Source organism: Pseudomonas sp. CFII64 (genome assembly GCF_000416235.1).
In the GTDB taxonomy this organism is placed as follows: domain Bacteria; phylum Pseudomonadota; class Gammaproteobacteria; order Pseudomonadales; family Pseudomonadaceae; genus Aquipseudomonas.
Map to the genome: position 1 here is coordinate 169,918 of NZ_ATLO01000010.1, position 227,473 is coordinate 397,390.

General features: G+C 60.0%; 200 protein-coding genes and 5 pseudogenes (2 of these 205 running past the window's edge). 114 read left to right on the forward strand and 91 right to left on the reverse strand.

Annotation, left to right across the window (positions count from 1 at the left end; all coding sequences use genetic code 11):
- From CFII64_RS30465 to CFII64_RS05780, 16 genes and pseudogenes are all read left to right on the forward strand, one after another.
- Positions 1-578 (forward strand): annotated as a pseudogene (locus CFII64_RS30465) (cache domain-containing protein) (its annotated part extends 454 nt beyond the left edge of the window); the annotation flags it as partial.
- A gap of 93 nt (positions 579-671) precedes the next feature.
- Positions 672-1,436, forward strand: a complete 765-nt coding sequence (locus CFII64_RS30470; protein ID WP_371106423.1) for a methyl-accepting chemotaxis protein — start codon at positions 672-674, stop codon at positions 1,434-1,436.
- A 270-nt stretch (positions 1,437-1,706) separates the two neighbouring features.
- Positions 1,707-2,540 carry a phosphonate ABC transporter ATP-binding protein gene (gene phnC / locus CFII64_RS05710; protein ID WP_020289824.1) on the forward strand — a complete coding sequence of 278 codons (834 nt, stop codon included), beginning with the start codon at positions 1,707-1,709 and terminating at the stop codon, positions 2,538-2,540.
- 75 nt (positions 2,541-2,615) lie between these two features.
- A complete protein-coding gene (gene phnD / locus CFII64_RS05715) occupies positions 2,616-3,620 on the forward strand; it encodes a phosphonate ABC transporter substrate-binding protein (RefSeq protein ID WP_020289825.1) in 1,005 nt (334 codons plus the stop codon).
- A 52-nt stretch (positions 3,621-3,672) separates the two neighbouring features.
- Entirely contained in the window at positions 3,673-4,467 is a 795-nt protein-coding gene (phnE, locus tag CFII64_RS05720; protein WP_020289826.1) for a phosphonate ABC transporter, permease protein PhnE, read from the forward strand.
- A 36-nt stretch (positions 4,468-4,503) separates the two neighbouring features.
- Positions 4,504-5,208 carry a phosphonate metabolism transcriptional regulator PhnF gene (gene phnF / locus CFII64_RS05725; protein ID WP_044901181.1) on the forward strand — a complete coding sequence of 235 codons (705 nt, stop codon included), beginning with the start codon at positions 4,504-4,506 and terminating at the stop codon, positions 5,206-5,208.
- Positions 5,209-5,222: 14 nt separating this feature from the next.
- Positions 5,223-5,678 (forward strand): phosphonate C-P lyase system protein PhnG, encoded by a 456-nt coding sequence (phnG, locus tag CFII64_RS05730; RefSeq protein ID WP_020289828.1) that lies wholly within the window; start codon positions 5,223-5,225, stop codon positions 5,676-5,678.
- A complete protein-coding gene (phnH, locus tag CFII64_RS05735; RefSeq protein ID WP_020289829.1) occupies positions 5,678-6,274 on the forward strand; it encodes a phosphonate C-P lyase system protein PhnH in 597 nt (198 codons plus the stop codon). Before phnG ends, phnH begins: the two co-directional genes overlap by 1 nt.
- Entirely contained in the window at positions 6,274-7,350 is a 1,077-nt protein-coding gene (locus tag CFII64_RS05740) for a carbon-phosphorus lyase complex subunit PhnI (protein WP_020289830.1), read from the forward strand. Before phnH ends, CFII64_RS05740 begins: the two co-directional genes overlap by 1 nt.
- Complete coding sequence (locus tag CFII64_RS05745) at positions 7,347-8,231, forward strand: alpha-D-ribose 1-methylphosphonate 5-phosphate C-P-lyase PhnJ (protein ID WP_020289831.1); 885 nt, start codon at positions 7,347-7,349, stop codon at positions 8,229-8,231. The genes CFII64_RS05740 and CFII64_RS05745 overlap by 4 nt, the downstream gene beginning before the upstream one ends.
- Positions 8,228-9,046, forward strand: a complete 819-nt coding sequence (gene phnK, locus CFII64_RS05750) for a phosphonate C-P lyase system protein PhnK (RefSeq protein ID WP_020289832.1) — start codon at positions 8,228-8,230, stop codon at positions 9,044-9,046. Before CFII64_RS05745 ends, phnK begins: the two co-directional genes overlap by 4 nt.
- A 22-nt stretch (positions 9,047-9,068) precedes the next feature.
- A complete protein-coding gene (gene phnL, locus CFII64_RS05755; RefSeq protein ID WP_044901210.1) occupies positions 9,069-9,785 on the forward strand; it encodes a phosphonate C-P lyase system protein PhnL in 717 nt (238 codons plus the stop codon).
- Positions 9,779-10,924, forward strand: a complete 1,146-nt coding sequence (locus CFII64_RS05760; protein WP_020289834.1) for an alpha-D-ribose 1-methylphosphonate 5-triphosphate diphosphatase — start codon at positions 9,779-9,781, stop codon at positions 10,922-10,924. Before phnL ends, CFII64_RS05760 begins: the two co-directional genes overlap by 7 nt.
- Positions 10,924-11,490: a phosphonate metabolism protein/1,5-bisphosphokinase (PRPP-forming) PhnN gene (phnN, locus tag CFII64_RS05765; protein WP_020289835.1), complete on the forward strand. Its 567-nt coding sequence runs from the start codon at positions 10,924-10,926 to the stop codon at positions 11,488-11,490. The genes CFII64_RS05760 and phnN overlap by 1 nt, the downstream gene beginning before the upstream one ends.
- On the forward strand, positions 11,481-12,230 hold the full coding sequence (gene phnP / locus CFII64_RS05770) for a phosphonate metabolism protein PhnP (protein WP_020289836.1): 750 nt from the start codon (positions 11,481-11,483) through the stop codon (positions 12,228-12,230). The genes phnN and phnP overlap by 10 nt, the downstream gene beginning before the upstream one ends.
- Before the next feature lie 884 nt (positions 12,231-13,114).
- On the forward strand, positions 13,115-13,936 hold the full coding sequence (locus tag CFII64_RS05780; protein WP_020289837.1) for an alpha/beta fold hydrolase: 822 nt from the start codon (positions 13,115-13,117) through the stop codon (positions 13,934-13,936).
- 141 nt (positions 13,937-14,077) lie between these two features.
- Here the strand turns inward: CFII64_RS05780 and CFII64_RS05785 are convergent, their stop codons facing one another.
- From CFII64_RS05785 to CFII64_RS05795, 3 genes are read right to left on the reverse strand one after another with little or no spacing between them, the layout of a single operon-like run.
- A complete protein-coding gene (locus CFII64_RS05785) occupies positions 14,078-15,532 on the reverse strand; it encodes an efflux transporter outer membrane subunit (protein WP_020289838.1) in 1,455 nt (484 codons plus the stop codon).
- 12 nt (positions 15,533-15,544) lie between these two features.
- The gene (locus CFII64_RS05790; RefSeq protein ID WP_020289839.1) at positions 15,545-17,137 is read right to left on the reverse strand and encodes a DHA2 family efflux MFS transporter permease subunit; all 1,593 of its coding nucleotides are present in this window, start codon (positions 17,135-17,137) and stop codon (positions 15,545-15,547) included.
- Positions 17,134-18,285: an HlyD family secretion protein gene (locus CFII64_RS05795; protein ID WP_020289840.1), complete on the reverse strand. Its 1,152-nt coding sequence runs from the start codon at positions 18,283-18,285 to the stop codon at positions 17,134-17,136. The genes CFII64_RS05790 and CFII64_RS05795 overlap by 4 nt, the downstream gene beginning before the upstream one ends.
- A gap of 230 nt (positions 18,286-18,515) precedes the next feature.
- On the opposite strand from CFII64_RS05795, the gene CFII64_RS05800 reads away from it, so the two are divergent.
- Positions 18,516-18,845, forward strand: coding sequence for a thioredoxin family protein (locus CFII64_RS05800; RefSeq protein WP_020289841.1), 330 nt, complete (start codon positions 18,516-18,518; stop codon positions 18,843-18,845).
- 86 nt (positions 18,846-18,931) lie between these two features.
- Here the strand turns inward: CFII64_RS05800 and CFII64_RS05805 are convergent, their stop codons facing one another.
- The 6 genes from CFII64_RS05805 to CFII64_RS05830 form a co-directional block, all read right to left on the reverse strand.
- The gene (locus CFII64_RS05805; RefSeq protein ID WP_020289842.1) at positions 18,932-19,597 is read right to left on the reverse strand and encodes a response regulator transcription factor; all 666 of its coding nucleotides are present in this window, start codon (positions 19,595-19,597) and stop codon (positions 18,932-18,934) included.
- A 31-nt stretch (positions 19,598-19,628) separates the two neighbouring features.
- Complete coding sequence (locus CFII64_RS05810; RefSeq protein ID WP_020289843.1) at positions 19,629-20,189, reverse strand: PQQ-dependent catabolism-associated CXXCW motif protein; 561 nt, start codon at positions 20,187-20,189, stop codon at positions 19,629-19,631.
- Positions 20,190-20,329: 140 nt separating this feature from the next.
- A complete protein-coding gene (locus tag CFII64_RS05815) occupies positions 20,330-21,121 on the reverse strand; it encodes an ABC transporter permease (protein ID WP_020289844.1) in 792 nt (263 codons plus the stop codon).
- Positions 21,118-21,861 carry an ABC transporter ATP-binding protein gene (locus CFII64_RS05820; RefSeq protein ID WP_020289845.1) on the reverse strand — a complete coding sequence of 248 codons (744 nt, stop codon included), beginning with the start codon at positions 21,859-21,861 and terminating at the stop codon, positions 21,118-21,120. The genes CFII64_RS05815 and CFII64_RS05820 overlap by 4 nt, the downstream gene beginning before the upstream one ends.
- Positions 21,858-22,832: a YVTN family beta-propeller repeat protein gene (locus CFII64_RS05825; RefSeq protein ID WP_020289846.1), complete on the reverse strand. Its 975-nt coding sequence runs from the start codon at positions 22,830-22,832 to the stop codon at positions 21,858-21,860. The genes CFII64_RS05820 and CFII64_RS05825 overlap by 4 nt, the downstream gene beginning before the upstream one ends.
- Before the next feature lie 36 nt (positions 22,833-22,868).
- Entirely contained in the window at positions 22,869-24,053 is a 1,185-nt protein-coding gene (locus tag CFII64_RS05830) for an ABC transporter substrate-binding protein (RefSeq protein ID WP_020289847.1), read from the reverse strand.
- Positions 24,054-24,203: 150 nt separating this feature from the next.
- On the opposite strand from CFII64_RS05830, the gene CFII64_RS05835 reads away from it, so the two are divergent.
- Positions 24,204-25,463, forward strand: a complete 1,260-nt coding sequence (locus CFII64_RS05835) for a histidine kinase (RefSeq protein WP_020289848.1) — start codon at positions 24,204-24,206, stop codon at positions 25,461-25,463.
- On the forward strand, positions 25,464-26,105 hold the full coding sequence (locus CFII64_RS05840; protein ID WP_020289849.1) for a response regulator transcription factor: 642 nt from the start codon (positions 25,464-25,466) through the stop codon (positions 26,103-26,105).
- A 132-nt stretch (positions 26,106-26,237) separates the two neighbouring features.
- Here the strand turns inward: CFII64_RS05840 and CFII64_RS05845 are convergent, their stop codons facing one another.
- The gene (locus tag CFII64_RS05845) at positions 26,238-26,882 is read right to left on the reverse strand and encodes a pentapeptide repeat-containing protein (protein WP_020289850.1); all 645 of its coding nucleotides are present in this window, start codon (positions 26,880-26,882) and stop codon (positions 26,238-26,240) included.
- A 121-nt stretch (positions 26,883-27,003) separates the two neighbouring features.
- Positions 27,004-28,869: a quinoprotein ethanol dehydrogenase gene (gene exaA, locus CFII64_RS05850; protein WP_044901183.1), complete on the reverse strand. Its 1,866-nt coding sequence runs from the start codon at positions 28,867-28,869 to the stop codon at positions 27,004-27,006.
- Positions 28,870-29,108: 239 nt separating this feature from the next.
- On the opposite strand from exaA, the gene pedF reads away from it, so the two are divergent.
- The 8 genes from pedF to CFII64_RS05885 all read left to right on the forward strand — a co-directional run bounded on the left by pedF (position 29,109) and on the right by CFII64_RS05885 (position 37,885).
- A complete protein-coding gene (gene pedF, locus CFII64_RS05855) occupies positions 29,109-29,546 on the forward strand; it encodes a cytochrome c-550 PedF (protein ID WP_156883149.1) in 438 nt (145 codons plus the stop codon).
- A 4-nt stretch (positions 29,547-29,550) separates the two neighbouring features.
- Positions 29,551-30,441, forward strand: coding sequence for an ABC transporter substrate-binding protein (locus CFII64_RS05860; RefSeq protein ID WP_020289853.1), 891 nt, complete (start codon positions 29,551-29,553; stop codon positions 30,439-30,441).
- 195 nt (positions 30,442-30,636) lie between these two features.
- The gene (locus tag CFII64_RS05865) at positions 30,637-31,398 is read left to right on the forward strand and encodes a quinoprotein dehydrogenase-associated SoxYZ-like carrier (RefSeq protein ID WP_020289854.1); all 762 of its coding nucleotides are present in this window, start codon (positions 30,637-30,639) and stop codon (positions 31,396-31,398) included.
- Position 31,399: 1 nt separating this feature from the next.
- Positions 31,400-32,353 carry a quinoprotein relay system zinc metallohydrolase 1 gene (locus tag CFII64_RS05870; RefSeq protein ID WP_020289855.1) on the forward strand — a complete coding sequence of 318 codons (954 nt, stop codon included), beginning with the start codon at positions 31,400-31,402 and terminating at the stop codon, positions 32,351-32,353.
- Positions 32,354-32,507: 154 nt separating this feature from the next.
- Positions 32,508-34,283: a PQQ-dependent methanol/ethanol family dehydrogenase gene (locus tag CFII64_RS05875; protein WP_020289856.1), complete on the forward strand. Its 1,776-nt coding sequence runs from the start codon at positions 32,508-32,510 to the stop codon at positions 34,281-34,283.
- A 569-nt stretch (positions 34,284-34,852) separates the two neighbouring features.
- Positions 34,853-34,924, forward strand: coding sequence for a pyrroloquinoline quinone precursor peptide PqqA (gene pqqA / locus CFII64_RS29220; protein WP_020289857.1), 72 nt, complete (start codon positions 34,853-34,855; stop codon positions 34,922-34,924).
- A 146-nt stretch (positions 34,925-35,070) separates the two neighbouring features.
- On the forward strand, positions 35,071-36,234 hold the full coding sequence (gene ercA / locus CFII64_RS05880) for an alcohol dehydrogenase-like regulatory protein ErcA (protein WP_020289858.1): 1,164 nt from the start codon (positions 35,071-35,073) through the stop codon (positions 36,232-36,234).
- Positions 36,218-37,885, forward strand: a complete 1,668-nt coding sequence (locus tag CFII64_RS05885) for a NahK/ErcS family hybrid sensor histidine kinase/response regulator (RefSeq protein ID WP_020289859.1) — start codon at positions 36,218-36,220, stop codon at positions 37,883-37,885. The genes ercA and CFII64_RS05885 overlap by 17 nt, the downstream gene beginning before the upstream one ends.
- Positions 37,886-37,897: 12 nt before the next feature.
- Here the strand turns inward: CFII64_RS05885 and moaA are convergent, their stop codons facing one another.
- From moaA to CFII64_RS05940, 11 genes are all read right to left on the reverse strand, one after another.
- A complete protein-coding gene (gene moaA, locus CFII64_RS05890) occupies positions 37,898-38,896 on the reverse strand; it encodes a GTP 3',8-cyclase MoaA (protein WP_020289860.1) in 999 nt (332 codons plus the stop codon).
- 199 nt (positions 38,897-39,095) lie between these two features.
- On the reverse strand, positions 39,096-40,127 hold the full coding sequence (locus tag CFII64_RS05895; RefSeq protein ID WP_020289861.1) for a sensor histidine kinase: 1,032 nt from the start codon (positions 40,125-40,127) through the stop codon (positions 39,096-39,098).
- Positions 40,124-40,555: a response regulator gene (locus CFII64_RS05900; RefSeq protein ID WP_020289862.1), complete on the reverse strand. Its 432-nt coding sequence runs from the start codon at positions 40,553-40,555 to the stop codon at positions 40,124-40,126. The genes CFII64_RS05895 and CFII64_RS05900 overlap by 4 nt, the downstream gene beginning before the upstream one ends.
- A 190-nt stretch (positions 40,556-40,745) precedes the next feature.
- Positions 40,746-42,095 (reverse strand): sodium:proton antiporter, encoded by a 1,350-nt coding sequence (locus CFII64_RS05905; RefSeq protein ID WP_044901184.1) that lies wholly within the window; start codon positions 42,093-42,095, stop codon positions 40,746-40,748.
- A gap of 165 nt (positions 42,096-42,260) precedes the next feature.
- A complete protein-coding gene (locus tag CFII64_RS05910) occupies positions 42,261-43,313 on the reverse strand; it encodes an ABC transporter substrate-binding protein (RefSeq protein ID WP_020289864.1) in 1,053 nt (350 codons plus the stop codon).
- Positions 43,310-44,491, reverse strand: a complete 1,182-nt coding sequence (locus CFII64_RS05915; protein WP_020289865.1) for an FAD-binding oxidoreductase — start codon at positions 44,489-44,491, stop codon at positions 43,310-43,312. Before CFII64_RS05915 ends, CFII64_RS05910 begins: the two co-directional genes overlap by 4 nt.
- A complete protein-coding gene (locus CFII64_RS05920) occupies positions 44,488-45,855 on the reverse strand; it encodes an NAD(P)/FAD-dependent oxidoreductase (protein WP_020289866.1) in 1,368 nt (455 codons plus the stop codon). The genes CFII64_RS05915 and CFII64_RS05920 overlap by 4 nt, the downstream gene beginning before the upstream one ends.
- A complete protein-coding gene (locus CFII64_RS05925; protein ID WP_020289867.1) occupies positions 45,852-46,142 on the reverse strand; it encodes a (2Fe-2S)-binding protein in 291 nt (96 codons plus the stop codon). Before CFII64_RS05925 ends, CFII64_RS05920 begins: the two co-directional genes overlap by 4 nt.
- A 24-nt stretch (positions 46,143-46,166) precedes the next feature.
- Complete coding sequence (locus CFII64_RS05930; protein ID WP_020289868.1) at positions 46,167-46,961, reverse strand: ABC transporter permease; 795 nt, start codon at positions 46,959-46,961, stop codon at positions 46,167-46,169.
- Between the two features lie 3 nt (positions 46,962-46,964).
- On the reverse strand, positions 46,965-47,837 hold the full coding sequence (locus tag CFII64_RS05935) for an ABC transporter permease (protein WP_020289869.1): 873 nt from the start codon (positions 47,835-47,837) through the stop codon (positions 46,965-46,967).
- Positions 47,834-48,862 carry an ABC transporter ATP-binding protein gene (locus CFII64_RS05940; RefSeq protein WP_020289870.1) on the reverse strand — a complete coding sequence of 343 codons (1,029 nt, stop codon included), beginning with the start codon at positions 48,860-48,862 and terminating at the stop codon, positions 47,834-47,836. Before CFII64_RS05940 ends, CFII64_RS05935 begins: the two co-directional genes overlap by 4 nt.
- A 248-nt stretch (positions 48,863-49,110) precedes the next feature.
- Here CFII64_RS05940 and CFII64_RS05945 point away from each other — a divergent pair, with 248 nt between their 5' ends.
- Together CFII64_RS05945 and CFII64_RS05950 are read left to right on the forward strand one after the other, a co-directional pair.
- A complete protein-coding gene (locus tag CFII64_RS05945) occupies positions 49,111-49,947 on the forward strand; it encodes an IclR family transcriptional regulator (RefSeq protein ID WP_020289871.1) in 837 nt (278 codons plus the stop codon).
- A gap of 352 nt (positions 49,948-50,299) precedes the next feature.
- Entirely contained in the window at positions 50,300-51,919 is a 1,620-nt protein-coding gene (locus CFII64_RS05950; protein WP_020289873.1) for a methyl-accepting chemotaxis protein, read from the forward strand.
- 24 nt (positions 51,920-51,943) lie between these two features.
- Here CFII64_RS05950 and CFII64_RS05955 read toward each other — a convergent pair whose 3' ends face one another.
- Complete coding sequence (locus CFII64_RS05955) at positions 51,944-52,999, reverse strand: AraC family transcriptional regulator (RefSeq protein ID WP_020289874.1); 1,056 nt, start codon at positions 52,997-52,999, stop codon at positions 51,944-51,946.
- Between the two features lie 459 nt (positions 53,000-53,458).
- Between CFII64_RS05955 and eat the strand changes: the two genes are divergently transcribed.
- From eat to CFII64_RS05975, 4 genes are all read left to right on the forward strand, one after another.
- Entirely contained in the window at positions 53,459-54,814 is a 1,356-nt protein-coding gene (gene eat / locus CFII64_RS05960; protein WP_020289875.1) for an ethanolamine permease, read from the forward strand.
- 13 nt (positions 54,815-54,827) lie between these two features.
- Complete coding sequence (locus CFII64_RS05965; RefSeq protein WP_020289876.1) at positions 54,828-56,219, forward strand: ethanolamine ammonia-lyase subunit EutB; 1,392 nt, start codon at positions 54,828-54,830, stop codon at positions 56,217-56,219.
- A gap of 9 nt (positions 56,220-56,228) precedes the next feature.
- Complete coding sequence (gene eutC, locus CFII64_RS05970) at positions 56,229-57,044, forward strand: ethanolamine ammonia-lyase subunit EutC (RefSeq protein WP_020289877.1); 816 nt, start codon at positions 56,229-56,231, stop codon at positions 57,042-57,044.
- Between the two features lie 220 nt (positions 57,045-57,264).
- Positions 57,265-58,887 (forward strand): sensor domain-containing diguanylate cyclase, encoded by a 1,623-nt coding sequence (locus tag CFII64_RS05975; protein ID WP_020289878.1) that lies wholly within the window; start codon positions 57,265-57,267, stop codon positions 58,885-58,887.
- An 11-nt stretch (positions 58,888-58,898) separates the two neighbouring features.
- On the opposite strand, the gene CFII64_RS05980 is transcribed toward CFII64_RS05975, so the two are convergent.
- The 3 genes from CFII64_RS05980 to CFII64_RS05990 form a co-directional block, all read right to left on the reverse strand.
- Positions 58,899-60,521: a methyl-accepting chemotaxis protein gene (locus CFII64_RS05980; RefSeq protein WP_020289879.1), complete on the reverse strand. Its 1,623-nt coding sequence runs from the start codon at positions 60,519-60,521 to the stop codon at positions 58,899-58,901.
- Positions 60,522-60,799: 278 nt separating this feature from the next.
- Positions 60,800-61,756, reverse strand: coding sequence for a class I SAM-dependent methyltransferase (locus CFII64_RS05985; protein WP_020289880.1), 957 nt, complete (start codon positions 61,754-61,756; stop codon positions 60,800-60,802).
- 61 nt (positions 61,757-61,817) lie between these two features.
- Entirely contained in the window at positions 61,818-62,747 is a 930-nt protein-coding gene (locus CFII64_RS05990; RefSeq protein WP_020289881.1) for an AEC family transporter, read from the reverse strand.
- Between the two features lie 619 nt (positions 62,748-63,366).
- Between CFII64_RS05990 and selD the strand changes: the two genes are divergently transcribed.
- Positions 63,367-64,401 carry a selenide, water dikinase SelD gene (gene selD / locus CFII64_RS05995; RefSeq protein WP_020289882.1) on the forward strand — a complete coding sequence of 345 codons (1,035 nt, stop codon included), beginning with the start codon at positions 63,367-63,369 and terminating at the stop codon, positions 64,399-64,401.
- A complete protein-coding gene (gene mnmH, locus CFII64_RS06000; RefSeq protein WP_020289883.1) occupies positions 64,401-65,507 on the forward strand; it encodes a tRNA 2-selenouridine(34) synthase MnmH in 1,107 nt (368 codons plus the stop codon). Before selD ends, mnmH begins: the two co-directional genes overlap by 1 nt.
- Positions 65,508-65,525: 18 nt before the next feature.
- Here the strand turns inward: mnmH and CFII64_RS06005 are convergent, their stop codons facing one another.
- Together CFII64_RS06005 and pstS are read right to left on the reverse strand one after the other, a co-directional pair.
- Positions 65,526-66,581: a permease gene (locus tag CFII64_RS06005; protein ID WP_020289884.1), complete on the reverse strand. Its 1,056-nt coding sequence runs from the start codon at positions 66,579-66,581 to the stop codon at positions 65,526-65,528.
- 101 nt (positions 66,582-66,682) lie between these two features.
- Positions 66,683-67,753 carry a phosphate ABC transporter substrate-binding protein PstS gene (gene pstS, locus CFII64_RS06010; protein WP_020289885.1) on the reverse strand — a complete coding sequence of 357 codons (1,071 nt, stop codon included), beginning with the start codon at positions 67,751-67,753 and terminating at the stop codon, positions 66,683-66,685.
- A 284-nt stretch (positions 67,754-68,037) separates the two neighbouring features.
- Here pstS and CFII64_RS06015 point away from each other — a divergent pair, with 284 nt between their 5' ends.
- Positions 68,038-69,915 (forward strand): pyruvate kinase, encoded by a 1,878-nt coding sequence (locus tag CFII64_RS06015; RefSeq protein ID WP_156883150.1) that lies wholly within the window; start codon positions 68,038-68,040, stop codon positions 69,913-69,915.
- A complete protein-coding gene (locus CFII64_RS30015; protein ID WP_020289887.1) occupies positions 69,912-70,070 on the forward strand; it encodes a hypothetical protein in 159 nt (52 codons plus the stop codon). Before CFII64_RS06015 ends, CFII64_RS30015 begins: the two co-directional genes overlap by 4 nt.
- A gap of 7 nt (positions 70,071-70,077) precedes the next feature.
- Here the strand turns inward: CFII64_RS30015 and CFII64_RS06020 are convergent, their stop codons facing one another.
- The 4 genes from CFII64_RS06020 to CFII64_RS06035 all read right to left on the reverse strand — a co-directional run bounded on the left by CFII64_RS06020 (position 70,078) and on the right by CFII64_RS06035 (position 72,624).
- Positions 70,078-70,782 (reverse strand): YoaK family protein, encoded by a 705-nt coding sequence (locus CFII64_RS06020; protein WP_020289888.1) that lies wholly within the window; start codon positions 70,780-70,782, stop codon positions 70,078-70,080.
- A gap of 65 nt (positions 70,783-70,847) precedes the next feature.
- Entirely contained in the window at positions 70,848-71,075 is a 228-nt protein-coding gene (locus tag CFII64_RS06025) for a hypothetical protein (RefSeq protein WP_020289889.1), read from the reverse strand.
- A 106-nt stretch (positions 71,076-71,181) separates the two neighbouring features.
- On the reverse strand, positions 71,182-71,523 hold the full coding sequence (locus CFII64_RS06030; RefSeq protein WP_020289890.1) for an FKBP-type peptidyl-prolyl cis-trans isomerase: 342 nt from the start codon (positions 71,521-71,523) through the stop codon (positions 71,182-71,184).
- An 84-nt stretch (positions 71,524-71,607) separates the two neighbouring features.
- Positions 71,608-72,624, reverse strand: coding sequence for a zinc-dependent alcohol dehydrogenase family protein (locus CFII64_RS06035; protein WP_020289891.1), 1,017 nt, complete (start codon positions 72,622-72,624; stop codon positions 71,608-71,610).
- A gap of 148 nt (positions 72,625-72,772) precedes the next feature.
- On the opposite strand from CFII64_RS06035, the gene CFII64_RS06040 reads away from it, so the two are divergent.
- On the forward strand, positions 72,773-73,537 hold the full coding sequence (locus CFII64_RS06040; RefSeq protein ID WP_020289892.1) for an SDR family oxidoreductase: 765 nt from the start codon (positions 72,773-72,775) through the stop codon (positions 73,535-73,537).
- 9 nt (positions 73,538-73,546) lie between these two features.
- Here CFII64_RS06040 and CFII64_RS06045 read toward each other — a convergent pair whose 3' ends face one another.
- Positions 73,547-73,831, reverse strand: coding sequence for a hypothetical protein (locus CFII64_RS06045; RefSeq protein WP_020289893.1), 285 nt, complete (start codon positions 73,829-73,831; stop codon positions 73,547-73,549).
- Between the two features lie 442 nt (positions 73,832-74,273).
- Entirely contained in the window at positions 74,274-75,380 is a 1,107-nt protein-coding gene (locus CFII64_RS06050) for a Gfo/Idh/MocA family protein (RefSeq protein ID WP_020289894.1), read from the reverse strand.
- Positions 75,381-75,607: 227 nt separating this feature from the next.
- Between CFII64_RS06050 and CFII64_RS06055 the strand changes: the two genes are divergently transcribed.
- Positions 75,608-76,387 carry an acetoin reductase gene (locus CFII64_RS06055; RefSeq protein ID WP_020289895.1) on the forward strand — a complete coding sequence of 260 codons (780 nt, stop codon included), beginning with the start codon at positions 75,608-75,610 and terminating at the stop codon, positions 76,385-76,387.
- Here the strand turns inward: CFII64_RS06055 and CFII64_RS06060 are convergent.
- Positions 76,384-78,300, reverse strand: coding sequence for a sigma-54-dependent Fis family transcriptional regulator (locus tag CFII64_RS06060; RefSeq protein ID WP_020289896.1), 1,917 nt, complete (start codon positions 78,298-78,300; stop codon positions 76,384-76,386). The genes CFII64_RS06055 and CFII64_RS06060 overlap by 4 nt on opposite strands.
- A gap of 305 nt (positions 78,301-78,605) precedes the next feature.
- On the opposite strand from CFII64_RS06060, the gene CFII64_RS06065 reads away from it, so the two are divergent.
- The 5 genes from CFII64_RS06065 to CFII64_RS06085 all read left to right on the forward strand — a co-directional run bounded on the left by CFII64_RS06065 (position 78,606) and on the right by CFII64_RS06085 (position 84,119).
- The gene (locus CFII64_RS06065; protein WP_020289897.1) at positions 78,606-79,583 is read left to right on the forward strand and encodes a thiamine pyrophosphate-dependent dehydrogenase E1 component subunit alpha; all 978 of its coding nucleotides are present in this window, start codon (positions 78,606-78,608) and stop codon (positions 79,581-79,583) included.
- Positions 79,584-79,639: 56 nt separating this feature from the next.
- Positions 79,640-80,659: an alpha-ketoacid dehydrogenase subunit beta gene (locus tag CFII64_RS06070; RefSeq protein ID WP_020289898.1), complete on the forward strand. Its 1,020-nt coding sequence runs from the start codon at positions 79,640-79,642 to the stop codon at positions 80,657-80,659.
- Positions 80,656-81,762: an acetoin dehydrogenase dihydrolipoyllysine-residue acetyltransferase subunit gene (locus CFII64_RS06075; protein ID WP_020289899.1), complete on the forward strand. Its 1,107-nt coding sequence runs from the start codon at positions 80,656-80,658 to the stop codon at positions 81,760-81,762. The genes CFII64_RS06070 and CFII64_RS06075 overlap by 4 nt, the downstream gene beginning before the upstream one ends.
- A gap of 380 nt (positions 81,763-82,142) precedes the next feature.
- The gene (locus tag CFII64_RS06080) at positions 82,143-83,693 is read left to right on the forward strand and encodes a TerC family protein (protein WP_020289900.1); all 1,551 of its coding nucleotides are present in this window, start codon (positions 82,143-82,145) and stop codon (positions 83,691-83,693) included.
- A 180-nt stretch (positions 83,694-83,873) separates the two neighbouring features.
- The gene (locus CFII64_RS06085; RefSeq protein ID WP_020289901.1) at positions 83,874-84,119 is read left to right on the forward strand and encodes a hypothetical protein; all 246 of its coding nucleotides are present in this window, start codon (positions 83,874-83,876) and stop codon (positions 84,117-84,119) included.
- 78 nt (positions 84,120-84,197) lie between these two features.
- Here CFII64_RS06085 and CFII64_RS06090 read toward each other — a convergent pair whose 3' ends face one another.
- From CFII64_RS06090 to CFII64_RS06140, 11 genes and pseudogenes are all read right to left on the reverse strand, one after another.
- A complete protein-coding gene (locus CFII64_RS06090) occupies positions 84,198-85,346 on the reverse strand; it encodes a MalY/PatB family protein (protein ID WP_020289902.1) in 1,149 nt (382 codons plus the stop codon).
- A gap of 186 nt (positions 85,347-85,532) precedes the next feature.
- Positions 85,533-85,973, reverse strand: a complete 441-nt coding sequence (locus CFII64_RS06095) for a CBS domain-containing protein (RefSeq protein ID WP_020289903.1) — start codon at positions 85,971-85,973, stop codon at positions 85,533-85,535.
- Positions 85,974-86,123: 150 nt separating this feature from the next.
- A complete protein-coding gene (locus tag CFII64_RS06100) occupies positions 86,124-87,200 on the reverse strand; it encodes a chemotaxis response regulator protein-glutamate methylesterase (protein ID WP_044901185.1) in 1,077 nt (358 codons plus the stop codon).
- Positions 87,166-87,690: a chemoreceptor glutamine deamidase CheD gene (locus CFII64_RS06105; protein WP_020289905.1), complete on the reverse strand. Its 525-nt coding sequence runs from the start codon at positions 87,688-87,690 to the stop codon at positions 87,166-87,168. Before CFII64_RS06105 ends, CFII64_RS06100 begins: the two co-directional genes overlap by 35 nt.
- Positions 87,687-88,493, reverse strand: coding sequence for a protein-glutamate O-methyltransferase CheR (locus CFII64_RS06110; RefSeq protein WP_020289906.1), 807 nt, complete (start codon positions 88,491-88,493; stop codon positions 87,687-87,689). The genes CFII64_RS06105 and CFII64_RS06110 overlap by 4 nt, the downstream gene beginning before the upstream one ends.
- A 28-nt stretch (positions 88,494-88,521) precedes the next feature.
- The gene (locus CFII64_RS06115; RefSeq protein WP_020289907.1) at positions 88,522-89,061 is read right to left on the reverse strand and encodes a chemotaxis protein CheW; all 540 of its coding nucleotides are present in this window, start codon (positions 89,059-89,061) and stop codon (positions 88,522-88,524) included.
- Positions 89,062-89,099: 38 nt separating this feature from the next.
- Positions 89,100-90,758 carry a methyl-accepting chemotaxis protein gene (locus CFII64_RS06120; RefSeq protein ID WP_020289908.1) on the reverse strand — a complete coding sequence of 553 codons (1,659 nt, stop codon included), beginning with the start codon at positions 90,756-90,758 and terminating at the stop codon, positions 89,100-89,102.
- A gap of 30 nt (positions 90,759-90,788) precedes the next feature.
- Positions 90,789-92,909, reverse strand: a complete 2,121-nt coding sequence (locus tag CFII64_RS06125) for a chemotaxis protein CheA (protein WP_020289909.1) — start codon at positions 92,907-92,909, stop codon at positions 90,789-90,791.
- 57 nt (positions 92,910-92,966) lie between these two features.
- Positions 92,967-93,257 (reverse strand): lipid asymmetry maintenance protein MlaB, encoded by a 291-nt coding sequence (locus CFII64_RS06130; protein ID WP_020289910.1) that lies wholly within the window; start codon positions 93,255-93,257, stop codon positions 92,967-92,969.
- Positions 93,258-93,271: 14 nt separating this feature from the next.
- Positions 93,272-93,640, reverse strand: a complete 369-nt coding sequence (locus tag CFII64_RS06135; protein ID WP_020289911.1) for a response regulator — start codon at positions 93,638-93,640, stop codon at positions 93,272-93,274.
- 10 nt (positions 93,641-93,650) lie between these two features.
- Positions 93,651-94,595, reverse strand: a pseudogene (locus tag CFII64_RS06140) (methyl-accepting chemotaxis protein); the annotation flags it as partial.
- Positions 94,596-95,201: 606 nt separating this feature from the next.
- Between CFII64_RS06140 and CFII64_RS06145 the strand changes: the two are divergent.
- The gene (locus tag CFII64_RS06145; protein WP_020289913.1) at positions 95,202-96,197 is read left to right on the forward strand and encodes an aldo/keto reductase; all 996 of its coding nucleotides are present in this window, start codon (positions 95,202-95,204) and stop codon (positions 96,195-96,197) included.
- On the opposite strand, the gene CFII64_RS06150 is transcribed toward CFII64_RS06145, so the two are convergent.
- Positions 96,194-97,144 (reverse strand): LysR family transcriptional regulator, encoded by a 951-nt coding sequence (locus tag CFII64_RS06150; RefSeq protein ID WP_052026579.1) that lies wholly within the window; start codon positions 97,142-97,144, stop codon positions 96,194-96,196. The two genes, CFII64_RS06145 and CFII64_RS06150, sit on opposite strands and share 4 nt — an antisense overlap.
- 98 nt (positions 97,145-97,242) lie before the next feature.
- Between CFII64_RS06150 and CFII64_RS06155 the strand changes: the two genes are divergently transcribed.
- Positions 97,243-98,418 carry an aspartate aminotransferase family protein gene (locus CFII64_RS06155; RefSeq protein ID WP_020289915.1) on the forward strand — a complete coding sequence of 392 codons (1,176 nt, stop codon included), beginning with the start codon at positions 97,243-97,245 and terminating at the stop codon, positions 98,416-98,418.
- Between the two features lie 28 nt (positions 98,419-98,446).
- On the opposite strand, the gene ppnN is transcribed toward CFII64_RS06155, so the two are convergent.
- The 3 genes and pseudogenes from ppnN to CFII64_RS06170 form a co-directional block, all read right to left on the reverse strand.
- Positions 98,447-99,820 carry a nucleotide 5'-monophosphate nucleosidase PpnN gene (gene ppnN, locus CFII64_RS06160; RefSeq protein WP_020289916.1) on the reverse strand — a complete coding sequence of 458 codons (1,374 nt, stop codon included), beginning with the start codon at positions 99,818-99,820 and terminating at the stop codon, positions 98,447-98,449.
- Between the two features lie 309 nt (positions 99,821-100,129).
- A complete protein-coding gene (locus CFII64_RS06165; protein ID WP_020289917.1) occupies positions 100,130-102,088 on the reverse strand; it encodes a DNA topoisomerase III in 1,959 nt (652 codons plus the stop codon).
- Positions 102,089-102,213: 125 nt separating this feature from the next.
- Positions 102,214-102,474 (reverse strand): annotated as a pseudogene (locus tag CFII64_RS06170) (metalloregulator ArsR/SmtB family transcription factor); the annotation flags it as partial.
- 3 nt (positions 102,475-102,477) lie between these two features.
- On the opposite strand from CFII64_RS06170, the pseudogene CFII64_RS29715 reads away from it, so the two are divergent.
- The 5 genes and pseudogenes from CFII64_RS29715 to CFII64_RS06190 form a co-directional block, all read left to right on the forward strand.
- A pseudogene (locus CFII64_RS29715) lies at positions 102,478-102,765 on the forward strand (ArsB/NhaD family transporter); the annotation flags it as partial.
- Positions 102,751-103,173 (forward strand): arsenate reductase (glutaredoxin), encoded by a 423-nt coding sequence (gene arsC / locus CFII64_RS29720; RefSeq protein ID WP_020289919.1) that lies wholly within the window; start codon positions 102,751-102,753, stop codon positions 103,171-103,173. The pseudogene CFII64_RS29715 and the gene arsC, both read left to right, overlap by 15 nt.
- Before the next feature lie 101 nt (positions 103,174-103,274).
- The gene (locus CFII64_RS06180; protein ID WP_020289920.1) at positions 103,275-103,814 is read left to right on the forward strand and encodes a DUF4174 domain-containing protein; all 540 of its coding nucleotides are present in this window, start codon (positions 103,275-103,277) and stop codon (positions 103,812-103,814) included.
- 126 nt (positions 103,815-103,940) lie between these two features.
- The gene (locus CFII64_RS06185) at positions 103,941-104,891 is read left to right on the forward strand and encodes a GlxA family transcriptional regulator (protein ID WP_020289921.1); all 951 of its coding nucleotides are present in this window, start codon (positions 103,941-103,943) and stop codon (positions 104,889-104,891) included.
- Between the two features lie 242 nt (positions 104,892-105,133).
- Positions 105,134-105,529 (forward strand): helix-turn-helix domain-containing protein, encoded by a 396-nt coding sequence (locus CFII64_RS06190; protein ID WP_020289922.1) that lies wholly within the window; start codon positions 105,134-105,136, stop codon positions 105,527-105,529.
- On the opposite strand, the gene CFII64_RS06195 is transcribed toward CFII64_RS06190, so the two are convergent.
- Entirely contained in the window at positions 105,530-105,997 is a 468-nt protein-coding gene (locus tag CFII64_RS06195) for a RidA family protein (RefSeq protein ID WP_020289923.1), read from the reverse strand.
- 125 nt (positions 105,998-106,122) lie between these two features.
- On the reverse strand, positions 106,123-107,169 hold the full coding sequence (locus CFII64_RS06200; protein WP_020289924.1) for a class I SAM-dependent methyltransferase: 1,047 nt from the start codon (positions 107,167-107,169) through the stop codon (positions 106,123-106,125).
- Positions 107,170-107,491: 322 nt separating this feature from the next.
- Here CFII64_RS06200 and CFII64_RS06205 point away from each other — a divergent pair, with 322 nt between their 5' ends.
- Positions 107,492-109,855: a DNA polymerase II gene (locus CFII64_RS06205; protein ID WP_044901219.1), complete on the forward strand. Its 2,364-nt coding sequence runs from the start codon at positions 107,492-107,494 to the stop codon at positions 109,853-109,855.
- Positions 109,856-109,923: 68 nt separating this feature from the next.
- On the opposite strand, the gene CFII64_RS06210 is transcribed toward CFII64_RS06205, so the two are convergent.
- Positions 109,924-110,196: a DUF2790 domain-containing protein gene (locus tag CFII64_RS06210; RefSeq protein WP_020289926.1), complete on the reverse strand. Its 273-nt coding sequence runs from the start codon at positions 110,194-110,196 to the stop codon at positions 109,924-109,926.
- 252 nt (positions 110,197-110,448) lie between these two features.
- On the reverse strand, positions 110,449-111,294 hold the full coding sequence (locus CFII64_RS06215; protein ID WP_020289927.1) for an NAD-dependent protein deacetylase: 846 nt from the start codon (positions 111,292-111,294) through the stop codon (positions 110,449-110,451).
- Between the two features lie 199 nt (positions 111,295-111,493).
- On the opposite strand from CFII64_RS06215, the gene CFII64_RS06220 reads away from it, so the two are divergent.
- Positions 111,494-112,336: a PhzF family phenazine biosynthesis protein gene (locus CFII64_RS06220; RefSeq protein WP_020289928.1), complete on the forward strand. Its 843-nt coding sequence runs from the start codon at positions 111,494-111,496 to the stop codon at positions 112,334-112,336.
- A 27-nt stretch (positions 112,337-112,363) separates the two neighbouring features.
- Here the strand turns inward: CFII64_RS06220 and CFII64_RS06225 are convergent, their stop codons facing one another.
- The 3 genes from CFII64_RS06225 to CFII64_RS06235 form a co-directional block, all read right to left on the reverse strand.
- Positions 112,364-112,696, reverse strand: a complete 333-nt coding sequence (locus CFII64_RS06225; RefSeq protein ID WP_020289929.1) for a helix-turn-helix domain-containing protein — start codon at positions 112,694-112,696, stop codon at positions 112,364-112,366.
- A 431-nt stretch (positions 112,697-113,127) separates the two neighbouring features.
- Positions 113,128-114,033: a TIGR03915 family putative DNA repair protein gene (locus CFII64_RS06230; RefSeq protein WP_020289930.1), complete on the reverse strand. Its 906-nt coding sequence runs from the start codon at positions 114,031-114,033 to the stop codon at positions 113,128-113,130.
- Complete coding sequence (locus CFII64_RS06235) at positions 114,030-115,250, reverse strand: putative DNA modification/repair radical SAM protein (protein ID WP_020289931.1); 1,221 nt, start codon at positions 115,248-115,250, stop codon at positions 114,030-114,032. Before CFII64_RS06235 ends, CFII64_RS06230 begins: the two co-directional genes overlap by 4 nt.
- A 196-nt stretch (positions 115,251-115,446) precedes the next feature.
- Between CFII64_RS06235 and CFII64_RS06240 the strand changes: the two genes are divergently transcribed.
- The 3 genes from CFII64_RS06240 to CFII64_RS06250 all read left to right on the forward strand — a co-directional run bounded on the left by CFII64_RS06240 (position 115,447) and on the right by CFII64_RS06250 (position 119,012).
- Positions 115,447-116,364, forward strand: coding sequence for a LysR family transcriptional regulator (locus CFII64_RS06240; protein ID WP_020289932.1), 918 nt, complete (start codon positions 115,447-115,449; stop codon positions 116,362-116,364).
- A gap of 243 nt (positions 116,365-116,607) precedes the next feature.
- Positions 116,608-117,924, forward strand: coding sequence for an MFS transporter (locus tag CFII64_RS06245; RefSeq protein WP_020289933.1), 1,317 nt, complete (start codon positions 116,608-116,610; stop codon positions 117,922-117,924).
- Between the two features lie 83 nt (positions 117,925-118,007).
- Entirely contained in the window at positions 118,008-119,012 is a 1,005-nt protein-coding gene (locus CFII64_RS06250; protein WP_020289934.1) for a succinylglutamate desuccinylase/aspartoacylase family protein, read from the forward strand.
- Positions 119,013-119,030: 18 nt separating this feature from the next.
- Here CFII64_RS06250 and CFII64_RS06255 read toward each other — a convergent pair whose 3' ends face one another.
- Positions 119,031-119,900, reverse strand: coding sequence for a LysR substrate-binding domain-containing protein (locus tag CFII64_RS06255; protein ID WP_020289935.1), 870 nt, complete (start codon positions 119,898-119,900; stop codon positions 119,031-119,033).
- A 247-nt stretch (positions 119,901-120,147) separates the two neighbouring features.
- On the opposite strand from CFII64_RS06255, the gene CFII64_RS06260 reads away from it, so the two are divergent.
- The 14 genes from CFII64_RS06260 to CFII64_RS06320 all read left to right on the forward strand — a co-directional run bounded on the left by CFII64_RS06260 (position 120,148) and on the right by CFII64_RS06320 (position 133,827).
- Positions 120,148-120,981, forward strand: coding sequence for a transporter substrate-binding domain-containing protein (locus CFII64_RS06260; protein ID WP_020289936.1), 834 nt, complete (start codon positions 120,148-120,150; stop codon positions 120,979-120,981).
- 98 nt (positions 120,982-121,079) lie between these two features.
- Entirely contained in the window at positions 121,080-121,919 is an 840-nt protein-coding gene (locus tag CFII64_RS06265) for a transporter substrate-binding domain-containing protein (RefSeq protein WP_020289937.1), read from the forward strand.
- Positions 121,916-123,352: an FAD-binding oxidoreductase gene (locus tag CFII64_RS06270; RefSeq protein ID WP_020289938.1), complete on the forward strand. Its 1,437-nt coding sequence runs from the start codon at positions 121,916-121,918 to the stop codon at positions 123,350-123,352. Before CFII64_RS06265 ends, CFII64_RS06270 begins: the two co-directional genes overlap by 4 nt.
- The gene (locus CFII64_RS06275; protein WP_020289939.1) at positions 123,349-124,566 is read left to right on the forward strand and encodes an aminotransferase class I/II-fold pyridoxal phosphate-dependent enzyme; all 1,218 of its coding nucleotides are present in this window, start codon (positions 123,349-123,351) and stop codon (positions 124,564-124,566) included. Before CFII64_RS06270 ends, CFII64_RS06275 begins: the two co-directional genes overlap by 4 nt.
- On the forward strand, positions 124,563-125,297 hold the full coding sequence (locus CFII64_RS06280) for an amino acid ABC transporter permease (RefSeq protein ID WP_020289940.1): 735 nt from the start codon (positions 124,563-124,565) through the stop codon (positions 125,295-125,297). The genes CFII64_RS06275 and CFII64_RS06280 overlap by 4 nt, the downstream gene beginning before the upstream one ends.
- The gene (locus CFII64_RS06285) at positions 125,287-126,075 is read left to right on the forward strand and encodes an amino acid ABC transporter permease (protein ID WP_020289941.1); all 789 of its coding nucleotides are present in this window, start codon (positions 125,287-125,289) and stop codon (positions 126,073-126,075) included. The genes CFII64_RS06280 and CFII64_RS06285 overlap by 11 nt, the downstream gene beginning before the upstream one ends.
- The gene (locus tag CFII64_RS06290) at positions 126,062-126,898 is read left to right on the forward strand and encodes an amino acid ABC transporter ATP-binding protein (protein ID WP_020289942.1); all 837 of its coding nucleotides are present in this window, start codon (positions 126,062-126,064) and stop codon (positions 126,896-126,898) included. Before CFII64_RS06285 ends, CFII64_RS06290 begins: the two co-directional genes overlap by 14 nt.
- An 85-nt stretch (positions 126,899-126,983) precedes the next feature.
- Positions 126,984-127,580: a hypothetical protein gene (locus tag CFII64_RS06295; protein ID WP_020289943.1), complete on the forward strand. Its 597-nt coding sequence runs from the start codon at positions 126,984-126,986 to the stop codon at positions 127,578-127,580.
- Complete coding sequence (locus tag CFII64_RS06300; RefSeq protein WP_020289944.1) at positions 127,577-128,233, forward strand: glutathione S-transferase N-terminal domain-containing protein; 657 nt, start codon at positions 127,577-127,579, stop codon at positions 128,231-128,233. Before CFII64_RS06295 ends, CFII64_RS06300 begins: the two co-directional genes overlap by 4 nt.
- Positions 128,234-128,311: 78 nt before the next feature.
- The gene (gene metC / locus CFII64_RS06305) at positions 128,312-131,077 is read left to right on the forward strand and encodes a cystathionine beta-lyase (protein WP_020289945.1); all 2,766 of its coding nucleotides are present in this window, start codon (positions 128,312-128,314) and stop codon (positions 131,075-131,077) included.
- An 81-nt stretch (positions 131,078-131,158) separates the two neighbouring features.
- Positions 131,159-131,290, forward strand: a complete 132-nt coding sequence (locus tag CFII64_RS30210) for a hypothetical protein (RefSeq protein WP_256208031.1) — start codon at positions 131,159-131,161, stop codon at positions 131,288-131,290.
- Positions 131,287-132,051, forward strand: coding sequence for a metal ABC transporter ATP-binding protein (locus CFII64_RS06310; protein WP_020289947.1), 765 nt, complete (start codon positions 131,287-131,289; stop codon positions 132,049-132,051). The genes CFII64_RS30210 and CFII64_RS06310 overlap by 4 nt, the downstream gene beginning before the upstream one ends.
- A complete protein-coding gene (locus tag CFII64_RS06315) occupies positions 132,048-132,917 on the forward strand; it encodes a metal ABC transporter permease (protein WP_020289948.1) in 870 nt (289 codons plus the stop codon). The genes CFII64_RS06310 and CFII64_RS06315 overlap by 4 nt, the downstream gene beginning before the upstream one ends.
- 16 nt (positions 132,918-132,933) lie before the next feature.
- Complete coding sequence (locus CFII64_RS06320; RefSeq protein ID WP_020289949.1) at positions 132,934-133,827, forward strand: metal ABC transporter substrate-binding protein; 894 nt, start codon at positions 132,934-132,936, stop codon at positions 133,825-133,827.
- 211 nt (positions 133,828-134,038) lie between these two features.
- On the opposite strand, the gene CFII64_RS06325 is transcribed toward CFII64_RS06320, so the two are convergent.
- Complete coding sequence (locus CFII64_RS06325) at positions 134,039-135,187, reverse strand: aldose epimerase family protein (protein ID WP_020289950.1); 1,149 nt, start codon at positions 135,185-135,187, stop codon at positions 134,039-134,041.
- 304 nt (positions 135,188-135,491) lie between these two features.
- On the opposite strand from CFII64_RS06325, the gene CFII64_RS06330 reads away from it, so the two are divergent.
- The 8 genes from CFII64_RS06330 to CFII64_RS06365 all read left to right on the forward strand — a co-directional run bounded on the left by CFII64_RS06330 (position 135,492) and on the right by CFII64_RS06365 (position 145,194).
- Positions 135,492-136,208, forward strand: a complete 717-nt coding sequence (locus tag CFII64_RS06330; protein ID WP_020289951.1) for a FadR/GntR family transcriptional regulator — start codon at positions 135,492-135,494, stop codon at positions 136,206-136,208.
- A 44-nt stretch (positions 136,209-136,252) separates the two neighbouring features.
- The gene (locus tag CFII64_RS06335) at positions 136,253-137,131 is read left to right on the forward strand and encodes an SMP-30/gluconolactonase/LRE family protein (protein ID WP_020289952.1); all 879 of its coding nucleotides are present in this window, start codon (positions 136,253-136,255) and stop codon (positions 137,129-137,131) included.
- A gap of 152 nt (positions 137,132-137,283) precedes the next feature.
- Entirely contained in the window at positions 137,284-138,288 is a 1,005-nt protein-coding gene (locus CFII64_RS06340; protein ID WP_020289953.1) for a substrate-binding domain-containing protein, read from the forward strand.
- 88 nt (positions 138,289-138,376) lie between these two features.
- A complete protein-coding gene (gene araG / locus CFII64_RS06345) occupies positions 138,377-139,903 on the forward strand; it encodes an L-arabinose ABC transporter ATP-binding protein AraG (protein WP_020289954.1) in 1,527 nt (508 codons plus the stop codon).
- Positions 139,904-139,943: 40 nt separating this feature from the next.
- Positions 139,944-140,909: an L-arabinose ABC transporter permease AraH gene (gene araH / locus CFII64_RS06350; protein ID WP_020289955.1), complete on the forward strand. Its 966-nt coding sequence runs from the start codon at positions 139,944-139,946 to the stop codon at positions 140,907-140,909.
- A 326-nt stretch (positions 140,910-141,235) separates the two neighbouring features.
- A complete protein-coding gene (locus CFII64_RS06355) occupies positions 141,236-141,751 on the forward strand; it encodes a sigma-70 family RNA polymerase sigma factor (RefSeq protein WP_044901221.1) in 516 nt (171 codons plus the stop codon).
- Positions 141,748-142,692: a FecR domain-containing protein gene (locus CFII64_RS06360; RefSeq protein ID WP_020289957.1), complete on the forward strand. Its 945-nt coding sequence runs from the start codon at positions 141,748-141,750 to the stop codon at positions 142,690-142,692. The genes CFII64_RS06355 and CFII64_RS06360 overlap by 4 nt, the downstream gene beginning before the upstream one ends.
- 66 nt (positions 142,693-142,758) lie before the next feature.
- Positions 142,759-145,194, forward strand: coding sequence for a TonB-dependent receptor (locus CFII64_RS06365; protein WP_020289958.1), 2,436 nt, complete (start codon positions 142,759-142,761; stop codon positions 145,192-145,194).
- A gap of 6 nt (positions 145,195-145,200) precedes the next feature.
- On the opposite strand, the gene CFII64_RS06370 is transcribed toward CFII64_RS06365, so the two are convergent.
- Positions 145,201-146,217, reverse strand: coding sequence for a LacI family DNA-binding transcriptional regulator (locus CFII64_RS06370; protein ID WP_020289959.1), 1,017 nt, complete (start codon positions 146,215-146,217; stop codon positions 145,201-145,203).
- A 325-nt stretch (positions 146,218-146,542) separates the two neighbouring features.
- On the opposite strand from CFII64_RS06370, the gene CFII64_RS06375 reads away from it, so the two are divergent.
- The 7 genes from CFII64_RS06375 to CFII64_RS06405 all read left to right on the forward strand — a co-directional run bounded on the left by CFII64_RS06375 (position 146,543) and on the right by CFII64_RS06405 (position 154,750).
- Complete coding sequence (locus CFII64_RS06375; protein WP_020289960.1) at positions 146,543-148,216, forward strand: ABC transporter substrate-binding protein; 1,674 nt, start codon at positions 146,543-146,545, stop codon at positions 148,214-148,216.
- A 125-nt stretch (positions 148,217-148,341) separates the two neighbouring features.
- Positions 148,342-149,295 carry an ABC transporter permease gene (locus CFII64_RS06380; protein WP_020289961.1) on the forward strand — a complete coding sequence of 318 codons (954 nt, stop codon included), beginning with the start codon at positions 148,342-148,344 and terminating at the stop codon, positions 149,293-149,295.
- A gap of 2 nt (positions 149,296-149,297) precedes the next feature.
- Positions 149,298-150,191, forward strand: coding sequence for an ABC transporter permease (locus tag CFII64_RS06385; RefSeq protein WP_020289962.1), 894 nt, complete (start codon positions 149,298-149,300; stop codon positions 150,189-150,191).
- 2 nt (positions 150,192-150,193) lie between these two features.
- Entirely contained in the window at positions 150,194-151,237 is a 1,044-nt protein-coding gene (locus CFII64_RS06390) for an ABC transporter ATP-binding protein (protein ID WP_020289963.1), read from the forward strand.
- Positions 151,234-152,241, forward strand: coding sequence for an ABC transporter ATP-binding protein (locus CFII64_RS06395; RefSeq protein WP_020289964.1), 1,008 nt, complete (start codon positions 151,234-151,236; stop codon positions 152,239-152,241). The genes CFII64_RS06390 and CFII64_RS06395 overlap by 4 nt, the downstream gene beginning before the upstream one ends.
- Positions 152,238-153,407 (forward strand): amidase, encoded by a 1,170-nt coding sequence (locus tag CFII64_RS06400; protein WP_020289965.1) that lies wholly within the window; start codon positions 152,238-152,240, stop codon positions 153,405-153,407. The genes CFII64_RS06395 and CFII64_RS06400 overlap by 4 nt, the downstream gene beginning before the upstream one ends.
- An 80-nt stretch (positions 153,408-153,487) precedes the next feature.
- A complete protein-coding gene (locus CFII64_RS06405; RefSeq protein WP_020289966.1) occupies positions 153,488-154,750 on the forward strand; it encodes a Zn-dependent hydrolase in 1,263 nt (420 codons plus the stop codon).
- A 152-nt stretch (positions 154,751-154,902) separates the two neighbouring features.
- Here CFII64_RS06405 and CFII64_RS06410 read toward each other — a convergent pair whose 3' ends face one another.
- The 6 genes from CFII64_RS06410 to CFII64_RS06435 all read right to left on the reverse strand — a co-directional run bounded on the left by CFII64_RS06410 (position 154,903) and on the right by CFII64_RS06435 (position 160,172).
- On the reverse strand, positions 154,903-155,715 hold the full coding sequence (locus tag CFII64_RS06410; RefSeq protein ID WP_020289967.1) for a class I SAM-dependent methyltransferase: 813 nt from the start codon (positions 155,713-155,715) through the stop codon (positions 154,903-154,905).
- A gap of 215 nt (positions 155,716-155,930) precedes the next feature.
- Positions 155,931-156,407: a helix-turn-helix domain-containing protein gene (locus CFII64_RS06415; protein ID WP_020289968.1), complete on the reverse strand. Its 477-nt coding sequence runs from the start codon at positions 156,405-156,407 to the stop codon at positions 155,931-155,933.
- A gap of 250 nt (positions 156,408-156,657) precedes the next feature.
- Entirely contained in the window at positions 156,658-157,269 is a 612-nt protein-coding gene (locus CFII64_RS06420; protein WP_020289969.1) for a membrane integrity-associated transporter subunit PqiC, read from the reverse strand.
- Entirely contained in the window at positions 157,266-158,948 is a 1,683-nt protein-coding gene (locus tag CFII64_RS06425; RefSeq protein WP_020289970.1) for an intermembrane transport protein PqiB, read from the reverse strand. The genes CFII64_RS06420 and CFII64_RS06425 overlap by 4 nt, the downstream gene beginning before the upstream one ends.
- Positions 158,941-159,555: a paraquat-inducible protein A gene (locus CFII64_RS06430; protein WP_020289971.1), complete on the reverse strand. Its 615-nt coding sequence runs from the start codon at positions 159,553-159,555 to the stop codon at positions 158,941-158,943. The genes CFII64_RS06425 and CFII64_RS06430 overlap by 8 nt, the downstream gene beginning before the upstream one ends.
- Positions 159,552-160,172 (reverse strand): paraquat-inducible protein A, encoded by a 621-nt coding sequence (locus tag CFII64_RS06435; RefSeq protein WP_020289972.1) that lies wholly within the window; start codon positions 160,170-160,172, stop codon positions 159,552-159,554. Before CFII64_RS06435 ends, CFII64_RS06430 begins: the two co-directional genes overlap by 4 nt.
- 379 nt (positions 160,173-160,551) lie before the next feature.
- On the opposite strand from CFII64_RS06435, the pseudogene CFII64_RS06440 reads away from it, so the two are divergent.
- A pseudogene (locus CFII64_RS06440) lies at positions 160,552-162,716 on the forward strand (PQQ-dependent dehydrogenase, methanol/ethanol family).
- 170 nt (positions 162,717-162,886) lie between these two features.
- Positions 162,887-164,329, forward strand: coding sequence for an aldehyde dehydrogenase (gene aldA / locus CFII64_RS06445; RefSeq protein ID WP_020289973.1), 1,443 nt, complete (start codon positions 162,887-162,889; stop codon positions 164,327-164,329).
- Between the two features lie 128 nt (positions 164,330-164,457).
- Here the strand turns inward: aldA and CFII64_RS06450 are convergent, their stop codons facing one another.
- Positions 164,458-166,413: a sigma-54-dependent Fis family transcriptional regulator gene (locus tag CFII64_RS06450; protein ID WP_020289975.1), complete on the reverse strand. Its 1,956-nt coding sequence runs from the start codon at positions 166,411-166,413 to the stop codon at positions 164,458-164,460.
- A 414-nt stretch (positions 166,414-166,827) separates the two neighbouring features.
- Here CFII64_RS06450 and pqqA (CFII64_RS29230) point away from each other — a divergent pair, with 414 nt between their 5' ends.
- Positions 166,828-166,899 (forward strand): pyrroloquinoline quinone precursor peptide PqqA, encoded by a 72-nt coding sequence (pqqA, locus tag CFII64_RS29230; RefSeq protein ID WP_010209364.1) that lies wholly within the window; start codon positions 166,828-166,830, stop codon positions 166,897-166,899.
- Positions 166,900-166,971: 72 nt separating this feature from the next.
- Here the strand turns inward: pqqA (CFII64_RS29230) and CFII64_RS06455 are convergent, their stop codons facing one another.
- Entirely contained in the window at positions 166,972-167,841 is an 870-nt protein-coding gene (locus CFII64_RS06455) for a LysR family transcriptional regulator (RefSeq protein WP_020289976.1), read from the reverse strand.
- Between the two features lie 118 nt (positions 167,842-167,959).
- Between CFII64_RS06455 and CFII64_RS06460 the strand changes: the two genes are divergently transcribed.
- Positions 167,960-169,132 carry a mandelate racemase/muconate lactonizing enzyme family protein gene (locus CFII64_RS06460; protein ID WP_020289977.1) on the forward strand — a complete coding sequence of 391 codons (1,173 nt, stop codon included), beginning with the start codon at positions 167,960-167,962 and terminating at the stop codon, positions 169,130-169,132.
- 203 nt (positions 169,133-169,335) lie between these two features.
- Positions 169,336-170,673 carry a C4-dicarboxylate transporter DctA gene (gene dctA, locus CFII64_RS06465; RefSeq protein ID WP_020289978.1) on the forward strand — a complete coding sequence of 446 codons (1,338 nt, stop codon included), beginning with the start codon at positions 169,336-169,338 and terminating at the stop codon, positions 170,671-170,673.
- Between the two features lie 16 nt (positions 170,674-170,689).
- On the opposite strand, the gene CFII64_RS06470 is transcribed toward dctA, so the two are convergent.
- Positions 170,690-170,989 carry a protealysin inhibitor emfourin gene (locus CFII64_RS06470; RefSeq protein ID WP_020289979.1) on the reverse strand — a complete coding sequence of 100 codons (300 nt, stop codon included), beginning with the start codon at positions 170,987-170,989 and terminating at the stop codon, positions 170,690-170,692.
- Between the two features lie 43 nt (positions 170,990-171,032).
- Positions 171,033-172,100 carry a M4 family metallopeptidase gene (locus CFII64_RS06475; RefSeq protein ID WP_044901186.1) on the reverse strand — a complete coding sequence of 356 codons (1,068 nt, stop codon included), beginning with the start codon at positions 172,098-172,100 and terminating at the stop codon, positions 171,033-171,035.
- A gap of 151 nt (positions 172,101-172,251) precedes the next feature.
- Here CFII64_RS06475 and CFII64_RS06480 point away from each other — a divergent pair, with 151 nt between their 5' ends.
- The 3 genes from CFII64_RS06480 to CFII64_RS06490 all read left to right on the forward strand — a co-directional run bounded on the left by CFII64_RS06480 (position 172,252) and on the right by CFII64_RS06490 (position 173,539).
- Positions 172,252-172,491 carry a hypothetical protein gene (locus CFII64_RS06480; RefSeq protein ID WP_020289981.1) on the forward strand — a complete coding sequence of 80 codons (240 nt, stop codon included), beginning with the start codon at positions 172,252-172,254 and terminating at the stop codon, positions 172,489-172,491.
- 86 nt (positions 172,492-172,577) lie between these two features.
- The gene (locus CFII64_RS06485) at positions 172,578-172,931 is read left to right on the forward strand and encodes a hypothetical protein (protein WP_020289982.1); all 354 of its coding nucleotides are present in this window, start codon (positions 172,578-172,580) and stop codon (positions 172,929-172,931) included.
- A 110-nt stretch (positions 172,932-173,041) separates the two neighbouring features.
- Entirely contained in the window at positions 173,042-173,539 is a 498-nt protein-coding gene (locus tag CFII64_RS06490; RefSeq protein WP_020289983.1) for a hypothetical protein, read from the forward strand.
- Between the two features lie 134 nt (positions 173,540-173,673).
- Here the strand turns inward: CFII64_RS06490 and CFII64_RS06495 are convergent, their stop codons facing one another.
- Complete coding sequence (locus CFII64_RS06495; protein WP_020289984.1) at positions 173,674-173,994, reverse strand: YqjD family protein; 321 nt, start codon at positions 173,992-173,994, stop codon at positions 173,674-173,676.
- Positions 173,995-174,159: 165 nt separating this feature from the next.
- On the opposite strand from CFII64_RS06495, the gene CFII64_RS06500 reads away from it, so the two are divergent.
- The gene (locus CFII64_RS06500; protein ID WP_020289985.1) at positions 174,160-174,414 is read left to right on the forward strand and encodes a hypothetical protein; all 255 of its coding nucleotides are present in this window, start codon (positions 174,160-174,162) and stop codon (positions 174,412-174,414) included.
- Between the two features lie 27 nt (positions 174,415-174,441).
- Here CFII64_RS06500 and CFII64_RS06505 read toward each other — a convergent pair whose 3' ends face one another.
- Positions 174,442-174,921, reverse strand: coding sequence for an LEA type 2 family protein (locus tag CFII64_RS06505; protein WP_020289986.1), 480 nt, complete (start codon positions 174,919-174,921; stop codon positions 174,442-174,444).
- 167 nt (positions 174,922-175,088) lie between these two features.
- Here CFII64_RS06505 and CFII64_RS06510 point away from each other — a divergent pair, with 167 nt between their 5' ends.
- From CFII64_RS06510 to CFII64_RS06525, 4 genes are all read left to right on the forward strand, one after another.
- Complete coding sequence (locus tag CFII64_RS06510) at positions 175,089-176,138, forward strand: AraC family transcriptional regulator (protein WP_044901223.1); 1,050 nt, start codon at positions 175,089-175,091, stop codon at positions 176,136-176,138.
- Positions 176,139-176,219: 81 nt separating this feature from the next.
- Positions 176,220-176,987, forward strand: coding sequence for an SDR family NAD(P)-dependent oxidoreductase (locus CFII64_RS06515; protein ID WP_020289988.1), 768 nt, complete (start codon positions 176,220-176,222; stop codon positions 176,985-176,987).
- A gap of 24 nt (positions 176,988-177,011) precedes the next feature.
- Entirely contained in the window at positions 177,012-178,217 is a 1,206-nt protein-coding gene (locus CFII64_RS06520; protein WP_020289989.1) for an acetyl-CoA C-acyltransferase, read from the forward strand.
- Positions 178,218-178,299: 82 nt separating this feature from the next.
- The gene (locus CFII64_RS06525; RefSeq protein WP_020289990.1) at positions 178,300-179,073 is read left to right on the forward strand and encodes an enoyl-CoA hydratase; all 774 of its coding nucleotides are present in this window, start codon (positions 178,300-178,302) and stop codon (positions 179,071-179,073) included.
- An 18-nt stretch (positions 179,074-179,091) separates the two neighbouring features.
- Here the strand turns inward: CFII64_RS06525 and tssI are convergent, their stop codons facing one another.
- Positions 179,092-181,137: a type VI secretion system tip protein TssI/VgrG gene (gene tssI / locus CFII64_RS06530; RefSeq protein ID WP_020289991.1), complete on the reverse strand. Its 2,046-nt coding sequence runs from the start codon at positions 181,135-181,137 to the stop codon at positions 179,092-179,094.
- A gap of 346 nt (positions 181,138-181,483) precedes the next feature.
- Between tssI and CFII64_RS06535 the strand changes: the two genes are divergently transcribed.
- Positions 181,484-182,188 (forward strand): YebC/PmpR family DNA-binding transcriptional regulator, encoded by a 705-nt coding sequence (locus CFII64_RS06535; protein ID WP_020289992.1) that lies wholly within the window; start codon positions 181,484-181,486, stop codon positions 182,186-182,188.
- Positions 182,189-182,308: 120 nt separating this feature from the next.
- On the opposite strand, the gene CFII64_RS06540 is transcribed toward CFII64_RS06535, so the two are convergent.
- Both CFII64_RS06540 and CFII64_RS06545 read right to left on the reverse strand, forming a co-directional pair.
- The gene (locus CFII64_RS06540) at positions 182,309-183,598 is read right to left on the reverse strand and encodes a leucine-rich repeat-containing protein kinase family protein (RefSeq protein ID WP_020289993.1); all 1,290 of its coding nucleotides are present in this window, start codon (positions 183,596-183,598) and stop codon (positions 182,309-182,311) included.
- Between the two features lie 2 nt (positions 183,599-183,600).
- Positions 183,601-184,176 (reverse strand): TetR/AcrR family transcriptional regulator, encoded by a 576-nt coding sequence (locus CFII64_RS06545; RefSeq protein ID WP_020289994.1) that lies wholly within the window; start codon positions 184,174-184,176, stop codon positions 183,601-183,603.
- 105 nt (positions 184,177-184,281) lie between these two features.
- Between CFII64_RS06545 and CFII64_RS06550 the strand changes: the two genes are divergently transcribed.
- Positions 184,282-185,490 carry an MFS transporter gene (locus CFII64_RS06550; protein ID WP_020289995.1) on the forward strand — a complete coding sequence of 403 codons (1,209 nt, stop codon included), beginning with the start codon at positions 184,282-184,284 and terminating at the stop codon, positions 185,488-185,490.
- A 7-nt stretch (positions 185,491-185,497) separates the two neighbouring features.
- On the opposite strand, the gene CFII64_RS06555 is transcribed toward CFII64_RS06550, so the two are convergent.
- Together CFII64_RS06555 and CFII64_RS06560 are read right to left on the reverse strand one after the other, a co-directional pair.
- A complete protein-coding gene (locus CFII64_RS06555) occupies positions 185,498-186,256 on the reverse strand; it encodes an anti-sigma factor (RefSeq protein WP_020289996.1) in 759 nt (252 codons plus the stop codon).
- Positions 186,253-186,765, reverse strand: coding sequence for an RNA polymerase sigma factor (locus tag CFII64_RS06560; RefSeq protein WP_020289997.1), 513 nt, complete (start codon positions 186,763-186,765; stop codon positions 186,253-186,255). Before CFII64_RS06560 ends, CFII64_RS06555 begins: the two co-directional genes overlap by 4 nt.
- Before the next feature lie 175 nt (positions 186,766-186,940).
- On the opposite strand from CFII64_RS06560, the gene CFII64_RS06565 reads away from it, so the two are divergent.
- Both CFII64_RS06565 and CFII64_RS06570 read left to right on the forward strand, forming a co-directional pair.
- A complete protein-coding gene (locus tag CFII64_RS06565; protein ID WP_020289998.1) occupies positions 186,941-188,038 on the forward strand; it encodes a catalase family peroxidase in 1,098 nt (365 codons plus the stop codon).
- Complete coding sequence (locus CFII64_RS06570; protein WP_020289999.1) at positions 188,035-188,580, forward strand: cytochrome b; 546 nt, start codon at positions 188,035-188,037, stop codon at positions 188,578-188,580. The genes CFII64_RS06565 and CFII64_RS06570 overlap by 4 nt, the downstream gene beginning before the upstream one ends.
- Before the next feature lie 38 nt (positions 188,581-188,618).
- On the opposite strand, the gene CFII64_RS06575 is transcribed toward CFII64_RS06570, so the two are convergent.
- From CFII64_RS06575 to CFII64_RS06585, 3 genes are all read right to left on the reverse strand, one after another.
- Complete coding sequence (locus CFII64_RS06575; protein ID WP_020290000.1) at positions 188,619-189,758, reverse strand: M14-type cytosolic carboxypeptidase; 1,140 nt, start codon at positions 189,756-189,758, stop codon at positions 188,619-188,621.
- Between the two features lie 99 nt (positions 189,759-189,857).
- On the reverse strand, positions 189,858-190,403 hold the full coding sequence (locus CFII64_RS06580; RefSeq protein ID WP_020290001.1) for a DUF4880 domain-containing protein: 546 nt from the start codon (positions 190,401-190,403) through the stop codon (positions 189,858-189,860).
- A 394-nt stretch (positions 190,404-190,797) separates the two neighbouring features.
- Entirely contained in the window at positions 190,798-191,265 is a 468-nt protein-coding gene (locus CFII64_RS06585) for an Lrp/AsnC family transcriptional regulator (protein ID WP_020290002.1), read from the reverse strand.
- A 176-nt stretch (positions 191,266-191,441) separates the two neighbouring features.
- Here CFII64_RS06585 and CFII64_RS06590 point away from each other — a divergent pair, with 176 nt between their 5' ends.
- Entirely contained in the window at positions 191,442-194,927 is a 3,486-nt protein-coding gene (locus tag CFII64_RS06590) for an indolepyruvate ferredoxin oxidoreductase family protein (RefSeq protein ID WP_020290003.1), read from the forward strand.
- A gap of 84 nt (positions 194,928-195,011) precedes the next feature.
- On the opposite strand, the gene CFII64_RS06595 is transcribed toward CFII64_RS06590, so the two are convergent.
- The 8 genes from CFII64_RS06595 to CFII64_RS06625 form a co-directional block, all read right to left on the reverse strand.
- Positions 195,012-196,973, reverse strand: coding sequence for an acetyl/propionyl/methylcrotonyl-CoA carboxylase subunit alpha (locus tag CFII64_RS06595; protein WP_020290004.1), 1,962 nt, complete (start codon positions 196,971-196,973; stop codon positions 195,012-195,014).
- On the reverse strand, positions 196,970-197,794 hold the full coding sequence (locus tag CFII64_RS06600) for a gamma-carboxygeranoyl-CoA hydratase (protein ID WP_020290005.1): 825 nt from the start codon (positions 197,792-197,794) through the stop codon (positions 196,970-196,972). Before CFII64_RS06600 ends, CFII64_RS06595 begins: the two co-directional genes overlap by 4 nt.
- A gap of 25 nt (positions 197,795-197,819) precedes the next feature.
- Positions 197,820-199,427, reverse strand: coding sequence for a carboxyl transferase domain-containing protein (locus CFII64_RS06605; protein WP_020290006.1), 1,608 nt, complete (start codon positions 199,425-199,427; stop codon positions 197,820-197,822).
- 75 nt (positions 199,428-199,502) lie between these two features.
- On the reverse strand, positions 199,503-200,666 hold the full coding sequence (locus CFII64_RS06610) for an isovaleryl-CoA dehydrogenase (protein ID WP_020290007.1): 1,164 nt from the start codon (positions 200,664-200,666) through the stop codon (positions 199,503-199,505).
- A gap of 198 nt (positions 200,667-200,864) precedes the next feature.
- The gene (locus CFII64_RS29725; RefSeq protein ID WP_156883151.1) at positions 200,865-201,176 is read right to left on the reverse strand and encodes a hypothetical protein; all 312 of its coding nucleotides are present in this window, start codon (positions 201,174-201,176) and stop codon (positions 200,865-200,867) included.
- A 198-nt stretch (positions 201,177-201,374) separates the two neighbouring features.
- Positions 201,375-202,274, reverse strand: coding sequence for a hydroxymethylglutaryl-CoA lyase (locus CFII64_RS06615; RefSeq protein WP_020290008.1), 900 nt, complete (start codon positions 202,272-202,274; stop codon positions 201,375-201,377).
- A 29-nt stretch (positions 202,275-202,303) separates the two neighbouring features.
- Positions 202,304-202,705, reverse strand: coding sequence for a MerR family DNA-binding transcriptional regulator (locus CFII64_RS06620; RefSeq protein ID WP_020290009.1), 402 nt, complete (start codon positions 202,703-202,705; stop codon positions 202,304-202,306).
- A 129-nt stretch (positions 202,706-202,834) separates the two neighbouring features.
- On the reverse strand, positions 202,835-203,785 hold the full coding sequence (locus CFII64_RS06625) for a LysR family transcriptional regulator (RefSeq protein WP_020290010.1): 951 nt from the start codon (positions 203,783-203,785) through the stop codon (positions 202,835-202,837).
- A gap of 169 nt (positions 203,786-203,954) precedes the next feature.
- On the opposite strand from CFII64_RS06625, the gene CFII64_RS06630 reads away from it, so the two are divergent.
- The gene (locus CFII64_RS06630; protein ID WP_020290011.1) at positions 203,955-205,187 is read left to right on the forward strand and encodes an acyl-CoA dehydrogenase; all 1,233 of its coding nucleotides are present in this window, start codon (positions 203,955-203,957) and stop codon (positions 205,185-205,187) included.
- A gap of 88 nt (positions 205,188-205,275) precedes the next feature.
- Here CFII64_RS06630 and CFII64_RS06635 read toward each other — a convergent pair whose 3' ends face one another.
- Both CFII64_RS06635 and xthA read right to left on the reverse strand, forming a co-directional pair.
- Entirely contained in the window at positions 205,276-206,643 is a 1,368-nt protein-coding gene (locus CFII64_RS06635; protein WP_020290012.1) for a substrate-binding domain-containing protein, read from the reverse strand.
- Between the two features lie 142 nt (positions 206,644-206,785).
- Complete coding sequence (gene xthA, locus CFII64_RS06640) at positions 206,786-207,598, reverse strand: exodeoxyribonuclease III (protein WP_020290013.1); 813 nt, start codon at positions 207,596-207,598, stop codon at positions 206,786-206,788.
- A gap of 226 nt (positions 207,599-207,824) precedes the next feature.
- Here xthA and CFII64_RS06645 point away from each other — a divergent pair, with 226 nt between their 5' ends.
- The 3 genes from CFII64_RS06645 to CFII64_RS06655 all read left to right on the forward strand — a co-directional run bounded on the left by CFII64_RS06645 (position 207,825) and on the right by CFII64_RS06655 (position 213,962).
- Positions 207,825-208,475, forward strand: coding sequence for an N-acetyltransferase (locus CFII64_RS06645; protein WP_020290014.1), 651 nt, complete (start codon positions 207,825-207,827; stop codon positions 208,473-208,475).
- Between the two features lie 67 nt (positions 208,476-208,542).
- Positions 208,543-210,276, forward strand: a complete 1,734-nt coding sequence (locus tag CFII64_RS06650) for an autotransporter assembly complex family protein (RefSeq protein ID WP_020290015.1) — start codon at positions 208,543-208,545, stop codon at positions 210,274-210,276.
- A gap of 2 nt (positions 210,277-210,278) precedes the next feature.
- On the forward strand, positions 210,279-213,962 hold the full coding sequence (locus tag CFII64_RS06655) for a translocation/assembly module TamB domain-containing protein (RefSeq protein ID WP_020290016.1): 3,684 nt from the start codon (positions 210,279-210,281) through the stop codon (positions 213,960-213,962).
- A 105-nt stretch (positions 213,963-214,067) separates the two neighbouring features.
- On the opposite strand, the gene CFII64_RS06660 is transcribed toward CFII64_RS06655, so the two are convergent.
- Positions 214,068-215,063, reverse strand: coding sequence for an aldo/keto reductase (locus tag CFII64_RS06660; protein ID WP_020290017.1), 996 nt, complete (start codon positions 215,061-215,063; stop codon positions 214,068-214,070).
- A 132-nt stretch (positions 215,064-215,195) separates the two neighbouring features.
- Here CFII64_RS06660 and CFII64_RS06665 point away from each other — a divergent pair, with 132 nt between their 5' ends.
- The 7 genes from CFII64_RS06665 to CFII64_RS06695 form a co-directional block, all read left to right on the forward strand.
- Positions 215,196-216,113 (forward strand): LysR family transcriptional regulator, encoded by a 918-nt coding sequence (locus CFII64_RS06665; protein ID WP_020290018.1) that lies wholly within the window; start codon positions 215,196-215,198, stop codon positions 216,111-216,113.
- A 90-nt stretch (positions 216,114-216,203) separates the two neighbouring features.
- On the forward strand, positions 216,204-216,704 hold the full coding sequence (tpx, locus tag CFII64_RS06670; protein ID WP_020290019.1) for a thiol peroxidase: 501 nt from the start codon (positions 216,204-216,206) through the stop codon (positions 216,702-216,704).
- Between the two features lie 173 nt (positions 216,705-216,877).
- Complete coding sequence (locus CFII64_RS06675) at positions 216,878-218,185, forward strand: MdtA/MuxA family multidrug efflux RND transporter periplasmic adaptor subunit (RefSeq protein WP_020290020.1); 1,308 nt, start codon at positions 216,878-216,880, stop codon at positions 218,183-218,185.
- The gene (locus CFII64_RS06680) at positions 218,182-221,277 is read left to right on the forward strand and encodes an MdtB/MuxB family multidrug efflux RND transporter permease subunit (RefSeq protein WP_020290021.1); all 3,096 of its coding nucleotides are present in this window, start codon (positions 218,182-218,184) and stop codon (positions 221,275-221,277) included. Before CFII64_RS06675 ends, CFII64_RS06680 begins: the two co-directional genes overlap by 4 nt.
- 94 nt (positions 221,278-221,371) lie before the next feature.
- Positions 221,372-224,479: an efflux RND transporter permease subunit gene (locus tag CFII64_RS06685; RefSeq protein WP_020290022.1), complete on the forward strand. Its 3,108-nt coding sequence runs from the start codon at positions 221,372-221,374 to the stop codon at positions 224,477-224,479.
- A complete protein-coding gene (locus CFII64_RS06690; RefSeq protein ID WP_020290023.1) occupies positions 224,476-225,957 on the forward strand; it encodes an efflux transporter outer membrane subunit in 1,482 nt (493 codons plus the stop codon). Before CFII64_RS06685 ends, CFII64_RS06690 begins: the two co-directional genes overlap by 4 nt.
- Before the next feature lie 219 nt (positions 225,958-226,176).
- Positions 226,177-227,473: the 5' portion of a bifunctional diguanylate cyclase/phosphodiesterase gene (locus tag CFII64_RS06695; protein ID WP_020290024.1), read on the forward strand. Its footprint extends 803 nt past the window's final position; 1,297 of the gene's 2,100 nt are visible here — the first part of the coding sequence; the start codon lies at positions 226,177-226,179; its stop codon lies beyond the right edge, outside the window.

A 227,473-nucleotide genomic window follows, 5' to 3' on the forward strand; every position in this document is an offset into this window, starting at 1 on the left:
TGGTGGTGACGTTGGCCACGCCGGTTAAATACCAGAATCAGTTCATTGGCGTCGCCGGTGCGGATATATCCCTGGACAGCATCAGTAAAACCATCAACTCGCTGAATTTTGGCGGTCATGGTTATGCGTTCATTGTCAGCGGCGAAGGCAAGATCCTGATTCACCCGGACAGCAAACTGATCCTTAAAAACATCAGCGAGGCTTACCCGGACGACGCTCCGGCAATCACGGCTGGCGTGCGGGAAATTCAATCTTCGGGTAAAGCCGAAATCATGTCGCTGACCAAAGTTGAGGGCGTTTCGTCAGCCAACTGGTATGTGGCGCTGGTTCTGGACCAGGATGCGGCCTATGCGATGCTCGGTGAGTTCCGCACCTCGGCCATCACCGCGATGGTGATTTCCGTAGTGATCATTATCCTGCTGCTCGGTCTGCTGATCCGCGTCCTGATGCAGCCGCTGCACCAGATGGGCCGCGCCATGCGCGATATCGCTGACGGCGACGGCGACCTGACCAAGCGTCTGGCAATTACGTCCCAGGATGAATTCGGTGCCCTGGCGCAGTCGTTCAACCACTTTGTTGAACGTATCCACGGCTCGATCCGTGAAGTGGCGTCCACTGCCGGTCAGCTGGGCGAAGTCGCGTTGCGCGTGGTCCGGGCTTCGAACTCGTCCATGACCAACTCCGATCAGCAGGCCAACCGCACCGAAAGCGTGGCGGCGGCGATCAACCAGTTGGGCGCAGCGGCGCAGGAAATTGCCCAGAATGCCGCGCGCACTTCCCAGCACTCGGCGGATGCCAGTGAACTGGCAGGCGATGGCCAGAAAGTGGTGCAGCAGACGATCACGGCGATGAATGAGCTGTCGTCGAAAATCAGCGAATCCTGCGCCAACATCGAAAGCCTGAACGGCAAGACGGTGAACATCGGGCAAATTCTGGAAGTGATCACCAGCATTTCCCAGCAGACCAACTTGCTGGCACTCAACGCCGCTATCGAAGCTGCGCGGGCCGGAGAGGCCGGGCGCGGCTTTGCGGTGGTCGCCGATGAAGTTCGTAACCTGGCGCACCGCACGCAAGATTCTGCGCAGCAAGTGCGGACCATGATCGAAGAGCTGCAAGTCGGCGCGCGCGAAGCAGTGGTCACCATGACCGAAAGCCAGCGTCAGAGCGAAAGCAGCGTCACCGTTGCCAACCAGGCGGGCGAACGCTTGAGCAGCGTGACCCGCCGCATCGACGAAATCAACGGCATGAACCAGTCCGTTGCGGCGGCTACCGAAGAGCAGACTGCGGTAGTGGAGTCCATCAACGTCGACATTACCCAGATCAATACCCTCAACCAGGAAGGCGTCGACAACCTCAAGCTCACGCTGGATGCCTGCGGCCACCTGGAAGAACAGGCGGCGCGTCTGCAGCATTTGGTGGGGACGTTCCGGATTTGATTCGAAGCTTTATCTGAAACGGACGCTGCAGGAGCCGAGCGTGCTCGCGACAGGATCTGTCATTCGAACCATTGATCGACTGATTTGATGCTATCGCGAGCAAGCCCGGCTCCCATACATTTATGTCAGTGCGCCAGCCTTTCCGTGCTCAACCTTTCACCAAACGGTTACCCAACCGTCATGTTCGGTTCATCCCGCTGAAATACCCCGGATCTACTGTTTGTTGCACCCAAGCGGCCATTCCGGCTGCGCAACCAGACAGAGAAGCCTATGTCCGCAGCCATCCATGTCGAACGTCTGAACAAGACTTTTGCGCGCAAGCCCGCTTTGGTTGACCTTGCGTTGTCTATACAACCCGGTGAAATGGTGGCCTTGATCGGCGCCTCCGGCTCGGGTAAATCCACGCTGTTGCGTCATCTGGCGGGCCTGGCCTGCTGCGATCGCAGCAACGGCGGCCGGGTCGAGGTGCTGGGCCGTGAAGTGCAGTCCAGCGGACGCCTCAATGGCAAAGTGCGCCATCTGCGCTCGGACATCGGCTACATCTTCCAGCAGTTCAATTTGGTCAATCGCCTCAGCGTGCTGGACAACGTGCTCATCGGTTGCCTGGGGCGCATGCCCGGCTGGCGCGGCAACTTCGGCTTGTTCAATGCCGCAGAAAAACAGCGGGCCATGGAATCCCTGGACCGCGTTGGCCTGGCCGACCTCGCTGCACAACGGGCCTCGACCCTGTCCGGCGGCCAGCAGCAGCGTGTAGCGATTGCCCGGGCGTTGACCCAGCGCGCCGAAGTCATCCTCGCCGATGAACCCATCGCCTCACTCGATCCGGAATCGGCGCGCAAGGTCATGGAAATCCTCGCCGACATCAATCGCACTGACCGCAAGACCGTGGTCGTCACCCTGCATCAGGTGGATTACGCCGTGCGTTATTGCCCGCGGGCCGTGGCGCTCAAGGGCGGTCGCATTCATTACGACGGCCTTGCCCATGGCCTCAGCAGCCAGTTCCTCAATGACCTATATGGCGCGGATGTGGACACCAGCCTGATGATTTCCGAGGAAGGTCGACGCACCGCGCAGCCACCCAAACTGGCGCTCGCCCGCGTTTGAGCGGCGACACCTGACTCACGAATACCGCAATAAAACCAACAGCCAATCCATGAACACCACTTCAGGAGTGCTTCCATGTTGAACCGTATTGGTCGCGTCGTCGTGTCTGCTGCCTTGCTGGGCAGTTGCTTGCTGGGCACCGCCCATGCCGACGAGAAAGTCATCAACTTCGGCATCATGTCTACCGAATCGTCGCAGAACCTCAAGAGCATCTGGCAGCCGTTTCTGGATGATATGGGCAAAAAAACCGGTCTGAAGGTCAACGCGACCTTTGCTTCGGACTATGCCGGCCTGATTCAGGGCATGCGCTTTAACAAGGTGGATGTGGCGTGGCTGGGCAACAAGGCGGCGATGGAAGCGGTGGACCGTTCCAACGGTGAAATCTTCGCCCAGACCGCAGCCGCCAATGGCGCGGCGGGTTACTGGAGCGTGATCATTGCCCGCAAGGACAGTCCGATCAATTCGGTCGAGGACATGCTCAAAAACGCCAAGACCCTGACCTTCGGCAATGGTGATCCAAACTCCACCTCCGGCTATCTGGTCCCGGGCTACTACGTGTTTGCCAAGAACAATGTCGATGCTGCCACGGCGTTCAAACGCACGCTCAACTCCAGCCATGAAGTAAACGCCCTCAGCGTCGCCAAGGGGCAACTGGATGTCGCCACCTTCAATACCGAGAGCTGGGATCGTCTGGAAGTCACCCAGCCGGACATGGCCGCCAAGCTCAAGGTGATCTGGAAATCGCCATTGATCCCGGCCGACCCGATGGTCTGGAGCAAGGCGCTGTCGGATGAGAACAAAGCCAGGATCCGCGAATTTTTCGCTGACTATGGCAACACCGACGAAGAAAAAGCCGTGCTCAAAGGTATGCAGCTAGGCAAGTTCCTCAAATCCAGCGATGACCAATTGTTGCCAATCCGTCAGCTGGATCTGTTCAAGCAGCGCACCGAAGTGGTGGCCAGCACCACGCTGGATGCCGACGAAAAAGCCAAGCGCCTGAAAGACATCGACGCCGGCCTGACCAAGCTGCAAGACCGCATCACCGAGCTTGAGAAGAAAAACACGGCCACTGCCGGTTGATTGACCGGGCGCGGTGTTGTGCCGCGCCCGTTGCTGCCACCGAGAGCTATTTATGACGAGCACTACGCACGCTGCATATGTCCAGGCCGTGGGCAAGCGCACCTGGCCGCAATACCTGGGTTGGGGTCTGTTTCTGGCGATGTTGGCCTGGGCCTGGCATGGCGCCGAAATGAACCCGTTGGCGCTGTATCGCGACTCAGGAAACATGGCGACCTTCGCTGCCGACTTCTTCCCGCCGGACTTCCATGAATGGCGTTCATACCTCAAGGAAATGATCGTCACCGTGCAAATCGCGCTGTGGGGCACGGTGCTGGCGATTGTCTGCTCGGTGCCGCTGGGCATTTTGTGCGCCGACAACATCACCCCGTGGTGGATTCACCAGCCACTGCGTCGGGTCATGGATTCCTTTCGCTCCATCAATGAAATGGTCTTCGCCATGTTGTTCGTGGTGGCTGTCGGTCTTGGGCCTTTTGCTGGTGTCCTGGCGCTGTGGATCAGCACCACCGGCGTGCTCGCCAAGCTGTTCGCCGAAGCGGTGGAAGCCATCGATCCGGGACCGGTTGAAGGGGTGCGCGCCACTGGCGCCAGTGCCTTGCAGGAAGTGATCTACGGGGTGATCCCGCAAGTCATGCCGCTGTGGATTTCCTACGCGTTGTATCGCTTCGAATCCAACGTACGCTCGGCGACGGTGGTGGGCATGGTCGGCGCGGGCGGCATCGGCGTGATCCTCTGGGAAAACATCCGCGCCTTTCAGTTCACCCAGACCTGCGCGGTATTGCTGGTGATCATCGTCGTGGTAAGCGCCATCGACATCGTGTCCCAGCGCTTGCGCAAGCAGTTCATCTAGAAGGAGAGGGGGCGCTTTGCTGCGCTTTTTTTAACCATGGAAATGTCTAGACAAGCAGAACCGGTGTACCGCGAACTGGCTGACACCTTGCGCAACGAACTGGACGGTTATCGCGCCGGGGATTATCTGCCCGCCGAAATCCAGCTGGCCGCGCGCTTCGCCGTCAACCGCCACACCATCCGCCGGGCCATCGACGAACTGGTGCGCGAAGGCTGCGTGCTGCGCCGCCAGGGCAAAGGCACGCAGGTGCTGGAGCGCCGGTTGATTTATCCGGTGCAGGCCGACAGCGCCTACAGCCAGTCATTGTCAGCGCTGGGTCTGGGGGTTGAAGCAACGCTGCTGCATCGCAATGAGTGCCTGGCGACTGCTGAAGACGCTCAACATTTGGGCGTCGCCGAATACGCATCGCTGATCGAGCTGAGCACCTTGCGCCGCCTTGACGGTCAGCCGGTCAGCCTGATCCGGCATCGCTTCTGTGCCAGCCGCAGTGAAATGCTTGGGGCTTATCGAAGTGGCTCATTGCGGCAGTTCTTCGCTGCGCGCCAGTTGCCGTTGACGCGGATCCTGAGCCTGATCGGCTCACGTTTGCCCAGCCGTGAAGAAGCCGGACTGTTGATGATGCCCCGGCATTTACCGGTACTCACCGTGCTCACCGTTTCTCGGGACGATGCCGGCAATCCGGTGGAACTGTCCCGTTCCACCAGCCGCTCCGACCGCTTCCAGTATCAGGTCATTACGTGATGGAGACGCCAGACATGAACCCTGAAAAAGACTCCGCCATCGTCGCTCGCCAGCGCTGGATCGGGCTGCTTGCCCGCGCCAGTGGCGACGATTTGAACCGTCATGAATCGGCCTTGCGCGACGCCGAATACCAATTGATTCGCGCCCCGGAAATCGGCATGACCCTGGTGCGTGGGCGCATGGGCGGCACTGGCGCGCCGTTCAACGTCGGGGAAATGAGCGTGACCCGCTGCGTGGTACGCCTGGCGGATGGCCGCACCGGTTTCAGTTATCTGGCCGGGCGCGACAAGGCCCGCGCCGAACTGGCCGCCCTGGCCGACGCCCATCTGCAAGGCACACAACAGCAGCACTGGCTCGACGAACTGATCGAACCGCTGGCCCGCACTCAGGCCGCACGCCGCGCCGACCAAGACGCACAGACCGCCGCCAGCAAGGTGGAATTCTTTACCCTGGTCAGAGGAGAAGACTGATGAGCGCAACCCTTCTGCAACCGGCTTTCGCCGATCCTGTGCTCGACGCGCAACGCAGTTTTCGTGCGGCGCTCAAGGCGCTGGCCGGTCCCGGCGTGATTCATCCCTTGCAGGCGGCGCAACAGCCACCGGCCTTGCAAGGTCTGGCGGCGGCCAGTCATGCGCTGTGTCTGGCACTGCTGGATATCGACACGCCGTTATGGCTGGCGCCAGCCTTCGATACGCCGGTGATTCGCGCCAACCTGACTTTTCATTGCGGCTGCCCGATTGTCAGCGAGCGCCAGAACGCGCGCTTCGCTTTGCTCGATCACAGTCAGCTGCATGATCTGCACGGCTTCGACTTGGGCAACGACCGTTATCCTGATCAGTCCTGCACCTTGTTGATCCAGCTGCCGAGCCTGTCCGGCGGGCCGCTGCTGAGCTGGCGCGGGCCGGGTATCCAGACCGAAAACCGGGTCGCGCTGCCGGTCAGCGATTCGTTCTGGCAGGAGCGGGAAACCCACAACGATTTTCCCCGTGGCCTGGACGTGTTTTTCCTCGCGGGCAGTGACTTGCTCGGTTTGCCACGCAGCACTCGCGTGCAGGAGCGTGCCTGATGTACGTCGCGGTCAAGGGTGGCGAGCAGGCCATCGACAACGCTCACAAGCTGCTGGCGAAAAAACGCCGGGGCGACACTTCTATCACCGAACTCAGCGTCGAGCAGATCCGCCAGCAATTGCCGCTGGCCGTGGCGCGGGTCATGACTGAAGGCTCGCTGTATGACGAGCAACTGGCGGCGCTGGCGATCAAGCAAGCGGCGGGGGACATGATCGAAGCGATCTTCCTGCTGCGGGCCTATCGCACCACGCTGCCGCGCTTCTGCGCCAGTTTGCCCATCGACACGTCAAACATGCAGCTCAATCGTCGCCTGTCCGCGACGTTCAAGGACCTGCCGGGCGGGCAACTGCTCGGGCCGACTTTCGATTACACCCATCGCCTGCTGGATTTCAGCCTGCTGGCCGAAGGCGAGTTTGCCGGGCCGCAGGTGCAGGAGGGCGCGGCGCTTGACCCTTGCCCGCGCGTGTTGGGTCTGCTCGCCAAAGAAGGATTGATCAAGAACGAAGCGGATGACGGCGAAGCGGTCGCCGACATCACCCGCGAGCCGCTGGAATACCCGGCGACCCGCGCCCAGCGCTTGCAGGCGCTGGCCCGTGGCGACGAGGGCTTTCTGTTGGCGCTGAGTTATTCGACCCAGCGCGGTTACGGCCGCAATCACCCGTTCGCCGGGGAAATTCGTATCGGCGAAGTCGAGGTGTGGATCGAGCCCGAAGAACTGGGGTTCCCTATCTCGATTGGCACATTGGAAGTCACCGAATGCGAAATGATCAATCAGTTCGTAGGTTCAGGCACTGAACAGCCGCAGTTCACTCGCGGCTATGGCTTGGCGTTCGGTCACGCCGAGCGCAAGGCCATGGCCATGGCGCTGGTGGATCGCTCGCTGCGTGCCGAGGAGTTCAATGAAGAGATCCAGTCACCAGCGCAGCAGGAAGAATTTGTCCTGGCCCACTGCGACAACGTCGAGGCCGCCGGTTTTGTCTCCCACCTGAAACTGCCGCACTACGTGGATTTCCAGTCCGAACTGGAGCTGATCCGCAAGCTGCGCGCACCGGCGCGCAAGGAGCCGCAAGCATGAATGCCTACCAGACATCCCGACCGGCCCGGCCGGAGCGCGACCAAGCCTATAACTTCGCTTACCTCGACGAGCAGACCAAACGCATGATCCGTCGTGCCTTGCTCAAGGCCGTGGCGATTCCCGGCTATCAAGTGCCGTTCGGTGGCCGCGAGATGCCGTTGCCTTATGGCTGGGGCACCGGCGGCATGCAGTTGACGGCAGCGATTCTCGGCGCTGAAGACGTGCTCAAGGTTATCGATCAGGGCGCCGACGACACCACCAACGCAGTGTCGATCCGGCGCTTTTTCGGGCGCACGGCAGGCATCGCCACCACCGAGCGCACGCCGGAAGCGACCGTCATTCAGACCCGCCACCGCATTCCGGAAACCCCGTTGCATGCCGACCAGATTCTGGTCTATCAGGTGCCGATCCCTGAGCCGCTGCGCTTTATCGAACCTTCGGAAACCGAAACCCGAACCATGCATGCCCTCAATGATTACGGCGTGATGCACGTGAAACTTTACGAGGATATCGCCACCTTCGGCCATATCGCCACCAGCTACGCGTACCCGGTGATGGTCGATGAGCGTTACGTGATGGACCCGTCGCCGATCCCGAAATTCGATAATCCCAAGCTCGACATGAGTCCGGCCCTGATGTTGTTCGGTGCCGGTCGCGAGAAGCGCCTGTACGCGGTGCCGCCATACACCCGCGTGCAAAGCCTGGATTTCCAGGATCACCCGTTCCAGATCCAGAGCTGGGAGCACAACTGCGCGATATGCGGCAGCCATGATTCCTACCTCGACGAGCTGATCCTCGACGATGCCGGCACGCAAAGTTTTGTCTGTTCCGACACCGATTACTGCGCCCAGCGCGTATTGCAGCAGGAGACCGGCCAATGAACAGCGCCCAAGCCGCACCCCTCTTTCAGGCAAACCCTGACGCCGCATCGCCGCTGCTCAAGGTTCGCGGCCTGACCCGCCTGTATGGCCCGGAGAAGGGCTGCCAGGACATCAATTTCGAGTTGTATCCCGGTGAAGTGCTGGGCATTGTCGGCGAGTCCGGGTCCGGCAAGTCGACGTTGTTGTCGCTGCTCAGCGGCCGTTGTCCGCCGGATCGTGGCGGCATCGATTACCGGCGCAAGGACGGCCATGTGCTGGACCTGTACAGCGCCAGCGAGGCTGAACGTCGTACTTTGCTGCGCACCGAATGGGGCTTCGTCGAGCAGAATCCGCGTGACGGCCTGCGCATGGGCGTGTCGGCCGGGGCCAATATCGGCGAGCGGCTGATGGCCCAGGGCATGCGCAACTATCAGCAACTGCGCGGCGCCGGCATCGACTGGCTGACCCAAGTGGAAATCGACCCGCTGCGCATCGACGACTTGCCACGCACGTTCTCCGGCGGCATGCAGCAGCGCTTGCAGATCGCGCGCAATCTGGTCTCCAGCCCGCGTTTGATTTTCATGGATGAACCCACCGGCGGGCTCGATGTGTCGGTGCAGGCACGGCTGCTCGATCTGCTGCGTGGCCTGGTGCGGGAACTGGATCTGGCGGTGGTGATTGTCACCCACGACCTGGCGGTGGCGCGCCTGCTGGCGGATCGGCTGATCGTGATGCGTGGTTCGCGGATCGTCGAAACCGGCCTGACCGACCAGATTCTCGACGACCCGCAGCATCCATACTCGCAGCTGCTGGTGTCTTCGGTGCTGCAACCGTGAAGCGACTTTTGGGATGAGCCTGATGAATACCCTGATCGAGGTCCGCGACCTCTCGAAGACTTTCACCCTGCATCAACAAAACGGCGTGGTGCTCAACGTGCTGCGCGGCCTGAATTTTTCGGTGCGCGGCGGCGAATGCCTGGTCCTCAACGGGCATTCCGGCGCGGGCAAGAGCACCTTGTTGCGCACGCTGTACGGCAATTATCTTCCGGCAGGCGGTAGCATTCGCGTGCAGCATGAAGGACAACCGCTGGAACTGGTGGGCGCTGAACCCCGGCAAGTGCTGGCGGTGCGGCGGCAAACCCTGGGTTATGTCAGCCAGTTTCTGCGCGTCATTCCGAGGGTCTGCGCCCTGGATGTGGTGATGGAACCGGCGCTCGCTCGCGGCTGGAGCAAAGTCGAGGCCAAGGCCCGGGCCGAACTGCTGCTGACTCGCCTGAATATTCCCCAGCGCTTGTGGCAACTGGCACCGGGGACGTTCTCCGGCGGCGAGCAGCAACGGATCAATATCGCCCGGGGTTTCATGGTGCCCTGGCCAGTGATGCTGCTGGACGAACCCACGGCTTCGCTGGATGACACCAATGGCCAGGTAGTGCTGCAACTGATCAATGAAGCCAAGCAGGCCGGAGCCGCACTGATCGGTATCTTCCACGACCGTACCGCCCGCGAAGCGGTGGCTGACCGCCATTTGAACATGACCCCGCTGGAACTCACGGCTAAGGAGTTGCTGCAATGCTGACCGAACAGATTCTCACCAACGCTCAGGTAGTCGGCGCCGAACAGGTATTCCACGGCACGGTGGTGTTGCGCAACGGCCTGATTGCCGAAGTCAGCGAAGGGCGCAGCAGACTGCCCCAGGCGCAAGACCTGCAGGGCGACTATTTGCTGCCGGGCCTTGTTGAGCTGCATACCGATAACCTGGAAAAACACTTGTCGCCGCGCCCCGGCGTGGACTGGCCGTCGGCATCGGCGGTGCTCAGTCACGATGCGCAGATCATCTCGTCCGGCATCACCACCGTGTTTGACGCGCTGTCCATTGGCGACGTGAACCCCAAGGGCAAGCGCATGCAGCAACTGCCGGCCATGCTCGAAGCCATCGCGGCGGCCAATGCTGCCGGGCTGACCCGCGCCGAGCACCGTCTGCACCTGCGCTGCGAGGTCTGCCATCCGGACACCTTGAGCGTGTTCCGCGATCTGGTGGAGCAGCCGCTGGTCCAGCTGGTGTCGGTGATGGACCATTCGCCGGGCCAGCGTCAGTTTGCCCTGGAGTCCAAATACCGCGAGTACTACATGGGCAAATACCACCTGACCACGGCGCAGATGGATGAATTCATCGTCGAACAGGTCGCCAATTCCCGCAAATACAGCGACAGCTATCGGCGCGCCATCGTCGAGGATTGCCTGGCGCGGGGTTTGTCGGTGGCCAGTCACGACGACGCCACATTGGCCCATGTCGAGGAGTCGGCCAGTTACGGGATGACCATTGCCGAGTTTCCCACTACGCTGGAAGCGGCCGAGGGCTGTCGGCGGTTGGGCATGAGTGTGTTGATGGGCGCGCCGAATGTGGTACGCGGCGGTTCGCACTCGGGCAACGTCGCGGCGGCGGGTCTGGCCAAATCAGGGCTACTGGATATTCTCTCCAGCGACTACTATCCGGCCAGCCTGTTGCAGGCCGCGTTCGCGCTGGCCGACCAGGCGCAGAATTGCTCGCTGCCCCAGGCGGTGAGCATGGTCAGCAGAGCACCGGCGATTGCGGCGGGTCTGGCTGATCGTGGCGAAATTCGTATCGGTCTGCGCGCTGACCTGGTTCATGTCCGGACCCAGGGCGCGCTGCCGGTGATTCAACACGTATGGCGACAAGGCAAGAGGGTGTATTGATGGCAGGCAGGTTGATCTATCTCATCGGACCGTCCGGTTCGGGCAAAGACAGCCTGCTGGATGCGGCACGCGATGAGCTGGCACGGCGCGGCTGTCGAATCGTGCGCCGGGTCATCACCCGTTCGGCGGAAGCCGTCGGCGAGGCGGCGCAAGCGGTCAGTGTCGAGCAATTTACGGCAATGCAGGCGCAGGGCGAGTTCGCCTTGAGCTGGCAGGCCAATGGCTTGCATTACGGCATTCCCAAAGAGATCGACCAATGGCTGGCGCAAGGCTTTGATGTGCTGATCAACGGTTCCCGGGGCTATCTGCCTCAGGCGCGCCAGCGTTATCCCGATTTGCTCGCCGTGCTGCTGACCGTCAGCGAACAGGCTTTGCGTCAGCGTTTGCTGGCACGGGGCAGGGAGTCAGTGGCTGAAATCGACGCGCGCTTGCAGCGCAACGCCGAATTTGCTGGCGACGTGCAAGCCTCGGCTCCAGGGGTTTTCGTCCTCGATAACTCTGGAGCGCTGGCACACAGCGTCGAACAGTTGATCCAGCGCATCGCCCGCGAGCACGCATGCGCCTGACCTTGCTGGGCACCGGTGACGCCCGGCAAGTGCCGGTTTACGGCTGCCAATGCGCGGCCTGTGAGTTGGCACTGGTCGATCAGCGTTTTCGGCGGCTGCCGTGCAGCGCGCTGATCGAATGCGGCGATCAGCGCTGGTTGATCGACAGCGGCCTGACCGACCTCACCGAGCGATTCCCGCCGCGCAGCCTGAGCGGCATTCTGCAAACTCATTACCACGCCGATCATGCGCAGGGCCTACTGCACTTGCGCTGGGGCCAGGGTTTGGTCATTCCGGTACATGGCCCGGTCGACCCGGAAGGCTTGTCCGATCTGTACAAACATCCGGGCATTCTGGATTTCAGCCAGCCTTTCATTGAATTTGAAACCCGTCAGCTCGGTGCCTTGAGCGTGACAGCGTTACCTTTGGTTCATTCCAAACCAACGCTCGGTTACCTGTTGCAAGGGCAAGGGCGACGCGTTGCATACCTCACCGATACCGTCGGCTTGCCCGAAGCGACTTTCGCTTATCTGCAACGGGAACCACTTGATGCGTTGATCCTCGACTGCTCGATGCCGCCGCAACCGCAGGCCCCACGTAACCACAACGACCTGAACCTGGCGTTGGACATCATCAATCGCCTGCAACCCGCCAAGGCGGTGCTGACCCATGTCGGGCATACGCTGGATGGGTGGTTGATTGAGCATGAGAGTGAATTGCCGGAGGGCGTGGTTGTGGGGCGGGATGGGATGCAGGTCTGATCTATACAGGGTCAGATTGGGGGGATATCCGTTGCTGCGGTAATGGCTACTTAGGGTTCCGCCCTTACGGCGGGTCACTTTCGAAAAGCGCGAAAGTAACCAAAGCGCTCTTGCCCCACCACTCGGCACCTCGCTTTGGCTCGGTGTACCCGAACAAAGACCTTGAACCGTGGGCCGCCGCAAAGGACCATCCCTGGCCCAGTGCGGCTAACCCGGCGTCCTGCCGGGTTGCCCACGGCTCAAGGCCTTCATTCGGCCAGCGTGGTTTAACGGGGCGCCCAAGATCAAAAGCGAGGCGGCCTGAAAGCCGACCTGTTTTGCGAACTTACCGCGCGGTATGCGCTGGTTTTGCTAGCGATAGCCGGCAACGATGATTGTGTAGCTGACACTTACGCCTCGCGAATAAATTCGCTCCTACAGTTGAGATACGGTCCACACAGATTCAACGCCGCTTTGGCTTTGTTTTTGATCTTGATCTCAAGCGCCCCGTCAAATCACGCTGGCCGAAATCCGATGTTGATTTGGAGGGTAAACCGGCAGGACGCCGGTTTAGCCGCACTGGGCCAGGGATGGCCCTTTGCGGCGGCCCCCCAGATCAATGTCGGAGTTCGGGCATGCCGAGCCAAAGCGAGGCACCAAGTGGTGGGCAAGAGCCTTTTGCTTACTTTTGGGCTGTTCAAAAGTGAGGCGCCGTAAGGGCGCAACCAAAAGCCGCCGTTATCGAAGCAATGGATATGTACACATTTCCCTTGTGGGAGCGAGCCAGGCCGGCAACCACCCATCAAAAAACCGCACATATGTTCAATGTCCGCGCCGCATTCGCGTCTAGTCTCTTTCCTCACGTCCTGGCATCTCCCATCGCTTCATCACCTGAGGAATATCCAATGAGCCTGTTGAAAGTCAAAGATGGCACCGAGATTTTTTACAAGGATTGGGGCACCGGCCAGCCCATCGTGTTCTCTCACGGCTGGCCGCTGGATGCCGATGCGTGGGATGCGCAGATGGTTTTCCTCGGCGCGCAGGGGTATCGCGTGATTGCTCACGACCGTCGCGGTCATGGCCGTTCGGGTCAGTCGTGGGAAGGCAACGAGATGAACACCTACGCCGACGACCTGGCCGAGCTGTTCGAAGCGCTGGACCTGAAAGACGCGATCATGATCGGTCACTCCACCGGCGGCGGTGAAGTGGCGCGTTACCTCGGGCGTCACGGTACTTCCCGGGTTGCCAAAGCCGTGCTGATCGGCGCTGTGCCGCCGTTGATGCTCAAGACCGAGGCGAATCCGGAAGGCTTGCCGATTGATGTATTCGATGGCATTCGTGCTGGCACGCTCAACAACCGTTCGCAGTTCTTCAAGGACCTGGCCGTGCCGTTCTTCGGCTTCAACCGCGATGGCGCCAAAGTCGAGCAGGGCACCATCGACGCGTTCTGGTTCATGGGCATGCTCGGTTCGATCAAAGGCGAACTGGACTGCATCAAGGCTTTTTCGGAAACCGACTTCACCGAAGACCTGCAGAAAATCGATATTCCGACGCTGATTCTGCACGGTGACGATGACCAGATCGTACCCATCAAGGCCTCGGCAATGCGCAGCGCGGAATTGGTCAAGGGCTCGACCCTGAAAATCATCCCCGGCGCACCCCACGGCATGTGCACCACGTTGGCCGATGAGGTCAACCAGGCGTTGTTGGCGTTTATCAAAGGCTGAAGCATCGAATGGAAATCCGGTAGGAGGGGACTTGTCCCCGAATGCAATTGCCCATGCGACGAGAGAATCCGAACATTTGGCGTCGCCTGAGCTGACGTATTCGGGGACACGTCCCCTCCTACAGCTATTCATTTATTTGAGTCACGCTCCCACCGTGTGCACCACGGCGGCTGGCAGGCTGCGGCCAGCCGCCGCCGCGGCCCGGGCGTCGTTGGCGTGCAGTTGCGCCAATTGATCCCGCGAGGTCAGCAGCAGCCGATCTTCATCCAGCACTTCCACCAGACTGATCGCCCCACCTTTATAAGCGTCCTGTGCGGCATCGCGGGCGACTTTGTGGGCGGCAACTTCCTGTTCCACTTCCCGATGTTGGGACTCCAGTTCAGTCAGGGTCACAATGGCGTTTTCTACATCCTCGGTGGCGCGCAGCATTGACTGTCGGTAGTGCGCCAGGGCTTCGGCGTTGGCGCCCTTGGCCTGGGCGACTTCCGCATCTACCCGACCGAAATCGAACAGCCGCCAGTGCAGGCCGGCGATGGCCTGGGGTTGAAACGCTGAAGCGCCAATCAATGAGCCGCTGTGCAGACTTTCAAAACCCAGTAAACCGGCCAGCGAGACCTTCGGGTAATACTCGGCAATGGCCGCGCCGATGCGTGCGCTGGACGCAGCCAGGCGGCGTTCGGCTGCCATCACGTCGGGACGCCGGCGCAGCAGGCTGGCAGGGCCGTCGGTGTTGCTGATCGTCGGCACTTTGTAGTTTTGCGAGCTGGTCAGCAACTCTCTGGTGTAGGTGCCGGGTTGCGTGCCCATCAGCACATCGAGTCGGTTGAGCTGCAACGCCAGTTCCGTGCGCAATGGCGGCAAGGTAGCGCGGGCCTGCAAGACCAGCGCCTGAGCCTGGGCCTGTTCGCGATGGGTCGACAGGCCGCTGCCGAAACGATCATTGACCAGTGCCAGCAGCGCCGCTTCGGTCTGTACCTGATCCTCGGCCAAGGCAATGCGTTGCTGCGCGCCGCGCACCCGGAAGTAGGCATCGGCAGCCTCGGCCGCCACGGAAATCCGCACGCCGGTGTGATTGGCTTCGGCTGCCTGGGCTTCGGCGCTGGCGGCTTGTTCGCCACGCTTCAAGCCACCGGCCAGATCGACCTCCCAGCTGGCGCCAGCACCGATGGTTTCAATGGTCTGATTGCGTTCGTAGCCGGGAAAGGTGCTGCCGATCTTGCCCAGCGCGCTTTCCTGGGACTGGCGCTGACGCACCGCGCGGGCGTCGAGATTGCCCTCGGGCAGGCGCTCGGCCCCGGCTTCACGAGCAGCGGCCCGGGCCTGTTCGACCCGCGCCATGGAGGCCTGCAAGTCGAGATTCTGCTTCAGCACACGCTCGATGATCCGGTTCAGTTGCGGGTCGGCGAAACCGTTCCACCAAGTGTCCAACGCTGGCGCCGGCGTTTCGCCAATCCGCTGGTCGAGCAACGTTTGCTGGCTGAACTGGCCACCGATGATAGGCGCGGGCGTCTGGTAATCCGGGCCCACTGCGCAGCCGACCAACGCCACCATCAGCAGGCTCAAGGCGAAAGTGCGGGTGTTATTCAGGGTCTTCATGGCGTGGGTTTCTCAGTGAGCGTCGGCGGAAGGCGCAGCGGGCGGGACGACTTTGCGCATCAACGGGACCATGGCGGTGGCGATGATGAAACAGACCATGATCGCCAGAAACGCGTCGGCGTAGGTTTGGGTCTGGGCTTCACGCAATGTCAGCAACCACAGTTGATGCAGCGCGCCAGTCATGCCGTCGTTGCCGCTCTGGCTAAGGCTGGTCAGATTGCCACTCACCTGGTTCAGCCATTGGTTCATGGCTTCATTGCTGCTGTTCAGATGTTCGGCCATACGCGTGAAATGCAGATTGGTGCGGTCGTTGAGAATCGTCGCGCAGGCAGCAATGCCAATCGCGCCGCCCAGGTTGCGCATCAGGTTGAACAGACCCGAGGCTTGCTTGAGCCGCGCCATGGCCAGCCCGCCCAGGGTCAGGGTCACCGCCGGAGGCACGGCCAATTGTTGGGCGATGCCGCGCAAGGCCTGGGGCAGCATTAACTCCTTGCCGCCCCAGTCGTGGGTGATCGGCGAGAAGTCCCACATCGACACGGCGAACAGCGCCAGTCCAGCCATGAGAATCCAGCGCAGGTCGACCCGATTGGCGAGAAACGCATACAGCGGGATCGACAGCACCTGAAACACGCCGGTAGAAAACACCGCAAGGCCGATGTCCAGCGCGCTGTAGCCCCGGACCCGGCCGAGGAACAGCGGCGTCAGGTAAATCGTCGCGAACAGGCCGATGCCGGTAACGAACGAGAAGAAGCAACCCAAGGCGAAATTACGATCCTTCAACGCGCGCAAATCGACGATGGGGTTGGCCACCATCAGCGTGCGGCTGACGAACGCCAGCCCCGCGATGGCGGAAATCCACGCCGTGGCGACAATCGTGCTGTCGCTGAACCAGTTCCAGCGCGGTCCTTCTTCCAGGGTGTATTCCAGGCAGCCGAGGAACACCGCCATGAACAGCATGCTCGCGTAATCGGCGCCCTTGAGCAGGGACAGGTCCGGTTTATCGATTCGCACCAGCATCGGCACGGCAACCGCGACAAAAATGCCCGGCAGCAAGTTGATGTAAAACAGCCAGTGCCAGGACGAAACATCGGTGATCCAGCCGCCAATCACCGGGCCCAACGTCGGTGCCAGGGAGGCGATGGCGCCGATGGTCGAAGCAGCAATGACTTTCTGTTTGCCGGTGAAGAACATGAACGCCGAGGTGAATACCAATGGGATCATCGAGCCGCCGAGAAAACCTTGCAGGGCGCGAAAGGCGATCATGCTCTGGATATTCCACGCCAGACCGCACAGCAGGCTGGCGAGGGTGAAGCCTACCGCCGACGCGCAGAACAACCAGCGGGTCGACATCACCCGGGACAGCCAGCCGGACAGCGGGATGACGACGATTTCGGCAATCAGGTAACTGGTCTGCACCCACGCGGTTTCATCGGCGCCGGCCGACAACCCGCCGCCGATATCACGTAACGAAGCGGAGACAATCTGGATGTCCAGCAGGGCGATGAACATGCCCACGCACATGGTGGCGAAGGCGAAGACTTTTTGCGCGGTGGGCATCGATGCCGCGTCGAACGGCTGGGCAACGGCGGCAGCTGGCGTACTCATGGCGCACGGCTCACATTCGTCGCAGCAACCGGTGCGGATGGAGTCTGAACGCTAACGTTGGCGTTAGTGTCGACCTGCGCGGTCACCGAAAGACCCGGTCGCAGACTGCCCAGCGTGCTGTCGTTCTGATCCAGCAACACCCGAACCGGCACCCGCTGCACGATTTTAGTGAAGTTGCCGGTGGCGTTTTCCGGCGGCAACACGCTGAATTGTGCGCCGGTCGCCGGGGCCAGGCTGTCCAGATGCCCGTGAAACTCGCGACCCGGCAGCACGTCGGCGCGAATGGTCACCGGTTGGCCGGGCAGCATGTGCGCCAACTGGTCTTCCTTGAAGTTCGCGTCGACCCACAAGCCGCTGGCGGGCACCACGGAAAGCAGCTGGCTTCCGGCGGCGGCATAAGCACCGAGCCGTGCCCGCCGGTTGCCAATCACGCCATCCACGGGCGCACGTAATTCGGTGTAGCCGACGTTGAGCTGCGCCATCTCCCGCTCGGCCACGGCTTGCATCAGCGCGGCGCGGGCCTGCTGTTTCTGGCTGGCAATCACGTTGAGTTGGCGTTGCGTGGCGAGCAACGAAGCCTGGGCCCTGGCACCATTGGCCTGGGCGGTCTTGAACGTCGCATCGGCACGCTGGGCACTTTCTACCGAAACGGCGGAGCGGCTGACCAACTCTTTATAACGTGCATGATCGTCCCGCGAGCGCACGGTTTCGGCGTTGGCGGCATCGATACCGGCCTTGGCCTGGCCGATCACCGCGTGTTGCAGTTCTTCGGTGGCATCCAGATTGGCCAGCAGCGCCTGTTGGGCGGCGACAGCGCCTTCGGCTTTGTGCAGCGCGGCCTGGTAATCGCGGTCGTCGATCTTTACCAGCAAGTCACCGGCGTGGACGAACTGATTGTCGACCACTTTCAGCTCGCTGATATAGCCCGGCACCTTGGGGCTGATCACCGTGACGTCGCCACCGATATAAGCATCGTCCGTGGATTCGATGAAGCGACCGACCGTCCACCAATGCAGGCCAAACAGCACTGCGGCCACCAGCGCGGCGGCGATCACCAACAGCAGCAACAGGCGTTTGAGCAAAGGCGACTTGTTGCGCGATGGGGCAGCGGCGGTGGTTGTTATATCGGCCTGAAGTGAGCTGTTCATCAACGTTACCTGTGCAAGTCCGATGTGCATCGCAGCCTTGGCCAGCGATGGGGATTTATGGATTACGATCGTAATATTATGATCGTAATGTAAGTCCATATTTCCGATCGCGCAAGGATAAAAGTGCGTACAACAATCTGAACACGGCTACGGAACCCTCTGCCCATGGCGCCGTTCACATGTCACATTGACCACCGAAAGCCGAGCATTCCCACCTTCGGAGACAGTCCATGAGCAGCCAGCCATACGCCACCACCGCACCGACACGCGCCGAGGTAGACACCTTGCAGGGCGCGACGCTGATCGAGTTCGGCACCGATTGGTGCGGTTACTGCAAAGCTGCGCAGCCGCTGATCAGCGAGGTCATGCGCGATTACCCCAGCGTGCGGCATCTGAAAATCGAGGACGGCAGCGGGCGACCGCTGGGCCGCTCGTTTCGCGTCAAGTTATGGCCGACACTGATATTCATGCGTGACGGTGAGGAATTGAGCCGCCTGGTGCGGCCCACCCAAACCAGTGATATCGAAGAGGCGTGCGAAGGGATGGTGAGGCAGGGATGAACAGCGAGGTGACCGGGGCTTCCTCCCAAGGAAGCCATTGATCGCTACTCAAGGAGCATACGAAGTCGGTCGCCCGCTTTGTAAAATCAGCGTCGCAGGTACGCAGCGAAATCGATGTCGCCGGCACTGAGAATGGCTTGCACCCTGTTGTGGACGTTGAGCTTGCGCAGGATCGCTGACACGTGGGCCTTGACCGTGGTTTCGGCGATTTCCAGGGTGTAGGCGATCTGTTTGTTCGACTCGCCCTTGGTCATGCGTTCCAGCACCAGCAGTTGCTTGCGGGTCAAGGCTTGCAGCAGTTCGGGCGGGAAGCTTCGGTTTTCGCTGTTATGCCGGCGAGTGGCGGGTTTCTGACTGCGGATGATGTCCGAAGGCAGATAAACGTTGCCGTTGAGAATCTGCTCGATGGCTTGGGTCATTTGCAGTCGCGGCGACGATTTGGTGATGAAACCCACCGCGCCATAAGTGATGGCCTGCAGCACGATCTGTTTGTCCTGCTCGGCGGAAACGATCACCACCGGGATGGTCGGCGCTTCGTTGCGCAGGTTGATCAAGCCGTTGAGGCCGTGCATGCCGGGCATGTTCAGGTCCAGCAGGATGAGGTCCAGATCGTCATGCTGTTGGGTCAAGGCCAGGGCGCTTTCCAGGTCCTCGGTTTCCATCACTTCGCTGCCGGGAAAACCGTCAGTGATGACGTTGTGGATGGCCTCGCGAAACAGCGGGTGATCGTCGGCTATTAGAATTTTGTACATGCCATTCACCTTGTTTTTATAGGGTATCGAATCATTCTGATGGCGAGCGCAGCGGTGCAGGTTGCGCCCGGTTGACCGGCAGACCAGCGGCCTGCCAGGCGTCGAGACCGTCGCGATACCAATACAGATCACTGTAGCCCAACGCCGCTGCGCGCTTCACGGCGTTCCAGCTCAGCCAGCAATCGGCGCGGCAGTAAAACACCATCGGCATATCGTGGCGACCGGCGCTGGCGTGTTGCAGATGGCCGACAAAATACGCCTGCCATTGCTCTGTCAGTTCCCCGTCGCCGGTATTGGCCAGCCACAGGCTGCCGGGCAGATTGGCGTGAGGTTCGTCTTCGATGAAGCGACCTTGCAGCCATTGTCGGCGATACACATCGATCAGCAGCGGTTTTGCAGGTTGTTGCAGCAGCGCCTGAAGTTGCGGTGTATCGATAATCCGCGCGCCATCGACCTGAACAGGCGTCGGGCTGCGATACAACGCAATGCGGTAGCCATCGGTGGAAAACAATGGGGTTTCAGCCACGGCGAGGCCCGGCAGCGTTGTAGCAAGCACCATTGATAGCAGGGTTGAGCGCGAAACACGCAGCATGGCGGCTATTCCTTTCTTGTTATGACCTGCATTACAAGGCACAACCGCCGCTTTGGGAATGCGACGATAGAAAGCAAAACCGGTACGAAAGTAGTAGAGAGACAGCCTGAAGCGGCAAGCTTCAAGCTGCAAAGCGGGTATTAGCCTGGCTTGCGGACGGCGGCGTGTTGGGGGTTGAAGGTGACGACGGCCAGCAGGATGAAGATCAGCGTCAGGCCCAGGCAAACGGCGGCTGCCAGCGGGTTGAAACGCTCATAAAGGGCGAAGCGCACCAGCTCCACGGCATGGCTGAACGGGTTGATCGCGCACAGCCAGTAAAGCCATTGGCTGGCCTCCTGCATCTTCCACAGTGGATACAGCGCCGACGACAGGAAAAACATCGGGAAAATCACGAAATTCATTACCCCGGCGAAGTTTTCCAGTTGGCGGATCGCATTCGACAGCAGCAGCCCCAACGCGCTGAGCATCAAGGCCACCAACAACAAGGCTGGCAGCGCCGCCAGCAAACCCCAGGCGGGTGGTTGCACGCCGTAAACCCAGGCAATCGCCAGAAACGCATAGACCTGCAACAGCGAGATCAACGACGTGGCCAGCAATTTGCTGATCAGCAGGAACGTGCGCGGCAGCGGGCTGGTGAGTAACACGCGCATGCTGCCCATTTCCCGGTCGTAAACCATGGACAACGAGCCTTGCATACCGTTAAACAACAGAATCATGCAGGCCAGGCCCGGAATGATGTACACCTCGTAAGGGATGTAAGTGTCGTAGGGCTCGATGATGGCGATGCCCAACGCCGCGCGAAAACCCGCCGCAAACACCAGCAACCACAGCAATGGACGCACCAGCGCGCTGAGGAATCGTGTGCGTTGCAGAATGAAACGCAGCCATTCGCGCAGCACGATGCCGCTGAAACATTGCCAGTAAGCGTTCATCGGCCGGTGGCTCCAGCAGGGGAAGAAAGGGTCAGGCGGGCAAACGCGGTGTTCAGCTCGCCGCCATGTTCGGCGCTGACGGCTCCGGCGTTGCCCGAGGCGACCAGACGGCCTTGATGCAGGATCAGAAGGTCATCATCGGGCTGCACTTCGTCCAGCAAATGGGTGGTCCAAAGCACGCTGATGCCTTGTTCGCGACACAGGCTGCGCACGTGCTGGTTGAGGGCCAGGCGACTTGCCGGATCAAGGCCGACGCTGGCTTCGTCGAGCAGCAACAGGCGTGGCTCATGCAGCAGGGCCCGAGCGATTTCCACTCGCCGGCGATGCCCGCCATTGAGCTCGCGGACCCGTTCTGCCTTGCGCTCGGTCAACCCTTGGCGGGCCAGTTCCTCAGCAACCCGGACGATCGCCGAACGGCGCGGCATACCGTGCAGCGCGGCGTGATAACGCAGGTTCTGTTCGACGCTCAGGTCCAGGTCCAGCGTGCTTTGTTGAAACACCACGCCCAATTGCCGCAGCGCCGGACGTGGCGTCTGGCGCAGGGAACAGCCGCCCACACGAATTTCGCCGCGTTGCAGGTCATACAGCCGGGTCAGCAAAGCGATCAGGGTTGATTTACCCGCGCCGTTGGGGCCGAGCAATGCGCCAAAGCGGCCCGGCGCAAGGCTGAAGCTGATCTGGCGCAAGGCTTCCCGAGGACCGTAGGCGAAACTGAGATCGTCGACTTCCAGGGCATTCATGGGGTCACGACCACGCCCCAGGGATAACGGCCGACCTTGATCGACTTGGTAACCTTGAGGCTGGCGACGTCGATCACCGACACATCGCCACTGACGCCGTTGGTGGTCAGCAACTGGCTTTGATCCGGGGTAAACGCCATCTGCCAGACCCGCCGACCGACGAGCAGGTAATCGACGATTTCCAGGGTCTTGGCGTCGATCACCGCCACATGGTTGGCCGGGCCGAGGGCCACGAACGCATATTTGCCATTGGCGGCGATCTTGATGCCTACCGGCTGCACCTTGTCCGGGTGAACGCCTTTGATCTGGAAGGTCAGGGTCTTGATGATCTTGCGGGTGGCGACGTCGATCACGCTGACCGTGCCGCCGATTTCTGCCGATGCCCAGAGTTGCGAACCGTCCTGATTGAACTCGACAAAGCGCGGCCGCTGATCCACCAGCGTGTTGTCAGCCAGGGTCTGGGTGCTGGTGTCGATCCAGTGCAGCATGTTGGTGGTTTCGCTGGTATTGACCGCCCACTTGCCGTCGGGACTGACCGCCATGCCTTCGGGTTCGACGCCGACATCGATCTGCGCCAGGACCTTGGAGTTCTCCGTATCGATCACCGTCACCAGCGAGTCGTCTTCGTTGGAAACATACAGCCAGCGGTTGTTGGGATGCAGGGCGAACTGTTCCGGGTCTTTGCCGGAGGGCAGTTCCTTGATGATCTTGTGGGTGGCCACGTCCATGACTTGCACACGGTCCGAGTCGCTGGCGCAGATGTACAGCAGCTTGTTGTCATGGGACAGCAGCAAACCCCGAGGACGCATGCCCACGGCAATGGTTTGCGTGACTTTGAGGCTGTCCATGTCGATCAGGCTCAGGCTGTTGTCCTTCTCGTTGGACACCCAGGCGGTGGCCGCCAGGCATTGCCCCGCGAGGGTTGAAAGGACGGCGGCCATCAAGGCGGTGGCGATCAGGGTGCGGCGCATGGCGTGTTCCTTATTGTTGGTATTGTCGGCAAAACGTCAGTTAAAGGTGCAGCTCACTTCGGGCTGGTCATAGCCCAGGCTGTCGAGTTCGGTGACCGGGTGCAGAAAGCCATCCTGCGGCGAAGTGCTGACCAGGGCGCGGGGCTGGACGATGGGGATCGGCTGGCGCAATTGGCCATTCCAGGCGCGATAGCTGAGCTTGCGGCCCTTGAAACCGTCCAGTGGTAACTGGTCGCTCAATTCCAGGCGGCGGATGTCCAGTGGATCGACGCCACGCAGTTTGCTGACTGCGCTGGCGATGCTGCGCACGGCCATCCAGGCGGCGAAATCCCGGTCGTTCATCCAGCGTCCGGCCAGGGCTTCGAAGCGTTTCTGCAATTGCGCCGCGCCATAGGTTTCCACGGTCTTGTGCCAGCCGGTCGGCGTCAGGCCCTGCGTGCCCGCGACCGGGCGCGGGTACCAGGTCTGGTAGGGCACGTACTCGCCAAAGTCGCCGCGCTCGTCCGCCACCAGCACCACGTCGTATTCGGCGGTCTGGGTGAACAGCGGCATGTCGGCCTGGGCGCTGCGGCGCTGGTCGTTGTCAAAGCTCCAGTTTTTTTCGGCGACGATGGTGTGCCCGAAGCGCTTGGCAGCGCGGCGCACGGCCGCCGCATAGGCCTGGTCGTCGGGCGTCTGACCGACGATCAGCAGCCAGCGATTCCAGCGCCGTACGGCGAGAAATTGCGCCAGTGCATCGGTCAACATCGCCCGGCTGGGCAAGGTGTGCAGCACGTTGCTCAAACAGGCGCTGCTGCGCAGGCTGTCGTCGGCACTGCCGGCGTTGAACAGCAGGCTGTCCGGCAAAGCGGCGCTGAGCTGGCGCAGGGTATCCGCTGGCGCGTTGACCACAAACAGTCGCAAGCCTTGCTCGTGCAGCGCGCGGGCTTTTTCCAGCAACGCCTGCGAACTGTCGACGCTGGCGTTTTCCAGGCTGTAGCTGTGCTTGAGGAAACGCCCGGTGCTGTTGCTGTCGATGATCGCCAGTTCGGCGCCACGCGATCCTGCGTCCAGCGGTTCAGGAATGACATTGGATAACAGCGGGCCGGGGGCGGGCACGAAGGCCAGATAACCGACGCGCACTTGCAGGGTTTCATCGGCGGCCGGGCTTGGGCTTGTCCACAAGACCGCCGCCGCAAGGGCAAGCAGGCAGTGCAGGGCGGGTCGGGAAAGCTGGCGCATGAGGCACTCCGTTACGGGTAGCGCCAGCATAGGAACGCCGCGAGGGCGGGGAAATATGCAGAAAGTACCAGTCTGCCAGTACCAAGGTAGTAGCCGGACTGCGGTTGCCGGGATTTAGCATGCGGATATCAATAATAAGAAGGCAAGGTCATGTCCGCACTCTGGCGCATCAACCTTTGGGTGATCGGTTTCTTCTCGCTGGTCACGGCGGCCTGCTTGTGGCTGCTGTTGCATCAGGCCGTGGCCGATGTCGACCGCGAGCTGGTCGCCGCCCAGGCCGTGGTGCAATACCTGAGCGACACCGCCGAACAGCAGCCCGCCGCGCTCCAGCCGCATCTGAGCGAGCACCTGCGCCATGTGCGCGTCATCTGGCTGGCCGCCGACGAGGCTCCGCACGTGATCACCCAAAGCGGTGCGGATGCCTTGATCGCTCGCTGGCTGTTCCCCGCCGAGACCCACGCCGAGCGGGTTCTCAACGTCAGTGATGGTCGGCGGGTGCAGCTTGGTGTCGATCCCAGCGATGAAATCGATGAAGTCTGGGACTCATTGCAGCAATTGCTGTTGCTGTGTGGCCTGGCGCTGGTGGTGAGCCTGTCGGCGATTCGCTGGGCGGTGGGTCGCGGCATGCATGTGCTGGATAACCTGCTCAAAGCCTTGCAGCAGGTTTCCCGAGGCGAACTGCATGTGCGCCTGCCCTTGCAAGGCAATGCCGAGGCGCAACAACTGGCCGGGCATTTCAATCGCATGACCGCCACGCTGGAACATGCCGAAGCGGACAACAGACGTCTGACCCAGGCGCTGCTCGCGGTGCAGGATCAGGAGCGCACGCGACTTGCGCAGACCTTGCATGATGACCTTGGCCAATACCTTGCCGGGATTCGCGCCCAGGCCTGTCTGCTGCGCATGGTGGCCGATCAATCAGATGTGGTGCGCAATACCGCGTTGGGTCTTGAAGCCAATTGCGAGCAACTGCAGCTTGGCTTTCGCGCGTTGATCCGGGATTTGTACCCTGTGGTGCTGCAACACCTGCCACTGCCCGAGGCCATGACCTTGCTGGCGGAGCATTGGCGCGGCAATCACGGCGTTGAGTGCGTGCTGCTGGTCGATCCGCAGCTCCCCGAGTTGACTCCTGCGGCCAGAACGCATCTGTACCGGCTGCTGCAAGAAGCGCTGACCAATGTGGCGCGGCATGCCAACGCCAGTCAGGTGCGGGTCAGCCTGCGCCAGCTCAATGCCCGACTGGTCATGGAAATCCGCGACAACGGTTGCGGCGCGCAGGCACCGCAGCGGCCCGGTGTGGGCCTGTATTCCATGCGCGAGCGTGCCCGCTGCCTGCGCGGTGAGTTGCATATCGAAACACAACCGGGCGCCGGCTGGGCGCTGGCGCTGAACATGCCCCTGGAGGCTTGAATGCATATTCTGATTGTCGACGACCATGCGGTGGTGCGCCAGGGCTACGCCAGTCTGCTGCGGGCGATGTTGCCGCTGGTGCAGGTGCGCGAAGCCGCGACCGGCGAAGAAGCCCTGGCGAGTGTGCAGGAAGAAATTCCGCAACTGGTGATCATGGATTTCGGCCTGCCAGGCATCAGCGGTCTGGAAACCACCCGGCGCTTGCGACAACGTCTGCCGCAACTGCGGGTGTTGTTTTTCAGCATGCATGACGAACTGCCGCTGGTGCGTCAGGCACTGGATGCCGGAGCGTCGGGTTATCTCACTAAGAGCTCGGCCCCCGATGTGTTGCTCGAGGCGGTACGCCGGATCCTTGCCGGGCACGCTTACATCGAGCAGCCGCTGGCCACGCAACTGGCCTGCAATCCTCAGCGACAGGATTGCGCCGATCCGCGTCTGCAAAGCATGACCCAGCGGGAGCTGGAGATATTCCTGATGCTCGCCAAAGGCACGCCCTCGCGGGTGATTGCCGAACGCCTGTGCATCAGCGCCAAGACGGTTTCCAATTACCTGACGTTGCTCAAGAACAAGCTGCAGGTCAGCTCCCATGCGGAACTGGTGCATCTGGCGATTGATACCGGGGTGATGCGGGTGGTGATGTGAGGGATGTGTCTGGGCCGAGGCTGTGTTCGTAGGAGCGACTTTAGTCGCGAGGGCGTCAATTGCCCTCCCCGCTAAAGCCGGTCCTACAGCACGCCTCGCTCCTGCGGCTACCCCCAGTTGATTGCCGTCTCCTCAATCATCCCAACCCCCTGGACACGCCACGCAGCCTTGCATATTGCTGTCCTGGAAATTGGCATACGGATGCCGCGCGCCGGTGAGGTTGGCGTTGGCCAGGTTGCTTGCGCCGAACTTGGTTTCCTGAAGATTCGCGTCGCGCAGATCCGCGCCCTGCAAATCGGCCTTGTTGAGAAAGGTCATCTCCAGATCCGCAGCCTGCAAGTTGACGTTGTGCAGTTTCGCCCCGGACAAGCGGGCAAATTGCAGGTAGGCGGCGCTGAGGTTGGCGCCTTCGAATTGCGCGCCCTGGGCGAACAAGCCCCAGCCTTGCACCGCTTGCAGTTGCGCGCCGCCAAGGTCGGCCAGGCGCAGGTTGGTCTGTTGCAGGCTGGCGCGGGTCAGCGTGGCGTTCTGCAGGCGAGCTTTTTCCAGATTGGCCAGATCCAGACGGGCATGGCGCAGATTGGCATCGCGCAGGTCGGCGCCAGCCAGGTTCATCTTGCGCAAATCCTGATTGCTCAGGTCCGCGCCGCGCAGGTCGGCGTTCGGGCATTGGCTGGCCTCGGCGATGGTGCAACCGTTGATCACCAATGGCTCGCCGTCATCGGCAGCCAGGACGCAGGGCAGGGCGAACCACAGAATGAGGGGCAGGTAGTTCATGAGGGTTTTCCAGAGCAGGGTTAATCCGATTCGTTGGAGCGACACTTGCCCGCGAAGCGGCGTTGCTGACACACCGCCTCGCCAACACGTTGGCTCCTACACTGTCTGTACAGAAACCGGTTTATTTGGCCGCTGTCTTGCTATCCCAACTCGGAATCTTGAACACCCAGAACGATCCGCCTTGCGCCACTGGTTTGGTCAGTTCGGCCATGTCGCCGCCCCATAACGGCACCGCGCCGCCGTAACCCACCGTCACGCCAATGAACTGCTCGCCGTCCTGATCCCAGGTGATGGGAGGGGAAACAATGCCGCTGCCCGTCTGGAAGCTCCACAATTCTTCCCCGGTTTTAGCGTTAAAGGCCTTGAAAAAGCCATCGCCGGTCCCGGTGAACACCAGATTGCCTTTGGTCGCCAGCACGCCGGCCCAGAGCGGCAGACGTTCCTTGTGCTCCCAGACCACCTTGCCGCTGGTGGGATCCATGGCGCGCAGGGTGCCGACGTGGTCCTCGTACATGCGCTTGATGCGAAAGCCCATGCCCAGATAGGCCGAGCCCTTTTTGTAGTTCACTTCTTCGGTCCAGTAGTCTTCTTTCCACTGGTTGGCGGGAACGTAGAACAGGCCGGTGTCCTGACTGTAGGCCATGGGGTTCCAGTTCTTGCCACCGAGGAACGGCGGCGAAACCTCTACCGGTTTGCCCTTGGTTTCGCCGGGCAGTGGCTTGGCCGGACGCTTGCCTTCGTTTTCCACCGGGCGGCCGGTTTTCAGGTCGATATGGCTGGCCCAGCTGATGTTGTCGACGAACGGGAAGGCGTTCTGCAATTTGCCGTTGTTGCGGTCCACCACGTAGAAGAAACCGTTGCGGTCGGCGTGGCCGGTGGCTTTGACGGTCTTGCCGTCCTGACCCTTGTAATCGAACAGCACCAGTTCGTTGTTGCCGGAAAAATCCCAGGCGTCGTTCGGCGTATGTTGATAAAACCACTTCACCTCGCCGGTGCTCGGATCGACACCCACCTGACCTGAGGTGTAGAGGCTGTCGTAATCATGAGGATTGCCGTCCTTGGCGGTGCGCGCCCAAGTGTTCCATGGGCCGGGGTTGCCGGCGCCCACGATGAGGGTGTTGCTCTCGGGATCGAAGCTCGCACTCTGCCAGGGTGCGCCGCCGCCGTGGCTCCAGGCTTCGACCTTGCCGGTTTCGGTGGTCTTGTCATCTGGCCATGAGGGCGCCTTGATGTCGCCGGTAGGCGTGCTGTCCTTGCCGTTGAGGCGGCCCATGTGACCTTCGACAAAAGGCCGCATCCAGACTTCTTCCCCGGTATCCGGGTCTCGGGCGAACAGTCGGCCCACCACGCCGAATTCATCACCCGAACTGCCGTGAATCAACAGCACCTTGCCGCTGACCTTATCCTTGATCAGCGTTGGCGCGCCGGTCATGGTGTAGCCGCTGCTGTGATCGCCGAATTTCTTGTTCCAGACCACTTTGCCAGTGTTCTTGTCCAGGGCGATGACTCGCGCATCCAGGGTGCCGAAGAAGATCTTGTCGCCGTAAATCGCGGCGCCACGGTTGACCACGTCGCAGCAGGGGCGGATGTCGTCCGGCAGGCGGTGGTTGTAAGTCCACAGGCGCTTGCCGGTCTTGGCCTCCAGGGCGAATACCCGGGAATAGGAGCCGGTGACGTAAATCACCCCGTTGCTGACGATGGCCTGGGACTCCTGGCCGCGCTGCTTCTCATCGCCAAAGGAATACGACCAGGCCGGGGTGAGCTTGAAGACGTTTTTGTCGTTGACCTGCGCCAGCGGGCTCCAGCGTTGCGCGTTGGTGCCCATGCCGTATTGCAGAACGTTTTGCGTGGTGAGATGGTCCTCGGCGATGTCTTCCCAGCTGACCTTGCCCGCATCGGCGGCGCTGGCAAGGCCGGTAAGCGACAGGCCGCCCAGCAACAGGGCCAGTGGCGACAAAGCGGCAGGTGACGATCTTGTTATTGTCATGGGGCAGGTTCCATTGAAGGTTTGGACCTGCACAGGTTGGCGGCGCGAAGCGGCGCGCGATACGGAAAAACTCCCGCTGTTGCCGGGAAGAGTTCCCGAACCGCCCATGATTTGGGCCCGCCTCACAAGCTCTACTACCAAGGGAGGAGGGCGCGGCCACCAAAGCAGCATTCGATGCGGGTGACAGGGTTCTTAAGATGGCTGCGTGGCTTTTTGCGTGCAATCTTGAGGACATAACAATGATAAGAATCTCAACTACCGTGCTCACCGCAACCCTGCTCAGCCTGTTGGCTGCGAGCGGTCTGGCGCTGGCCCATGGCAACGTGGTCCCGCAAGCGGTGGCCACTGAAGGACTCGAACCATTGGGCGCTGAATGGCGTACCGAAAATCCCTACCGTGATTCCAAGGATCACGCCCGCGCGCTGGAAATCGGCTCGTCGGCCTATAACCAGAACTGTGCGGCCTGCCATGGCCTGGAAGCTAAATCGGGTGGTATCGCGCCCGACCTGCGTTTGCTGGACGTTGGCGTTGCCGGTGACGAGTGGTTTGTCGAGCGGGTGCGCAACGGCGCGGTACGCGACGGCCGTGTCTACATGCCGAAAATGGCCGATTACTTGAGCCAGGAAGCGCTCTGGGCAGTACGCACCTACCTGGACAGCGTTCACGTCGAGGAGTGACCGCATGCGTCTGCTCGCCCGGTTCTCAAGCGCGATGCTGTGCTGTTTTTTGATCCTGCTGGCGCCGCTCGCTAACGCGCAGGTGCGCAACTACGACACGATCATTGCTTCCGGAGTATTGAAAGTCGCGGTCTACCAGGACTTCGCGCCTTACAGCTTCAAGGTCGACGGTCAGCCGCGCGGCGTGGACATCGAACTGGCGGCGGCACTGGCCAAGGCCCTGGGGGTCAGCCTGGAATTGATGTGGGCGCCGCCCGGCGAAAAACTCGACGACGACTTACGGGACTTGATCTGGCGCGGCAGCCAGTTGCGCGACCAGCAGCTGGCCGACGTCATGATGCGGGTTCCCTATGACCGGGACTACGCCCAGCGCCGCAACGAGTTCGGTGAGCTGAACAACGATCATGTGGTGATGTTCGGGCCCTATCAGACCGAGCGCTGGCAGGTCGCCTATGACCACCGCCGGCTGGACGCGGTGCCCAGCGTCGCGGTGTTCGAAGCGCATCCCATCGGCGTAGAAGTCGACAGCGTGCCGTCGTTCTACCTGACGTCCATTTTCAACAGCCAGTTCGCCGCCAGGACCCATCACTATCCCAGCGTGCAGCAGGCGTTCGTTGCCATGAAGGGCGGCGAGGTGGACGCAGTCATGGCCATGCGTGGCGAAATCGACTGGCAATTGCATCAAGCCAATGACCCGCAACTGATCCTGGCGCAAAACGCCTACCCGAACATGGGCCGCCAGGTCTGGGAAATCGGCATGGCGGTCCACGAGAGCAATCGCCAGTTGTCCTACGCCCTGGAAGAACAGCTGGAAATCATGATCCGCGACGGCGAGGTACAAAAGATCTATGCCGCCTACGGCATGCGCTATGACGTGCCGGAGATGTATCAGTAGGTTGGGTTCTGTGGTCGGAATGCCTGGCTGTGTTGGAGCCAAGCTTTTGTGGGAGAGGACTTGTCCTCGATGGCCAGCCCCGACGCCGCTGATCCGCCTGGCCCGCATGCAGTGCTGATATGACTGCAATCGAGGACAAGTCCTCTCCCACAGGGGAATGAAGTGCGCCCCATCGTTGCCGGAAAGGGATATGTAATGTTGACCCGCATCGCTGCACTGTTGCTGTTGCTTGCGCCGACCTTGGCCCTCGCCGTCCCGCCCGACCCCGGCAAAGACCCGGTGGTCTCCGTCATGTGGGCGTTCTTCCAGCAAAAGCTGCTCAAGGACGCGCCTTACGTCTTCGACGACAACGTCATCCTGAGCGCCCCACCGTTTGCCGAAGACGCGCGACAGGTGCCCATCGAGATCGACGCGCGGGCGTATCAGGGCCAGGTGCTGCGCATCCTGGCCTGGGCCGAACTCAATCCATTGCCGCAGATCGTCGACTTCCAGCCTGGCGAACAGGTCATGCCGTGGCTGGCGATCCGCATTCGCATCGAACAAGCCACGCCGTTGCGCGCCGCCGTCTTGACCCGCGACGGTGTCTGGCATATCGGCTCGACGACGATTCTGGCAGCGGGCGGCGGTTGCACAGCGCCCAGCGTGGTGCGGACCCAGGCGGGCTGGGAAGAACACATCGGCGAAGTGCTGGGCGGGCGTTATCCGCGCCAGGACTTCAGCCGTCTGCGCCTGCAGATATCCCATCCCATGGATAACGGCATGGTCAGCGGCATCCCCGAGCTCTACCTCAATCACGCCGAACTGCGCAACGCCAGCGACCAGCTCATGGCAAGTCTGGAACTGTTTCCGGCGGTCAGCGAAAACCCGATGCTGGGCTTTGATGTGCGAGGTTCCGGCACCGCCCGCTTGGTGCTGCGCGACACCAGCGGCAATGAATTCAATGCGACGGTGCCCTGACATGTACAACACCCGAAGCTGGTCGAAACGCGCGGCAGTGCTGATCGGTTTACTGATCAGCTCACTCGCTCAAGCCGAGTTGGAATACAACCTCAAGCCCCGTCAGATTGCCGAAAATACCTACCTGCTCGAAGGCAGCACCGATAACTTTGCCAAGGCTAACGGCGGCAATATCGTCAATACCGCGTTCATCGTCACCCCAAGTGGCGTTGTGGTGATCGATACCGGCCCTTCACGGCGTTACGGCGAGGCGCTGCGCAAGGCGATTGCGGCAACCACCGACAAACCGGTGATCCAGGTGCTGCTGACCCACCATCATCCCGACCATGTGCTGGGCAATCAGGCGTTCGCGGATGTCCCCATCGGTGCGCTGGCCGAAACAACCGAACTGATGCGCCAGCATGGCGATGCGCTCGCGGAAAACATGTACCGCATGGTCGGTGACTGGATGCGCGGCACCGAAGTGCTGTTGCCCAATCAAGCGTTAAGCGCTGGCACCCTGAACCTGGGCGGGCATCCGCTGCGGCTGATCGCTCTTAAAGGTCACACCGGGGCAGACCTGGCGATCTTCGACGAGCTGACCGGCGTGCTGTTCGCCGGTGACATTGTGTTTTACCAAAGAGCCCTGACCACACCGAACACGCCTGGGCTGGACGTCTGGCTGGCGGACCTTGAGCAATTGCAGGCGCTGCCCTGGAATCAACTGGTGCCGGGGCATGGGCCGGTGGCCAGCGACGCTGTGCCGTTCATGCAGATGCGCGATTACCTCGGCTGGCTCGACAACCTGCTGCGCACGGCGGCCGCCAACGGCAGCGACATGGCTGAAGTGATTCGCAGCCCGATCCCGGAGCGTTTTGCGGCCATCAGCCTGACCCGTTACGAGCTGATTCGCAGCGTGAGTCATCTGTATCCGGGTTATGAGCAAGCGCAGATGACCCGCGTGGATGCCCGCTGAAACCGGCAGGGCACTACCAATGAACTAGAGATTTCGATACTGCGGCCAATTGTTCCGATGCGCCTGGCCTAGAAGAATCCGTGACAGGTCGGGAAATTTTCCCGAAGCATCCACAACAGTCATCCAGAACAACAAGAACGCAGAGGCAGCCGTCATGACCCAACCCGCACGTCGCCCATCTTTCGCCCTGAGCCTGCTCATGAGCGCCATGTTGCTGTCAGGCACAGTCCTGGCCGCGGTGACCGACGAAGAAATCCTTCAGGATCCGAAGAATCCCGAGCAGATCGTCACCAATGGCCTGGGCGTCCTGGGCCAGCGTTACAGCCCGCTGGATATTCTCAACACTGAAAACGTCAAGGATCTGCGGCCGGTGTGGGCGTTTTCCTTTGGCGGTGAAAAGCAGCGCGGCCAGCAGGCACAACCGTTGATCAAAGACGGCGTGATGTACCTGACCGGCTCGTATTCCCGGGTTTTTGCCGTGGATGCGCGGACCGGCAAGAAGCTCTGGCAATACGATGCGCGTCTGCCTGACGACATTCGCCCTTGCTGCGACGTGATCAATCGCGGGGTGGCGCTGTATGGCGATCTGGTCTACTTCGGCACGCTCGATGCCAAACTGGTCGCCCTCAACAAAGACACCGGCAAGGTGGTGTGGAGCAAACAGGTCGCCGATCACAAGGCCGGTTACTCCATCAGCGCCGCGCCAATGATCGTCAACGGCAAGCTGATTACCGGCGTAGCGGGTGGCGAGTTCGGGGTGGTGGGCAAGGTCGAGGCTTATGACCCGAAGAACGGCACGCTGCTGTGGTCGCGGCCCACCGTCGAAGGCAACATGGGTTACACCTACAAAGACGGCAAGGCTATCGAGAATGGTATTTCCGGCGGCGAAGCCAACAAGACCTGGCCGGGCGATCTCTGGAAAACCGGCGGTGCGGCGCCTTGGCTGGGCGGCTATTTCGACCCCAGCAACAATCAGATCCTGATCGGCACCGGCAACCCGTCGCCGTGGAACTCGCACATGCGGCCCGGCGACAACCTGTATTCGTCTTCGCGTCTGTCGCTGAATCCCGATGACGGCACCATCAAATGGCACTTCCAGAGCACACCCCACGACGGCTGGGATTATGACGGCGTCAACGAGCTGATCTCGTTCGATTACGAGCAGGACGGCAAAACCGTACAGGCCGCCGCCACTGCCGACCGCAACGGCTTCTTTTATGTGCTGAACCGCAAGGACGGCAAGTTCATTCGCGGTTTCCCGTTTGCCGACAAGATCACCTGGGCCAGCGGCCTGGACAAGGACGGTCGGCCGATCTACATCGACGCCAGTCGTCCGGGCGCTCCAGACGGCGAAGCCAAAGGCACCTCGTCATTCGTCGCTCCCGCATTCCTCGGCGCCAAAAACTGGATGCCGATGGCGTACAGCCCTGACACCGGCCTGTTCTACGTGCCGGGCAATGAATGGGGCATGGACATCTGGAACGAAGGCATCGCCTACAAGAAAGGCGCGGCCTTCCTGGGCGCGGGCTTCACCATCAAGCCGCTCAACGAAGATTACATCGGCGTGCTGCGCGCCATCGACCCGAAAACCGGCAAGGAAGTCTGGCGTCACAAGAACTACGCGCCGCTCTGGGGCGGGGTGATGACCACCAAGGGCAATCTGGTTTTCACCGGCACGCCTGAAGGTTTCCTGCAGGCATTCAATGCCAGAACGGGCGAGAAAGTCTGGGAATTCCAGACCGGCTCCGGCGTGCTCGGCTCGCCTGTGACCTGGGAAATGGACGGCGAGCAATACGTTTCGGTCCTGTCCGGCTGGGGCGGCGCGGTGCCGCTGTGGGGCGGCGAAGTGGCCAAGCGGGTCAAGGATTTCAATCAGGGCGGCATGCTCTGGACCTTCAAGCTGCCCAAGGCGTTGGTCGCCAAGCGCTGATGTCTGAAGCTGGAAGGTGGGAGATTCTATGTCGCAGGGAAACCCTGCAACCTTAAATTAAGTTGATATTCGCTCTGTTTTTGATCTTGATCTTGATCTTAAGCGCCCCGTCAAACCACGTCGGCCGAACTTCGATGTTGAGTTGCAGGGTAAACCGGCAGGACGCCGGTTTAGCCGCACTGGGCCAGGGATGGCCCTTTGCGGCGGCCCTGCAACTCAATGTCGGAGTTCGGGCATGCCGAGCCTGGGCGAGGGACTGAGTGGTGGGGCTAACCCGGCATCCATGCCGGGTTGCCCACTGCACAAAACCTGCGCTCGGCCTTCCGACGGGGCAGGTCAGGATCAAAAGCCAAAGCCAAAGCCAAAGCCAGAGCGGTTAACCTGTGTGCGAGCTTGCTCGCGAAGAACGACAACTCGGTGAATATGGTTCACCGAGATGCCTGACTCGCGGGCAAGCCTCCCTCCCGCAGAATCGGACGTTTTCAGGCCCAAAGTACTATTTCAACCGCGCATCACCCGTGCACTAATTGAACAACCGGACTTTCCCGGCACAACAAGAGGATTGACCCATGTGGAAAAAACCCGCGTTTACCGATCTGCGTATCGGCTTTGAAGTCACCATGTATTTCGCCAGTCGCTAAACCGCACTGTCCCGGCCTCGGTCCATCCCACGCGATGGCCGAGGCCTTTTGCTGTCTGGGTCCAGTCATAAAAAGGTCGTATTGCATTCAGTAACAAATACACTAGGCTGGCGTTCATCTTCTAATAACAACAAAAAAGGCTTTATATGAGCCAGAACCTCAGCCAGCTGCGCAAGTTCGTTTCTCCTGAAATCATTTTTGGTGCCGGCAGTCGTCACAGCGTCGGCAACTATGCGAAAACCTTCGGTGCGCGCAAGGTCCTGTTGGTCAGCGACCCCGGCGTGATTGCTGCCGGTTGGGTGGCCGATGTCCAGGCCTGTCTGCAAGCGCTGAATATCGACCACTTCCTGTACAGCGACGTGTCGCCCAATCCTCGGGTCGAAGAGGTCATGCGCGGTGCCGAGCTGTACCGCGAGCATCACTGCGATGTGATCGTCGCGGTGGGCGGTGGCAGCCCGATGGATTGCGGCAAAGGCATCGGCATCGTGGTGGCGCATGGGCGCAGCATCCTTGAATTCGAAGGCGTGGACACCATTCGGGTACCAAGCCCGCCGTTGATCCTGATTCCGACCACCGCCGGAACCTCCGCCGACGTTTCGCAGTTCGTGATCATCTCCAATCAGCAAGAGCGCATGAAATTTTCCATCGTCAGCAAGGCGGTGGTGCCGGACGTGTCGTTGATCGACCCGGAAACCACGCTGAGCATGGACCCGTTCCTGGCCGCCTGCACCGGCATCGACGCGCTGGTGCATGCCATCGAAGCCTTCGTTTCCACAGGTCATGGCCCGCTAACCGACCCGCATGCGCTGGAGGCCATGCGCCTGATCGACGGCAATCTGGTGCAAATGATTGCCAATCCCACCGACATCGCCCTGCGCGAAAAAATCATGCTCGGCAGCATGCAGGCCGGGCTGGCGTTTTCCAATGCGATCCTGGGCGCGGTGCATGCCATGTCGCACAGCCTCGGCGGCTTCCTCGATTTGCCTCACGGCTTGTGCAACGCAGTACTGGTCGAGCATGTGGTGGCTTTCAACTACAGCTCCGCGCCCGACCGCTTCAAGCTGATCGCCGAGACCTTGGGTATCGATTGCCGTGGGCTGACCCATAAAATGATTTCCCAGCGGCTGGTCGAACACCTGATCGCCCTCAAACATGCGGTCGGCTTCCACGAAACCCTGGGACGCCACGGCGTCAGAATGTCGGATATTCCATTCCTGTCGCAGCACGCTATGCATGACCCGTGCATTCTCACCAACCCGCGCGCGTCCAGTCAGCGCGACGTTGAGGTGGTGTATGGCGAAGCCCTCTGACGAGCGGCAAAATGCGCTGACGGCATTGCTCGGACTGGGCAACCATTCGACGCGCAAGAGCCATTACCCCGAGCTGACAGTGCGGCTCGAAGAGCTGGAAAAGGAGCGCAACCGCTACAAGTGGCTGTTTGAACACGCCGTGCACGGGATTTTCCAGGCCAGCCTGCAACAGGGTTTGCTGGCCGCCAACCCGGCATTGGCGCGCATGCTTGGCTACGACGATCCGCAGCAAGTGCTGTTTTCCCTGGCGGATCTGGCCGGTAGTTTGTTTATCGGCGGGCAGGCTGAAACGGACGCCATCGGTCATGTCCTGCAACGCGAAGGCAGCTTGCTGGGTTATGAAACCCGGCTGCGCCGCAAGGATGGCAGCTGGCTCGACGTGTTGATGAACCTGCTGCTCAAGCCTGACGAAGATGGCATTTTCGAAGGCTTCGTCACCGACATCACCGAGCGCAAGCTGGCGCAGCAGCGCCTGCAACAACTCAACGACGAACTGGAGCAGCGTGTTGCCGCGCGTACCGATGAGTTGCTGGTGGCTCGGGACGCCGCGCAAGCCGCCAATCGCAGCAAGGACAAATACCTGGCCGCCGCCAGTCATGACCTGCTGCAACCCCTGAACGCGGCACGCTTGCTGATCTCGACCTTGCGCGAGCGTGCCTTGCCGGATGCGGAGCACATTCTGGTGGAACGCACGCATCAAGCGCTGGAAGGTGCCGAAGATCTGCTCACCGATCTGCTGGACATCTCCAAGCTGGATCAAGCGGCAGTCAAACCGGACGTGGAGCTGTATCGGCTGGATGAACTGCTGGCGCCTTTGGCTTCGGAGTTTCAGTCGGTGGCGCAAGCCTCAGGTTTGAGCTTTCGCGCGCACATCGGCGATTTCGCGATGTACACCGATCTGCGCCTGCTGACCCGAATCCTGCGCAATTTCCTCAGCAACGCCTGCCGCTATACCGCATCGGGCGGAATTCTGCTCGGCGCCAGGCGGCGCGGCGACTATCTGCGACTGGAAGTCTGGGACACCGGGCGCGGGATTGCCGACGATCGGCTGGAGTCGATCTTCCTCGAATTCAATCAGCTGGATGTGGGCCGCGCCGCCGACCGCAAAGGGGTGGGCCTCGGGTTGGCGATTGTCGAGCGGATCGCAAAGATTCTCGGCTATCGGGTGCAGGTCAAATCCCGGCCGGGCGTGGGCTCGCGCTTCAGCATCGATGTGCCGCTGTCCGACGAAATACCGGTGCCGGTCAGTGTCGTGGTGCAGCAACAATCGGGGACGGGTAACCCGCTGCCGGGCCGGCGTTTGCTGGTGCTGGACAACGAATTGAGCATTCTGGAAAGCATGGCCGCGTTGCTTGGCCAATGGGGCTGCGAAGTACTGACCGCCAGCGATGAGGCCAGCGCCTATCGCGTGCTCGAAGGGCGGGCGCCGGAGGTGATTCTCGCGGATTTCAATCTTGATCACGGGGTGATCGGCTGCGAAGTGGTCAAAGGCTTGCGTGAGTACTTTGGGCAGGAAATACCCGCAGTCATGATTACCGCCGACAGGAGCGATCAATGCCGACGTTCATTGCAGAAGCTGGGTGCGCCATTGCTCAATAAACCGGTCAAGCCGGGCAAGTTGCGAGCCGTGTTGAGTCAATTGCTGGGTTGAATAAGGCGGCTGTCAGCCGCCGGTCATGTTCATGAAGCGCACGACCTGCACATCGTCATCAAGCGTGAAGTTGTGGCTCCAGGGCTTGAGCTGCATGGCATCGATGATGGCTTTTTCCAGTTTTTCCGGCTTGCCTGGATGCGCGCGCAGCACTGACTTCAGATCAGCCGAATGCTCGTTGCCCAGACAGAGTAACAGCCGACCTTCGACAGTCAGGCGCACCCGGTTGCAGGTGGCGCAGAAGTTATGGCTGTGTGGCGAGATGAAACCAACCCGAATATCCGGCGCCTCGGCCAGACGCCAGTAACGCGACGGGCCTTGGGTAGATTCGGTGGAATGAATCAGGGTGTAGCGCTCGGCGATCTTTTCCCGGACCTGATCGCTGGAGAAAAACGATTCAGCGCGGCTATGTTCGCTGATGACGCCCAGCGGCATTTCTTCAATGAACGTGATGTCCAGCTTGCGCTCGATGGCGAAAGCCACCAGATCGTTGATTTCGTGATCGTTACGGCCTTGCATGACCACGCAGTTGAGTTTGGTGTGAACGAAGCCGGCTGCATTGGCGGCATCGATGCCCGCAATGACCTTGCTCAAGTCGCCGGTACGGGTCAATTCGCGAAAACGTGCCGGGTCCAGGCTGTCGAGACTGATGTTCAAGCGGGACAGGCCGGCATCGAACAGCGGCTGGGCGAGTTTTTCCAGCTGTGAGCCGTTGGTGGTCATGCACAGTTCGCGCAAGCCGGGCAGGGCGGCGATGTTCGCGCACAAGCCGACGATGCCCGAGCGGACCAGCGGCTCGCCGCCGGTCAGGCGAATCTTGCGGGTGCCCAGCGCGACAAAGCGTTCCGCCACCTGAAGGATTTCTTCCAGGGACAGAATCTGTTGCCGGGGCAAAAACGTCATCTCTTCGGCCATGCAATACACACAACGGAAGTCGCAACGGTCTGTCACGGACATCCGTAGGTAATCCACCTTGCGTGCAAAGCTGTCTACGAGGATTCGGTCTGACATTTCACCTTCTCAATACTCAGTCTCGACACATAGTAATCCAGTCGGACAAAGACCGCGCGGCCTGTTGCATAACTGGAGTGGTGTGTCGAATTAATCAGCACGCTAACTGAGTCTAATTGCCGCAGTCCAATTGCTTGTTCCGATGGGGTCATTGATTGAGTCAATGAGGCAGGATTTGCGGGGGCAGTTCAGGCGACGCTCACGGCAGATTCTCCACCACAAACACCAGTTGCACCCGAGCGCCCCGGCCTTCCTCGGGCCTGAGGTTGTCGCGTACGATCCGGGCCTTGCAGCGTTGCGAAAGGGCGTCGATCAGATTCACGGCGCGTCGGCCTTTTGGTTCGGAGAATGCCGCCAGGATTTCTGCACTGAAGCCTTTGCCGTCGTCGATCACGCTGATCTGCGCAGTACGATCGTCCAGCAGAGAAAGATGCAGGTCAATCCGGCTGTCGGGTCCGCCCTGGCAATGCTCGACCGCGTTGCCCATCAGTTCGTTAAGCATCAGCCCCAGGTTGGAAGCCATTTGCAGGGAAACCTGCACCGATTGGGTCTCTGCGCAGAGGATCGATGGACCGCGACGTTGGCCATTAATAATGTTGCGCGCCAGTTTGGGTAGATAGTCAGCCAGATCGATGCGTCCGGTGTTGCTGCGATGCAATTCGTCCTGAACCGCGCCGACGCCGGTTATCCGGGTAATGGCGGTTTGCATCAGGGTCTTGGCTTCCTCGCCCTTGGCGCGCAATTTCGAGATCTGCAGCAGGCTGATGATCAACTGCAGATTGTTTTTGACCCGGTGATTGAGCTCGGACAGCAAGACCCGTTGCTGGGTTTCCATCTCCCGCTGATCGGTGATGTCGATACAACTGCCGAAATAACCGGCGAATTCGCCATTGCGGTAATACGGCGCGCCGTTATCCAGCAGCCAGCGATACTGTCCATCGGCGCGGCGCAGGCGGTAGGAAAGGGAATAGGCGTCGCGGGCATCGAAGGCATTCTGATAAATGGACATGCACTGTTCGAGGTCTTCGGGATGCACATCGTCGACCCAACCGTAACCGACCAGTTGTTCCTGGGTTTTGCCGGTAAATGACCTCCAGCGTTCGTTGAACCAGTCGCAGTGTTTGTCCGGCCGCGAGCGCCAGATCATCACCGGCGCATGGTCAGCCAGTTCCCGGAATTCAAGTTCACCCAGTTGTGCTGGATCGATGGGGACGTCATTGACCTGTGTCATCCGCTGGCCCTGCGTACAAAGCCGTTGCTGAAAATTTCCAGTGAGCCGGGCGGGTGCAGGGAACTCAGTGACTGGCCATCAAGAATGGCCTTGGCGATCAACGCGCACTGATTCAGGTCTTCGGGGGCATAGGGTTTACGCAGCAGGCCTATTGCCGCATCGCGGTGCGCCCGCGCTGAGCCGACCTGGCCGCTGACGAACAGCGAAGCGATTCCGTGCCTGGCCCAAAGACCGCGGGCCAGAGCAATACCTTCGTCGTGCCCGTTGAGGTTGATATCGACGAATGCAATGTCAGCCTGGTACTGCGCCGCCAACAGCAAGGCGTGCGGCGCGTCGTAGGCGGGCCCGATGACTTCATTTTCATCCGCCAGCGTTGCTGCCGCGAGCAAGGCCAGTATCGGATCGTCGTCTACCAGAAGAATACGCATTTCATTGATCTACTTTTTAACTATGCCAAGGCACGCTTTACTAAATGAACAAGGCGCAGCCCCCGCAACACCAGGGTGGCCGCATCTCAAAGCTGGCGTATCAATAACTTGGTCTGTGTTCCATCTTAATGGTTCATACATTTTCAAAAATACATCCGAATGGATAGATTAAATGATAGTCGTTATTCTGTCAGTCTCGACTGTTAACCGCCGAGCTGCGTTCATAGCGTTCAAGCAGTGGCTGGATGCTGATGCCATGCACCAGGATGCTCAGTGCGACGACCGATAGCGTCAGGCTGACGCTCAATTGGCCGATGTCTTCGGGCAGACCGTGGGACAGCGCGAAACACAGGTAGTACAGGCTGCCGATCCCGCGGATACCAAACCAGCCGACCAATGCTTTCTGCCGGCGATTGAGCAAGCGACGGCTGACCAGCAGCCAGACGGCAACGGGGCGGATGATACAAAAGAGTGCTAATCCAAGACCGACTGCACGCCAATCCCAATACTGGGCCAGAGAAGCCCCCAGCAAGGTAATCAGCAGCACTTCCATGGAGCGCTCGACAAGACTGCCAAATGCCAGCATGTCGCCCATCATCACCCCAGCGGCCAACTGGGTTTCGCTCAGGTCTTCCTCTTCGGCAACAGTGGATTTTTCCATGGCGCCGGTCATGTGGCCGATGACCGGTTGCGCCAGATGTTCGGAAGGCACTTCCGACTGGGTGATGCGGGCTTCGGCCTGACGTAATCCAAAGCCCGCGGCGAATACCGAAAGGAAGCCGAACGCGCCCACCGTGTCAGCAATCACATAGGAAATGGCAATCAACGCCAGCGCCAGAAAATCATTGGGCGACGTGGTGCTGTCGGCATTCTTGATGCGCAGATAAATCATCAAATGCCCAACGCCACGGCCAAGTCCGTAACCGATCAACAGGCCCGCCGGTACGGCCCAGACCAGATCCTTCACGGCCCAGTGCTGTAGCCACTCGACGTCGACTCCGCCATGGCTGATAAACAGCAGGGCAAAGATCACAAAGGGAAACGCCGTACCGTCGTTGAGACCGGCCTCGCCGGAAAGACCGAAGCGCACCCGGTCCTGATCCTGCGCATTGTTGACTTGCACCAGCCCGGCCAGCACCGGATCGGTAGGTGACAGCATCGCCCCCAACAACAATGACACGCCCCAGGACAGGTCCAAGAGATAGTGGGCGACCAGACTGGTGCCAGCAATTGTTGCCAGCATCACCGGCCCCGCCAGCCAGTAGGCCGAGTGCCAGGCTTTGCCGCTCAGAGGGAGCCGCAACTTGATCCCTGTGCTGAACAGGGAAAACAGCACGGCAGCTTCCGTCAGGCGTTCCATCCAGCCGGACGCCTGGCGAAAGTCCAGGTCAAGCATATCCAGGCCGACCGGGCCGATGGCAAAACCAAACGCCAGGCAGACCGCCGAGGTCGTGACAGGTAACCAGCGCAGGTAGGAGGAGGTGAGCGCCAACAGCATCAGCAGCGTGCCCAACACCGCCATACACACAATAAAACTCATCCGTCTCCGACTCTCGCAACATGGCCCCCGAGCGGGGGCGTTAACGTTGTGACTGTCGTGTGACTGGATAGTTGAAACAATTGCGTAGGACTGGCTTTAGCCGGGAGGGCGTTCTCCCGGCTAAAGCCAGTCCTACGGATCTTCTGTACAGGGATCGGTCAGTGACTACCGCTCCACACTACGATTCCAGCGTGCGTTCCACTCTGGGCGCAGTTGGTTGACCTGATCCCAGTCGATGGTCACGGCGGTTTCCAGGTACTTGTTCATTGCCGCGACCTGGCCGTGGGTTTTTTCGGTGGTCGGCGTTTTCGGGTTGGACGGGATCTGGTCGCCGAATTCCAGTGCCGGGGCCTGGGCTTGCGGGGTCAGCAGGTACGCCGCGAGTTTCTGCGCGAGCTCCGGCTGGTCATTTTTAGCGATGGTGCACTCCGCCACGTTGAGGACCACGCCGCCTTCCTTGGGCGGTGCGTATTCCACGGGCACGCCTTTGATCTTCAGGGCCGTCACTTGCGTCGGCGTCAACGGGAACAGCGCGGCTTCGCCGGTTTGCACCATCTCGGAAATCTTCGCCGAACTGGCGATGTATTCCAGCACGTTCGGGCCAATGGTCTTCGGCCAGGCCTTGAAGCCGGGTTCGACGTCGGTTTCACTGCCGCCCTGAATCCGGTTGAACATCAGGAAACCATGCAGGCCGAATGTCGATGACGCCAGCGACTGGAACACGACCTTTTCCTTGAAACGCTTGTCCGCCAGGTCCATCCAGGAAGTCGGCGCGGCCCAGCCGTTTTCCGCGAACATTTTGGTGTTGTACGCCAGACCGGTAACGCCGAGGCTGACTGCCGCCGCTTCTTCCTTGATCTTCGCCTTGGCGGGCAAATCGGCCAAGCCTGAGCTCGGTTGCAGCTTGTCGCACAGGCCCATGGAAATGGCGCGGTACATGATCCCGTCGTCGAGGAAGATCACGTGCATCTGCGGGTTGTCCTTGCTGGCCTGGACCTTGGCCAGAATGTCCGACGAGGTGCCGGGCACGATCACCACTTTGACGTTATTGGCTTTCTCGAAAGCAGGCAGCACCTGATCGGCGTAAAGGCGTTCCATGGTGCCGCCGTTCATGCCCAGATACAGCGTCGGCTCGGCGTGGGCCGGGGCCGAAGCCAGCAAGGCCGCGAGCGGCAGGCACGACAAGCCGGAGATTGCGAAACGTTTGACGTTCTTCATAGAAGCGACCTTCCTCTGTGCAATGGGATGACGTTAGTCGGGATGGGCTGTTTAGCAACTGAAACAGGTGGTTGAAATCGTTGAATGGAAAACGCGTCCAGGGCGATTGTGGACTGGCCGGTGCAGACGTGCTCGGCCAGCGCCTCGCCCGCCGCCGGACCGATTTGAAAGCCGGAACCGGCAAAGCCGAAACCGTGCAGCAACCCTGGCTGGGCAATGCTCGGGCCCAGCACCGGTTCGCGATCCGGCAAGTAACCCTCGGTGCCACTCCAGGTGCGGATGGCCTGCGCACCGGCCAGCGGTGGATAAAGCTCCGCAGCGTTGCGCAGAATCTCCAGCACGGCAGCCTGACCCGGTTTGGCGCGGGCGGGGTCCAGCGCAAAACCTTGTCCGCCGCCCAACACGCAATTGCCCCGGGCAACCTGGCGCGCGTAGATTCCGCCGCCTTCCACGCCGGTGCTGACATCCATGAACATCGGCAGCGGTTCAGTGACCAGCATCGCTGGATGACCGGCAACCATCGGCACCGGTTCGCCAAATTGCGCCGCCAGCGAACCGGCCCAGGCCCCGGCGCAGTTGAGCAGCCACGGCGCGCGCAACGTCAGGCCATTCGCGGTTTGCACGGTAAATACCTGGCCGCCATGGCTGACTTCGACGACCCTGGCCTGTTCGTGAATCTGCGCCCCGGCGCGCCTGGCGGCCCGGGCAAATGCCGGAGAGACCAGGCGCGGGTTGGCGTGGCCATCGTCAGCGCACAACGACGCGCCGACCGCCACATCGCCGGCCCAGGGGAAACGCGCGCGCAGTTGTTGGCGATCAAGCAATTGCAGCTCCAGACCAAACCCCCGGCTTGCTTCGGCATAGGCACGCAGAGCGTCCATGTCCGTGTCACTGCGGGCCAGTTTCAGGTGGCCGGAGCGTTGATATTCGCCGTCGATGCCGATCAGCTCGGGCAGCCCGCTCCAGATGGCGTGGGCGCGTTGCGACAACGGTAGTTGCGACAAGGGCCGACCTTGACGCCGCACGCCGCCGTAATTCACGCCGCTGGAATGCGAGCCGCAGAAATCCCGCTCCAGCAAAGCGACGCTTTTGCCTTTGCGCGCCAGGGCCAGCGCCGCCGAAGCGCCGACAATGCCGCCGCCGATAATCAGCACGTCGGTTTCGATGACGTTGCTCATTGCGAAGTCTCCACACCGAACGGCAAAGGTTTGATCGGCGCCTGCCCACGCAGACGCCCGATGCTGGCCAGTTCCCGGCCACTGCTGTGCGCGACGATTTCTGCTGCTGCCAAGCCACACATGCGGCCCTGACAGCGTCCCATGCCGACCCGGCACATGGCTTTGACGCGATTCATCTCCCAATGGCCGTCCGTTACCACTGCACGAATGTCCCCGGCGCTGACTTCTTCGCAGCGGCAGACAACGGTTTCGTCGAGGGTTTTCGCGGCCCAGTCGGTGGGGAAGGGGAACGCAGTTTCCAGGCCATGCCGGAAGCGTTCGATGCCGGCCAGCTTGCGTTGCAGCTCGGCGCTGCGTACGCCGTCAACGTTATGGCCGTTGTCGGCCAGCAAGGTCAGGGCCGCCAGTTCACCGGCCATTTCCGCGGCATCGGCCCCCATGATTCCGGCGCCATCACCGGCCAGATACACGCCTTTGACGCTGCTGCGCCCGGCATTGTCGCGGCTCGGCAGCCAGGCGCGATTCAATGGACTCCAGTGGAATTCGCAGCCCAGCAGATCGGCCAGTTGGGTTTCGCTGCGCAGCGCATGAGCGAAGGCTACGGCGTCGCATTCCAGATGTTTGGCCGCAGCGTTGCCTTGTTGCCACCGCACTGCACTGACGCGTTTTTCGCCTTCGATGTTTTGCAGTGTTGCGCCTTGATGCACCGGGATGCCGTGCGTGGTGAGCCATGCCCGATAATACAGGCCTTTGGCGAGGGTCAGCGGTTGGCCAAGCAATGCCGGAAGGGCGCGGCATTGAGCAGAAAACGGCGCGCTGTCGAGTACCGCAACCACCTTCGCTCCGGCTTTGGCGTACTGATAAGCCACCAGATACAACAGTGGCCCGCTGCCCGCGAAGACCACGCGCTCGCCAATCGCGCAGCCTTGATACTTCAAGGCAATCTGCGCCGCTCCCAGGCTGTACACGCCCGGCAGCGTCCAGCCTGGAACCGGCAGAATCCGGTCGGTGGCGCCGGTAGCGACGATCAGGTTTTGATAGTCGATTTGCCCGGCGTGCCGGTTCTGCAGCGTGTCGAGGCGGTTGTCCTCGGCGTTCCAGACCAGGGTTTGCGGACGGTAATCCACGGCCGCCGCCAACTGATCCATGGTCTGATGCACGGCGACGGCCTTGCTCGCCTCAAAGCCATACAGCGCTTTCGGTTTGCGCTTGAAATTCTCCGGCTGGCGCCGATAAATCTGTCCGCCGCCGCGCAGTCCTTCGTCCACCAGACAAGGCGTCACGCCATGGGCGAGCAAGGTTTGCGCCGCGCGAATCCCGGCCGGACCGGCACCGACGATGACTGCCGAATGTATCTGGCTCATGGCTGCCGTCCCGGTTCGCGAGTCACGTTCAGCCCGGCTTCGAGCAGCGTCGAGCAGGCGCGGACCCGGCGACCGTCGCCCAGTTGCACCCAGCAATCCTGACACGCGCCCATCAGGCAAAACCCGGCGCGAGGCTCGGCGCTGAAATCGCTGCCGCGCAGATGCTCGGCGCTGGTCAGCACGGCGGTGAGCAAGGTGTCGCCCAGCAATCCGCTGGCCGGTTGACCATCGAGGGTGAAGGCCAGGGCCGGCCGATCCTGCTCGGCCAGTCGTTTGAACAATGCCATAAGAGTTGCGCTCCTGACCGCCCGTTAGTGTTTGCCGACCAGTACCCGATCCAGGCCGTAAACCCGGTCGAGGAGGATCATGGTCGCAGCCGTCAACGCGATGACCAGCGCCGAAACGGCGGCCATCATCGGATCGATGGATTCAGTGGCGTACACGTACATGCGCACTGGCAACGTCTGGGTCGAAGGCGAGGTGACGAAGATCGACAGCGTGACTTCGTCAAAGCTGTTGATGAACGCCAGCAGCCAACCCCCGGCGACGCCCGGCAGAATCATCGGCAAGGTAATCTGCCGAAACAGCGTGAAACGGCTCGCACCCAACGATTCGGCCGCCTGCTCGGCGGCACGATCAATGCCGATTGCAGCAGCAATCACCAGCCGCAACACATACGGCGTGATGATTACCACATGCGCCAGCATCAGCCAGGCAAAGCTGCCATTGACACCCATCAGCGCAAACAGGCGCAGCATCGCGACGCCCAGTACCAGGTGCGGAATGATGATCGGCGACAGGAACAGGCCATTGAGAAAGTTACGCCCCGGAAACTGATAGCGGGTGATCGCCAGCGCGGCCGGCACTGCTATCAGCGTCGCCAGGGAAGCGGCAACGAAGGCCAGAATCAGGCTGTTATAGAACGAATCGATAAAGTCGGCGCGCTCGAACACCGCGCGAAACCAGCGCAGGGAGAAGCCCGAAGTCGGCAGACTCAAGGTGTTTTCCGGAGTGAACGCCACCAGACAGACCACCACCAGCGGGGCGAGCATGAACAGCACCACCAGGGCGTGAAGCGACAGGGCCAAAGAACCGTTTTTCGACATGGGTCATTCCCCCAGGGTTTTTTTATAGCGGCCTTCGACCATGCGGTTCCAGGACAGCATGACCAACAGGTTTACCAACAACAGCGCCACAGCGATGGTCGCGCCCATGGGCCAGTTCAATTCGGAGAGGTATTGGTCGTAGACCACGGTCGCGACCATCTTCAGGCGTCTGCCGCCCAGCAGGCCGGGAATCGCAAAGGAGCTGGCAGACAACCCGAACACAATCAGCGTGCCGGACAACACGCCGGGCATCACTTGCGGCAGCACCACCAGACGCATCACCTTGGCCTGCGATGCGCCAAGGGAAAGCGCCGCCTGTTCCGCTGCCGGATCAAGCTTCTGCAATGACGTCCAGATTGGAATGATCATGAACGGCAGCATCACGTGGACCAGCGCGATAATCACCGCGAAGGGTGTGTAGAGCATTTTGATCGGCCGACCGCCCAGGGCTTGAATGCCTTGGTTGATCAGGCCGTCGGCACCCAGCAGCAAACTCCAGCCGAAGGCGCGCACGACGACTGAAATCAACAGCGGCGTGAGGATCAGAATCAGGAAGATCGAACGCCAGGGCGCGCCCATCCGGCTCAGGATGTACGCCTCTGGAACGCCGATGATCACGCACAGCAGGGTCACCAGCGCGCTGATCCAGAAGGTGCGCAGGAAGATCTCGTAGAAGTACGAATCAGTGAGGACGCTGACGTAGTTGGCCAGCGTGTAGGAGCCGCTCTTGACGCCCACTTCATAGTCAAAAACGTTGAACGAGAGGATCAGGGTCAAGGCCAGCGGCAACAGCAGCAGGCCGACGAACAGCGCCAGTGCCGGCGCCGACAACAGATAACCCCGCCCGCCTTGGCGCATGGCGGTGAGCAGGCTCATGGGTGCACCTCGTCGGCGTCCAGCACGCGCAACAAACCCGCCTGCCAATCCATGCCGACCGCCGTGCCTTCTTCCATCGGGGCTTCGCCGTCATTGCGGCGTACCACAGTGAGTTCACCGATGGCGGTGTCGATGCGGTACAGCCATTGGCTGCCCAGGAAGTAGCGGGTGATGACCCGGCCTTGCAGGCGTCCGCTGCCCGCAGCCACCAGATCGATCTTTTCCGGGCGCAGGCTCAACGTCAGCGCGCCGTCACCGGCAACGTGACGCACTTGCGCGCAGCCATCGGCATCCAGATCGCCGGGCAGCATGTTGGCCTTGCCGACAAACCCGGAAATGAAGCGCGTGCGCGGGTGTTCGTAGAGTTTGTAAGGTTCGTCGATTTGCGTGATACGTCCGGCCTGCATCACCACCACGCGATCACTGATCGACAGGGCTTCGGCCTGATCATGGGTCACCATCAGCGTAGTGATGCCGACTTCGCGCTGAATGCGGCGAATCTCGAACTGCATTTCCTCGCGCAGATTGGCGTCCAGGTTCGACAGCGGCTCGTCCAGCAGCAATACCGGCGGCTCGATGACCAGCGCTCTGGCCAGCGCGACCCGTTGGCGTTGGCCACCGGACAACTCTCGAGGGTAACGCGCGGCATGTGGCGTCAGGCGCACCAGTTCCAGCACCGTCGCAACGCGGCGCTGAATGTCGGCGGCGGACACTTTGCGCATGCGCAGGCCGAAGGCGACGTTATCGGCAACGCTCATGTGCGGAAACAGCGCATAACTCTGAAACACCACGCCCAGGCCGCGGCTGCTGGGTTTGGCGTGGGTGATGTCGCGGCCGTCGAGAACGATACGTCCGTCGCTGACATCAACGAAGCCGGCAATCATTTGCAGCGTGGTGGTTTTGCCGCAGCCGGACGGGCCGAGCAAAGAGACGAATTCGCCTTTTTCCACCGCAAGGTGGGTGGCGACGACGGCGTCGATAGCGCCATAGCGCTTGGAAAGACCTTCGAGTTGCAGAAAAGCCATGGCTGCGTTCCACCTTGTTTATCACGCGCGCCGGGGCACGCTGTTGGTAAAAGGGCAGAAGCGAAATGAAGTCATCGGTTGCAGTGGACGTTGGTGCTCGATCTGGGTCGGCTACCAGGTTTTGTTCAAATCGCCCTGTGGACTGAGAGTAGGACGAAGACTAGGATGGGTGAAAGAGGCAATTTCACTGAATGACATCTTTTTTCAGGTTCATTCGTTTGACGAATTAAATATTGGAAAACACGTCAATGGATTCCACTGAGCGGAATGAAAATCCGAAAGATGTTGGTGTAGGCGCTGTCTCAAGGCTGTTCGCCGTGCTGCGTTGCCTGGGCGACTGCGCCGAAGGTGGCGAACGGGTTACGCAATTGGCCCAGCAAGTGGGCTTGTCGCAGCCCACCACCCATCGTTTGCTACGCAGCCTGATGGATGAAGGCATGGTCGAGCAGGATCAGCGCAGCAAGCGCTATCGGCTCAGCATCGAGTTTTTCGCACTGGCCGCCAAGGCGGGCAACACCGGCAACCTTCGCGATGTGGTGCGGCCCAGCCTGTTGCGGCTGTCGGCTTCTCTGGGGGATTCTTTGTTCCTGCTGGCGCGCAGTGGCTTTGATGCCATCTGCCTGGATCGCAGCGAAGGCCCGTATCCGATTCGCACCTTCACCGGTGACATCGGCGGCCGCGTCGCGTTGGGCGTGGGGCAGGGCAGCCTGGCGATCCTGGCTTATCTGCCAGAAGAAGAGCGCGACACGGTCATCCGTTACAACCTGCCGCGCCTCAAGGATTTCCATCTCTACGACGAAGTCTTCCTGCGCTCGGAAGTCGAAAATGTTCGCCGCCTGGGCTACGCCGCTCGCAACACCGGCGCGCTGCCGGGCATGGCCGGTCTGGCAGTGCCGATCTTCGACCGCGAAGGCCGCTCGGTGGCTGCCCTCAGCGTCGCCACCATCAGCGACCGCCTCGGCCCGGACCGTTTGCTGACCGTCGTCGAACTCCTCAAACGCGAAGCCGCCGTGATCAGCGCGCGAATCAACCCGTTTGACCCGTCGTTGCGCAGGCCGAGTCAGGTGTTTGGGCAGGGGGAATGAACAAGCCACGTGGTTAGACGCCGCGCTGTCATGCAGCAAATGCTAATCCCGTTGGAGCGAGGCTTGCCCGCGAATCAGACGCCTCGGTAGCCCAGATCCACCGCGTTATGCTCTTCGCGGGCGAGCCTCGCTCCAACAGTCACAGTACCGCTGGCACTCGAAAGCCGCGCACGCCTCTCTATTCGAATGGGTTTGAAATACCGACCAACGCCCCTCAAGAACCACGCAGCCGAGCCGATGTTCCGGGAGTAGGTTGCGTGACGAGGCGTGTGCTCGGAGCGGCAGAACATGGAAGTCGACATCATTGGGTTCATGCCAGGCATGGGTCCGTCTCCCTCCCGAGGTGCTTGTTATGTCCAAATCCCTGAGGCTGCAGATTCTCGGCTTGCTTGGTGGCAGCCTGATTCTGGTGCTGCTGATCGCGCTGGCCTGTTTTCATTTCCTTTCCAACAACGTGCAGTCCTATCGCGGCTTGCTTGAAGGGCCGCTGCGCGCTTCGCAGCTGGTCGATGAAGCCAATCTGCAATTCAAGATCCAGGTCCAGGAATGGAAGAATGTGCTGCTGCGCGGCAAGGCGTCGGTGGAACGCGATAAATACTGGGCGCAGTTCGAGGAGCAGGAGCGTCTGGTGCAGGCGGCTTTGAACACGCTAGCGGCGTTGCCGGGCACTGAACCCTCCGTGAATGCCCAGGTGCAGAAGCTGCGCGAAGAACATCAGATGCTCGGCGCTGCTTATCGCAAAGGTCGCGATGCATTTGTTGCCGCTGGAGCAGATCCGGTGGCGGGCGACCTTGCCGTCAAGGGCGTGGATCGTGCTGCCAGCGATCAGATGAGCCAGTTGGTTGAGCAGTTGCGCAAACAAAGCGGCGCACAGTCGCTGATAATCAGTAGCACTGCGGACCGCACCATTCTGCTCGGCGCGCTGGTCATGCTGGCTTCAGCGATTCTGGTGGGGTTGCTGACCTTGTGGATGGTCAATCGCAACCTGATCACGCCGATTCGCATGCTCATCGATTATGTGTCGCAGTTGAGCGAAGGCAAATTTGCTGCGCGGGTTGAGATCACCCGTCAGGACGAGCTCGGCCGTTTGGCGATTGCCGCCAACATCCTGCGTGATTTTCTCGCGGATACCTTCACCCGTCTCAAACGCAGCACTTCGGATCTTGATACGGCCGGCAGCGAATTGAATTCCATCGCCGCGTTGATGGCTCAAGGTACTCATGAGCAGTTTGAACGCACCGATCAGGTTTCCACCGCGATGACAGAAATGTCGGCCACGGCGCAGGAAGTCGCGCGTCACGCAGCACAAGCGGCACAAGCCGCCGACGAAGCCGATCATCATGCGCAGGAAGGCGGCAAGGTGATGAAGGCAACTATGGCGACCATCACCTCCATGCGCAACGAAATCGGCAATACCGCCAGCGTGATTCATCGTCTGGAAACCGACAGCGGGCGGATCGGCAAAGTCCTCGAAGTGATTCGCGGCATTGCTGAACAGACCAACTTGCTGGCGCTCAACGCGGCCATTGAAGCGGCGCGTGCTGGTGAGGCCGGGCGTGGCTTTGCAGTGGTCGCCGATGAGGTCAGAACGCTGGCGCAACGTACTGCGGCGTCGACGGCCGAGATCAATCAGATCATCAATTCCGTGCAGACCGGCGCCATCGACGCCGTGCAGGCGATTCAGGGCGGTCAGGCACGCAGCGAAGAAAGCGTCGAGCAAGTGACCAGCGCAGGTGCGACTCTGGAACGTATCACCACGGCCGTCGAAGCCATCCGTGACATGAACCGGCAGATCGCTACTGCCGCTGAGGAGCAAACATCAGTGGCCGAGGACATTTCCCGGAATCTGACGGAAATCACCGCCATCGCCAGCACCAATCAGGACAACGTCAAGCGCACTCAAGCCGCCAGCCATGATTTGCATGGCCTTTCGGTGGGTCTGAACGATGTGATTTCACGCTTGAGCGCTTGAGGTCGATGACTGGAACTGTCCGTCTCAGACATTCGCCGCGCTGCGCCACTGCCTCGGGCTTAAGCCGAACCAGCGTTTGAAGGCGCGGGAGAAGGCGCTGGTTTCCGAGTAGCCCAGCAGCGTGGCGAGTTGGGTGACGCTCATGTTCTGCTGCTGCAAATGGGTCATGGCCGATTGCTGGCGGATCTGATCCACCAGTTGGGTGAAATTGACGCCGTGCTCGCGCAACCGACGTTGCAGCGTCCAGTCGGACAGACTCAGAGTCTGTGCGATCTCTTCCAGCACGGGTTCGCCCAGATGCAGAACGACGCTGATGGCCTGTCGCGCCTGATCGAGCAAGTCCGGCTGATGGCCGCTTTCACCCAGTTGCCGAATGGCATCCTTGATGAGCATCAACAGGATCGGGTCGGCGCCGGGCATGGCCTTGGCAATGAGGTCGTGCTTGGGAATCAGCACTGAGTTGCAGGCCTGACCGAAACGGACCTGAGTCTGGAATGCTTCCCGGTGCTCGTGGCAATTCTCGGGCTGCGCATGTTCGAAAGCGACTTCCCTGGGTGCCCAGTCCGGCCCGAGCACGTGGCGCACCAGATTAGTAGCCATGCCCATGGTCAGCTCGGCATCCTGGCGGCGTTCATGAATGGCGCCATGGCGTACCTGATAATCGAAGCGGTAACACTCGCCCTGATCCACCAGCTGGATCAGCGTGCTGTGTTGATGGAACGGAAAAGCCTTGGCGAAGTTGATCAGGGCGTCTTCGAGGGTGGACGAGCACAGGCCGATGTAACCCAGCAGGCCGAGCGCCTGGGGATGGAATTGCTGGCCATAGCGCAGGCCGAAATTGTCACAAGCGGTTTGCCGCGCGGCTTCCTCCAGCACTTTGCAGTAGTTGGGCAGCGGCAGGCTCAAGGTCGGATGCAGCAGTTGTTCGGGATTGATTCCCGCATGGCCGAAGACGCGGTCAAGATCACCGCCATGTTGAACAATAAAGCTGTCCAGACCATTGGCGGCCGCCGACAGGACACCACAATTGCTGGCACTTTGCGCATTTAACGGTGCGGGTGAAAGCAGGGTCGGGGTCATGGTGATGAGGGGCCGTCATGGTGTGAATGAAAATAATTCAAGCAAATGTCATACCTTGTTACGGGTGGAGCGTGATGACCTTCGGCTTGTTGGAGCGAGGCTTGCCCGCGAAGCGCCGGTACATTCACTCCAATTTGCTGCCCGGACGTTTACTTTCGCGGGCAAGCCTCGCTCCAGCAGGGTCATTAAACGGCGTTGATCTGCTACTCAAACACTCACCCACATCGCAGGCCAAACGCCAGCTTGGGAAGCGAAGTGGCACTGAAAACCCCGGAATCCGTGACCCGATTTAAGGCGCCAGGGCCTTTTCGTGCGCTGGCTTGAGGCACTGCCCGCAAAGTGCCGGAAAACTTGACCGCAGAGGACAAATCTCGTTCTCCCCGGTCAAGCCTTGGCTTTGTCGGAGTGACTATTCTCGTCAACAGACAATACCGTCGCTGGCTTCCGGGGTTTACGACCATGACTGCTTCGCAACTCAAACCAACATTGGGCACCCTGCATTTGTGGGGGCTGGCCGTCGGCCTGGTGATTTCCGGCGAATACTTCGGCTGGAGTTACGGCTGGGGCAGCGCGGGGACTCTGGGTTTTCTGGTCACCACGCTGATGGTCGCGGTGATGTACACCTGCTTCATTTTCAGTTTTACCGAACTGACCACCGCTATCCCCAACGCAGGCGGCCCGTTCGCTTATAGCCTGCGGGCATTCGGCGTCACCGGCGGGACGATTGCGGGATTGGCCACGCTGATCGAATTCGTGTTCGCGCCGCCGGCCATCGCCATGGCCATCGGCGCTTACCTGAATGTGCAGTACCCGTCGCTGGACCCGAAGTGGGCGGCCATCGGCGCGTATTTCGTATTCATGACCCTGAATATCCTGGGTGTGAGCATTGCCGCGACCTTTGAACTGGTCGTCACTGTGCTGGCCGTCGCCGAACTGCTGGTGTTCATGGGCGTGGTCGCACCGGCCTTCAGCTTCAGTAACTTCGCCCTTGGCGGCTGGGCCGGTTCCGATACCTTCAGTCTGCCAGCGATCAGCGGCATGTTTGCAGCGATCCCGTTTGCCATCTGGTTCTTCCTCGCCATCGAAGGTGCGGCCATGGCTGCCGAAGAAGCGAAAGATCCGAAAAAGACCATTCCACGTGCCTACGTCGCAGGGATTCTGACCCTGGTGACACTGGCCATTGGTGTGATGATCTTCGCGGGTGGTGTCGGCGACTGGCGCACGCTGGCAAACATCAACGATCCGCTGCCGCAGGCGATGAAAGCGGTCGTCGGCAATAACTCCAACTGGATGCACATGCTGGTCTGGATCGGTCTGTTCGGTCTGGTCGCGAGTTTTCACGGGATCATTCTGGGCTACTCACGGCAGTTCTTCGCCCTGGCGCGTGCGGGTTTCCTGCCATCCGGGCTGGCTAAACTGTCACGTTTCCAGACGCCGCATCGGGCCATTCTTGCCGGTGGCGTGGTGGGCATCGCCGCGATCCTCAGCGACGGTCTGGTCAATCTGCAAGGCATGAGCCTGACTGCGGCGATGATCACCATGTCGGTGTTCGGTGCCATCGTGATGTACATTGTCAGCATGCTGAGCCTGTTCAAACTGCGTCGCAGCGAGCCAGATCTGGAGCGTAGCTTCCGTGCCCCCGGTTACCCCGTGGTCCCGGCCATTGCCCTGATTCTGGCGGTGGTGTGCCTGGTGGCGATGATCTGGTTCAACTTGATGATCGGCTGCATCTTCCTCGGCTTGATGCTGGTCGGTGCGGTGTTCTGCAAAGTGGTGCGTGGTCGTGGCGCAGTCCCGGCTCTGGCCAGTCAATAAAGGAAGGATGTGCATGAGCTTCTCCCACAGCATTGGCGCGATGATCTGGCGCTTTGACAGCCTGCGGGAGTTGCTGGCCAAGGCCAGTCCCGCGCGCTCCGGGGACTTTCTTGCCGAAATTGCCGCCGCCAGCGACGCTGAGCGAGCGGCAGCGCAGATGGCGCTGGCGGACGTCCCGCTCAAGCGGTTCCTCAGCGAGGCGCTGATCCCCTACGAGCAGGATGAAGTGACCCGGCTGATCATGGACAGTCATGATTCGTCGGCCTTCTTGCCGGTCAGCCATTTGACCGTCGGCAGCTTTCGCGACTGGTTGCTGGGCGACGACGCCACGGAAACCAGCCTCAGGGCGTTGGCGCCGGGGTTGACGCCGGAAATGGTCGCCGCCGTGTCGAAGATCATGCGTGTCCAGGATCTGGTGCTGGTGGCGCAGAAAATCCGCGTGGTCACGCGCTTTCGCAACACAGTGGGGCTGCGAGGGCGGATGTCGACGCGTCTGCAACCCAATCACCCGACCGACGACCCCGCCGGCATTGCCGCCAGTGTTCTCGATGGCCTGCTGTACGGCAACGGCGATGCCATGATCGGCATCAATCCGGCAACCGACAGCGTCAGCGCCATCAGCGAGCTGTTGAAGATGCTTGATGGCGTGATTCGTCACTATGAAATTCCCACCCAATCCTGCGTGCTGACCCACGTCACGTCGTCCATCGCGGCGATTGAAAAGGGCGTGCCACTGGATCTGGTGTTCCAGTCGATTGCCGGCACCGAGGCGGCGAACAGCAGTTTTGGTATCAGCCTGGAGATTTTGCGGGAAGGCCACGAAGCCGGTTTGAGCCTGAACCGGGGCACGCGGGGCAATGACCTGATGTATTTCGAGACCGGGCAGGGCAGCGCGCTGTCGGCCAATGCCCATCATGGCGTCGACCAACAGACCTGCGAGACCCGCGCCTACGCGGTGGCCCGGCACTTCAATCCGTTTCTGGTCAACACCGTGGTCGGCTTTATCGGTCCTGAATACCTGTACAACGGCAAGCAGATCATCCGTGCCGGGCTGGAAGACCACTTTTGCGGCAAGCTGCTGGGCGTGCCCATGGGTTGCGATATTTGCTACACCAACCATGCCGAAGCCGATCAGGACGACATGGACGTGTTGCTGACGTTGCTGGGCGTTGCCGGCATCAACTTCATCATGGGCATTCCGGGCTCTGACGACATTATGCTCAATTACCAGACCACTTCGTTTCACGACGCGCTCTATGCCCGTAAAACCATCGGCTTGCGGCCTGCGCCGGAGTTCGAAGAGTGGCTGGTCCGCATGAACATCCTGCGTCAGGATGACGGCGGTGTGCGACTCGGGCAGGGTATCCCGCCGCTCTTCAGCCAGGCACTGGCAAAACTCAATTGAGGGCTGACCATGAGCGATGACCCGAAAACTCCTGCCCAGGCCGATGCCTGGAGCCAGTTGCGTTCGCTGACTTCAGCGCGCATCGCCTTGGGGCACGCGGGCACCAGCCTGCCCACTGCCGCACAGCTGGATTTCCAGTTCGCCCATGCTCAGGCGCGCGACGCGGTGCACCTGGCATTCGATCACGCGGCATTGACTGAAACGTTGCAGGCGCGCGGCCGGGAAGTGCTGACGTTGCACAGCTCTGCGGCTGATCGTAATCAGTACCTGCAACGGCCTGATCTGGGTCGCCGGTTGTCTGCTGATTCGGCCGGGCAACTGCGCGCTTATGCCCAGGACCAGGCGCAAGGCTTTGATCTGGCGCTGGTAGTGGCTGATGGTTTGTCGGCGTTGGCGGTGCATCGGCACAGCCCGGCAATGCTCGAACGCATCGACGAAATGGCCGCCGAGCAAGGCTGGAGCCTGGCGCCGGTGGTTCTGGTGGAGCAGGGCAGAGTGGCCGTGGCCGATGAGGTGGGTGAACTGCTCAACGCGCGGATGGTGGTGATTCTGATCGGTGAACGACCCGGGCTCAGTTCACCAGACAGCCTTGGCCTGTACTTCACTTTCGCGCCCCGTGTGGGTTTGAACGATGCGGCACGCAACTGCATCTCCAATGTTCGCCTGGAAGGCATGAGCTATGCCATGGCCGCGCATAAATTGCTGTACCTGATGCGTGAAGCCTGGCGGCGGCAGTTATCCGGGGTCAACCTCAAAGACGATGCGCAAGTGCATACGCTCGAAGCCGATGTTCCGGCGGGCAAGGGTAATTTCCTGCTCAAGTAACAGGATTGTGGGGAGCGTCGCCTTTGTAGGACCGGACTTGTCCGGGAAAGCGGCGGGGCTGCTGAAGCAGATCTTCAGCGCCTGCAATGACGTCTTCGGGGACAAGTCCCCTCCTACAGATATTGCTCCAATGCAGGAAATATTCTCATCCAAGGTAGCTATAAATCGAAACTTATCGCACCCTGATGTCAAATGGATGGCCTTCGGATCAACGCTGGCGATGAGAAGTAAATATTATCTGGCTGGTAATCGCACACGTATCTTCAATAGCGTCGTCACTCGACTGTTGCTATTGGCGCTGTGCATCATCATTTTCGGCGCGGTATTGCGTTATTACGTATTGAGCAACTTCCTGCGCGAAGATCTGGCTGCTACCGTGCAGCGCCAGCAGCTGGCCCTGGCGAATTACGTAGCGCAGGATGTCGACAGCAAGATTCTGCAACGCCAACGGCTGCTGGAGCGGCTCGCCGCCGATATACCTCAGGTTTCACTGGCAGAACCGGGGCAACTTCAAGCCTGGCTGAACGAGCGTTATGAATATCAGACGCTGTTCTCCGGTATTGCCCTCTTCAATGTCCATGGGACGTTATTGACCAGTGCTCCGCTGCTGGATGGCCAACGCAATTCTGATTATGCAGGGCGCAATAACCTGCAAGCGGCATTATCGGGTGTTGCGTTTATTGGCAGCCCGCAATCCGACATTACCGGGCCGTTGATTCCGATTGCCGTGCCGGTAAAAACTCCAACCGGTGAAATTGCGGCGGTGCTTGTGGGCAATACGGCACTTGCCGCACCGGGTTTTCTGGATTCACTGTTCCACAATCGAATGGGCGAAGCCGGCAGCGGGTTCGCGTTGGTGTTTCCACGAGAAAAACAACTGGTCGAGTCATCGCAACTTCCAATGACACTCAAACCCGTTACCGAACCGGGCGTCGATACGCTTAATGATCGGGCCATGGCCGGGTTTCGCGGGGCGGGAGTAACGGTCAATGCCCAAGGCTCCGAGGACGTTGCAGCAATGGCTTCGGTTGCAAGTACGGGCTGGTATGTTGTGGCGCGTGTACCGGGCAGCGAAGCTTTTGCCACCGTCAATCGTTTGCAGCAGTTTTTGCTCAAGGGTGTGTTTTTCGTTGTTCTGGTGTTTGGCACGCTGGCGGCGTTGGGTATTTATCTGGTTTTTCGGCAATTGTTCACAGCGGCGGCACAAGCGGACCGTATGACCCGGGGCGAACAACCGCTGGCGCCTTTGCCGGTCATTCGTGACGACGAAATAGGGCACCTGATTTCGGCGTTCAATCGTCTTTTGCTTAAATTGAATGCCAAGCAGGCCGAACTCGAACGCATGGCACATCACGATGCATTGACCGAGTTACCCAATCGAGCCTACCTGTCCCAACGCGTGCGCGAGTCACTGGCGTTGGCGCGGCGCAACAACAGTTACGTGGGCCTGTTGTTCATGGACCTGGATGGCTTCAAAGATATCAACGACAGCCTGGGGCACGACGCCGGCGACGAAGTGCTGCGCCAGGTCGCGCTGCGCTTTGCCAGTGTGGTCCGCGAGAACGATACGCTGGCGCGCATTGGCGGCGATGAATTTGTGGTGCTGCTCGGTAACCTTGGGCCCGATGCCGATACCGCTGTCAGTGCTGTGGCCGTCAAGTGCATCGAAGCCTTGAACGCGCCGTTCTACCTGGCCGGTACGGTATGCGTGGTGGGCGTGTCGATCGGAATTTCCTGGGGTGACGGCAACAGTTCTGAAAGTTCGTTGCTGCTGGCGGCGGATCGGGTCATGTACCAGGCGAAGAAAACCGGCCGGGGCCGGTTCTTGAGTGCCAGGGTCTGACGAGCGCCTGACTAGACCGAAAAGCGCGCCACCAGCTTGTTCAGGTCAACGGCCAGTTGCGAGAGTTCGTTGCTGGCAATCGAGGTCTGGCTTGCCGCCGACGAACTCTGCACGGAAAGGTCACGAATGCTCACCAGATTCTCATCGACGGATCGGGCAACTTGCGCCTGTTGTTCGGAGGCGGTGGCGATCAGCATGTTTCGTTCGTTGATGTCGGAGATCGCCGTCGTAATCTGCTTGATCGCGGCCCCGGCTTCATGGGCAATCAACAAGGTAGATCCGGCTTCGGAGCTGCTTTGCTGCATGGACTGCACCGCGCGGGTGGAGTCTTTCTGGATGCCCTGAATCATCTGCTCGATTTCCTGGGTCGACGACTGGGTGCGATGCGCCAGGGCACGCACCTCATCGGCGACCACGGCGAAGCCGCGACCTTGCTCGCCGGCCCGTGCGGCTTCGATGGCAGCGTTCAACGCCAGCAGGTTGGTCTGCTCGGCAATCGAGCGAATCACGTCCAGCACCTTGGCAATGTTTTGCGCCTGATTGGCCAGGCCTTCGACTTCGACACCGGTTTGCGTGACTGTCGCGCTCAGTTTCTCCAGCGACGCGATGGTTTGGCCGACACGTTCCTGACCGGTGCGCGCGGAACGCTCCGATTCCTGGGTTGAGTGCGAGGCGGACACGGCATTGCGCGCAACTTCTTCAACCGCAGCGGTCATCTCGTTGACCGCTGCCGCCGCTTGCTCGGTTTCCATGGTTTGGCGCTGAATGCCAGCCGTGGACTCCTTGGTGATCGAACTCATTTCCTCGGCGGCCGACGCCAGTTGTCCGGATGAATCGGAGATATGCTGGATGGTCCCTTTAAGGCTGGCGAGCATGGCGGCTGTCGCGTTTTGCAGTTCGGTTATTTCGTCTGCGCCATTGACGGCAACGGGGGTGCGCAAGTCGCCGCTGGCGATTTTCTGCGTACTGCCCAACAGTGCCAGGATTGGCCGGCTGATGCTGCGGGTGAAGGTGATGGCCACCAGTATCGTAATAATGATCGTGATCACACTTAAGGCGATGACGAAAGTCTGGCCATTCTTGAAGCTGGTGTCGGAAGTTTCACCCGACTTGATAGCGCCTTTGGCGTTCAGCTCTATCAACTCTGCAAGGGAGGCCTGCAAGGCAACCGCCTGGGGCTTGGTGGTTTCTTGAATGAATACCGCCATTTCCTGATAAGTCTGGGTTTTGCTCAGCGTCATGAGCTCATCGATTTTGGATTGGAACGCCGTGACGTCGGCCGCTACTTTGTTGAATAGATTTTGCTCCTCAGGACTGGAAACGAGTGGTTTGTAGGCCTCGACGTTCTGGCTCAGTGTCGATCTCAGCAGTCCGATCTTTTTCAGCGACGCCTCACCGAGTCGCTTGTCGTCCATCACAAAACGGCGGGCATCCAGCCGATAAAGAAGCGCGGCAGTTTCAATTTTGCCGACGGCCTGAACACTGGGTAACCAGTTACCCTGCAGCTCGGTGGCCGAGTTATGGACACCCTTGAGTTCATAAAGAACCGTGCCGGCCAGTGTCATGAGCAGCAGGCAGATTACGCCGAAGCTGATTAATGCCCTGGTGGTGAGCCTGATAGTTCTTATTATCATGATTAAATTCCTTAGGCGGCAGGTGCGGTATTCAAGTTCGGTGGGCGGTTGGAATCCAGCTTAAGCGGTGTGGTGTGAAAAATACGATTGCTGACAACAGATTCATCCAATAATCAAACTTTCTCCCAAATATTAGAGGGCAGTATTGACTTAAGTCGTGCTTTCCAGAGTCATCGACTGAGAGGGATGAAACTTTAGCGCAAGGGTCAATCGAGTTGTTAAGCTTGCTAAGTATTAATTCATCAATCGATTGTAATTAAAGCGCTGTTAATTGAATGTCAATCAGTGGCATTAAGTTCTGAATTCCTGAAAACCAACGCTTTAAGCCCGCCCTCGACTTGCGCGTCGGGGAACTCGGGCGGGTTTTCCAGGCGCTGTTCGAAGCGCAGCCCGGGCGCCTCGATGGCGGTGTGATGAATAAGAAAATCAGATCCCAGGCTTGGATCGTTCATACAGGCCAGCACGTGTCCGTTGGGCAACAGAAGTTCCGGCAGGCGGCGCAGGACCTTTTGATAATCCTTGTCCAGCAGAAAGCTGCCGCGCTGGAAGGACGGTGGGTCGATGATGATCAAGTCATACGGCCCGGCGCGCTTGACCTTGCCCCAGGATTTGAACAACTCGTGACCCAGGAAACTCACCCGGCTTAAATCATGTTCGTTGAGTCGATGATTGTCGCGCCCGCGGCTCAAGGCGGCCTTGGCCATGTCCAGATTGACCACATGCTCGGCGCCGCCAGCAATGGCCGCCACCGAGAAGCCACAGGTGTAGGCAAACAGATTCAACACGCGCTTGCCTTGGGCCTGGGCCCGAACCCAGTCCCGGCCATAGCGCATGTCCAGGAACAACCCGCAATTTTGCTTCTTGCCCAGATCAACCTTGAAACGCAGGCCGTTTTCACTGATCAGCCATTCCTCAACCTGTTCACCCAACAGCCACTGGGTCGGACTTTCCGGCAGATAGCGGTGTTGCAGCAGCAGCGTGTGCGCCTGGCTGCGCTGCCATTGCGCGCTGTGGGTCAGCTCTTCAAGCAGCACGGTCAGCGCTTGCAGCTCGGTGGGTTCTGGCTCGCGGAACAACGATACCAGCAGCACGCCTTGCAGCCAATCGGCAGTCAGATGCTCCAGCCCCGGCCACATTCGCCCGCGCCCGTGAAACAGACGCCGTGTCTCGTTCGGCGCGGTATCGAGTGCGTGGAGCAGATGTTGCTTGAGGGTGGCAAGTGCTTCGGAGTTCATGGCGGCGATCAAGATGGAAAGGCGCGCATGTTAAACGTTCTGGCTGGAGGGCGCGCGGGCATCAGGTGCCAATGATATACAGGCACACCGAAAGGGTGACCAGCGAACCGAGGGTCGACACCAGGATCGTGCTCGACACCAGCGAGGCTTCGCGTTTGTAATATTCGGCGAGCATGAACGGCCCGGTGCCGGTGGGCAATGCGCTGAGCAGCAGGGCGGCATTGGCCCAGAGCCGGGGCACGTCGAACACATGGAACACCAGAACCCAGGTCAGCAACGGATGGGCCACCAGTTTGATCAACACCAGCTGTGACGTGCCGTGACGTGGGCCTTGCTGTTTTTCGGCGAGGAACAGGCCCAGGGAAATCAACGCGCAGGGAGTGGTCGCAGCGCCAAGCAAACTGAGGAATTTTTCCAGTGCGCCCGGCAGCGGTGCGCCATGCCATGCCCAGAGCGCGCCGAGCAGCGGCGAGACCACCAAAGGGTTTTTTGCCAGGGCCAAAAACACTTTCAGGGCGATGCGGTGGGGTTTGCGTTCAGTTTGCAGACCGATCTCGATGCAGACCAGCGCGAGGGCGAACAACACGCAGACCACCAGCAGCGAGGCGATCAGCGCCGGTTCCAGGCCGCCTTGACCCAGCACCATCACGCACAGTGGAATGCCGATATAGCCGGTGTTGGCATACGATGCACCCAGTGCGTCGATGCTGGCGTCCACCAGATTGGCGGACTTGCGCCAGCGCAGCAGCAAGGTAAACGCGAACACCGCCAGCGTGCTGATAATGAACGCGAGGACGAAGCCGGGGTGCCAGATCTGCTCCCAGGTGGCAGTGGCCGTTACGCTGAACAGCAGCGCAGGCAGGCACAGCCAAACCACCATTCGGTTGATCTCCGAAGCCGCGTCCGGCCCCAGGCGGTTGGTGCGCCGACAGACGAAACCCACGAGTATCAGGGCGAAAATCGGCAGCAATACGTTGAGTACGGATGACATCCAGACTTTGCCTGTGGAGCGCGAACAAGCAGGCAAGGTTAGGGATGAAAATCGATAGCGTCCAATCTATTTTCTCGACGCGGGCGTCAGGTAGAGCGGTTTCCTGCTATCGGATGATGGTGGGTTGAGGGTCTATGTAGGAGCGAACTTGTTCGCGAAGCGACGAGCTACGTGGGTGGAGCGGGGGTGAATCGAGTGGCAGCAACAACATTTTCAGTGTTGCGTAGTGAGGTTTCGCCCTGACGGTCGAGTCCTTTTGTTACGCCAAAAGGACGAAACCATCTGCGCTGACGTCCGGCCCGACTTCGTCGGGTTCCCTCGCTCCGGTGCCGTGGTGTGGGTACGCGCCGACGCGCCATCCCTGGCGCAACGGCGCTCGACCGGCATCCATGCCGGTCGCCCCACACCACGACACCTGCGCTCGGCCTCCCGACGCGCGTTTGGTGGCGTCTGCCAGATCGAGGCACGGAAGAGCGAGAATCAAACGCCGGAGCGATTTTCCATGTTGGTCTCAAACCTGTTGGAGCGAGCGGGCGGAGCTCCAACAGATTCGTCGGCCAGATCCGTTTGAAGCATGGGCTCTGTTAACATTGCGGGCTTGATCTCAAGAGGTGCATGTATGAGCGAGCCGATTCGTCTGACCCAGTACAGCCATGGCGCAGGTTGCGGCTGCAAGATCTCCCCGCAGGTGCTGGAAGTGATTCTGGCGGGCAGTGGCGCGCAGAACCTGGACCCCAAACTGTGGGTCGGCAACGCGTCACGGGACGATGCGGCGGTCTATGCCATTGATGAAGAGCGCGGCGTGGTGTCCACCACCGACTTTTTCATGCCCATCGTCGATGATCCCTACGATTTCGGGCGTATCGCTGCCACCAACGCGATCAGCGATATCTACGCCATGGGCGGCGACCCGCTGATGGCCATTGCGATTCTTGGCTGGCCAGTCAATCTGCTGGCCCCGGAAATCGCCCGGGAAGTGATCCGTGGCGGTCGCGCCGTGTGCGACGCCGCCGGTATTCCATTGGCTGGCGGGCATTCGATTGATGCGCCGGAGCCGATCTTCGGTCTGGCGGTAACCGGGCTGGTGGAAAAACGCTACATGAAGCGCAACGACACCGCGACCGAAGGCTGCAAGCTGTACCTGACCAAACCCTTGGGCATCGGCATCCTCACCACCGCCGAAAAAAAAGGCCTGTTGCGCGCCGAAGATCAGGGCGTGGCGCGGGACATGATGTGCACCCTCAATAAGCCGGGCAGTCGTTTCGGCAAGCTCGAAGGCGTCACGGCCATGACCGACGTCACCGGTTTCGGCCTGCTCGGCCATCTGGTGGAGATGGCGGATGGCAGCCAACTGACCGCACGCCTGGATTACGCCGCCGTGCCGCGTCTGGCCAGCGTGGATTTCTATCTTCAGCAAGGCTGTGTCCCTGGCGGCACGTTGCGTAACTTCGACAGTTACGGCGAGCGCATCAATGCCTTGAGCGAAGCGCAGAAAATGCTCTTGTGCGACCCGCAAACCAGTGGCGGCCTGTTGGTCGCGGTTGAACCTCAGGCGCAGGCAGCCTTCCTGGCACTGGCCTGGGAACTGGGGCTGGATCTGGCGGTGATCGGCGAGTTTGTCGCTCGACAGAGTCACGCGGTCGAGGTGTTCTGATGCGCGACAACAGCACCGACTTCCGCGAACTGTTTCTGACCGATGCCCCGCTCATGGATGTGCGCGCCCCGGTGGAATTCGAAAAGGGTGCGTTTGCGCAGAGCATCAATCTGCCGTTGATGAACGACCTTGAGCGTGAACAGGTCGGCACGTGCTACAAACAGAAGGGCCAGCAGGCCGCTATTGAGCTGGGCCATCGGCTGGTGTCCGGCCAGACCAAACAGGAACGTATCGACGCCTGGAGCGAGTTTGCCCGCTCGCACCCGCAAGGTTTTCTGTATTGCTTTCGGGGCGGCCTGCGTTCGCAGCTCACCCAGCAATGGCTGAAAAACGAAGCCGGCATCGAGTATCCGCGTGTCATTGGCGGCTACAAGGCGCTGCGTACCTACCTGATGGAAACCACCGACGCCGCTGTGTCCGAGTGCGATTTCGTTCTGATTGGCGGTTTGACGGGTTCGGGTAAAACTCAGGTCCTGACGCAGTTGGACAATGCGCTGGACCTTGAAGGCCATGCCAATCATCGCGGTTCGAGTTTCGGCAAACACGCGACGCCACAGCCGGCGCAGATCAGTTTCGAGAACGCCCTGGCGGTCGACATCCTCAAGAAGCGAGCAGCGGGTGTGAATCAGTTCGTGCTGGAAGACGAAGGCCGTGTGGTGGGCAGTCGCGCCATTCCGCTGGGGCTGTTTCGCGGTATGCAGGAATACCCGCTGGTGTGGCTGGAAGAGAGCTTCGAGCTGCGGGTCGAGCGGATTCTCACCGATTACGTGGTTGATCTGTGTGCCGAGTACAGTCAGGTGCATGGTGTAGAGCAAGGTTTCAGCGTGTTCGCTGCGCGCTTGCGCGAAAGTCTGGCGAGTATCGTCAAACGTCTGGGTGGTGAGCGTTATCAGCGTCTGGCGGCGATCATGGACAGCGCCTTGGTCGAACAGGAAAAGTCTGGCGGCGTGGACGAGCATCGTGGCTGGATTGCCGGGCTGCTTGGCGAATACTACGACCCGATGTACGCCTATCAGCGCGACAGCAAAGGGCCGCGTATCGAATTTGCCGGCGATCACGGCGCGGTCTTGGAGTACTTGCAAGAGCGCCGCGACCGGGCTGCCTGAATCCCAGGCAGCAACGGCTTATAGCAGGATCATCGCCAGCAGGCCGCTGATGACGCCGACCAGTGTAGTCAGCAGCGCAACAGTTACCAGCACGTGGGTATCGAAGGATTTCCGCAGCATCAGCAGGGACGGCAGGCTCACGCTGGGCAAGGTCATCAGCAGTGCCACTGCCGGACCGGTGCCCAGACCCAGGGTCAGCATGGTCTGCACGATAGGGATTTCCGCTGCCGTAGGGATCACGAACAGCATGCCGACGAACGCCAGCACCACCAGCCAGATGAAACTGTTGCCGATGGACGCATCGATGTGCGGGAACAGCCAGACCCGCGCCGCGCCCAGGATCAGCACCGCCAGCACGTAAATCGGGATGGTGCTCCAGAACAGCTGCCACAGCGTACGGCCCCAGCGGCTGAAAAAACTATGCTGATCGACTTCGTTGGCGCTGACAGCGGCTTCCATCGCTTGCTCGGGAATCACTTCAGGCCGCGAGATTCGCTGGGCGATCATCGCCACACCGACCACCAGAATCAGCCCGGCCACCAGGCGCAATGCGGTGAACTCCCAACCCAGCACGAAGCCCATGAACACCAATGTCGCGGGGTTGAGCACGGGATTGGCGATCCAGAATGCCAGGGCCGCACCCACCGATACCTGCTGACGGCGCATGCCGGCAGCGACCGGCGCGGCGCAACAGCTGCACATCATGCCCGGCAGGGCGAACAGTCCGCCACGCAGCGTTGAACCCAGACCGGCGCGCCCAAACAGGCGCAGCAACCAGTCACGCGGGATCAGCACTTGCAGCAGCGAACCGAGGATGACCGCCAGCACGGCGGCTTTCCAGATCGCCAGGAAATACACCTTGGCGTAGGCCAGCGCAGCAGCAATCGGCGAAGTCAGCTGATCATTGATGATCGAAGCGCCAATGCTGTGACTGTCGGCGGCGACGAAGGACTTCAGGTAATAGGGCGACCACTTGACGTAGTACAGCCCTATGACCGCAACGGCGAGAAACAACAGGGGTTTCCACCAGAACGACCAGCCGCGGGTTGGGGAGGTCGTGGACAGACTGGGCATTGAGCGAGTTCCGGGCATTAGAATGATGGCGCATCATAACCCGGCTGCTCGAAATGAATCGGCTCGGTTGCCTGAACGGTCCGAGCCAGAGAGCTTTGCGCTTACGGTTTCGGCTGATTGGCCGTCCAGTAAGCTTCGATCTGCTTGACCAGCGACTCAGGCAATGGCGCGAAATCCAGTGCAGTGGCTTGTGGCTGACCGTCTTTGAGTGCCCATTTGAAGAAGTCCTGCGCCGCCGCATGACGCGTGGCGTTTGCCGCCTGCTTGGGCATGACGATGAACGTTGTGGCCGTGATCGGGTACGCGTTTTCGCCCTCGGCATCGACCATCAGCAGGTTGAAATCCTGAGCCTGGGACCAGTCAGCGGCCGCCGCTGCGGCCTGAAAGCTACCCAGATTAGGTGCGACGTAATTGCCGGCCTTGTTTTGCACCAGCCCGTAATTGAGTTTCTGCTGTTTGCTGTAGGCATATTCGATATAGCTGATGGAGTAGGGCATCTGTTTCACATAGCTGGCGACGCCTTCGCTGCCCTTGGCGCCCAGGCCTACAGGCCATTTCACGGATGCGCCATTGCCGATACTGGCTTTCCATTGCGGGCTGATGCGGGACAAGTAGTTCACCCAGTTATAGCTGGTGCCGGAGTTGTCCGAACGGTACACCACGGTGATCGGTTTTTTCGGCAGCGTGGCGGTGGGGTTCAGCGCGGCGATGGCCGGGTCGTTCCAATGGTTGATCTTGCCCATGAAAATATCGGCGAGCACCGCGCCGCTGAACTTCAGTGAGCCGGGCGCGATGGACGGCAGATTCATGACCGGCACGATCCCGCCAGTCACCAGCGGAAACTGGAGCATGCCAAGGCTGGCGAGCTCGGCTGATGCCAGCGGCATGTCACTGGCCCCGAAATCAACGTTGGCGGCCTTGACCTGAGCAATTCCCGCCCCTGAACCGATGGACTGATAGTTGACCCGCACGCCGGTCTTGCGGTTGTACTCGTCCGCCCATTTGGAAAGCACCGGAAATACAAAAGTCGAGCCTGCACCGACAATCTCGTCGGCGGCCTCTACGCGGTTGCCGACCCCGAAACTGAGGCTCAGCCCCAGGCAGATCGTTAGCAGTGTTTTGGAGAGGGTTTTCGATAGCGTTTTCGAAGCTATTGTCGAAAAGACGGGCATGCGCAGACTCCGAACTCAGATTGAGGGCAGTAATTTGCGCCTAGTTAAACCACGCTTTAGTGGCTATTTGATTACAGTTGCTCGCTTGAGCGCGTGATCGGGCCAACCGTCGGTCCGGGGGAATAATCCATTGCGGTATCGATCACGCCGGTAAGAACTCGGTCACATTCATGCTTTACCGTGAAGCTCTCCGTCACGTTGTGTCGGCCAGCAGTCAACTGGCGGGCTGCGATGGTCTGGTCTGCCTTTTTGCCTGGCTTTCTCATGCGTTTCGAGTGTTTGCCATGACAGTCATAGAACCTGATTTCAATGTGTTGGACGACCGCAAGATCCAGGCTGCCCTCAGACGCCTGTCATTTCTGCGGGTCAAGATGGAGGCCGCCGCTCGCGCGCCCATCGAAACCATGCACCTGCACCCCAGCTACATCGAAAGTGCACGTAACTTGCTGAGTTATCTGGCCCTGCGTCGCCACGACATCCGCCCCTTGCAGCATCAACTGGCCGAATTGGGGCTTTCCTCTCTTGGGCGCTGTGAAGCCAATGCGCTGGCCTCGGTGGATCGCGTCATCGAAGTGCTGCAGCGGTTGACCCCAGGCTCGGCGCAAGCGGGCGAACGTGGCACGGTGTTGGGCGAGATCGGCGAGCATTTGCTGATGGCCCATGCCGACGCGCTGTTCGGCGGACCAGGGCCTGAGCGCGGCGTGCGGATCATGGTGACCATGCCCAGCGAAGCCGCGACTGAGCCACAGCTGGTACGCGATCTGCTGAAGGCAGGTATGGACTGCCAGCGAATCAATTGCGCCCATGATGATCAGGCTACCTGGCTGGCCATGATCGAAAACGCCCGCAGCGCCGCCGACAACTCCGGGAAAAGCTGTCAGGTCATGATGGATCTGGTCGGTCCCAAGCTGCGCACCGGGCAAATCCTGCCTGGCCCCGCAGTCCTGCGTATCCGGCCCACCAAGGATCTGTTCGGGCGCACCACGACGCCGGCCAGGGTCTGGCTTGGTTGCAGCGACGATCCGCATCCCGATTCAGCGTTTGCCCTGCGCTTGCCCGGCAAATGGCTGACGCAACTGGTGGTCGACGATGAGTTGGTATTCAGCGACGCCCGCGACTCCCGGCGCAGCCTGCAAGTGGTTGAGGTGGCCGAGGAGGGTTGCTGGGTCGAGCTGCGCAAAACCGCTTACATGATCCCTGGCATGGCGCTGAGCCTGAAAAAGGCCAAAGGGCGCAAAAAATCGGCACGGATAATCAACGTTCCGCTGCAGGAGCAGAGCATCGTCTTGCATGAGGGCGATGTGCTGATGCTGACCGCTGATCTGGACAGCGGCCATCCGGCTGTTCGTGATGTCGAGAGCAAAGTGCTGACGCCCGCCAGCATCGGCTGCACCTTGCCCAGTGTTTTCCAGGATGTACGCCCCGGCGAGGTCATCTGGTTCGACGACGGCAAGATCGGCGGCAGGATTCAGTCCGTCGACGATCAGGCCCTGTATGTTCGGATCACTCATGCGCCCGGCGGTGCCAGGCTCAAGAGCGACAAGGGCATCAATTTGCCCGAAAGCGAACTCAAGCTGGATGCCTTGTCCCCGGACGATATCGCCGCGCTGGAGTTCGCCGCCAGGCATGCGGACGTGGTCGAAATGTCCTTCGTCAACAGCCCGGATGACGTCAAATCGCTGTTCACTCACTTGCGGCGGCTCAATGCCGAGCATCTGGGGGTGGTGTTGAAAATCGAAACCCGCCAGGGCTTTGAAAACCTCGCCGCGCTGTTGATGGCCGGGATGCACAGCCCACGTCTTGGCGTGATGATTGCGCGGGGCGATCTCGCTGTGGAAAACGGTTTTGAACGCACTGCCGAACTGCAGGAAGAGATCCTCTGCATCTGCGAGGCCGCGCATGTACCGGTGATCTGGGCTACCCAGGTGCTCGAAACCCTGGCCAAGACCGGTGCCGCGACTCGCGCAGAAATAACCGACGCCGCAATGGGCGTGCGCGCCGAGTGCGTGATGCTCAATAAAGGGCCGCACATCCTCGACGCCATCGGAACACTGGACGACCTGCTGTTACGTATGCAGGCCCATCGCAGCAAAAAACGCGATCTGTTGCGCAAGCTGCGGATCGCCGATCAAACCGTGCAAATCAAGAGGACATCAGCATGACAATGCAGATTGAAAAAGCCGCTTTTGGCAGCGATTGGCTGGTAGTGATCAACGACTATGAGGTGACGTTCCGCAGCATGGAGGACGCTGTGGCGTTCGCGCATCGGCTCAAGGAAAGGATCGATGCGCCTCACGTGCTGCCGGCCGGGAAGTGAGCCTGGCTTAACGTGGCATGTACCGGCGCTGCCAGCGGTGGGGGATTTTCAGCGACATCAGCCCGATCAATGCCGCCAGCGCACCGCTGACCAGCATCGCGTTGAGGCCCAGGTGTTGCTCCAATACCGCGCCGATGACGGCGCCGATGAACATGCCGGTCCATGGCACCAGCTGCACGCGCCAGCCATCGCGGCGTTCACCGAGCATCCAGCGGCCGAAGCCGCGACCAAAGCGCGACAGCGCACCGGTCACGTAGGTCAGTCCCACCGGCAGGCCATTCACTTGCTCCACGGCAGCATTGAGCATGCCCATCGCCAGAATGGCGGCCACCACCGTCATGATTTGCGAATCCAGGGGCCAGGCAGCTGCGGCACATAACAGCATGCCGATGCACAGCAGCAGGGGCAGGGCGCGGCGGCCGCCAAGCCGGGCAACGACAATCCCCAAGGCATTGCCCAGTACGAAAGTGGTGATTGCCAGCAGCAGTCTGGCCGACGTACCGATATCGGCATCGCTGATAGCCACTGCCAGTCGCGTGGTGTTACCGCTCATGAACGAGACGAAATCGCCGGTGGCCATGAAGCCGATGGCGTCGGTCATCCCCGCGAGTACCGAAAGACTGGCCGCCAGCGAAAGCCCCACGCGGCCGCGCCACTTCTGCATGTGCAAGTGGGCAGGCTTGAGGGTGCGCTTGGCGGACGTGGGAAGCATCGGCAGTTCTCTGCGTTGACCGGCGAATCAGGAGCGAGCCGTTAGACTGTAAACGGTGTACTGGATTACAGCGCCTTGTTACGCACGATGCGCTTGGCCTTGACTTCATCGGCGTATGCCTTGAGCTGATCGGCGTCGCCGTACAGTCGATTGACCAGTTGCAGAACCGCAGTAACGTCAACTTCAGACATTTGTTCGGCGAGCTTGAGTATCTCATTGGCCGTGCTTTCAAGATTGGCGGCCGTGCCTTTCAGATGGCGCTTGAGTTCCTGGGTGGATTTGTTCAGGGCCATACCCTATTCCTTTTATAAATACTGGCGATCTAAGCCGCGAAAGCATGGCTTCTTCTGCGGGAACAAGCAATCTGAAAACCGATCTGGAGCCTCAAGCGTTTGGCGCTCAATCGTCACGGGTCAAGACTTCCAGTAGTTCGATCTCAAACAGCAAATTCGAGCCGGGTTTGATGTGTGCGCCCATTTGCCGATCACCGTAAGCCAGGTGAGCCGGAACGAATAACTTGCGCACGCCACCGACCTTCATGCCTATTAAACCGATGTCCCAACCTTTTATCACCCGGCCTGTGCCGATAACGCACTGGAAGGGTTTGCCTCGCTCATAAGACGAGTCGAACGTCGTGCCGTCTTCAAGTAAGCCGTTGTACTGGGTGGTGATCAAGGCGCCCTTGACCACTTCTTTGCCGTCACCCTCGCGGATATCGGTAATCAGCAATTCATTGTTCATGGCGACGCTCTGGAAACCTGTAAGGAGGGTGGCTTTTTTCTCAGGAAATCCGGCCGCCTGCAATCATTTTCGACGCACCTGGAGTCATTCGACGCTCAGCACCACGCGACCGTTCTCCGTCGTCTGCTCCAGATAGTGGTGAGCCTTGGCCGCCTGTTCGAGGCGAAACACCCGGTCGATATCCGCAACCAGACCTTGTTCGACCGTCAGTCGGTTGATCGCTTCCAGCGCAAGGCTCAAGGCCTCGGCGTTCTGCGCAATCTCGAATTCGGGCTTACCGGTGAAGTTACACAGGCAATGGACGAAGAAACGCATGTTTTTCTTGAAGGCTTCGATGGCCGGGAACGGCGTGCGGTTACCGCCGCGCAGGCCGAACAGCACCAGGCTGCCGCGTGGTGCCAGCACGTCACCGAGCAATGACATCTGTGGCCCGCCCACGCCGTCAAAGATGGCGTGCACGCCCTGGCCATCGGTCAGCTTGTGGATGCGCATGCCTAAATCCTGTTCGTCGGTGACAATGACGTGAGCCGCGCCTCGGTCCAGCAGGTATTGCTTGTCCTCGGCATCCTGGGTCGACGCAATGACCTTGAGCCCCAGCGCCTTGCCCAGCTGTACGAACGCGATATTCGGGCTCAGGGCCGCTTCGGTGACCAGCACGGTCTGCCCCGGCTGGACGCGTGCCAGCTCGTGGAAAGCAAACCAGGCCAGCAGGAACGGCGTGTAGTGGACACTGGCCTGTTTCGGCGAGAGCTGTTCGGGGTAACGGGTCAGGGCTGCGCGCGGCAACAGGATCGTGTCCCCGTAAACCGGATAATCATTGATGTCGCTGGCCTGGAAGCTGGCGACGCGATCACCGACGCGCAGGTCGTCGACCCGTTCGCCGACGGCTTCGACAATACCGGCCATTTCGCTGCCCAAACCTGCAGGCAAGCGGGTTTCGCACAGGCCCAGGCCCTGGCGGCGCATCACGTCGTCCCAGCTCACGCCGATGGCCTGAACCCGGATCAACACTTCGTTGGCGGCAGGTGGCCGTTGAGTAACTTCCTCGCACTTGAGCACGTCGGCTGAACCGAAGTGATGGAAGCGGATGGCGCGAGACATGTGAACCTCTTGGTAAGTGAACATGCGTCGACTCTATCCGCCCCTTGGTGAGCGCACTATTGACGTTGATTGATATCGGTCATGCCTGCTGTCAATCTTCGTAACGATTTTGACGAGCCGCCTGTTCATTCAGATAAAGGAAAACAAGATGACTGAGAGCACCACGTTGAGGGTTGCGCTGATTACCGGCGCGGGAAGCGGAATCGGTCGCGCGGTGGCGTTGGGGTTGCTGGAAGATGGCTTCAGCCTGGTGTTGGCCGGACGGCGCCAGGAGCCCCTGGATGAACTGGTGGACATCGCCACCCGCGCGGGCGGCAGCGCCATTGCGGTGTCCACCGACGTCCGTGATCCATCGAGCGTCGATGCCTTGTTCAGCAGGATCGAAGCGGTGTATGGCCGACTGGACGTGGTCTTCAACAATGCCGGGGTTGGTGCCCAGGCGATACCGGTGGACGAACTGGCGGTCGAGCAGTGGCTGAACGTAATCAACACCAACGTGACCGGGGTTTACCTGTGCGCGCGTGCTGCGTTCGGCTTGATGCGCAAGCAGACGCCGCAAGGTGGCCGGATCATCAACAATGGTTCGATTTCCGCCCACACGCCACGGCCGTTCAGTTCGCCTTATACCGCGAGCAAACATGCGGTGTCGGGGCTGACTAAAACCCTGGCCCTGGACGGCCGCGAGTTCAATATCGCCTGCAGCCAGATCGACATTGGCAATGCCTTGACCGAGCTGTCGGCACGCATGACCGTCGGTGTCCGCCAGGCCAACGGGCAAACTGCAGTCGAGCCGATGATGGATGTCAAACACGTGGCCGATGCCGTGCGTTACATGGCGGGCTTGCCGCTTTCTACCAACGTGCTGAACATGACGGTCATGGCCACCAACATGCCGTTCGTGGGCCGGGGTTGAGCGCCAGCTTTAAAGGTTCTGGCTGCTGACGATCATGGCCTGGGCGATGTTCTCTTTCTGCTGCTCGGTGAAACCGTCCCAGACGTTGACCTTGGCGTAGTAACCCAGGCCAGCCAGCGTGTACAGGCTCAAGGTGAAGACGATGAAGATCGAAACGAAGGTCCAGCGGCCGCCGTCGCTGTCATCACGGGACGAGAAGTTCTGTGAGTAATTGTCGTCGCCGTTACGCGAAACCGCGCTGGAAGCCAGACGTTTGAACCATTGGAACAGGTGAACTACTACAAGACGCAGCATGGGGATTAGCCTCAAGGTTGAAAAAACTGGAATCTGGCGCGACGCTGCACCAGGTTCGAAAGCTGTGTTTCAGGCTTCACAACGCAGGTTGTCGAATGCCGGAAACGAAAAAAGCCCGTCTATGACGGGCTTTCTTTTTATGATTCGGGTCAAGTCGCCGAGGTTCGAATTCGCTGACAGTTTCTGTCATTGATGTTCGTTTCCGCATCCGCTTGCCGGTATGGAAACATTTTAGAACAAATCATTTTTCGCAGCTAGGGCTGACTTGCAGTCATCAGACAACTGGTGCCCTGAAGGCGTGTGGCATTTTGTCGCGCGGGAGCAGCCCTGCTGAATGTTGTGGGAGCGGACTTGTCCGCGAATGGGGTATTTCAGACGCTGAAGAAACATCGCCTGAAACGACCCTTTCCCGGATAAATCCGGTCCTACAGTTTTGGACGCCTCACTCATTGGGTTCATCAGTGTTGATGTATTTCGGCACCTTGGCCAATGGCAGGCGGCGGGCCTGCTCCACGCTGATGCCTGGCCGGTTCGGCAGCGGATCGAGTTTTTGCGGCTGACCCGTTTCCAGGCAACGTTCGATGGCCGCCAGTACCCGCACGTCGCGCCAGCCTTCGTCGCCATCAGGTTCGGGCTCACGATCCTGCAGGATGCAGTCCGAGAAATACTGGGTTTCCCCGCCAAACTGATCCACCACCGGATGAGCGTGCTCCTGGGTCTTGCCATCGATAATCGAGCGATAGCTGATTGCCACGCCTTCACCGAAACCGAAGCACGGCGAAGCCTCGAATTCACCTTCGGTGCCGATCAACTGAAAGCGCTGGGTGCCGGGCAGGCTGTAGCTGACGGTGAACTGCGCCAGGCGTTCTTCCGGGAAGCGCAGGGTTACCGACACCGTATCCGGTGTGTTGATTTCCCGACCCGGCGTATGAATCGCCACAGCGTGTACTTCCACAGGTTCAGCGTCGAACAGATTGCGCACGGCATTGATCGGGTAGGGGCCCATATCCGCCGCAGGTCCGGCCCAGAAACCGCTTTGCATACGATGATTGGAAGGTTTGGTGGTCTGCGCGAAAGTCGAAGTAAACAGGCGAGGTTCGCCGATTTCCCCGGCTCGGACACGGCTGATCATCTCGACCGTGCCTGGCTCGAAGTGCAGACGATAGGCAATCATCAGCTTGGCGCCCGAGCGCTTGGCGGCTTCGGTGATCGCCAGGCAGTCTTCCTCGCTGGTGGCCATGGGCTTTTCCAGCAGGACATGAATCCCGGCTGCCAACGCTGGAACAGCGAACTCACGGTGGCGGAAATTGGGTGTCGCCAGATAGATGGCGTCGATTTCACCTGACTTGAGCAGGGTGTCAAATTCGTCGTAGTGATAGCTTTTCAGGTCATAGAGTTCGGCCAGTTCATCAGCCTTGACTGGGTCGCCGGTCACCAGCGCGGTCATCACCGAATTGTCGGTCTGATCGACGCCGGGCATGAAGGCGCCTTGCGATATCCAGCCTCCGGCTACAACTGCGTAACGGATTTTTCCCTGTGCATCTGGCATTGATGAGGTCTCCAGAATCGCCCGGCGGGTTGCCCGGCGCTTATACAGTCGGCACGTGTCACGCCTGGAAGTTCAAATCAATTGACTCATGGTGACGGTTCTTGAGGCATTGCCGGGCAGGCCTGAGACGTTGCGTCTCAGCGAGCCCGTTGATTGCAGCGTCGCTCGACCTGGTCCGAAAGATCTCTCATACAAGGTGTTCTATTCCATGAAAAGAGGAGACCGCTATGAGTATCAACGGAAAAGTCGCACTGGTAACCGGTGCCGGCCAGGGCATTGGCAGGGCCATCGCCTTGCGTCTTGCTCGTGATGGCGCCGATGTCGCGCTGGTTGACATCAATGCGACCAAGATCAATCAGGTTGCTGGAGAAATCGCCGAGTTGGGGCGCAAAGCCACGGTGTTCGTCGCGGACGTTTCGCAGCTGGATCAAGTGGTCGCCGCCGTTGAACATACGTACAGCACGCTTGGTGGCTTCGACATCATTGTCAACAACGCGGGTGTGGCTCAGGTCGAGTCTCTGCTGGAGGTGACACCCGAACAAGTCGACCGAACTTTTCGGATCAATGTGCAGGGCGTGCTGTGGGGAATCCAGGCTGCGGGCAAGAAGTTCAAGTCCCTGGGACAGCGCGGCAAGATCATCAACGCGTGTTCCATCGCGGGTCATGAAGGCTTTGCGTTGCTGGGTGTGTACTCCGCGACCAAGTTCGCGGTACGGGCCTTGACCCAGGCGGCCGCGAAAGAGCTGGCGAGCGATGGCATCACCGTCAACGCCTATTGCCCTGGCGTGGTGGGCACCGATATGTGGGTCGAGATTGACCAGCGCATGGCCGACATCACCGGTGCCGAGGTCGGCGCCACGTACAAGAAATACGTGGGCGGCATCGCTTTGGGTCGCGCAGAAACCCCGGATGACGTCGCGGGTTTCGTTTCCTACCTGGCCAGTCCCGATGCGGACTACATGACCGGCCAGGCACCGCTGATCGATGGCGGCATGGTGTATCGCTAGAGGCTGCGAGCCTCGATTGACTGATTGCGATGCTGCATACGCGGCATCTCGATCCCGTGTTGATTCACGCGGCGGTACAGCGTAGCCCGGGAGATGCCCAGGGCCTGGGCGGTTTCCCGTGGTTGCCAGCGATGACGAATCAATGCGTCCAGCAACAGCTGCCGCTGCGGACTGATCGCCCCCTGGGGATGCTGAGCAGTCGGGGATGTCTCGTCGCGCAGCTCCGGCGGCAAGTCGCTGACCTGGATCGTCGCGCCATCGCATACGGCGCACGCATAGCGCAGCACGTGACGCAGCTGGCGGATATTGCCCGGCCAGCCATGGCTGAGCAGCCGCTCCAGCGTCGCCGCGCTCAAGCCAACGGGTAGGCTGGCGTTCTGGTTTTCCTCGGCGAGTAACTGGTTGATCAATGCCAGACGGTCGCTGCGCTCACGCAGCGGTGGCAGCTGGAAGCGCGCACCACCGAGACGGAAATACAAATCTTCGCGAAAGTCCGCGCTGCGCACCATGGCGCTGAGATCGCGGTGTGTGGCGCAGATCACCTGAATGTCCACGCGCTGGCGACGCGATGCGCCAAGGGGTGCGACCTCACCTTCGGCCAGCACGCGCAGCAACCGGGTTTGCAAGACCAGGGGCATGTCGCCGATTTCATCGAGGAACAACGTGCCACCGTCGGCTTGCAGCAACAGCCCCTTCATGCCCTTGCTGGACGCACCGGTAAATGCGCCGGGGGTATAGCCGAACAATTCGCTTTCGATCAGGCTTTCGGGGATCGCTGCGCAGTTCAGGGCAATGAACGGCCCGTTTTTGCGCGCGCTATGATCGTGCACCTGACGGGCGAAGACATCCTTGCCGGTGCCGGTTTCGCCCTGAATCAGGATCGGCAGGTCACGATCCTTGACGCGTACCGCCAGACGCAGGTTATCCACCATGCGCGGGTCCGGCTGGTTGTGATCGTCGGCCTCGCACGTCAATGTCCGGGTTCTGGGTCGGATACGTGGCGCACTGACGCGAACCTGAAGGGCTCCCGCGCCAGCCTGCCAGTTCAGCACCTGCGGCGCTTGATCGACGGCATTGCGCAACGCGTCAAGGTCGAACACTTCACTGATGTGCTCGGGTAACCGCCCAAAGCGCAGCCGCAGGGCCTGACGCGCCTTGCTGTTGATACCGTGCAGGCGGCCGTCACGATCCCAGGCCAATAGCAGGTCCGGCTGGCTGTCGACATAACCCTGAGTACTGTGCGCCTGCAGGACCCAGTGACCCTGGGCGCTGTGCATGAAGAACGCGTTCTCGATGGACCGTGCACTGAGCGCGACCATTTGCCGAATCAGATGCTGGCTGCGGCGGTCATCGGGGGATTGCACGGCGGACGCATCGACAACGCCGAGCAGTTCACCCTGCGGATCGAAAACCGGTGCGGCCGAGCAGGTCAGGCCAATGAAGGCCGCGCGGAAGTGGTCGCGTTTATGCACCGTCACCGGCGCCTTGCTGGTCAGTACCGTGGCCACGCCGCAGGTGCCTTCTTCCGCTTCTGACCAGCAGGTGCCCAGATACAGTCCGGCTTTGCGGCAATCGCTGCGAATCCCGGGATCGACTCGATGGTCAATGGTCTGGCCCAGGGCATCGGTGAGCAGCACGCAATAATCGGCATGCCGCACCCGGGCATGCAACTGAGCGACTTCTTCGCTGGCCACCCGCAGAAACAGATCAGCCCGTTCGCGACATTCCTTGAGCAGGGTAGTGGAGAGAATACGCGGGCCCTGAAGCGAGCCGGGGTCAAGATGGTGTTGCTCCAGGGAGCGCTGCCAGGAATCGAAAATCAGCGGTGGCACCGGCACCTGGGGAAGGCGGCCTGCGTTTTTGACCATGCGACTGACGCAGTCGACATGGGCTCTGGAGTTCGCGGCGAGCATAGGGCCTCCGGTTCTCGATCATTGTTGTTATAGCGGCTATTAGGCGCTCAACCCCTGGCTGCGACAAGTCGACAGTTCTGCCGCCCATCGCTGAGACGCAGCGTCTCACGGTGATCCCGATAACGAGGATACGCCGAGATGCAGCGTCTCATCCTGATCGGTCAAGCGTTGCTTTGCAAAGTGGCAGGAAGGCTCTGGCACGGGCCTTTGCAAGCAAGTGTCACAGGTTGGCCCCGTGTTTGCTCCGCTCATAGCGCTGGAATCATCCGGCGTCCGAGTGTCGAGACAACCTGGAGAACAACAATATGTCCACTCACCTGTCCACCGATCAGTTGCTGCACGCCTATAAAGTGATGCGCACCATCCGGGATTTCGAAGAGCGTCTGCACGTCGAATTCGCCACCGGCGAGATTCCCGGCTTCGTGCATCTGTATGCAGGCGAAGAGGCCAGCGCGGCCGGGGTCATGGCCCATCTCAGCGACGATGACTGCATCGCCTCCAACCACCGTGGTCATGGCCATTGCATCGCCAAGGGCGTGGATGTGTACGGGATGATGGCGGAAATCTACGGCAAGAAAACCGGCGTCTGTGGCGGCAAGGGTGGCTCGATGCACATTGCCGATCTGGAGAAAGGCATGCTCGGGGCCAACGGTATCGTCGGAGCCGGCGCGCCCTTGGCCGCAGGCGCCGCCCTGGCTGCCAAGCTCAAAGGCACGCAAGGTGTTGCGGTGGCGTTCTTCGGTGATGGTGGATCCAACGAGGGCGCGGTGTTCGAGGCGATGAACCTGGCCTCGATCATGAACCTGCCGTGCATTTTCGTTGCGGAGAACAATGGTTACGCCGAAGCCACGGCGTCCAACTGGTCGGTCGCCTGCAAGGACATCGCCGACCGCGCCATCGGCTTCGGAATGCCTGGTGTCACGGTCGATGGGTTTGATTTCTTCGCGGTACATGCCGCAGCGGGCGCCGCCATCGAACGCGCCAGGGCCGGGCACGGGCCTTCCCTGGTGGAAGTGAAGCTGACCCGTTACTACGGCCATTTCGAAGGCGATGCCCAGACCTATCGCGGCCCCGACGAAGTCAAGAACCTGCGCGAAACCCATGATTGTCTTCAGCAGTTCAGCCAGCGCTGCATCGAGAACGGCTGGCTGGAACGGGCACAGCTGACGGTGATCGATCAGGAAATCGAGCAGTTGATCGAAGACGCGGTGCGCCTGGCCAAATCCGATCCAAAACCTCAACTGGCTGATCTGCTCAGTGATGTCTACGTGAGCTATCCGTGACCCGCTTTTGACCGTGCCTCCACGCACTTGAAAACAAAAACAAAAGGACAATGATCATGGCTAGAAAAATCACTTACCAGCAGGCAATCAACGAAGCCCTCGCTCAGGAAATGCGTCGCGATCCCAGCGTGTTTATTATTGGCGAAGACGTGGCTGGCGGCGCGGGCGCACCCGGCGAACAGGATGCCTGGGGCGGTGTGCTGGGGGTCACCAAAGGGTTGTATGCGCAGTTTCCCGGTCGGGTACTTGACGCGCCGTTGTCCGAGATAGGTTATGTCGGCGCGGCTGTCGGGGCGGCCACTCAGGGCATGCGTCCGGTATGCGAACTGATGTTTGTCGACTTCGCCGGGTGCTGCCTGGACCAGATTCTCAATCAAGCCGCCAAGTTTCGTTACATGTTCGGCGGCAAGGCCGTCACGCCGCTGGTGATCCGCACCATGGTGGGCGCCGGTTTGCGTGCCGCCGCGCAACATTCGCAGATGCTCACCTCGCTATGGACACATATCCCCGGTTTGAAAGTGGTCTGTCCGTCATCGCCCTACGATGCCAAGGGGTTGCTGATTCAGGCGATTCGCGACAATGATCCGGTGATTTTCTGCGAGCACAAAATGCTCTACGGCATGCAGGGCGAAGTGCCGGAAGAGCTCTACACCATCCCGTTTGGCGAGGCCAATTTCCTCCGTGAAGGCAATGACGTGACCCTGGTGACCTACGGACGCATGGTGCATCTGGCCATGGAAGCCGCGGCCAACCTGGCGCGCCAGGGTATCGATTGCGAAGTGCTGGATTTGCGCACCACCAGCCCCATGGACGAGGACAGCATCCTTGAAAGCGTGGAAAAGACCGGCCGGCTGGTGGTGATCGATGAGGCCAATCCGCGCTGCTCCATGGCCACCGATATCAGTGCCATGGTTGCGCAAAAAGCCTTTGATTCCCTCAAGGCACCCATCGAAATGGTCACCGCACCTCACACACCGGTGCCTTTTTCCGATGCGCTTGAAGACATGTACATCCCGAATGCCGCAAAAATTGAAGCTGCGGTACGCAAGATCAGCGAGAAGAGGAGCGCCGCATGAGCCAGATTCATACCCTGACCATGCCCAAGTGGGGGTTGTCCATGACCGAGGGCCGGGTCGACACCTGGCTCAAGCAGGAAGGTGACCGGGTCGAGAAGGGCGATGAGTTGCTCGATGTCGAAACCGACAAGATCTCCAGCAGTGTGGAAACGCCGTTCTCCGGTGTCCTCAAACGAGTATTGGCGCGTCCGGATGAGACCCTTTCGGTCGGGGCCCTCTTGGCGATCATCGTTGACGGTGAGGTCAGCGATGCCCAGATCGAGGAAGTCATCCAGCGTTTCCAGGCCGAGTTCGTGCCCGCCACCGATGCCGCCGAATCGTCAGGCCCGGCGGCGCAGAAAGTCGAGCTGGAGGGTCGAACCGTGCGCTACTTCGATCTGGGCGAGGGTGGTACGCCGTTGGTGCTGATCCATGGTTTCGGCGGCGATCTGAACAATTGGCTGTTCAATCACCAGGCCCTGGCTGCCGAGCGGCGGGTCATTGCCCTGGACTTGCCCGGGCATGGCGAGTCTGGCAAGAGCTTGCGTACCGGCGATCTGGATGAATTGAGCCATAGCGTGCTGGCACTGCTGGATCATCTGGATATCAACACGGCACATCTGGCCGGGCATTCCATGGGCGGCGCAGTGGCGCTGAACATCGCTCGACTGGCGCCTCAGCGTGTGGCGAGTCTGGTGCTGATTGCCAGTGCCGGTCTGGGCAGCGAGATCAACGGTGAATATTTGCAGGGGTTCATCGACGCCAGCAACCGCAACGCGCTCCGGCCACAGCTCATGAAGTTGTTCAGCGATCCTGGGTTGGTCAACCGACAAATGCTTGAAGATATGCTCAAATTCAAGCGCCTTGAGGGCGTTGATAGTGCCTTGCGGCAGCTCGTGGCTCAGCTGTTCCCGGATGCACGACAGGCTGCCGGGCTGCGCGCACAGGTCGAGCACAAGCCAAGCCTGGTGATCTGGGGCGCGGACGATGCAATTATCCCGGTCAGTCATGCCCAAGGGTTGGCGGCGCAGGTCGAAATCCTTCCGGCCCAGGGGCATATGGTGCAGATGGAAGCTGCCGAGCAGGTCAATCGCTTGATAGAGGGTTTTTTGAAAGACTTGTAAAAAAGTGCGGCCCCGGTGCGATGAGCGCCGGGGTGTTCACCTTGCTGACCGGTTCTGTCGGCCTTGATGCGGTGATGCAGGCGTATTGATGTCAATGTTTTGTAATACTTTCCCAAGTAAGAAAAATCCCGGCTCGTTGTAGGATCACGGCCCGTAATCAATTTCAGGATTGTATGAATACCGTTCAGGAGCCTCCCAGTCGCTCTGCTTTTGGCAACTTACGCCTTACTTCGAATTGCGCCCCGACGCGCGAATCACCTCTTGCGAACATCCTGTTCCAACCCTCGTCCCGGCTGATCTTTTTCATATCGTCCCAAGCGATTGAATGTCATGGACGTGCGCGATCATCCGACTTTTGCCTGCAAGTGAGCCAATAACCCATGGAATGGATAGTTGATCCTACGGCATGGCTCGGCCTGCTGACGCTGATCGTGCTGGAACTGGTGCTGGGCATCGATAACCTGGTGTTCATCGCGATCCTTGCCGACAAATTGCCGCCTGAACAGCGGGACAAGGCCCGCGTCATCGGCCTGTCTCTGGCGCTGATCATGCGTCTGGGCCTGTTGGCCAGTATTTCCTGGATGGTCACGCTGACCCAGCCGCTGTTCGAAGTCTTCGAGCACAGCTTTTCCGGGCGTGACCTGATCATGCTGTTCGGTGGCGTGTTCCTGCTGTTCAAGGCCACCATGGAATTGCATGAGCGCCTCGAAGGGCATGTCAGCGAGCGCACCAGTAACTCCACTTATGCGAAGTTCTGGCCCATCGTCGCGCAAATCGTGGTGCTCGATGCGGTGTTCTCCCTGGATGCGGTGATTACCGCCGTGGGCATGGTCGAGCATCTGGCAGTGATGATGATCGCCGTGATGATCTCCATCGGCCTGATGATCATCGCCAGCAAGCCGCTGACCCGCTTCGTCAATGCGCACCCGACCGTGATCATGCTGTGTCTGGGCTTTTTGATGATGATTGGTTTCAGCCTGACCGCCGAAGGCCTGGGGTTCCATATCCCCAAAGGCTATCTGTATGCGGCGATTGGCTTCTCGATCCTTATCGAGGTGTTCAACCAGGTCGCGCGTATGCGCCGTAAACGTTCGTTGCATGGCGTGCGGCCGATGCGCGAACGCACGGCCCATGCGGTCATGCGTTTGCTGGGCGGTCGCAAGCTGGATGCGGACGAGGTGGGCGAAGAAATCGCCGACATGCTTGAAGGCGAACAGACGGCAGCCGTGTTTGACCGCCGCGAGCGAGTGATGATCAGCGGCGTACTGCAACTGGCCGAGCGGCCGATTCGTGCCGTGATGACCCCGCGCGCCGAGGTCGATCACATCGATCTGGCGGACGATGCCGAGAAGATCAATCTGAAGTTGATGCATTCCTCGTATTCGCGCTTGCCGCTGATTCGCGACGGGCGCATCGACGAACCGTTGGGCTTTGTCCACAAGAAGGAGCTGTTCAAGGAGTTGCTGGTCGGCAATCAACCGAATCTCGAAAACCTGGCGCGCAAGGCGATCAATCTGCTGGACAGTTTCACGATCCTCAACGCCCTGGAGCAGATGCGCAAGGAGTCGACGCACATTGCGTTCGTGGTGAACGAGTTCGGCGATTTTATCGGTTTGCTGACCATGACTGACATTCTCGAATCCATTGCCGGTCAACTGCCGGACGCCAGCGAGATCGAAGGTCCGGACATCGTTGCGCAAGAGGGCGGCTTCCTGGTGTCCGGCGCACTGAACCTTAACCATGTACGCGAGCGAACCGGTTTTCAGGCCAGGGCCACCGAGGATTACCAAACCGTGGCTGGACTGGTAATGAGCCTGCTGGACCGCTTGCCGCGCACCGGTGACAAGCTCGATTGGGAGGGCTGGAACATGACCGTGGTCGGGGTTGAAGAGCGCCGGGTGACGAGGGTTGCCTTGCGCAAATCCGAGTAACCGCTCTGGCTCGGCCTTGTTGACGACGCAGCCGTGCGTCGTCGGCAATGGATCAGCCAGATTGATATTCAGTATGCGTAACGGTGGTTTTTCATCAGGTGCGCCAGCCATTAGATTTGGCTCCAACGCAACGATTCACCTGATGACTACTTACCCAACCACTTACTGGAGCTACCCATCATGAAACGCACCATCGCCCTGAGCTTTGCCTTTTCGGTCCTGACTGCCACAGCAGCATTTGCCAGTCCGCACGCTGCTACTTCTGTTGCACAACCTGTGGTTGCCCAGGCATCCACCCAAGTCGCTGATGCACACGCCGCCGCTGCGGGCAGCAAAACCTTTGATCGCGCATATCTGCAACTGGACAGCAAAGTTCTGGTAGCCGAAAACCGCAAAGAGTTCGGTTCGCAATATCAGCGTTATTGATTGCGAGTTGTTTAACTGATCCAAACCAAAAAGCCCGGTCAACCGGGCTTTTGTCTGTCTCCTGGAAACGGCTTTGCTTCAGCGATTGAGCAGGCTGCGTTCCATTCGCGCCAAGCCTTCTTCAAGCAGCGAGCGCGGGCAACCGAAATTCAAGCGGACGAATTGCTGGCAATCGTCGCCGAACTCCGCGCCTGCACTCAACGCGATCTTGCCGTGTTCGAGAAAGAACTGCTGCGGATTTTCCAGCCCCAGCGCCGAGCAATCCAGCCAGGCCAGATAGGTGCTTTGCGGCAGGTGCATGACGACGCCGGGCAGGCGGGTCCTGACGGCATCGGCGAGGAAATCGCGGTTGGCCTGCAGATACGCGAGAACCGCTTTCAACCAGTCGCCACCTTCGCTGTACGCAGCGCGAGTCGCTTCCATGCCCAGCACGTTGACGCTGTCCACCATGCCGAGTCGACCGTGGGTAAAGCGTTTGCGCAGCTGTTCATCCTGGACGACGGCGAACGCGGTCTTCAGCCCGGCGATATTGTAAGCCTTGCTGGCCGACATCAGCGTGACGGTGCGTTTGGCAATGTGCGGGCCAAGGGACGCAATGGGGATGTGCCGACGGCCATCGAACAGGATGTCGGCGTGGATCTCATCGGAGATGATCAGCGCGTCGTTGCGCACGCAGGCATCACCGATCAGCTGCAACTCTTCGCCACTGAACACTTTGCCCAGCGGATTGTGCGGATTGCTCAGCAGCAGGGCACCAGCGTTTTGCAGCGCTTTGTCCAGTGCCGCAATATCGGTTTCATACTCGCCCTCGACATTGGCCTTGAACGGCAATTCGATGCGCGGTTGTTGCCAGTGGTCGGGGGCCTTGGCCAGCGGGGCGTAATTGGGCGTTTGCAGCACCACGCCCGCGCCCTCCGGAACCAGCGCATGCAGCGCCATGTTGAAGCCCGGCTCGACACCCGGCAGGAAAATCAACTCTTCAGGTTGCACACGCCAGGCATAGGCTTGCCAGAGATGGGCAACCACTGCCTGACGCAAAGCGTCCTGCGCGACGCCGTAGCCGAGCAACGGATGCTCGATGCGCTTGTGCAGAGCCTGGATGATGGGTGCCGCCACCGGGAAATCCATGTCCGCGACCCACATCGGCAGGACGTCGGCCGGGTACTGACTCCACTTCTTGCTGTCGGTGTCGTGGCGCTCGAATACGGTATCCAGGTTGATCGTCATGGCGGTCTCAGTGGGCAAAAAGTGCCGCACAGGTTAGTCGCGCGGGCGGTCGGGGTCCAGAGCGGCCGCTCCTGATTCCTGCGCACGACTGGCTTCAGCCGGGAGGAGGCCAGTTAATTCGCAGGGGCCGCATCGTCAATACTCCCGCCTCCCGGCTAAAGCCGGTCCTACGGATCCCGGGTTTCTTCACGCCCCGCGAATGTACTGTTCCAGCTGCTGAATCAGGTCGGCCTGTTCGGCGATGGCTTCCTTGACCAGGTCACCGATGGACAGCAAGCCCAGCAGCTGGCCTTCTTCCACCACGGGCAAATGGCGCAGATGGCTATCGGTCATGATGCCCATGCAGGCCTCGACGGTTTGCAGTGAGTCCACGGTAATCACTTTGGTGCTCATGATCGCGCTGACGGGCGTGCCGATAGAGGAGCGTCCCTTGAGCACCATCTTGCGCGCGTAGTCGCGCTCGCTGACCACGCCGACCAGTACACCGTTCTCGACCACCGGCAGCGCACCAATATTCTTCTCGGCCATCAGCCTGAGTGCGTCGAGCACCATCTGGTCGGGCGCAATGGTATGCACTTGTTGATTGTGCAGAACCTTGAGTTTCAGAAGTTGTGCGACTGTTTTCATGCGGATGCTCCGGTGATGACCGGGTCAGCGATGGCTGCCCTGACGTTGTTCTCTACAGAATCGTAGAGAGCTACTGGTTGAGCAAGCACCAAAGCGGCTTTCAGGCCACTAATAACGCCTTTTGGCGTCACGACGCAGCGAATCACGCGCCTATTTATGCAAAATAGCCTGGTGAATCTCCTGCAGTGGCATGATCCGCTGCGCGGCATTGAGCTTGATCGCTTCCTTGGGCATGCCGAAAACCACACACGAAGCCTCGTCCTGAGCGACCGTCGCGCCACCGGCGTCGAGTATTTCCTTGAGTCCTCTGGCGCCGTCGTCGCCCATGCCGGTCATGATGATGCCGGTTGCGTTGCGGCCAGCGAACTTCGCCACCGAGCGAAACAGCACATCCACCGAGGGACGATGCCGATTGACCAGCGGGCCATCGATCACCTGGACGTGATAGTACGCGCCGCTGCGGGTCACCATCATGTGCTTGCCGCCGGGGGCAATCAGGGCAAGACCGGGAAGGATTCGGTCATTGTTTTTTGCTTCGCGCACCTCGATCTGGCTCAAACCGTTGAGACGCGCGGCAAAGGACGCAGTGAATTTTTCCGGCATATGCTGGACGATGACAATGCCCGGACACACCCGTGGCAGCGCGGTCAACACCGCTTCCAGCGCCTGAGTGCCGCCGGTGGACGTGCCCATGGCGACGATACGTTCGGTCGTCTGAGCCATGGCCTGTCCGTTTGCGGCTGGCAGGATGGCATCGGCCGACAGCCGGGTGGACGGTGTCAGCTGCACTGCCGCCGGCCGCTTGCCCAGATTCCGGACATTGACCTGGGCGGCGGCCCTGATTGCCGAAACCAGTTCAGCCGCCGATTCGAGGAGAAAGTTTTTCAGTCCACTGGTGGGCTTGGTGATGATTTCCACCGCGCCCGCCGCCAGGGCCTGCAAGGTGGTTTCCGCGCCTTTCTGAGTCAATGACGAACAGATCACCACCGGGGTCGGACGCTCGCTCATTATCTTCTTGAGGAAGGTGATGCCATCCATTCGGGGCATTTCCACATCCAGAACGATGACATCGGGCCATTCCCGGGCCAGCTTGTCCATGGCGAAAATAGGATCGGAGGCCGCGCCCATGACATGGATATCCGGGGTCTCACTGAGAATTGCCAGCAAAACCTGACGAACCACTGCCGAGTCGTCAACCAGCAGTACATTTATTTTTTTCGTAGGCATTGTTGGTACTTGTCCTGATTGGTTTGTGACTGACCCACACATGGCCGGTGCCGATATCGAAAATGATGTTCCTGTGCCCGGTACTGCCCATGTCGTGAGCGATCAGGTCGAGGTGATAGTGGTCAGCCAGTCTCAGCGCGGCGCTTACATTCATCCGCGCCACATCATTGAAGTGAACTCCCTGACGCAGGCCCGGAAACATCTCGCCGCCACCGAAGAGTTTCAGCTGGTAATCCTCGGCAACGGTGTCGTGCGCCACTGCCTGACGGAAAAACAGCTCGATGGCTTCGTCAGCGTACTTGCCGCTCAATATCGCGGATTTACGCTCGCGGCCGGGGAGCATGAAATGACACATGGCGCCGATTTTGCGCACCGGATGCCAAAGGGTCAGGGCCACGCAGGAGCCGAGGAGGGTGCGCAACTGCACAGGACGTGTTGCGAAATGAAATTCGCCTGGGGCCAGAAAATAGTGTTCGGCGGCGATTTTCATGGCTTGCGATAAATGGAGGGTGCCACCAACTTGAGGGCATCCGAGACACCGTTCAGGCTTTCCGAGTGGCTGACGATGAAGTAGCCGCCCGGCTTGAGTCTGGGGATCAGGCGTTCGACGACGCGAATCTTGGTCGGCTGATCAAAGTAGATCATCACGTTGCGCAGGAAGATGACATCAAATTCGCCCAGTTCAGGCAGCGTTTCATTGAGGTTCACCTGCAGGAAGTTGACCCGGTTGCGCAGGGCTCGATCAATCAGAAACGTGCCGTGTTGGCGTCCGGTGCCCTTGAGGCAATATTTGACCAGCAATGGCTGGGGCAGGGTGCCGGCGCGCTCCATGGGGTAATGACCGGATCGCGCCTTGGCCAGGACCTGGGTGCTGATGTCCGAGCCGATCACCTCCCACGGCGTAGTGCCCAGGCCTTCGGCGAGGGTCATGGCCAGGCTGTAGGGTTCTTCCCCTGACGAACTGGCGGCGCTCCACAAGCGGAAAGTCTTGCCCGGTGCGGCATTGGGCAGCACATGCTGGCGCAGGAAGTCGAAATGCTTGGGCTCGCGAAAGAAATAGGTTTCGTTGGTGGTCAGCAGGTCCAGCGCGACCTGCAATTCATCAGCGCGCTGCCCGCTCATGATCAGCTTGAAATAGTCGCCGTAGCTGTCCAGCTCGTAATGCCTGAGACGCTTGAACAGGCGGCCGGCCACCAGCGCTTTTTTCGCCGATGACAGATTGATGCCGGCGGCCTGATACAGCCAGGACTGGAACTGGTTGAATTCAATATCGTTCAACGCGGATGCACTCACGGGGCGTTCCTTGCTCGCTAGTGATTATTTAACGCGCGTCGGCTTCGGTTGACGGCGCGTGTTCGGTCTCGGCCAGTCGCGACATTTCATCGATCGACAGCACTCGACCGACTTCCAGGACGATGACGAACTTGCCGTCAACCTTGGCCATGCCGCTGATGAAGTCAGCGCGAATCCGCGCGCCAAAGCTCGGCGGCGGCTCGATTTGCGAAGCGGGTATTTCCAGTACCGCAGACACCGTGTCGACCAGCAGGCCGATATCCTGCGGCTGGCCATCCTCGGCGCTGGCTTCGATGATGACCACGCAGCTGCGGCGGGTTATGGCCGAGTCCGGACGGCCAAACCGCGCCGACAGATCCACCACCGGCACGACGGCGCCGCGCAGGTTGATGACCCCGCGCACGAAGGCCGGCATCATCGGCACCACGGTCAGATTGCCGTACTCGATGATTTCCTTGATGCCCAGAATGCCGATGGCGAACATCTCCGCGCCGAGCATGAAGGTCAGGTATTGCGCCTCCTCTTCGACGGGGGCTGGGGTTTGACGTGTTGTGGCGATGGCGCCCATGCCTTACTCCTTTAAGCGAACCCAGTGATAGCCAACGATCAGAATCGGGTGAATTCGGATTCGTCCGGCGCGCTTGCCATGTTGTAGGCGAACGCTTTGGTCGGCGCTTGCACGGGTTGGCGCAGCGGTTTACGACCGGAGTTTCCAGGCGTTTTGTCGATTTTTGAAGGCTGGCTGGCCGACTTGGGCGGCGCGTCCAGGGTGAAGAAGCTCATCGCCTGTTGCAGCTGCTCGGCCTGACTGCTCATTTCCTCGGCGGTGGCGGCCAGTTCTTCGCTGCTCGAAGCATTCTGCTGCGTGACCTGATTCAACTGGGTCATGGCCGTGTTGATCTGCGCCACGCCCGACGCCTGTTCTTCCGACGCGGCACTTATTTCCTGGACCAGATCTGAGGTCTTGTTGATGGACGGGACCATCTCACCAAGCAACTTGCCGGCTTTCTCGGCCATGTCGACGCTGCTGGACGACAGCTCGCCGATTTCCTGAGCGGCCACCTGGCTGCGTTCGGCGAGTTTGCGCACTTCCGCCGCCACCACTGCGAAGCCTTTGCCATGCTCGCCGGCGCGGGCCGCTTCAATCGCGGCGTTGAGTGCCAGCAGGTTGGTCTGATAAGCAATGTCGTCAATGATGCTGATGCGCTGGGCGATTTTTTTCATGGCGACGACGGTCTGTTGCACCGATTCGCCGCCATCCGTGGCTTCCTTGGCGGCTTTGCTGGCCATGCCGTCGGTGACCTTGGCGTTCTCGGTGTTCTGATTGATGCTGGCACTCATCTGCTCGATGGAGGCGCTGGTTTCCTCGACGCTGGCCGCTTGTTCGCTGGTGGCCTGGCTCATCGATTGCGCTGTGGCGCTGACTTCTTCCGAAGCGCTGGCCAGGTTATCGGCGGCGTTGCGTACTTCACCGATGATGTGCGCGAGCTTGCCGACCATGTTCTGCATCGCCAGCAGCACCATGCCGGTTTCGTCCCTGGAATTGACCTCGATGCGTGCGTTGAGGTTACCCTCAGCCAGTTGCTCTGCGACGGCGGCGGCTTGTTTAAGGGGGCGGGAAATGATGCGCGAGATGAACAGGGCGAGTCCCAATCCCACCAACAACGCGACGATAAGGGCGACGACAATCGAAATTCGCGCGTTCACGTACAGGTTGGTGCCTCGGGTGCTGGCCCCTTCGGCTCCTGCATCGTTGAGTTCGACCATTTTCTGCAGCGCGTCGGTCACCAGGTCAAAATTGCGTTTGGATTCGCCTCGGATCAAGGTCCGGGCTTCGCTGTCTAGGCCCTGCTGGGAAAGGGCGAGCAGGTTTTTGCTGACTGCCAGGTAGTTTGTCCAGTCACTGACCGCGGTGTTATACAGCTGGCGCTCGTCAGGGCTGGAGATCAGCTTCTCGTAGGTCGCCAGCCGGGTTTCAAACTGTTTCCTGACCTCGACGGCTTCCTGTTCGACGGTGGCTTTTTCTTGAGCTGTATCGGCAGTGATGTAGCGGTTTTCCTTGAGGCGGAAGCTCGCCGCGTAAAAACGCATCCCGGATGCCGCACGCATGGCCGGCATCCAGTTTTCGCGAATCTCCGTCGATGCCTCGTTCACGTTGCTGAGCTGGAAGATCGAGAACACGCCCATGACTGCGGTCAGCGCCAGAACCGTGAGAAATGACGCGATCAATTTAGTCGCGATTCTGAGATCGTAAAACCATTTCATTGGGTAGTACTCCATGTAATTGCGTGAGCGTCAGCGGCCATTGGCTTGCGGTGTGGTGAGAGTTGCGGTGTAACGGGGTTCCAGCTGAACGATTTGTGCGAGCAGCGCCGGTACATCAAGAATCAATGCCACGGCGCCGCTGCCGAGAATGGTCGAACCGCTGATGCCGCGCAGGGCGCCAAACAGCTTGCCCAGCGGTTTTATGACGGTCTGGAATTCGCCGAGCAGGTCATCAACCACCAGCCCGGCCTTGTGCTCGGCATAGCGCACCACCACCACGTTTTGCCGACGGGCAGCAGGGCCTTCGTGATTGAAATGGTCGCGCAGGTAAACCAGTGGCAGCACCTCGCCGCGCAGATCCAGATAACCTTGTTCACGGCCGATCTGGCGATCCGTCTCGTTGAGTTCGATGCATTCCTGAACCATGTCCAGCGGGATGACGTACGTGGACTGACCGATGCTGACCAGAAAACCGTTGATGATCGCCAGCGTCAGCGGCAGGCGAATGCGCACCACGGTGCCTTGGCCCGGTTTGCTGTCCAGATCCACGGTGCCGCGCAGCAGCGTGATATTGCGCTTGACCACATCCATGCCGACGCCGCGTCCGGAAAGATTGGTCACGGCCGCAGCAGTGGAAAAGCCAGGCTCGAAAATAAGGTTGTAGATTTCCTGGTCGGTCAGGCTTGCGCCGCTGGCGATCAGGCCGCGCTCCTGGGCTTTTTCGAGAATACGCTCGCGGTTCAGTCCGGCGCCGTCATCGGCGATTTCCAGGACGATGCTGCCCGAGTCGTGATAGGCATTGAGATGCAAATGACCTTTGCTCGGTTTGCCGGCCGCAAGGCGCGCTTGGGCGGTTTCAATGCCGTGGTCCATGGCGTTGCGCAACAGGTGCATTAACGGATCGCCGATTTTCTCGACAACGGTCTTGTCCAGCTCGGTTTCCGCGCCGCTGATGATCAGGTCGATGTCCTTGCCGAGTTCCTGGCTGACGTCGCGGACCACCCGCCGAAAGCGGTTGAAAGTGTCACCGATGGGAATCATGCGCAGACGCAAGGCGCCGTCGAGGATTTCCTCGACCAGGCCTGACACCGTTGATGTCGATTCCTGCAGCGGATCATTGTTGCAGGTGCGTGCCAGCAGGCTGGCGCCGGCACTGGCGATCACCAGTTCGCCCACCAGGTTGATCAACTCGTCCAGTTTGTCGGCATTGACCCGTACGTAGCGGCCGTCCCTGGTTTTGTTTTCAACCGGGACCGCACTTTTGTCGGAAGCAATTTGCGCAGGCAGACGCGGCATCGCTCGCTGATCTGCCATGAGTTCACCCGTCGCCACCAACGCTGTGCCTTGTGCGGAGTCGTCCTGTTGCCGAGCGAACAGTTGGTTGTCTGGAGACGCGTCCGCGGCGACGTCGTGGGCCGCAACTATTTCGATCTGGCAGTCGTCGCGCACAAAATCGAACACTTCGTTGATCTCTGCATGCGTTGCGGCAGAACGAAAATCAATGTCGAAACCCAGATAGCAGGATTCTGCGTCCCAGCCTTCCAAGGCAGGCATGGCGTCGGACCGCGTGACGATTTCGACGGTTTCGCCGAGGGTGTTGAGGTAGCGCAGGAACGACAGCGGGTCCATGCCGTTGCGGAACACGTCAACGCCAAAACGCAAGGTGATGTGCCACAGAGTTGCGCTGGCAGGGGCGGTAGCGACACTTTCAGCGGCAGGTTGTTTGGTGGCCGTTGTATCCAGGGCCGCGCTGGGGGCCTGATAGTTTTGCAGGGCCTGGCGCAGCGCAGATTCCCGGGCCAGCGCCGGAGTCTGCAATTGCGCGCCCTGGCTGGCGACGACCTCGATCAGCTCCAGCATGTGGTCGCCGGACTTGAGAAGCACCGCGATAAGTGCCGCATCCACGCTAATGCTGCCTTCGCGCAAACGGTCCAGAACGTCTTCGACAATGTGGGTGAAGCTGACAATAGCGTCCAGCCCGAACAGGCCCGCAGAGCCCTTGATAGTGTGGGCAGCGCGAAACACTGCGCCGATGGCGTCATCGTCGTCGGGCTCGTTTTCCAGTTGCAGCAGCGACTCTTCCATCGCCTGCAACAGCTCGCGAGCTTCGAGGATGAACGTTTGTTGTGCCTGATCAAGGTTAATGCTCACGTTCATTTCCTTTGACGTGTATTGCAGGATGCTCACCAATACGGCCTGAACAGATCGCTAGATAGCTTCGGCCAGGTTGCACAGTTCAAGCGTTTCCATGACTGCCTTGCTGCGGCCCGTCAGGGTCAGATCGGTCCCGGCAGTGGATGCTTCGCGGCTGGCAAGCATCAGTAGCTGCAAGCCTGCGCCATCGATTTCGGTAACCTGCGACAGGTCGATTTCCATGCGAGGGGTTGCTCCCAGGCGTGCCAGCAGTTGCGCGGCAAGTTCTGCAGCGGTGTAGATCGTCAGCTCACCGTCGATATGGACGTGCGCGGTGTCATGGGATGTCTCGCACAGGAGTGGCATCACAACCTCCAGTGTCAGGGCAGGATCAGCTTGGAAACGGCTGCCAGCATCTGCGCAGGCTGAAACGGCTTGACTACCCAGGCTCTGGCACCGGCGGCCTGGCCTTCAAGCTTTTTCGATTCCTGGGATTCAGTGGTCAACATGATGATCGGCGTGAACTTGTAGTTGGGCAGCTTCTTGACCTCCTTGACGAAGGTGATGCCATCCATGTTGGGCATGTTCACATCGCTGATGATCAGGTGCACCTTCTGGCCATTGAGCTTGCCCAGCGCATCCCGGCCATCACTGGCTTCGATCACGTCATAACCGGCACTTTTCAAGGCAATACCGACCACCTGCCGAACACTGCTGGAGTCATCGACAACCAATACACTTTTAGCCATGAGGCTCTCCTTAGAAGAAGGTAATTTCCTGTGAATTCTGCTGTGCGCCAGTGCCGCCACGGTGGGTGTGACGCTGTTCGTCAGTGGCGTAGGTGGCTTCCATTCGTGCCAGCCAGTCGCGAGCATTGAGGGGCTCGGTCTGTTCAGGTGCTTGACTGACCTGCTGCAGATGCGCGTGCAGCGAATCGATGTTGTCGCGCACGTGAGTCAGGATCTGGCTGACCCGATCCTGAAATTGCAGGCTGACCAGCACGTCAGTGAGTTCGTCGCGAATGCCGAAGCTTTCCTGTTGCAGCATCTCGGCGGATTCGGCAAGACGCTGGGTGACGGTCTTGAAGCGCTCCAGCACTTGCTGAATGCTGCTTTCCGAGGTCGCGACCGAATTGCTGTCCTGGTCCGCGCCGCTGGAGGCTGCTTGCACCAGTTGCGTAATGGCATTGTTGATGATGTCGACTTTGGCGGACATCTGTTGCCCGGTTTCGCTGGACTTGCTCGACAGGCTGCGCACGGCGTCAGCGACCACGGCAAAACCGCGTCCGGCTTCTCCGGCACGCGCCGCCTCGATGGCCGCATTGAGCGCGAGCAGGTTGGTCTGGGCTGCAATTGCCGCGACGTCGGCAGCCATGGTCCTGAGCTCGCCGGTGTAGGCGGTCAGATTGCGCACTTGAGTGAGGGTTTGATCGCGACTGGTTTGTGTCGCCTTCAGAGAATCGATGACTTGCACCAATTCGCCGTCGCTCTGGGCCAGCGCGTGTTGCGCGCCGCCGGCGCTGTGTCCGGACAGTTCACCTGCAGCCTGCTGTGACGCGTGAACCGTTTCCTGCAGTCGCGAAGAGATGCTGGTGAAGCGGGTGGCCAACGAGACAATTGCGGTTTCGGTTTGCTGGCGTGAGCTTTCTACCTGCTTGGCCCAGATGGGCATTGCACCGAGAAATACTTCGTTGAGTTGTGCTGCGGATTTCAGCGCAGTGTTTTCGCTGGCCTGCTGCTCATGCAAGGCAATGGCAGTGGCGACAGCGTCATTGACTTGCACGCGTTGTGAGCGAGTGCTCCACCAACTGGCAGCGAAACCCACAACCAGTATCGCAGCACCAAAACCCAGGCTTTGACGCGTTGGGCCGTCAAGCGTTAGCGTGACGATTGCCGCAGCAACGGCGGGAAGTAATGGAAGCCAGAGGAAGGGCACATGGACTTTCTGGGATGAGCGAGCGGTTTGGCCGGGCATCATGGTTCAATCCTTGAACAGTCACACATTCGAAATAATGCGAACAATGAGTTATCTGCTCTGCCGATCCAGACTTTAGCCCCAGAGGTGGACCGGTCGTCTGATCGTCTGGAAAAGCGGTCATCATCAGTCACTGGCATGCAGGCTCCTTGTGACCTGTAAAGTCGAAGTCGAGATGTTCAGAAACAGGATGATGGCACATAGCTATCAAAAAAGCAGTGCGATCAATTGGCTTGATCGAAGGTCCACATCTGCACGTGACTGTGACCTGGCAATACTGCTGCGGGCCGACGTGCGTCAGTCTGTTGTTGTCCTTCCAATCCGAGGAGAAACACCATGCAATACCGTCAATTCGGTAACACTGGCCTCAATGTTTCACGGCTGTGTCTAGGTACCATGACGTTCGGGCTGCAAACCGATTTACAGGTGTCGCACCAGATCATCGACCGGGCCGCCGAGGCCGGAGTCAATTTCATCGACACTGCCGATGTGTATCCCCTGGGCGCAAAGCTGGACGACGTGGGCCGCACCGAAGAAATCGTCGGCAGCTGGCTCAAGGGCAAGCGCGACGACTACATTCTGGCCACTAAAGCCTGCGGGATAATGGGTGAGCAGGCGTGGCAGCGCGGCGCTTCACGCAAGCACTTGCTCAGCGCCATCGAGGCTTCGCTCAAGCGTCTGAACACTGACTACGTCGATCTTTATCAGCTGCATTCGGACGACCCGGACACGCCGCTCGAAGAAACCCTCGAAGCGCTGGATATCATCGTCCGCCACGGCAAGGCGCGTTACATCGGCGTCTCGAACTTTCTGGCCTATCGACTGGCGCGCATGCTGGGCCGCGCCGATTTCCTCAAGTTGACCCGCTTCGTGTCCGTCCAGCCGCGCTACAACCTGCTGTTCCGCCAGATCGAACGCGAGCTGTTGCCACTGGCGGGCGAGGAACGTCTGGCGGTAATTCCTTACAACCCCCTGGCTGGCGGCTTGCTCACCGGCAAGCACTCTCACGACAAGGCACCTGCCGAAGGTCGTTTCACGGCGACGGTGGGCAAAGCCGGGGAAATGTATCAGCAGCGCTACTGGCACGAGCGTGAATTCCAGAGCATCGCCAAACTCAAGGAAGTGATTACCCAGGCCGGCCAGCCGATGACCACGACCTCCGTAGCCTGGGTGTTGGCCAACCCGCTGGTGACTTCGGCGATCATCGGCGCCAGCCGTCCCGAGCAACTGGACGACACCTTGGCTGCTGCGGATTTTGTGCTGGAAGCGGAACTCAAGTCGCAGCTTGATGACATCACTCATGAATATCGCTGGGGTGATGCGGCGCGTTAATGGCTGTTTGATCGCGGATCAGGCCTCGCTGTTTCGGCAGACGAAGGCTTGCTCCACAACTCCAGCGCGTAATCCACAAAACAACGCAATTTCGGTGATCGGTAGCGATCTTGCGCATACATCAGATGCATCGGTCGACAGGGAAGCTGGTACTCAGGTAGCAGCGCAACCAGTCGACCGTTCTGCAAGTCCTCTTCGATCAGCGCGTCGGGCATCATGGCGATCCCGGCACCGGCGCGTGCCGCCTTGTGCAGACCTGACGAGGTATTCATGGTGATCGGTCCGCTCACGGGCACCAGCACTTCACCTTCCTGGCCGCTCAGGCGCCAGTGTTTTTCCACGGAACTCCATTCGTCGCCTGCCGGGTAAGCGAAGGCGAGGCAGTCATGCTGCTGCAGATCCATGGGCTCGGTGGGCGTGCCGCGACGCTGCAGATAGTCCGGCGAAGCGCAGATCGTCAACATGTAGTCCTCAAGCGGACGAGCAATCAGGCTTGAGTTCTCTGGCGTGCCAAGACGAATCGCGACATCGAAGCCATGGCCGATCAAGTCCATTCGCTCGTTGCTGAAAACAACGTCGAGCCTGATCTGCGGGAAGCGCCTGGAGAACTCGGTCAAGGCCGGCGCCAGGCGCTCGTTGCCAAAGGTAAAAGGCGCGGTGATCCGCAACGTACCTTTGGGCACTGCCTGGGCCTGTTCGGCCAGCTGCTCGGAATCGGCGACCAGACCAAGAACTTCCAGACAGCGCCGGTAATAAGACTCACCGAACTCGGTCAGACGCTGACGTCGTGTGGTGCGGTTGAGCAGGCCAACCCCGAGCCGCTGCTCAAGGGCTCGCAGGTGATTGCCCACCATGGTCGTCGACATGCCGCATTCAAATGCGGCTGCCGTCATGCTGCCGGTTTCTACCACTTTCACGTACACCGACATTGCCTGGAATAAATCCATTATCAAGCCTGACTTTAAAATGAATGGAGGGTTTAGCTGTTTATCCAGTTGAGGTGGCTAACGATACTGCAAATATCAACCGACTGGAGCTTTATGCCATGACCGCCGCCTGCCTGATGACCACTTATAAGCCGCTCGCCCTGAGTTTCGTCAGAGGCCTGGGCACGCGTTTGTGGGACAAGGCGGGACGCGAATACCTGGATGCCGTCGCGGGCGTGGCCGTGACCAACGTCGGCCATTCCCATCCGCGGCTGGTGGCGGCAATCAGCGAACAGGCCGGGTTGTTGTTGCACACTTCCAACCTCTACAGCATTGACTGGCAGGAACGTCTGGCGCTGAAGCTGACCGGGCTTGCCGGCATGGAACGGGCTTTCTTCAACAATTCCGGGGCCGAGGCGAACGAAACCGCACTGAAGCTGGCGCGGCTCTATGCCTGGCACAAAGGCATCGAAAAACCCTTGGTGGTGGTGATGGAGAATGCTTTCCATGGCCGCACATTGGGCACGTTATCCGCCAGTGATGGGCCTGCGGTTCGCCTGGGTTTCAACTCGCTGCCTGGGGATTTTGTCAAGGTACCGTTTGGTGATCTGCAAGCTCTGGACCAGGCCTGCACAACTTACGGGCATCGGATCACGGCGATGCTTGTCGAACCGATTCAGGGCGAAAGCGGCGTGCAGCTGGCACCACCGGGCTATCTCAAAGCCCTTCGGGATCGTTGCACGCGGCGCGGCTGGCTGCTGATGCTCGACGAAATCCAGACCGGCATGGGCCGTACTGGCCAATGGTTCGCTTTCCAGCACGAAGGCATCGTTCCTGATGTCATGACCCTCGCCAAAGGCCTGGGCAACGGCATTCCTATCGGCGCGTGTCTGGCGCGGGGCAAGGCTGCGCAGCTGTTTACTCCGGGCAGTCATGGCAGCACCTTTGGTGGCAATCCGCTGGCTTGCCGCGTCGGCTGCACCGTGGTGGACATTCTTGAGGATCAGGCGCTGGTGGATAACGCGCACGTGCAAGGCGAGCGACTGTTGGCCGGTTTGCGTGCAGCATTGAGTGATCACCCTGATGTACTGGCGATTCGTGGCAAAGGCTTGATGGTCGGTATCGAACTGGCGCGGGCGTTGCCTGACCTGGCGCTGATCGCCGCACGGGATCATGGCTTGCTGCTCAATGTGACGCGGGGCAAGACGATCCGTTTGTTGCCACCTTTGACGGTCAATGCCCAGGAGGTGGATGCCATTGTGCGGGGCGTGTGCCAGACGCTTGCGCCGAACTGATGTCCGGCGCAGCGCCTAGTGGCTGCGGTCAGCTCACTACGCGATAGCAGGGCACATAGGCCGCGCCGCCGGGTAGCTTCATGCGGTGTTGCTCGACGAAGGCATTCAGCAGGCGGTCCAGCGGTTGCATGATCGCTGCATCGCCATGGATTTCGTACGGCCCATGCTGCTCGATCAGGCGAATACCCTTGTCCTTCACGTTTCCGGCGACGATGCCGGAGAACGCTCGGCGCAGATTCGCCGCCAGCTGGTGTGGTGGCAGGTCACGGCTCAGTTGCAGGCTGGCCATGTTTTCATGGGTAGGATCGAACGGATGCTGGAAGCCAGCGTCGATTTTCAGCAGCCAGTTGAAGTGGAACGCATCGTTGCGCTCGCGACGGAACTGCTTGACCGCCCTGAGGCCCAGGGTCATCTCCCGAGCCACCTCGGCCGGATCGTCGATGATGATCTGATAATGAGCTTGTGCCGCTTCGCCCAAAGTCGCGCCGACGAAAGCGTGCAGTTGTTGCAGATAAGGCGCAGCGCTTTTCGGGCCGGTCAGGATTACCGGGAACGGTACATCAACGTTGTCCGGGTGCATGAGGATGCCGAGCAGATACAGGAACTCTTCTGCCGTGCCCGCGCCACCCGGGAAAATGATGATGCCGTGGCCGACGCGCACGAACGCTTCGAGACGCTTCTCGATATCCGGCAGGATCACCAGTTCGTTGACGATTGGATTCGGCGCTTCGGCGGCAATGATCCCCGGCTCGGTCAAGCCCAGGTAACGGCCGCCGTTGATGCGTTGCTTGGCATGGGCGATGGTCGCGCCCTTCATCGGACCCTTCATCACGCCGGGACCGCAACCGGTGCAGATGTCCAGGCTGCGCAGGCCCAGTTCGTGGCCGACTTTCTTGGTGTATTTGTATTCTTCGGTGTTGATCGAGTGACCGCCCCAGCACACCACCATCTTCGGCTCCAGGCCTGGGCGCAAGGTGCGGGCGTTGCGCAGCAGATGGAACACGTAATCGGTGATGCCTTGGGAGCTTTCCAGGTCGATGCGCTGGCTATCCAGTTCGCTCTCGGTGTAGACGATATCGCGCAGGGCACTGAAGAGCATTTCCCGGGTGCTGGCGATCATCTCGCCATCCACGAACGCATCGGCCGGGGCGTTGAGCAGTTCCAGGCGCACGCCGCGATCCTGCTGATGAATGCGAACCTCGAAGTTTTCGTACGCCTCAAGGATGGTCTTGGCGTTATCGACATGGGCGCCGGTGTTGAGGATAGCCAGGGCGCATTGGCGGAACAGGGTATAGATGCTGCCGGAGCCGGCGGCGCTGAGTTGTTGGACTTCACGCTGGGAAAGCGTTTCCAGGCTGCCTTTAGGGCTGACCGAGGCGTTGATGACTTGTCTTTGGGGCATTCTGTATTCCTTGGAAGGACACCGCTGAGGCCTTGCGACCAAGCGGTATCTGATAGTGAGTGCCCGGCGTTGTTGCGAGTTTCGTCGATGGCCGGGCGGGCAACAGGCTTCGTTGTCAGATCATCGGGGGGCCAGGGCCATCACCACGCTGAAGTCTGGCAAACGAGGCCAGGAAAATCGTTCTCCTCGTCCTTTGGAGATGCCGCACATGAAGGGCTTGTAACAGTCAGGGCCAGCCATTGAACTGGCGATTCAAGTGAACGTCAACTCCATGCAAGTGATTGAACACACTCGCATCCTACTCCTGATTCATGTCTTGCTGGCAGCCCCGGCGCCGCGCCGTTTCTTAGCCGTCGTCGGTGTCGATGCCTTGCGTTTGCCGGTCTTGCGCTTGTTCTTCCAGGGTGTCGCGCCTGCGCTGGGGCTCGCGGGTCCGCTGATCGTCAGGCGCAGGCCCAGGCAGCGTGTCACTTGCTTGCTCATCCATGCGCTTTGTTTGGCGACGAACTCCTCCAGACTCATCTCGCCGCTTTGTACCATGTCCAGCGCCTGCTCCCAAATGGCCGTGGTGCCGGGGTCGGCGATGGCGCGCGGCACGGCATCGATCAGCCCGAACGCAGCGGCGGTGGCTGCCAGCGCCTTGCCGTGCTTGACCAGATAACCACGGTCGAGCAAACCCTGAATGATTCCGGCACGCGTCGCTTCTGTGCCGATGCCGGTGGTGTCCTTGAGTTTTTGCTTGAGCAGCGGATCTTCAACCAGCCGGGCGACGTTTTTCATTGCCTTGATCAGATCGCCTTCGGTGAACGGCTTGGGCGGCTGCGTCCACAGATCCTTGAGATTGACGTTGGCAACCGCGCATTCGCAGCCCTGGATCAGTGCCGGCAAGGGTTGCGGAGCGGGCGCTTCGCGGCCCTTGGCGGGGGCAAGCGCCTCCGGCAAGGCGCGCTTCCAGCCGGGTTCGACGATCTGCTTGCCCACCGCGCGCAATGCCTGCCCGGCGCAATCAAAGTCGGCCTGGGTGCGATCGTATTCGTGGTTGGGCAGAAACTGCGCCAGATAGCGCGCCCGAATCAAAGTGTAGACCGCGCGCTGCTTGCCCACCAGACGCCCGAGATCGCGCACTGCTGCGGTGGGAATAATGCCGTGGTGAGCGCTGACCTTGGCGTCGTTCCACGCCCGTGAGCGCCGGCTCGGGTCCAGGTGCGGCAGCAATTCGCTTAACGCAGGATCGGCCCGACCCAATGCCGCAAGGATGCTCGGCACTTCGCTGTGCTGGCTCACGGGCAGGAAACCGCAATCGCTGCGCGGGTAAGTAATGACCTTGTGGGTTTCATACAGGGCCTGGGCGATGTCCAGGGTTTCCTGTGCGCCAAGGCCGAGTTTTTTCGAGCAGATTTCCTGCAGGGTACCAAGGTCGAAGGGCAGGGGCGCTGCTTCGCGTACACGCTCGGTTCGCAGCTTGATCAGGCGCGCGCTGGGCGCCTCGCTCATGCTGGCGGCGGCCTGTTGCGCAATCGACTGGTTCAGGCAGCGATCCTGATCGTCGCATACGTCGGGATTCGCACGCCATTGCGCGGTGAAGGTCTGGCCTTGGTGCTCCAGCTGGACGTCAATGGCCCAGAAGGCTACCGGGACGAAATCGGCGATGCTGCGGTCGCGATCCACCACCAGCCGCAGGGTCGGCGTTTGCACACGGCCCACTGGCAATACGCCTTGATAGCCTGACTGGCGACCGAGGAGGGTGAACAGTCGACTCATGTTCATCCCGATCAGCCAGTCAGCCCGCGATCGTCCAAGCGCCGAGTGATACAGGCTGAAGGTTTCGGCGCCGGGCTTGAGCGCGGCCAGTGCCTTGCGAATCGACGCGTCGTCCAGTGCCGACAGCCACAAGCGCTGGATCGGCCCGCGATAACGGCAGTGGTCGACCAGTTCCCGGGCGATCATCTCGCCTTCCCGGTCGGCGTCGGTGGCAATGACCAGCTCCGAAGCTTCCCCCAGCAAGCGTTTGACTGCCTTGAATTGACTGGCGGTGCGCGGCTTGACCAGCATTTTCCATTTTTGCGGAATGATCGGCAGGTCTTCGAGGACCCAGCGCTTGTAGCGGGTGTCATAGGCGTCCGGCGGCGCGGTTTCCAGAAGGTGCCCGATGCACCAAGTGACCGTCGCGTTCGGTCCCACCCAGCAGCCATCGCCGCGCCGACTCGCACCGAGCACAGCAGCAATGTCTTTGGCTTGGGAAGGTTTTTCACACAGGAACAGCCGCATAAGCACCGTCGTTTTCACGCTTCTCGAAGGTGTACAGCATGCGCAGTGATGAAGGTTTGAGCAATCTTTATCTGTATGGATATACAGATAAAAATTGTGGGACGTTGCCTCATCGAGGATGCCAATCAGCAGCAGGCAGCCGCGCGCTCTGGTCGGTTGCCCATGGCGCACAAGCGTCCGGAATCCGGCGTCAGCCAGTGTTTGTTGGCGTTGAGCGTCGTGCGCAACATCTCGCTTACCCAGTCTGGCAGGTTGGGATGCAGGCGGTAATAGACCCACTGGCCCTGGCGTCGATCCGCGAGCAGCCCACACTCGCGCAGCACCGCAAGATTGCGGGAAACCTTGGGTTGGCTCTGGTTCAGCGCGCAGGTCAGCTCACACACGCAGGGCAGGTGGTGATATTTTCCCTGGGTATGTACCTGGTGGTTTACGGCCTCAGCAATGCCGGGCTGGTTCATTACGTCACTCGTATGTTGAATGTGTTCGCCGGGTACGGCGTCTGGGGCGCCGCATTCGGCACGGGTTTCCTGACCGCCATCCTGTCTTCGATCATGAACAATATGCCCACCGTGCTGATCGGCGCGCTGTCGATCCAGGCCAGTGATTCGACGGATGTCATCCGCCAGGCCATGGTTTACGCCAATATCACAAGGTGCAATCCCATGAGCGATATCACGATTTATCACAACCCGCAGTGCGCCACGTCGCGCAATACGCTGGCGTTGATCCGTAACAGCGGCGTCGAGCCGCAGGTCATTGAGTATCTGCAGACGCCGCCGTCACGGCAAACCCTTCAGGGCTTGATCGCCGCGATGGGAATCGCCGTGCGCGACCTGATCCGTATCAAGGGCACGCCGTACGAAACATTGGGGCTCGGCAATCCTGACCTTGACGATGCGCAGCTGATCGATGCCATGCTGCGGCACCCCATCTTGATCAATCGGCCCATTGTAGTGACGCCTTTGGGGGTGCGGCTCTGCCGGCCGTCCGAGGTGGTGCTGGATATCCTGACGCAGCCCCAGCAAGGCCCATTCAGCAAGGAAGACGGCCAGGAAATTGTCGACGAACAGGGCAAAAGGGTCTGACCAAGGCAGGGATTGAGCTATACCGGTTAGAACAAAACATCAGAACACGCGTCAAAACCTTTGCGTTTAGTCTCAACGCATGGATTTGAAAGGAGCTGCTTATGTTTATCCGGTCGCTGACCATCGCCACGTTGCTCGCTTGTGCGGGCTCCTTGCTCGCTGCTGACAACGACACGCCTTTGACCCAGGAGCGCGGCCGCACGCGGCCACTGATCATCATCGCGCCAAGCACTGTGGACCCGACGTTGGTCAGTCTGAAAAAAGCGCTGAACGAACCGGAGAATCAGAAAGCCTTCGCCGAGCGAAACATGGTTCTGTATACCGTGGTCAATACCATCGGCCAGCGCGACGGCAAGAACCTGGATGCGCAAACCACCATGGCATTGATTCGCGAACTCAAGCTTGGCGCGAGCACCGGCACCAAAGTGATTCTGGTGGGCAAGGACGGCGAGAAGAAAATCGACAAACTCGGGCCTGTGGGTCCCAAGGAAATATTCACTACCATCGACGAGCTGCCCGCCGAGGAAAAAAACTTCGCGGCGCCTGCGGTTTCAGCCCCGGCGCCCGAAGCCAAACCGGCCAAGGCAGAGAAAGCAGGCAAGGCGGCGAAAGGCGCTCCGGCCAAGGCGCTGGAAGACTGATCACGCTAAAACGATGCTCCGGGCTTGGGTGATGAGAATAAATCCATCATCCTGAGCGGGGGGGCGGATTTTACCGATCCCGTTCGAGCTCCGTTTCAAGCGATCAAGTACCTATATCAAGTGCCTATGAAAACCGTTGCAATTATCCTGTTTCCCGACTTTCTGCTCCTCGATATGGCCGGGCCAATCGAGGTGTTTTCCATCGCCAACCGTTATCTGCACGCAGATAACCATTACCAGCTCAGCACTATCGGTACGCAGTCGTCCGCCATTCGCGCTTCCAACGGCGTTTCGGTGCAGCCCGACTTATCGATTGATACCTCTGCGAAAAACTACGATCTGCTACTCGTGCCCGGTGGTCCCGGCGCCTACAACGATAGAATCCCTGATCTGTTTGCCTGGCTGAGCGAGGCCGCGCAACAGTCCGGACTGTATGGTTCAATCTGCACCGGCGCGTTCATATTGGGCCATGCGGGCTTGCTGGACGGCCATCGTGTAACCACGCACTGGCATTACACGCAAAGACTGATCGATGGTTTCCCCGCAGCGCAGGTCACCACCGACGAAATCTACATCAGGGATCGCCAGTTGATCACCTCAGGTGGGGTCACGGCCGGGATCGACCTGGCGCTGGCGATTGTTGCGCAGGACCATGGCAAGAAAGTCGCCTTGGACGTGGCCAAAGTGCTGCTGGTGGTGATGACCCGCCAGGGCGGCCAGGCGCAGTTCAGCCCGCTGGTTGCCGCAGTGGCGAGCCAGAACTCTCCAATTGCCCAGGTGCAAAATTACCTGCTCGAACATCTTGAAGAAGAGTTCTCCATCGAGCGCATGGCGGCAATGGTTGCGATGAGCGGGCGTCACTTCTCACGGCTGTTTGTCCGGGAAGTGAAGATGACGCCGATGGAGTTCCTTCAGAACGCCCGGATCGACAAGGCCCGCAGCCTGCTGGAAACCACGGCGTTACCGCTGAAAACCATCGCCCACCGCAGCGGTTTTGGCAGCGTGCGGCATATGAGCCACTTGTTCAGTGAACGGCTGGGGCTGACGCCCACCCAGTATCGCCAGCAATTTGGTTAGTCCGCCATTTATGTCGTTGGAGGGAGGCTTGCCCGCGAAGTCGTCAGCTCAGGCGATATATGTGCCGACCGGACTTGCGATTCGCGGGCAAACCACGCTCCAACGGACAGCTCCAACAGTCCGCATCTGATCCGGATGGCTCTATTGCGCAGCGCATTGGCCGTTACGCTCCTTTCAGGCGTCTTGTTTACCCGGTGGTGGCTGCGAAGATATCCAAGGATATCTTCGCAGGGGTAACACTCATGGAAAACGAACACTTGGAGGCCGCGCAACGCAGCGTTTCGGCGGTTACCGGCGGCCTGGCCCCATGGCGACTGGAGCTGGTCAAGCAGCAGATCCATGCTGACTTGGGCAAGAAAATTTCCGTGCCACAGCTTGCTCAGTCATGTTCCCTGTCGCGCAGTCACTTTTCCCGGGCCTTCAAGCGCAGCACCGGCATGTCTCCCCAGGACTGGATTCGCCATCAGCGGATTGCCCAGGCGCAGAAACTGATCAAGGACTCCCGCTTGACCCTGACGCAAATCAGCGCCGAATGCGGTTTTTTTGATCAGGCGCATTTTTCCCATATGTTCACCAAAACCGCCGGCACCAACCCGGCGATCTGGCGATTTCAGGCGCTCGCGGCAGTGGGTGCCTGATTAAACCGCCGCGATCAGGTCGAGTTCTACCGTGGCATTTTTCGGCAGTTGATAAACGCCAATCGAGCTGCGCGTGTGGGCGCCGGCATCACCCAGAACGAAAAACAGAATCTCTGACGCGGCGTCCGCTACTTCGCTTTGCTGGGTAAAGTCCTCGGCGCATTGCACGTACAGAGTCATGCGCAGCAGACGTTTGACTTCATCAAGCGAACCCAGGCTGCGTTGCACAAGGGCCAGGGCGCGCATGGCGCAGATTTTCGCCGCCAGTTGCGCCTGGGCGAGACTGGTATCGGCGCCAGCGCGGCCGGTGACTACAACCGTGTCACCGACTCGAGGAATCTGGCCGCTGATATACAGTTCGTTCTGGTGGCGAACGATAGGGACGTAATTGCCGCCGATCTTGATTTCTCCGTCGAAGCTGTAACCCAACTCTTGGGCTGTTTGTCTGAAACGGGCGTCTGCTGACATCGGGCATCCTGCGCTGCGGTTGAGGAAACGATTGGCGCGACTATAGCGTGATCGCGCAGTAGCGGCCATTTGCCTGAGCCGGCGCAAGGCGCCGAATATTCGGCACCTTGTGTACGGCCTGATAGCTACTTGCGGGCTTCGATAATCAGGTTGAACGGCGTTTCAGCCGCGCGGCGAAAGCGCGTGAATCCCGCCTGGGTCAGCACATCGCGCAATCGCCCCTCGCCAGCCTGGGCACCGAGACCCAGCCCCACCTCCTGTGAAAGCGAGTTCGGCGTGCAGATGAATGTCGACGCGGCGTAATACAAGCGTCCCACCGGCGTCAGGTTTTCATCCAGATGATCCTGGGCGAACGGTTCGACCAAAAGCACTGTGCCATCGTCACGCAACGTTTCGTAAGCATGCCGTGCGGCGCCGACCGGGTCGCCCATGTCGTGCAGGCAATCGAAGTAGCAGATCAGATCGTAGTCATTGCCGGGAAAGTCTTTGGCGGAGCCTTGCTGGAAGCGGGCTCGGTCGCTGACGCCAGCCTGTTCGGCACGTTGCGTTGCGGTATCGATGGAGGGCGCATGGTAGTCGAAACCGACAAAGGTCGAGGCTGGAAACGCCTGGGCCATGATCACCGTCGAAGCGCCATGACCGCAGCCGATGTCGGCCACCTTGCCGCCGGTCTTGAGTTTCTCGACGACACCGTCCAGCGCCGGCAGCCAGTCGGCCACCAGATGCGCACGGTAGCCTGGCCTGAAAAACCGCTCCGTGCCGCTGAACATGCAGGGATGATGGTCGCCCCAGGGCAATGCGCCATCGCCGCGCATGGCCGCGACCATTTTGTCCTTGTCGTGAAACAGCGCCGCGACCACTGCCGCGCCACCGGTCATGTACACCGGTGAGTCTTCGCTCCCGAGTACCAGCGCTTGTTCTTCGGGCAGGCGAAACTGGCCGTCGCGATGCTCAACGTAGCCGGATGCCGCCTGGGCACTGAGCCATTCGCGAACCAGACGTGCATTGCAACCGGTCTTGCCGGCCAGCGCTTCAGGGGTCACCCATTGGCTATCGGCCATGACCTGATACAGCCCGAGTTCTTCACCAAGAATCATGTTGGCAACAATTGCCGCTGCGCCCATGTCGTAGACCAGCTTGCCCATGAATTCACCGAGTTTTGCTTCGTCCATGGTCTGTCCTCCTCTGTAATCACCGCAGCCCGGACATGTCTGATGCGCCAACCCTTGAGTGGCAGCAGCGTTCTGAATGGTTGGACCAGTTAGCGATAAACAGCATAAGGCACCTCCTGAGAAGGTCGGCACCTGGAATTGAGCGCATCCGGCTGGCGCCGTGATGGCCGACGCGCGTCTGCCTCCGCCACGTAGTCGCGTGCTGAGACGACTGCCTCCATGTAAGGAATAGCAGCGTTTTCGCGTCTGGAGCTGACCGGTGATCTTTTTTCCGGGTAGCCAAGTAGAATCACGCCCTGAATGGCTTTTGAGGTTTGCGGTGGTGGATGTTCAACAGGGCTTTATCCTGAGCCGGCATTGGCGTGACACGCCAGCCGGTACCGAAGTCGAGTTCTGGCTGGCGACCGATGACGGTCCTCGGCATCTGCGCCTGCCTTTTCAACCTTCAGTTGCCTTCATTCCCGCCGAACATCGCGAACGCGCCGAAGCGGTGCTGCGTAGCGAGCGCGATGTCGAGCTTCGCCCGTTGAGCCTCTGTGATTTCCGTCATCGCCCCGTGCTCGGCCTTTACTGCCAGCAGCATCGGCAACTCATGAACCTCGAAAAATCCCTGCGCAAGGGTGGCGTGGATGTCTACGAAGCCGACATCCGGCCACCGGAGCGCTACATGATGGAGCGATTCATCACCGCCGGTGTGCAATTCAGCGGCGCGGCGGACGCCGGTGGCACGTTGTGCGAGGCGCAGATCAAGCCCGCCACGGATTACCGACCCAACTTGCGCCTGGTCTCTCTGGATATCGAAACCACGGAAAAGGGCGAGCTGTATTCCATCGCGCTTGAGGGCTGCGGCGAGCGGCAGGTGTATATGCTCGGGCCGCCTAACGGCGATGACAGTCTGGTCGATTTCAAGCTTGAATACTGCGACACCCGCAAGCTGCTGCTGGAGAGGCTCAATCAATGGCTGGAACGCCATGACCCCGATGCCATCATCGGCTGGAACGTGGTGCAGTTCGACCTGCGCGTGCTGCATGAGCACGCCCAGCGTCTTCAAGTGCCATTGCGTCTCGGGCGCGGTGGTGAAGCCATGGGCTGGCGCGAACATGGCTCGCGCAACAATCATTTCTTTGCCGATGCCAGCGGGCGTTTGATCATCGACGGCATCGAAGCGCTGCGCTCCGCGACCTGGAGTTTTCCTTCGTTCAGCCTGGAAAACGTGGCCCAGACGTTGCTCGGCGAAGGCAAGGCGATCAGCACGCCTTACCAGCGCATGGACGAAATCAACCGCATGTTCGCCGAAGACAAGCCTGCGCTGGCGCGCTACAACCTCAAGGACTGTGAACTGGTCACACGCATCTTTGCCAAGACCCAGTTGCTGACGTTTTTGCTGGAGCGGGCATCAGTGACAGGGCTGCCTGCAGACCGCAGCGGTGGCTCGGTCGCTGCATTTTGCCACCTGTACATCCCGTTGATGCACCGCCAGGGCTTCGTCGCGCCGAATCTCGGCGAGCGCATGCCCGAGGCAAGTCCCGGCGGTTTTGTCATGGATTCGCAGCCTGGCTTGTATGAGTCGGTGCTGGTTCTGGATTACAAAAGCCTTTATCCATCGATCATCCGCACCTTCCTGATTGATCCGGTGGGATTGGTCGAAGGCATTCGCCACCCCGATGATGAACATTCCGTGCCGGGCTTTCGTGGGGCGAGGTTTTCGCGCACGCGGCATTGTTTGCCGGCCATCGTCGAGCGGGTCTGGCAGGGCCGGGAGACCGCCAAACGCGAACACAATCTGCCGTTGTCCCAGGCTCTTAAGATCATCATGAATGCGTTCTATGGCGTGCTCGGTTCCAGCGGCTGTCGTTTCTTCGATACCCGGCTGGCGTCGTCGATTACCTTGCGCGGCCACGAGATCATGCGCAAAACCCGGCAGCTGATCGAAGCCCGGGGTTATACCGTGATCTACGGCGACACGGATTCCACCTTCGTCTGGCTCAAAAGCCCCCACAGCGAAGCGGATGCGGCGCAGATCGGCCAGACACTGGTGCGTCAGGTCAATCTATGGTGGCGCGAGCATTTGCAAGAGGAATTGGGCCTTGGGAGTGCTCTGGAATTGCAATTCGAGACCCACTTCAAACGGTTCCTGATGCCGACCATTCGTGGCGCGGAGGAGGGCAGCAAAAAGCGCTATGCCGGGCTGGTCAGGCGTGCCGATGGCTCGGACGAGATGATTTACAAAGGTCTGGAAACGGTGCGTACCGACTGGTCACCACTGGCGCGGCAGTTCCAGCAAGCCTTGTACCTGCGCATCTTCAATCGCCAGCCCTATCAGGATTACGTGCGCGAATACGTGCGGCGAACTGTGGCGGGGGACTTCGACGACCTGTTGGTTTATCGCAAGCGTTTACGTCGGCGACTGGACGATTATGAACGCAACGTTCCGCCTCATGTGCGGGCCGCGCGTCTGGCCGATGAGTACAATGATTTGCACCACCGCCCGCGCCAGTATCAGAACGGCGGCTGGATCAGTTACGTCATCACGGTGGCCGGTCCGGAGCCGCTGGAAACCCAGCATTCGCCCATTGACTACGACCATTACGTCAGCCGGCAACTGCAACCGATCGCCGATGCCATTTTGCCCTTCGTGGACGATGAATTCAGCACTTTAATCGGCGGGCAACTGGGCTTGTTCTGACCGGGGAAATAAGTAATCGGGCGGGCGGGAAGTTAGCGGCTCGCCCGAAGTCACTGAGGCGCTAGTTATCAGCCGTTGGAACAGCCGTTACCAATAATCAGGTAGCGCATGATATGCCGTTGTCCACGTGAGTCTTCATAAGCCATTTCAACCGAGACCGGGCCGCAAACGTTTGGAACTTCCGATGTTTCGAGAACTTTAGCGATATCCGGGTGATCGCCGTAGACATAGTCTTCGATCGGCGTGCTCTGCGGGTTGGCCACAGCGCTGCCGTCCATGGCCAACGCATGAGCGCTCGCACCCGTGAATGCGATCGCGATAAGCGCGACTCTGATATTCATTTGATTTTCCTGATGGCTAATTCATAAACAGAGAAAGTTGTAAGTTGCGCGCCTGCATTTAGTTAACTTCCTGCTGTAAGCGGTCGGTTAATCTTGCCGGTCAATTTGTCATGTCGCGCATGGTAGAAGTAAAAGCCCAGAGAAGGTAGCCATCATTATGCAAAACAGTCTTTACCAAAAGCGTAATAATAGAATGGCGTACAACGTATTTGATTGAGGCAGTGCGCAGTAGTTGAGGGGTGTCCAGTAGACTTAAGTCGACAGCAGACTTGCTGCCAGTTCAGGCAGTAACACATCACAGGATATCTCGATCTTCAGGTCCAGTAATTCATCGGCCCGGGTTTTGCCGAAATTGATCGCCACCAGAGGTTTGCCTTGAGCATTGATCGCCTTGCACAGACGAAATGCGGAATAGGCCATCAGTGATGAGCCGATCACCAGCAGTCCATCCGCTTCCTCGACACTGGCCATCGCCTTGGCGGCAGTTGGCGCAGCGACGTTTTCGCCGAAGAACACCACGTCCGGTTTAAGTCGCTGCCCGCTGCATTGAGGGCAATCAGGGACCTGAAAATTCGCTTCGAAAGCCGTGTCCAGCAAGGTGTCGCCGTCAGGCGCCTGGACTGCGTCGATGCCGAGCAGATAGTGATTGTCAGCTTCCATGATCAGTTGAATCGCCCCACGATCAAAGCGCTCGCCGCAGTCCAGGCATAACACTCGATGCAGGCTGCCGTGCAACTCGATCACGTCGTGGCTGCCGGCTTGATCGTGGAGCGTATCGACATTCTGGGTGATCAGCCCGGCGATGTGTCCGGCGCGCTGCATGGCTGCCAGAGAGAGGTGCGCAGGATTGGGCAGAGCCTTGCGAATTCTTGGCCAACCGAGCATGGCCCGCGCCCAGTAGCGACGACGCGAGTCCGGCACGGTGAGGAATTCGGTCAGCATCATCGGTGCCTTGCCCCGGCGCACGCCGTCGCTGTCCCGGTAATCAGGAATTCCCGAAGGCGTGCTGATACCGGCGCCGGTCAAGACCATGAAGCGCTTTTCAGCCAGTAGTGTGCGCAGCGCCTCGACGGGGGAAAGGGACGGATTGTCGAGCATTTGTAATCTCCGGGGCCTGGGCGATATAAAACCCGTTGGGCGGTCAAGGGCCACAGGTTGAGGTGAATACTAGTCGAGGCTCGCCGCCGATAGCGAACTAAACGATGCGCTCCGGGCTGCAGTGTCACCGCTGAGGGGTTGGCCTTTCGCCGGTCCGCATGCCAGTCTTGGGTTCTTTTGTTGCCCAAGGTGCGCCTGCATGAGCCGTTTCCATTTCAAACAAATCGATGTGTTCAGCAAGCACAGGTTACTCGGCAACCCGCTGGCTGTTGTGCTGCGCGCCGATGAGCTGAGTGATGCACGGATGGCCGCCTTCGCCCGCTGGACCAACCTGAGCGAAACCACCTTTGTGCTTGAACCGCTCGATCCGCGTGCGGACTATCGGGTGCGGATTTTCACCACGACGCAGGAGCTGCCTTTCGCTGGGCATCCGACATTGGGCAGTTGCCATGCCTGGCTGGAAAGCGGCGGGCAACCCAAGGGTGAAGAGATCATTCAGGAGTGCGGTGTCGGCCTGATTCGCATTCGCCGCCAAGGTACACAACTGGGTTTCACGGCTCCGCCACTGCTGCGCTCGGAAGCGGTCGATGCTCCGTTGCTTGAGCGCATACGTTCAGGCATGGGGCTAGGCGAAAGGGCGATACTCGAAGCGCGCTGGGTCGATAACGGTGCCGGTTGGCTGGCGCTGCGCCTGGAAGATCGTGCCACCGTGCTGGCTCTGCAACCCGATTACGCGCAGCTTGCGGGGCTTGCCGTCGGTGTATTTGCGCCTTGGGATCCGCTGCGTGATGGTGATGAAGCGCAGTTCGAGGTCCGCGCATTCATCGCCGGGGACGGCATGCCGGAAGATCCGGTTACCGGCAGTCTCAATGCGGGAATCGCGCAATGGCTGCTGGGAGCCGGACTGGCGCCGGAGACTTATGTCGTCAGCCAGGGAACCGCCATGGGGCGACAGGGCCGGGTTCATGTTGAACGGGTTGGCGATGACATCTGGATCAGTGGCGAGGCAGTGACGTGCATCGATGGAACACTGGAACTGTAGGCATCGGCTGATGCCCGGTGCTCTCGATCAGGCATGGGTGTCGGCCAGGAACAGAGTACTGATCAAGCGCTTGATGTCTTCCTGGACGTCTTCCGGCAAACCGTCGAGTTCCTTGAGCAGCTTGGTGTCCCCGGCACTCATGGCATCCAGCGCCAGGACTTTACGGGCGCCGGTGATCACGAACAGCACATCGACTCCGGCCTGGGCAACTGCGCCCAGGTAGCCTGCGTTCGGAAACCGTTTGCCCCTTTCGTAGAGCCCTTGGGCGTTGGCTTCTATACCGCCGATGGCGCCTAGCTCCTGCTGGGAAAGATCCAATCTCTTTCTTTCCGATTTTAGCCGGATGCCAATGCCTTCCATTTAGGGTTCTCTGGGTGCTGAAGCCTTCTTATTGAGGGCTCTAGGGAGTGCGTTGTGCGGCGCAGCTTAGCAGATGGGTCAGCGCTTTAGTTTTATCCTTAGTCGCAGTAGCGAGTAAGGCGCAGGCGCGCCCGGTCTTTTTATTTTGCCTGCCGCGCCAGGTTGACGGGCGGTGGTCAATATCCACAGTAAGACAGCGTACTGGCGCTAACGATTATGCGCCGTAAATGAGGCAATGATGCGGGCGGACGGGAATTAAATAAACATCGTGATAAATGGGCGGTTATTTGCATATGGACTAATCACTGCGAGACGCTGATGATGAACCGTATTTAACAATGCCTGCTGCGTAACCTGGTTTATATAACTTTCAACTTGCCTGTTCATTGCCAACGGCTGTTATCTAAATAGTCGATTAAGCTGCTGATCTCTTAGAGTGCTGAGCCTGGCTCCATGACTTTCAGGGGATCGGGGCCGCGGGTAATGCGCTTGCCGGGTTTTGCCGCAACCTGACTGGCCTGACCGTCACGCTGTTTACCCGTCCGGGCCTCGCTGATCAATGCGGGAATCAAAGGCCCTTCCGGCAGGTTTTTCCAGAAACGAGCGGGGAGGTGTCCTTGCATGACCTTGGGATTGAGTCGCGCTGGATTGAAAATGTTGCGGTAGTAAGTCAGCCAGAGTTCGCCCTGAGGATCTTCCGGGTTGCGCGCAAGCTCTTGCCATGCAGGGGAGCAAACACGTTCGTGGGTCAGCTGTTTGCCATCGAAATAAACCCCGTCCGCCGGAGTGGCAATCATCCAGCGGTGCAGCCCCATGCGGCCGATGAAGTGCTGGCTGGCGCTGTACAGGATGTCGTGGGCGGGTTCATGCCAGGCGACGTATTGGGGACGAAGCGCTTCCAGGCGTGATCGCTCCTGCGGCGACAATTCCAGAGGCAATTCCAGGACCGGCAGCTCGACAAAGCGCAAAAAGGCATGCAAATGATGCGCTTCGCGGCTGACTTGCTTGATCCGTCGATGCAGTTCACTGCCCAGTTTGTCGCCGGCGAGCATGGCCGTGCGATCACCATGGCTGACCCGCCACAAGACTTCATACAGCAGGCTCCAGCGCTGTTCGCCCCGATAACATGCGGCGTTGCCCAGCAGTTCGATCAGTGCCAAGGGTATGCGCGCCTGAAAAGGACCGGCTTGCTGCGGATAGTGCTCGTCCGTGGCAAACAGGTCTTTGGCCACGTCTGAAGACCAGCTCACCTGGCTGGGATCGATTTCGTGGCTGAGCAGCCAGCGTGCTTGCTGCCGCCAGGTGTCGAAGAGATTGTCGCAGTCCAGGCTGATCATCCCCACAACCCCAGTTGTTGTGGCTGCGGTTTGTCGCGCAATTGCAGATGCAGCAATTCGCTGGTGGTTTCCGCCTGAGGCGGGTGGTAATCACTGGTGATGATGAAGGGCTTGGCCTTGGCCAGCACGCAACGCAGGCGGGTCAGGTCTTCGTAGCGAATCCGCCGTTGCAGGCGCAGCTCGACCAGCCGCTTGGTGGTGCGGATACCGATTCCCGGAATACGCGCGATCAGGGAGGCTTCGGCGCGATTCAGGTCCAGCGGGAACACATCTCGATTGGCCAGGGCCCAGGCCAGTTTCGGATCGATATCCAGCGCCAGATGCCCCGGCCCCTTGAACAGTTCGTTGACCTTGAAACCGTAGCCGCGCAACAGGAAGTCGGCCTGATACAAGCGATGCTCACGCATCAGCGGCGGGGCTGCCAGCGGTACACTTTTCGGGCTATTGGGGATGGGGCTGAACGCCGAGTAATAGACGCGGCGCAGACCGAAGTCGCCGTAGAGTGATTCGGCGCTGTGCAAGATGGTGCTGTCGTCGGTGTCATCGGCGCCCACGATCATTTGCGTACTTTGCCCGGCGGGCACGAAACGCGGGGCGCGCGGTTCGTTGAGAATGGTTTGCTGCCCGGTAAAAATGGTCTTCATGGCTTGCTTGATGGACGCCACGTCTTTTTCCGGCGCTAAGGTCTTGAGGCCCAGATCTGTCGGCAACTCAATATTGACGCTGAGGCGATCGGCATAGCGGCCAGCCTGTTCAATCAGCAGCGGATCAGCTTCCGGAATGGTCTTGAGATGGATGTAGCCGCGAAAATTATGTTCTTCGCGCAACAGCCGGGCGACTTCGATCAGCTGCTCCATGGTGTAGTCCGCCGAGCGAATGATCCCCGAACTCAGAAACAGGCCACTGACGCAGTTGCGCCGGTAAAAATCCAGGGTCAGCGTCACCACTTCCGCAGGGCTGAACCGCGCGCGCGGCACATCGCTTGAGCGGCGGTTGACGCAGTATTGGCAGTCATACAGACAAAAGTTGGTCAGCAGGATTTTCAGCAACGAAACACAGCGGCCGTCCGGCGTATAGCTGTGACAGATACCCATGCCATTGCTGGAACCCAATCCGGCCTTGCCCTCGGAGCTGCGCTTGGGCGCGCCGCTGCTGGCGCAGGACGCATCATATTTGGCGGCGTCAGCGAGGATGCTGAGCTTTTCGATCAGCTGCATGGGAAACTCCGTTACTGTTCGGATATACAGTAATCGCCTAATGCATCGTGTTCAAGGAATGGATCGCCTGTGGCGTGACGTTGGTCGGAAAGGCAATCGACGTCACGATGCTTCGCTGCGCCGCCATTCACAGGTAATGTGCGCGCACTGACGTCCGCTTCAGAAGCCGGCCGCTCACCTTCAACAGGAATCACCCATGCAACTGGAATGGCTGGAAGACTTCATCGAGCTGGCGCGCACGCGGAGTCTGTCGCGAGCCGCGGAAATCCGTTGCGTGACGCACCCGGCCTTCGGGCGGCGGATCAAGGCGTTGGAGGACTGGTTCGGTGTGCCCTTGATCGAACGTAAACAACCGCTGTCGCTGACGCCCGCCGGGTTGTTGTTTCTTGAGGCTGCAAGCCAATCTCTGGGCCTGCTGACGGCGGCCCGCGCGCAATTTCAGAGTGTCGGGCTCAATCGTGATGAGCCGCTGCGGATTGCCACCGGGCGAACCCTGGCCAGCAACTTTTTCCCGGACTGGTACGAGACGCTCAATCAGCGTTTTGGCTCGTTTCCGGTGTCGCTGGTCACCAGCGGTTCGCAGGAAGCCATCAGTCGGGTGTCGGCGGGGGACGTGGATTTGCTGCTGATTTTCTCCAGCCCGCTGACGCAGATTCTGATTGACCCCGAACGCTTTGATTCGCTGGTGTTGGCCCGTGAAGAAATGATCCCGGTCAGCGCGCCCGATGCCAATGGCCAGCCGCGTTTTCAGATCACGCCGGACGGCGGCGCTTCAAGTGTTCCATGGCTGGCTTTTTCGCCGACCCTGGCATTGCGCGGCGTCCTTGCCCAGCACCTGGCCGGCCTGCCGCAGCGGTTGGCGCTGCGTATGACCTATCAAGCCGACTCCTATGAGTCGATCCTGCAAATGGCCAAGCGCGGCAATGGCTTGGCCTGGCTGCCGCGCATGGTGGTCAGGGCCGCGTTGCAGGAGGGCGAGTTGGTGGTCGCCGGTGGGCCGGAGTTGACCATCGGTTTTGATATTTCCCTGCATCGACGCAGTTCAAACCAGGCCGAACAGGTGATGAGGATCTGGCGCGGGCTGGCAGAAGATGCACCGATAGAGGGCAAATGAAAAAAACTTGGCAACGTCACGGCGGCGCAAACCCAGTAGCGGTGCCCGGCGTGCCCAATGGGCTCAAGGATGTGCCCAAACAGCAATTGTTCCGGCATAAGTGTTGATTCAAGTTAGTCCCAGGGTGAACGAATCAGGCATCTTCAGCTGTTCGAGCACTCCCGCTGATAAAAATATCGCAAGTGCATTGTCGCCCTGACCATTCGACAAGAGCACTTGCCTCTGAGAAGCCGGGGCTCATTCATGACACTTCAAACCACTGCAACACATGCTTCCATTGCCAGGCCAAAGCGCGGCCCATGGAAGGAAATCGTCGCGGCCAGTATTGGCAACGCACTCGAATTCTATGACCTGCTGATCTACGGCTATTTCGCGGTGGTTATCGGCAAGCTGTTTTTCCCCTCGGATAACGAAACCACGTCGCTTTTGCTCAGCGTCGGTTCGTTTGGCATCTCCTTCCTCATGCGGCCTCTGGGTGCGATGGTGCTGGGTTCCTATGCGGACCGGGCAGGGCGCAAGGCTTCGCTGACGATGTCGATCCTGATCATGATGATCGGCACGGCGATGATCACCTTTACGCCGTCGTACCAGCAGATTGGGGTCGCCGCGCCGATGATCATCATCGTTGCGCGGATGCTGCAAGGTTTCTCCACCGGTGGCGAGTTCGGCGCGGCGACGGCCTTCATGGTCGAGCACGCCGATGCCAAGCGCCGGGGCTTCTTCGCCAGCTGGCAGTTGTCGACCCAAGGCCTGGCAACGGTGTTGGCCGCTGGCGTCAGTGCATTGCTGAGTTATGTGTTGACCGACGTGCAGCTCAACGATTGGGGCTGGAGAGTCGCGTTCGGTATCGGTTTGCTGATTGGCCCGGTGGGTTTCTACATTCGTAGCCAGATCGACGAAACACCGGATTTCCAGAAAGTCGCCGCTGCCGTCGATGCGCCAAAGCGAACTCCACTGCGCGATGTGCTGATCAAAGGCCATGTCAGCCTGTTGCTGGCCATCGGGGTTGTCGCTGGCGCCACGGCGTTCAACTACGTGCACAAGCTGTACATGCCGACCTACGCCCTCAAACAGCTGCACATTGCTGCGACCTCCTCGTACATGGGCGCCCTGGTGACCGGCGTGACCTTGATGTTTATGGCACCTGTGTTTGGCACGCTGTCCGATACCCATGGCCGATTCCGGGTGTTGAGCATTGCGCTGTTGATCACCGGCCTGTCGTCGTACCCGATGTTCGTTCTGCTCAATACCTATCCCACCGTCACCACGTTGTTGCTGGTGCAGGCCATCGTCGGGGTGTTGATTGCAGCGTGTCTGGGACCGATTCCGGCCATGCTCGCGGATATCTTCCCGACCAGCATTCGTGGCACGGGGCTGGCCTTGAGTTACAACTTTTCCGTCACCTTGTTCGGTGGTTTCGCGCCACTGATCGTGACCTGGATGATCGAGGCCACCGGCAGCAAGCTGGCGCCGAGTTTCTACGTCATGGGCACCGCGCTGATCAGCGTGATCGCCGTCGTCGCCTTGGGCCGCCGTATGCGCGGAACCGTCCAGCACTGATATTCAAACCACCCATAACAAGATCATTTCATGCCAGCTCAATGGGGCTGGCGGATACACGCCTTTGACTGTCGGAGATTGCAATGAAGACCCTTGAACAAGTTCGCGCAACGCTGCAACCGTACCCCATGGAGGTCGAGTTTCCGGACATCAGCCAATGGCAGACCGGCACTGACGGCGTTGACTACGTACACAGTTTTGCCAGTGACGAGCCCGGCCCGCACGTGATGATCATGGCCCTGACCCATGGCAACGAAGTCAGCGGCGCGATTGCCGTCGATGCGCTGTTGCGCGCAGGCATTCGCCCACGCCAAGGCCGATTGACCCTGGCGTTCGGCAACGTCGAAGCCTACAACCGCTTCGATTCGCAGGACATCGACGCGACCCGCTATATCGACGAAGACATGAATCGGGTCTGGCTGCCTGCCCGGCTCGACGGTGAAGAATCGACCGTCGAGCTGAATCGGGCGCGGGCACTGCGGCCGATTATCGACAGCGTTGACTTGCTGCTGGATATTCACTCGATGCACGAAGAAGCCGCGCCAGTGATGATGAGTGGCGCACGCAGCAAGGGGCTGGAATTCGCCGCCGCGCTGGGCGTACCGGAAACAGTGATCGTTGATGCCGGGCATCCCAATGGCAAGCGTATGCGCGATTACCGGGACTTCAATGACGCCGCGAGCAAGAAGAACGCCTTGTTGATCGAAACCGGCCAGCACTTTTCCAGGCGCAGTGAGCGTGTTGCGCTGGATATCGCCGCGCGTTTCCTGATCACGACCAAGGTGGTCGAAGAGCGCGACGTCGCCGCATTTCTGTCGGCCGACAAACCGGTTGCGCAGCGCTTCCTGCAAGTGACTGAACCCGTCGTCGCCAGCAGCATGGATTTCACGTTCAGCGAGGATTTTCGCGGGCTGGAACTGATCGAGCATGCCGGGACTGTGATCGCCCGTGATGGCGAGCGCGACATTGTCACGCCGTACGACAATTGCGTGCTGGTCCAGCCTTCGTTGCGTCACCTTGGTCCTGGCGTCACGGTGGTCAGGTTGGCCAAGGTGATCGATCCGGCGACCCTGCATCTGCCCCGTTGATCAGCGTCGAATCAAGCGCTACAAACCCTGGCTCGCGCGGATCAGGTCGTAGGCTTTGCGGGCCAGCGGGTTGACGGTGTTGGGCCTGATCCACAAGTGGTAGGTCACATCGGGAAGACGCGGCAGGCCGTCGTTTTCCCCCAATACGCGCATGTCCGGCCCGAGCATTTCCATGCTCCGCGCCGTGACGCCAAGCCCGGCGCGGGTGGCGGCTTTGATACCGATCAGGTTCGAAGCCAGATACGCCTGGCGCCAGGCAATATTGGCGCGCTCCAGCGCCTCCAGCGCATAGCGTCGATAGATGCTCGGCTCGTCTACCAGAATCAGTGGCAGCGGCTCGTCGGGCACATGAATGTACTGCGCCGAGCAGATCCACCAGACCGGTGAAGTGCGCAGCGCAAAGCCTTCAAGGGTCGGATCTTCCCGGGTGGAAATCACCATGTCGACTTTACCCCGATGCAGATCATCCATCAGGAACGGGCTGCGCCCGACGTCGATTTCCAGGCGCAGGCGCGGTGCCGAACGGGCGATATGGCTGAGAATCGGCGGCAGGATGGTGTCGGCGATATCGTGAGGCGAACCGATGCGCAACACGCCGCTCAAGCTGCTTTCGCGCAGCGAGTTAAGCGCTTCATCATTCAGCGAAAGCATCAGCCGCGCGTGCCGCAATAGCTGGCGGCCCGGTTCGGTCAGCTGCTTTTGCCTGCCCTGCTTCTGAAAAAGACTCACGCCCACTTGCTGCTCCAGGCGCTGCATATGCTGAGTGACCGAGGATTGGGTTCTCGCCAGCTGCGCGCCGGCCTCGGCGAAGCTGTGGTGGTCGACCACGGCGATGAACGTGCGGAGCAAATCCAGGTCGAGGGTTGCGGTAGCGTCGGTGTCAGCCATGTTTTTTGAATGGATTCATATCAGCGTCGAGGCTTAATACATTACGTATTTTTATGTGAATGTGAAAAGCGTTTATTGGCTATTCGGGTTTAGACCAATAGACATGGGGTTTTTACACTGTGTGTCGCATCTTGGATACTGAAAGTTATAACCATATTTGATATTTGAATTTCCGTTCGTCGCTGGCTGTACCTAGGATGCCCACACATCAGGTCGGGGTACGCCGATCATCAGCCAGGGGAATTCCATGCCGAACACTCGTTTGCCAGCTTCAAAATCAATGCCCGCCGTGCTGGGTATTCTGTTCTCGCTGGCATTCAGCGGTTGGGTTCAGGCGGATGCAACCCTGGACAAAATCCAGGAGCGCCATCGTCTGGTGGTCGGCGTGTTGTTGTCCGGTGGCCCGTTTGGCTCCATCGACCCCGCCAATCAGAAGCCCAAAGGCTTGAACGTCGATCTGGCCGAAGACCTGGGCCGCAGGCTGAATGCGGAAGTGGAACTGGTGCCGGTGCTGCCCGCCAACCGCGTGCAGTTCTTGCAGCAGGGCAAGGTTGATCTGCTGATCGCCAACATGGAATGGACGGCTGAGCGCGGGCAGATTCTCGGCTCGGTGCCAACGCCTTTCTACTGGGTCGGCGGCACTGCCGCCGTATTGAAAGACAGCAAGATCACCACTTGGCAAGACCTCAAGGGCCAGCCGGTCTGCACGTCTCAGGGCAGCAGCTATGTCAAGCCGCTGACCGAGCTCGGCGCTGAACTCAAGGCCTTCAAAAGTTCGTCGGAATCCTTGCTGGCACTGCGCGGCAACAACTGCGTCGCGGCTGTCCACGATGCTACGCTGATCAATCCGTTGTTGGCCGATAACGCCGAATGGAAGGATTACCGCGCCATTGCCCCGGAACTCAATCCAGCGCCGTCGGTAATCTGGACGCGCCTGGGCGAAGTGGATACCCAGGCCAAACTGGATGCCATCGTCAAAGACTGGCACCGCAGCGGTTTCCTGATCGAAGCGGAAAAACGCCACCACATCACGCCTGCCTCGCCAGCGTTGGTGGATTTGCACGACAAATTCAAAGGCTGAAGTCTTCAGCGCCGAAAGAAGTGCAAACAGCGTCGATCGGTCGGTAGGAGGGGACTTGTCCCCGAACAGGCAAATCCAGCGCCTAACAAGGAATCTTCATGAACACATTCTTCGCCCGCAAAACCCTGACCGCTCTGGGGCTTGTGCTTTGCGCTGGCCTGGCCCATGCCGATGCAACGTTGGACAAGATCCAGCAGCGGCATAAGGTCAGCATCGGCGTGATTCTCAGCGGCCCGCCGTTCGGCACCATCGACCCGAAGACCGGCGAGCATCTGGGCTACAACGTCGAGCTGGCCAAAGGCATCGCCAAACAGCTGGGCGTCGAACTGGAAACCGTTTCGGTACTGGCACCCAATCGCGTGCAGTTCCTGCAACAGGGCAAGGTCGATCTGCTGATCGCCAACATGCAGTACACCGACGAACGCGCACAGATTCTCGATTATGCGCCGACCCCTTATGAAGAAGTCGGCGGCGCCGCGTTGATCCGTAAAGGCGCAGGCATCAGCAAATGGGAAGACCTCAAGGGCAAGCCGGTGTGCGTCTCCCAGGGCAGCAACTTCATCAAGCCTTTGCAGGAAACCTACGGCGCCGAGATCAAGGCATTCCGCAGCCAGTCCGAGTCGCTGCTGTCGTTGCGCGGCAACGGTTGCGTAGCGGCGGTGCACGTCAGCCCGACCATGCATGCATTGCTCGACGATGCGGATTGGTCAGGCTACGAAACGCCGCTGCCGAGCGACCTGATCCCGTCCAACTCAGTGATCTGGGTACGCAAGGGTGAACACGACGTGCAGGCCAGACTCGACGCGATCATTCGCGACTGGCATCGCAGCGGCTGGTTGATCGATGTTGGCCAGCGCACCGGTATGGCCCCGTCCCAAGCCTTGCGTGAGTTGCACGAGAAATACAAAAGCGCCGCACCTCTGGCGGTAACGCCATGAGTGCCGCCCTGTTCCAAGCCTTGCAACAGCTGTTGGGCGCCAACCACGTGCAGAACGGCGAGCAGGCCCGCCCGTGGCTGACTGACAAACAAGGCACGTACGTCGGTCAGGTCGTCGCGGCTGTGCATCCGGCCAACACCGAAGAAGTCGCCGCCGTGGTGCGCTTGTGCGTTGCCCACGCGGCGCCGATTGTGGTGCAGGGCGGCAACACCGGCTTGATGGGCGCAGCGACGCCGGACAGCAGCGGTACTTCGGTATTGTTGCTGCTGGATCGCTTGAACCATGTGCGTGCGATTGATACCGACAACGATACGCTGACCGTCGAGGCGGGCTGCATTCTGCAGAATCTGCAGGACGTGGCGCGGGGTGCCGGGCGGCTGTTTCCATTGAGCCTGGGCGCAGAGGGCAGTTGCACCATCGGCGGCAATCTGGGCACCAACGCGGGCGGCACCGCCGTGCTGCGCTATGGCAACACCCGCGAGTTGACGCTTGGCCTGGAAGTGGTCACGGCCGAAGGCGAAATCTGGGATGGCCTGCGCGGCTTGCGCAAGGACAACACCGGTTACGACCTGCGCGACCTGTACATCGGCAGCGAAGGCACGCTGGGCATTATCACGGCGGCGACCCTCAAGCTGTTTCCGCTGCCCAAGGCGCAGGCCACGGCGTTGCTGGCCTTCGATTCTTTGGCGCAGGCGATTGATTTGCTGTCCCACGCCCGGGCCGGATTCGGCGCGAGCCTCACGGCGTTCGAATTGTTGACCGCTGACTGCCTGACCTTGCTGCGCGAGCAGTTTCCCGACGGGCCGCAGCCTTTCCTGGATGCGCCGCAGCCCTGGTTTGCGCTGCTGGAACTCTCGGACAATCACAGCGAAACCCATGCACGACAAACCTTCGAAGAGGTGCTCGGTGAAGCATTCGAGTCGGGTTTGCTGGCGGATGCCTTGATTGCCGAAAGCCTGGCCCAGAGCGAAGCGCTCTGGGTGCTGCGCGAGAACATGAGCGAGGCGCAGCAACGTGCCGGTCGCAACATGAAGCACGACATTTCGGTGCCGATTTCCCGGATCGTCGAATTCGTAACCCACACCGATGCGCTGCTGCAAGAGCGCTTTCCCGGCGTGCGCAACTTCACGTTCGGCCATCTGGGTGACGGCAATCTGCACTACAACGTGGCCCATCCGCTGGACTCCAGCGTCGAAGCGCACATGAAGAACTACGTGGCGTTGAGCGAACTGGTTCACGACAGCGCCCACGCCCATGGCGGCTCGATCAGTGCCGAACATGGCATCGGTCAACGCAAGCTGGCGATGTTGCCCCGTTACAAAAGCCCGGTGGAACTGGATCTGATGCGGCGTATCAAGCGCGCCCTCGATCCGCAGAATCTGCTCAACCCGGGCAAGGTATTTACCTTGGACGACGACGGAGAATCCCAATGAGTGTGCGTCTGTCCAAGCGCGTGCAGCGCGTCACGCTGTCCGCCAATGCGGCGGCCAAATCCCGAGTCACAGCACTGCGTGAGGCTGGCGTCGATATTCTCGATCTGACCACCGGCGAGCCGGATTTCGACACTCCGGAACACATCAAGCAGGCCGCCTACGCCGCCATCGCCGCAGGCGACACCAAATACACCCCGACTCCCGGTGTACGGGCCTTGCGCGAGGCAGTGCAAAGCAAGCTCAAGGGCGAGAACCGTCTGGATTACCCGCTGGCGTCCATCGTGATTGCCAACGGCGCGAAACAGATCATCTACAACGCTTTTGCCGCAACCCTGGATGACGGCGATGAAGTGTTGGTGCCGGTTCCTTACTGGCCGTCGTTCCCGGACAGCGTGCGTTTCAGCGGCGGCGAACCGGTGTTCATCGAGTGCGGCCTGGCGCAGGGCTGCAAGCTGACGCCGATTCAACTGGAACAGCACATCACCGAGCGCACCCGCTGGCTGATTCTCAACGGCCCCGGCAACCCAAGCGGCGCGGTGTACAGCGAAGCAGAGCTGCTGGCGCTGGCCGAGGTGCTGCGCCGTCATCCGCAGGTGCTGGTATTGCTCGACGAACTCTACGAGCACATCCGTTTCGATGATCATTCGGCACTGAATTTGCTCAATGTGGCGCCGGATCTGCAAGCCCGCTGCCTGCTGGTGGGCGGCGTGTCCAAGACCTACGCCATGACCGGCTGGCGCATCGGCTTCGGCGCCGGGCCAAAAGAACTGACCACCGCGATGACTGTGGTGCAATCGCAGTCCACGTCCGGCGCCTCTTCGGTGGGGCAGGCGGCGGCATTGGCGGCGTTTGAGGGCGGGCTGGGATTTCTTCCCGAGCAGGTAGCGGCCTATCGGCAGCGCCGGGATTTGCTGGTCTCGGCATTGAGCGCCGTGGACGGCTTGCAAGTGCTGGAACCACAAGGCGGCTTCTTCGTGTTTGTGCGTTGCGCAGGTTTGCTTGGTCGCTTTCGCCCGGACGGCGTGCGCCTGGACAGCGACGCTGACGTGGTGGACTGGCTGCTGGAGTCCGGCGTTGCCGGTGTCGCGGGCAGCGCTTACGGTCTATCACCGTGGTTTCGCTTGTCCATCGCCACGGCCACCGCCAGCGTTGCCGAAGCGGGCCGACGTATCGCCGCTGCCTGTGAACGCCTGTTGATCGAGGCGCCGCAATGAGTCATTGGCTGGAATTGTTCGTTCACTGGACGGCGGGCTTTGGCCTCAACTACAGCTTTCTTCTGGATGCCTATCAACGTGGCTCCATGGTCGACGGCGCGCTGACCAGCATTTTGCTGTGCGCCTTCACCATCGTCGGCAGCCTGTTGGTCGGCGTCGCGCTGGCGGCGATGTTGACCTCGGGCAAGGGCTATCTGGCGACGCCGGCGCGGGTATTCATTGAAGTCACCCGCAACACGCCGACGCTGGTGCAGCTGTACTGCGCGTTTCTGGTGCTGAACATGCTGTTGACCCAGGCGGTAGGCGCGGCCAATCCGCTGACGCCGTTTGCCTGGGTGGTGATCGTGATTTCCCTGCACAAAGGCGCGTTTCACGCTGAAGCCTTGCGCGCCGGCATCGAAGCGGTGCCCGCCGTGACCCTGGAAGCCGCCAGCTCCCTGGCGTTCAGCAGTCGCCAGTTGTTGTGGAACGTGCAGTTGCCGCTGGCCCTGCGCTTTGCGCTGCCGTCGCTGATCAACAATCTGATCGACCTGGTGAAAATGACCGCCGTTGCCTCGGCCATCGCTGTGGGCGACATCACTTACGCAGCGATCATGATCTGGACCCAGAGCGATAACGTGCTGGAACTGATGATTCTGATTCTCTCGTTCTTCGGCTTGCTGAGCTTTGTCGTCAATTGTGTTGGCCGCGCCCTTGAAGCGCGCCTGAGGATGCCCGGTTATGGCCATTGATTCATCTGCCGTTGCGCCGCTGGCCTGGCCGCGTCGCCACATGGGCAAGCTGGCCGTGTTGCTGGCCGCAGTGGCCTGGCTGATATTCGCCGCGCCGCACAGCCCGGTTTTCCTGGCCTTGGTGCAATGGTCCCCGGCGCTGGCCAAAGGCTTCGGGCAGAACATTCTGATCAGCCTGGTGGCCATCGGCCTGGGTTCGGTGATGGGGCTGTTGATCGGTGCCTTGGCGCTTTCGCCGACCTGGCTGCTGCGTTTGCCGGCACGCATCTGGGTGCAGATCTTCCGCAATGCGCCGTGGCTGGTGCTGATCTACTTCACGACCTATGTATTCCCGTTCGAGATTCACATTGGCAGCTCGTACGTGTCGTTCCCGGATTGGGTAAAGGTAACTATCGGCCTGGCGCTGCCCGCCAGTGCCAACGTTGCGGAAATCTTCCGTGGCGCTATCGCCTCGATCCCCAGCACGCAATGGGAGGCGGCGCGCTCGCTGGCCTTTACGCGCTGGCAGATCTTCACTTCGATCATCCTGCCACAGTGCTTCAAACGCATGTTGCCGCCGTGGATGAACCTGTACGCGGTGATCACCATGGGCACGGCGCTGGCCTCGCTGGTGGGCGTGCATGACGTGATCGACACGGCGCAGATCGCCAGCAACACCGTCAACCAGACCGGTTTTACCGTGCTGATCTACTTCAGCTTGCTGGCGTTGTTCTTCGCTTATTGCTACCCGATTTCCCGACTGACCCAACGCCTGGAGCGCCGTTATGCCTTCTATTGAAACCGCTTCGCAGCCCTTGGTCAGCCTGCGTGACCTGCATTTGTCGTTCGGCAGCAATCATGTGCTCAAAGGCATCGACCTTGATGTGCAGCGCGGCCAGGCGGTGTCGATCATCGGCCCGTCCGGCTCGGGTAAATCAACGATCCTGCGCTGCATCACCGGGCTGTTGCCAACCCAGCGCGGCACGATTCGCGTTGGCGACACCGAAGTGGACAAGCTGGCCAACGAAGCGCAGCGCATCGAACTGCGCAAACGCGTGGGTTTTGTGTTTCAGCAATACAACCTGTTTCCGCATCTGTCGGTGCTGGAAAACCTGGTGATCGCGCCCCGCAAGGTGCTGGGCCGTAATCGCGCCGACGCCGAGCAGGAAGCCCGCGCACTGCTGGCCAAGGTTCGCATGGAACACAAGGCCGACGCGTATCCGGGGCAACTGTCCGGCGGACAGCAACAGCGGGTGGCAATCGCCCGTGCTTTGGCCATGCGTCCGCAACTGATCCTGTTCGATGAGGTGACCTCGGCACTGGACCCGGAAACCGTTGGTGAAGTGCTGACGGTGATTCGCGAGCTGACCGAAGAGGGCATGACCTGCGTGCTGGTCACCCACGAAATGCGTTTTGCCGAGGAAATCAGCGACGTGGTGTATTTCACCGAAAACGGCCTGATTGTCGAACATGGCAGTGCCGAGCAGATTTTCCAGCACCCGACCAGTGAACGAACTCACGAATTCCTGCGCCATGCCCTGGGCGATGCCGGACGGCGTCCGGTGCCCAAGGGTGATCCGTTTTTGCTGAGCAATATCAGCCGATACAGCTTGTCCGTTTGAATGACCAGAAGACCTGCGAAGCAGGCGTTACCTGCGTGCAGTTTTATAAAAAACCGACTGCAATGACCTCCCAGGAGTATTTTTCATGACTACCGAAAACCGTGCCCAAGCCATCGAGACGCTTCTCGAACAAGTCCGTGTCATCAACCAGCGCGGCGTAGACCGTGCGGCGCTGCAAGAAATCATCGGCCTGCTGGAGGGGCTGGCCGCGCGTCACGATCTGTTCAATTTCGACGCGTTCCCGTCGCCGGTGCCGGGCGAGGGCGACACTGCCTTTCGCTACCGCCTGAACGATGATGGCGAGACGCCGACGCTGTACATGAACTCGCTGCTGCCGGGCAAGAAAACCCTGCCGCACAATCACGAAACCTGGGCGGTGATCGTTGCCGTGCAGGGCCAGGAAATCAATTACGTGTGGGCGCGTAGCGACGACGGCAGCGATCCGCAGTACGCCAGACTGGTGCTGGACAAGGAAGTGGTGGTTCAGCCGGGGACGCCAATCGGTTTCCTGGGTGATGATCTGCACGGCATCCTCGTTGAAGGCGAAACACCGACATTGCACTTCCATTTGTACGGTCGTCCGCTGGAATCGTTGAATGGTCGTTATGGCGTCAACGAAGAAGGTCGCGTGCTCAATTACAACGCCTCGCAAATGGCCCCTTCGATCAAGGCCTATGCATGATCGACTTTTATTACTGGCCCACCGGTAATGGCCTGAAAGTCGCCATCCTGCTCGAAGAACTCGGGCAGGAGTACCGCACGCTGCCAATCAACATTCGCATCGGCGAGCAGAAGCAGGACAGCTTCCAGCGCCTGAGCGCCAATGGGCGCATTCCGGCGATTGTCGATCATGAACCGGATGTCGGTAATGCACCGCTGAGCCTGTTCGAGTCCGGCGCGATCCTCAATTACCTGGCCAGCAAGGCCGGGCGCTTTGTGCCTGCCGCTGACAGCGTTGAACGCCAGCGGGTGCAGGAATGGCTGTTCTGGCAGGTCGGGCATATCACGCCGTATCTGAGCCAGTTGCAGCTGTTCAAGGAAAAGGCCCCCGAGCCGATTCCGTTTGCCCTGGACCTGCTCAACGCCGAAGCGACGCGCCTGTATGGCGTGCTGGAAAAACGTCTTGGCGAGGTGCCGTTTGTGGCGGGGGAATACTCCATCGCCGATATGGCGATTTTCCCGTGGATTCAGCCGCTGCGTCAGGGCCAGGATCTGGCTCGCTATCCCCATATCGACGCCTGGCGCGAACGCATCAAGACCCGTTCGGCTGTGCAGCGTGCGTATGCCAAGGGTCGTGAAGTGGCGGCGGCGGAGCGGTCGTTGGTCTTGCAGTAAAGCTGCCCGTTGGAGCGAGCAAGCTCGCTCCCACAGGTTCTATTTCTGAGCAGTATTCATAACAAACCAGAGAACCCCATGAGCCAAATCATCACCCCGGCGCAGCTTCAGCACTGGCTGTTCGATGGGCAGGAAATCGCTCTGTTCGACGTACGCGAGCACGGTCAGTACGGCGAGGCGCACCTGTTTCACGGGCAGAACCTGCCGTACAGCCGACTGGAACTGGAAGTGCCGCGCCTGGCGCCCAATCCTGTCGTGCGTCTGGTGATCTACGATCAGGACGGCACGGAGTTGGCGGCGCGGGCCGCGGCGCGTCTTGAAGCCCTGGGCTACACGCAGGTGCACATTCTGCAAGGCGGCGCCGAGGGTTGGCAAGCGGCCGGCTTGCAGTTGTTCGCCGGGGTGCATGTGCCGTCCAAGGCGTTTGGCGAGCTGGTGGAAGAGGCCAGCCACACGCCGCACATCAGCGCTGGCGAACTGGCCGACTGGCAGGCGCGCGGCGAGCCGCTGTTGTTGCTGGATGGCCGGCCGTTCGATGAATACCGCAAGATGACCATTCCCGGCTCGATCTGCTGTCCTAACGGCGAACTCGGTTACCGCTTGCCGGAGCTGCTGCAGGACGAAACCACGCCCATCGTCGTCAACTGCGCCGGTCGCACCCGCAGCATCATCGGCGCGCAGACCTTGATCGATCTGGGCGTGAAAAATCCGGTTTATGCTCTGGAAAACGGTACCCAAGGCTGGTTTCTCGCTGACTTGCAACTGGAACACGGCAGCAGTCGTCGTTATCCGGACGCGGTATCGCCGCTCGCGCTGGACAAACAACGCAACGCTGCGCAAGCGTTGGCTCGCCGCGCTGGGGTCAGCACGGTGAGTGCCGAGGCGGCAGCGAGCTGGGCCGCCGATGCGCAGCGCAGTCTGTTTCTGTGTGACGTGCGCACTGCCGAGGAATTCGCCGCTGGCACGTTGCGCGGTGCGCAACATACGCCTGGCGGGCAGTTGATTCAGTCCACCGATTTGTATGTCGGCGTGCGTCATGCGCGCCTGGTGCTGGTGGACAGCGACGGCATTCGTGCGCCGATTGTTGCCAGTTGGCTACGCCAGTTGGGCCACGATGCTTATGTGCTGGAAGGCGGAATTGATTCGGGCTTTGCCCTGGATGCAGCGCATCTGGTTTCCGGGCCGTCGTTGCCGATCATCAGCGCACACGAGTTGCGCGATGCGCTGAAAGACGCCGCCGTGGCTGTGATCGATCTGCGCCCGAGCATGAGCTTTCGCAAGGGCCACATTCAGGGCTCGCGCTGGTCGATTCGGCCGTTGCTCGCCGCCGCAGTTGCCGACGAGCACAGACCGTTGGTATTGGTCGCTGACAGCCCGGAAGTCGCCCGTCTGGCCGCGCTGGAACTGCCTGACGCTCAACGTGTTCATGTGCGGTTGCTGGACGGCGGATTGCAGGCCTGGCAGAGCGCGGGTCTGGCGGTAGTCGAAGATGCCGCCGCGCTACCGGATGAGCACTGCATCGACTTTCTGTTTTTCACCCATGACCGCCACTCTGGCAACAAGGATGCGGCCCGGCAGTATCTGGCGTGGGAAATCGGCTTGTTGGCGCAGATGACCGACACGGAAATTGCCAGCCTCAAACCGCTCAATGCAAAAAAGCCTGAGCGCTCGCCGACAGATCCTTGGGTGCGGACCCGGCTGATTCACGCCGCGCGTACTGAAAAGGGCAGCGGCGGGCGCGGGGTAAATGTGCCGGTCACGCGCTTGAGCACGGTGCTGTTCGACAGCCTCGGGCAGATGCGCGACGCGCGCAAACGCCGGGACAGCGAGCGCGTATTGAGTTATGGCGCCCGTGGCAATCCAACTGCATTCGCCTTGGAGGATCTGGTCAGCGAGCTGGAAGGCGGTCACCGCACCAAGCTGTTCGCCACCGGCCTGGCCGCCGTGGCGCAGACCTTTCTGGCGTATCTGCGGCCCGGCGATCATGTGCTGATTACCGATGCGGTGTACGGCCCGGTTCGGCGCCTGACCACGGACTTTCTGCAACCATTCGGCATCGAGGTGGAGTATTTCGCCGCCGATGGGCGAGGCATCGAAGGCCAACTGCGCGGCAATACCAAAATGGTCTACGCCGAAGTGCCGGGTTCGCTGCTGTATGAACTGTGCGATCTGCCGGCGATTGCTGCGTTGTGCAAACCACGGGGCATTCTGCTCGCCGTAGACAACACCTGGGGTTCTGGTTACCTGTACCGGCCGCTGACCCTTGGCGCGGACATTTCGATCATGGCGCTGACCAAATATGTGTGTGGCCACAGTGATGTGGTCATGGGCAGCGTTTGCACCACGCAAGCGGTCTGGTCGGCATTGGCGCGCATGAGCGACAGTTTCGGCAATACCGTCAGCCCGGACGATGCGTATCTGGTGCTGCGCGGCGCACGAACCCTGGCCGCACGCATGGAAGTGCATGAGCGCCAGGCGCTGGAAATCGCCCAGTGGCTGCAAGCCCGGCCGCAGGTCAAGCGGGTGTTCCATCCGGCCTTGAACGATCACCCGGATCACGCGTTGTTCAAGCGCGATTTCAGCGGCAGCAACGGCTTGTTGTCCTTCGAACTGGCGGATGCCGAGCCTGCGCAACTGGAGCGTTTTATCGGTGCTCTGGAGCTGTTTGGCCTGGGCGCTTCATGGGGCGGTTACGAAAGCCTGATCACTGTGGCGGATGTCAGTGATCGCAACAATGTGGCCGACAAGGCCCTGAATCCGCTGTTGCGCCTCCATATCGGGCTGGAAGATGTGGCTGCGTTGCAAGAGGACTTGAGCCGAGGTTTCGCCGCGCTAAAAGGGTGATGACAGGAGTAAATGTTATTTTATAACACTTACAATTTGAGCTATGTAATACTGTAACAAATCGTTGCTGGTTACTCGCTCATGAAAGCTCCCCGTGTCCCCTCTATCTCTGGTTCAGTGCTGGCCCAACCCGCCTGGAAGCGGATAGCTCTGGCGCTGGCAATGCTGGTGCTGCTCTGGCTGGCCATCGTTTGGGCGGTGGCCATTCCATGAGCGCCGCCATTGCCTTGAACGACCTGACCGTCGCCTACGAACGCCGTCCCGCTGTGCATCACATCAGCGGGCGTTTCGAGGCCGGTAGCCTGACGGCCATTGTCGGCCCCAATGGCGCTGGCAAATCGACCCTGATCAAAGCCATCGCCGGAACCATGAAACCGGCTGCGGGCCATGTGGATCGAGGCCATCTGGCGGCGAAAACCCTGGGCTATCTGCCTCAGGCCGCGGAGATTGACCGCAGCTTCCCCTTGAGTGTCGCCGATACCGTGGCCATGGGCGCCTGGCACAGCATCGGCCCGTTTCGTGGCTTGAGTCGGGATCTGGCTCGACGCACCCAGGCCTCATTACAGGCCGTGGGGCTGGACGGTTTTGAAGCGCGCAGCATTGGTTCGTTGTCGGCGGGGCAATTCCAGCGGGTGTTGTTCGCCCGCTTGCTGTTGCAGGACGCCTCGGTGATTTTGCTCGACGAGCCGTTCAACGCCATCGACGCCCGTACCACGCGGGATCTGCTGGAGCTGGTGCGCGTCTGGCATGGCCAGGGGCGTACGGTGATTGCCGTGCTGCACGACATCGACCAGGTTCGCCAGCACTTTCCGCAGACTCTGTTGATGGCTAGGGAAGCGATTGCTTGGGGCGCCACCGCTGATGTGTTGAGCGTTGTGAACCTGCGCAAGGCGCGCAACATGGCCGAGTTCTGGAGTGCCGACGCCGAGCTGTGCGTGCTGGATGCTGAAGACGAGCAGGAGCGCCGGGCATGATCCTGTATTCAATGCTGGTCGAACCCTTCGTCGAATTCGGCTTCATGCGCCGAGCCCTGGTCGCCTGTCTGGCATTGGGTATCGGTTCCGGCCCGGTGGGCGTGTTGCTGATGCTGCGGCGCATGAGTCTGGTGGGCGACGCCATGAGTCATGCAGTGCTGCCGGGTGCGGCGCTGGGCTTTCTGTTTTTCGGTTTGTCGTTGCCCGCGATGGGCATTGGCGGGTTGATCGCCGGTCTGGCCGTGGCACTGCTGTCCGGGCTGGTCAGTCGGCTGACCAGCCTGCGTGAAGACGCCAGTTTCGCCAGTTTCTATCTCACGTCACTGGCCGCCGGGGTGATGATCGTTTCGCTGCATGGCTCCAACGTCGATCTGCTGCATGTGCTGTTCGGCACCATTCTCGCCATCGACGCCGACGCGATTTATATGGTTGGCGGCATCGCTTCCTTCACTGTGTTGCTGCTGGCGCTGATCTATCGGCCATTGGTGCTGGAGTGTTTCGATCCCGGTTTTCTGCGCGCGGTGGGTGGGCGAGGTTCGCTGTATCACGTGCTGTTTCTGTTGCTGGTGGTGCTCAATCTGGTGGCGGGCTTCCAGGCGCTGGGCACGCTGATGGCGGTCGGCATGATGATGCTGCCAGCCACGGCGGCGCGTTTCTGGGCCACTTCTCTGAGTGCGCTGGTGTTGATTTCAACGTTGGTCGCGACGCTCTCAGGCTTGATCGGCTTGATCATTTCTTACCATCTGGGCGTCGCTTCCGGCCCGGCGATTGTCCTGACCGCCAGCGCTTTCTACGGGTTTTCCCTGTTGTTCGGTCGCACCGGCATCCTGCGGCAACTGTTCCCCAAACCCCATCTCGCTCACTGAAACCGAAGGAAATGTCATGAAGAACTCCATGCTGTTGAGCTCAATGGCAGCTTTTGCGCTGTCTGCGTTTAGTCTGCTGGCCCAGGCCAAGCCCGTTGAAGCGGTGGCTTCGTTCACGGTGATTGCCGACATGGTGCATAACGTTGGCGGTGATCGGGTGCATGTCACCTCGTTGATCGGACCAAACGGCGATCCCCATGTCTACGAGCCGACCCCGGCCGATGCCCAGGCCCTGAAAAAGGCCGACGTGGCGTTCGTCAGTGGTTTGCATCTGGAAGGCTGGCTGGACCGTTTGATCAAGGCCTCGGGCTATAAAGGCCAGCCGGTGGTGCTGTCGGATGGCATCAAGACCCGCAGTATGGAAGAAGACGGCAAGCGCATCACCGATCCTCACGCCTGGAATAGCGCCGCCAATGGTGTGATCTACGTGCGCAATATCGTTGCAGCCTTGAAGAAGGCCGATCCCGAGGGTGCCAGCGTCTACCAGGCTAATGGCGAGCGCTACATGGCGCAGTTGCAGGAACTGGACAGCTACGCCCGGGCGCAGATTCAGTCGATTCCCGCCGCCAAACGCAAAGTGCTGACCTCCCACGATGCCTTTGGTTACTTCGGCGATGCTTATGGCGTGACTTTCCTGTCGCCGCTGGGATTTTCCACCGAGTCAGAAGCGTCGGCGGCAGACGTCGGCAAGTTGATCCGCCAGATCAAGGCCGAGCATGTCAGTGCCTACTTCTTTGAAAATTCCGGCGACCCGCGTCTGGTCAAACAGATCGCCGACGCCAGCGGTGCCAAGCCGGGCGGCGAACTGTACGTCGAATCCCTGTCGCCCGCCGACGGCCCGGCAGCGAGCTATGCGCAGATGTTTCGCTACAACGTCGACAAGCTGACGGCGGCGATGAAGGGGCAGTGAATCCAATTCAGTCCCGTTGGAGCAGGGCTTGCAGGGTTTAGACTTGGAGTTCCCACTTCCTTGTGGGAGAGGACTTGTCCTCGATGGCTGTCATTTCAGCGCTGCATATGCGGCAGGCGGATCAAGGTCGCCCCGGCTGGCTATCGAGGACAAGTCCTCTCCCACACCAGACGGCCAGACATTCCGACCATAGAATCCCTACCAGATTCGGTCACTTCCCGATAAATTTGAACACCGTGGTCTGGGTGTAGGTCTTGCCCGGATCCAGGCGTGTGCTCGGGAATTTCGGCTGGTTCGGCGCATCCGGGTAGTGTTGGGTTTCCAGGGTGAACGCGCCCCAGTGTGGATAGACCTTGCCAGCCTTGCCGTGGATGCTGCCATCGAGGAAGTTGCCGGTGTACAGCTGCACGCCGGGTTCGCTGGTGAACAACTGCAAGCGACGCCCGGATTGCGGGTCGCTGACCTCGGCGGCGAGTTTGCTCACGTCGCCTTTGGTGTCCAGCACCCAGTTGAAATCAAAGCCGCCTTGCTTGGGTTCGGCGTATTTCAACTGCTGATGATCGGCCTTGATGTTCTTGCCGATTGCCGTGGGCTTGAGAAAGTCCATGGGCGTACCGCTGACAGCGGGCAACTCACCGGTGGGGATCAACTTCTCATTCACCGGGGTGTAATGCGAAGCGTGCAGGGTTGCGACCTGCTTGAGCACGTCGCCATTGCCAGCGCCGGCCAGGTTGAAGTAGCTGTGGTTGGTCAGGTTCAGCACCGTCGGTTTGTCGGTGCTGGCGCGGTACTGAATGCGCAGTTCGTTTTTCTCGTTCAGGCTGTAGGTGACTTCGGTATTCAGTGCGCCGGGAAAGCCCATTTCGCCATCGGCCGACAGGTAAGTCAGTTTCACGCCTACCCAGCCATTGCCGTTGCTTGGCTCGGCTTTCCAGACCCGTTTGTCAAAACCCTGAGTACCGCCGTGCAAGGCGTTGGTCTTGTCATTTTGCGGAACCTGATAGGTCTTGCCGTCGAGGCTGAACTGGCCGCCCGCGAGGCGGTTGCCAAAACGACCGATGGTCGCGCCGAAATACACTGTGCCGTTGTTCTGATAACCCTGCACATCGTCGAAACCCAGCACCACATCGTCGACCTTGCCATTTTTGTCCGGCACCAGCAGCGACTGCAGCGTCGCGCCGTAAGTAATGACATTGGCTTCGATGCCATGGCTGTTGCGCAAGGTGTACTTCTCGACGGCGGTGCCATCGCTGGTCGCACCAAAGGCGCTGTGTGCACTGGAAAGCCCGGCCGCGTTGGCCGTCAGGGTTGCGATCATCAGAGACAGTCCAAAGCTGCTGAGCAGAGAAGAGGGTTTCATGGGTTGTTCTACCTTTTTTTGTTGTTTTGCGCAGTACCGAGGATTCGGTCTGCAGTGGGGAACGGGTAAACCTCATTTGATTGGTAAGACTATTCGTCCGCTATTTTCCTGATAAATGGATTTATAGACGAAAAAAGCCTGCTTGAAAATTTAATCGTAATACTATTTAGTAGCTGGACGAGACTATTGGTTCTCATCAGCGTCTGAAGAAGTCGATTTCAGGGCTGTTGAGCTGGCTTGACGCTCAATCATGTGATGATTAGCCTCGATCTGCGGAAAAACCGCGCAGCGAGGCGTACGCATCATGAGCAGTAATTTCCACGCGTCGACGGTGGATCGGTTGGGAACCTGGATCGCGGCGGGCAATGTGTCCCCCGGACAGGTGCTGAAGGTTGAGGCGGTATTGGCCGAAGAGTTGGGCGTCAGTCGAACGGTGATTCGTGAGGCGATCAAGACGCTGGTCGCCAAAGGGTTGCTGGAAGTCGGGCCCAAGGTCGGTACACGGGTCATGCCGATGCGCAGCTGGAATCTGTTCGACCCGCAGGTGGTGGGTTGGCTGGCACGCAAGGGTTTGTCGCAAGGGTTTGTGATGGATCTGCTCGACCTGCGCCGCACCATCGAGCCGATGGCGGTGCGTTGGGCCTGTGAACGGGCCAGTCCGGAGCAGATTTTAGAGATCCAGACGGCGTACGAGGCCTTGGCGATATCCGTGGCGGACAAGGGCGACTACAACCTGGCGGATCGGCGCTTTCATGAGGCGGTGCTGGCGGCCAGTCACAACCAGTTCATCGAGCAGATGTTGCCGGCGCTGGGTGCGTTGCTGGCGGTGTCGTTCGAAGTGACCTCGGCAGTGCCGGGTGAATTAGGCAAGACGCTGCCGCTGCATAAGGATCTTGCCGATGCGATTGCCACACGGGATGCGGCGCGCGGCGTCTGGGCATGCATGACCCTGATCGAACAGGCGGCAGTAGTAATTGCCGGGTTTTTCTCCAGTCAGGCCGCCGCGCAATCGGCGGAGTAAACGCAGTACCGATTAACTAAAAAAATAATAACAAGGGTGATTTTATGCACTGGCAGCCCGTAACCGAGCACCGTTTCATGCTGGCCGAAGGCCCGTTCTGGGACCGTGAAACCCTGGCGTTGTATTGGGTGGATATCGCAGCGCGGCTGGCCTGCCGCCTGGTTGATGGTCACTTTCGTAAATGGCGGATGCGCGAAGCGCTATCTGCATTCATCCCCACCCATATTGGCGATGCGCTGGTAACCCTGGCCAGCGGCGTGTATCGCCTGGATCTTGATTCCCCCGCCGATGAGCCGCGCCTGCGTCTGCTGTGCGTGGCCGATCCGGTCAGCGGCAATCGCGCCAATGAAGCCCGCTGCGACGCGCAGGGCCGTCTGTGGCTGGGCAGCATGCAGAACAATCTGGATGAAGAGGGTGGCGACTTGCCGCTCAAGCGCCGCTCAGGCGGTCTGTTCCGCATCGATCATGATGCCAGCGTCACGCCGTTGCTCGCCGGGCAAGGCATCGTCAACACCATGCTGTGGAATACCGATGGCGATGTGCTGTACAGCGCCGACAGTCTGGACGGGGTGATCTACCGTTATCCGATCCGCGCTGACGGCCGGCTGAGTCCGCGCGAAGTCTGGGCGGGCGAGCATGCTCGCGGCACGCCGGACGGTTCAGCCATGGACGCCGAAGGGTTTGTCTGGAACGCCCGCTGGGACGGCCATTGCCTGATCCGCTTCGCCCCGGACGGCAGCGTTGACCGGCTGGTGGAATTGCCGGTCAGCCATCCCACCAGTTGCGTATTCGGTGGTCCGGATCTTTCGACGTTGTATGTCACCAGCGCTGCGCCCGCCGATGCTCGCGGTCAGTTTGACGGCGCGTTATTGATGGCAGATGTGGGTGTGCAGGGACTGGCCTGTCACCGTTTTGCAGGATGAATTCGCTGTGCTCAGGATGCCGTGACACTAGGTTACATAGTCGGCATTCATAATATGATATGACTGTTTTCTGTTGTTTTGACGTCCTTGCGGTGTCCCGACAACCCCACCGCTGGACGCTGTAGCTATTCAATAAAAATAAGGAGTTAGCTATGTTGAGTCGCCATGGGATTCGCTCCCTGTGCTGTGTTGCCGTTGCCACTGCCGTTCTGGGCATGAGCGGCATTTCCTCCGCTGCCGATAAAATCAAGATCGGCTTTCTGGTCAAGCAAGCCGAAGAACCCTGGTTCCAGACCGAATGGGCTTTTGCCGAGAAAGCCGGGAAGGATCATGGTTTCGAGGTCATAAAAATCGCCGTGCCAGACGGTGAAAAAACCCTTTCTGCTATCGACAGCCTCGCCGCCAACGGCGCCAAGGGCTTTGTCATCTGCCCGCCGGATGTTTCCCTGGGCCCGGCCATTGTCGCCAAGGCCAAGGCCAATGGCATGAAAGTCATGGCTGTGGATGATCGCTTCGTCGATGCCAGTGGCAAATTCATGGAAGACGTGCCGTACCTGGGCATGGCCGCTTTCGAAGTGGGTCAGCAACAGGGCGCCGCCATGGCTGCCGAAGCGAAGAATCGCAGCTGGGACTGGAAAGAAACCTACGCGATCATCAACACCTACAACGAGCTGGATACGGGTAAAAAGCGCACCGACGGTTCCGTCGATTCGCTGACCAAGGCTGGCCTGCCGCTGGATCACATCATCTACGCGCCGCAGAAAACCCTCGACGTACCCGGCAGCATGGACTCCACCAACTCGGCCTTACCTAAACTGCCGGCCAGCGCCAAGAATCTGATCATCGGCGGCATGAATGACAACACGGTCCTGGGTGGCGTGCGCGCCACCAGCACCAATGGTTTCAGCGCCAAGAATGTCATCGGGATCGGCATCAACGGCACCGACGCCATCGACGAATTGAAGAAGAAGGAAAGTGGCTTCTTCGGTTCGATGCTGCCAAGTCCGGACAAAGAAGGCTACAACACGGCCTTGCAGATGTACGAATGGGTCAAGGATGGCAAGGAACCTCCGAAGTACACCGCGATGGAAGACGTGACATTGATTACCCGGGCCAACTTCAAGGAAGTACTGACCAAGATCGGTTTGTACAAGTAACCGCCCGGCGTCGTCCTGAGGCCTGAATGTCAGGCCTCCATCTGCAAGTCCTCGCGCCCTCCATCGATGGCGCGAGGTGGAGGTTTCCATGCAACAACTGGCCACTGAACAGCATCCATCCGCCGGCAGCTTGCGATTCAACGGGATCGGCAAGACCTTTCCCGGTGTGCGTGCGCTGTCGGACATCAACTTTGAGGCCCGTCCGGGCAGCGTCCATGCCTTGATGGGCGAAAACGGCGCGGGCAAGTCCACGCTGCTGAAGATTCTTGGCGGTTCCTATCAGCCCAACAGCGGCAGCCTGTCCATCGGCGGGCAGGACAAGGTCTTCAAGTCCACGGCAGACAGCATTGCTGCCGGGGTCGCGGTGATTCATCAGGAACTGCAACTGGTTCCGGAAATGTCCGTCGCCGAAAACCTGTTGCTGGGTCACATGCCTAACCGCTGGGGCATGGTCAACCGCCGGGCCATGGTGCGCCGCGCCCGGGAACTGCTCAAAGGCCTGGCCGACGAAATCGACCCGAACACCCGCCTGGGCGATTTGTCCCTCGGCCAGCGTCAGTTGGTGGAGATCGCCAAGGCCATGTCCCGTAACGCCCATGTCATCGCCTTCGATGAACCCACCAGCAGTCTGTCGGCGCGGGAAATCGACCGTTTGATGGCGATCATCGTCAAATTGCGCGACGAAGGCCGGGTCATCCTCTATGTGTCGCACAGAATGGAAGAAATTTTCCGGGTCTGCGATGCAGTGACAGTGTTCAAGGATGGTCGCTTCGTGCGCACCTTCGAGGACATGGCCGACCTGGATCACGACCGGTTGGTGACTTGCATGGTCGGTCGCGACATCCAGGACATCTACAACTACCGCCCGCGTCAGCATCAGGGGCCAAGTTTGCGGGTGACGGGGCTCATGGGGCCGGGGCTGCAGGAACCGGTGAGTTTCGCAGTAGAGAAGGGCGAAGTGCTGGGCTTTTTCGGCCTGGTGGGCGCTGGCCGTACCGAACTGTTCCGCATGCTTTCCGGCCTGACTCGCAGCAAGGCAGGCGTGCTGCAGATCGAGGGCAAAGCGCTGGAGCTCAAGTCGCCGCGTGACGCCATCGCCGCCGGGATTTTGCTGTGCCCGGAGGATCGCAAGAAAGAGGGCATCGTGCCGCTGTCCAGCGTGCAGGAAAATATCAATATCGGCGCGCGACCGCGTCACGTCAGCCTGGGTTGCCTGATTCAAGGACGCTGGGAGCGCGACAACGCCAAGGCGCAGATCAAGTCCATGAACGTCAAGACGCCTTCGGCGGACCAGCAAATGCTGTTCCTGTCCGGCGGCAATCAACAGAAGGCGATTCTCGGGCGCTGGCTGTCGATGCCCATGAAAGTGCTGCTGCTGGATGAGCCGACCCGCGGCATCGACATCGGCGCGAAATCCGAGATCTATCAGATCATTCATAACCTTGCCGCCGATGGCATTGCGGTCATCGTCGTGTCCAGCGACCTGATGGAAGTGATGGGCATTGCCGACCGGATCCTGGTCATGAGCGAGGGCGCCATCACTGGCGAGCTTGCCCGCGACGAGGCTGATGAAGCACGACTGCTGCAACTGGCACTGCCGCGAACCCGCGTCTGAACCTGGCCAAAACACCGTGAAAAATAAAAAAGAGGTGCGTATGTCTACCGAAACCAGCCTGACGGCTCCACGCCAGGGTCTCAATTTGCGTCGCTTCATCGACGACTGGGCAATGTTGATGGCTGCCGTGGGCATCTTCGTGCTCTGCGCGCTGCTGATCGACAACTTCATGTCGCCACTGAACATGCGGGGTCTGGGCCTGGCGATTTCCACGGTGGGCATCGCTGCCTGCACCATGCTGTTCTGCCTGGCTTCCGGGCATTTCGATTTGTCCGTGGGTTCGGTACTTGCCTGCTCCGGGGTCATCGCCGGCATCGTCATGCGCGACACCGACAGCCTGTTCCTGGGGATTTCGGCCGCCTTGGCCATGGGCCTCGTCGTAGGGCTGGTCAACGGCATCGTGATTGCCAAACTGCGCATCAACGCACTGATCGCAACGCTGGCGACCATGCAGATCGTCCGTGGCCTGGCCTATATCTTCTCCAACGGCAAGGCCGTCGGGGTGATGAATGAAGACTTCTTCGTGTTCGGCAACGGCCAACTGTACGGCGTCCCGGTGCCGATCCTGATCACCATCGCCTGCTTCGCGTTCTTTGGCTGGTTGCTCAACTACACGACGTACGGGCGCAACACCCTGGCCATCGGCGGCAATCAGGAAGCCGCGTTGCTGGCGGGCGTGCATGTGGACCGCACCAAGATCATCATCTTCGCCGTGCATGGCCTGGTCGGCGCACTGGCCGGCGTGGTCCTTGCTTCACGGATGACCTCCGGGCAACCGATGATCGGCCAGGGTTTCGAGCTGACCGTGATTTCGGCCTGCGTACTGGGCGGGGTTTCGTTGAGCGGCGGCATCGGCATGATTCGCCACGTCATTGCCGGGGTGCTGATTCTGGCGATCATCGAAAACGCCATGAACCTGAAGAACATCGACACCTTCTATCAATACGTGATTCGCGGTTCGATCCTGCTGCTGGCGGTGATCATTGACCGGATGAAGCGTCGGTAAGGCTATCGTGTAGGACCGGCTTCGGCCGGGAGGAAGGCATTCTCAACACAGAAACCACCTTGAATGTACCGGCCTCCTCGCGGATAAATCCGCTCCTACGGACCGCTGATTCGCGACGAAGCAGGAACGTGTTGTGTCAGGCAGACCGCTATCGCGGCCTCGCGCCGCTCGTAAACTCCCACATCTAGTCGCGTGATCTAATGCGATTTTTGGGAGGCCCCAAAAACATGAAATCTCCTACGGAAATTAAAAGATTGGCGAGCCCGCTGTAACTAATTAGAATGATTCTCATTTTAATTGGCGACATGCGCAGTGGGCCGTTCAGCATGAGGCAAGCAGCAGGGCCGTCAGAGGCCACTCTGGAAAATTTCTACCGTGAGCACCGCAGCTGGCTGGAAAACTGGCTGCGGGCGCGACTGGGCAATGCGTGGGATGCCGCTGACCTGAGCCAGGATACGTTTGTCCGGGTTCTGGCCAGCCAGCACAGCGAACCGCTGACCCAACTGCGTGAACCCCGCGCGTATCTGCTGACGGTCGGCAAGCGCTTGCTGGTCAATCACTATCAGCGTCGCAGCCTTGAACAGGCTTATCTTCAGGCTTTGGCGACCTTGCCCGAAACCGTCATTCCGTCCCCCGAACAACGCTGGGTTCTGCTGGAAACCCTGCAAGCCCTGGATGAATTGCTCGACGCGTTGCCTCAGGCGGTGCGCCGGGCGTTTCTATGGGCGCAACTGGAAGGCTTGGGCTACGCGCAGATTGCGCAGCGGCTGAACGTGTCCGAACGCACCGTAAAACGTTACATGGCCCAGGCTTACACCCATTGCCTGATGGCCGAGCTGTGAGCAGTCTCGCGCCGTCGCGCCGGGTGGCCGAAGATGCCGCGTACTGGCTGGTGCTGCTGGAATCCGGCGCTGCCAGCGACGAAGACCGCGCGCAACTGCAACGCTGGCGCGAGCAGTGCCCCAGTCACGAACAGACCTGGCAAAAAGCCCAGGGGCTGCGCGGCAGATTTTCCGCACTGCCCGGCGAACTGGCACTGGCCAGCCTCGACCGCCCGACGCTTGGCCGCCGCACCGTCCTCAAGCGAACCTTGATCGTCGCCGCGCTGCTGCCTGGCGGCTGGCTGCTCAGCCAGCACGCCCCGGTGGCGGCATGGCGCGCTGATTTGCGCACGGTGGCCGGCGAGCGCAAGGAGTTGCGTCTGCCCGATGGCAGTCTGTTGCAACTGGATGCCGCCAGCGCGGTGAATATCGACGTTGCCACCCGCAGCCTCGCCCTGATCGAAGGCGAGCTGGCCTTGAATATGGCGGCGAACACGGCTGCCATCGCCATCGAAACCCCGGCAGGACGCATTCTGGCCAACGACGCCGAGCTTTGTGTGCGTCTGGACGGGCAGGGCTGTCGGGTTTCAGTCTGGCGCGGCAGTGTCGATCTGTTCCCGCAAAACGGCTTGAGCGCCCGCTTGCACGGCGGCCAGCAAACCACCATGAACGCCTCCTCCGTGGCGCCGTTGCACAGCTTCGACACCCGACAGCCAGGCTGGCGCGAAGGTGTGCTCAGCGTCGAAAACCAGCCCCTTGGGCTGTTCCTTGCCGAACTGAGCCGGTATCGGCCCGGTGTCCTGCGTTGGGAACCGGCGCTGGATGCCTTGAAAGTCACCGGCACCTTCCGCCTCGACGATACCGACAAGATCCTGTTGCTGCTGGCCGCCAGCCTGCCGGTGCAGGTGCAGACGCGCACCCGCTATTGGGTCACGCTGACGCCGCGCAAAATTTCTGCCTGAGCCGTGTCCCTTTTTTTGACCTCGCCTGTCATTGCTCTCAAGTGAACGAAATAAGAGAGTGTCCCGATGCCCGCAGTTTTTCTTCGACGTCTGCGCCTGACCCATCTGGGCATGCGTCCCTTGCTTCAAATGAGTTGCCACGCCAGCGTTCTGGTCGGGCTGGGTGCGGGTTCGGTGCTGGTCGCGCCGGCATGGGCCGAAGAGGGCGCCAGGCACAATTATCAGATCCCCGCCGGAAGCCTGAGCGCGGCATTGAACCGTTTTGCTGCGCAGGCCGGCGTCAGTCTTTCGGTTGATCCAGCCTTGGTCGCCGGTCGCAATACCGCCGGGCTGACGGGCGACTATGCGCCCCAGGAAGGTTTTGCCCGCCTGCTGCAAGGCACTGGCCTGCAATTGCAGCCGGTCGCCGATCAGTCCTACACCTTGATTGCAGCACCAACCAGCGAAAACGGCTCGATGCTGCTGCCGCAAACCTCCATTGACGGCAGCCGCTTTGATCAGCAGGGCGATGTGTACTCCGGTGGGCAAGTTACGCGGCGCGGCAATCAAGGCATGCTCGGCGATCATGACTTCATGGAAACGCCGTTCAACCTGACGTCCTACACCAGCACCACGGTAAAAAACCAGCAGGCGCGCACCTTGGGTGACGTGGTGGCCAACGATCCTTCGGTGCGTACCACCAACCCGGCCGGTGGTCGTTTTGAGCAGTTCTCCATTCGTGGCTTGAGCCTGTACAACAGCGACGTGTCGTTCGGCGGCCTGTATGGCGTGCTGCCGACGTATTCCATCGACATGGAGATGGTCGAACGCATTGATATCCTCAAAGGCCCCGGCGCATTGCTGGGCGGCATCGCACCCCGGGGCAGCGTGGGTGGCGGGATCAATATCGAGCCCAAACGCGCCGGCAAGGACCCGCTGACCGAATTCACCGGCAGCTATGCCTCAGCCGGCCAGTTCGGCGGCAGCATGGACATTGGCCGACGTTTTGGCGATGAACAGGAATACGGCGTGCGCTTCAATGGCGTGCGCCAGTCCGGTGATACCGAGTGGGACCATCAATCGGTGGAGCGCGAAGCGGCGGTGATCGGTCTGGATTTCAAGAAGGAGCGGGTGCGTCTGTCGCTGGACTTCGGCCGCTCCGAGCGCCACGGCGATGCGCCCATCGAACGCGTGGAAGTCGCCGCCGGGATAAAAATGCCCAAGGCCGAGGACATCCATCACAACTTCGCCCAACCCTGGACCTACGCGGATTCCAAGGACACCTTCGGCGCGGTGCGCGGCGAGTACGACGTCAGCGATTCATTGATGGTTTACGCGGCAGCCGGTGCGCGCAGTGGCGAGTACGACTTCCTGCGTCACGCGGTACAGGTCACCAACAGCAACGGCAATTTCAACATGACACCCCGGTCGTTTCAGCGCGATGAAGAGGTCAAGACCTTTACCGTTGGCGCGCGCAGCTGGTTCAACACCGGTCCGGTCGGGCATACGATCAACCTGAGTCTGAACCGCTTCGACATGGAGTTCGACAACAGCGGCGAGCGTTACCTGACCCGCGTCAGCAACCTCTACAATCCGGTGTTGCAGCCGTATCCCGGCGTGCCGAATCGCTTCGATACCTCGACCCAAACTGAAGATGTGTTCTCCAGTGCGGCGCTGGCCGATACCTTGAGCTTCTTTGATGATCGAGTGCTGTTGACCCTCGGCGCGCGGCTGCAACGGGTCGAAGTGGACGCCTATGCCAATGGCGTGCTCGGTCAGCAATATGATGAACAAGCCACGTCGCCAGCGGCGGGCCTGGTCATCAAGGCCACGGACAATATTTCCCTGTACGCCAACTACATCGAAGGTCTGAGCCAGGGCGAAACTGCGCCGACCACCGCGACCAACCGTGACGAAGTGTTTGCGCCGTACAAATCGAAACAGACCGAAGTCGGCGTCAAACTCGACATGGGCGGCTTCGCCACCACCTTGAGCGTGTTCCGCATCGAACAACCGAGCTACATCACCGACGCCAGCGGTAACTTCAAGCCTGATGGCGAACTGCGCAATCAAGGTGTCGAGCTGAACCTGTTTGGCGAATTGGCCAGCGATGTACGCCTGCTGGGCGGGGTGATGGTGCTCGACAGCGAGCAGACCAAAACCGCGCTGGGCCAATACGACGGCAAGCGTGGCACCGGTTCGCCGATCCTCAATGCCAACCTGGGACTGGAATACGACATCAATCGTCTGCCGGGGCTGACCTTGACGGCGCGGGCCATTCACACCGGTTCGCAGTACCTGGATCAAGCCAACGAGCAGAAAATCGATGCCTGGCAGCGCTACGATCTGGGCGGGCGTTACGCCTTCAAACTGGGCAGCAATCCGATCACCTTGCGGGCAGCTGTGGAGAACGTGCTCGACAAGACCTATTGGGCTTCCGCAGCGACTTCATCAGACGCAGCCGCCGGCTTGACCCTGTCAACGCCGCGAACCTGGCTGGTCTCGGCGACAGTGGGTTTCTAATCCGGGTTACGGCCGGCAAAGACTGCTGGCCCGCACCTTCAGCAGCGCCGGGAAACGATGGGATTGCACCGGTTCGCCGGCAATGCGCTTGAGCAGAGTTTCCACCGCATGCACGCCCTGGGCGTGCATGCTGGTGCTGATGCTGGTCAATTGCAGGTGCGCGGCCAGGGGGGTGTCGTTGTAGCCAACCACAGCAATATCGCGGCCGACCACCAGCCCGCGATTGCGCAGGGCGCCGAACAGGCCGATAGCCAGGAAGTCATTGACGGCGAAAATCGCCGTGGGCGGCTGCGGGTGAGCCAACAGGATTTCGCCGGTATTAAAGCCGGTCTGGGTATCGAAGTGACCGGGAATAATCCGCTCGGCGTCGATTTCGATACCTTGGCGCCGATAATACTCGACGAAACTGGCGGTGCGTTCCCTCGCGTTGCTGCTGTGGGGTTCACCGGCAATCACCGCCACACGCGTGTGACCCTGAGCGAATAAATGTTCGGCAACCAGCCAACCGCCCATCTCGTCGTCCGAGGTGATGGAGCAGTGTTGGCCACGGCGTCGGCTGACCAGTACGAACGGCACCTGGCGTTCTTCCAGCTCCTCAAGAAATCCCGCCTCATTCGTGCAGTGCACGTCACTGATGATCAGCCCGGCAACGTTGCGCGCCAATGCGCGCTCGGCCCGTTCGCGCTGACGTTCCGGCAGGTCCAGGGTGTTGGCGACGAATGACGTATAGCCCATGGCGCTGGCGGCTTCGTCGATGCCTTCATAGACCGTTGCCAACACAATGTCGGATAGCCTGGGCACCAGCACGCCTATCTCACGGCTACTCCGGGTTTTAAGAGACCGGGCATGGGTGTTGGGCTGGTAATCCAGGCTGGCCGCCAGCGCACGAATACGTTCGATGGTGTCTTTGGAGGCCGCGCGACCGGCGTGATCCAGCGTGCCGTTCAAGACACGCGAAACCGTTGATACATGGATATTGAGTTGCTGGGCGATACCGCGAAGCGTGGCCGGACGTCTGTTCATGGGGTACGCCTGAAAGTGCAGGTGAGCAGGGCGCCATGCTCGCATCAAGTCGGGTCGCTGCACAGACTCAGCCGATCCAGGATCAGCATGCGAGCCGTTGCGCCACGATGGAGCGTTGCGTACCAAAAGATTGCACGAACCACCGCGCAACACTACCCAAACGTTTGGGTAAAAATTCCACAGTGTTTATTGTTTGCCATAGGTTATTGAAAAATATGAAATTTCACGATCTTTGAACGCGCTGCGAAGCGGGTGACTAAAAAGTTGGTATGAGCATTGCGTTGAGCCTGTCAGCTCTCCTTACCTGACTGATGGGAAACTCGCCATGACGCATGCTTCAGAAACCCGCGCACGTAGTTTTACCCGGCTGGCCCTGGCCTGTTCGATTGCCGTTGGTGCTTTGTCGCCACTGGCCGCCATGGCCGAAAGCACTTTGCGCATCGCCATGACTGCAGCGGACATTCCGCTGACGCACGGTCAGCCAGATCAAGGGTATGAGGGTAACCGCTTCACCGGGATCACCATGTTCGATTCCCTGGTCGAGTGGGACCTGTCGCAAGGTGAGAAGCCCAGCACATTGATTCCAGGGCTGGCCACTGAATGGGCGGTCAAGCCGGACGATCACACCAAGTGGATCTTCAAGCTGCGTCCTGGCGTCAAGTTCCATGATGGCTCGGCGTTCAACGCCGATTCCGTGGTGTGGAACGTCAATAAAGTCCTCGACAAACAGGCCCCGCAATATGCGCCGGGCCAGATCGGCATGACCGTGTCGCGCATGCCGACCCTGCGCAGCGCGCAGAAAATCGATGACCTGACCGTCGAACTGACCACCAGCGAACCCGATGCGGTCCTGCCGTACAACCTGACCAACCTGTTCATGGCCTCACCGACGGCCTGGCAGAAAGATTTCGCCGCCGTTCCGGCGGCCACTACCGATCCGGCGGAGCGCTCGAAGCTGGCCTGGACGGCATTCGCCAGCCATTCCGTGGGTACCGGACCGTTCAAGATGGACCGCATGGTGCCGCGCCAGGAACTGGTGCTGGACAAGAATCCCGGCTATTGGGATCCCAAGCGCATCCCCAAGGTCGACCATGTGGTGCTGATTCCACTGCCTGAAGCCAATGCGCGGACCGCCGCGCTGTTGTCCGGCCAGGTGGACTGGATCGAAGCGCCCGCGCCGGATGCCATCGAGCAGATCAAGAGCAAGAAATTCAAGATCTACGCCAACGGCCAGCCGCACTTATGGCCATGGCAGTTCTCGTTCGCGCCGGGTTCGCCGTGGCTCGACAAACGCGTGCGTCAGGCGGCGAACCTGTGTCTGGATCGCAGCGAACTGAAAGCCTATCTGGGCGGTTTCATGCAGGAAGCCACGGGCATCTACGAGAAGGATTCGCCTTGGTACGGCAATCCGGATTTCAAGATCAAATATGACCAGGCCGCTGCGCAAAAACTCATGGCCGATGCGGGTTTCAGCAAGGATCACCCGGTCAAGGTGAAAGTCCTGACGTCGGCCTCCGGCTCGGGGCAGATGCAGCCGTTGCCGATGAACGAATACATCCAGCAGAGCCTCAAGGGCTGCTATTTCGACGTGGACATTGCCGTCACCGAATGGAACACCCTGTTCAGCGGCTGGCGTCTGGGTGCCAAAGACCCCGCAGCCCAGGGCGCCAACGCGATCAACGTCAGCGCGGCGGTCATGGACCCGTACTTCGGCATGGTGCGTTTCTCCAGTGAAAAAGCGTTCCCGCCGGTTTCCAACAACTGGGGTTTCTTTGCCTCGCCACACGTCGAGAAGTTGATCACCACGGTGCGCAATTCCTTCGATCCGAAGGCGCTGGACGAAGCGTCCGGCAAGCTGCATGCGGCGATTGTCGATGAAGTGCCGTTCCTGTTTGTCGCCCACGACGTGGGTCCACGGGCCATTTCGCCGAAAGTCACCGGCGTGGTCCAGCCGCAAAGCTGGTTCATCGACTTGTCGCTGGTCTCCAAGCAGGACTGAGACGCGCCGCAACACCCAATCAGCAGGACCGGCTTTAGCCGGGAGGGCGTCTCCCGACTAAAGCCGGTCCTGCGGAGTACGCGCGGTTGACGGCGTTTGCGTGATTGATCCAAGTGAGGAAACCTATGCTTGCCTATATCTTGCGCCGCGTATTGCTGGCGACCCCGATTCTGTTGGGCGTAGCGCTGGTGTGTTTCATGCTCGTGCATATGGCGCCCGGTGATCCGCTGGTGTCGGTAATGCCCCCGGATGCTTCCGAAGCGCTGCGCGAACAACTGGTTCAGGCTTATGGCTTCGACAAACCGTTGCCGGTGCAATTTGGCCTGTGGGTCTGGCATGCGGTGCATGGCGACCTCGGGATGTCCATCGCCAGCGGCCGTTCGGTGACCAGCGAAGTGCTCAACGCAGTGAGTTACTCATTGCGCCTGGCGGTGCTGGCGACCTTGTTCGGTTTCGTCCTCGGCAGCCTGTTCGGGTTTGTCGGCGGCTATTTTCAGGACAGCTGGCTGGACAAGATCGCCTCGGCGATTTCCGCCATCGGCGTCAGCGTGCCGCATTACTGGCTGGGCATGCTGATGGTCACCGTCTTCTCCTCGCAATTGGGCTGGCTGCCGGCTACCGGTGGCGGACCCATGGGCCAGTCGGCCTGGGCATGGGACTGGGCGCACTTTCAATTCATGATCCTGCCGGCGATTACCTTGTCGGTCATCCCTACCGGAATCATCGCCCGCACCGTGCGGGCCCAGGTGGCGGAAACCCTGTCCCAGGAATTCATCGTGGGGCTGCGCGCCAAGGGCCTGAGCGAATGGGGGCTGTTCCTGCATGTGGTCAAGAATGCTGCGCCGACCGCCATGGCGGTGATGGGGTTGCAGATCGGCTACCTGATGGGCGGCTCGATTCTGGTGGAAACCGTGTTCGCCTGGCCCGGCACCGGCCTGCTGCTCAATTCGGCGATTTTCCAGCGTGACCTGCCTTTGCTGCAGGGCACTATCTGGGTGCTGGCCTTGTTCTTCGTCACGCTGAATCTGCTGGTGGATATCCTGCAGACGCTGCTTGATCCACGTATCAAAAGGGGCTGAGCATGAACCTGTCGATTCTGCGACCGGCCGCGCCGGTCATCACCCCGGTTGAAAGCTCGCCGGGTTACTGGAGTGAAGTGTTCGGTCGGGTGCGGCGCGATCCGGTCGCCCTGGTGGTGTCGGCCGTTATCCTTGTCTTGCTGGTCCTCGCGGTGTTCGGCCCTTGGATCGTGCCGGGTGATCCGTTCACCACGTCGATGTTCAAACGTCTCAAGCCAATCGGCACCGAAGGCTTCCCGCTGGGTACTGACGAGCTGGGCCGTGACTTGCTGTCGCGCCTGATGCTGGGCGCGCGCCTGTCGTTGTTCATGGGCATCACGCCGGTGATTTTCGCGTTCTTCATTGGCGGCGCAATCGGCGTGATCGCCGGTTATTTTGGCGGCTGGCTTAACAGCCTGATCATGCGCACCGTGGACGTGTTTTATGCGTTCCCGTCGGTGTTGCTGGCCATCGCGTTTTCCGGGGCTTTAGGCGCCGGAGTGAACAACGCGCTGATCTCGCTGACCCTGGTGTTCGTGCCGCAAGTGGCGCGGATTGCCGAGTCCGTGACCACCCAGGTGCGCAATCGCGACTACATCGAAGCGGCGCGGGCTTCGGGCGCCGGATCCTTCACCATCATTCGTACCCAAGTGCTGGGCAACGTGCTGGGGCCGATCTTTGTCTTCACCACCGGTTTGATCTCGGTGTCGATGATCCTCGCGTCGGGCCTGTCCTTCCTCGGCCTGGGCGTTACGCCGCCGGAGCCGGAATGGGGCCTGATGCTCAATACCCTGCGCACCGCCATCTATACCCAGCCGCTGGTATCCGCGTTGCCGGGAGCGATGATCTTCATCACCTCGATTTCTTTCAACGTGCTGGCCGACCGCTTGCGGGCGGCCATGGCGATCAGGAGCTGACGATGACCAAGCGCGATATTGGCGGTCCAGCGCAGCCACTGCTGAAAGTGGAAAAACTGGTCAAACACTTCCCGGTCAAAGGCGGCCTGGGCAAACGCAGTGTGGTTCGCGCCGTCGACGGCATCGATTTCGTGGTGCACAAGGGCGAGACGCTCGGTGTAGTCGGCGAATCAGGCTGCGGCAAATCCACCACGGCCCGCTTGTTGATGCAGTTGATCGAACATGACAGCGGCGAACTGGTGTTCGACGCCATGAGCGTGGGTGGACATCAATTGCCCTTGCGTGATTATCGGCGGCAGGTGCAGATGGTGTTCCAGGACAGCTATTCGTCACTGAATCCGCGCCTGACCATGGAACAGTCCGTGGCGTTCGGACCTTCAGTACACGGTGTCAGCCAGCGTGAATCCCTGCAGCGGGCGCGGGATCTTCTGGGTCGCGTGGGGCTTGAGCCAACACGTTTCGCCGGGCGCTATGCTCACGAACTGTCCGGCGGGCAGCGCCAGCGGGTCAACATTGCCCGCGCCCTGGCGGTGGACCCGCGTCTGGTGATTCTCGACGAAGCGGTGTCGGCGCTGGACAAGTCGGTGGAAGCCCAGGTGTTGAACCTGTTGCTTGACCTCAAGGACAGCCTGCAACTGACGTACGTGTTCATCAGCCATGATTTGCACGTGGTGCGCTATTTGTCCGACCGGATCATGGTCATGTACCTGGGGGAAATTGTCGAAGTCGGGCCTGCCGAAGCGCTGTTTTCCGAGGCGCAGCATCCGTACACACAGGCGCTGCTGACCTCCATGCCGTCCATGGACCCGGCCAGACGCACGTTGGTTTCGCCGCTTTCGGGCGACCCACCGAGCCCTATCGATCCGCCGTCCGGCTGCCGTTTCCATACGCGCTGCCCCCATGCTGAAACCATCTGCGGGCAAACCGCGCCGCAACTGACCATGACCGGCACTGAGCATTTTGCCGCGTGCCTGATGGTCCAGCCGGGGGCAGGGCACAGCCAGAGTCCATCGGCGCAGTTGATCTACACAGGAGCCTCGGCATGAGCGAACAACCCATGGTTGCCGTGCGCGACCTCAAGGTCCGTTTCAAACGCGGCGGGCAGACCTTGTCGGCAGTCAACGGCGTCAGCCTGTCGGTCGCACGGGGCGAAGTGCTGGCGCTGATCGGCGAATCCGGCTCCGGTAAAAGCGTGACGTTGCGCGCCCTGATGCGCCTGCATTCCGAACGTTCCACGAGCATCGAAGGGCAGATCGAAATTGCCGGACAGAACCTCATGGCGTTGTCGCGCAGTCAGTTGCAGGCGCTGCGCGGGCCGGTGGCGGCAATGATTTTTCAGGAGCCGCTGTTGGCGCTGGACCCGGTCTACACCATCGGCCAGCAGATCGTCGAAGCGCTGCGTCGTCATCGACCGATGTCCAGGGCCGATGCCCGTGCGGCGGCGTTGGAAGCCTTGCGCAGCGTGCGTATTCCCAGCCCGGAACAGCGTCTGGATGCCTACCCGCACGAAATGTCCGGCGGCATGCGTCAACGGGCAATGATTGCGCTGGCGCTGGCCTGTAAACCACAGATTCTGCTCGCCGACGAACCCACCACCGCGCTGGACGCCACGGTGCAGATCCAGATTCTGATCCTGTTGCGCGAGCTGCAGCAGGCCCTCGGTCTGTCGATCATCTTCGTCACTCACGACATTGGCGCGGCCGTTGAAGTCGCTGATCGGGTCGCCGTCATGTACGGCGGTCGCATCGTCGAGCAGGCACCTTTGGCCGAGCTGCTGGAAAACCCGCAGCACCCGTATACGCAGGTGTTGCTGGGCACGCGGCCCAAGGACGGCCTGCGCAAGGGCGAGCGCTTGATCAGTATTCCCGGTGCGCCGCCGGACCTGGCCAACCTGCCGGCCGGTTGTGCATTCGCCCCCCGTTGCCCGCGCTCCAGCGACCTGTGTCGCAGTGTCGTGCCGGCCATCGAAGACGTCATTCCCGACCATTCAGTGAGCTGCCACCACTGGAATCAGGTCCCCGTTCAACCTCTTTGCGAGTCCCTGTCATGACTGATTCTGCGTTTGCCTTGATGCCATACCCGGCGGTCGAAGTGCCCCGTGCGCCCAGCGGGCCATTGGCCGGATTGACCTTTGCCGCCAAGGACCTGTTCGACGTCGCCGGTTACCCAACGGGCGGCGGCAACCCTCATGTATTGGCGATGTCGGGGATCAAAACCACCACTGCGCCGACTATTCAACGCTTGCTGGATGCGGGTGCCGAGTTGATCGGCAAGGCCCACACCAACGAGATGGCGTTTTCCATGAGCGGCAAGAACGCGCATTACGGCACGCCACGCAACGGCGCGGCCCACGACCGCATTCCCGGGGGCTCATCTTCGGGATCGGCATCGGCGGTTTCCAACGGTTTGTGCGACTTCGCCATGGGCAGCGACACCGGCGGTTCGGTGCGCACCCCCGCCAGTTATTGCGGGTTGTTCGGCTTGCGGCCGAGTCATGGTCGCCTCTCTCTGGAAAATACCCAGGCCCTGTGCGAAAGCATGGACACCGCCGGTTATTTCACCCGCGACGCCAAGGTATTTGGTCTGGTGGGCGAGTGCCTGCTGGGGGAGGATTCCGCGCCTTTGCCGGAACAGCCGCAATTGGTGACCAGTGAGGCGTTGTTCGGGATGTTGCCGGATGCTTCCCTCGACGCTTTGGCGCCAGCCTTGGCGCAAATCGAGGCTGCTTGCGGCCCGCTGGAGCAGCTGCAAGGCGAGCTGCCTTCGCTAACCGATGCTTATTGGGCGTTTCGCTACATTCAGGGCCGCGAAGCGTGGCTGGCGCAGGGAGAGTTCATCGAACAAAACGGCTTGTGCCTCGGTCCCGATGTAGCGGCGCGTTTCGCCTGGTCGAAGGCCGTCACCGACGCGCAATACAACGACGCCTGCGCGTTGCGTGAACGCTTTGCGGCCAGCTGGAACGCACTGCTGGGTGATCGCGTGCTGGTCATGCCGACGGTGCCGGACATCGCGCCGCTGCTCAGCGCCAAGGATGAAGAAATCGAGCAGACCCGGCAGATTTCTCATCACCTGCTGGCCATTTCCGTGCTATGCCGCACCCCGCAGTTGAGCATGCCCCTGGTAAACAAGGATGGAGTGCCGCTGGGCATCTCGCTGATGGGGCCGAGGGGCAGCGATTTGAGCCTGGTCAAACTGGCAGTGAAGATTGCCGGGTAAGAAAAATTCCTGAAGCGCACATGGCCTGTTGGCGCGAGTGGGCAAGCCTCGCTCCTACGGTCCTCAAATGGAGAACACCCATGAACACCCCAATCAGTCCGGATCTTTTCACCACTGACGCGCCGCTGATCAACAGCCAGCGCCTCTGGCAATCACTGATGGATCTCGCGCAACTGGGTGCGACGGTCAAAGGTGGTGTCTGTCGCCTGGCGCTGACCGATCTGGATCGTCAGGCCCGGGATCTGTTCGTCAAGTGGTGCGAAGAGGCCGGCTGCACAGTGACCGTCGATGCAATCGGCAATATTTTCGCGCGCCGGCCCGGCAGCGATTTGCAGCGCGCACCGGTCATGACTGGCAGCCATATCGACACGCAACCCACCGGCGGCAAGTTTGACGGCTGTTTCGGCGTCATGGCCGGACTGGAAGTGATCCGCACCCTGAACGACCTCAGTCTGCAAACCACAGCGCCCATCGAAGTTGTGGTGTGGACCAATGAAGAAGGCTCGCGTTTTCCGCCCTGCATGATGGGCTCCGGAGTGTTTGCCGGTAAGCTCGACCTGGCCGAGACCCTGGCCAAACAGGACGAGCAAGGTCTGGTGGTGGGGGAAGAACTGCGACGTATCGGTTACGCCGGCAGTCGTGCCGTGCTTGGCCATCCCGTGGGCGCGTACTTTGAAGCACACATCGAGCAGGGCCCGATTCTCGAAGATCAGCGCAAGACCATCGGCGTGGTCATGGGCTGCCTGGGCCAGAAATGGTTTGACCTGACGCTCAGCGGCGTCGAGGCCCACGCCGGTCCGACGCCGATGTCATTGCGCAAAGACGCGCTGGTCGGTGCCGCGCATGTGGTCACCGCCGTCAACCGTATCGCCAATGCCAACCAGCCTCACGCCTGCGGGACAGTTGGCTGCCTGAACCTTCATCCGGGCTCGCGCAATGTGATCCCCGGCGAGGTGAAGATGACCATCGATTTCCGGCATCTGCACAGCGACAGATTGCAGGCCATGGTCGACGAGCTGGGCCAGGCCATCGAAGAGGCCTGCGTTGACAATGGCCTGACTTATGAGCTGACGCCCACCGCAGACTTTCCGCCGCTGGATTTCGCCAGCCGCTGCGTTGATGCAGTGCGTGACGGTGCGCAACAGTTGGGCCTGAGCCATATGGACATCGTCAGCGGTGCCGGACATGACGCCATTTTCATCGCCGAACTGGGGCCCGCCGGGATGATTTTTGTGCCGTGCGAAGGCGGCATCAGCCATAACGAAATCGAAAACGCCACGCCGGAAGATCTGGCCGCCGGTTGTGCGGTGCTGCTCCGGGCGATGGTCAGTGCTGCGATGTAGGGTTCGGCGTTTGGTTTAAATCGTAGGAGCGAATTTATTCGCGAAGGCGTCAGCCCTGACACCGCGTTGCGTCAGGTAGATATCGGCCAATCGAACCGGCGCCCTCCCGGATAAATCCGGTCCTACGTTCCTTCAGTCAGCATCGTTGTCATTCACCGTCGGCTAATCACCACTTCCAGGTATTCGCTGGGCACCACCAAAGAAGACTCACCGGCGCGGTTCAGGCGGGTCAGCAACTCGGTCAGGTCGCGCTCCAAGGCCACCGCGCCTTCGGGCGGGAGTGTGGCAAAGGCTTTGTGCACCGGGCCGTACCAGGTGCGGAAGACTTCGATGAAATGCGCCGGCGAGCGGTAACGAAAGTTGAACTCGCGACGCGTCACGTTTATCGCTGCGGCGTTATCGCCAAACAGTTCCTTCAAGTGCTCTTCCACCCCCCACAGCGAAGGTGGTTTGACGCCGGCCGGCGGCGGCAGGTGTTTGCCCAGGGTCTTGAACATTTGCCCGACGAAACCTTCCGGTGTCCAGTTGGCCAGGCCGATGCGTCCGCCGGAACGGCACACCCGGGCCATTTGCGCTGCGGCGCGCGGCTGATCGGGGGTGAACATCACGCCGAAGGTGGATAACACGGCATCGAATGACGCGTCTTCAAAGGGCAGCGCTTCGGCGTCGGCCTCCAGGAAGCTAACGTCGAAATGCTCGGCACGGCTGCGCTCGCGGCCGCGTTCGAGCAGGCCACCAACGTAGTCGGTTGAGGTTACAACGCAGCCACGTCGCGCTGCGGCGAGGGTCGCGTTGCCATTGCCGGCCGCGACGTCGAGGACGCGTTCGTCATAACGAAGGTCGCAGGCTTCGGCCAGCAATTCGCCGACCAGTTGCAGCGTTGTGCCGATCACGGCGTAATCGCCGCTGGCCCACGCTGTCATCTGGCGGCTTTTCAATGCTTGTAGATCGAGTGGTTCACTCATGATCGCGCTTCCTGTCTTGCCAATGCAGGTTTGCCAGACGGGTCGGCAGGGCGCAGACAACCAGGTAACAACGTGAACCTGCAGCGACGGCAATCCGTGCTGACGGAACGATAGACTTAGCCGCTTGAGCCCGGTATTTGGCAAGCGCCTCCAGCCCTGAGGATAGAACACTTGGTGCTAGGCATATAACTGGCGGAGCTAGCGTTACAGCGGGTTCAGTTCAGGCGTGAGGTTACAAAAATCAGGCGCACGGAAGCCAGAGCGATGGCCTCGGCATCACGCTTTATCGTGTCCAGCTGGGTTTGCAGCGTACCGGTTTTATTGGGTTCTATTCTGGCGTCAGCCAAGCGGGTCATTTGATAGAGATGATCAGAGATGTCATGCAGGCTGCCTTGCAATCGACCTATCAGAACAGGCAGCGAGTCCCCGCTTGGCGCCTCCAGGACGGGCGTCTGCTGGGGCATTGGTTCTTCGCTGTCAGCGAGGGAAGGTAAGACGAAGCCGGTCACAACGAAACCGACATCGACTCCTGCAGCGGCAATACGCGCCAGATAGTCCGCCCTCGGTGAGCGTATGCCGTTCTCGTAATTGCCCTGTGCGTTGGTTTCAACGCCACCAATCGCACCGAGCGCGCTTTGCGACAGCTTGAGTCTCAGGCGTTCTTTTTTAAGTCGCTGACCAATCCCAGTCATTTGGAAGTGTTCCTTGCGCACGGTTGCCTGTCAGGTTTATTAAAAATAAATGGAACGATACGCTTAAACTTTCCTCAAATCGCCCCTTTATTAACACGAGATTGTAGGAAAGGTCTTGCTGCGGACGTCCGCGAGCCTCCGGAGGAAGTCGGATGCTGATTAAACAAGGAAGTATATTTTGCCGGTTCAGCAGCAACGGTCCCTGGGGAAGGGACCGCCATGACGCAGGTCGTTGACTTGAATCAGCGTCTCAGAGGCAGCGAGACTGCTGATTCTGCGCCCAGCTTCCAGCGGTTTTGGCGATGACGTCGGCCAGACGGGAAACCGCGCGCTGGTGAGCGAGTACCAGATTTTCCATACCCAGACCGGCAGGCTCGCGAATCACGCTGCTGCACGTCAGGTTTTGCGCCTTGGCACCGGTATTGCGCAAGCCCAGGCTCCATACCACGTCGATCATTGCGTAGCTGCCCGGCACCGATTCGAAGCGGCGAACGTCAGTACGCAATGACAGCACCGGTTGGCCGCTGTCTTTGGGCAAGCCTGCCATGTCTCGGCTGCCAAAGCGTCGCTCCAGCTGACCCGTCAGGGCGTCATGAAACTCATCACCCAGAGGCGAGCCCCAGCGTTCCGCGTCGAGAATGGCCAGGCTGCCATCACCCTGGCGAATCACCAGTGGCGGTTGATCCACCTGCACCGGCATCAGCACCGGCAGCATCTCGAACTGGAAGGGCGCGGCCGCAACCGGTTTTTGCGCCGTGGTCGTGGCCGGTGCAATCAGCGTGTAGTAATGGGTCACCGTGGACGTGCAGGCACTGGTCCCCAGCAAAGCGGCCAACACGAAAAACTTCAGGCGCAGGGTCATTGCTGTGGCTCCAGATCAATTGCACGGGAAGAGGCGGGGGCTTTATATGAGCCTGGCGCGGCATCGCCAGTGCGGCCGCGTATCAAGGCTTCCGGATGACGGCTGAGGAAGTCGGTCAGCACGCGTACCGAGCGGGCGGTACGCTGCACTTCGTCCATGGCCTGGCCGAGCTGCACGCGCGCCGGCGAATCTTCACCCAGGCTGTCGTTGGCGGTATGCAGGGTTTTCTGCGCCTGCTGCAGGGTGCCACGCATTTCCGGCAGGACCGTGCTGTTGACCTGTTTCAGGGTTTTCTGCAATTCGCTCAAGCTGCCGTTGAGGTTGTTCGCCAGTTCGTCGATGGGCAGTTTGCCCAGTTTGTCGACAAAGGCCTGCAGCTGTTCCTGCAATTTGTCGAAGCTGCCCGGAACAGTGGGAATTTCCAGCGGGCGGGCTTTGGGATCAAACACCACTTTGGGAGCCTTGGGTTCGAAGTCCATCGCAATGTAGAGCTGCCCGGTCAGCAGGTTGCCGGTGCGCGCCTGTGCCCGTAATCCTCGAGCCACGAAGCCGCCAAGGATGCGCGCCGATTGTTCGTCCTCGTCACCGGCGCCGCCCATTTTCTCAAGCTTGGCTTGCGCCGCGCCCAGTCGCTTGGGATAGATAACTGCACCGACGATGCCGGGGAAGGTTTGCGTCTGTGGGTCGTAATCCAGATCCACGGAAACCACGCGACCGACATTCACGCCGAGAAAGTCCACCGGTGCGTTGACCACCAATCCGCGCAGCGATTGATCGAAGCGCATGCGGATGTAGCGCGGCTCGCCATCGGGAGGCGCCAGCGCGGTGGCCTGATCGTCGAAAATCCTGAACTCGGCGTTTTCCGCCGCAGGTTTGGCGTCCGGGCTCCAGTTCGGCTCACGGAAGGCAATGCCGCCAGCGACGATCGAGGTCAGCGACTGGGTGGCAATCTTCAGCCCTGCAGCGCCGAGGGTGACATCGACGCCGCTGGCATTCCAGAAACGCGTGTCGGTGCTGACGTACTGATCATTGGGGGTGTTGATGAAAATCTCGATGTCGACGCCTTTGCCGTCCTTTGACAGGTCATAGGACACCACCTGGCCAACCTGGATGCGCCGGTAATAGATAGGCGAGCCAATGTCCAGGGAGCCCAGGTCGTCGGTGTGCAGCTTGAAGCGCTTGCCTTTCTCCCCGAAGGTAACCGGCGGCGGCGTTTCCAGGCCGAGGAAGTCATTCTTGGTTTTTTCCGAACTGCCCGCATCGGCGCCGATGAACGCGCCGGACAACAGGGTATCGACGCCGGAAATACCGTGGGCGCCGATGCGCGGACGCACTACCCAATACTGGCTGTCTTCACGGGTGAACGGGCCAGCGCTGCTGTTGAGTTCAATGGTGGCCAGGATGTGCGTGCGGTCATCGCTCAGGGCGATGTCGCTGACGATGCCAATGACCACGTTCTTGTACTTGACCTGGGTTTTCTTGGCTTCGAGGCCTTCAGCAGTGAGAAAGCTGACGGTGATTTTCGGGCCGACGTTCATCCAGTCATGCAGCGCCATGGACAAGCCTATCAAGCCGGCAACGATTGGCACCAGCCAGACCAGCGAAACACGCACCCGGCGTTTTTTGACCTCGGGCCGAACCGGCGCGGACGGGGAAGGGGGTAGGGCATTGTCAGACATCTTCAACCTCTGCGTCCCAGATAAGCCGGGGATCGAAACTCATGGCGGCGAACATCGTCATCACCACAACCAGACCAAAAAACAGAATACCGATGCGCGGCTCGATGGTGCTGAGCTCTCGGAACTGCACAAGCGCCGCCACCAGGGCAACGACCAATACGTCAAGCATCGACCAGTAGCCGATCAACTCGATAAAACGATAGAGCCGCGACCGCTCCTGCATGGCCCAGGTACTGCGGCGCTGGCAGGTGACCAGCAACAAGCCCAGCACCACGAATTTGATGCACGGCACCACGACGCTGGCGATGAAAATCAGCAGGGCAATGTCCCACGAGCCACCTTCGAAGAATTCGATCACGCCACTCATGATGGTGTTCTGGCTGCTGTTGCCGAACAACGTGGTGTACATCACCGGCAGCAGGTTGGCGGGTATATAGAAAATCAGCCCGGCAATCAGAAAAGCCCAGGTCCGCGCCAGGCTGTTGGGCTTGCGCGCATGTACCGCTGAGTCACAGCGTGGACACACGTGAGTATCGGCCGGGCAGACGTAACCGCAAATATGGCACAGGCACACATTGTGTTCGCTGGCGTAGGGAATCCCGTTCATGACGGCTCGACTCCCAGCTCTGTCCACAGGCGGCGAATGTCTTTGCCGGCGATCAGAATAATCAGGACCATCAACATTGCCATCGCCCACAAGCCAAGGCCCGGATGCACATCGAGCATCCCCGACAGCTTGACGATGGCCACCAGAATTCCCAGCAGACACACTTCCAGCATGCTCCATGGCCGCAGGTGTTCCAGGGCGCGCATACAGGACTTGAAACCCGGAGCGATCACGCCTTTATGGGCATGCACCAGCACCCAGAACAATAAAGTGATCTGCAGCAGCGGGGCGAAGATAATTGCCAGCCCGGCCACCAGGGCAATCAGGGTGATGCGGCCCTGAGCCAGCGCCTCCACCGATTGCCAGAGGGTCACCTGATTGCTCAGACCCTGCATGCTGATGCTGATCACCGGGAAGTAATTGGCAAAGGCAAACAACACCGCCGCGCCGATGGTCAGGGCCAGTAATTGCTCGATGGTCAGGCGATGCGCTCGGCCCAGCACCGCGCCGCAGCGCAGGCACAGAGCGGTTTCGCCACGGGCAAGCGGATGTGACTCATACAGCGAGTCGCAGTGCTCGCAAATGATCAGGTCCGAGGGCTGTTTCGTATCAGGCAAAGTGGGCTCATCTGCGTAAGGGTGACTGGGTGGAAAACTAATCAAACGCGGGGCTGGAAGATACCTTGTCGGCACCCATTCAGCCGAATTAAATCAATACACACTGCGGCCGGTTTGCGCTATTGCATTGACCTCGACGGGCGACCGACGTTCACATGTCACTAAGCCATTATTCACTGCCTGGGGCGACAAATGATGCAGGCCCGCGCTGATTGTCGTCCGAAGCGCTACAGCTGTAGCGGGGCAAGCGCGACAGATTAACTGCCCATCGCAAGCAAGTCATTGAAATAAAAGCCATTTGCACGCGTGGCACACACCTTGCTCTGTTGCTCTCCAGCCGGGACGATCGATCCCGGTCCTAATAAGAACGGAGAGCCTCATGAATCGATTTGGCCAACAACCTCGTCCCGGACCACTCACGGCTCTCGTTGCGGCCGTCGCCCTGGCGATTTCCTGCGCCAGCGGCGCGTTCGCCGCCGAGGCCGCGCAGGTCGATGGTGCACGGATCAGTGCTGCGGACCAGGAACCCGGCAACTGGATGAGCCACGGTCGTACCTACGATGAACAGCGTTTCAGCCCGCTGAACAAAATCAACGATGGCAACGTTGGCAAACTCGGTCTGGCCTGGAGCTACAAACTGGACATCGACCGGGGTGTCGAAGCTACTCCCATCGTCGTCGACGGCGTGATGTACACCACCGGACCGTTCTCCATCGTCTATGCGCTGGATGCGCGTAACGGCAAATTGTTATGGAAATACGATCCGCAATCGGACCGCAGTCGCGCCGGTGAAGCCTGCTGCGATGCCGTGAACCGAGGCGTTGCAGTCTGGGGCGGCAAAGTTTTCGTCGGCGTGCTGGATGGACGCCTGGAAGCCATCGACGCCAAGAGCGGCCAGCGCGTCTGGTCCGTGGACACCCGCACCGATCCCAATCGCAGCATCACTATTACCGGTGCGCCGCGCATCATCAACGGCAAAGTGATCATCGGCAATGGCGGCGCCGAGTATGGCGTACGCGGCTACATCACGGCCTACGACGCCAACACCGGCAAACAGGACTGGCGTTTCTTCACGGTGCCGGGTGACCCGAAACTGCCGCCGGAAAACAAGGCCATGGCAATGGCCGCCAAGACCTGGTTCGGTGACAAGTTCGTCGAACAGGGCGGCGGCGGAACGGTCTGGGACTCGATGTCCTATGACCCGAAACTCAATCTGCTGTACTTCGGCGTCGGCAACGCTTCGTCGTGGAACCCGCGCCTGCGCTCTGAAGGCAAGGGCGATAATTTGTTCCTGTCATCCATCGTCGCGATCAATCCGGACACCGGCGAATACGTCTGGCACTACCAGACCACCCCCGGCGATGCGTGGGATTTCACGGCCACCGCGCACATCATGCTCGCGGACCTGGAAATCGACGGCAAGATGCGCCAGGTCTTGATGCAGTCGCCGAAAAACGGCTTCTTTTACGTCATCGACCGCAAAACCGGCGAGCTGCTTTCGGCCAAGAACATCGTGCCGATCAACTGGGCGACCGGCGTCGACATGAAGACTGGCCGACCCATCGTTGACGAGAAAGCCGCTGTCTATTGGCGTGACCCGGAGAAAAAAGCCTTGCTGGTCCAGCCGGCGTTCTGGGGCGCTCACGACTGGCAGCCGATGTCCTACAACCCGAAAACCGGCCTGGTGTACATCCCGGCGCACATCATGTCAGCGTTATACCAAGACGTGGATGGCGTGCCGCCGCGCAAGAAATTCAAGAGCATGTATCAGCTGCAGGTCAACACCGGAATGATGCCGGAAGATCCTGAGGGCCTGCGCAAACTCGCCGACACCTGGACCGGCAAGCTGATTGCCTGGGACCCGATCAAGCAGGAAGCCCGCTGGGAAGTGCCGTACTCGACGATCTTCAACGGCGGCACGTTGAGCACCGCTGGCAACCTGTTGTTTGAAGGCACGGCTGACGGGCGAGTGGTGGCCTATTCAGCCGACAAAGGCCAAACCTTGTGGGAGCAGCCGGCCAATACCGGCGTGATGGCCGGTCCCGTTACCTATGAAGTGGATGGCGAGCAATACGTGACGTTCATGGCCGGTTGGGGCGGGGCGTTTTCCACCTTTGCCGGGGCCTTGTCCCTGCGCGCCGGGGTCAAGCCCAACGCTCAGGTGCTGACTACAAACTGGGCGGCACGGCGAAACTGCCGGATCTGAAATACAAATACGCCGACCGCAAGGTCGATCCACCGGCGTTCACCGGCACCACCGAACAGGTCGACAAAGGCCGCGCGCTGTTCAACGGCCATTGCGATACCTGCCACGGCATCAACGCCATCAGCGGCGGCGTATTGCCGGACTTGCGCATGCTGAGCAAGGAAAACCACCAGATGTTCCTCGGCATCGTCTATGGCGGTCGCGTCCAGGACGGCATGCCGTCGTTCGCCGAAGAACTCAAGCCGGACGAAGTGGAGCTGGTGCATCAATACATCATCAAACGCTCCCATGACCTGCTCAACGATATGAAGTCGGCGAAGACGGCGGCGAATCAATAAAACCTGAATTGGAACACCGACTGTTGGAGCGAGGCTTGCCCGCGAAGGTAATAACTCAAGCCCGGAAAAACGGGTGAATGTACCGGCCTCTTCGCGGGCAAGCCTCGCTCCAACGGAGTTAGTGCGCTGCAATACCAACAAACAACCGAGACAGAGCAGAGAAACTCACTATGAACGAATCACTGCCCATCTACCAAAGCTACATCGACGGGGCGTTTGCCGCCGGCGATAACCTCATCGAAGTGTTCAACCCGGCCAACGGTCAATTGCTGGGCTCGGTGCCCGAGACCAGCCTGTCGGACGTCGAGCGTGCCATCGCTGCCGCGCGCGCGGCGCAAAAAGGCTGGGCGCGCAAGCCGGCCAATGAACGTGCGGGTTATCTGCATCGCATCGCCAGCAAGGTCCGCGACAACGCCGAGCGTCTGGCGCGGATCATCACGGCCGAGCAAGGCAAGGTGCTCGGCCTGGCCTTGGTCGAGGTCAACTTCACGGCTGACTACCTGGATTACATGGCCGAATGGGGCCGTCGCCTCGAAGGGGAGATTCTCACCAGCGACCGGCCGGGTGAAAACATCTTCGTGTTTCGCAAACCCTTGGGCGTGATTGCCGGGATCCTGCCGTGGAACTTCCCGTTCTTCCTCATCGCACGCAAGCTGGCTCCGGCGCTGATAACCGGTAACACGATTGTCATCAAGCCCAGCGAAGAAACGCCGATCAACTGCTTCGAATTCGCCCGTTTGCTGGCTGAAACCGATCTGCCCAAAGGCGTGGTGAACATTGTCTCGGGCAGAGGCGCCACGGTCGGCAGCGCCCTGAGCAGCCATTCCGGAGTGGACATGGTCAATTTCACCGGCAGCGTGGCGACGGGTTCGCGGATCATGGCCGCTGCGGCGGGCAATATCACCAAGCTCAATCTGGAACTGGGCGGCAAGGCGCCAGCCATTGTTTTGGCCGATGCGGACCTGGGCCTGGCGGTGAGCGCGATTACCGCGTCCCGGGTGATCAACACCGGACAAGTCTGCAACTGCGCCGAGCGGGTTTACGTGCAGCGCAAAGTCGCCGACCAGTTTATCGATCAGGTCAGCGCAGCGATGGCGGCGACGCGTTATGGCGATCCATTGGCCGAAGACAATCTGGACATGGGGCCGTTGATCAATCAGGCGGGGCTGGACAAGGTTGCGCAGATGGTCAAGACCGCCGTGAACGATGGCGCTCAGGTCATCACCGGCGGTTCCGTCGCTGACCGCAGCGGTCAGGGCTTCCACTATCAGCCAACAGTGCTGGCCGGTTGCCAACAAGCGATGGAGATCATGCGCCACGAGATCTTCGGACCGGTGCTGCCGATCCAGATCATCGACGACCTGGATGAAGGCATCGCCTTGGCCAATGACTGCGAGTTTGGCCTGACCTCATCGATCTACACCAAAGACCTCAGCTCGGCGATGCGTGCCTGCAACGAGCTGGACTTCGGTGAAACCTACATCAATCGGGAGAACTTCGAAGCGATGCAGGGCTTCCACGCCGGCGTGCGAAAATCCGGCATCGGCGGCGCGGACGGCAAGCATGGGGTGTATGAATTCACCCATACGCATGTGGTTTATTTGCAGATCTGATCGCTGCTGGTCTGATCAAACCGTTGGAGCGAGGCTTGCTCGCGAAGAACGATGACGCGGTGGGCCTGGCCTGCCGAGGCGCCGGATTCGCGGGCAAGGTGGATCGCCACCCCGGTCGCTCCAACGGATCACATCACCAGATTCGGCTGCACGATCCCGTGTTTCTTCATCTTGCGGTACAGGGTCGAGCGGGCCACGGCGAGTTCTTCGGCCACGGCGGTAATGTTCCATTGATGCCGTTTGAATGCTTCCATCAGGCGCTGGCCCTCATCACCGGCGACCTGACTTGCCAGACCCTGGCTCAGCGGCAACGCTGGTCTGGCCGTGGTTTCATGACTGCGTGGCTGCAACACTTCCACTGGCAAGCAGGCGCAGTCGATGTATCCGTCGTCTGCCAAGGCCAGGGCGTAGCGCAACACATTGATCAATTGGCGGATATTGCCGGGCCAAGAGAACTGGCGCAGCAGGTTTCTCGCCTGTGCATCGATTCTGCACGCTTCGCCGCCCGCGAGATCAGTCAACACGTCGTCGATCAGGCGGTCGATGTCACGCCGCTCACGCAGGGCCGGCAGGCGCAAGGTCATACCGCTGAGGCGATAGAACAGGTCTTCCCTGAACACTTTGGTGTCGATCATTGCCGACAAATCCTGGTGCGTGGCCGACACCACCTGAATATCCAGCGCAATCGGTGCGTCGGCGCCCAGCGGTGAAATCTCCCGCTCGGCCAGCACCCGCAGCAAGCGGGTTTGCAGATGCGCGGGCATGTCGCCGATCTCGTCGAGGAACAACGTGCCGCCATTGGCCAGTTCCAGCTTGCCCTTCATGCCTTTCTTGCTGGCTCCGGTAAAGCTGCCGCTGCGATAGCCAAACAGTTCGCTTTCGATGAGGGTTTCCGGGATCGCCGCGCAGTTCAGCGCAACGAAAGGGCCCGCGTGTCGCGAGCTCGCGTGGTGAATCGCCCTGGCGAAGGCTTCCTTGCCGGTGCCGGTTTCACCATTGATCAAAATAGGCAGGTCTTTATCCAGCAGCTTGTGCAGCCGGGCGACGCTTTGCTGCAATCCTGGATCATCGCCGCTGAGGCGCTCCAGCGTCGGCGGATGTTGCACGCCGCGAGCGCTGGCCGGTTTTTCCGGTTTCGCCGGGGCGCGCAGCTGGGCCGGCATGCGCAGCCCGACCTCCAGCTGGCCTTTGCCAGTATTGAGCCGCACCCCGTTGGCGCCGCCGTTGCACAGGCGCAGCAGTTCTTCGACGCTGTGCACCGGCAGCAGGTCCTTGAGGGCGCGGCCCAACAGCGGCCCGCTGTGTGTGGACTCATATTCGACGAACGCGGCGCGATTGGCGCCGATCACCCGGCCTTGCTCGTCAAGGGCCAGCAGTTGCTCATTGGCCAGATCGCTGAACGCTTCGCAGGGTTTGATCATCAGGCTCAGGGTATTGCGATGGCTGTGCCTGAAGTACGCATTCTCGATCAGTCGGGCGTACATGATGACCAATTGCAGGGTCAGGTATTGCGCCTCCTTGGGACCGCCGCTGTTCAGGCACGACGCATTGAGACAGCCGCGCAGCTTGCCCAGCGAATCGAAAATCGGTGACACCGAGCAGCTCAAGCGGTCGTTGGCACGCAGGAAGTGCTCATCGCGGTGAATGATCAATGGCGTGCGCGCGGCGATGCCGGTGCCGATGCCGTTGGTGCCCACCAGCGCCTCATCCCAGCGTGCGCCGATCACCAGGCCGGATTCCGCGTAGGCGCTGGCCCCCGGCGGCACGCGCGAGTCAAGCGTGATGCCGTGTTCGTCGCTGAGCAGCACCGCGAAACCAGCCTTGCCGACCCGTTCGGCCAGCCCGCTGACGCCCTGGCCGGCGATGGACAGGTAATCCTGATTGAAGGCCTGATGCCGATGGATTTCCGCTGCGCTGAGCATGACCTTGGTCACGCGGCCCGCAGGTTGCAAGCCATGCTCGATGACGCTGCGATACCACGACTGGACGATCAGGCCATCGGCAGGCAGGTTGCGATCAGGGAAATAATCACCGATGAACGCGCTCAGGTCGACGGGGCGGGGCAGGCTCGGTTGCAAGGACATGAAGACTCCGAATGCGGCTCCGCCAGACAGTGCGCGAAACGCATGATTATTGTTGTCGTTCTGGAGCAGAACAGGCTGCGGCTGATTGCTCAGTCATTCAGACTCTAGTCTTTTGTAACAAATACCGCTGGTTACAAAAAATATTTTTGTCTTTTCCATGGACTTGAAAACAGAGCAATAGTTGTACCGCCAAACGGGCGAAAGAGAGAAAGCGTCTGCGCCGGGCTTGACGCGCGGTCAGGAAAAAGTCGTGTCTGGGGCGAGTGACCCAAGGCTGCAACAGGTGTAGCGCGCGGCCCGGGACGGGTGTCGCGAAGGCCGGGCCAGAGCCTCGGAACCTCAGCTTGCAGCCTGGGTTGCGACGTGTATAACTGGTTTGCCGGGCTGTTCCGGCGCAACTCTGGAGATTCGTCTATGTGGACCAAACCTGCATTCACCGATCTGCGCATCGGCTTCGAAGTCACCATGTACTTCGCCAGCCGCTGATCAGTCATCTGAGTCGCCAGGCTTCGTCAGTATCGTGCTGGCGAGGCCTTTTTTATTTGAAGACCCAAGGTCCTACAACTTCGCCCAAAACTCCTCGGCGAAGTCACTCAGCCGGGCGATGGGGCGAAACAGGCGGATTTGCACCGGGATGTCCCAATGCTCATCAAGTGCCCGCTGCAGCTTGCCGGCGCTGACTTCGGCATCAGCCAATGTGCGTGGCAGCCAGGCGAAGCCTTTGCCTTCCAGTGCCATCGACAGCAGGACCGCCGCGAGGTGTGAACTGAAGATCATATTCAGTTGCGGCGGGCGGGTTTCGCCGAGCAGCCGCGCCGCCACGATTCGGCCCAGACCGGATTCGGACGTGTACGCCAGGTGCGGCAACGAACTACCGCTTTGACCCGAATCAGCCTCAGCCGCCTGCAACGGCAGCAACACATCACTGCCGACCACTTTGGACTGGAACTGACCCACCGCGAAGCGCGGAGGCGCGTCAGGAAAGTGATGGCAAAGTAAAAACTGCACCTGGCCCTGCAGCAGCATCTGTTCGCAGACCGTCATGCTGTCCGACAGCAGCCGGACCGCCTCGATAGGCCCACCGCGCTCGGCGGCGCGCACCCAGGCCGGGAAAAAGGTGAACGACAGCGAGTGCGTGGCCGCGAAGTGCAGGGTGCGCTCCTGCTTGCCGGCGACTTCGCGGGTGTCTTGGCGCATCTGATGCAGGCGTCGGGTCATTTCCTGCGCGCTTGCCAGCATGTGCTTGCCCGCATCGGTCAGCGTCGCGCCATGGGTCGTGCGGACGAACAGATCGACGCCGACCCAGTTTTCCAGCGAGCGTATGCGCCGACTGAATGCCGGTTGTGTGACGTGGCGCAACTCGGCGGCGCGGGAAAAGTTACCGCTCTCCGCCAGCGCGCTGAAATCTTCCAGCCAGACCAATTCCATCAGTAGTGATGCCGTTCGTGCATGAGGTGCCCAGCTTTTAGCATTGGCCGCGTCGAATCGTCCAGTTCTAGAGTGGCCGGGCAAACATAACAATACAGCCGCAAAGAGGAGTCGCCCCATGCGCATCGTCGACATTCGCGAGAAGACCGTTTCCATCGCATCGCCCATTGCCAACGCCTACATCGATTTTTCGAAAATGACCTGCTCGGTCGTAGCAGTCATCACTGACGTCATTCGCGATGGCAAGCCAGTGATCGGTTACGGCTTCAACTCCAACGGTCGCTACGGCCAGGGCGCCTTGATGCGCGACCGCTTCCTGGCCCGTGTGCTGGAAGCTGATCCGGAAACCCTGATCGACAAGGAACATGACAACCTTGATCCGTTCGCCATCTGGAAAGCCCTGATGACCAACGAGAAGCCAGGCGGCCACGGTGAGCGCTCGGTAGCAGTCGGCACCATCGACATGGCGGTCTGGGATGCCGTGGCGAAAATCGAAGGCAAACCGCTGTACCGCTTGCTGGCTGATCGCTATCGCAATGGCGTGGCCGATGACAAGGTCTGGGTCTACGCGGCGGGCGGTTATTACTATCCCGGCAAGGACCAGACCAAGCTCAAGGCCGAAATGCAGAGCTATCTGGATCGCGGCTACGACGTGGTGAAGATGAAAATCGGCGCTGTGCCGCTGGACGAAGACCTGCGTCGCATCGAGGCGGTGCTGGAAGTGGTCGGTGACGGTCAGCGCCTGGCGGTGGACGCCAATGGCCGCTTTGACCTGAAGACGTCGATTGCCTATGCCGAGGCGATCAAGCCTTACAACCTGTTCTGGTACGAAGAAGCCGGCGATCCGCTGGACTACGCCCTGCAAGCCGAACTGGCCAATCATTACGACTTGCCGATGGCCACTGGCGAAAACCTGTTCTCCCATCAGGACGCACGCAATCTGCTGCGCCATGGTGGCATGCGTCCTGACCGCGATTTCCTGCAGTTTGACTGCGCGCTGTCCTACGGGCTGGTTGAATACCTGCGCACCCTGGACGTCATGACCGAGCTGGGTTGGTCATCGCGGCGCGTCGTCCCTCACGGCGGGCATCAGATGTCCCTGAACATTGCCGCCGGCCTGCATCTGGGCGGTAACGAATCCTATCCGGACGTCTTCCAGCCTTTCGGTGGGTTCGCCGACGGCATCAAGGTCGAGAACAGCTATGTCGGCCTGCCAGACATTCCAGGTGTGGGCTTCGAAGCCAAATCCGCGCTGTATGCCGTGATGCGCGAGCTGGGCGAGCGGGCGTGATTTCGGGGCAACCCGCCTATCCAACTGATTAAACGCATTTTTTGTTGGAGCGAGGCTTGCCCGCGAATCGTAGTTCCAGGCGACACGTTTATCGCTTGAGCCGACGTCTTCGCGGGCAAGCCTCGCTCTAACGGGGTTTGGTCGGTTAGCAATAACATTTTCAAAAGCTCCTCCCTCATACAACAACAAAAGTGAGGCACTTCATGGAACAGGTTTCGACACGTTGGTACAGCCAACTGTATGTACAAGTGCTGATCGGCATCGTCATTGGTGGCGCGATCGGCTTTTTTCTTCCGGATATCGGCGCAAAGTTGCAACCCTTGGCCGACGGTTTCATCAAGCTGATCAAAATGCTCCTGGCGCCAATCATTTTCGGCACCGTGGTGGTCGGCATCGCCAAGATGGGCAGCGTCAAGGAAGTCGGACGCATCGGTGCCAAAGCGCTGATCTACTTCGAGGTGTTATCGACGCTGGCGCTGGTAATTGGCCTGGTGGTGGTGAACATTCTCAAGCCCGGCGTCGGCATGAACATCGACGTCAACACCATCAACGGTTCCGCCATCAACACCTATACCCAGGCTGCTGCGGCGCAGGGCGGGATTGTCGAGTTTTTCCTGAATATCATTCCGACCACGCTGTTCGACGCCTTCGCCAAAGGCGCCATGCTGCAAGTGATCCTGGTCTCGGTACTGATGGGCGTTGCGCTGGTTCAGATCGGCGCGCCGGCCAAGCCGCTGGTCAATATCATCGACATGCTGCTGCAAAGCCTGTTCCGGATTGTCGCGATGGTCATGCGTCTGGCGCCGTTGGGCGCGGGTGCCGGCATGGCATTTACCATCGGTAAGTACGGGATCGGTACATTGCTGTCCCTGGGCCAGTTGCTGGTAGCGTTGTATGCGACGACGCTGATCTTCATCGTGGTGATTCTGGGCAGCGTCGCGCGTTGGTCAGGCTTGCCGTTGATGCAATTCCTGCGCTATTTCAAGGATGAAATTCTCGTCACGTTGGGCACCTGTTCCACCGAAGCCGTGCTTCCGCGAATGATGGTCAAGCTGGAGAAACTCGGCTGCGAGAAATCGGTCGTCGGCATGGTGCTGCCCACGGGTTACACCTTCAACTCCGACGGCACCTGCATCTATCTGACCATGGCCGCGATTTTCGTCGCGCAAGCGACCAATACCCCGCTGACGATGTGGGATCAGATGGTGGTGCTGGGCGTGCTGCTGCTGACGTCGAAAGGTTCGGCTGGGGTTGCGGGTGCGGGTTTCGTGACGCTGGCGGCGACTTTGACAGTCATCCACGACATCCCGCTGATCGGGCTGGTGTTGCTGCTGGGCGTCGACCGCTTCCTCAACGAAGCCAGGGCGGTGACCAACCTGATCGGCAACGGGATCGGCACCATCGCCATCGCCAAGTGGGATGGATCCTTCGATCAGGCCCAGGCCATGCGGGAAATCGCAGCCATGAAAAGCGGCAAGGCAGCAACTTCGGTCGTCATACCGGACCCCGTCGTTCAACGATCCATCGACAAGGCCGTTTGAACCCGGCTGACTCGATCTAGAGTCCGCCCGGCTTGGCCCGCTGCATCAGGAAACTGAGCAAGGTGCGGGCTGAAGCCGGGACGTTCAGGTCGTCGAAGATGATGCAAATCGGGCTGGATTCGTCTTCGATGGTGATTTCGTACTGCTTCAGATCCCTGGCTTGATCCGAAACGAAGCTACAGGACTGGTTCAAACCGCTGTCCCGGACCAGTTGCCGGAGCTGCTCGGCCTCGGGTTGCTCAAGGCTTGCGGTGTTCACCTCGCAGCTTTTGATGGCTCCGACAATGCCACCTGACTGTACGAAACAGATTTTCATCATCGCGCTCCCGTAAATGTTCGAGGGGGTCGGGCAGGGCAGGTCAGACCGCGATCCCGACTTTCTTCCACGCCGCCTTGACCGCTTTTTTCGCCGCAGCGCCGTAGCGTTTGTGCCCGGCGACTTGCACCGTGATCCTCGCGCAGTCGTCAAACTGGCTGGAGCTGTGCAATTGCAGCATGGTTTCGTACCAGATCCTGCCCGCCACTTCCCACGCATTGCCCCCCAGCGCCTTGGCCGTCAAGACAAAGGCCCGATTGGGAATCCCCGAATTGATGTGCACGCCGCCGTTATCCTTTGGCCCGGTATAAAGCCCGGCCATGGTGGCTGGCTGTGGATCATCGCCCAGTTCCGGATCGTTGGCATAGGCCGTGCCTGGGTACTCCATGTCGCGAATGCCGCGACGGGTGGGCGCTGGTACCAGCAACTCCTTGCCGACCACCCAACTCGCCTCTTCAACGGCGGTGCCTTCTTTCCATTGCCGGATCAGCACGCCGAACACATCGGCGAAATGCTCGTTCAGCGCGCCGGATTGTCCCTGATAGGTCAGGTTGCTGGTGAACGATTGCACACCGTGGGTCAGCTCATGACCAATGACCTCCAGACTGCCGGTGAAACGTTTGAACACGATGCCATCGCCGTCGCCATAGGCCATTTGCTGGCCATTCCAGAAGGCGTTATTCATCGGCACGAATTCGCCCTGGAAATCCACCTCCGCGACGTGGGCGGTGGAAATCAGCGTCATGCCATTGCCGTCCAGCGAATTGCGCTGAAACAACTGCTCATAGAAATCGTAGACGTCGCCAGAGCCATCGTAGGCTTCGTCAACAGCGGCGTCGCCGGTGGCTTTCTGGTTTTCGGCGCGGGCCAGGGTGCCCGGCAGGGAATTGGTGCCCTTGGCGTCATAGATCAACCGGTTTTTCTTGCCGTCGGGGGATTTTTGCGCAAGCAGGGTCGGCATCGCCTGCGCTGACGTGCGGAACGCGACGAACGCAGCGCCGCTGGCCAGGTTGGTGATTGCCAGCGCCCTGACACGCTCCTGGGGCGACTGAGCCATGTGTTCCAGGATGTATGGCGGAATGAAGCAATGGATGGAATGTCGAGTGCACATGCGCAAAATCCCCTTGCCCGGATCGGATAAACCAGTTTGGCAACGTCAGGTCTGCTGATGTTCCGACCGTTGGCCGGGTTCGGCGAGATATAAACAACGAACGGGTGGTTTGCATGTCAAAACAGTTCACTCCATCAAAAGAGACACCCGAATGGATATGCCTCACAAGACGTTTTCCAACGTTTATCGTGGGCAGGTGATCGAAGTTCTGGTTGTTTGCCCTTTGGGCGTCAAGGAAGTCGCTGAATTCATCATTCACGTCACGGTCACGATGGCGTGTCAGACGGCCATGCCGACTGTCATCTGTCGGCTGGGCTACGAGTCTGTCGATGAGGCCCGGCATGCGGGTGTCGTCGTCGGTCAGAATCTTATTGATACACTCATCTGTTGACTGCACGGCCATTCTGGACTTTTGACGCCTCGCTGCCGGTGACAGGGTGATAAACTCCGGTCACTTCAGACGAGGAGCAAGCAGACGTGCGCAAGATGGCAATAGTGATCGCAGTTCTGGCCCTGACCGGCTGTGATGTCAGCAAAACCCCGCCGCAGCCCCCCAAAGTTCAAGCGGCTCAAACCGAGCAAACTGCGCCAGGCACTGCGGCGCAATGGAACATCCAGATGAACACCCGAGAGGCCGTGAGCGATACCAGTGCCTGGCTACTGGAACGCAGCTACGCGCCATTCCTGGCAACCATCGACGGCAAGCAGCAAATGCTGCTCGGCCCCTACAAAACCGAGCAGGAGGCCCAGGAACAGCTGGCGCTGTTGCAGGCCAAGATTACCAAGTCCCACCGTTTCGCCGCTCCGGTGGTGATCAAGCGCGTCCAATGATCGGTTCATGGCCGATCTGCGACAAATGAACCGCGACACTCAACCGCTGCTGTGCCACCCTCGGTTTACGCGCTCGAATCAATCGACGCGTGAATCCGGGAAACGCTTTTATGGACGAAATTCAACGGTTGGGCGAGTTGCTGAGCGCCAATCAACGCAATGAAGAGCAAAAGCATCAGCAGTTCCACACTGGTCTCGCGCAATGGGAGGCCAGTATCGCAGCGCTGTACCGGCAGATCGAAGCCTGGTTGAAACCTTTGATCGACAGCGGCCAGATCACTGTGGAATACGAACCACATCTGGCGCAGAGCAAAGGTTATCCCGACGAAAACTCCCCGTTCCGTACCCAACGCATGACACTGACCATCGCAGGACGTCAGGTTGCGTTCATTCCGGATGCCATGGGTGCCAAAGGTCTGGTGTCGATTGCTGCTACAGGTTTGAGTGTGCATGCCCAGGAAGTGGTGACACTGAGCTGTCAGGACCCTGCGCAGGGTACCCAGTGGCTGGAGAAAAAGCGGATCGGCGTGAAAGAGTCGGATGCCCAGCCGTTTACTGCGGATTATTTCGCCAAGCAGTTGCAGGCGTTGGTGCCGTTGCATAGCTGATCGATTGTTGCAGGAGCCAACGTGTTGGCGAGGCGGTGATCCTTTGTTACCAGGAACATCGCCTCGCGAATGAATTCGCTCCTACGGATTTGCGCAGATTCAGTGTTCGCCAATGCGGATCGAACACAGGTCAATCAGTCGCGACGGCCCAGCAACAGACCTACCACCAGGCCGAAACCTGCGGAGATCGCGACGGTCTGCCATGGGTGGCCACCGATATAAGTCTCGGTCGCTTCAACCACCGGCTTGGTGCGTTCACGCACGTTGGACACCGAGTCCAGTGCCTGCTTGAGCTTCAGGCTCAGCTGCGCGCGCAGGGTTTCTGCGTCTTCGCCAACCAGTGCTGCGCTGTCCTTGAGCAATTTGTCGGATTCTTCGATCAGCGCCTGAAGTTCGCTGAAAGCCTGATCCTTGATTTGCTCAGCAGTGTTTTGGGCAGCAGTTTTACGAGCCATGATGATTTCCTTCCAATTGATGACAACAGTGAGCAATGGAGTCTTGAGCCTACGGAAAAGTTGCAGCGGTTTGTATGACGTATCGCAATTCGCCCGTCGAATTTGCCCAGAAACTATCCTTGACGGGTGTAAGATGCAGCCGGTTTTTAGTCACAGGTGACCGTTATGAGTTTCAATCTGGCCAACCGGCCTCTGCCTGAGCGCGCTGCACTCGAAGATGAAAAATCCCGTCTATTCGATTTGTGGCAAAGCAATCTGGGCAAGGCCAAAAGCGACGCCGCACGTCTGTTCGGCGAACGCTCCAAACGCAAGGGCAAGTGGTCTGAGTGGGTGCGTTCGGAGCTGGACACCATGAGCCCGCCGGAATACGCCAATATGGTTCGCAGTGAAGTGAATCGCCTGGTAGCTACCAGCAAATAAGCCCGAATGTCGGCGTTGTCTGGCGGCTTACCAGCTGCCGTCGGCCGCGTGCGGCAGGTTGAGCGTGCCGCTGTCACTGAAACGCAGGGTGCCAAATACGCCGCCAGCCAATTTGCCCCGCAGCGTATACGGCAGGTTGTTCAGGCTCTGGGTTTGCGTCAGGCCCACCGCCTGGCGCAATGCGGCGAAGGCGGAAACGCTGACCGGAACCACCAGCACGGCTTCGGAAAAACGTCCGATAGTACCTTGCTGATCGCTGACTCCCGACGCCAGCAGCTTGCCGTTGACGTCCAGGTCCAGCGCGACGCCGCTGTACTCGATAGCCGTCTCGTTGGGGTTTTGCAGGCGCAACTTGACCGCCATGCGCACTTCAAGGCCTTGCCCCGGCAAGGGCTCGATACCCACCACGTTGATATTGAGCGGGTCGCGATTGGGAAACAGCGCGCATGCCGAGGCACTCAGCAGTAAAAGGCTGATCAGCACGGTACGAAAGGGGCGTAAGGGCATCCGGATGACTCCAAGGGTGACAAACAAGCGACGTTGCGTTATCCCGTCAGACCGCAATTGCCCAGAGAGATTCGTTTTCCGCAGGTATGGGCCGTATGCTGCGCAGATCGTAGCCTGGCGATCCCTGGATGGATAACCTCAAAACCGCTCATGCATCTGCGCCTGCCGTGATTGAAAAAGACACTATCGCCATTGAACTGGTGCGCGAGGCATTGCTGGAATGCGGCCTGACGGCCCAGGCTCGGTCGTGCTTGCTGGACACCGTTGGTATCGCTGCGGATCTGCTCGCCAGCTCAGGTTCACGAGTCCCGGCCGCCGCCTATGCAGCGTTATGGCGAGCGCTGGCGCAGGCTTGTGACGATGAGTTTTTCGGCATGGACGCCAGACGTCTACGCCAGGGTAGCCTGGAGTTCCTGTGTCGCTCATCCATGGCCCAGCCCACCGTCGCCGCCGGGCTTGAGTCGGGCTTGAGTTTCCTGTCGCTGATGCTGGAGCGGTTCGGCGCTCGTTTGATCCGCCAGCACAGCGTGGCAGAAATCGTCCTTGATGAAGGCGACAGCGCGCAGGGCAGGGCATTCAGCTACTTCACTTACTGGATGATCGTGCACGGCGTGGCCTGCTGGTTGAGCGGACGACGTATTCCTATCCTCGCCATCGAATTGCGCTGTGCGGCGCCGGCCTTCATCGACGACTACAAGGTGATGTTCGGTGAGAACCTGCGTTTTGAACGGCCTTGTTCGCGAATGATCTTTGCCGCCGATTGCCTGGACTTGCCGATCAAGCGCTCGCCTGCCGAGTTGCAGCGATTCCTGGCTGCGGCGCCGGCCAATATTCTGGTCAAATATCGCGACCCGCAAAGTCTGGCTATCCGGATTCGCCATGACTTGCACGCGCTGCCCGCCGAGCAATGGCCGGACACTGAAGCGCTGGCGAGAAACCTGAGCATGTCCGCTTCGACCCTGCGTCGTCGTCTCGCGGACGAGGGCCACAGCTATCAAGGGCTCAAGGACAGCGTACGTAAGGAGTTGGCCATTCATTGGCTAGGCGAAGCAACATTGAGCTTCGCCTCCATCGCCACGCGCCTGGGCTTTGCCGACACCAGTTCGTTCTACAAAGCCTTCCGCAAATGGACCGGGTCCAATCCCGGTCACTACCGCAGCGTGATGCTGGGATCTGAAGCCATTGCCAGCATTGACCAAACCGGTCATCCAGACTGAACGCTTTGACCATTGCCTGCGCCTGCGGACAGCGCGACTATTTCGTTTATTCCAAGAATAAAATCGAGATAGCGAGGTTCCATGGACATTCAAGACAAGGCATTCATCGTCAGCGGCGGCGCATCCGGACTGGGTGCGGCCACCGCGCAGATGCTGATCGAGGCGGGCGCGCGAGTGATGCTGGTGGACCTCAATGCCGAGGCGCTGGCTGCGCAACGTGAAAAGCTCGGCGCGCGCGCTCATGCGGTGGTCACCGACGTCAGCCGGGAAGACTCGGCCCAGGCCGCCGTGGCTGCAGCGGTGGCGGCGTTCGGTGAAGTGCACGGGCTTGTCAACTGCGCCGGAATTGTCGGCGCGCAAAAAATCCTTGGCAAGGAAGGCGTCCATGACCTGGACAGCTTTCGCCGGGTCATCGACGTCAACCTGATCGGCAGTTTCAATCTGCTGCGCCTGGCTTCGGCGGTCATTGCCGATAGCACGGTGAACGCGGGCGGCGAGCGCGGCGTGATCATCAATACCGCATCCGTGGCGGCCTATGACGGCCAGATCGGTCAGGCAGCCTACGCGGCGTCCAAGGGCGCAATCGTCAGCATGACGCTTCCAGCCGCCCGGGAGCTGGCGCGCTTCGGTATTCGCGTCATGACCATTGCCCCCGGCATTTTCGAAACGCCGATGATGGCCGGCATGACCGCGCAAGTGCGCGATTCCCTGGCTGCGGGCGTGCCATTCCCGCCACGTCTGGGCAAGCCGGACGAATACGCCGCGCTGGTGCGGCACATCATCGAAAATCCCATGCTCAACGGCGAAGTCATCCGCCTCGATGGCGCGTTGCGCATGGCCGCCAAATGAGCACTCAGACTCAGGAGCTTGATCATGACTATTGATAATCCCGCAACTCGTGATGATCCGGTGGTGATCGTCAGTGCGGTCCGCACGCCCATGGGCGGCTTTCAGGGTGATCTGAAAAGCCTGACGGCTCCGCAACTGGGCGCTGTGGCCATTCGTGCGGCGGTTGAACGCGCCGGGCTGGCATCGGCGGATGTCCAGCAGGTGCTGTTTGGTTGTGTGCTGTCAGCCGGGATCGGCCAGGCACCTGCGCGACAAGCCGCGTTGGGGGCCGGTCTGCCGACGTCGACCCTGTGCACTACCTTGAACAAAATGTGCGGCTCCGGCATGCAGGCGGCCATTCTCGGCCATGACATGCTGTTGGCCGGCAGCGCCGAGGTCATCGTTGCCGGCGGCATGGAAAGCATGTCCAACGCACCGTATTTGCTGGATCGCGCCCGCAGCGGTTATCGCATGGGGCATGGTCAGGTGCTTGATCATATGTTCTACGACGGGCTGGAAGATGCTTATGAGCGCGGTCGGCTGATGGGCACTTTTGCCGAAGACTGCGCCGAGGCCAACGGCATCAGCCGTGAAGCTCAGGACTCATTCGCCATCGCCTCGTTGACTCGCGCCCAGGCGGCTGCCGATAACGGTTATTTCAGCGCGGAAATCGTCCCGTTGCAGGTAACGGCAGGCAAGGAACAGCGGGAAATCAGCCAGGACGAACAACCGCCCAAAGCCCGTCCGGACAAGATTCCAACGCTTAAACCAGCGTTTCGCCCTAGCGGCAGTGTCACGGCGGCCAATTCCAGCTCGATCTCCGACGGCGCCGCGGCATTGCTGTTGATGCGCCGCTCCGAGGCGCAACGTCGTGGTTTGCAGCCGTTGGCCGTGATCCATGGTCATGCGGCGTTTGCCGACGAACCGGGGCTGTTCACCACCGCACCGATTGGTGCCATCAAGGCATTGCTCAGCCGGACCGGGTGGTCATTGCACGACGTCGACCTTTTCGAAATCAACGAAGCCTTCGCAGTGGTCACGCTGGTGGCCATGAATCAACTGGAGTTGCCTCACGACAAGGTCAATGTGCACGGCGGCGCGTGTGCGCTGGGTCACCCCATTGGCGCGTCCGGTGCGCGCATTCTGGTCACGCTGATCAACGCCTTGAAACAACGGGGTTTGAAGCGCGGCGTGGCGGCAATCTGCATCGGTGGCGGTGAGGCGACGGCAATGGCTATTGAGGTTATATAGTTTATATAAATCATTAACTTATGAGATGTATTTGAAGTTATATGTGTGATCAATCCTGTTTTGGTGAAATGGATATATATCAATGACCTATGAAACTATTTTAATTGAGGTTCAAGGAAAGGTCGGTTTGATTACCTTGAACCGGCCCAACGCGCTGAACGCCCTCAATGCACAGCTGATCAATGAGTTGAACCACGCGCTGGATGCGCTCGACACTGATCGCAATATCGGCTGCATCGTGCTGACCGGGTCCAGCAAAGCCTTTGCCGCAGGCGCAGACATCAAGGAAATGGCTGACCTGACCTATCCGCAAATCTACCTCGATGATCTGTTCGCGCAGAGCGACCGGGTCGCGAACCGGCGCACGCCGATGATTGCCGCAGTGGCAGGCTTTGCCTTGGGCGGGGGCTGCGAGCTGGCATTGATGTGCGATTTCATCCTGGCCGCAGACAACGCGCGGTTTGGTCAGCCGGAAATCAAACTCGGCGTATTGCCGGGCATGGGCGGCACCCAGCGCCTGACCCGTGCGGTCGGCAAGGCCAAGGCCTTGGAAATGTGCCTGACCGGACGCCTGATCGATGCCGAGGAGGCCGAGCGAGCCGGACTTGTGGCGCGCATCGTGCCTGCCGGGCAGTTGTTGGACGAGGCCCTCAAGGTGGCGAACTCAATCGCCGAAAAATCCTTGCCGATAGCGATGATGGTCAAGGAAAGCGTCAATCGGGCGTTTGAAGTGAGCCTCGCCGAAGGCATTCGTTTCGAGCGCCGAGTGTTCCACGCGGCATTCGCTACCGAGGATCAGAAGGAAGGCATGGCAGCCTTTATCGAGAAGCGTGAGCCGCAATTCAACGGACGCTAACGCGAAGCCGGGGGCTTGTCAGTCCAGCTCCATGAATGCGCGTAGCTGCTGCTCGTTCCAGTTCCGCGCAAAGTAGTCCTGCAACGTGAAGCAGTCGTCGGGATGCACCAGGCACAGGTGCTTCGGGCTTCTGCGGTAGCGGGCGGCAAGCTCGCGCATCTGGGCACAGCTCAGCCCGAGATAGCCGCGCTCGTCGGTTCTGCCCTCATAGAGAAAATGCCGGGGTTCCAGGCGCGGCAAGTGCGCCAGCCCTGGGGTCTCCATGAACACGATGTACCAGATTCGGTTTGCCAGCGGCGCGCCTTGCAAGCCGGGATGTTCGGTCAAGCGCAGATCGTCTTCCCAGCGCAGCGTGGTTGGCGGCCCGGCGGGGGCCATTGTCGGTAACGTACAGGCTTGCAAGGTGAGCGTGCGCGGGCCAGTGATGGTGATTCCAGCACTACTCAGCTCGAAACTCGCCTTGGCAGTGCTTAAACGTAAGTCTTCCCTGGCTTCGAAATATAAATCGTTCACATTATTCAAATGAATATTCTCATGCAGGTTTTTGAGAATGGAGCCATTCAAACGAATTGTTTTTTCTGGGCATTCGGCAACCTCAGATGCCGTTCGACGTTCCAGCATGCCGCAAATAACCGGTCGCTCAGGATCGTTGTCGAAATGCCGCACCAGCAACCGATCTCCAGCGGTCAGTGCGTTGACCGAGACATCGGCGAGATCCGGGAGGTCTGCCAGGGCCCAGGCGGTGTGTTCGTCCGGTGAGGATGGCGCATTCTGCCAGTCGTAACGTACCGGGACTCGCCATGCAGCATGGGTTCTGATGAACCCGGCCACATCAGCCATCAATGTCACCTGCTGATGACCGCGTATGCCGGGTTTGCGATGGGTGCAGGACGGGCGAAATGGCATGGCCCAAGGCAGCACGCAATAGCCGGTGCGATAGCCGTGATCGAATGTCTCAAACTCATGCAGCCTCGACAGTTGATCGATCCACGACGCTGATTCTTCGTCCGCTGCGCCAACAGCCGCGCCGAGAATTGCGGCCATGTCGTGAGGGTCGCAGCCCTCCAGGACCTGTGGCTGCTTTGCCCAATGGCGGACCTTGACCAGCAGCCATTGATCGTTGAACAGCGGGACGGGATGCTCCATAACCTGAATGATCTGGCCACTGGTCAGTGCGCAATCGCTGCTCCACCCATGGATATGACGTCGCTCGCAACGCAGGCGCTCCAGCGTACGAGCGCGTGTCTGTCGATGGTGGGCTTCCTCGTCGCCGGGTTTTGGGGGATCGGTTTGTTGATCGAAAGATGCGTTATTGGCACTTTGCGTATCTGGTTGCGCATTGGTTGGGGTGTTGGCGCTGAGAGTGCTGCAATCGCGCCATACCGGGTCATGGATGCCCGTTGCGGCATGGAGGGTCAGGCGTTCGCCCAGATAGCCGATAACCGGCTGGTTGTGGGTGTCTTCGTTGTGCTGCAAGCGTATGGCGCCCTGGCGTTCGGGGAAACTGGCCGGGTCATCGGCGAATACAAGCTGGTGCCCGGTGGGGCTGTGCTCAAACCGGAAATGAATGCCTTCCTCTTCGCAGAGCCGCTGCAGCAGGTGCAGGTCGGTTTCGTCGTACTGCACGCACCAGTCGCGAGGCGGGTATACGCCAACCGGTCCCTCGAAACGGTAGCCGTCTTCGTTCAAACCATGGTTTTCCAGCAATCGGGTGATCAACTGCGGGACGCTCAAACCCGTGAACACGCGGCGTTGGCGGCTTTGTTCCAGCTTGAGCAGACTTGGCACCAGGGTCATTCGGTACAGGCTCAGGCACGTTCCGGCATAGAGTTGTCTGGCGCTGTCGATCAGGCCATGAATCCCCGCATGTTCAACACCAAAGGCCAGCCAGGCGGCGCTGCCTGCCAGACTTGGCATATCCAGATGCGGGTTACGGCTGACCAGATCAACGTCAAAGCGATAGGGCTCGTTCAGCGCGTCGTGGCCAGTAAAGCTGAGGACTTGCAGGTCCATCGGGCTGCCCGTGAGCTTCAGCGTTATCGGCATTTGCTTGTCTTCGAACATACACAGCGCTCCCAGCTTGAAATTCAGGGTGCAGAGGGTACGAAATGCCAAGGGCAATGGGCATCGCTTGGGCTTTTTTCGGAAAGGGACTACAAGCTAAAGGGTAATATCGGTGATTGGCTTCAAGGTGTTTCAGCTGCATTGTCGGCTTGACTGCGATCAATGGCGCGACAGCAGGGGTTTCATCTGGCGCCATCGCGTATAAAATGCGCCGGGCGTCGCTCATCAGTCGCGACGCGTTTCATTCGGTCAGCCAATTTTTCAGCGCTTTGCCCCAGCCAGCGTCGGTGTTTCTCAGCGACAGCGGCTGTGATGGGCAGGGCGCAATCGGATCAAGAGAGCAAGCATGGGCGCACAGTGGAAGGTCAAGCATAAAGAAGCAGCATCCAATGCCAAGGGTCGTATTTTTGGCAAGCTGTCCAAGGAAATCATGATTGCTGCACGCGCCGGCGCTGATCCGGACATGAACCCGCGTCTGCGCCTGGTGGTCGAGCAAGCAAAAAAAGCCTCGATGCCCCGCGAAACGCTGGAGCGCGCAATCAAGAAAGGCGCCGGTCTGCTCGGCGAGAACGTCACGTTCGAACGCCTGACCTACGAAGGCTTTGCCCCTCACCGCGTGCCGGTGATCGTCGAATGCCTGACCGACAACATCAACCGCACTGTCTCGGAAATTCGCGTGTTGTTCCGCAAGGGCCAGCTCGGCGCTGCGGGTTCGGTTTCCTGGGATTTCAACTATCAGGGCATGATCGAAGCCGTACCGGCCAACCCTGATGCGGATGCTGACGAAGCCGCCATCGAAGCGGGCGCGCAGGACTGTGAGCCGGGTGAAGAGGGCGCGACGCTGTTCCTCACCGAGCCCACCGATATGGACGCAGTCTGCAAAAAACTTCCCGAGTTCGGGTTTACCGTGCAGTCCGCGCAATTGGGCTACCGCCCGAAAAGCACCGTGGACGGCCTGACCGACGAGCAGATGGCCGAAGTCGAAGCCTTCCTTGAAGCCATCGACAACAATGATGATGTGCAGAACGTTTATGTGGGGTTGGCGGGGTAAGCGGCGGTAAACAGAGAGCCTGCTGGAGCGAGGCTTGCCCGCGAATCGGTATTCCATTGGACATATCTATCGCCTGAACTGACGCCTTCGCGGGCAAGCCTCGCTCCAACGAGTTTGTATTTATACCTGCAACCGCCGCTCAACCTCTCCCAACCGAGGCCGCGCGCCGATCTGCGGCTGCACACACCGGGCCTGCAACTGACGCAACACTGTGATCTGCGAACCTTGGTCGTCACAGCGCTCCAGCAACTCTCCCAGTAAAATCCCGAATGCCCGTGTTTCAATGCGCTCCAGCGCCTCTCCCAAGGCTGCGGTCGGATGAAACGACGCTGCGCCGAAGTCTCCCAGCAGGCAGGTGCCGTCGGGCTCCCACAGAATGTTGTGTCCGTACAGATCGCCATGAGTGATGCCGCACCCGTGTAAATGGGCGGTAACCGATGCGATGCCTTGGGCGATACGCAAAACCACGGGCAAGGACAGGCGCAGATCGGCCGGATAGATATCCCGCGTGCAGGATTCCAGGCTCGGTGGTCCCGCCAGATTGGCAAAACTCGGCGCAATCAGGTGCATTACCAGACCTGCCTGAGCCTGGGGATGGTCAATGATCTGGCCTTCAATGCCGATCAGATTGGGGTGGTTGCCGGCAGCAATACACGCGGCCATTTCATTGAGCGGCGAGCCATCAGAGGTCACGCTGCCTTTATAAAGTTTGAGCGCGACGGACTTGTCAGGCTGTTCCGGGCTTTGCCAGTGCGCCTGCTGAATGATGCCGGAGGCACCTTCGCCCAATTGTTGTTGAACATGCAGCTCCCGCCAGGGAATCTGCCGCACGGCAGGCTGCTCGTGTTCGGTGCAGAGCGGATTGCCAGCGTAAGCCAGCCAGGCCAGTGAAGGCAGTTCCAGCAGCCATGCGGGCAACTGCGTAAGCTGATTGGCGGCGATACGGATCAGCTCTAGACGTTCGCAGCGGGCCAGGCTGGCGGGCAGCGCCTGCAGCTGGTTGCCGGCGAGCATCAGCTTTTGCAGCGCCAGACAATCCCCCAGCGCTTCGGGCAGCTGCGTAATGCGGTTGTCGGTCAGGATCAGCCAGCGCAACTGCGGCGGCAGCGCCTGGGCCGGGACATGCTGAATCTGGTTGGCCTTGAAGCCGACAATCTGCAGTTCGTCACACTGGCCAATGCATTCAGGCAGCTCGGTAAACCGGTTATCCGAGCCAAACAACACGCGCAGGCGTTTCAGGCGATGCAGGTCATCGGGCAGATGCTGTAAAGCATTGCCGCTGAGATTGAGGACTTCCAGCGAGTCGGCCAGCTCGAAGATTTCCCTCGGGAACTTGGTCAAGCCGCAGGACAGGTCCAGTCGTTTGATGCCGGCCAGTTTGCCAGCGCGCAGGTCTTCGAGGCTGTGCATGATCAGCCGCGTTCGACTTGGGCGTTGGCGTCTGCCAGGCAGCCGTCGACCCATTGATGAACGCGGGTGAGAGGTGGCGCGGCTTCGGCGTACAGAATCCGGTAGACCGTCGGCGCTACCACGCGGTCGATCAGGTCCTCGGCGCTGGGCGAGGTTTCACCACGAGCCAGGGCGCGATCAATGATGATCTGCAACTGGTCGCGGGTAATCGCCATGCATTTGCCGGAACAGCTGGCGCCGTTGCTGGCCACGACGTCGCGCATCATTTCCCGGCCGGGCGCGGAATCCATGTCTTCCAGGTACATCTCGGTCCAGGTCAGCAAATCATCACGCAGATTGCCGCAATCGATGGGCGGATCCGGGCGCAGCCGTTCCACCGCAGCATCGGCCAGCAGCGTGGTGAGGTCGCCCCAGCGACGATAGATGGTCGACGGGGTAACGCCGGCGCGCGTGGCAATCAGCGGCACGCTGAGGTCGCCGCGCTCATGTTCGCGCAGCAGCTCGCGCACTGCGCCGTGAATAGACTCTTGCACCCGGGCGCTGCGGCCGCCGGTGCGTATTCCTTCTTTAATAGCCATATGGCGGACCTTAACACAAAGTATTTGCTTTAAGCGGCGACAGCTAGCACACTCTAAAACGCTAAATATTAGCTTTAATGATTTGCCTGATTGGAGAGTGTACCCATGTCCCTTCCTTTCCAGAAACCGGATATGCATGAACGGGGTCGCAGCCATCTGGGCTTTCTGGCATTTACCACGCTGTGCTTTTTCGCCGCCTCCAGCGCGCCGACTCCGCTGTACCACCTGTACCAACAAGCCTGGGGCTTCTCGGCGGCGATGTTGACGCTGATCTTCGCGGTCTATGCGCTGACGCTGTTGGTTGCCTTGCTGATTGTCGGTTCGCTGTCGGATTATCTCGGCCGGAGGCCGGTCATTTTCAGCGCCTTGTTGCTGGAAATCGTCTCAATGCTGTTGTTTATCATAGCCACGGATGTGATCTGGCTGGTCCTGGCGCGCATGCTTCAAGGTCTGGCCACCGGCATGGCAGCCAGCGCGCTGGGTGCGGCATTGCTGGACAATGATCAGAAACAGGGTCCGTTGATCAACAGTATCGCGCCAATGTTCGGCATGGCCATCGGCGCGTTGGGGACTGGCTTGCTGGTGGAGCTGGCGCCGCTGCCGCTGCTGCTGGCGTATTACCTGTTGCTGGCGGCGTTTGTGTCCCAGGCCATCTATCTGTGGCGCATGCCGGAGACCGTCAGCCGCCAGCCAGGTGTGTGGAGGTCCCTCAAGCCTTCGCTGCACGTTCCGCTTCAAGCGCGGCGTACTTTATGGCTGGTGTTGCCGGTGGATATCGCCGCCTGGTCGCTGGGCGGTTTCTACCTGTCATTGACGCCTTCGCTGTTGGCGGCGGCGACCGGTTCGACCTCGGCAATCAACGGTGGGCTAGCCGTGGCATCACTGACCTTGAGCGGCGCATTGGCGATCCTCAATCTGCGTTTGCGCGCGCCGACCCTTGGCCTTTGGATCGGCGCAAGCTTCCTGACCCTGGGCGTCGCCGTGATCCTGGCGGCAGTGAATGCGGGTTGGCTGTGGCTGTTTTTTGTGGGGACTGTGATCGCCGGTATAGGTTTCGGCGCGAGTTTTCTCGCCGCTTTGCGCTTGCTGCTGCCGCTGGCCCATGCCCACGAAAGGGCGGGTTTGATGTCGGCGTTCTACGTGCTCAGTTACCTGGCGTTCTGTGTGCCGGCGCTTGTCGCAGGTTTTTCGGCACGCACCTTTGGGCTGATCGCCACCACCAATGTCTACGGGGCAGTGGTGATTGCACTGGCGCTGGCGGCATTGCTGGGCTTGCTGGTGCAGCGCAGCAATGGCCGGCGCCTGGCGTCGTAGGAGCCAATCAAATTGCCTCAGGCAATGCCTTGCGCGCACGTTGCGTGGCTTCGTCTTTCGCTGCGCCGACGACCGCATAGTTGTAACTGCCGCTGGACCAGTAGTCAGCCTGCAATTCGCCATCCAGGCGGCTGCCACGGGGCAGCAGATGATTTTGTGCACCCGGCGGACGGATGTAGAAACTCAGGGTGCGGCCCTCGCGATCCTTGTACACGACCATGGCTGCCGCGCCTTGCTCAGTGCTTGTCATGCGTCCGCTGACCGGCCGAAAACCGGCTGCTTCCATATTAGGCAGACGTTCAGCCCGGGCAAAGTGGCGGTCCAGCCAGCCTTGGGCATCGTTGGGTTTTTCAGCGCTCCAGTCGCTGGCCATATCGTTGTTGACTGCGAACATCCGGTACGCCTGCACCGCATCGGCCATGGGCAGGGTCGCGTTGCTCAGGGTGATTTCCCGCGCATGCCAGCCGCTCAGGCCGCCAACACTCACCGCCACCAGCAACACCGCTGCCGTGGCGAAATGCCGATAGCGGTTGCGGCGCATGCGCTGGCGAATGAAGGTCGGGTCCAGCTCGGAATTGGCTTCACGTTGCAGCTGGCCGCTCAGGGCCGCGCGCAACTGTTGCGCATCTTCCTGCCATTGCTTGACCTGCAAGGCGACGTCGGGGTGCGCGGCGAGCCAGGTTTCCAGTGTCGCCCGGTCGGCATCGCTGAGCTGATAGTCGACGTAGGCATTCAATACGTGTTCGCTGGGGGGCAAGGTAATCATTTCAATATCCGCAGGGCAGGGGACAGGATTTCGCCATCACTGATCTGGCGCAGCGCCTGGCGAGCGCGCGACAGGCGGGACATGACGGTGCCAACAGGTACGTCGAGAATTTCGGCGACCTCCTTGTAACTCAAGCCTTCCACCGAAATCCAGAGCAGCAACGCGCGCTGCTCGGTGTTCAGTCGCTCGAACGCACCCAGGGTTGACTGTGCCACCACGGTGCGCTCGACGCTGGGCTGGTAGTGATCGTCGCCGCCGCCGGTGAACAGCTCAAGCATTCGGCTATAGCGTCGGGAGCGGCGATGGGCATCCAGGAACTGTCGATACAGGATGGAAAACAGCCAGGCGCGCAAATCGCCTTCCGGCCGCTTGTTACCCCAGGCAGACAAGGCTTTCTCCAGGCTGGCCTGCACCAGATCGTCTGCACTGCTGGGGTTGCGGGTCAGCGATAAAGCGAACCTGCGCATGCGCGGGATCAACTCCCGTAACTGTTCATCAAGCTCGTTCATGGGCGGCGGGTTTCCGGTCTGCAACTATGATCAAGTAAGCGTGTGATCAGCAAGACGACGCTCCACGGCGTTTATTCCTCCATTTATACAATTAATTTCGGGGCAGGGAATAAACACTGACAGGGTGCGTCTTACCGTCCACTAACCTACAGGCCAACGGCCCAGGAGATCCCCCATGGTCGAGCGCTTCCCGCCGCCTGAGCAGCAAAAACCGCCCCTGAGCATTGGCAGCACCCTGCTGCGACTGGCGGGCATCGGCGTTATCGTGTTGGCGGCAGCCACTTCGCTGGCTTACGTCGGCGGCTATCTGGATCCGCAGCGGCTGACCCCGGCGCGACTGGTCGATGGGCTGGAGCACAATAACGGCGTGCATCCCGGATTCAGGCGCAACCACCCCAAGGGCGTGTGTGTCGCAGGTTACTTTGAAAGCAATGGCAGCGCCGCGCAGTATTCCAGCGCACAGGTGTTTGCTGCGACGCGCACTCCGGTCGAAGGGCGGTTTGCCTTGCCGACTGGCAATCCCTACTCGCCGGACAGTGCCGCGCCGTTGCGCAGTATGGCGCTGCGCTTTACCCAGGCAAACGGCCAGCAATGGCGTACCGGGATGAATGCCATGCCGGTTTTTCCGGTTGGCACGCCGCAAGCTTTTTATGAGCTGATGCAGGCCCAGGCGCCCGATCCAGCCACCGGCAAGCCTGATCCGGCCAAGCCTGCGGCGTTTTTCGCCAGCCATCCGGAAGCCGCGCCATTTCTCGCCTGGGTCAAGACTGCCAAGCCTTCCGCCAGCTACGCCACTGAAACCTATAACAGCGTCAATGCGTTCTATCTGGTCAGCGCCGACGGCAAGCGCCAGGCGGTGCGCTGGAACATGGTGCCGGTTAATCAGGATTCGGCAGCGACTCCCGCGCCGGATGCCAAGGATTATCTGGAGCCGGATCTGGCCGACCGCCTGACCCGTGGTTCGCTGCGCTGGAACCTGATGATTACCCTGGCCGAAGCGGGCGATCCGATTGACGACGCCAGCAAGCAATGGCCCGCCGAACGTCGCGCCATCAATGCCGGGACGCTGGTCATCGACAGCACGCAACCGCAAGCGGATGGCGATTGTCGCGATATCAACTTTGATCCATTGGTGTTGCCCGCAGGCATTGCCGGCTCTGCAGACCCATTGCTGGCGGCCCGTTCGGCGGCCTATGCATCTTCTTATCAGCGGCGGACCGGCGAAGTTGATCAATTGCCGAAAGCGGCTCCCGTTGCGGAGAAAAAATCATGAGCGCGCCTACCCGACATTTCGCCCCGTTGGCGCGACTGCTGCATTGGTTGATGGCACTGATGATCATCGCCATGCTGTTTATCGGCGCTGGCATGGTGGCTTCGGTCTCGCAACGCCATGAGTGGTTGCTCAACCTGCACAAGCCTTTGGGGATCGCGATTCTGGTGTTGGTGATCCTGCGCCTGATCGTGCGTTTCTCTACGCAGACGCCGCCGTTGCCGGCTGATCTGCCGACATGGCAGGCGTTGTCCGCCAAGCTGTCGCACTATCTGTTGTATGCGCTGATGCTGGCGATGCCATTGATCGGCTGGTCGATGATTTCTGCCGCTGGAGATCCGGTGATGTTGGGCAGCTCGTTGCGATTGCCGTCAATCGTGGCGGCCAACCCGCATACCTTTGCTTTCCTGCGCCAGGCGCACACGTACCTGGCTTATCTGCTGTTTCTGACCATCCTGCTGCATGTCGCTGCTGCGCTGTTTCATGGCTGGATACGCCGCGATGAAGTGCTGGGCAGCATGTTGCGGGGTGAAAGCAACGGCTGAGTTGATTCGTTGGAGCGAGCGGGCAGCGCTCCAACGATTTAGCGCAGCACTTCAACCATTTCCGTAAGCGTGGTCAGAACATCCTTGGCCAGCTGCTTCGAACGTTTGCCAGACCAGCCCGTTATCAGATCCGGGGCGTTGTCGTTGTCCTTGAACGGCATTTCCAGGGTCAGTGACAGGCACTTGAAGCGCTCACCGACGCTGTTGCAGGCCAGGTTCATGTTGGCCTGACCGGGTTGCGAGCGGGGATAGCCATAACGCGTCTGGAAATCCCGGGTGATCTCGCTCAAGCGGCGGCGGAAGTGTTCTTCCAGCTCAGCTTGCTTGGCGGTATAGCCGGGATTGCCTTCGCAGGCAGCAGTGAAGACGTAGGGGATTTCCTCGTCGCCATGGACGTCAAGGAACATGTCCACGCCATATTTTTCCATCTGCTGCTTGACGAAGAACACTTCCGGGCTGGTGTCCTCAGTGGAGTCCTGCCAGCAGCGATTGAGATCCTTGCCGTTGGCGTTGGTGCGCAAATGGCCATGGAACGAGCCATCGGGATTCATGTGCGGCACCAGATACAAATCGGCGGCATCCAGCAATTGCGCCAGTTGCGGATCATTTTGCTCCACAAGGCGCTCGATCAAGCCTTCCATGAACCACTCGGCCATGTGCTCGCCGGGATGCTGTTGGGCGATGATCCAGATATTACGTTTGCCTGGCGCACCGTTGCCTCTTCGCAACAGTGGAATATCCCGACCTTCGACGCTTTTGCCGGTGGCCAACAGTTCGGTGCCGGCATTTTCCAGCGCGTGCTTGACCAACCAGTCATGGCGCTCACGGCTGTAGGGTTCAAAGTAGGCGAAATACACCTCGGAGTGGGTCGGCGTCAGGGTGAAATTCAGCGCCTTGCCGTCGAACGTTGAAGGCACGCGGAACCAGTCCTGATGATCGTAGGACGCAACGGCGTTGTAGCCGGTCCACGCCCGGTTGTAACTGGACTGGCTGGCGTTGTTGAGACTGAAATGATGGGGTTCGCCGACGTGCAGGCCTTCAACCTTGAAGTGAAACCACTGGAAATGCGGGCTTTTGGTGTCCGGGCGCATTGCCAGCTGAATATGTGCAGGGCTGCTCGCGTCTATTACTTCGATATTGCCGCTGTCGAAGTCCGCGCTGATGCTGAGAGTGGTCACGGTGGGTTCCTGTACGTCAGTGCCAAATGTGACAGCTACTTTACACGGAACACTGCGGGCCACGGCGACGTTAACTTCAGTCAATCGGTCATGGGTGAATCAGGAGAAAGCCTCGGCAGTCACCAGCAGCCCAGCCACGAATGCCGAGAGCAACCACCATCCCAGGTAGGCGCGGCGCTTGCGACGATGCCAGCCGCTGGCACCCATGGCAGTTGCCGGAGCCAATAACTGACGCCACAGGCGTTCGGTCGCCTCGAAAGCGCACAGGTGATCCAGATCCGCATCGAGCCAGTGACGAAATTCAATGCGCTGACTGGCGGTGGCCTGCGGGCTTTGCAAATGCACATACCAACGGCTGGCCGCCTCGTTGACATCGTCGGCAACCGGCGCGATGGACGCCGCCACATGGGGGCGGCTCTGCTGCAGGACTCGCACCATGGCGCGCTCCACAGCGTCCAGGTCGGTATCCAGAAAGCTGGCGATGTTGGCGTAGGGCAGGTTGTCCAGCCGACTCATGAGAAAGATCTGCTGCGTGCGGCGCGACAATTTTTGCAGACCGATGCGCAACTCTTGCGCCTGGCGGCTGAGCGGTGCATCCGGCTGGTGAGCCGGAAGGGCGGTAAAAGACGAGAGCTGGGTACTCATGATCGGTCGCCTCGCTGGTAGGGTCTTTCGATGATGAGAACAAATCTCAACGGAGAGCTCTCATCATTTACGATTTATCTGGTCGCTAAAGTCTGAGAAAGCCAACTTCACCGTCCCGTTCAATATTCTTTTTGCTATGATCCGCGCCATCGCAGAATGACACGTCTTCATTAGCCTGAAGCAATGCAAAAACCAAAAAAAAGACCCGGAAAAAATCCGGGTCAAAAACCGTGATTAGCCTGATGAGGAGATAATCCAGGAGCCGACCTAAGACTCCTGAGTTATCCAGCTGATCTCGCGACCAGCTGATGCAATAATAATCATTATCATTTGCAAGTCAAATGTTTTTCTTGCGTCCATGCAGAAAAACAACCGGTGACGAGGCCGCAGAGCCTCAATCCAGTGGCAATTCAGTAGTGCGCTTCACTTCGCTCATGGCGATGTTGGAGTGCGCTTCCTGTACATGAGGTTGTTGCAGCAGGTGATCGCGCAAGAAGCGTTCATAGCTGGAAATGTCCTGGGCCACGACCTTCAGCAAGAAATCCATATTCCCCGCCATCGCATAGCATTCCAGCACCTCCGGGTAGCCGGTGATCGCTTCTTCGAATTCGGTCAGATAACGCCGACCATGCCCCGATAACTTCACGCTGACAAAAACCGTCATGGTCAGGCCGAGCTTTTTCGGGTTGAGCAGGGCAACTTTGCGCTCGATGACGCCTTCTTCCTGGAGGCGGTTGATCCGCCGCCAGCAGGGCGACTGGGACAGCTCGACGCGTTCGGCGATCTCCGCAGCCGAAAGGTCGGCATTGTGTTGCAGCAGGCGCAGGATCTTGCGGTCGATGGGACTTAATTTAATCTGCATGAATTGACCCTGTTTTTTATTCTTATCGAAAGGAACATGTCGAATATCAGCAGATTTTCGCCAAATTAGAAAGAAAAAGCCCGGTTGCTACAGGCAGTATTTTGCTTGTGACCGCTGAGTCGAACCTGCTCGGCACTACAGCCTGAAATGCTCATAAAAATAAAAGGAGCACCTGAATGTCTTTGGCTGATATTCGTCTGGACGATAAGTACCGGCTCGCGACCGGCAATCTGTATTTGACCGGCACCCAGGCATTGACCCGCCTGCCGATGCTGCAGAAACAGCGCGACGAGGCGCGTGGCCTCAACACCGCCGGTTTCATCTCTGGCTATCGCGGTTCGCCATTGGGCAACCTCGACAAAAGCCTTTGGGATGCCAAGGATTACCTGAAACAGAACGCCATCCATTTCCAGCCCGGCGTCAACGAAGAGTTGGCGGCGACGGCCGTGTGGGGCAGTCAGCAGGTCAACCTGTTCCCCGAAGGCAAATACGATGGCGTGTTCGCCCTCTGGTACGGCAAAGGTCCCGGCGTTGATCGCTGCGGCGACGTGTTCAAGCACGCCAACTCCGCAGGCGTCGCCAACAACGGTGGCGTTTTGGTGCTGGCCGGTGACGACCATGGCTGCAAATCGTCGACCATCGCCCACCAGAGTGAACATGCGTTCATCGCCGCGATGATTCCGGTGCTCAACCCGAGCAACGTCCAGGAAATTCTCGACTACGGCATCATTGGCTGGGAGCTGTCGCGCTACAGTGGATGCTGGGTAGCGATGAAAACCATCGCCGAGAATGTCGATTCCTCGGCCGTTGTCGAAGTGGATCCGCTGCGCGTTGTTACGCAAATTCCCGAAGATTTCGACATTCCCCAAGGCGGCCTGCACATTCGCTGGCCTGATCCGCCGCTGGCTCAGGAAGCCCGCCTCAATACCTACAAAATCTACGCTGCCCGGGCCTTTGCTCGCGCCAACAAGCTCAATCAAGTGGTGATCGATTCGCCTCAGCCGCGGCTGGGCATCGTCACCACCGGCAAATCCTATCTGGATGTGCGGCAGGCGCTGGAGGAGCTGGGCATCGATCAGGAGTTGTGCGCGCAGGTCGGCATTCGGGTGCTCAAGGTCGGCATGAGCTGGCCGCTGGAACCGGTGTCGGTGCACGATTTCGCGCAAGGGCTGGACGAAATACTCGTCGTTGAAGAAAAACGCAGCGTCGTCGAAGATCAGCTCACCGGCCAGCTCTACAACTGGCCCGTGGACCGCCGTCCGGTGGTGGTTGGCGAGTTCGACGAGCAGGGGCGTTCGCTGCTGCCCAACCTCAGCGAGCTGACGCCGGCGATGATTGCCCGGGTCATTGCCAAACGTCTCGCGCCTTTCTACAGCAGCCCGCAAATCGAGGCGCGTCTGCAGTTCCTCGCTGAAAAGGAACAAGCGCTGCAAGCACCGCTGTTCAATACTCAGCGCACCCCGCATTTCTGCTCCGGCTGCCCGCACAACACCTCGACCCGGGTGCCTGAAGGCAGCCGCGCCCTGGCCGGCATTGGTTGCCACTACATGACCATCTGGATGGATCGGGCCACCGAAACCTTCACCCAGATGGGCGGCGAGGGCGTGACCTGGATCGGCCAGGCGCCGTTCACCGAAACGCCCCACGTGTTTCAGAACCTGGGCGACGGTACTTACTTTCACTCCGGGCATCTGGCCGTGCGAGCAGCGGTCGCGGCCGGGGTCAACATTACTTACAAGATTCTCTACAACGACGCCGTGGCGATGACGGGCGGGCAGCCTATCGATGGCATTTTGCGGGTCGATCAGCTCAGCCGTCAGGTCTTCAACGAAGGCGTGCTGCGCATCGCGCTGGTCTCTGATGAGCCGGACAAATACCCGAGCCGCGACGGCTTCGCGCCGATCACCACCTTTCACCACCGACGCGATCTGGACAGCGTGCAGCGCGAGCTGCGTGAGTTCAAAGGTGTTTCGGTGATCATTTATGACCAGACCTGCGCCACCGAGAAGCGTCGTCGGCGCAAACGCGGCACCATGAAGGATCTGGAAAAACGCGCGTTGATCAATCCGGCGGTGTGCGAAGGCTGCGGCGATTGCGGGGTCAAGTCGGGCTGTTTGTCCGTGCTGCCCAAGGAAACGGCGCAGGGCCGCAAGCGGGAAATCGATCAAAACGCCTGTAACAAGGATTTCAGCTGCGTCGAAGGTTTCTGCCCAAGCTTTGTCACCGTTCATGGCGGCGCATTGCGCAAGCCGAGCCTGCCATCTCAAGTGCAAGCCTTCGCCCAACTGCCAGACCCGCAGCTACCAAGCCTGGCCAAACCGCACAACATTCTGCTGTCGGGTGTCGGCGGTACGGGTGTGACCACGGTTGGCGCCATGCTGGGCTTCGCCGCCAACCTGGAAGGCAAAGGCTGCAGCGTGCTTGACCAGGCCGGTCTGGCGCAGAAGTTCGGCCCGGTGGTCAGCCACATCCGCATTGCGGCGCGACAGGAAGACCTGTTTGCGGTGCGCATTGCGGCGGGTGAAGCGCATCTGTTGCTGGGCTGTGACTTGCTGGTGGCGTCCGGTCCGGACGCGATTGCCAAGCTCAACTCAACTTTCTCCCATGCCGTGGTCAACAGCCAGCAAACCCCGACTGCCGAATTCACCCGCAACCCGGACGCCGAGTTTCCGGCCGAAGCGATGAAACAGACCATTCGCGACGCCGTGGGCGTGCAACATACCCACTTTGTTGAAGCGACGGATCTGGCGACCAAACTCCTGGGCGATACCATTGCCAGTAACCTGTTCATGCTCGGGTATGCCTTCCAGTTGGGTTTGATCCCGCTAAGTTCGGCGGCTATCGAGAAGGCCATCGAACTCAATGGCGTGTCGGTCAAGCTCAATCAGCAGGCATTTCTCTGGGGGCGTCGCGCAGCGCATGATCTGCCGGCTGTACAGGCTGCGGCCAACCCTGCCGGTCAGGTTCCGGAAGAACCGCAATTGCTGAGCCTCGATCAACGGGTGCAGGGCAATGTCGCCACTCTGACGGCCTACCAGAATGACGCCTACGCCAAGCGCTACATGCGGCTGGTGAGCAAGGTTCAGGAAACCGAGGCGCGGATGTTTCCGGGCCAGCAACTGGCGTTGACCGAGGCGGTGGCCTTCAACTACGTCAAGCTGCTGGCCTACAAGGATGAATATGAAGTGGCGCGGCTATACAGCAACGGCGATTTCACCCGCCAATTGCAGGCGCAGTTTGAAGGTGACTATCGTCTGGAATACCACCTTGCGCCGTCATGGCTGGCCAAGCGTGACAAGCTGACCGGGCAACCGCGTAAACGCAGTTTCGGTCCGTGGATGCTCAAGGCCTTCGACGTCCTGGCGAAGTTCAAATTCCTGCGTGGCACGGCCATCGATCCATTCGGTCGCAGCCTGGATCGCCGCCAGGAGCGGGAGCTGATCGAGTCTTACGTCAGCGACATCGAGCTGATCCTCCAGCACCTGTCAGCGTCCAATCGCCACACGGCACTGAGTCTGGCCCGACTGCCGGAGAAAATCCGCGGTTACGGTCACATCAAGGAAAGCGCCATGAAAGCCGCAGCCCTGCAAGCCGCGCGCATGCGCCAGAGCTTGATCAGCGGCGAAGTGGAGTTGCCGAAGTTGTACGAAGTGGCTGCTTGACTGGACACCGCAGGACTGGCTTCAGCCGGGAGAGCGATCTCCCGGCTGAAGCCGGTTCGACGGGTCACAGTCTCCCGTGAATGTTTAAACGCTACCGTCCTCCAGCTCCACCAGCACCGTCCCTTCGCTGACCATCTCGCCTTCATTGCAATACAGCGCCGACACCACGCCAGCATGGGTGGCGCGGATGCTGTGTTCCATTTTCATGGCCTCCAGCACCACCAATTGCGTGCCGGCTTCAACTTGCTCACCCACTTGCACCAAAACCCGAACGATGCTGCCGTTCATGGGTGCAGTCAGGCCGCCTTGGGGGCCGTGGCTGGATTCGGCCTCGGCAATCGGGTCCAGGCGCTTGATGGCGTGCACTTCGCCCTGCCATTGCAGATACAACGTGTCGCCACGGCGCAGAGCCAGATGTTTGTGGGTTATGCCATCGGTGACCACTCGCAACTGGTCCATAGTCCATTGCACCAGCGATGTACCGCCATTGCGCAACTTGACGACTTTCTGCTGTCCATTGCAGCTCAGGTGCAGGCCAACTTCATTGGGCAACCCCAGACGCAGCCCGTTGGTAGCGGCCCAGGGCGAATGAGCGTCGTCCCGATTGACCCGAGCCGTCGCGCTCTGGCTGAACGCCTCGGCAGCGTCCTGCCAGAACTCAGCGGACAATTCGGCAGGCGCGGGCAACAGTTGCGCCTGATAGCGCGGGATGAAATCGGTATCCAGCTCGGCCGCTGCAAAAGCCGGGTGCCCGACAATGCGCCGCAAGAAGGGCAGATTGGTCTTGACCCCGCCCACCACGAACTCATCGAGCATGGACAGCAGCCGCAGGCGTGCCTCTTCGCGGGTTTCTCCCCAGGCGATCAGCTTGGCGAGCATCGGGTCGTAAAATGGCGACACGCTGTCGCCTTCGTTGACGCCGCTGTCGACCCGTTTGCCATGACCCAATGAACACTCCCGATACAACTGCAGAGTCCCGGTCGAGGGCAGGAAGTCGTGATCGGGGTCTTCAGCGTAGAGGCGCACCTCAATCGAATGGCCGTTACGCAGCATCTGTTCCTGGGATACGGGCAGATCTTCGCCTTGGGCAATTCGAATCTGCCATTCCACCAGATCCACGCCGGTAATCAGCTCGGTGACCGGGTGCTCGACTTGCAGGCGCGTGTTCATCTCCATGAAGAAGAATTCGCCTCGGGAGTCCAGCAGGAACTCCACTGTCCCCGCGCCGACGTAACCAATGGTTTGCGCCGCACGGACTGCCGCTTCGCCCATGGTCTGGCGCAGCTGCGCGCTGAGGCCCGGTGCCGGCGCTTCTTCGACGACTTTCTGGTGACGCCGTTGAATCGAACAGTCGCGATCATGCAGATAAATGCAGTGACCCTGCTGATCGGCGAACACCTGTATTTCCACATGACGCGGTTTGAGCAGGTATTTTTCGACCAGCATGCGTGAGTCGCCGAAGGACGCCTGGGCTTCGCGTTGCCCGGAGGCCAGGGCTTCAGCCATTTCCTCGGGCCGTTCGACGACCTTCATGCCTTTGCCGCCGCCGCCCGCTGTTGCCTTGAGCAAGACCGGATAACCGATACGCTGGGCTGAGCCAAGAAAAGTTTCAACGTCTTGCGCCTGGCCGTGATAACCCGGCACCAGCGGCACACCTGCGTCTTCCATCAGGGACTTGGCCGCAGCCTTGCTGCCCATGGCATCAATGGCCGAGGCGGGCGGGCCGAGGAAAATCAGCCCTGCGGCTTCGATGGCCCGCGCAAAATCGGCATTTTCGGACAAAAAGCCGTAGCCCGGATGAATCGCCTGAGCGCCACTGGCTCGGGCCGCAGCGATCAACTTGTCGATCATCAGATAACTGTCGGCGGCTTTGCTGCCGCCCAGATCCACACACATATCGGCTTCGCGACTGTGCCGTGCATCGCGATCCACTGCGCTGTGGACGGCGACCGTGGTCAAACCCATTTTTTTCGCCGTGCGCATGATCCGACAGGCGATTTCGCCCCGATTGGCGACGAGCAGCGTGGTCAGTTGCGGGGCGCTCATGAGCGTGGCTCCTTGTGGTTGTCGGCCACGGCGGCCTGCCAGCCGGGCGAACGCTTTTCCAGAAATGCGCGCAGGCCTTCCTGACCTTCGGCGCTGATGCGGATTCGGGCGATGGCGTTCTCGCAATAGCGACGCAGCCCGGGGCTGAGCTCGCCATTGCCGACTTCCCGCAGCAGGTCTTTGCTGGCGCGCATGGCCAGCGGGCTGTTGAGCAGCAGATTGTCGATCCATTGTTCGACGTAATGTTCCAGTTCGCTGGCGGGATAGCACTCGGCGAGCAGGCCGATCTGCTGCGCTCTTGCGCCGCTGAATCGCTCAGCGGTCAAGGCATAGCGCCGGGCTGCGCGTTCGCCGATGGCCTGCACCACGAACGGGCTGATGACTGCCGGAGCGAGACCGATGCGTACTTCCGACAGGCAGAATTGCGCATCCTCGGCACCAATGGCCATGTCACAGCAGCTGATCAAGCCCAAAGCGCCGCCGAATGCCGCGCCTTGCACCACGGCCAGCGCGGGGATTTTCAGCTTCGCCAGGTTGTACATCAGTTCGGCGAGTTCCCGGGCGTCGTCCAGATTGGTGTTGTAATCCAGATTCGCCGATTGCTGCATCCAGGCCAGATCGGCACCCGCGCTGAAATGCTTGCCGCGCCCGCGAATCAGCAGGAAACGCAGGCTGGTGTCGCCTTGCACCTGATCCAGCGCGAGGATCAGCTCGCGAATCATCTGGGCATTAAAGGCGTTATTTTTCTCCGGGCGATTCAGCCATAAGGTGGCGAAGCCGCGCGGGTCACGATGGACTTCTACAGTGTGAAAATCAGTCATGGTCATTCCTTGGGCGCGCACCGGCTTACATGCGGAACAGGCCGAATGTGGTGGGCTCGATGGGGGCATTGAGCGCAGCGGACAGCGCCAGGGCGAGCACGTCCCGGGTTTGGGCCGGATCGATCACGCCGTCATCCCACAAGCGGGCGCTTGAGTAGTACGGGTGCCCCTGATGCTCGTACTGATCGAGAATGGGCTGCTTGATCTCGGCTTCCTGCGCTGATGTGAACGCCCGGCCGCTACGTTCCGCCTGTTCACGCTTGACCTGTACCAGCACGCCAGCCGCTTGTTCGCCACCCATCACGCCGATGCGGGCGTTGGGCCACATCCACAAGAAGCGCGGGTCGTAAGCACGGCCACACATGCCGTAATTCCCGGCACCGAAGCTGCCGCCGATGATCACGGTGAACTTTGGCACTTTGGCGCAGGCCACAGCGGTCACCAGTTTGGCGCCGTGTTTGGCAATGCCGCCGGCTTCGTACTTCTGGCCGACCATGAATCCGGTGATGTTCTGCAGAAACAGCAGAGGAATGCCTCGCTGACAAGCCAGCTCGATGAAGTGCGCGCCTTTTTGTGCAGACTCGGCGAACAAGATGCCGTTGTTGGCCAGAATCGCGATTGGGTAGCCATGCAGGCGCGCGAAACCACACACCAGGGTCGTGCCGAACAGCGCCTTGAACTCATCGAACTGCGAACCATCCACCAACCGGGCGATGACTTCCCGCACGTCGAAAGGCTGTTTGGCGTCGGCAGGAATCACCCCGTACAGCTCTTCGCTGGCGTACAGCGGGGCGATGGGGGCGATGGCTTCGAGTTGTCCTTGTTTGCGCCAATTGAGGTTGGCGACACAGCGACGCGCCAGCTCCAAAGCATGCTTGTCGTTCTCGGCATAGTGATCGGCGACCCCGGACGTGCGGCAATGCACGTCGGCGCCGCCGAGGTCTTCAGCGCTGACCACTTCGCCGGTGGCCGCCTTGACCAGCGGCGGACCGGCAAGAAAGATCGTTGCTTGCTGGCGAACCATGATCGCTTCGTCGGCCATGGCCGGCACGTATGCACCGCCCGCCGTGCAGGAGCCCATGACCACGGCGATCTGCGGGATGCCTTGAGCGCTCATGTTGGCCTGATTGAAGAAAATCCGCCCGAAGTGTTCGCGGTCTGGAAAAACCTCGTCCTGCCTCGGCAGATTGGCGCCGCCGGAGTCCACCAGATAAATACACGGCAGGCGATTCTGCTGGGCAATAGTTTGCGCACGCAGGTGTTTCTTCACCGTGAGCGGGTAGTACGAACCGCCTTTTACCGTGGCATCGTTGGCGATGATCATGCATTCAACGCCTTCGACCCGACCAATGCCCGCGATGACGCCAGCGGCAGGGACATCTTCGTCATAAACCTGAAAGGCGGCGAGCTGGCCGATTTCCAGAAACGGCGATCCGCTGTCGAGCAGGCGATTGATCCGCTCCCGAGGCAGCAATTTGCCCCGCGAAGCATGGCGCTCCTGGGCTTTGGCGCCGCCGCCTTGCTGGATTTTCTCCAGCAACTGACGCAAGCCGCTGACGTGCTCCAGCATGACTGCTCTGTTGGCGGAAAATTCCGCTGAGCGCGTATTGATATCGGTATGCAAAATGGCCATTAGTAAATCCCTGAAACGCTGATTCCAGATTGCCGCAAGCGGCTTGAAGCTTCGTGCTTGCAGCTTGCGACTGCTTTATCGGGTCTCATTGAACAGCTCGCGCCCAATCAGCATTCGGCGAATTTCGCTGGTGCCCGCGCCAATTTCATACAGCTTGGCGTCGCGTAACAGTCGCCCGGCGGGGAATTCATTGATGTAGCCGTTGCCGCCCAGAATCTGGATGGTGTCCAGGGCCATTTGCGTCGCGCGTTCGGCGCTGTACAGGATCACCCCGGCGGCGTCCTTGCGGGTGGTTTCGCCGCGCTCGCAGGCCTGGGCCACGGCATAAAGATAAGCGCGGCTGGCGTTCAGCTGCGTATACATATCGGCCACCTTGCCCTGAATCAGCTGGAACTCGCCGATGCTTTGGCCGAATTGTTTGCGGTCATGGATGTAAGGAACAACGACGTCCATACACGCCTGCATGATTCCGGTCGGGCCGCCCGAAAGCACCACGCGCTCGTAATCCAGGCCGCTCATCAGCACTTTCACACCGCCATCCAGCGCGCCGAGCAGGTTTTCTTCGGGAACCTCGACGTCGTCGAAAAACAGCTCGCAGGTGTTCGAGCCGCGCATGCCGAGCTTGTCGAACTTGTTGCTGCGGGAAAAGCCCTTCCAGTCGCGCTCGACAATGAACGCGCTGATGCCGTGCGCAGCTTTTTCCGGGCTGGTCTTGGCGTAGATCACATAGGTGTTGGCATCCGGGCCATTGGTGATCCAGGTCTTGCTGCCATTGAGTACGAACCGGTCGCCGCGCTTGTCGGCACGCAGACGCATGGAGACCACGTCAGACCCCGCATTTGGCTCGCTCATGGCGAGGGCACCAACATGTTCGCCGCTGATGAGTTTGGGCAGGTATTTGGCTTTTTGGGCCGGATTGCCGTTACGGTTGATCTGGTTCACGCACAGGTTGGAGTGCGCGCCGTAGGACAAGGCCACGGACGCTGAACCGCGGCTGATTTCTTCCATCGCCACCACATGGGCCAGATAACCCAGGCCCGCGCCGCCATATTCTTCGTCGACAGTGACGCCCAGCAGGCCCATTTCGCCAAACTTGCGCCACAGATCAGCCGGGAACAAGTTGTCTTTATCGATTTGCGCTGCTCGTGGGGCTATCTCGGCGGCGACGAAGGACTGGACCTGATCGCGCAGCATGTCGATGGTTTCGCCCAAGGCGAAATTCAGGCTTGGGTAACTCATGGGTAGCGTTCCTTTGTTGTTGTTGGATGGGTCGCTATGACCTTTACGTTAACGTAAACCTGCGGCTGTCGAGTGTCAAACGCGCAATCATTGCATCGGATAGAGGGAGAGGGCCAAGCGGGAAGGGGGGATGACAGCTTCAAACGACAGAAAGCACGAAGGGGAGCCTAAGCTCCCCTCCAAGTTATTTTTGCATGCTCATTTTTTATTATCGGCTGGCCTATTGTTGTTTTTGGCGACCTGGCCTTGACTGCTTTTTTTGAGCGATCCCCATGCGGGATCAAGAGCAAACGTATTTTTTTGAGCGCTGATGCTGCTTTTATCAATCGATTCAACCAGTTCTGGAGCTACCTGAAGGTAGTTTTGTTGTTCTCTGTCCGGTTGTGAAGGTTCTGCAATCCAGAAGCTTCGAAAAGCGAATCCACTCCAAAAAAATCTGTTAGCTGCGTCCCGTGTTGTTCTTGTTATGTCAGAGCCGTTACGTATTGTTTTTATTGGGTTACTGCACATTTTATTCTTGTTGTACGTGAGATATAGCAGGACCCGTGCCAGTTTTGCCAAGTCCTTTAAATTCGGGGGCTGCGCAGATTTCGATGGCAGATGAAGCTGGCTGACGCATGGAAATCTGTTTCCGTGTTACCCGTTTGCGTCTATTCGCCGCCTACGTTGCGGTGCGCAGGGTAACACTCTGTGACAAGTTGTCGCATGCTAGTCCGACAGACGTGCCTTCGCCACGCGGGAACCGGTTTCTCGTCCAAGCACCTCACAGATGCGTCGACCGGCGCTGATCAGTTTGTCCAGGTCGACTCCGGTGTCTATCCCGAGGCCGTTGAGCATGTACAGGACATCCTCGGTCGCGACATTGCCGCTGGCGCCTTTGGCATAGGGACAGCCGCCCAGCCCGGCAATTGAGCTGTCAAACACCTCGATGCCTTCCAGCAGACTTGCGTAGACGTTGGCCAGCGCTTGTCCGTAGGTGTCGTGAAAGTGCCCGGCCAGTTTGCCTCGGGGGATTTGCCCTGCGACCACATCGATCAAGTCCCGGGTGGCTCCGGGCGTGCCAGTGCCGATGGTGTCGCCCAGGGAGATCTCGTAGCAGCCCATGGCAAGCAGCTCGTTGGCGACTGCCGCGACCTGTTGCGGCGCTACTTCCCCTTCATAAGGGCAGCCAAGGACGCAGGACACGTAACCGCGCACCTTGATGCCATGCAGGCGCGCAGCCTCCATGATCGGCGCGAAACGTTCCAGGCTTTCGCTGATGGAGCAATTGATGTTGCGCTGGGAGAACGCTTCGGAAGCTGCGGCAAACACCGCGACTTCCTTCACGCCAGCGGCCAGCGCATCTTCGAAGCCACGCCAGTTGGGCGCCAGTGCTGCGTAAGTGATGCCAGCGTTACGCTGGATTTGCGCGAACACCTCGGCGGAACCGGCCATTTGCGGCACCCATTTGGCCGAGACAAAAGCGCCGACCTCGATGTAGCTCAAGCCTGTGGCGGACAGGTCGTCCACGAGACGAACCTTGTCGGCGACGCTGATGGGCTGCGCTTCATTCTGCAGGCCGTCGCGTGGGCCGACTTCTACCAGACGTACTTTTTTGGGCAGCGACATACCGGTCTCCAGCTAGAAAGTGTCGGGAATTATTCAGTAATCAACTGATTTTCATCAATTTTATCCAGGGCCAGCTTGCAGCGTTCCTCGGCTGTGTCCAGCTCCAGCTGCATTTGCTGAATATCCAGCAATTGCTGTTCAAGCTGGTTACGACGCTCGATGATCTTTTCCAGCATGGTGTGCAATTGTTTGCGGTTGCCGCCACTTGGATCGTAGAGACCGATCAAGTCCCGACACTCAGCCAGGGAAAAGCCGATGCGCTTACCGCGCAGGATCAGTTTCAGGGTGACCTTGTCACGGGCTGAATAGATGCGCTCCAGCCCCCGACGCTCAGGGGCCAGCATGCCTTGCTCTTCATAAAAGCGGATCGCCCGGGTGGTGATGTCCAGCTCGCGGGCGAGGTCGGAAATGCTATAGGTCTGGTTGCTCATGAGAACGCTCGACGGGAAACTTGGAGCTAACCTACGGCGCAGTTAACGTTAACGTCAAGCGATCGGGCCGCCCGGTCAATCCGGTCAATCTAGAATCAGCATTAAATAGTAAGATTTAGATTGTATAAATCAGCTAGTTGCATGATCTAAATGAAGTTCTTTCGAGGTATTTTCCTTCGCCGTGATGGTCTGACACAGCTCGATGATCTGCTCGCGCATCCAGCGGTTGGCCGGGTCCTGATCAGTGCTTTCGTGCCAATACAGATGAGTTTCTACCGATGGCACATCGTTGACTGGCAATGCCACGTAATGCAGGTCGTGACGTCGGGCAAAGCGCTCGGGCACCGTCATGACCATGTCGGTTTGTTGCAGCACTTGCGACGCCATCAGGTAATGCTGGGAACGCAAGGCAACCTTGCGCTGGATACCCATCTTCCCAAGCGCCAGATCGACATAACCGAGGCCGCTGCGGCGGCTGGAAATATGGATATGCGTCAGCGATAAATAGTCTTCGAGCTTGAACAGTTCCTTGCCCGCCAGCGGATGGCCACGGCGCATGGCGCAGACATATTTGTCTTCCATGAGCTTGACGTGCCGCACTTGAGGATCGGTGTTCAACGGTGCATCAACCGCAAAATCAAGACGTCCGGCCGCCAGTTCCTTGGTGGTCTCGCGACGTTTGGACAGGAAGCTTTCAATCGTGACATTGGGTGCCAGGCGTCGCAGACGCTGGAACAAGGCCGGCAGCGTTACCGCTTCGGTCAGGTCCGTCATGCTGATGCGGTAGTTCTTGTTGGCCTGTAGCGGGTTGAAAATGCGACTTTCCTGCACCGAAACCCTGAGCAGCGACAGCGCATTACGCACCGGCCCGATAATGTTCTGGGCCATGGGGGTAGGCACCATGCCCTGGGCGGTACGCACGAACAGCGGGTCGTTGAAGGTTTCCCGAAGGCGGGCCAGGGCGTTGGACACCGCCGGCTGGGTGATGCCGACGATCTGCCCGGCGCGGGTCAGATTGGCTTCGGTATAGATCGCGTCAAACACGATGAATAGATTGAGATCGACCTTGCTCAGGTTCATTCGATGCGCCTCATTACTGTTTTTGTTGTGTCGCGGCTCGTTGGCTGCGTGGCCCGACTATATATCGGTTATGAATGTTTATACACGCCGAGAATAGGTTAGATAAATGTTGGTCGCTGGCCTAGCATCGAATTCATGACCAGATAAGCTCATCAGAAGGTAGCTGCCCATGGATTTTGCGTACTCATCGAAGGTTCAGCAATTGCGCGAACGCGTCACCGCGTTCATGGATGCCTTTGTCTATCCCGCTGAACCGGTGTTCGAACGTCAAGTTGCCGAAGGCGACCGCTGGCAGCCCACCGCGATCATGGAAGAGCTCAAGGCCAAGGCCAAGGCTGAAGGGTTGTGGAACCTGTTTTTGCCTGAATCAGAATTGGGTGCGGGGTTGACCAACCTGGAATACGCACCGCTGGCGGAAATCATGGGTCGTTCGCTGTTGGGCCCGGAACCCTTCAATTGCTCGGCACCGGACACCGGCAATATGGAAGTGCTGGTGCGTTATGCCAGCGAGGCGCAAAAAACCCAGTGGCTTGAGCCGTTATTGCGCGGCGAGATTCGCTCGGCATTTGCCATGACCGAACCCGATGTCGCGTCTTCGGATGCCACCAATATGGCGGCCCGCGCTGAGCGCCAGGGCGATCAGTGGGTGATCAATGGCCGCAAATGGTGGACGTCCGGCGCCTGCGATCCGCGCTGCAAGATTCTGATCTTCATGGGCCTGAGCGATCCCGATGGCCCACGTCATCAGCAACACTCGATGATCCTGGTACCCACCGATACCCCAGGCGTGAAAATCGTACGGCCGGTCCCGGTTTTCGGCTACGACGACGCACCTCATGGTCACGCTGAGGTGTTATTCGAAAACGTGCGAGTCCCTTACGAGAATGTCCTGTTGGGCGAGGGTCGGGGTTTTGAGATCGCCCAGGGTCGACTCGGGCCGGGGCGCATTCACCATTGCATGCGTTCCATCGGCATGGCCGAACGCGCTCTGGAATTGATGTGCAAACGTGCGGTCAGTCGTGTTGCTTTCGGACGTCCGCTGGCCCGTTTGGGCGGCAATGTCGACAAGATCGCCGACTCTCGAATGGAAATCGATATGGCGCGGCTGCTGACGCTGAAGGCCGCGTACATGATGGATACCGTCGGCAACAAAGTCGCGAAAAGCGAGATCGCGCAAATCAAGGTGGTGGCGCCCAATGTTGCCCTGAAGGTGATTGATCGGGCGATTCAGATTCACGGCGGCGCCGGGGTTTCCAACGATTTCCCGCTGGCCTATATGTACGCCATGCAGCGCACCCTGCGCCTGGCGGACGGCCCGGACGAAGTCCATCGTGCGGCCATCGGCAAGTTTGAGATTGGCAAGTATGTGCCGAAGGGATACGCCAAAGAGCCAACACTGTAGGAGCGGATTTATTCGCGAATGGATGTTATATCCGGTGAAGAGTGGCGGATCTACGTGCCTCTTCCCGGATAAATCCGGTCCCACATTGTTAATTCACCCAAACCTCAACCCGGCGGTTCTTGATCCGGCCTTCGTCCACATCATTGCCCGCCACGGGCATTTCCTCGCCAAAGCCGCGAACGTCGCGCAGGATCACATCGTTCTTCAGCAATTCCCGCCGCACAGCCATGGCGCGTAGCTTGGACAGCAGCGTCGCGCGCTCAGGATCGGTCTTGGCATCGCCAAAGCCCACCAGCGTGACGCTCTGGTTCAACTTGTCGTTGCGCTTGAGGTAGTCGACGACGCGTTTCAGGTCCAGCTGGGCCTTGTTGTCGAGTTTTGCGCTGCCCTGGGCGAAGCGGAAGTTCACCGAAAGCCGCTGCGCCTCGCGGGTCAAGGCCTGATAGTCGCGTGGCATTTGCGGCGTGGCCTGGACCTTGATGGCCTGCACCGTCTGCGCCACGAAACCGTTTTGCGCGACGATCGCCTGTCCGTCCGGGCTTTGGGCGAACTGCACCAAGGCGTTAGCCCAGCGTTGATGCAGGTTGGGCGGCAGGTATAAATACAGGCGTCGCGAGAGCGGATAGTCTTCAGTGGCAATCAGACTTGCTGTTGGCAACATCGGTTTGGCCTCGCCATCGGCCACGGCCACGGCTTTGGCATGGCGAACATAGGGCAGGCCGATAAACCCGATGCCGAAACGATCCTGACTCACCCGGTCCGACAACTGTTCGCTGGATTCGAAGCGTGTGGCGTTGCGCGACAGGGTTTTGCCGTATTTGAGCAGCACCAGTTCCTTGAAGGTCTCGTAGGTCCCGGATTGCTCGTCCCGTGCGTACAAATGAATGGGACCGCCGCTGCCGCCCAATTCCTCCCAATTGCTGATTTGCCCGGCAAACACTTTCGCCAGCTGTTCGGTGGTCAATTCCCGCAAGGGATTTCCGGGATGCAGGATCACTGCGACGCCATCAATCGCGATGACTTGCTCGGCTTTGTGGCTGCGCAGGTCGCCAGAAGCCGCCAGGTCGAGTGCTTCCTGATTCTTGATCGGGCGCGAAGAGGCGGCGATATCGGCCAGATTGGCTTTGAGCGCGGCGAAACCGGTCCCCGAGCCGTGGGCGGCGACCTCGATGAACACCACTTTGCCTTCAGCGGTCGTGGCCGATATCCGCACTTCGTTGGGTGTCGCCGCAGATTCGGTCTGCACCGATTGCAGGCCTTGCTTGCGCAGCAAACCTTCGACAAGCGCCGGCCCCAGTTGCGCGCCAATGGTGTTGGAACCCTGAATACGCAAGGCAGGCGTGTTATCAGCGGGAATCGGCAGCGCCGCCGATACGCTCAGAGGCGCCAGAAGAACGCCCGCCAGCAAGGTTGTCGCAAGGCGGCTGACTCGAAGAGAAAACACAGCGCGCAGCATCTGCGGCACCTTATGGAAGTAGGAAAGTGCCGGGAGAATAAGTCAGATAAGTTACTGGAATGTGACGGAGCGGTAACATCGTGATTTTGGTGCGTGATGACCTGGCCAGCGACGGCGGCTGGCCAGGGGTTATGCCATCAAATCAAACCAGTTCGAGCCAGATCGGCGCATGATCGGACGGTTTTTCCATGCCGCGCAAATCGTAATCCACACCAGCGGCCTTGATCCTGGGTTGCAGGCCATGGGACGCCATGATCAGGTCGATGCGCAGGCCGCGCTTGGGCTCATCCTCGAAGCCACGGCTGCGGTAGTCAAACCAGCTGAACTGATCGATCACTTCGGGGTAGAGATGGCGGAAGCTGTCAACCAGACCCCAGGCTTTAAGGCGTTCCATCCACTCGCGTTCTTCCGGGAGGAAGCTGCATTTGCCGGTTTTCAGCCAGCGCTTGGCGTTGTCCGGGCCGATGCCGATGTCGCTATCCTGCGGCGAGATATTCACGTCGCCCATTACCACCAGCGGCTGGTCGTTGCTGAAGCGGGTTTCCAGCAAGGCTTGCAGGTCGTTGTAAAAACGCTGTTTGGCCGGGAATTTGGTGGGGTGATCACGGCTTTCACCTTGTGGGAAATAGCCGTTCATGATGGTCACCGGTAGCCCATCGTTGTCTGCGAAAGTGCCCCAGATGAAGCGCTTTTGTGATTCTTCATCATCGGTGTCAAAGCCCTTGTGCAGCGACAGCGGCATCTTGCGCGACAGCAGGGCGACGCCGTAATGGCCTTTTTGCCCATGGAAATGCACGTGATAACCCAGCGCCTCGATGTCGGCTTGAGGGAATTGTTCGTCCGAGACTTTGGTTTCCTGCAGGCCGATAACGTCTGGCTGATGCTTTTCGATCAGCGCCGCCAGCTGATGAGGTCGGGCGCGCAGACCATTGATGTTGAAGGAGACGATTTTCATGTGACGGCTGTCCTGAGAAAAACAAAAAGCGATGCTAGCCCACCTGCAGGTTCTCGGCCAGTGCGCTGTCGCCCACCTCAGTGACAACCTCAATATAAGCCGACTGCTACGCTCAAGGCCGCATGCAAAGGTTTATCGCAACTTTCGGCACAGGCCGGGACTCGAAGCCTTTGTAGCACCAGAACGCTGCCGTTCGAGCAGCTGCGTCACTATGAGGTTAATTTTCATGCCTGAATCGTCTGCCATCGTGGCTGAAGTTCGCCAGCTCGACAGCGGTTACTCGCGGGAAACGCGCTCGCTGCTGTATCACGCGTACCGCCACGAGCCCAGTTTTGCCTACCTGTTCAACTCGCAGCGGCCCGGGTTTGAGCAGCGGGTGAGGGCGACGGTTCGCGAGTTGGTCAAGCAGCACTTCCTGCAGGATCTGCCCGCGCTGGGACTGTTTGTCAACGACCGGCTGGTGGGCGCCGCATTGATTGCGCCGCCGCAGCGTCGATTGGGCATTACCGAAAGCTGGGCCTGGCGTTTGCGCATGGTCTTGAGCACCGGTTTCAACTGCACCAAGCGGTATCTGGAGTATTACAACGCGGTGCTGGCGTGCCTGCCGTCCGAGTCGGTGCACGTCTTGCCGTTGCTGGGCATCCATCCTGAATTTCAGGGCAAACACTTGGGTGAACAGTTGTTGCAGGCGCTGCACGATTGGTGCGCGGTGGACGAAAACTCACAAGGAATCGTCGTTGATACTGGGAATCCTCGCTACCTTGAGTTCTATAAGCGACAGGGTTACGAGGAAATCGGCGAGGTGGCTGTAGGACCGGTCCGAGAGCACGTGTTTTTCCATCCAAATCCGCAGGTTTCACTCAAAGCCATGGCGTAAGGGTATGAAATTCATACCTTTCGGTGGGTTTTAGTGGCGCCTGTCGCACGTGTTAGCATTCGCGCCTATGAAGCCTTTTGTAAAATTATTCAGCGGTTTGTTTCTCGTTTTCTCAAGCGTCGCGGCCTTGGCCGCTGCGCAACTCGATGTGAGAATCACACCGGCCAACTCTGAGCTCAAAGCCAATATCGAAGGCTACGTGGGCAGTCCGGGCGAGCGCGATCAAGAGAGCCTTGAACACTTCAGCATCGGTGCGCAGGAACAGGCGCAACGGGCCTCGCAAGCACTGGGTTATTATCAGGCGCGCATCGACAGCGAAGTGGTCAAAGGCAAGGACGGCGCCTTGCAGCTGGTGATCAACGTGCAAGCCGGCGAGCCGATCCATCTGCGCAATGTCACGGTGCGGGTTGACGGTCCGGCGGCCTCGCTCAAAGCATTTCGCATCCCCAAGAGCGCCGCCCTCACAAGCGGCGCCGTGCTCAATCATGGTCATTACGAAGACGCCAAGCGCCTGATTCTGAATCAGGCTTCGCGTTACGGGTTTTTTTCGGGCCGCTTTACCCAGCAGCGCCTGTCGGTCGACCCGGCGGCGGGTGTCGCGGACATTGATCTGGTCTATGACAGCGGGCCGCGCTACTCCCTCGGCAAGGTCAGTTTCAGTGGCGATGCGCCCTTTGATGATGATCTGCTTCGGCGCATGGTGCCGTTCAAGGAAGGCACGCCTTACGATTCGGAGCTGATCGCCGAGCTGAACCAGGCCATGCAAGCCAGCGGCTATTTCGAAGGCGTCCGGGTGGACGCGGCCCCCACTGCCGCCGTCGGCCAGAGCATTCCGGTAACTGTTGCGCTGGACACCCGCAAGCCGCGGACCATGGGGCTCGGCCTGGGTTATTCCACAGACGTCGGGCCGCGTGGCAAGGCTAACTGGACGCGCCATTGGGTCAACCCTCAGGGGCACAGCTATGGCATTGAGTCCGAGCTGTCGGCGCCGCGCCAGAACGTCGGCCTCTGGTATGACATTCCCCTTGATCCGCCGCTGACCGACAAGCTGCGGTTTGCCGGCGGCTATCAGTACGAGGAGATCGCCGGCACTGACACGTTGAGCAAACTGCTGACTGTCGGCCCGGAATGGCACAGCCGGTTACCCAGCGGTTGGGAACGGGTGATTTCGTTGAAATGGCAGCGCGAGGAATACCGCCTTGGCGACGACTCCGGGCTCAGCACCTTGCTGATGCCGGGCATCAGCTATTCCTTCCTGCGCAGCGATAACCGGATCGATCCGCACAACGGCTATCGCTTGCAGTTCGATGCACAGGTGGCCAAGGAAGGATTGATGTCCGATTCAAACCTGCTGCATGGCAACGTGCTGCTCAAAGGGCTCACGACTCTGGGGCAGAATCATCGCCTGTTGGGGCGGGTGCAGTTCGGCGGTAACGCTACCAATGGCTATAAGTCGATCCCGCCGTCCCTGCGATTCTTCGCCGGCGGCGATCAGAGCGTGCGCGGCTATGACTATCAGACGCTGTCGCCAGAGAACTCCGATGGCGATCGTATCGGTGGGCGCTACATGGTGGCCGGCAGCGTGGAGTACCAATATTCGATTGCCGAGAAGTGGCGCGTGGCGACCTTCGTCGATCAGGGCAATTCGTTTAACACCTTGAACCTGCCCAGCCTCAAGACGGGCGTGGGTATCGGCGTGCGCTGGGTGTCACCAGTCGGTCCGCTGCGGCTGGATCTGGCCCACGCGCTGGACGACGACGGCGGCATCCGCCTGCATTTCTCCATGGGGCCGGAACTGTGAAGATGTTTACCTGGCAGCGCGCGCTGAAGATTATTGGCCTGGGCGTGGTTACCTTGTTACTGCTGATCGTCGCCGGGCTCTGGTTGCTGCTCGGCACCCAGGCGGGCAGTCGTTGGGCGCTGCAACAGGTGCCGGGTCTTGAGGTGGATAACTTCAATGGCACGCTCGGCGGACGCTGGAGTGCCGACCATCTGGTCTGGCAGCAAGCCGAAACCCGCGCCGAGCTTGATGCGCCGGTGTTTGCCTGGTCACCGAGCTGTTTGCTGAAAATGACCCTGTGCGTTGACCAGCTCCAGGCCGATCAAATCCGTCTGCAACTGGCCCCCGGCAGCGACGAAAGCAGCGGCGGGCCGATTACATTGCCTGATCTCAAGCTGCCGCTGGCCATTCGTTTGGGCGACGTGCGGATCGGCAGCCTGCAACTGGATGGCAGCGAGCAGCTGCGTGACCTGCAATTGGCTGCGCGCTGGACTCAGGAAGGCCTGCGCATTGATAGCGTGCATCTGCAACGCGACGATCTGGTGCTGGACCTGGCCGGTTTGCTCAAGCCGCAAGGCGATTGGCCTTTGACGGCCAGCGGTCTGCTGAAACTGCCTGCACAGGATGACAAAGCCTGGATGGTCAATCTGGATATCCAGGGCGATCTGCTCAAGACCCTGAAACTGAAGGCGATCAGCAGTGGGTATTTGCAAGCCCGGCTGGCGGGCGAGTTGCAGCCACTGCTGGAAAATCTGCCGGCGCAACTCAAGATCACGTCAGATGCATTCAAGGCCAGCGCGGCGCTGCCGGACACCTTGCAGCTCAATCAACTGGTGCTGGATGCCCAAGGTGATCTCAAGGCCGGTTATCAATTGACCGGCGCTGCCACTTTGCCTGCTGAGCAAGGTCCGGTTGCGCTGGCGATCAAGGGCAGAGTTGACGCAAAAGGCGCCGATATCGATGCGCTGGACCTGAGCGCCAACCCGCAGCAACGCCTCAACCTGACCGGCAAGCTGAACTGGGAACAAGGCTTGCGCGCCGACGCAAAAATTGCCTGGCTGGATTTCCCCTGGCATCGACTGTATCCCGAGGTGACTGAGCCGCAGGTGGCACTGCGCACGTTCAACGGCGAAGTGTCCTACACCGACGGGAGATACCTGGGCCATTTCAGCTCTGATCTGGACGGCCCCGCCGGTGCTTTCAGCTTAAGCAGCCCCTTCAGCGGCGACCTTACCCAGGTGTTTCTGCCGCAGCTGGAAATGGTTGCGGGGCAGGGCAAGGCCAGCGGTCATTTGAATCTGCAATTTGCCGACGGCATTGGCTGGGATACGGCGCTGGACCTGAGTGCCATCGATCCCTCCTATTGGCTGGCGCAGATGCCCGGAACCCTGGCGGGCCCGCTGCGCAGTAAAGGCCAGTTCAAGAACGAACAATTGAGTGTGAATGCTGACCTTGATCTAAAGGGGCGTTTGCGCGGTCAACCGGCGGTATTGCAAGCCAAGGCGGACGGTAGCGGCGATAGATGGACTGTCAGTGCGCTGGATATTCGTCTTGGGGACAACCGCATTCAGGGCAATGGCAGCTTGCAGCAGCGCCTGCTCGGTCAGCTGGACCTGAACCTGTTACGTCTCGGTCAGCTGTGGCCTGGGCTGCAAGGGCAAGTCAAGGGTCGTCTCGATCTGGCGGGCACAGTGCAAGCGCCACAAGCTGTGCTTGCACTGCAAGGCGCGCAACTGGTGTTTCAGGACAATCGTCTGCAAAGCCTGACCCTGAGCGGCAAACTCGACAACGCCCAGCGTGCGGTTATTGATCTGAAAGGCAGCGGCATCCAGGCGGGCGACACGCAATTGGGAACGCTGATTGTGGGTGCCCAAGGCGATATCAAGCGTCAGCAGTTGAAAATCGATTTGCAGGGGCCGTTGCTCAAACTTGCCCTGGCGCTGGATGGCAATCTGGACAAGGGTAACTGGCGTGGTCGATTGGCCAGCGGCGCGCTTCAGAGTGGCGGTCAGAACTGGCGCTTGCAGCAGCCGGCCAAGCTCGAACGGCTGTCGGATGGCAAAATCAATTTCGGCGCGCATTGCTGGCTTTCCGGGCCTGCCAGCCTATGCGGCGAAGACCAGCGGCTGATGCCGGAACCACGCCTGCGCTACCACCTCAAGAACTTCCCGCTCGACAGTCTGGCGCAATGGCTGCCCAAGGATTTCGCCTGGAAAGGTTCGCTCAACGCCGATGTTCAGCTCGACGTGCCAGCGGCGGGCCCCAATGGCCAGATCGCCATCAACGCCAGCGGCGGTACGTTGCGGGTGCGGGATAAAAAGCAATGGCTGGATTTCCCTTACGAGAGTCTGGTGCTGAACAGCACGCTGACGCCCAAACTCATCGACAGTCGCCTGGCTTTTCGCGGTGGCAAACTCGGCACGCTACTGCTCAACGCCAAGATTGATCCGCTGGCTCAGAACAAGACACTCACGGGCGATTTCAACCTCAGCGGCCTGGATATTTCGATTGCCCGACCTTTTTTGCCCATGGTGCAAAAGCTCACAGGACGACTTAACGGCACCGGCCGACTGTCTGGCGGGCTGCTGGCGCCTCAGGTCAATGGCAATGTCATTCTGAGCGGGGGCGAGATTTCCGGTCCGGAGTTACCCATCAGCCTTGAGGATCTACAGATCAAGGCGCTGATTGCCGGGGAAAGCATTCAGTTGCAGGGCGGCTGGAAAAGCGGTGACGCAGGCCAAGGCAGCCTGGACGGTCAGGTCAGCTGGGGGCAGGCGCTGCTGGTGGACTTGAACCTGAAGGGATCGCACCTGCCGATCACCGTCGAACCTTATGCGACGCTGGAAGCTGCGCCTGATCTGAAAATCTCCATGCACGGCGACCGACTAGGGGTTTCCGGCAAAGTTCTGATCCCCAAAGGCGTGATTACCGTGCGGGAGCTGCCAGCTTCTACCGTGAAGTTGTCCGGCGATACCGTGATCGTCGGGCATCAGACCGAACAAGGCGCACCGCCCATGGCAATCGCCATGGATGTCGACGTCCAGGTTGGGCAGGAAAAACTGAGTTTCACTGGTTTTGGCCTCACCGCAGATCTGATCGGTCAGGTGCATATTGGCGATAACCTCGACACCCGAGGCGAACTCAACCTGAAAAACGGTCGCTATCGAGCCTATGGGCAACGACTGACGATCCGCAAGGCGCGGCTATTGTTTGCCGGGCCAGCTGACCAGCCTTATCTCGATGTCGAAGCGATTCGCCAAACCGATGATGTGATTGCCGGCATTCGCCTGTCCGGCAGTGCTGAACAGCCCACTACAACGGTGTTTTCCGAACCCGCCATGAGCCAGGAACAGGCGTTGTCTTATCTGGTGCTGGGCAGGCCGCTGAATAATACCGGCGAAGACAGCAACATGATGGCCCAGGCCGCGCTGGCCCTTGGCCTGGCTGGCAGCGAATCCACAACCGGCAAGTTGGCGAACAATCTGGGGATCAAGGATTTCGAACTGGACACCCAGGGCAGCGGCGACAAGACCAACGTTGTCGCCAGCGGCAAGATCACCGAAAAGCTGAGTCTGCGCTACGGCGTTGGCGTATTCGAACCGGCCAATACCATTGCGTTGCGCTACATGCTCAGCAAAAAGGTATATCTGGAAGCCGCCAGCGGCATCGCCAGTTCGCTGGATATCTTCTATAAGCGGGATTTTTGAGGAAAGCACAGGCCATTGCGTAGGAGCGAATTTATTCGCGAGGCGATGTTTCTGGTTTCGCAGGACCAGAGCCTCGCCAACAAGTTGGCTCCTACAAAATCGCAATCAGCCATTCACCAGCTTCAACGAAGCCTCGCCGTAACGCTGCCCGGCAATGGCTTCAACCGGAAACAAATCCCGTAACGCCTGCAACTCCCCGGCGCTGAGCGTGATATCCAGTGCCGCGACGTTCTCTTCCAGGTATTTGCGCTGCTTGGTGCCTGGGATCGGCACGATATCGTCGCCTTGCGCCAGTACCCAGGCCAACGCCAGTTGCCCGGCGGTCACGCCTTTAGCGGCGGCGAGTTTCTGGACTTCTTCAACCAGCAGTAGATTTCTGGCGAAGTTCTCACCCTGAAAGCGCGGCGCGCTGCGACGGTAATCATCCGCTGCAAAGTCGTCCGGGCTTTTCAAAGTGCCGGTCAGAAAGCCTCTACCCAGCGGGCTGTAAGGCACAAAGGCAATGCCCAGACGGCGACAGGCTTCGAGGCTGCCATTTTCCTCGGGGTCGCGGCTCCACAGCGAATACTCGGTTTGCAGGGCGGTAATAGGATGGACCTTGTGCGCCCGTTCCAGGGTTTCTGCGGACGCCTCGCTCAAGCCCAGATAACGGACTTTGCCGGCCTTGACCAGTTCGGCCATGGCACCCACCGATTCTTCAACCGGGACTTGCGGGTCGATCCGGTGTTGGTAGTAGAGGTCGAGGGTTTCGATCTTAAGTCGCTTCAAAGTGCCATCGATGGCGCTGCGAATGTATTCGGGACTGCCATTCAGGCCACGGGCAGCGGGGTCATTGGCGTCGCGGACGAAACCGAACTTGCTGGCCAGGAACACCTGGTCGCGCTTGCCTTGCAAGGCTTCGCCGAGCAGCTCTTCATTGGTGTGCGGGCCGTACATGTCGGCGGTATCGAGCAAGGTGACGCCCAGTTCCAAGGCACGATGCAGAGTGGCGATCGATTCCTTGCGGTCGCTGCCGGTGGTGTAGAAGTCGGTCATGCCCATGCAGCCAAGACCGATAGCGGAGACACGCGGACCATCACGGCCCAATTGACGGGTTTGCATTGATGAACTCCTGTCGTTGCCTGTTATTGAAAGTGGCGACAGTTTTACTCCTCGACAAAATCTGGATAAACCCGCTAAAAGTGCTTTCACTGTTTAGAAAATCCAAATAATTCAGCGCCAAGGGTTTTTGCAATGGATCGACTCAACGCCATGCGCGTGTTTACCCGCATTGTTGAACTGGGCGGCTTCGCCAAAGCCGCCGACAGCCTGCACATGCCAAGAGCCTCGGTGACTATCCTGATCAAGCAGCTGGAAGCGCATCTGGGTGTGCAGTTATTGCAGCGTACGACCCGGCAAGTCAGCCCGACGCTGGACGGTCAGGCTTACTATCAGCGCTGTGTCAGTCTGCTGGCTGATCTGGACGAGGTCGAAGCCGAATTTTCTTCAGCGAGCATCGCCCCCAAGGGTGTATTGCGCATCGATATTCCGGTGGGGTTCGGCCGGATGATTTTGATCCCCTTGTTGCCGGAATTCAGTGCGCGTTACCCCATGATCGAGCTGGAGATCGGCATGAGTGACCGCCCGGTGGATCTGATTCGCGAAGGGGTCGATTGCGTGCTGCGTGCCGGGCCGCCACAGGATGACTCGCTGGTGGCGCGGCCGTTGACCCGGATGATTCAGGTGACCTGCGCCAGCCGCCGCTATCTTGATCAGTACGGCACGCCGCAGACCCTGGCGGATTTGCCGCGTCACAAGGTCATCGAATATTTCTCTGCCAGTTCTAACAAGCGTTACGGCCTGGAGTTCATGATCGATGGGCTGGTGAAGGATTTCAGTCTGCCCAAGGCGATGTCGATCAACAGCGCCGACGGTTACCTGGCGGCATGCGAAGCGGGCTACGGTCTGGTGCAGACGCCGTATTACCATATCGCCGAGCAGTTACGTCGGGGGACCTTGCTGGAGGTGCTCAAAAGCTATCGGCCACCGGCAATGGCACTGCTCGCTCTTTATCCGCCGCACCGGCAGATGTCGCGCCGGGTCAGGGTATTCGTCGACTGGCTGGTGGAGGTGTGTGCGCGCAAGGAACTGCTGGAAAAACTCAATGGTTGAAGCAAATTCAGCCGCATCCGATCTAGGTCGTCGGGCGCTTTCGTGGTTAACTTCCGGCTCTTCCCAAACCCTGGAAAAAGGACTCAGTTCATGGCTCAAGTGACTCGTAGAGGCAACCCTGTCCAAATCAATGGTGACCTGCCAGCAGTTGGCAGTGCTGCGCCGGCATTCACGTTGGTCGGCGGTGACCTGGCCGATGTGACCCTGGCTGACTTTGCCGGCAAGCGCAAAGTGCTGAACATCTTCCCAAGTGTCGATACCCCGACCTGCGCGACGTCCGTGCGCAAATTCAACGCCCAGGCCAATGACCTGAACAACGCCGTGGTGTTGTGCATCTCCGCTGATCTGCCATTCGCGCAAGCGCGGTTCTGCGGCGCCGAAGGCCTGGAAAACGTCAAGAACCTGTCCACCATGCGTGGCGCCGAGTTCATGAAGAACTATGGTGTCGAGATTGCCGATGGCCCGATGCAAGGCCTGACCACTCGCGCCGTTGTGGTGCTTGATGAAAACGACAACGTGCTGCACAGCGAACTGGTTCCGGAAATCGGTCAGGAACCTGACTATGACGCGGCGCTCTCCGTATTGAAGTAATAACCGGCAACACTTCGACGGCCTGAACCTGCTCAGGCCGTTTTTATTTATGCTTCAGGTGTTTAACAGAAGTAACGCCAAGGTAAATTGCCGGTAAAGGCGCTTTGCTTACTGCCTGTCTGTGCTTATTGTTCAACTCCTGAAGAAGCCCCACCCGCATTGGTTGATTATTCATGCAATTGTCTGGTTCCCGTAGTTCCCGCCGCTGGCTGATCAGTCTGCTTGTCCTCTTGGTTATCATCGGCCTGTGCTGGTGGTTCTGGCCGTCCTCGGCCGCCCATAAGGATGCTGGTAAAGGTTCTGGCGCCAGCCGGTCAGCCAGTGCGGCGAAGGCGAGCCCGGCGCGACCCGGCTTTGGCGGCGCTACCGCGCCGGTCCCCGTGCGTGTGGCGCCTGCGGTACTCGGGGATTTCCCGATCTACTACAAAGCCCTGGGCACCGTGACGGCGATGAACACCATCAATGTGCGCAGCCGGGTCGCGGGGGAATTGGTCAAGCTCAACTTCCAGGAAGGCCAGATGGTCAAGGTTGGCGATTTGCTGGCCGAGATTGATCCGCGCAGTTATCAGATCGCTTTGCAGCAGGCCGAGGGTACGCTGGCCACCAACCAGGCGTTGTTGAAAAATGCCCAGCTTGATGTGCAGCGCTATCGCGGGCTGTATGCCGAAGACAGTATCGCCAAGCAGACGCTGGATACCGCCGAGTCGCTGGTGAACCAGTATCAGGGCACGATCAAGACCAATCAGGCAGCGGTGGGCGACGCCAAACTCAATCTGGACTTCACCCGGATTCGTGCGCCGATAGCCGGCCGCACCGGTCTCAAACAGCTGGACGTCGGCAACCTTGTCGCCGCCAACGACACCACCGCGCTGGTGATCATTACCCAGACCAAGCCGATCACGGTCAATTTCACGCTGCCGGAGAAGGACCTGTCAGCAGTCATCACGCGCTATCGCAGCGGCGACAAGCTGCCGGTGGAAGCCTGGGACCGAGGTGATGTGAAGCTGCAGGCCAATGGCGTGCTCGCCAGTCTCGACAACCAGATCGATGTCGCCACCGGCACCCTGAAATTCAAGGCACGTTTCGAGAATCAGGACGAAGTGCTGTTCCCCAATCAGTTCGTCAATGTGCGCCTGCGCGCCGACACCCTGAAGCAAGCCGTGCTGGTGCCGACCGCAGCGGTGCAGTTCGGAACCAATGGCACCTTTGTCTATGTCATGGACGGCGACAAGAAGGTCAAGGTGCGCGGCCTCAAGACCGGCCCGAGCGACGAGCAGTCAACCGTGGTCAGTGAAGGTCTGGCGGCCGGTGATCGGGTGGTACTCGAAGGCACCGACCGCCTGCGCGACGACAGCGCCGTCGAGATCGTCAATGACAGCAAGGACGTGCCGAGCACTCCGGGCCAGCAGTTGCAAGGCAAGCCATCGAAGGAATCCGGCGAATCGGCTACGGCCGGCAAGGCGGAAAAAGACCACGCATGAACATCTCACGGCTGTTCATCCTGCGCCCGGTAGCCACCACGCTCAGCATGCTGGCGCTGGTGCTGGCCGGGTTGATTGCCTACAAATTGTTGCCGGTTTCGGCGTTGCCGCAGGTGGACTATCCGACCATCCGCGTCATGACCCTGTATCCGGGCGCAAGCCCGCAAGTGATGACCAGCGCGGTCACCGCGCCGCTTGAACGTCAGTTCGGGCAGATGCCGGGCCTGACCCAAATGGCGTCAACCAGTTCTGGCGGCGCATCGGTCATCACCTTGCGTTTCAGCCTTGAAATCAACATGGACGTCGCCGAGCAGGAAGTGCAGGCGGCGATCAACGGCGCAACCAATCTGCTGCCGACCGATCTGCCTGCGCCACCGGTGTACAACAAGGTCAACCCGGCCGATACGCCGGTGCTGACCTTGGCGATCACGTCCAAAACCATGCTGTTGCCCAAGCTCAACGATCTGGTCGATACGCGCATGGCGCAGAAGATCGCGCAGATCAGCGGGGTGGGCATGGTCAGCATTGCCGGCGGTCAGCGTCAGGCGGTGCGTATCAAGGTCAATCCTGATGCATTGGCGGCAGCCGGCCTGAATCTGGCTGACGTGCGCACGCTGGTGGGCGCGTCCAACGTCAACCAGCCCAAGGGTAACTTCGATGGCCCGACCCGGGTGTCGATGCTCGACGCCAACGATCAACTCAAATCGCCTGAGGAATACGCCAACCTGATCCTGGCTTATAAGGACGGTGGTCCGTTGCGCCTGAAAGATGTGGCGCAGATCGTCGACGGCGCGGAGAACGAGCGTCTGGCGGCCTGGGCCAACGAAAATCAGGCGGTACTGCTCAATATCCAGCGCCAGCCGGGCGCCAACGTGATCGAAGTGGTGGATCGCATCAAGGCCTTGTTGCCGAGCATTACCGATAACCTGCCGGCCGGTCTGGATGTCGTGGTGCTGACCGACCGCACACAAACCATTCGCGCTTCGGTGACCGACGTGCAGCACGAGCTGTTGATCGCCATTGTGCTGGTGGTGTTGGTGACGTTCCTGTTCCTGCGCCGTTTCAGCGCGACGATCATTCCGTCGATTGCCGTGCCGCTGTCGCTGGTCGGCACCTTCGGCGTGATGTACCTGGCCGGTTTCTCGGTCAACAACCTGACGTTGATGGCCATGACCATCGCCACCGGTTTTGTGGTCGACGATGCGATTGTCATGCTGGAGAACATTTCCCGGCATATCGAGGAGGGCGAGTCGCCCATGCAGGCGGCGCTCAAGGGCGCGAAACAGATTGGCTTCACCCTGGTGTCCCTGACCATTTCCTTGATTGCGGTACTGATTCCGTTGCTGTTCATGGCGGACGTCGTGGGGCGGCTGTTCCGTGAGTTCGCCATCACTCTGGCGGTAGCGATCCTGATTTCTCTGGTGGTGTCGTTAACCCTGACGCCGATGATGTGTGCACGCCTGCTCAAGCGCGAACCCAAACCTGAAGAGCAAAGCCGTTTCTACCGTGCCAGCGGTGCCTGGCTGGACTGGCTGATCGAGGCCTACGGGCGCAAATTACGCTGGGTGCTCAAGCACCAGCCGCTGACCTTGCTGGTCGCGGTGGGAACGCTGGCGTTGACGGTGTTCCTGTACATGATCGTGCCCAAGGGCTTTTTTCCGGTGCAGGACACCGGCGTGATTCAGGGTATTTCCGAGGCACCGCAGTCGGTTTCCTTCGCGGCCATGAGTGAGCGTCAGCAATCCCTGGCGAAAATCATTCTGCAGGACCCGGCCGTGGTCAGCCTGTCTTCGTATATCGGTGTGGACGGCGACAACACCACGCTCAACAGCGGGCGCTTCCTGATCAATCTCAAACCACACAATCAGCGGGATCTGGACGCCACGCAGATCATCCAGCGCTTGCAGCCGCAACTGGACAAGCTGTCCGGGATTCGCCTGTTCATGCAGCCGGTCCAGGACTTGACCATCGAAGATCGCGTCAGCCGGACGCAGTATCAGTTCAGCATGTCGTCGCCGGACGCCGACATGCTCGCGCTGTGGAGCGGCAAGCTGGTCGACGCGCTGAGCAAGCGCACTGAACTGACGGATGTCGCCAGCGACTTGCAGGACAAGGGTTTGCAGGTTTACCTGTTGATTGATCGCGATGCCGCCAGTCGTGTCGGGGTGACGGTGGCCAATATTACCGATGCGTTGTACGACGCGTTCGGCCAGCGGCAGATCTCGACGATTTATACCCAGGCCAGCCAGTACCGGGTGGTGCTGCAGGCCGAGTCGGTGGGCGAGCTGGGGCCGAAGGCGCTGGAACAGATTCACGTCAAGACCACCGATGGCGTGCAGGTCAAGCTGTCGAGTCTGGCGCGCATCGAGCAGCGTCAGGCGCAGTTGGCGATTACCCATCTGGGCCAGTTTCCGGCAGTAATGATGTCGTTCAACCTGGCGCCCGGCGTGGCATTGGGGGCTGCGGTGGAGATCATCGAGCAAACCCAGCAGGACATCGGCATGCCGACCGGCGTGCAGACTGAATTCCAGGGTGCCGCCCAGGCGTTCCAGGCTTCTTTGTCCAGTACGCTGCTGCTGATCCTTGCTGCTGTGGTCACGATGTACATCGTGCTCGGCGTGCTGTACGAAAGTTACATCCATCCGATCACTATCCTGTCCACGCTGCCCTCGGCGGCGGTGGGCGCGCTGCTGGCGTTACTAATCAGCGGCAATGATCTGGGAATGATCGCCATCATCGGCATCATTCTGTTGATCGGGATCGTCAAGAAAAACGCGATCATGATGATCGACTTCGCCCTCGACGCCGAGCGTAACCGGGGCGTGGACCCGGAAACAGCGATCTACGAAGCGGCGCTGCTGCGCTTCCGGCCGATCCTGATGACCACCATGGCGGCCTTGTTCGGCGCCGTGCCGCTGATGCTGGCGACCGGTTCCGGCGCTGAGCTGCGTCAGCCGCTGGGTCTGGTGATGGTCGGCGGTTTACTGCTCAGCCAGGTGCTGACGCTGTTCACCACACCGGTGATCTACCTTTATTTCGATCGATTGGGCCGTCGTTTCGGTCGTTCGGAGAAGGTCGAGGTGCCAGTGTGATGCGCAGTTTCAAGCGGCAAGCCTTTAGCTGCAAGCCTCAAGCACAAGGCACAGGCGCTTGTAGTGGGTGGCCTGCTGCCCGGAGCTTTCGCCCATGAACCTTTCCGGCCCATTCATCCGCCGGCCGGTAGCAACCATGTTGCTGAGTCTGGCGATCATGTTGCTGGGTGGCGTCAGCTTCGGTTTGCTGCCGGTAGCGCCGCTGCCGAACATGGACTTTCCGGTGATCGTGGTGTCCGCCAGCTTGCCGGGTGCCAGCCCGGAGATCATGGCGTCCAGCGTCGCCACGCCACTGGAACGCTCGCTCGGCACCATCGCCGGGGTCAATACCATGAGCAGCCGTTCGAGCCAGGGCTCGACACGGGTGATCCTGCAATTTGATCTGGATCGCGACATCAATGGCGCGGCGCGCGAGGTGCAGGCGGCAATCAATGCGTCGCGCAATCTGCTGCCCAGCGGTATGCGCAGCATGCCGACCTACAAGAAGGTCAACCCGTCCCAGGCGCCGATCATGGTTCTGGCGCTGACCTCCGATGTGCTGGAAAAAGGCCAGCTTTACGACCTGGCGTCGACCATCCTGTCGCAAAGCCTGTCCCAGGTGACTGGCGTCGGCGAAGTGCAAATTGGCGGCAGTTCGCTGCCCGCCGTGCGCGTCGAGCTTGAACCGCAATTGCTCAACCAGTACGGCGTCTCGCTCGACGAAGTGCGCACCACGATTACCGGCGCCAACGTGCGACGGCCCAAAGGTTCGGTGGAAACCGCCGAGAGCAACTGGCAAGTCCAGGCCAATGACCAGCTGGAAAAGGCCAAGGATTATGAGCCGCTGATTATTCGCTATCAGGATGGCGCTGCATTGCGTCTCAAGGACGTGGCCAAAGTCAGCGACGCCGTGGAAGACCGCTACAACGCCGGCTATTTCAACGACAAGGCCGCCGTGCTGCTGGTGATCAACCGCCAGGCCGGGGCGAATATCATCGAAACCGTGGCGCAGATCCGCGAGCAACTGCCGGCGCTGGAAGCGGTCATGCCCGCCAGCGTCAAGCTCGAAGTGGCCCTGGACCGTTCACCGGTCATCAAAGCCACGCTGCATGAAGCCGAAATGACCCTGTTGATTGCCGTGGTGCTGGTGATCCTGGTGGTGTTCCTGTTTCTCGGCAATTTCCGCGCATCGTTGATTCCGACCCTGGCGGTTCCGGTTTCCCTGGTCGGCACCTTCGCGATCATGTACCTGTGCGGCTTTTCCCTGAATAACCTGTCGCTGATGGCGCTGATTCTCGCCACGGGTCTGGTGGTGGATGACGCCATCGTCGTGCTGGAGAACATTTCCCGGCACATCGACAAGGGCGTTGCGCCGATGCAGGCGGCATATCTGGGCGCCAAGGAAGTGGGTTTCACCTTGCTGTCGATGAACGTGTCGCTGGTCGCGGTATTCATCTCGATCCTGTTCATGGGCGGGCTGGTGGAAAGCCTGTTCCGCGAGTTTTCCATCACGCTGTCGGTGTCGATCATCGTTTCGCTGGTGGTTTCCCTGACCCTGACGCCGATGCTGTGCGCTCGCTGGCTCAAGCCGCATGTGCCGGGTCAGGAAAACGCCTTGCAGCGCTGGAGCCAGCGCGTCAACGACCGGATGGTCGACGGCTACGACCGAAGCCTGGGCTGGGTGTTGCGCCATCGTCGGCTGACGCTGCTCAGCCTGCTGATTACCATCGGCGTGAACATTGCGCTGTATGTGGTGGTGCCCAAGACCTTCCTGCCGACTCAGGATACCGGGCAGCTGATCGGTTTCGTGCGGGGCGACGACGGGCTGTCGTTCTCCGTCATGCAGCCGAAGATGGAGATATTTCGTCGCGCGGTGATGGCCGACCCGGCGGTCGATACCGTCGCGGGCTTCATCGGCGGCAATAACGGCACCAACAACGCCTTCATGATCGTGCGCCTGAAGAACATTAAAGAGCGCAAAATATCGGCCGAGCAGGTGGTCGAGCGTCTGCGCAAGGAAATGCCCAAGGTGCCCGGCGGAAGAGTGTTCCTGATGCCTGACCAGGACTTGCAGCTGGGAGGTGGGCGCGAGCAAACCACCTCGCAATATCAATACATTCTGCAAAGCGGCGATCTGGGCAGCCTGCGCGAGTGGTATCCGAAAGTCGTCGCGGCGCTCAAATCCTTGCCAGAGCTGACGGCCATCGACGCCCGGGAAGGGCGCGGCGCGCAACAGGTCACGTTGCAGGTCGACCGCGACACCGCCAAGCGGTTGGGCATCGACATGAATATGGTCACTTCGGTGCTCAATAACGCTTACAGCCAGCGCCAGGTGTCCACGATCTACGACAGCCTGAACCAGTATCAGGTGGTGATGGAGGTCAATCCGAAATACGCCCAGGACCCGGTCACTCTGGAGCAGGTTCAGGTGATTACCGCCGATGGCCAGCGTGTGCCGCTTTCGAGCATTGCCCACTATGAGCGCAGCCTCGAAAACGACCGGGTGTCCCATGAGGGGCAGTTCGCGTCCGACAGTGTGTCGTTTGACCTGGCTGAAGGTGTCAGCCTCGATCAGGCCACCGTAGCCATCGAGCGCGCGGTGGCTGCGGTTGGGTTGCCGTCTGATGTGATCGCGAAAATGGCCGGTACTGCCGATGCGTTTGCCGCGACCCAGAAGAGCCAGCCGTGGATGATTCTCGGCGCATTGCTCGCGGTTTATCTGGTGCTGGGCATTCTCTATGAAAGCTATATCCACCCGTTGACGATTCTCTCCACGCTGCCGTCGGCAGGTGTTGGCGCGTTGCTCAGTATCTATGTGCTGGGCGGGCAGTTCAGTCTGATTTCCCTGCTCGGGTTGTTTCTGCTGATCGGCGTGGTGAAGAAAAATGCAATTCTGATGATCGACCTGGCACTGCAACTGGAGCGTCACGGCGGGATGACGCCGCTGGAGTCGATCCGCAGTGCCTGCCTGCAGCGTCTGCGGCCGATTCTGATGACGACGCTGGCGGCCATTCTCGGTGCGCTGCCATTATTGCTGAGCAGTGCTGAAGGTGCGGAAATGCGCCGGCCGCTGGGTTTGACGATTATTGGCGGGCTGGTCGTGAGCCAGATCCTGACCCTTTACACCACCCCGGTGGTTTACCTCTATCTCGACCGTCTGCGCCACCGCTTCAACAAGTGGCGTGGCGTGCGTACCGATGCTGCTCTGGAAACTCCGCTATGACCGAACGCCCGAAAATCAAAGCCGTCAAACAATGGCCCGCGCGCAATGCCGCGCGTGGTTTGGGTCTGGGGCTGTGTGTTCTGCTCTTGAGCGCCTGCGCGGTCGGCCCGGATTACCACAAGCCGGAAATGGCGGCTCCGGCGCAGTTCAAGGCGGCGCAGGGCTGGCGTCAGGCCGCGCCGAGTGATTCGCTGGCCCGTGGCGCCTGGTGGGAGTTGTATGGCGACGCGCAGCTCAACGGGCTGGTGGAAAAACTCAACAGTTCCAACCAGACGGTCGCCCAGTACGAAGCGCAATACCGCCAGGCCAGGGCGTTGGTCCGCAGCTCCCGGGGCGCGTTCTTTCCGACCCTTGACCTGACGACTAGCAAAAACCGCTCCAGCCAGGGCACCGGCAGCAGCAGTTCGAGCCTGAGCAGTTCCAGCAGCGGCATTCGCGATACCTACAATGCGCAGCTGGGCGTCAGTTGGGAAGCCGACATCTGGGGCAAGCTGCGTCGCGGCCTGGAAGCCGACACCGCCAGCGCCCAGGCGAGCCTTGGCGATCTGGCGGCCATGCAACTGAGCCTGCAATCGGAGCTGGTGCAGAACTACCTGCAATTGCGCGTCATCGACGAGCAAAAGCGTCTGCTTGAAGCCACGGTCGATGCGTATCAGCGTTCCCTGACCTTGACTCAAAACCAATACCGCGCCGGTATTTCCGGACGCGATGCAGTGGCGCAGGCGCAAACCCAGCTGAAAAGCACGCAAGCCGATTTGATCGATCTGATGTGGCAGCGCGCCCAATTCGAAAACGCCATCGCCGTGCTGATGGGCCAGGCGCCAGCGGACTTTAATCTGGCGGCGAGCACCTCGATTCCGACGCTGCCCGCGATTCCCGTCGGCTTGCCTTCACAGTTGCTTGAGCGGCGGCCAGACATCGCAGCGGCCGAGCGTTCGGTCATGGCGGCCAATGCCAATATCGGCATCGCCAAGGCGGCCTATTATCCAGACCTGACCCTGAGCCTGAGCGGCGGCTACAGCAGCAGCACCTTCGCCAACTGGATCAGCCTGCCGAACCGTTTCTGGTCAGTCGGACCGCAATTAGCCATGACGCTGTTCGACGGCGGGCAACGTTCGGCTGAAGTCGATCGCACCGAAGCTGTCTACGACCAGACCGTGGCGCAGTATCGGCAAACGGTGCTGAACGGGTTCCAGGAAGTGGAAAACTACCTGGTGCAGCTCAAGGTCTACGAGGAAGAGGCGGGCGTGCGCGCCGAAGCGCTGGCTGCGGCCCGTGATTCGTTACGCCTGACCAGCAATCAATACAAGGCGGGTCTGATCGGTTATCTGGACGTGGTCAATGTGCAGACCACCGCACTGAGCAACGAACGCAGCGTGTTGACCTTGCTGCAAAGTCGCCTGATTGCCAGCGTCCAGTTGATCGCGGCACTGGGAGGCGGCTGGGAATCCGACAGCGGTCTGAAACTGCAGGACTGACGGGTCACTGGCGTCAAATCTGCCGCGTAGCTCGCTGCGTTAGACCTTGCAGTACGGGGCTTTGCGGGTTTTTCGGCCAAACTCCGGTGGATGCGAATTAATTAATGGCTATGCGCCACATTTGCGACGACCGACCGCGACATTTGGCGGAAAATGCGTAGAATCCCCCGGCTCTGACAGGGCATGGATTGGCTCGTTGTTCCACGCCGCGAGCCGCTCATGTTGATTGGTCAATACACCCCTTCGCTAGTTCTGGTTTCCATCTTTGTCGCCATCCTTGCGTCCTACACGGCGCTGGATCTCGCCGGGCGCATCGCGACGTCCCACGGCCGTGCGTTGCTGGCGTGGATCGGCGGTGGCGCGTTTTCCATGGGGATCGGCATCTGGGCCATGCATTTCATTGGCATGCTGGCCTTTCATCTGCCCGTTGAACTGGCATTCGATCTGCCGATCACCCTGCTTTCGATGCTGATCGCTATCGTATCCTCCGGTTTTGCCCTGTGGTTGGTGAGCCAGCCTGCTTTGCCCAGGATATTGCTGGGTGTCGGGGCGTTGTTCATGGGCGCTGGCATCAGCGCGATGCACTACACCGGAATGGCTGCGCTGCGCATGCAGCCAGACATCAGCTATGACGCGGGAACAGTCTTGATTTCATTGCTGGTCGCCGTTGCAGCATCGGCCGTGGCGCTATGGATGGCGTTACGTTTGCGGCAGCAGGTTGTCTATGCCAGTACGGTGCGATTCGGCGCAGCGGTGGTGATGGGCGGAGCTATCGTCGGTATGCACTACATCGCCATGGCGGCAGCAAGCTTTGCCGACGGCAGTGTCTGCGGCTCACTGGCCAATGGCATTCGCGCAGCCGGCCTGGATTCACTGGTATTGGTCACGGTTCTGGCGGTCTTGACTATCACGCTGTTGGTGCTGGTTCTGGATGCGCATTTGCGAACTCGCACCGCTGCGTTGTCACAGTCACTCACCGATGCCAACCGCGAGCTGACGCATCTGGCGCTGCATGACACCTTGACCGGTTTACCCAACCGCGTGTTGCTGGCCGAAAAAATCGAACAGGCGATGCGCAAGGTGGACGCCAGCGGTGGGCATTTTGCGCTGATGTTCATGGATCTGGACGGCTTCAAGCCGGTCAACGATGCCTTTGGCCATCATGTGGGCGACCAGCTGTTGCGCGAAGTGGGTTTGCGCCTGCGGTCCAACCTGCATCGTCACGACACGCTGGCGCGTATTGGTGGCGATGAGTTCGTGCTGCTGGTCGAGCTGGACGACATTGAAGATGCGCCGAGGATCGCGGCGCGCCAGGTCGATGTCATCGCTCAGCCGTTCCGGGTCACGGAGCAGGCGTTGCAGATATCGGTCAGTATCGGCATCGGCCTCTATCCGGGAAGTGGCCACACGCAGCAGGAGCTGCTGATGAACGCCGATGCCGCCATGTACCACGCCAAAGCCACGGGCAAAAATGGCTACACGTTTTTCGACGCCACCATGAGCACCAATGCGCGCA

What these genes read in the sequence shown, in the direction of transcription:
- CFII64_RS30470 (WP_371106423.1), top strand. Translation starts at nt 672, where the DNA reads ATGACCAACTCCGATCAGCAGGCCAACCGCACCGAAAGCGTGGCGGCG.
- phnC (WP_020289824.1), top strand. Translation starts at nt 1,707, where the DNA reads ATGTCCGCAGCCATCCATGTCGAACGTCTGAACAAGACTTTTGCGCGC.
- phnD (WP_020289825.1), top strand. Translation starts at nt 2,616, where the DNA reads ATGTTGAACCGTATTGGTCGCGTCGTCGTGTCTGCTGCCTTGCTGGGC.
- phnE (WP_020289826.1), top strand. Translation starts at nt 3,673, where the DNA reads ATGACGAGCACTACGCACGCTGCATATGTCCAGGCCGTGGGCAAGCGC.
- phnF (WP_044901181.1), top strand. Translation starts at nt 4,504, where the DNA reads ATGGAAATGTCTAGACAAGCAGAACCGGTGTACCGCGAACTGGCTGAC.
- phnG (WP_020289828.1), top strand. Translation starts at nt 5,223, where the DNA reads ATGAACCCTGAAAAAGACTCCGCCATCGTCGCTCGCCAGCGCTGGATC.
- phnH (WP_020289829.1), top strand. Translation starts at nt 5,678, where the DNA reads ATGAGCGCAACCCTTCTGCAACCGGCTTTCGCCGATCCTGTGCTCGAC.
- CFII64_RS05740 (WP_020289830.1), top strand. Translation starts at nt 6,274, where the DNA reads ATGTACGTCGCGGTCAAGGGTGGCGAGCAGGCCATCGACAACGCTCAC.
- CFII64_RS05745 (WP_020289831.1), top strand. Translation starts at nt 7,347, where the DNA reads ATGAATGCCTACCAGACATCCCGACCGGCCCGGCCGGAGCGCGACCAA.
- phnK (WP_020289832.1), top strand. Translation starts at nt 8,228, where the DNA reads ATGAACAGCGCCCAAGCCGCACCCCTCTTTCAGGCAAACCCTGACGCC.
- phnL (WP_044901210.1), top strand. Translation starts at nt 9,069, where the DNA reads ATGAATACCCTGATCGAGGTCCGCGACCTCTCGAAGACTTTCACCCTG.
- CFII64_RS05760 (WP_020289834.1), top strand. Translation starts at nt 9,779, where the DNA reads ATGCTGACCGAACAGATTCTCACCAACGCTCAGGTAGTCGGCGCCGAA.
- phnN (WP_020289835.1), top strand. Translation starts at nt 10,924, where the DNA reads ATGGCAGGCAGGTTGATCTATCTCATCGGACCGTCCGGTTCGGGCAAA.
- phnP (WP_020289836.1), top strand. Translation starts at nt 11,481, where the DNA reads ATGCGCCTGACCTTGCTGGGCACCGGTGACGCCCGGCAAGTGCCGGTT.
- CFII64_RS05780 (WP_020289837.1), top strand. Translation starts at nt 13,115, where the DNA reads ATGAGCCTGTTGAAAGTCAAAGATGGCACCGAGATTTTTTACAAGGAT.
- CFII64_RS05785 (WP_020289838.1), bottom strand. Translation starts at nt 15,532, where the DNA reads ATGAAGACCCTGAATAACACCCGCACTTTCGCCTTGAGCCTGCTGATG.
- CFII64_RS05790 (WP_020289839.1), bottom strand. Translation starts at nt 17,137, where the DNA reads ATGAGTACGCCAGCTGCCGCCGTTGCCCAGCCGTTCGACGCGGCATCG.
- CFII64_RS05795 (WP_020289840.1), bottom strand. Translation starts at nt 18,285, where the DNA reads ATGAACAGCTCACTTCAGGCCGATATAACAACCACCGCCGCTGCCCCA.
- CFII64_RS05800 (WP_020289841.1), top strand. Translation starts at nt 18,516, where the DNA reads ATGAGCAGCCAGCCATACGCCACCACCGCACCGACACGCGCCGAGGTA.
- CFII64_RS05805 (WP_020289842.1), bottom strand. Translation starts at nt 19,597, where the DNA reads ATGTACAAAATTCTAATAGCCGACGATCACCCGCTGTTTCGCGAGGCC.
- CFII64_RS05810 (WP_020289843.1), bottom strand. Translation starts at nt 20,189, where the DNA reads ATGCTGCGTGTTTCGCGCTCAACCCTGCTATCAATGGTGCTTGCTACA.
- CFII64_RS05815 (WP_020289844.1), bottom strand. Translation starts at nt 21,121, where the DNA reads ATGAACGCTTACTGGCAATGTTTCAGCGGCATCGTGCTGCGCGAATGG.
- CFII64_RS05820 (WP_020289845.1), bottom strand. Translation starts at nt 21,861, where the DNA reads ATGAATGCCCTGGAAGTCGACGATCTCAGTTTCGCCTACGGTCCTCGG.
- CFII64_RS05825 (WP_020289846.1), bottom strand. Translation starts at nt 22,832, where the DNA reads ATGCGCCGCACCCTGATCGCCACCGCCTTGATGGCCGCCGTCCTTTCA.
- CFII64_RS05830 (WP_020289847.1), bottom strand. Translation starts at nt 24,053, where the DNA reads ATGCGCCAGCTTTCCCGACCCGCCCTGCACTGCCTGCTTGCCCTTGCG.
- CFII64_RS05835 (WP_020289848.1), top strand. Translation starts at nt 24,204, where the DNA reads ATGTCCGCACTCTGGCGCATCAACCTTTGGGTGATCGGTTTCTTCTCG.
- CFII64_RS05840 (WP_020289849.1), top strand. Translation starts at nt 25,464, where the DNA reads ATGCATATTCTGATTGTCGACGACCATGCGGTGGTGCGCCAGGGCTAC.
- CFII64_RS05845 (WP_020289850.1), bottom strand. Translation starts at nt 26,882, where the DNA reads ATGAACTACCTGCCCCTCATTCTGTGGTTCGCCCTGCCCTGCGTCCTG.
- exaA (WP_044901183.1), bottom strand. Translation starts at nt 28,869, where the DNA reads ATGACAATAACAAGATCGTCACCTGCCGCTTTGTCGCCACTGGCCCTG.
- pedF (WP_156883149.1), top strand. Translation starts at nt 29,109, where the DNA reads ATGATAAGAATCTCAACTACCGTGCTCACCGCAACCCTGCTCAGCCTG.
- CFII64_RS05860 (WP_020289853.1), top strand. Translation starts at nt 29,551, where the DNA reads ATGCGTCTGCTCGCCCGGTTCTCAAGCGCGATGCTGTGCTGTTTTTTG.
- CFII64_RS05865 (WP_020289854.1), top strand. Translation starts at nt 30,637, where the DNA reads ATGTTGACCCGCATCGCTGCACTGTTGCTGTTGCTTGCGCCGACCTTG.
- CFII64_RS05870 (WP_020289855.1), top strand. Translation starts at nt 31,400, where the DNA reads ATGTACAACACCCGAAGCTGGTCGAAACGCGCGGCAGTGCTGATCGGT.
- CFII64_RS05875 (WP_020289856.1), top strand. Translation starts at nt 32,508, where the DNA reads ATGACCCAACCCGCACGTCGCCCATCTTTCGCCCTGAGCCTGCTCATG.
- ercA (WP_020289858.1), top strand. Translation starts at nt 35,071, where the DNA reads ATGAGCCAGAACCTCAGCCAGCTGCGCAAGTTCGTTTCTCCTGAAATC.
- CFII64_RS05885 (WP_020289859.1), top strand. Translation starts at nt 36,218, where the DNA reads ATGGCGAAGCCCTCTGACGAGCGGCAAAATGCGCTGACGGCATTGCTC.
- moaA (WP_020289860.1), bottom strand. Translation starts at nt 38,896, where the DNA reads ATGTCAGACCGAATCCTCGTAGACAGCTTTGCACGCAAGGTGGATTAC.
- CFII64_RS05895 (WP_020289861.1), bottom strand. Translation starts at nt 40,127, where the DNA reads ATGACACAGGTCAATGACGTCCCCATCGATCCAGCACAACTGGGTGAA.
- CFII64_RS05900 (WP_020289862.1), bottom strand. Translation starts at nt 40,555, where the DNA reads ATGCGTATTCTTCTGGTAGACGACGATCCGATACTGGCCTTGCTCGCG.
- CFII64_RS05905 (WP_044901184.1), bottom strand. Translation starts at nt 42,095, where the DNA reads ATGAGTTTTATTGTGTGTATGGCGGTGTTGGGCACGCTGCTGATGCTG.
- CFII64_RS05910 (WP_020289864.1), bottom strand. Translation starts at nt 43,313, where the DNA reads ATGAAGAACGTCAAACGTTTCGCAATCTCCGGCTTGTCGTGCCTGCCG.
- CFII64_RS05915 (WP_020289865.1), bottom strand. Translation starts at nt 44,491, where the DNA reads ATGAGCAACGTCATCGAAACCGACGTGCTGATTATCGGCGGCGGCATT.
- CFII64_RS05920 (WP_020289866.1), bottom strand. Translation starts at nt 45,855, where the DNA reads ATGAGCCAGATACATTCGGCAGTCATCGTCGGTGCCGGTCCGGCCGGG.
- CFII64_RS05925 (WP_020289867.1), bottom strand. Translation starts at nt 46,142, where the DNA reads ATGGCATTGTTCAAACGACTGGCCGAGCAGGATCGGCCGGCCCTGGCC.
- CFII64_RS05930 (WP_020289868.1), bottom strand. Translation starts at nt 46,961, where the DNA reads ATGTCGAAAAACGGTTCTTTGGCCCTGTCGCTTCACGCCCTGGTGGTG.
- CFII64_RS05935 (WP_020289869.1), bottom strand. Translation starts at nt 47,837, where the DNA reads ATGAGCCTGCTCACCGCCATGCGCCAAGGCGGGCGGGGTTATCTGTTG.
- CFII64_RS05940 (WP_020289870.1), bottom strand. Translation starts at nt 48,862, where the DNA reads ATGGCTTTTCTGCAACTCGAAGGTCTTTCCAAGCGCTATGGCGCTATC.
- CFII64_RS05945 (WP_020289871.1), top strand. Translation starts at nt 49,111, where the DNA reads ATGGATTCCACTGAGCGGAATGAAAATCCGAAAGATGTTGGTGTAGGC.
- CFII64_RS05950 (WP_020289873.1), top strand. Translation starts at nt 50,300, where the DNA reads ATGTCCAAATCCCTGAGGCTGCAGATTCTCGGCTTGCTTGGTGGCAGC.
- CFII64_RS05955 (WP_020289874.1), bottom strand. Translation starts at nt 52,999, where the DNA reads ATGACCCCGACCCTGCTTTCACCCGCACCGTTAAATGCGCAAAGTGCC.
- eat (WP_020289875.1), top strand. Translation starts at nt 53,459, where the DNA reads ATGACTGCTTCGCAACTCAAACCAACATTGGGCACCCTGCATTTGTGG.
- CFII64_RS05965 (WP_020289876.1), top strand. Translation starts at nt 54,828, where the DNA reads ATGAGCTTCTCCCACAGCATTGGCGCGATGATCTGGCGCTTTGACAGC.
- eutC (WP_020289877.1), top strand. Translation starts at nt 56,229, where the DNA reads ATGAGCGATGACCCGAAAACTCCTGCCCAGGCCGATGCCTGGAGCCAG.
- CFII64_RS05975 (WP_020289878.1), top strand. Translation starts at nt 57,265, where the DNA reads ATGAGAAGTAAATATTATCTGGCTGGTAATCGCACACGTATCTTCAAT.
- CFII64_RS05980 (WP_020289879.1), bottom strand. Translation starts at nt 60,521, where the DNA reads ATGATAATAAGAACTATCAGGCTCACCACCAGGGCATTAATCAGCTTC.
- CFII64_RS05985 (WP_020289880.1), bottom strand. Translation starts at nt 61,756, where the DNA reads ATGAACTCCGAAGCACTTGCCACCCTCAAGCAACATCTGCTCCACGCA.
- CFII64_RS05990 (WP_020289881.1), bottom strand. Translation starts at nt 62,747, where the DNA reads ATGTCATCCGTACTCAACGTATTGCTGCCGATTTTCGCCCTGATACTC.
- selD (WP_020289882.1), top strand. Translation starts at nt 63,367, where the DNA reads ATGAGCGAGCCGATTCGTCTGACCCAGTACAGCCATGGCGCAGGTTGC.
- mnmH (WP_020289883.1), top strand. Translation starts at nt 64,401, where the DNA reads ATGCGCGACAACAGCACCGACTTCCGCGAACTGTTTCTGACCGATGCC.
- CFII64_RS06005 (WP_020289884.1), bottom strand. Translation starts at nt 66,581, where the DNA reads ATGCCCAGTCTGTCCACGACCTCCCCAACCCGCGGCTGGTCGTTCTGG.
- pstS (WP_020289885.1), bottom strand. Translation starts at nt 67,753, where the DNA reads ATGCCCGTCTTTTCGACAATAGCTTCGAAAACGCTATCGAAAACCCTC.
- CFII64_RS06015 (WP_156883150.1), top strand. Translation starts at nt 68,038, where the DNA reads ATGACAGTCATAGAACCTGATTTCAATGTGTTGGACGACCGCAAGATC.
- CFII64_RS30015 (WP_020289887.1), top strand. Translation starts at nt 69,912, where the DNA reads ATGACAATGCAGATTGAAAAAGCCGCTTTTGGCAGCGATTGGCTGGTA.
- CFII64_RS06020 (WP_020289888.1), bottom strand. Translation starts at nt 70,782, where the DNA reads ATGCTTCCCACGTCCGCCAAGCGCACCCTCAAGCCTGCCCACTTGCAC.
- CFII64_RS06025 (WP_020289889.1), bottom strand. Translation starts at nt 71,075, where the DNA reads ATGGCCCTGAACAAATCCACCCAGGAACTCAAGCGCCATCTGAAAGGC.
- CFII64_RS06030 (WP_020289890.1), bottom strand. Translation starts at nt 71,523, where the DNA reads ATGAACAATGAATTGCTGATTACCGATATCCGCGAGGGTGACGGCAAA.
- CFII64_RS06035 (WP_020289891.1), bottom strand. Translation starts at nt 72,624, where the DNA reads ATGTCTCGCGCCATCCGCTTCCATCACTTCGGTTCAGCCGACGTGCTC.
- CFII64_RS06040 (WP_020289892.1), top strand. Translation starts at nt 72,773, where the DNA reads ATGACTGAGAGCACCACGTTGAGGGTTGCGCTGATTACCGGCGCGGGA.
- CFII64_RS06045 (WP_020289893.1), bottom strand. Translation starts at nt 73,831, where the DNA reads ATGCTGCGTCTTGTAGTAGTTCACCTGTTCCAATGGTTCAAACGTCTG.
- CFII64_RS06050 (WP_020289894.1), bottom strand. Translation starts at nt 75,380, where the DNA reads ATGCCAGATGCACAGGGAAAAATCCGTTACGCAGTTGTAGCCGGAGGC.
- CFII64_RS06055 (WP_020289895.1), top strand. Translation starts at nt 75,608, where the DNA reads ATGAGTATCAACGGAAAAGTCGCACTGGTAACCGGTGCCGGCCAGGGC.
- CFII64_RS06060 (WP_020289896.1), bottom strand. Translation starts at nt 78,300, where the DNA reads ATGCTCGCCGCGAACTCCAGAGCCCATGTCGACTGCGTCAGTCGCATG.
- CFII64_RS06065 (WP_020289897.1), top strand. Translation starts at nt 78,606, where the DNA reads ATGTCCACTCACCTGTCCACCGATCAGTTGCTGCACGCCTATAAAGTG.
- CFII64_RS06070 (WP_020289898.1), top strand. Translation starts at nt 79,640, where the DNA reads ATGGCTAGAAAAATCACTTACCAGCAGGCAATCAACGAAGCCCTCGCT.
- CFII64_RS06075 (WP_020289899.1), top strand. Translation starts at nt 80,656, where the DNA reads ATGAGCCAGATTCATACCCTGACCATGCCCAAGTGGGGGTTGTCCATG.
- CFII64_RS06080 (WP_020289900.1), top strand. Translation starts at nt 82,143, where the DNA reads ATGGAATGGATAGTTGATCCTACGGCATGGCTCGGCCTGCTGACGCTG.
- CFII64_RS06085 (WP_020289901.1), top strand. Translation starts at nt 83,874, where the DNA reads ATGAAACGCACCATCGCCCTGAGCTTTGCCTTTTCGGTCCTGACTGCC.
- CFII64_RS06090 (WP_020289902.1), bottom strand. Translation starts at nt 85,346, where the DNA reads ATGACGATCAACCTGGATACCGTATTCGAGCGCCACGACACCGACAGC.
- CFII64_RS06095 (WP_020289903.1), bottom strand. Translation starts at nt 85,973, where the DNA reads ATGAAAACAGTCGCACAACTTCTGAAACTCAAGGTTCTGCACAATCAA.
- CFII64_RS06100 (WP_044901185.1), bottom strand. Translation starts at nt 87,200, where the DNA reads ATGCCTACGAAAAAAATAAATGTACTGCTGGTTGACGACTCGGCAGTG.
- CFII64_RS06105 (WP_020289905.1), bottom strand. Translation starts at nt 87,690, where the DNA reads ATGAAAATCGCCGCCGAACACTATTTTCTGGCCCCAGGCGAATTTCAT.
- CFII64_RS06115 (WP_020289907.1), bottom strand. Translation starts at nt 89,061, where the DNA reads ATGGGCGCCATCGCCACAACACGTCAAACCCCAGCCCCCGTCGAAGAG.
- CFII64_RS06120 (WP_020289908.1), bottom strand. Translation starts at nt 90,758, where the DNA reads ATGAAATGGTTTTACGATCTCAGAATCGCGACTAAATTGATCGCGTCA.
- CFII64_RS06130 (WP_020289910.1), bottom strand. Translation starts at nt 93,257, where the DNA reads ATGCCACTCCTGTGCGAGACATCCCATGACACCGCGCACGTCCATATC.
- CFII64_RS06135 (WP_020289911.1), bottom strand. Translation starts at nt 93,640, where the DNA reads ATGGCTAAAAGTGTATTGGTTGTCGATGACTCCAGCAGTGTTCGGCAG.
- CFII64_RS06145 (WP_020289913.1), top strand. Translation starts at nt 95,202, where the DNA reads ATGCAATACCGTCAATTCGGTAACACTGGCCTCAATGTTTCACGGCTG.
- CFII64_RS06150 (WP_052026579.1), bottom strand. Translation starts at nt 97,144, where the DNA reads ATGGATTTATTCCAGGCAATGTCGGTGTACGTGAAAGTGGTAGAAACC.
- CFII64_RS06155 (WP_020289915.1), top strand. Translation starts at nt 97,243, where the DNA reads ATGACCGCCGCCTGCCTGATGACCACTTATAAGCCGCTCGCCCTGAGT.
- ppnN (WP_020289916.1), bottom strand. Translation starts at nt 99,820, where the DNA reads ATGCCCCAAAGACAAGTCATCAACGCCTCGGTCAGCCCTAAAGGCAGC.
- CFII64_RS06165 (WP_020289917.1), bottom strand. Translation starts at nt 102,088, where the DNA reads ATGCGGCTGTTCCTGTGTGAAAAACCTTCCCAAGCCAAAGACATTGCT.
- arsC (WP_020289919.1), top strand. Translation starts at nt 102,751, where the DNA reads ATGAGCGATATCACGATTTATCACAACCCGCAGTGCGCCACGTCGCGC.
- CFII64_RS06180 (WP_020289920.1), top strand. Translation starts at nt 103,275, where the DNA reads ATGTTTATCCGGTCGCTGACCATCGCCACGTTGCTCGCTTGTGCGGGC.
- CFII64_RS06185 (WP_020289921.1), top strand. Translation starts at nt 103,941, where the DNA reads ATGAAAACCGTTGCAATTATCCTGTTTCCCGACTTTCTGCTCCTCGAT.
- CFII64_RS06190 (WP_020289922.1), top strand. Translation starts at nt 105,134, where the DNA reads ATGGAAAACGAACACTTGGAGGCCGCGCAACGCAGCGTTTCGGCGGTT.
- CFII64_RS06195 (WP_020289923.1), bottom strand. Translation starts at nt 105,997, where the DNA reads ATGTCAGCAGACGCCCGTTTCAGACAAACAGCCCAAGAGTTGGGTTAC.
- CFII64_RS06200 (WP_020289924.1), bottom strand. Translation starts at nt 107,169, where the DNA reads ATGGACGAAGCAAAACTCGGTGAATTCATGGGCAAGCTGGTCTACGAC.
- CFII64_RS06210 (WP_020289926.1), bottom strand. Translation starts at nt 110,196, where the DNA reads ATGAATATCAGAGTCGCGCTTATCGCGATCGCATTCACGGGTGCGAGC.
- CFII64_RS06215 (WP_020289927.1), bottom strand. Translation starts at nt 111,294, where the DNA reads ATGCTCGACAATCCGTCCCTTTCCCCCGTCGAGGCGCTGCGCACACTA.
- CFII64_RS06220 (WP_020289928.1), top strand. Translation starts at nt 111,494, where the DNA reads ATGAGCCGTTTCCATTTCAAACAAATCGATGTGTTCAGCAAGCACAGG.
- CFII64_RS06225 (WP_020289929.1), bottom strand. Translation starts at nt 112,696, where the DNA reads ATGGAAGGCATTGGCATCCGGCTAAAATCGGAAAGAAAGAGATTGGAT.
- CFII64_RS06230 (WP_020289930.1), bottom strand. Translation starts at nt 114,033, where the DNA reads ATGATCAGCCTGGACTGCGACAATCTCTTCGACACCTGGCGGCAGCAA.
- CFII64_RS06235 (WP_020289931.1), bottom strand. Translation starts at nt 115,250, where the DNA reads ATGCAGCTGATCGAAAAGCTCAGCATCCTCGCTGACGCCGCCAAATAT.
- CFII64_RS06240 (WP_020289932.1), top strand. Translation starts at nt 115,447, where the DNA reads ATGCAACTGGAATGGCTGGAAGACTTCATCGAGCTGGCGCGCACGCGG.
- CFII64_RS06245 (WP_020289933.1), top strand. Translation starts at nt 116,608, where the DNA reads ATGACACTTCAAACCACTGCAACACATGCTTCCATTGCCAGGCCAAAG.
- CFII64_RS06250 (WP_020289934.1), top strand. Translation starts at nt 118,008, where the DNA reads ATGAAGACCCTTGAACAAGTTCGCGCAACGCTGCAACCGTACCCCATG.
- CFII64_RS06255 (WP_020289935.1), bottom strand. Translation starts at nt 119,900, where the DNA reads ATGGCTGACACCGACGCTACCGCAACCCTCGACCTGGATTTGCTCCGC.
- CFII64_RS06260 (WP_020289936.1), top strand. Translation starts at nt 120,148, where the DNA reads ATGCCGAACACTCGTTTGCCAGCTTCAAAATCAATGCCCGCCGTGCTG.
- CFII64_RS06265 (WP_020289937.1), top strand. Translation starts at nt 121,080, where the DNA reads ATGAACACATTCTTCGCCCGCAAAACCCTGACCGCTCTGGGGCTTGTG.
- CFII64_RS06270 (WP_020289938.1), top strand. Translation starts at nt 121,916, where the DNA reads ATGAGTGCCGCCCTGTTCCAAGCCTTGCAACAGCTGTTGGGCGCCAAC.
- CFII64_RS06275 (WP_020289939.1), top strand. Translation starts at nt 123,349, where the DNA reads ATGAGTGTGCGTCTGTCCAAGCGCGTGCAGCGCGTCACGCTGTCCGCC.
- CFII64_RS06280 (WP_020289940.1), top strand. Translation starts at nt 124,563, where the DNA reads ATGAGTCATTGGCTGGAATTGTTCGTTCACTGGACGGCGGGCTTTGGC.
- CFII64_RS06285 (WP_020289941.1), top strand. Translation starts at nt 125,287, where the DNA reads ATGGCCATTGATTCATCTGCCGTTGCGCCGCTGGCCTGGCCGCGTCGC.
- CFII64_RS06290 (WP_020289942.1), top strand. Translation starts at nt 126,062, where the DNA reads ATGCCTTCTATTGAAACCGCTTCGCAGCCCTTGGTCAGCCTGCGTGAC.
- CFII64_RS06295 (WP_020289943.1), top strand. Translation starts at nt 126,984, where the DNA reads ATGACTACCGAAAACCGTGCCCAAGCCATCGAGACGCTTCTCGAACAA.
- CFII64_RS06300 (WP_020289944.1), top strand. Translation starts at nt 127,577, where the DNA reads ATGATCGACTTTTATTACTGGCCCACCGGTAATGGCCTGAAAGTCGCC.
- metC (WP_020289945.1), top strand. Translation starts at nt 128,312, where the DNA reads ATGAGCCAAATCATCACCCCGGCGCAGCTTCAGCACTGGCTGTTCGAT.
- CFII64_RS30210 (WP_256208031.1), top strand. Translation starts at nt 131,159, where the DNA reads ATGAAAGCTCCCCGTGTCCCCTCTATCTCTGGTTCAGTGCTGGCCCAA.
- CFII64_RS06310 (WP_020289947.1), top strand. Translation starts at nt 131,287, where the DNA reads ATGAGCGCCGCCATTGCCTTGAACGACCTGACCGTCGCCTACGAACGC.
- CFII64_RS06315 (WP_020289948.1), top strand. Translation starts at nt 132,048, where the DNA reads ATGATCCTGTATTCAATGCTGGTCGAACCCTTCGTCGAATTCGGCTTC.
- CFII64_RS06320 (WP_020289949.1), top strand. Translation starts at nt 132,934, where the DNA reads ATGAAGAACTCCATGCTGTTGAGCTCAATGGCAGCTTTTGCGCTGTCT.
- CFII64_RS06325 (WP_020289950.1), bottom strand. Translation starts at nt 135,187, where the DNA reads ATGAAACCCTCTTCTCTGCTCAGCAGCTTTGGACTGTCTCTGATGATC.
- CFII64_RS06330 (WP_020289951.1), top strand. Translation starts at nt 135,492, where the DNA reads ATGAGCAGTAATTTCCACGCGTCGACGGTGGATCGGTTGGGAACCTGG.
- CFII64_RS06335 (WP_020289952.1), top strand. Translation starts at nt 136,253, where the DNA reads ATGCACTGGCAGCCCGTAACCGAGCACCGTTTCATGCTGGCCGAAGGC.
- CFII64_RS06340 (WP_020289953.1), top strand. Translation starts at nt 137,284, where the DNA reads ATGTTGAGTCGCCATGGGATTCGCTCCCTGTGCTGTGTTGCCGTTGCC.
- araG (WP_020289954.1), top strand. Translation starts at nt 138,377, where the DNA reads ATGCAACAACTGGCCACTGAACAGCATCCATCCGCCGGCAGCTTGCGA.
- araH (WP_020289955.1), top strand. Translation starts at nt 139,944, where the DNA reads ATGTCTACCGAAACCAGCCTGACGGCTCCACGCCAGGGTCTCAATTTG.
- CFII64_RS06355 (WP_044901221.1), top strand. Translation starts at nt 141,236, where the DNA reads ATGAGGCAAGCAGCAGGGCCGTCAGAGGCCACTCTGGAAAATTTCTAC.
- CFII64_RS06365 (WP_020289958.1), top strand. Translation starts at nt 142,759, where the DNA reads ATGCCCGCAGTTTTTCTTCGACGTCTGCGCCTGACCCATCTGGGCATG.
- CFII64_RS06370 (WP_020289959.1), bottom strand. Translation starts at nt 146,217, where the DNA reads ATGAACAGACGTCCGGCCACGCTTCGCGGTATCGCCCAGCAACTCAAT.
- CFII64_RS06375 (WP_020289960.1), top strand. Translation starts at nt 146,543, where the DNA reads ATGACGCATGCTTCAGAAACCCGCGCACGTAGTTTTACCCGGCTGGCC.
- CFII64_RS06380 (WP_020289961.1), top strand. Translation starts at nt 148,342, where the DNA reads ATGCTTGCCTATATCTTGCGCCGCGTATTGCTGGCGACCCCGATTCTG.
- CFII64_RS06385 (WP_020289962.1), top strand. Translation starts at nt 149,298, where the DNA reads ATGAACCTGTCGATTCTGCGACCGGCCGCGCCGGTCATCACCCCGGTT.
- CFII64_RS06390 (WP_020289963.1), top strand. Translation starts at nt 150,194, where the DNA reads ATGACCAAGCGCGATATTGGCGGTCCAGCGCAGCCACTGCTGAAAGTG.
- CFII64_RS06395 (WP_020289964.1), top strand. Translation starts at nt 151,234, where the DNA reads ATGAGCGAACAACCCATGGTTGCCGTGCGCGACCTCAAGGTCCGTTTC.
- CFII64_RS06400 (WP_020289965.1), top strand. Translation starts at nt 152,238, where the DNA reads ATGACTGATTCTGCGTTTGCCTTGATGCCATACCCGGCGGTCGAAGTG.
- CFII64_RS06405 (WP_020289966.1), top strand. Translation starts at nt 153,488, where the DNA reads ATGAACACCCCAATCAGTCCGGATCTTTTCACCACTGACGCGCCGCTG.
- CFII64_RS06410 (WP_020289967.1), bottom strand. Translation starts at nt 155,715, where the DNA reads ATGAGTGAACCACTCGATCTACAAGCATTGAAAAGCCGCCAGATGACA.
- CFII64_RS06415 (WP_020289968.1), bottom strand. Translation starts at nt 156,407, where the DNA reads ATGACTGGGATTGGTCAGCGACTTAAAAAAGAACGCCTGAGACTCAAG.
- CFII64_RS06420 (WP_020289969.1), bottom strand. Translation starts at nt 157,269, where the DNA reads ATGACCCTGCGCCTGAAGTTTTTCGTGTTGGCCGCTTTGCTGGGGACC.
- CFII64_RS06425 (WP_020289970.1), bottom strand. Translation starts at nt 158,948, where the DNA reads ATGTCTGACAATGCCCTACCCCCTTCCCCGTCCGCGCCGGTTCGGCCC.
- CFII64_RS06430 (WP_020289971.1), bottom strand. Translation starts at nt 159,555, where the DNA reads ATGAACGGGATTCCCTACGCCAGCGAACACAATGTGTGCCTGTGCCAT.
- aldA (WP_020289973.1), top strand. Translation starts at nt 162,887, where the DNA reads ATGAACGAATCACTGCCCATCTACCAAAGCTACATCGACGGGGCGTTT.
- CFII64_RS06450 (WP_020289975.1), bottom strand. Translation starts at nt 166,413, where the DNA reads ATGTCCTTGCAACCGAGCCTGCCCCGCCCCGTCGACCTGAGCGCGTTC.
- CFII64_RS06455 (WP_020289976.1), bottom strand. Translation starts at nt 167,841, where the DNA reads ATGGAATTGGTCTGGCTGGAAGATTTCAGCGCGCTGGCGGAGAGCGGT.
- CFII64_RS06460 (WP_020289977.1), top strand. Translation starts at nt 167,960, where the DNA reads ATGCGCATCGTCGACATTCGCGAGAAGACCGTTTCCATCGCATCGCCC.
- dctA (WP_020289978.1), top strand. Translation starts at nt 169,336, where the DNA reads ATGGAACAGGTTTCGACACGTTGGTACAGCCAACTGTATGTACAAGTG.
- CFII64_RS06470 (WP_020289979.1), bottom strand. Translation starts at nt 170,989, where the DNA reads ATGAAAATCTGTTTCGTACAGTCAGGTGGCATTGTCGGAGCCATCAAA.
- CFII64_RS06475 (WP_044901186.1), bottom strand. Translation starts at nt 172,100, where the DNA reads ATGTGCACTCGACATTCCATCCATTGCTTCATTCCGCCATACATCCTG.
- CFII64_RS06480 (WP_020289981.1), top strand. Translation starts at nt 172,252, where the DNA reads ATGGATATGCCTCACAAGACGTTTTCCAACGTTTATCGTGGGCAGGTG.
- CFII64_RS06490 (WP_020289983.1), top strand. Translation starts at nt 173,042, where the DNA reads ATGGACGAAATTCAACGGTTGGGCGAGTTGCTGAGCGCCAATCAACGC.
- CFII64_RS06495 (WP_020289984.1), bottom strand. Translation starts at nt 173,994, where the DNA reads ATGGCTCGTAAAACTGCTGCCCAAAACACTGCTGAGCAAATCAAGGAT.
- CFII64_RS06500 (WP_020289985.1), top strand. Translation starts at nt 174,160, where the DNA reads ATGAGTTTCAATCTGGCCAACCGGCCTCTGCCTGAGCGCGCTGCACTC.
- CFII64_RS06505 (WP_020289986.1), bottom strand. Translation starts at nt 174,921, where the DNA reads ATGCCCTTACGCCCCTTTCGTACCGTGCTGATCAGCCTTTTACTGCTG.
- CFII64_RS06515 (WP_020289988.1), top strand. Translation starts at nt 176,220, where the DNA reads ATGGACATTCAAGACAAGGCATTCATCGTCAGCGGCGGCGCATCCGGA.
- CFII64_RS06520 (WP_020289989.1), top strand. Translation starts at nt 177,012, where the DNA reads ATGACTATTGATAATCCCGCAACTCGTGATGATCCGGTGGTGATCGTC.
- CFII64_RS06525 (WP_020289990.1), top strand. Translation starts at nt 178,300, where the DNA reads ATGACCTATGAAACTATTTTAATTGAGGTTCAAGGAAAGGTCGGTTTG.
- tssI (WP_020289991.1), bottom strand. Translation starts at nt 181,137, where the DNA reads ATGTTCGAAGACAAGCAAATGCCGATAACGCTGAAGCTCACGGGCAGC.
- CFII64_RS06535 (WP_020289992.1), top strand. Translation starts at nt 181,484, where the DNA reads ATGGGCGCACAGTGGAAGGTCAAGCATAAAGAAGCAGCATCCAATGCC.
- CFII64_RS06540 (WP_020289993.1), bottom strand. Translation starts at nt 183,598, where the DNA reads ATGCACAGCCTCGAAGACCTGCGCGCTGGCAAACTGGCCGGCATCAAA.
- CFII64_RS06545 (WP_020289994.1), bottom strand. Translation starts at nt 184,176, where the DNA reads ATGGCTATTAAAGAAGGAATACGCACCGGCGGCCGCAGCGCCCGGGTG.
- CFII64_RS06550 (WP_020289995.1), top strand. Translation starts at nt 184,282, where the DNA reads ATGTCCCTTCCTTTCCAGAAACCGGATATGCATGAACGGGGTCGCAGC.
- CFII64_RS06555 (WP_020289996.1), bottom strand. Translation starts at nt 186,256, where the DNA reads ATGATTACCTTGCCCCCCAGCGAACACGTATTGAATGCCTACGTCGAC.
- CFII64_RS06560 (WP_020289997.1), bottom strand. Translation starts at nt 186,765, where the DNA reads ATGAACGAGCTTGATGAACAGTTACGGGAGTTGATCCCGCGCATGCGC.
- CFII64_RS06565 (WP_020289998.1), top strand. Translation starts at nt 186,941, where the DNA reads ATGGTCGAGCGCTTCCCGCCGCCTGAGCAGCAAAAACCGCCCCTGAGC.
- CFII64_RS06570 (WP_020289999.1), top strand. Translation starts at nt 188,035, where the DNA reads ATGAGCGCGCCTACCCGACATTTCGCCCCGTTGGCGCGACTGCTGCAT.
- CFII64_RS06580 (WP_020290001.1), bottom strand. Translation starts at nt 190,403, where the DNA reads ATGAGTACCCAGCTCTCGTCTTTTACCGCCCTTCCGGCTCACCAGCCG.
- CFII64_RS06585 (WP_020290002.1), bottom strand. Translation starts at nt 191,265, where the DNA reads ATGCAGATTAAATTAAGTCCCATCGACCGCAAGATCCTGCGCCTGCTG.
- CFII64_RS06590 (WP_020290003.1), top strand. Translation starts at nt 191,442, where the DNA reads ATGTCTTTGGCTGATATTCGTCTGGACGATAAGTACCGGCTCGCGACC.
- CFII64_RS06595 (WP_020290004.1), bottom strand. Translation starts at nt 196,973, where the DNA reads ATGAGCGCCCCGCAACTGACCACGCTGCTCGTCGCCAATCGGGGCGAA.
- CFII64_RS06600 (WP_020290005.1), bottom strand. Translation starts at nt 197,794, where the DNA reads ATGACTGATTTTCACACTGTAGAAGTCCATCGTGACCCGCGCGGCTTC.
- CFII64_RS06605 (WP_020290006.1), bottom strand. Translation starts at nt 199,427, where the DNA reads ATGGCCATTTTGCATACCGATATCAATACGCGCTCAGCGGAATTTTCC.
- CFII64_RS06610 (WP_020290007.1), bottom strand. Translation starts at nt 200,666, where the DNA reads ATGAGTTACCCAAGCCTGAATTTCGCCTTGGGCGAAACCATCGACATG.
- CFII64_RS29725 (WP_156883151.1), bottom strand. Translation starts at nt 201,176, where the DNA reads ATGTGCAGTAACCCAATAAAAACAATACGTAACGGCTCTGACATAACA.
- CFII64_RS06615 (WP_020290008.1), bottom strand. Translation starts at nt 202,274, where the DNA reads ATGTCGCTGCCCAAAAAAGTACGTCTGGTAGAAGTCGGCCCACGCGAC.
- CFII64_RS06620 (WP_020290009.1), bottom strand. Translation starts at nt 202,705, where the DNA reads ATGAGCAACCAGACCTATAGCATTTCCGACCTCGCCCGCGAGCTGGAC.
- CFII64_RS06625 (WP_020290010.1), bottom strand. Translation starts at nt 203,785, where the DNA reads ATGAACCTGAGCAAGGTCGATCTCAATCTATTCATCGTGTTTGACGCG.
- CFII64_RS06630 (WP_020290011.1), top strand. Translation starts at nt 203,955, where the DNA reads ATGGATTTTGCGTACTCATCGAAGGTTCAGCAATTGCGCGAACGCGTC.
- CFII64_RS06635 (WP_020290012.1), bottom strand. Translation starts at nt 206,643, where the DNA reads ATGCTGCGCGCTGTGTTTTCTCTTCGAGTCAGCCGCCTTGCGACAACC.
- xthA (WP_020290013.1), bottom strand. Translation starts at nt 207,598, where the DNA reads ATGAAAATCGTCTCCTTCAACATCAATGGTCTGCGCGCCCGACCTCAT.
- CFII64_RS06645 (WP_020290014.1), top strand. Translation starts at nt 207,825, where the DNA reads ATGCCTGAATCGTCTGCCATCGTGGCTGAAGTTCGCCAGCTCGACAGC.
- CFII64_RS06650 (WP_020290015.1), top strand. Translation starts at nt 208,543, where the DNA reads ATGAAGCCTTTTGTAAAATTATTCAGCGGTTTGTTTCTCGTTTTCTCA.
- CFII64_RS06655 (WP_020290016.1), top strand. Translation starts at nt 210,279, where the DNA reads ATGTTTACCTGGCAGCGCGCGCTGAAGATTATTGGCCTGGGCGTGGTT.
- CFII64_RS06660 (WP_020290017.1), bottom strand. Translation starts at nt 215,063, where the DNA reads ATGCAAACCCGTCAATTGGGCCGTGATGGTCCGCGTGTCTCCGCTATC.
- CFII64_RS06665 (WP_020290018.1), top strand. Translation starts at nt 215,196, where the DNA reads ATGGATCGACTCAACGCCATGCGCGTGTTTACCCGCATTGTTGAACTG.
- tpx (WP_020290019.1), top strand. Translation starts at nt 216,204, where the DNA reads ATGGCTCAAGTGACTCGTAGAGGCAACCCTGTCCAAATCAATGGTGAC.
- CFII64_RS06675 (WP_020290020.1), top strand. Translation starts at nt 216,878, where the DNA reads ATGCAATTGTCTGGTTCCCGTAGTTCCCGCCGCTGGCTGATCAGTCTG.
- CFII64_RS06680 (WP_020290021.1), top strand. Translation starts at nt 218,182, where the DNA reads ATGAACATCTCACGGCTGTTCATCCTGCGCCCGGTAGCCACCACGCTC.
- CFII64_RS06685 (WP_020290022.1), top strand. Translation starts at nt 221,372, where the DNA reads ATGAACCTTTCCGGCCCATTCATCCGCCGGCCGGTAGCAACCATGTTG.
- CFII64_RS06690 (WP_020290023.1), top strand. Translation starts at nt 224,476, where the DNA reads ATGACCGAACGCCCGAAAATCAAAGCCGTCAAACAATGGCCCGCGCGC.